Source organism: Williamsia muralis (assembly GCF_002735905.1).
Classification (GTDB): Bacteria; Actinomycetota; Actinomycetes; order Mycobacteriales; family Mycobacteriaceae; genus Williamsia; species Williamsia muralis_A.
In genome coordinates this window covers 228178-455690 of sequence record NZ_PEBD01000008.1, presented here as the reverse complement: position 1 = coordinate 455690, position 227513 = coordinate 228178, and the positions used below count along the sequence as shown (strand labels likewise).

The 227513-nt window shown below is 64.5% G+C and carries 221 protein-coding genes, 2 tRNA genes and 2 pseudogenes (2 of these 225 only partly in view); 107 read left to right on the top strand and 118 right to left on the bottom strand.

What is annotated here, in order from left to right:
- Positions 1 to 1798 carry the 3' portion of a Stk1 family PASTA domain-containing Ser/Thr kinase gene (pknB, locus tag CSW57_RS11160; protein ID WP_099382825.1) on the top strand. 107 nt of this gene lie to the left of the window's left edge, so only the last 1798 of its 1905 coding nucleotides appear in the window; the start codon falls outside the window, past its left edge; its stop codon occupies positions 1796 to 1798.
- A gap of 60 nt (positions 1799 to 1858) precedes the next feature.
- Here pknB and CSW57_RS11155 read toward each other — a convergent pair whose 3' ends face one another.
- A complete protein-coding gene (locus CSW57_RS11155; RefSeq protein WP_099383327.1) occupies positions 1859 to 2524 on the bottom strand; it encodes an aminodeoxychorismate/anthranilate synthase component II in 666 nt (221 codons plus the stop codon).
- 100 nt (positions 2525 to 2624) lie between these two features.
- Between CSW57_RS11155 and crgA the strand changes: the two genes are divergently transcribed.
- Together crgA and CSW57_RS11145 are read left to right on the top strand one after the other, a co-directional pair.
- Entirely contained in the window at positions 2625 to 2915 is a 291-nt protein-coding gene (gene crgA / locus CSW57_RS11150) for a cell division protein CrgA (RefSeq protein WP_023959067.1), read from the top strand.
- 70 nt (positions 2916 to 2985) lie between these two features.
- Positions 2986 to 3447 carry a PH domain-containing protein gene (locus CSW57_RS11145; protein ID WP_099382824.1) on the top strand — a complete coding sequence of 154 codons (462 nt, stop codon included), beginning with the start codon at positions 2986 to 2988 and terminating at the stop codon, positions 3445 to 3447.
- A gap of 28 nt (positions 3448 to 3475) precedes the next feature.
- On the opposite strand, the gene CSW57_RS11140 is transcribed toward CSW57_RS11145, so the two are convergent.
- Complete coding sequence (locus CSW57_RS11140) at positions 3476 to 4363, bottom strand: rhomboid family intramembrane serine protease (protein ID WP_223249191.1); 888 nt, start codon at positions 4361 to 4363, stop codon at positions 3476 to 3478.
- Between the two features lie 46 nt (positions 4364 to 4409).
- On the bottom strand, positions 4410 to 4949 hold the full coding sequence (locus tag CSW57_RS11135; protein WP_189339215.1) for a peptidylprolyl isomerase: 540 nt from the start codon (positions 4947 to 4949) through the stop codon (positions 4410 to 4412).
- Between the two features lie 165 nt (positions 4950 to 5114).
- Between CSW57_RS11135 and CSW57_RS11130 the strand changes: the two genes are divergently transcribed.
- The 8 genes from CSW57_RS11130 to CSW57_RS11090 all read left to right on the top strand — a co-directional run bounded on the left by CSW57_RS11130 (position 5115) and on the right by CSW57_RS11090 (position 9753).
- A complete protein-coding gene (locus CSW57_RS11130) occupies positions 5115 to 5312 on the top strand; it encodes a hypothetical protein (protein ID WP_099382823.1) in 198 nt (65 codons plus the stop codon).
- The gene (locus CSW57_RS11125; RefSeq protein ID WP_099382822.1) at positions 5309 to 5563 is read left to right on the top strand and encodes a DUF6480 family protein; all 255 of its coding nucleotides are present in this window, start codon (positions 5309 to 5311) and stop codon (positions 5561 to 5563) included. The genes CSW57_RS11130 and CSW57_RS11125 overlap by 4 nt, the downstream gene beginning before the upstream one ends.
- A 151-nt stretch (positions 5564 to 5714) precedes the next feature.
- Positions 5715 to 6527: a GAF domain-containing protein gene (locus tag CSW57_RS11120; RefSeq protein ID WP_189339214.1), complete on the top strand. Its 813-nt coding sequence runs from the start codon at positions 5715 to 5717 to the stop codon at positions 6525 to 6527.
- Between the two features lie 25 nt (positions 6528 to 6552).
- Positions 6553 to 7338 (top strand): GAF domain-containing protein, encoded by a 786-nt coding sequence (locus tag CSW57_RS11115; protein WP_143696514.1) that lies wholly within the window; start codon positions 6553 to 6555, stop codon positions 7336 to 7338.
- 200 nt (positions 7339 to 7538) lie between these two features.
- Positions 7539 to 7703 carry an ANTAR domain-containing protein gene (locus CSW57_RS24840; RefSeq protein WP_223249190.1) on the top strand — a complete coding sequence of 55 codons (165 nt, stop codon included), beginning with the start codon at positions 7539 to 7541 and terminating at the stop codon, positions 7701 to 7703.
- 64 nt (positions 7704 to 7767) lie between these two features.
- Entirely contained in the window at positions 7768 to 8385 is a 618-nt protein-coding gene (locus tag CSW57_RS11105) for a hypothetical protein (RefSeq protein ID WP_099382819.1), read from the top strand.
- Positions 8386 to 8861: 476 nt separating this feature from the next.
- Positions 8862 to 9113, top strand: coding sequence for a DUF4190 domain-containing protein (locus CSW57_RS11095; RefSeq protein WP_143696513.1), 252 nt, complete (start codon positions 8862 to 8864; stop codon positions 9111 to 9113).
- Between the two features lie 97 nt (positions 9114 to 9210).
- A complete protein-coding gene (locus CSW57_RS11090; protein WP_099382816.1) occupies positions 9211 to 9753 on the top strand; it encodes a DUF1707 SHOCT-like domain-containing protein in 543 nt (180 codons plus the stop codon).
- Positions 9754 to 9784: 31 nt separating this feature from the next.
- Here the strand turns inward: CSW57_RS11090 and CSW57_RS11085 are convergent, their stop codons facing one another.
- The 11 genes from CSW57_RS11085 to dnaN all read right to left on the bottom strand — a co-directional run bounded on the left by CSW57_RS11085 (position 9785) and on the right by dnaN (position 21251).
- Complete coding sequence (locus CSW57_RS11085; protein ID WP_099383324.1) at positions 9785 to 10711, bottom strand: LLM class F420-dependent oxidoreductase; 927 nt, start codon at positions 10709 to 10711, stop codon at positions 9785 to 9787.
- An 82-nt stretch (positions 10712 to 10793) separates the two neighbouring features.
- A tRNA-Ala gene (locus tag CSW57_RS11080) sits at positions 10794 to 10866 on the bottom strand.
- Positions 10867 to 10876: 10 nt separating this feature from the next.
- A complete protein-coding gene (locus CSW57_RS24780; RefSeq protein WP_023959051.1) occupies positions 10877 to 11005 on the bottom strand; it encodes a hypothetical protein in 129 nt (42 codons plus the stop codon).
- 49 nt (positions 11006 to 11054) lie between these two features.
- A tRNA-Ile gene (locus CSW57_RS11075) sits at positions 11055 to 11128 on the bottom strand.
- A 65-nt stretch (positions 11129 to 11193) separates the two neighbouring features.
- Complete coding sequence (locus tag CSW57_RS11070) at positions 11194 to 12225, bottom strand: DUF3566 domain-containing protein (RefSeq protein WP_099382815.1); 1032 nt, start codon at positions 12223 to 12225, stop codon at positions 11194 to 11196.
- Positions 12226 to 12248: 23 nt separating this feature from the next.
- Positions 12249 to 14756 (bottom strand): DNA gyrase subunit A, encoded by a 2508-nt coding sequence (gene gyrA / locus CSW57_RS11065; protein WP_023954152.1) that lies wholly within the window; start codon positions 14754 to 14756, stop codon positions 12249 to 12251.
- 48 nt (positions 14757 to 14804) lie between these two features.
- Complete coding sequence (gene gyrB / locus CSW57_RS11060; RefSeq protein WP_099382814.1) at positions 14805 to 16946, bottom strand: DNA topoisomerase (ATP-hydrolyzing) subunit B; 2142 nt, start codon at positions 16944 to 16946, stop codon at positions 14805 to 14807.
- Between the two features lie 274 nt (positions 16947 to 17220).
- Positions 17221 to 17808, bottom strand: a complete 588-nt coding sequence (locus CSW57_RS11055) for a DUF721 family protein (RefSeq protein ID WP_099382813.1) — start codon at positions 17806 to 17808, stop codon at positions 17221 to 17223.
- The gene (recF, locus tag CSW57_RS11050) at positions 17808 to 18980 is read right to left on the bottom strand and encodes a DNA replication/repair protein RecF (protein ID WP_099382812.1); all 1173 of its coding nucleotides are present in this window, start codon (positions 18978 to 18980) and stop codon (positions 17808 to 17810) included. Before recF ends, CSW57_RS11055 begins: the two co-directional genes overlap by 1 nt.
- A gap of 20 nt (positions 18981 to 19000) precedes the next feature.
- Positions 19001 to 19897: a phosphogluconate dehydrogenase (NAD(+)-dependent, decarboxylating) gene (gene gnd / locus CSW57_RS11045; RefSeq protein WP_099382811.1), complete on the bottom strand. Its 897-nt coding sequence runs from the start codon at positions 19895 to 19897 to the stop codon at positions 19001 to 19003.
- 184 nt (positions 19898 to 20081) lie between these two features.
- Positions 20082 to 21251 carry a DNA polymerase III subunit beta gene (dnaN, locus tag CSW57_RS11040; protein ID WP_099382810.1) on the bottom strand — a complete coding sequence of 390 codons (1170 nt, stop codon included), beginning with the start codon at positions 21249 to 21251 and terminating at the stop codon, positions 20082 to 20084.
- Between the two features lie 451 nt (positions 21252 to 21702).
- Between dnaN and CSW57_RS24445 the strand changes: the two genes are divergently transcribed.
- A complete protein-coding gene (locus CSW57_RS24445; RefSeq protein WP_189339213.1) occupies positions 21703 to 21843 on the top strand; it encodes a hypothetical protein in 141 nt (46 codons plus the stop codon).
- Positions 21844 to 21972: 129 nt separating this feature from the next.
- Here the strand turns inward: CSW57_RS24445 and dnaA are convergent, their stop codons facing one another.
- Positions 21973 to 23607 (bottom strand): chromosomal replication initiator protein DnaA, encoded by a 1635-nt coding sequence (gene dnaA / locus CSW57_RS11035; protein WP_099383323.1) that lies wholly within the window; start codon positions 23605 to 23607, stop codon positions 21973 to 21975.
- Positions 23608 to 24041: 434 nt separating this feature from the next.
- Between dnaA and rpmH the strand changes: the two genes are divergently transcribed.
- The 9 genes from rpmH to CSW57_RS10990 all read left to right on the top strand — a co-directional run bounded on the left by rpmH (position 24042) and on the right by CSW57_RS10990 (position 30680).
- Positions 24042 to 24185: a 50S ribosomal protein L34 gene (gene rpmH, locus CSW57_RS11030; protein ID WP_081729590.1), complete on the top strand. Its 144-nt coding sequence runs from the start codon at positions 24042 to 24044 to the stop codon at positions 24183 to 24185.
- Between the two features lie 42 nt (positions 24186 to 24227).
- Positions 24228 to 24596, top strand: coding sequence for a ribonuclease P protein component (gene rnpA, locus CSW57_RS11025; protein WP_099382809.1), 369 nt, complete (start codon positions 24228 to 24230; stop codon positions 24594 to 24596).
- On the top strand, positions 24596 to 24955 hold the full coding sequence (yidD, locus tag CSW57_RS11020; protein WP_189339212.1) for a membrane protein insertion efficiency factor YidD: 360 nt from the start codon (positions 24596 to 24598) through the stop codon (positions 24953 to 24955). The genes rnpA and yidD overlap by 1 nt, the downstream gene beginning before the upstream one ends.
- Positions 24956 to 24959: 4 nt before the next feature.
- Positions 24960 to 26192 carry a membrane protein insertase YidC gene (yidC, locus tag CSW57_RS11015; protein WP_099382808.1) on the top strand — a complete coding sequence of 411 codons (1233 nt, stop codon included), beginning with the start codon at positions 24960 to 24962 and terminating at the stop codon, positions 26190 to 26192.
- Between the two features lie 47 nt (positions 26193 to 26239).
- A complete protein-coding gene (locus CSW57_RS11010; protein ID WP_099382807.1) occupies positions 26240 to 26839 on the top strand; it encodes a Jag family protein in 600 nt (199 codons plus the stop codon).
- A gap of 146 nt (positions 26840 to 26985) precedes the next feature.
- Positions 26986 to 27651: a 16S rRNA (guanine(527)-N(7))-methyltransferase RsmG gene (rsmG, locus tag CSW57_RS11005; RefSeq protein ID WP_223249189.1), complete on the top strand. Its 666-nt coding sequence runs from the start codon at positions 26986 to 26988 to the stop codon at positions 27649 to 27651.
- An 11-nt stretch (positions 27652 to 27662) separates the two neighbouring features.
- Positions 27663 to 28664, top strand: coding sequence for a ParA family protein (locus CSW57_RS11000; RefSeq protein ID WP_081906721.1), 1002 nt, complete (start codon positions 27663 to 27665; stop codon positions 28662 to 28664).
- Positions 28665 to 28684: 20 nt separating this feature from the next.
- Entirely contained in the window at positions 28685 to 29749 is a 1065-nt protein-coding gene (locus CSW57_RS10995; RefSeq protein WP_099383321.1) for a ParB/RepB/Spo0J family partition protein, read from the top strand.
- Positions 29750 to 29969: 220 nt separating this feature from the next.
- Positions 29970 to 30680 carry a hypothetical protein gene (locus CSW57_RS10990; protein ID WP_099382805.1) on the top strand — a complete coding sequence of 237 codons (711 nt, stop codon included), beginning with the start codon at positions 29970 to 29972 and terminating at the stop codon, positions 30678 to 30680.
- Between the two features lie 50 nt (positions 30681 to 30730).
- On the opposite strand, the gene CSW57_RS10985 is transcribed toward CSW57_RS10990, so the two are convergent.
- The 3 genes from CSW57_RS10985 to trxB all read right to left on the bottom strand — a co-directional run bounded on the left by CSW57_RS10985 (position 30731) and on the right by trxB (position 33501).
- Entirely contained in the window at positions 30731 to 31912 is a 1182-nt protein-coding gene (locus tag CSW57_RS10985) for an N-acetylmuramoyl-L-alanine amidase (RefSeq protein ID WP_099382804.1), read from the bottom strand.
- 209 nt (positions 31913 to 32121) lie between these two features.
- Positions 32122 to 32454, bottom strand: coding sequence for a thioredoxin (gene trxA, locus CSW57_RS10980; RefSeq protein WP_023954118.1), 333 nt, complete (start codon positions 32452 to 32454; stop codon positions 32122 to 32124).
- Positions 32455 to 32514: 60 nt separating this feature from the next.
- Entirely contained in the window at positions 32515 to 33501 is a 987-nt protein-coding gene (gene trxB, locus CSW57_RS10975) for a thioredoxin-disulfide reductase (RefSeq protein WP_099382803.1), read from the bottom strand.
- Positions 33502 to 33694: 193 nt separating this feature from the next.
- On the opposite strand from trxB, the gene CSW57_RS10970 reads away from it, so the two are divergent.
- Positions 33695 to 34594, top strand: coding sequence for a phosphatase PAP2 family protein (locus CSW57_RS10970; RefSeq protein WP_189339211.1), 900 nt, complete (start codon positions 33695 to 33697; stop codon positions 34592 to 34594).
- Between the two features lie 677 nt (positions 34595 to 35271).
- Here CSW57_RS10970 and mug read toward each other — a convergent pair.
- Positions 35272 to 35850, bottom strand: coding sequence for a G/U mismatch-specific DNA glycosylase (mug, locus tag CSW57_RS10965; RefSeq protein WP_099382801.1), 579 nt, complete (start codon positions 35848 to 35850; stop codon positions 35272 to 35274).
- A gap of 97 nt (positions 35851 to 35947) precedes the next feature.
- On the bottom strand, positions 35948 to 36535 hold the full coding sequence (gene sigM / locus CSW57_RS10960) for an RNA polymerase sigma factor SigM (RefSeq protein WP_099383320.1): 588 nt from the start codon (positions 36533 to 36535) through the stop codon (positions 35948 to 35950).
- A gap of 379 nt (positions 36536 to 36914) precedes the next feature.
- Here sigM and CSW57_RS10955 point away from each other — a divergent pair, with 379 nt between their 5' ends.
- Positions 36915 to 38354 (top strand): stealth family protein, encoded by a 1440-nt coding sequence (locus CSW57_RS10955; RefSeq protein ID WP_099383319.1) that lies wholly within the window; start codon positions 36915 to 36917, stop codon positions 38352 to 38354.
- Between the two features lie 16 nt (positions 38355 to 38370).
- Here CSW57_RS10955 and CSW57_RS10950 read toward each other — a convergent pair whose 3' ends face one another.
- Positions 38371 to 39282, bottom strand: a complete 912-nt coding sequence (locus tag CSW57_RS10950; protein ID WP_099382800.1) for a phosphodiesterase — start codon at positions 39280 to 39282, stop codon at positions 38371 to 38373.
- A gap of 219 nt (positions 39283 to 39501) precedes the next feature.
- On the opposite strand from CSW57_RS10950, the gene CSW57_RS10945 reads away from it, so the two are divergent.
- Positions 39502 to 39966 carry an NUDIX hydrolase gene (locus CSW57_RS10945; RefSeq protein WP_189339210.1) on the top strand — a complete coding sequence of 155 codons (465 nt, stop codon included), beginning with the start codon at positions 39502 to 39504 and terminating at the stop codon, positions 39964 to 39966.
- A 95-nt stretch (positions 39967 to 40061) separates the two neighbouring features.
- Here CSW57_RS10945 and CSW57_RS10940 read toward each other — a convergent pair whose 3' ends face one another.
- The 4 genes from CSW57_RS10940 to CSW57_RS10925 all read right to left on the bottom strand — a co-directional run bounded on the left by CSW57_RS10940 (position 40062) and on the right by CSW57_RS10925 (position 48228).
- Positions 40062 to 40670 (bottom strand): DNA-3-methyladenine glycosylase I, encoded by a 609-nt coding sequence (locus CSW57_RS10940; RefSeq protein ID WP_189339209.1) that lies wholly within the window; start codon positions 40668 to 40670, stop codon positions 40062 to 40064.
- Between the two features lie 12 nt (positions 40671 to 40682).
- Positions 40683 to 44375 carry a murein biosynthesis integral membrane protein MurJ gene (gene murJ / locus CSW57_RS10935; protein WP_099383317.1) on the bottom strand — a complete coding sequence of 1231 codons (3693 nt, stop codon included), beginning with the start codon at positions 44373 to 44375 and terminating at the stop codon, positions 40683 to 40685.
- Positions 44376 to 44536: 161 nt separating this feature from the next.
- A complete protein-coding gene (locus CSW57_RS10930) occupies positions 44537 to 47107 on the bottom strand; it encodes a DUF6049 family protein (protein WP_099382798.1) in 2571 nt (856 codons plus the stop codon).
- Positions 47104 to 48228 (bottom strand): NUDIX hydrolase, encoded by a 1125-nt coding sequence (locus CSW57_RS10925; RefSeq protein ID WP_223249188.1) that lies wholly within the window; start codon positions 48226 to 48228, stop codon positions 47104 to 47106. Before CSW57_RS10925 ends, CSW57_RS10930 begins: the two co-directional genes overlap by 4 nt.
- Positions 48229 to 48365: 137 nt before the next feature.
- Between CSW57_RS10925 and CSW57_RS10920 the strand changes: the two genes are divergently transcribed.
- A complete protein-coding gene (locus CSW57_RS10920; RefSeq protein ID WP_099382797.1) occupies positions 48366 to 49841 on the top strand; it encodes a CCA tRNA nucleotidyltransferase in 1476 nt (491 codons plus the stop codon).
- A gap of 16 nt (positions 49842 to 49857) precedes the next feature.
- Here CSW57_RS10920 and CSW57_RS10915 read toward each other — a convergent pair whose 3' ends face one another.
- The 3 genes from CSW57_RS10915 to CSW57_RS10905 form a co-directional block, all read right to left on the bottom strand.
- Positions 49858 to 50664, bottom strand: a complete 807-nt coding sequence (locus tag CSW57_RS10915) for a transglutaminase-like domain-containing protein (protein WP_099382796.1) — start codon at positions 50662 to 50664, stop codon at positions 49858 to 49860.
- A 105-nt stretch (positions 50665 to 50769) separates the two neighbouring features.
- The gene (locus CSW57_RS10910; RefSeq protein ID WP_099382795.1) at positions 50770 to 51669 is read right to left on the bottom strand and encodes a diacylglycerol kinase; all 900 of its coding nucleotides are present in this window, start codon (positions 51667 to 51669) and stop codon (positions 50770 to 50772) included.
- Positions 51666 to 53291, bottom strand: a complete 1626-nt coding sequence (locus CSW57_RS10905; RefSeq protein ID WP_370623939.1) for an FAD-binding oxidoreductase — start codon at positions 53289 to 53291, stop codon at positions 51666 to 51668. Before CSW57_RS10905 ends, CSW57_RS10910 begins: the two co-directional genes overlap by 4 nt.
- A gap of 20 nt (positions 53292 to 53311) precedes the next feature.
- On the opposite strand from CSW57_RS10905, the gene CSW57_RS10900 reads away from it, so the two are divergent.
- Genes CSW57_RS10900 through CSW57_RS10890 form a run of 3 tightly spaced genes read left to right on the top strand, consistent with a single transcriptional unit; the run spans position 53312 to position 56652 of the window.
- Positions 53312 to 53908, top strand: a complete 597-nt coding sequence (locus CSW57_RS10900) for a TetR/AcrR family transcriptional regulator (RefSeq protein ID WP_099382794.1) — start codon at positions 53312 to 53314, stop codon at positions 53906 to 53908.
- Positions 53905 to 55470, top strand: coding sequence for a glycerol-3-phosphate dehydrogenase/oxidase (locus CSW57_RS10895; protein ID WP_223249187.1), 1566 nt, complete (start codon positions 53905 to 53907; stop codon positions 55468 to 55470). Before CSW57_RS10900 ends, CSW57_RS10895 begins: the two co-directional genes overlap by 4 nt.
- A 15-nt stretch (positions 55471 to 55485) precedes the next feature.
- Positions 55486 to 56652 (top strand): acyl-CoA dehydrogenase family protein, encoded by a 1167-nt coding sequence (locus tag CSW57_RS10890; protein WP_099382792.1) that lies wholly within the window; start codon positions 55486 to 55488, stop codon positions 56650 to 56652.
- Here CSW57_RS10890 and CSW57_RS10885 read toward each other — a convergent pair.
- The gene (locus tag CSW57_RS10885; protein WP_099383314.1) at positions 56646 to 57737 is read right to left on the bottom strand and encodes an aminotransferase class V-fold PLP-dependent enzyme; all 1092 of its coding nucleotides are present in this window, start codon (positions 57735 to 57737) and stop codon (positions 56646 to 56648) included. The two genes, CSW57_RS10890 and CSW57_RS10885, sit on opposite strands and share 7 nt — an antisense overlap.
- A gap of 114 nt (positions 57738 to 57851) precedes the next feature.
- Between CSW57_RS10885 and CSW57_RS10880 the strand changes: the two genes are divergently transcribed.
- The gene (locus CSW57_RS10880) at positions 57852 to 58397 is read left to right on the top strand and encodes a hypothetical protein (RefSeq protein ID WP_099382791.1); all 546 of its coding nucleotides are present in this window, start codon (positions 57852 to 57854) and stop codon (positions 58395 to 58397) included.
- Positions 58398 to 58585: 188 nt separating this feature from the next.
- Positions 58586 to 60085, top strand: a complete 1500-nt coding sequence (locus CSW57_RS10875; RefSeq protein WP_099382790.1) for an AMP-binding protein — start codon at positions 58586 to 58588, stop codon at positions 60083 to 60085.
- An 18-nt stretch (positions 60086 to 60103) separates the two neighbouring features.
- Here the strand turns inward: CSW57_RS10875 and CSW57_RS10870 are convergent, their stop codons facing one another.
- From CSW57_RS10870 to CSW57_RS10860, 3 genes are read right to left on the bottom strand one after another with little or no spacing between them, the layout of a single operon-like run.
- Positions 60104 to 60907, bottom strand: coding sequence for a hypothetical protein (locus CSW57_RS10870; protein WP_099382789.1), 804 nt, complete (start codon positions 60905 to 60907; stop codon positions 60104 to 60106).
- On the bottom strand, positions 60904 to 61320 hold the full coding sequence (locus tag CSW57_RS10865; protein WP_030166927.1) for a hypothetical protein: 417 nt from the start codon (positions 61318 to 61320) through the stop codon (positions 60904 to 60906). The genes CSW57_RS10870 and CSW57_RS10865 overlap by 4 nt, the downstream gene beginning before the upstream one ends.
- Entirely contained in the window at positions 61317 to 61730 is a 414-nt protein-coding gene (locus tag CSW57_RS10860; RefSeq protein ID WP_030166924.1) for a hypothetical protein, read from the bottom strand. The genes CSW57_RS10865 and CSW57_RS10860 overlap by 4 nt, the downstream gene beginning before the upstream one ends.
- Positions 61731 to 61790: 60 nt before the next feature.
- Here CSW57_RS10860 and CSW57_RS10855 point away from each other — a divergent pair, with 60 nt between their 5' ends.
- Positions 61791 to 62507 (top strand): EthD domain-containing protein, encoded by a 717-nt coding sequence (locus CSW57_RS10855; RefSeq protein WP_099382788.1) that lies wholly within the window; start codon positions 61791 to 61793, stop codon positions 62505 to 62507.
- Between the two features lie 3 nt (positions 62508 to 62510).
- Here CSW57_RS10855 and CSW57_RS10850 read toward each other — a convergent pair whose 3' ends face one another.
- Positions 62511 to 63353 carry an LLM class flavin-dependent oxidoreductase gene (locus CSW57_RS10850; protein WP_370623938.1) on the bottom strand — a complete coding sequence of 281 codons (843 nt, stop codon included), beginning with the start codon at positions 63351 to 63353 and terminating at the stop codon, positions 62511 to 62513.
- A gap of 12 nt (positions 63354 to 63365) precedes the next feature.
- Positions 63366 to 64724, bottom strand: coding sequence for an MFS transporter (locus CSW57_RS10845; protein WP_099382787.1), 1359 nt, complete (start codon positions 64722 to 64724; stop codon positions 63366 to 63368).
- Positions 64725 to 64748: 24 nt separating this feature from the next.
- Between CSW57_RS10845 and CSW57_RS10840 the strand changes: the two genes are divergently transcribed.
- Both CSW57_RS10840 and CSW57_RS10835 read left to right on the top strand, forming a co-directional pair.
- Positions 64749 to 65345: a YqgE/AlgH family protein gene (locus CSW57_RS10840; RefSeq protein ID WP_081729758.1), complete on the top strand. Its 597-nt coding sequence runs from the start codon at positions 64749 to 64751 to the stop codon at positions 65343 to 65345.
- A 145-nt stretch (positions 65346 to 65490) separates the two neighbouring features.
- Complete coding sequence (locus tag CSW57_RS10835) at positions 65491 to 67494, top strand: CocE/NonD family hydrolase (protein ID WP_370623937.1); 2004 nt, start codon at positions 65491 to 65493, stop codon at positions 67492 to 67494.
- Positions 67495 to 67532: 38 nt separating this feature from the next.
- Here CSW57_RS10835 and CSW57_RS10830 read toward each other — a convergent pair whose 3' ends face one another.
- On the bottom strand, positions 67533 to 67946 hold the full coding sequence (locus tag CSW57_RS10830) for an SdpI family protein (protein ID WP_099382785.1): 414 nt from the start codon (positions 67944 to 67946) through the stop codon (positions 67533 to 67535).
- An 83-nt stretch (positions 67947 to 68029) separates the two neighbouring features.
- Here CSW57_RS10830 and leuS point away from each other — a divergent pair, with 83 nt between their 5' ends.
- On the top strand, positions 68030 to 70882 hold the full coding sequence (leuS, locus tag CSW57_RS10825) for a leucine--tRNA ligase (RefSeq protein WP_099382784.1): 2853 nt from the start codon (positions 68030 to 68032) through the stop codon (positions 70880 to 70882).
- A 34-nt stretch (positions 70883 to 70916) separates the two neighbouring features.
- Here the strand turns inward: leuS and CSW57_RS10820 are convergent, their stop codons facing one another.
- The 3 genes from CSW57_RS10820 to CSW57_RS10810 all read right to left on the bottom strand — a co-directional run bounded on the left by CSW57_RS10820 (position 70917) and on the right by CSW57_RS10810 (position 74555).
- A complete protein-coding gene (locus CSW57_RS10820; RefSeq protein WP_099382783.1) occupies positions 70917 to 71357 on the bottom strand; it encodes an SRPBCC family protein in 441 nt (146 codons plus the stop codon).
- Positions 71358 to 71457: 100 nt separating this feature from the next.
- Positions 71458 to 73752 carry an FHA domain-containing protein gene (locus CSW57_RS10815; RefSeq protein WP_099383312.1) on the bottom strand — a complete coding sequence of 765 codons (2295 nt, stop codon included), beginning with the start codon at positions 73750 to 73752 and terminating at the stop codon, positions 71458 to 71460.
- 11 nt (positions 73753 to 73763) lie between these two features.
- Positions 73764 to 74555, bottom strand: a complete 792-nt coding sequence (locus tag CSW57_RS10810; protein WP_099382782.1) for an LppX_LprAFG lipoprotein — start codon at positions 74553 to 74555, stop codon at positions 73764 to 73766.
- A gap of 159 nt (positions 74556 to 74714) precedes the next feature.
- On the opposite strand from CSW57_RS10810, the gene CSW57_RS10805 reads away from it, so the two are divergent.
- From CSW57_RS10805 to CSW57_RS10790, 4 genes are all read left to right on the top strand, one after another.
- Positions 74715 to 76208, top strand: coding sequence for a cytochrome b5 domain-containing protein (locus CSW57_RS10805; protein WP_099382781.1), 1494 nt, complete (start codon positions 74715 to 74717; stop codon positions 76206 to 76208).
- Positions 76209 to 76256: 48 nt separating this feature from the next.
- Entirely contained in the window at positions 76257 to 77444 is a 1188-nt protein-coding gene (locus CSW57_RS10800; RefSeq protein ID WP_099382780.1) for a type III polyketide synthase, read from the top strand.
- Positions 77445 to 77456: 12 nt separating this feature from the next.
- Complete coding sequence (locus CSW57_RS10795) at positions 77457 to 79160, top strand: cyclic peptide export ABC transporter (RefSeq protein WP_099382779.1); 1704 nt, start codon at positions 77457 to 77459, stop codon at positions 79158 to 79160.
- An 84-nt stretch (positions 79161 to 79244) separates the two neighbouring features.
- Positions 79245 to 80138, top strand: a complete 894-nt coding sequence (locus CSW57_RS10790) for a DUF4436 family protein (protein WP_223249186.1) — start codon at positions 79245 to 79247, stop codon at positions 80136 to 80138.
- Between the two features lie 7 nt (positions 80139 to 80145).
- Here the strand turns inward: CSW57_RS10790 and CSW57_RS10785 are convergent, their stop codons facing one another.
- The 4 genes from CSW57_RS10785 to CSW57_RS10770 all read right to left on the bottom strand — a co-directional run bounded on the left by CSW57_RS10785 (position 80146) and on the right by CSW57_RS10770 (position 84556).
- Entirely contained in the window at positions 80146 to 80469 is a 324-nt protein-coding gene (locus tag CSW57_RS10785; RefSeq protein WP_099382778.1) for a TfoX/Sxy family protein, read from the bottom strand.
- Between the two features lie 24 nt (positions 80470 to 80493).
- Positions 80494 to 80835, bottom strand: coding sequence for a DUF3140 domain-containing protein (locus tag CSW57_RS10780; protein WP_099382777.1), 342 nt, complete (start codon positions 80833 to 80835; stop codon positions 80494 to 80496).
- 170 nt (positions 80836 to 81005) lie between these two features.
- Positions 81006 to 83342, bottom strand: coding sequence for an endopeptidase La (lon, locus tag CSW57_RS10775; RefSeq protein WP_099382776.1), 2337 nt, complete (start codon positions 83340 to 83342; stop codon positions 81006 to 81008).
- 284 nt (positions 83343 to 83626) lie between these two features.
- Complete coding sequence (locus CSW57_RS10770; protein ID WP_099382775.1) at positions 83627 to 84556, bottom strand: NADP-dependent oxidoreductase; 930 nt, start codon at positions 84554 to 84556, stop codon at positions 83627 to 83629.
- Between the two features lie 90 nt (positions 84557 to 84646).
- Here CSW57_RS10770 and CSW57_RS10765 point away from each other — a divergent pair, with 90 nt between their 5' ends.
- The 3 genes from CSW57_RS10765 (at position 84647) to CSW57_RS10755 (ending at position 86879) form a co-directional block, all read left to right on the top strand.
- On the top strand, positions 84647 to 85162 hold the full coding sequence (locus CSW57_RS10765; protein WP_099382774.1) for a MarR family winged helix-turn-helix transcriptional regulator: 516 nt from the start codon (positions 84647 to 84649) through the stop codon (positions 85160 to 85162).
- A gap of 136 nt (positions 85163 to 85298) precedes the next feature.
- On the top strand, positions 85299 to 85808 hold the full coding sequence (locus CSW57_RS10760; RefSeq protein WP_099382773.1) for a DUF3995 domain-containing protein: 510 nt from the start codon (positions 85299 to 85301) through the stop codon (positions 85806 to 85808).
- Positions 85809 to 86492: 684 nt separating this feature from the next.
- A complete protein-coding gene (locus tag CSW57_RS10755) occupies positions 86493 to 86879 on the top strand; it encodes an ester cyclase (RefSeq protein ID WP_099382772.1) in 387 nt (128 codons plus the stop codon).
- 38 nt (positions 86880 to 86917) lie between these two features.
- Here CSW57_RS10755 and CSW57_RS10750 read toward each other — a convergent pair whose 3' ends face one another.
- The 3 genes from CSW57_RS10750 to CSW57_RS10740 all read right to left on the bottom strand — a co-directional run bounded on the left by CSW57_RS10750 (position 86918) and on the right by CSW57_RS10740 (position 89692).
- Complete coding sequence (locus tag CSW57_RS10750; RefSeq protein ID WP_099382771.1) at positions 86918 to 87841, bottom strand: vWA domain-containing protein; 924 nt, start codon at positions 87839 to 87841, stop codon at positions 86918 to 86920.
- Between the two features lie 66 nt (positions 87842 to 87907).
- Complete coding sequence (locus CSW57_RS10745; protein WP_099383310.1) at positions 87908 to 88843, bottom strand: AAA family ATPase; 936 nt, start codon at positions 88841 to 88843, stop codon at positions 87908 to 87910.
- A gap of 21 nt (positions 88844 to 88864) precedes the next feature.
- Positions 88865 to 89692 carry a mycofactocin-coupled SDR family oxidoreductase gene (locus CSW57_RS10740; protein WP_099383309.1) on the bottom strand — a complete coding sequence of 276 codons (828 nt, stop codon included), beginning with the start codon at positions 89690 to 89692 and terminating at the stop codon, positions 88865 to 88867.
- A 125-nt stretch (positions 89693 to 89817) separates the two neighbouring features.
- Here CSW57_RS10740 and CSW57_RS10735 point away from each other — a divergent pair, with 125 nt between their 5' ends.
- Positions 89818 to 90441, top strand: a complete 624-nt coding sequence (locus CSW57_RS10735) for an acyl-CoA-like ligand-binding transcription factor (RefSeq protein WP_099382770.1) — start codon at positions 89818 to 89820, stop codon at positions 90439 to 90441.
- Positions 90442 to 91560: 1119 nt separating this feature from the next.
- Here the strand turns inward: CSW57_RS10735 and CSW57_RS10730 are convergent.
- Entirely contained in the window at positions 91561 to 92259 is a 699-nt protein-coding gene (locus tag CSW57_RS10730) for an SDR family NAD(P)-dependent oxidoreductase (RefSeq protein WP_099382769.1), read from the bottom strand.
- 102 nt (positions 92260 to 92361) lie between these two features.
- On the opposite strand from CSW57_RS10730, the gene CSW57_RS10725 reads away from it, so the two are divergent.
- The 4 genes from CSW57_RS10725 (at position 92362) to CSW57_RS10710 (ending at position 95286) form a co-directional block, all read left to right on the top strand.
- Positions 92362 to 93222 carry a helix-turn-helix transcriptional regulator gene (locus CSW57_RS10725; protein ID WP_223249184.1) on the top strand — a complete coding sequence of 287 codons (861 nt, stop codon included), beginning with the start codon at positions 92362 to 92364 and terminating at the stop codon, positions 93220 to 93222.
- A 335-nt stretch (positions 93223 to 93557) separates the two neighbouring features.
- A complete protein-coding gene (gene nthB / locus CSW57_RS10720; protein WP_099382767.1) occupies positions 93558 to 94265 on the top strand; it encodes a nitrile hydratase subunit beta in 708 nt (235 codons plus the stop codon).
- The gene (gene nthA, locus CSW57_RS10715; RefSeq protein WP_099382766.1) at positions 94262 to 94861 is read left to right on the top strand and encodes a nitrile hydratase subunit alpha; all 600 of its coding nucleotides are present in this window, start codon (positions 94262 to 94264) and stop codon (positions 94859 to 94861) included. Before nthB ends, nthA begins: the two co-directional genes overlap by 4 nt.
- Entirely contained in the window at positions 94858 to 95286 is a 429-nt protein-coding gene (locus tag CSW57_RS10710) for a nitrile hydratase accessory protein (protein WP_099382765.1), read from the top strand. Before nthA ends, CSW57_RS10710 begins: the two co-directional genes overlap by 4 nt.
- A 44-nt stretch (positions 95287 to 95330) precedes the next feature.
- Here CSW57_RS10710 and CSW57_RS10705 read toward each other — a convergent pair whose 3' ends face one another.
- The 4 genes from CSW57_RS10705 to CSW57_RS10690 form a co-directional block, all read right to left on the bottom strand.
- The gene (locus CSW57_RS10705; protein WP_143696511.1) at positions 95331 to 96230 is read right to left on the bottom strand and encodes a hypothetical protein; all 900 of its coding nucleotides are present in this window, start codon (positions 96228 to 96230) and stop codon (positions 95331 to 95333) included.
- A gap of 80 nt (positions 96231 to 96310) precedes the next feature.
- Positions 96311 to 97177, bottom strand: a complete 867-nt coding sequence (locus CSW57_RS10700) for a hypothetical protein (protein ID WP_099382763.1) — start codon at positions 97175 to 97177, stop codon at positions 96311 to 96313.
- A gap of 33 nt (positions 97178 to 97210) precedes the next feature.
- Positions 97211 to 98080 (bottom strand): LLM class flavin-dependent oxidoreductase, encoded by an 870-nt coding sequence (locus CSW57_RS10695; RefSeq protein WP_099382762.1) that lies wholly within the window; start codon positions 98078 to 98080, stop codon positions 97211 to 97213.
- A gap of 273 nt (positions 98081 to 98353) precedes the next feature.
- Positions 98354 to 98884: a hypothetical protein gene (locus CSW57_RS10690; protein ID WP_099382761.1), complete on the bottom strand. Its 531-nt coding sequence runs from the start codon at positions 98882 to 98884 to the stop codon at positions 98354 to 98356.
- Positions 98885 to 99089: 205 nt separating this feature from the next.
- Between CSW57_RS10690 and CSW57_RS10685 the strand changes: the two genes are divergently transcribed.
- Entirely contained in the window at positions 99090 to 99371 is a 282-nt protein-coding gene (locus CSW57_RS10685; protein ID WP_099382760.1) for a hypothetical protein, read from the top strand.
- Positions 99372 to 99381: 10 nt separating this feature from the next.
- Here the strand turns inward: CSW57_RS10685 and CSW57_RS10680 are convergent, their stop codons facing one another.
- Both CSW57_RS10680 and CSW57_RS10675 read right to left on the bottom strand, forming a co-directional pair.
- Complete coding sequence (locus CSW57_RS10680; RefSeq protein ID WP_223249183.1) at positions 99382 to 100368, bottom strand: alpha/beta hydrolase; 987 nt, start codon at positions 100366 to 100368, stop codon at positions 99382 to 99384.
- A gap of 107 nt (positions 100369 to 100475) precedes the next feature.
- Positions 100476 to 101396: an esterase/lipase family protein gene (locus CSW57_RS10675; RefSeq protein WP_223249182.1), complete on the bottom strand. Its 921-nt coding sequence runs from the start codon at positions 101394 to 101396 to the stop codon at positions 100476 to 100478.
- A 332-nt stretch (positions 101397 to 101728) separates the two neighbouring features.
- On the opposite strand from CSW57_RS10675, the gene CSW57_RS10670 reads away from it, so the two are divergent.
- Both CSW57_RS10670 and CSW57_RS10665 read left to right on the top strand, forming a co-directional pair.
- Positions 101729 to 103147, top strand: a complete 1419-nt coding sequence (locus CSW57_RS10670; protein WP_223249181.1) for an FAD-binding oxidoreductase — start codon at positions 101729 to 101731, stop codon at positions 103145 to 103147.
- A 40-nt stretch (positions 103148 to 103187) separates the two neighbouring features.
- Complete coding sequence (locus tag CSW57_RS10665; protein WP_099382758.1) at positions 103188 to 104402, top strand: DUF3068 domain-containing protein; 1215 nt, start codon at positions 103188 to 103190, stop codon at positions 104400 to 104402.
- Between the two features lie 96 nt (positions 104403 to 104498).
- On the opposite strand, the gene msrA is transcribed toward CSW57_RS10665, so the two are convergent.
- Together msrA and msrB are read right to left on the bottom strand one after the other, a co-directional pair.
- The gene (gene msrA, locus CSW57_RS10660) at positions 104499 to 105008 is read right to left on the bottom strand and encodes a peptide-methionine (S)-S-oxide reductase MsrA (protein WP_030166721.1); all 510 of its coding nucleotides are present in this window, start codon (positions 105006 to 105008) and stop codon (positions 104499 to 104501) included.
- On the bottom strand, positions 105005 to 105466 hold the full coding sequence (gene msrB / locus CSW57_RS10655) for a peptide-methionine (R)-S-oxide reductase MsrB (protein WP_023958441.1): 462 nt from the start codon (positions 105464 to 105466) through the stop codon (positions 105005 to 105007). Before msrB ends, msrA begins: the two co-directional genes overlap by 4 nt.
- A 252-nt stretch (positions 105467 to 105718) precedes the next feature.
- Between msrB and CSW57_RS10650 the strand changes: the two genes are divergently transcribed.
- Together CSW57_RS10650 and CSW57_RS10645 are read left to right on the top strand one after the other, a co-directional pair.
- A complete protein-coding gene (locus CSW57_RS10650; protein WP_099382757.1) occupies positions 105719 to 106966 on the top strand; it encodes an MFS transporter in 1248 nt (415 codons plus the stop codon).
- 252 nt (positions 106967 to 107218) lie between these two features.
- Positions 107219 to 108040 (top strand): GGDEF domain-containing protein, encoded by an 822-nt coding sequence (locus CSW57_RS10645; RefSeq protein ID WP_189339207.1) that lies wholly within the window; start codon positions 107219 to 107221, stop codon positions 108038 to 108040.
- Between the two features lie 34 nt (positions 108041 to 108074).
- On the opposite strand, the gene CSW57_RS10640 is transcribed toward CSW57_RS10645, so the two are convergent.
- Entirely contained in the window at positions 108075 to 108560 is a 486-nt protein-coding gene (locus CSW57_RS10640) for a hypothetical protein (protein ID WP_099382755.1), read from the bottom strand.
- Between the two features lie 51 nt (positions 108561 to 108611).
- Between CSW57_RS10640 and CSW57_RS10635 the strand changes: the two genes are divergently transcribed.
- Both CSW57_RS10635 and CSW57_RS24440 read left to right on the top strand, forming a co-directional pair.
- Complete coding sequence (locus CSW57_RS10635; RefSeq protein ID WP_099382754.1) at positions 108612 to 108827, top strand: hypothetical protein; 216 nt, start codon at positions 108612 to 108614, stop codon at positions 108825 to 108827.
- A gap of 319 nt (positions 108828 to 109146) precedes the next feature.
- Positions 109147 to 109446, top strand: coding sequence for a hypothetical protein (locus tag CSW57_RS24440; RefSeq protein ID WP_189339206.1), 300 nt, complete (start codon positions 109147 to 109149; stop codon positions 109444 to 109446).
- Here CSW57_RS24440 and CSW57_RS10625 read toward each other — a convergent pair whose 3' ends face one another.
- Complete coding sequence (locus tag CSW57_RS10625; RefSeq protein ID WP_223249179.1) at positions 109447 to 110598, bottom strand: hypothetical protein; 1152 nt, start codon at positions 110596 to 110598, stop codon at positions 109447 to 109449. It lies immediately after the preceding gene.
- A 277-nt stretch (positions 110599 to 110875) separates the two neighbouring features.
- Between CSW57_RS10625 and CSW57_RS10620 the strand changes: the two genes are divergently transcribed.
- The gene (locus CSW57_RS10620; protein ID WP_099382753.1) at positions 110876 to 112222 is read left to right on the top strand and encodes an MFS transporter; all 1347 of its coding nucleotides are present in this window, start codon (positions 110876 to 110878) and stop codon (positions 112220 to 112222) included.
- A gap of 45 nt (positions 112223 to 112267) precedes the next feature.
- Here the strand turns inward: CSW57_RS10620 and CSW57_RS10615 are convergent, their stop codons facing one another.
- From CSW57_RS10615 to CSW57_RS10600, 4 genes are all read right to left on the bottom strand, one after another.
- Positions 112268 to 113473 carry an NAD(P)/FAD-dependent oxidoreductase gene (locus CSW57_RS10615; protein ID WP_099382752.1) on the bottom strand — a complete coding sequence of 402 codons (1206 nt, stop codon included), beginning with the start codon at positions 113471 to 113473 and terminating at the stop codon, positions 112268 to 112270.
- Positions 113463 to 113663 (bottom strand): ferredoxin, encoded by a 201-nt coding sequence (locus tag CSW57_RS10610; protein ID WP_099382751.1) that lies wholly within the window; start codon positions 113661 to 113663, stop codon positions 113463 to 113465. The genes CSW57_RS10615 and CSW57_RS10610 overlap by 11 nt, the downstream gene beginning before the upstream one ends.
- Positions 113660 to 114739 carry a cytochrome P450 gene (locus tag CSW57_RS10605; protein ID WP_189339205.1) on the bottom strand — a complete coding sequence of 360 codons (1080 nt, stop codon included), beginning with the start codon at positions 114737 to 114739 and terminating at the stop codon, positions 113660 to 113662. The genes CSW57_RS10610 and CSW57_RS10605 overlap by 4 nt, the downstream gene beginning before the upstream one ends.
- Before the next feature lie 187 nt (positions 114740 to 114926).
- Positions 114927 to 116540, bottom strand: a complete 1614-nt coding sequence (locus tag CSW57_RS10600; protein ID WP_223249178.1) for an AMP-binding protein — start codon at positions 116538 to 116540, stop codon at positions 114927 to 114929.
- Positions 116541 to 116797: 257 nt separating this feature from the next.
- Between CSW57_RS10600 and CSW57_RS10595 the strand changes: the two genes are divergently transcribed.
- Complete coding sequence (locus CSW57_RS10595; RefSeq protein WP_099382749.1) at positions 116798 to 117943, top strand: LLM class flavin-dependent oxidoreductase; 1146 nt, start codon at positions 116798 to 116800, stop codon at positions 117941 to 117943.
- Between the two features lies 1 nt (position 117944).
- Here CSW57_RS10595 and CSW57_RS10590 read toward each other — a convergent pair whose 3' ends face one another.
- Positions 117945 to 118871, bottom strand: a complete 927-nt coding sequence (locus CSW57_RS10590) for a LysR family transcriptional regulator (RefSeq protein ID WP_099382748.1) — start codon at positions 118869 to 118871, stop codon at positions 117945 to 117947.
- 143 nt (positions 118872 to 119014) lie between these two features.
- On the opposite strand from CSW57_RS10590, the gene CSW57_RS10585 reads away from it, so the two are divergent.
- The 4 genes from CSW57_RS10585 to CSW57_RS10570 are packed head-to-tail and all read left to right on the top strand — an operon-like array spanning position 119015 to position 122284.
- Positions 119015 to 119995, top strand: a complete 981-nt coding sequence (locus CSW57_RS10585) for an ornithine cyclodeaminase family protein (protein ID WP_099382747.1) — start codon at positions 119015 to 119017, stop codon at positions 119993 to 119995.
- A complete protein-coding gene (dapA, locus tag CSW57_RS10580) occupies positions 119992 to 120924 on the top strand; it encodes a 4-hydroxy-tetrahydrodipicolinate synthase (protein WP_099382746.1) in 933 nt (310 codons plus the stop codon). Before CSW57_RS10585 ends, dapA begins: the two co-directional genes overlap by 4 nt.
- Positions 120921 to 121781, top strand: a complete 861-nt coding sequence (locus tag CSW57_RS10575; protein ID WP_099382745.1) for a fumarylacetoacetate hydrolase family protein — start codon at positions 120921 to 120923, stop codon at positions 121779 to 121781. Before dapA ends, CSW57_RS10575 begins: the two co-directional genes overlap by 4 nt.
- Positions 121778 to 122284 (top strand): flavin reductase family protein, encoded by a 507-nt coding sequence (locus tag CSW57_RS10570; RefSeq protein ID WP_099382744.1) that lies wholly within the window; start codon positions 121778 to 121780, stop codon positions 122282 to 122284. Before CSW57_RS10575 ends, CSW57_RS10570 begins: the two co-directional genes overlap by 4 nt.
- 39 nt (positions 122285 to 122323) lie before the next feature.
- Here CSW57_RS10570 and CSW57_RS10565 read toward each other — a convergent pair whose 3' ends face one another.
- Positions 122324 to 123343 (bottom strand): zinc-dependent alcohol dehydrogenase family protein, encoded by a 1020-nt coding sequence (locus CSW57_RS10565; RefSeq protein WP_099382743.1) that lies wholly within the window; start codon positions 123341 to 123343, stop codon positions 122324 to 122326.
- 131 nt (positions 123344 to 123474) lie between these two features.
- On the opposite strand from CSW57_RS10565, the gene CSW57_RS10560 reads away from it, so the two are divergent.
- A complete protein-coding gene (locus tag CSW57_RS10560) occupies positions 123475 to 124353 on the top strand; it encodes a helix-turn-helix transcriptional regulator (RefSeq protein WP_099382742.1) in 879 nt (292 codons plus the stop codon).
- 32 nt (positions 124354 to 124385) lie between these two features.
- The gene (locus tag CSW57_RS10555) at positions 124386 to 124814 is read left to right on the top strand and encodes a (R)-mandelonitrile lyase (protein WP_099382741.1); all 429 of its coding nucleotides are present in this window, start codon (positions 124386 to 124388) and stop codon (positions 124812 to 124814) included.
- Between the two features lie 22 nt (positions 124815 to 124836).
- On the opposite strand, the gene CSW57_RS10550 is transcribed toward CSW57_RS10555, so the two are convergent.
- From CSW57_RS10550 to CSW57_RS10540, 3 genes are all read right to left on the bottom strand, one after another.
- Complete coding sequence (locus CSW57_RS10550) at positions 124837 to 126165, bottom strand: lipase family protein (protein WP_442316348.1); 1329 nt, start codon at positions 126163 to 126165, stop codon at positions 124837 to 124839.
- Between the two features lie 50 nt (positions 126166 to 126215).
- A complete protein-coding gene (locus tag CSW57_RS10545) occupies positions 126216 to 127802 on the bottom strand; it encodes a GMC oxidoreductase (protein WP_099382740.1) in 1587 nt (528 codons plus the stop codon).
- A gap of 126 nt (positions 127803 to 127928) precedes the next feature.
- Positions 127929 to 128477 carry a TetR/AcrR family transcriptional regulator gene (locus CSW57_RS10540; RefSeq protein WP_099382739.1) on the bottom strand — a complete coding sequence of 183 codons (549 nt, stop codon included), beginning with the start codon at positions 128475 to 128477 and terminating at the stop codon, positions 127929 to 127931.
- 135 nt (positions 128478 to 128612) lie between these two features.
- Between CSW57_RS10540 and CSW57_RS10535 the strand changes: the two genes are divergently transcribed.
- Positions 128613 to 129020, top strand: coding sequence for a VOC family protein (locus tag CSW57_RS10535; RefSeq protein WP_223249176.1), 408 nt, complete (start codon positions 128613 to 128615; stop codon positions 129018 to 129020).
- 22 nt (positions 129021 to 129042) lie between these two features.
- Here CSW57_RS10535 and CSW57_RS24775 read toward each other — a convergent pair whose 3' ends face one another.
- The 3 genes from CSW57_RS24775 to CSW57_RS10520 all read right to left on the bottom strand — a co-directional run bounded on the left by CSW57_RS24775 (position 129043) and on the right by CSW57_RS10520 (position 132622).
- Positions 129043 to 129906 carry a hypothetical protein gene (locus tag CSW57_RS24775; RefSeq protein WP_099382737.1) on the bottom strand — a complete coding sequence of 288 codons (864 nt, stop codon included), beginning with the start codon at positions 129904 to 129906 and terminating at the stop codon, positions 129043 to 129045.
- A 93-nt stretch (positions 129907 to 129999) separates the two neighbouring features.
- Positions 130000 to 131376 carry a DUF2252 domain-containing protein gene (locus CSW57_RS10525; protein ID WP_099382736.1) on the bottom strand — a complete coding sequence of 459 codons (1377 nt, stop codon included), beginning with the start codon at positions 131374 to 131376 and terminating at the stop codon, positions 130000 to 130002.
- Positions 131377 to 131395: 19 nt separating this feature from the next.
- Entirely contained in the window at positions 131396 to 132622 is a 1227-nt protein-coding gene (locus CSW57_RS10520) for an EAL domain-containing protein (protein WP_099382735.1), read from the bottom strand.
- A gap of 164 nt (positions 132623 to 132786) precedes the next feature.
- Here CSW57_RS10520 and dps point away from each other — a divergent pair, with 164 nt between their 5' ends.
- The 4 genes from dps to CSW57_RS10500 all read left to right on the top strand — a co-directional run bounded on the left by dps (position 132787) and on the right by CSW57_RS10500 (position 135214).
- Positions 132787 to 133323, top strand: coding sequence for a DNA starvation/stationary phase protection protein Dps (dps, locus tag CSW57_RS10515; RefSeq protein ID WP_099382734.1), 537 nt, complete (start codon positions 132787 to 132789; stop codon positions 133321 to 133323).
- Positions 133324 to 133511: 188 nt separating this feature from the next.
- On the top strand, positions 133512 to 133886 hold the full coding sequence (locus CSW57_RS10510; RefSeq protein WP_081729770.1) for a nuclear transport factor 2 family protein: 375 nt from the start codon (positions 133512 to 133514) through the stop codon (positions 133884 to 133886).
- Positions 133887 to 133889: 3 nt separating this feature from the next.
- Positions 133890 to 134882: an alpha/beta fold hydrolase gene (locus tag CSW57_RS10505; RefSeq protein ID WP_099382733.1), complete on the top strand. Its 993-nt coding sequence runs from the start codon at positions 133890 to 133892 to the stop codon at positions 134880 to 134882.
- A gap of 86 nt (positions 134883 to 134968) precedes the next feature.
- Positions 134969 to 135214 carry a hypothetical protein gene (locus tag CSW57_RS10500; RefSeq protein WP_099382732.1) on the top strand — a complete coding sequence of 82 codons (246 nt, stop codon included), beginning with the start codon at positions 134969 to 134971 and terminating at the stop codon, positions 135212 to 135214.
- 67 nt (positions 135215 to 135281) lie between these two features.
- Here the strand turns inward: CSW57_RS10500 and CSW57_RS10495 are convergent, their stop codons facing one another.
- The gene (locus tag CSW57_RS10495) at positions 135282 to 135758 is read right to left on the bottom strand and encodes a MarR family winged helix-turn-helix transcriptional regulator (protein WP_223249175.1); all 477 of its coding nucleotides are present in this window, start codon (positions 135756 to 135758) and stop codon (positions 135282 to 135284) included.
- A gap of 188 nt (positions 135759 to 135946) precedes the next feature.
- Between CSW57_RS10495 and CSW57_RS10490 the strand changes: the two genes are divergently transcribed.
- On the top strand, positions 135947 to 136303 hold the full coding sequence (locus CSW57_RS10490) for a Fe-S protein (protein ID WP_099382731.1): 357 nt from the start codon (positions 135947 to 135949) through the stop codon (positions 136301 to 136303).
- Positions 136304 to 136439: 136 nt separating this feature from the next.
- Positions 136440 to 136667 (top strand): DUF3263 domain-containing protein, encoded by a 228-nt coding sequence (locus CSW57_RS10485; protein WP_317615575.1) that lies wholly within the window; start codon positions 136440 to 136442, stop codon positions 136665 to 136667.
- Positions 136668 to 136676: 9 nt separating this feature from the next.
- Here the strand turns inward: CSW57_RS10485 and CSW57_RS10480 are convergent, their stop codons facing one another.
- A complete protein-coding gene (locus CSW57_RS10480; RefSeq protein WP_099382730.1) occupies positions 136677 to 137561 on the bottom strand; it encodes an SCO6745 family protein in 885 nt (294 codons plus the stop codon).
- A 114-nt stretch (positions 137562 to 137675) separates the two neighbouring features.
- A complete protein-coding gene (locus tag CSW57_RS10475) occupies positions 137676 to 138353 on the bottom strand; it encodes an SDR family oxidoreductase (RefSeq protein ID WP_099382729.1) in 678 nt (225 codons plus the stop codon).
- Positions 138354 to 138441: 88 nt separating this feature from the next.
- On the opposite strand from CSW57_RS10475, the gene ggh reads away from it, so the two are divergent.
- The 3 genes from ggh to CSW57_RS10460 all read left to right on the top strand — a co-directional run bounded on the left by ggh (position 138442) and on the right by CSW57_RS10460 (position 141401).
- Positions 138442 to 139782 (top strand): glucosylglycerate hydrolase, encoded by a 1341-nt coding sequence (gene ggh, locus CSW57_RS10470; protein WP_099383301.1) that lies wholly within the window; start codon positions 138442 to 138444, stop codon positions 139780 to 139782.
- Positions 139783 to 139803: 21 nt separating this feature from the next.
- A complete protein-coding gene (locus tag CSW57_RS10465; protein ID WP_099382728.1) occupies positions 139804 to 140706 on the top strand; it encodes an alpha/beta fold hydrolase in 903 nt (300 codons plus the stop codon).
- A gap of 68 nt (positions 140707 to 140774) precedes the next feature.
- Positions 140775 to 141401 (top strand): TetR/AcrR family transcriptional regulator, encoded by a 627-nt coding sequence (locus CSW57_RS10460; protein WP_099382727.1) that lies wholly within the window; start codon positions 140775 to 140777, stop codon positions 141399 to 141401.
- A gap of 93 nt (positions 141402 to 141494) precedes the next feature.
- On the opposite strand, the gene CSW57_RS10455 is transcribed toward CSW57_RS10460, so the two are convergent.
- Complete coding sequence (locus CSW57_RS10455) at positions 141495 to 143564, bottom strand: PhoX family protein (RefSeq protein WP_189339204.1); 2070 nt, start codon at positions 143562 to 143564, stop codon at positions 141495 to 141497.
- A gap of 154 nt (positions 143565 to 143718) precedes the next feature.
- On the opposite strand from CSW57_RS10455, the gene CSW57_RS10450 reads away from it, so the two are divergent.
- The 3 genes from CSW57_RS10450 to CSW57_RS10440 all read left to right on the top strand — a co-directional run bounded on the left by CSW57_RS10450 (position 143719) and on the right by CSW57_RS10440 (position 147583).
- Positions 143719 to 145143 (top strand): phytoene desaturase family protein, encoded by a 1425-nt coding sequence (locus CSW57_RS10450; RefSeq protein WP_099382725.1) that lies wholly within the window; start codon positions 143719 to 143721, stop codon positions 145141 to 145143.
- Between the two features lie 15 nt (positions 145144 to 145158).
- Positions 145159 to 145953, top strand: coding sequence for an LLM class F420-dependent oxidoreductase (locus CSW57_RS10445; protein WP_099382724.1), 795 nt, complete (start codon positions 145159 to 145161; stop codon positions 145951 to 145953).
- A 109-nt stretch (positions 145954 to 146062) separates the two neighbouring features.
- Positions 146063 to 147583, top strand: a complete 1521-nt coding sequence (locus CSW57_RS10440) for a hypothetical protein (protein WP_099382723.1) — start codon at positions 146063 to 146065, stop codon at positions 147581 to 147583.
- Positions 147584 to 147623: 40 nt separating this feature from the next.
- Here CSW57_RS10440 and CSW57_RS10435 read toward each other — a convergent pair whose 3' ends face one another.
- The 5 genes from CSW57_RS10435 to CSW57_RS10415 form a co-directional block, all read right to left on the bottom strand.
- Positions 147624 to 148655 (bottom strand): NAD(P)-dependent alcohol dehydrogenase, encoded by a 1032-nt coding sequence (locus CSW57_RS10435; RefSeq protein ID WP_099383300.1) that lies wholly within the window; start codon positions 148653 to 148655, stop codon positions 147624 to 147626.
- Positions 148656 to 148669: 14 nt separating this feature from the next.
- Positions 148670 to 150061: an aromatic ring-hydroxylating oxygenase subunit alpha gene (locus tag CSW57_RS10430; RefSeq protein ID WP_099382722.1), complete on the bottom strand. Its 1392-nt coding sequence runs from the start codon at positions 150059 to 150061 to the stop codon at positions 148670 to 148672.
- Entirely contained in the window at positions 150058 to 150363 is a 306-nt protein-coding gene (locus tag CSW57_RS10425) for a hypothetical protein (protein ID WP_099382721.1), read from the bottom strand. Before CSW57_RS10425 ends, CSW57_RS10430 begins: the two co-directional genes overlap by 4 nt.
- A 113-nt stretch (positions 150364 to 150476) precedes the next feature.
- Positions 150477 to 151223 (bottom strand): ThuA domain-containing protein, encoded by a 747-nt coding sequence (locus CSW57_RS10420; protein ID WP_099382720.1) that lies wholly within the window; start codon positions 151221 to 151223, stop codon positions 150477 to 150479.
- A gap of 75 nt (positions 151224 to 151298) precedes the next feature.
- Positions 151299 to 152111 (bottom strand): TetR/AcrR family transcriptional regulator, encoded by an 813-nt coding sequence (locus tag CSW57_RS10415; RefSeq protein WP_099382719.1) that lies wholly within the window; start codon positions 152109 to 152111, stop codon positions 151299 to 151301.
- A gap of 100 nt (positions 152112 to 152211) precedes the next feature.
- Between CSW57_RS10415 and CSW57_RS10410 the strand changes: the two genes are divergently transcribed.
- The 5 genes from CSW57_RS10410 to CSW57_RS10390 all read left to right on the top strand — a co-directional run bounded on the left by CSW57_RS10410 (position 152212) and on the right by CSW57_RS10390 (position 156747).
- A complete protein-coding gene (locus tag CSW57_RS10410; protein WP_099382718.1) occupies positions 152212 to 152871 on the top strand; it encodes a TetR/AcrR family transcriptional regulator in 660 nt (219 codons plus the stop codon).
- A 108-nt stretch (positions 152872 to 152979) separates the two neighbouring features.
- Positions 152980 to 153687: a histidine phosphatase family protein gene (locus tag CSW57_RS10405; RefSeq protein ID WP_099382717.1), complete on the top strand. Its 708-nt coding sequence runs from the start codon at positions 152980 to 152982 to the stop codon at positions 153685 to 153687.
- A gap of 48 nt (positions 153688 to 153735) precedes the next feature.
- Complete coding sequence (locus CSW57_RS10400; RefSeq protein ID WP_099382716.1) at positions 153736 to 154497, top strand: SDR family NAD(P)-dependent oxidoreductase; 762 nt, start codon at positions 153736 to 153738, stop codon at positions 154495 to 154497.
- A 27-nt stretch (positions 154498 to 154524) separates the two neighbouring features.
- Positions 154525 to 155931 (top strand): dihydrolipoyl dehydrogenase, encoded by a 1407-nt coding sequence (gene lpdA, locus CSW57_RS10395; RefSeq protein ID WP_099383299.1) that lies wholly within the window; start codon positions 154525 to 154527, stop codon positions 155929 to 155931.
- 33 nt (positions 155932 to 155964) lie between these two features.
- Entirely contained in the window at positions 155965 to 156747 is a 783-nt protein-coding gene (locus CSW57_RS10390) for a ThuA domain-containing protein (protein ID WP_099382715.1), read from the top strand.
- Here the strand turns inward: CSW57_RS10390 and CSW57_RS10385 are convergent.
- Together CSW57_RS10385 and CSW57_RS10380 are read right to left on the bottom strand one after the other, a co-directional pair.
- On the bottom strand, positions 156744 to 157622 hold the full coding sequence (locus CSW57_RS10385; protein WP_099382714.1) for an alpha/beta hydrolase: 879 nt from the start codon (positions 157620 to 157622) through the stop codon (positions 156744 to 156746). The two genes, CSW57_RS10390 and CSW57_RS10385, sit on opposite strands and share 4 nt — an antisense overlap.
- Positions 157623 to 157792: 170 nt before the next feature.
- Positions 157793 to 158569 carry an SDR family NAD(P)-dependent oxidoreductase gene (locus CSW57_RS10380; RefSeq protein WP_099382713.1) on the bottom strand — a complete coding sequence of 259 codons (777 nt, stop codon included), beginning with the start codon at positions 158567 to 158569 and terminating at the stop codon, positions 157793 to 157795.
- A gap of 134 nt (positions 158570 to 158703) precedes the next feature.
- Between CSW57_RS10380 and CSW57_RS10375 the strand changes: the two genes are divergently transcribed.
- Complete coding sequence (locus tag CSW57_RS10375) at positions 158704 to 160428, top strand: PEP-utilizing enzyme (protein ID WP_099382712.1); 1725 nt, start codon at positions 158704 to 158706, stop codon at positions 160426 to 160428.
- Positions 160425 to 161441: an NADP-dependent oxidoreductase gene (locus CSW57_RS10370; RefSeq protein WP_223249174.1), complete on the top strand. Its 1017-nt coding sequence runs from the start codon at positions 160425 to 160427 to the stop codon at positions 161439 to 161441. Before CSW57_RS10375 ends, CSW57_RS10370 begins: the two co-directional genes overlap by 4 nt.
- On the opposite strand, the gene CSW57_RS10365 is transcribed toward CSW57_RS10370, so the two are convergent.
- A complete protein-coding gene (locus CSW57_RS10365) occupies positions 161428 to 162489 on the bottom strand; it encodes an NAD(P)-dependent alcohol dehydrogenase (protein WP_099382711.1) in 1062 nt (353 codons plus the stop codon). The genes CSW57_RS10370 and CSW57_RS10365 overlap by 14 nt on opposite strands.
- A gap of 101 nt (positions 162490 to 162590) precedes the next feature.
- Here CSW57_RS10365 and CSW57_RS10360 point away from each other — a divergent pair, with 101 nt between their 5' ends.
- On the top strand, positions 162591 to 163166 hold the full coding sequence (locus CSW57_RS10360) for a TetR family transcriptional regulator (protein ID WP_099382710.1): 576 nt from the start codon (positions 162591 to 162593) through the stop codon (positions 163164 to 163166).
- On the opposite strand, the gene CSW57_RS10355 is transcribed toward CSW57_RS10360, so the two are convergent.
- The 8 genes from CSW57_RS10355 to CSW57_RS10320 all read right to left on the bottom strand — a co-directional run bounded on the left by CSW57_RS10355 (position 163125) and on the right by CSW57_RS10320 (position 170525).
- Positions 163125 to 163547, bottom strand: coding sequence for a DUF6114 domain-containing protein (locus tag CSW57_RS10355; protein WP_223249173.1), 423 nt, complete (start codon positions 163545 to 163547; stop codon positions 163125 to 163127). The genes CSW57_RS10360 and CSW57_RS10355 overlap by 42 nt on opposite strands.
- On the bottom strand, positions 163541 to 164113 hold the full coding sequence (locus CSW57_RS10350) for a DUF6230 family protein (RefSeq protein ID WP_099382709.1): 573 nt from the start codon (positions 164111 to 164113) through the stop codon (positions 163541 to 163543). Before CSW57_RS10350 ends, CSW57_RS10355 begins: the two co-directional genes overlap by 7 nt.
- A 139-nt stretch (positions 164114 to 164252) precedes the next feature.
- Positions 164253 to 165047, bottom strand: coding sequence for a maleylpyruvate isomerase family mycothiol-dependent enzyme (locus CSW57_RS10345; protein ID WP_099382708.1), 795 nt, complete (start codon positions 165045 to 165047; stop codon positions 164253 to 164255).
- Between the two features lie 90 nt (positions 165048 to 165137).
- Positions 165138 to 166988: an HNH endonuclease signature motif containing protein gene (locus CSW57_RS24690; RefSeq protein WP_223249172.1), complete on the bottom strand. Its 1851-nt coding sequence runs from the start codon at positions 166986 to 166988 to the stop codon at positions 165138 to 165140.
- Positions 166989 to 167349: 361 nt separating this feature from the next.
- Positions 167350 to 167658: a nitroreductase/quinone reductase family protein gene (locus CSW57_RS24685; RefSeq protein WP_223249171.1), complete on the bottom strand. Its 309-nt coding sequence runs from the start codon at positions 167656 to 167658 to the stop codon at positions 167350 to 167352.
- A 34-nt stretch (positions 167659 to 167692) separates the two neighbouring features.
- The gene (locus CSW57_RS10330) at positions 167693 to 168334 is read right to left on the bottom strand and encodes a histidine phosphatase family protein (protein WP_099382707.1); all 642 of its coding nucleotides are present in this window, start codon (positions 168332 to 168334) and stop codon (positions 167693 to 167695) included.
- Positions 168331 to 168930 (bottom strand): histidine phosphatase family protein, encoded by a 600-nt coding sequence (locus CSW57_RS10325; protein ID WP_099382706.1) that lies wholly within the window; start codon positions 168928 to 168930, stop codon positions 168331 to 168333. The genes CSW57_RS10330 and CSW57_RS10325 overlap by 4 nt, the downstream gene beginning before the upstream one ends.
- Positions 168931 to 168977: 47 nt before the next feature.
- Positions 168978 to 170525 (bottom strand): AMP-binding protein, encoded by a 1548-nt coding sequence (locus tag CSW57_RS10320; protein ID WP_099382705.1) that lies wholly within the window; start codon positions 170523 to 170525, stop codon positions 168978 to 168980.
- A gap of 218 nt (positions 170526 to 170743) precedes the next feature.
- Here CSW57_RS10320 and CSW57_RS10315 point away from each other — a divergent pair, with 218 nt between their 5' ends.
- From CSW57_RS10315 to CSW57_RS10290, 6 genes are read left to right on the top strand one after another with little or no spacing between them, the layout of a single operon-like run.
- Positions 170744 to 171772, top strand: a complete 1029-nt coding sequence (locus tag CSW57_RS10315; RefSeq protein ID WP_223249170.1) for a thiamine pyrophosphate-dependent dehydrogenase E1 component subunit alpha — start codon at positions 170744 to 170746, stop codon at positions 171770 to 171772.
- A gap of 19 nt (positions 171773 to 171791) precedes the next feature.
- A complete protein-coding gene (locus CSW57_RS10310) occupies positions 171792 to 172817 on the top strand; it encodes an alpha-ketoacid dehydrogenase subunit beta (protein WP_099382704.1) in 1026 nt (341 codons plus the stop codon).
- Positions 172818 to 172819: 2 nt separating this feature from the next.
- Entirely contained in the window at positions 172820 to 174232 is a 1413-nt protein-coding gene (locus CSW57_RS10305; RefSeq protein ID WP_099382703.1) for a 2-oxo acid dehydrogenase subunit E2, read from the top strand.
- A gap of 12 nt (positions 174233 to 174244) precedes the next feature.
- Positions 174245 to 174631: a Zn-ribbon domain-containing OB-fold protein gene (locus CSW57_RS10300; RefSeq protein WP_099382702.1), complete on the top strand. Its 387-nt coding sequence runs from the start codon at positions 174245 to 174247 to the stop codon at positions 174629 to 174631.
- Positions 174628 to 175779 carry a thiolase family protein gene (locus CSW57_RS10295; RefSeq protein ID WP_099382701.1) on the top strand — a complete coding sequence of 384 codons (1152 nt, stop codon included), beginning with the start codon at positions 174628 to 174630 and terminating at the stop codon, positions 175777 to 175779. Before CSW57_RS10300 ends, CSW57_RS10295 begins: the two co-directional genes overlap by 4 nt.
- A gap of 16 nt (positions 175780 to 175795) precedes the next feature.
- Positions 175796 to 177046 carry an acyl-CoA dehydrogenase family protein gene (locus tag CSW57_RS10290; protein WP_099382700.1) on the top strand — a complete coding sequence of 417 codons (1251 nt, stop codon included), beginning with the start codon at positions 175796 to 175798 and terminating at the stop codon, positions 177044 to 177046.
- A gap of 18 nt (positions 177047 to 177064) precedes the next feature.
- On the opposite strand, the gene CSW57_RS10285 is transcribed toward CSW57_RS10290, so the two are convergent.
- The 3 genes from CSW57_RS10285 to CSW57_RS10275 form a co-directional block, all read right to left on the bottom strand.
- Positions 177065 to 177361: a hypothetical protein gene (locus CSW57_RS10285; RefSeq protein ID WP_099382699.1), complete on the bottom strand. Its 297-nt coding sequence runs from the start codon at positions 177359 to 177361 to the stop codon at positions 177065 to 177067.
- 125 nt (positions 177362 to 177486) lie between these two features.
- Positions 177487 to 178362, bottom strand: coding sequence for an LLM class flavin-dependent oxidoreductase (locus CSW57_RS10280; protein WP_099382698.1), 876 nt, complete (start codon positions 178360 to 178362; stop codon positions 177487 to 177489).
- A 54-nt stretch (positions 178363 to 178416) separates the two neighbouring features.
- Positions 178417 to 179436, bottom strand: a complete 1020-nt coding sequence (locus CSW57_RS10275) for an aldo/keto reductase (RefSeq protein ID WP_099383295.1) — start codon at positions 179434 to 179436, stop codon at positions 178417 to 178419.
- Between the two features lie 234 nt (positions 179437 to 179670).
- Between CSW57_RS10275 and CSW57_RS10270 the strand changes: the two genes are divergently transcribed.
- The 3 genes from CSW57_RS10270 to CSW57_RS10260 are packed head-to-tail and all read left to right on the top strand — an operon-like array spanning position 179671 to position 181314.
- Positions 179671 to 180183, top strand: coding sequence for a TetR/AcrR family transcriptional regulator (locus CSW57_RS10270; protein WP_223249247.1), 513 nt, complete (start codon positions 179671 to 179673; stop codon positions 180181 to 180183).
- A gap of 41 nt (positions 180184 to 180224) precedes the next feature.
- Positions 180225 to 180743, top strand: a complete 519-nt coding sequence (locus CSW57_RS10265) for an SRPBCC family protein (RefSeq protein WP_099382696.1) — start codon at positions 180225 to 180227, stop codon at positions 180741 to 180743.
- A gap of 31 nt (positions 180744 to 180774) precedes the next feature.
- Entirely contained in the window at positions 180775 to 181314 is a 540-nt protein-coding gene (locus CSW57_RS10260; RefSeq protein WP_099382695.1) for a hypothetical protein, read from the top strand.
- Positions 181315 to 181385: 71 nt separating this feature from the next.
- Here the strand turns inward: CSW57_RS10260 and katG are convergent, their stop codons facing one another.
- From katG to CSW57_RS10240, 4 genes are all read right to left on the bottom strand, one after another.
- Positions 181386 to 183611 carry a catalase/peroxidase HPI gene (gene katG / locus CSW57_RS10255; RefSeq protein WP_099382694.1) on the bottom strand — a complete coding sequence of 742 codons (2226 nt, stop codon included), beginning with the start codon at positions 183609 to 183611 and terminating at the stop codon, positions 181386 to 181388.
- Positions 183612 to 183660: 49 nt separating this feature from the next.
- Positions 183661 to 184092, bottom strand: a complete 432-nt coding sequence (locus tag CSW57_RS10250) for a Fur family transcriptional regulator (RefSeq protein WP_062797441.1) — start codon at positions 184090 to 184092, stop codon at positions 183661 to 183663.
- Positions 184093 to 184171: 79 nt separating this feature from the next.
- Positions 184172 to 184597: an SRPBCC domain-containing protein gene (locus CSW57_RS10245; protein ID WP_099382693.1), complete on the bottom strand. Its 426-nt coding sequence runs from the start codon at positions 184595 to 184597 to the stop codon at positions 184172 to 184174.
- A complete protein-coding gene (locus CSW57_RS10240) occupies positions 184594 to 184983 on the bottom strand; it encodes a RidA family protein (RefSeq protein ID WP_223249169.1) in 390 nt (129 codons plus the stop codon). Before CSW57_RS10240 ends, CSW57_RS10245 begins: the two co-directional genes overlap by 4 nt.
- Positions 184984 to 185061: 78 nt before the next feature.
- Between CSW57_RS10240 and CSW57_RS10235 the strand changes: the two genes are divergently transcribed.
- Positions 185062 to 186051, top strand: a complete 990-nt coding sequence (locus CSW57_RS10235; RefSeq protein ID WP_099382692.1) for a helix-turn-helix transcriptional regulator — start codon at positions 185062 to 185064, stop codon at positions 186049 to 186051.
- On the opposite strand, the gene CSW57_RS10230 is transcribed toward CSW57_RS10235, so the two are convergent.
- The 4 genes from CSW57_RS10230 to CSW57_RS10215 all read right to left on the bottom strand — a co-directional run bounded on the left by CSW57_RS10230 (position 186007) and on the right by CSW57_RS10215 (position 189044).
- Positions 186007 to 186366, bottom strand: a complete 360-nt coding sequence (locus CSW57_RS10230) for a thiocyanate hydrolase (protein ID WP_099382691.1) — start codon at positions 186364 to 186366, stop codon at positions 186007 to 186009. The genes CSW57_RS10235 and CSW57_RS10230 overlap by 45 nt on opposite strands.
- A 1-nt stretch (position 186367) precedes the next feature.
- A complete protein-coding gene (gene scnC, locus CSW57_RS10225; RefSeq protein ID WP_099382690.1) occupies positions 186368 to 187093 on the bottom strand; it encodes a thiocyanate hydrolase subunit gamma in 726 nt (241 codons plus the stop codon).
- A gap of 16 nt (positions 187094 to 187109) precedes the next feature.
- Positions 187110 to 187946: an SH3-like domain-containing protein gene (locus CSW57_RS10220; RefSeq protein ID WP_099382689.1), complete on the bottom strand. Its 837-nt coding sequence runs from the start codon at positions 187944 to 187946 to the stop codon at positions 187110 to 187112.
- Between the two features lie 174 nt (positions 187947 to 188120).
- On the bottom strand, positions 188121 to 189044 hold the full coding sequence (locus tag CSW57_RS10215) for an RNA polymerase sigma-70 factor (protein WP_099383293.1): 924 nt from the start codon (positions 189042 to 189044) through the stop codon (positions 188121 to 188123).
- A 154-nt stretch (positions 189045 to 189198) separates the two neighbouring features.
- Between CSW57_RS10215 and CSW57_RS10210 the strand changes: the two genes are divergently transcribed.
- The gene (locus CSW57_RS10210; protein ID WP_099382688.1) at positions 189199 to 189684 is read left to right on the top strand and encodes a carboxymuconolactone decarboxylase family protein; all 486 of its coding nucleotides are present in this window, start codon (positions 189199 to 189201) and stop codon (positions 189682 to 189684) included.
- 28 nt (positions 189685 to 189712) lie between these two features.
- Here CSW57_RS10210 and CSW57_RS10205 read toward each other — a convergent pair.
- From CSW57_RS10205 to CSW57_RS10175, 7 genes and pseudogenes are all read right to left on the bottom strand, one after another.
- Positions 189713 to 190033 (bottom strand): annotated as a pseudogene (locus tag CSW57_RS10205) (Rv2640c family ArsR-like transcriptional regulator); the annotation flags it as partial.
- Between the two features lie 648 nt (positions 190034 to 190681).
- Positions 190682 to 191116 (bottom strand): arsenate-mycothiol transferase ArsC, encoded by a 435-nt coding sequence (locus CSW57_RS10200; protein WP_099383292.1) that lies wholly within the window; start codon positions 191114 to 191116, stop codon positions 190682 to 190684.
- A gap of 15 nt (positions 191117 to 191131) precedes the next feature.
- On the bottom strand, positions 191132 to 192214 hold the full coding sequence (gene arsB / locus CSW57_RS10195; RefSeq protein ID WP_099382686.1) for an ACR3 family arsenite efflux transporter: 1083 nt from the start codon (positions 192212 to 192214) through the stop codon (positions 191132 to 191134).
- The gene (locus CSW57_RS10190; protein ID WP_099382685.1) at positions 192211 to 192597 is read right to left on the bottom strand and encodes an ArsR/SmtB family transcription factor; all 387 of its coding nucleotides are present in this window, start codon (positions 192595 to 192597) and stop codon (positions 192211 to 192213) included. Before CSW57_RS10190 ends, arsB begins: the two co-directional genes overlap by 4 nt.
- Positions 192598 to 192683: 86 nt before the next feature.
- Positions 192684 to 193757 (bottom strand): acyl-CoA dehydrogenase family protein, encoded by a 1074-nt coding sequence (locus tag CSW57_RS10185; RefSeq protein ID WP_099382684.1) that lies wholly within the window; start codon positions 193755 to 193757, stop codon positions 192684 to 192686.
- A 6-nt stretch (positions 193758 to 193763) separates the two neighbouring features.
- Positions 193764 to 196307, bottom strand: coding sequence for a putative PEP-binding protein (locus tag CSW57_RS10180; protein WP_099382683.1), 2544 nt, complete (start codon positions 196305 to 196307; stop codon positions 193764 to 193766).
- Positions 196304 to 197017, bottom strand: coding sequence for a hypothetical protein (locus CSW57_RS10175; RefSeq protein WP_223249168.1), 714 nt, complete (start codon positions 197015 to 197017; stop codon positions 196304 to 196306). The genes CSW57_RS10180 and CSW57_RS10175 overlap by 4 nt, the downstream gene beginning before the upstream one ends.
- Before the next feature lie 159 nt (positions 197018 to 197176).
- Here CSW57_RS10175 and CSW57_RS10170 point away from each other — a divergent pair, with 159 nt between their 5' ends.
- Positions 197177 to 198610, top strand: coding sequence for an aldehyde dehydrogenase family protein (locus CSW57_RS10170; RefSeq protein ID WP_099382682.1), 1434 nt, complete (start codon positions 197177 to 197179; stop codon positions 198608 to 198610).
- Positions 198611 to 198670: 60 nt separating this feature from the next.
- Positions 198671 to 199144, top strand: a complete 474-nt coding sequence (locus tag CSW57_RS10165) for a nuclear transport factor 2 family protein (RefSeq protein ID WP_099382681.1) — start codon at positions 198671 to 198673, stop codon at positions 199142 to 199144.
- On the opposite strand, the gene CSW57_RS10160 is transcribed toward CSW57_RS10165, so the two are convergent.
- Complete coding sequence (locus tag CSW57_RS10160; RefSeq protein ID WP_099382680.1) at positions 199145 to 199666, bottom strand: VOC family protein; 522 nt, start codon at positions 199664 to 199666, stop codon at positions 199145 to 199147.
- Between the two features lie 240 nt (positions 199667 to 199906).
- Here CSW57_RS10160 and CSW57_RS10155 point away from each other — a divergent pair, with 240 nt between their 5' ends.
- The 7 genes from CSW57_RS10155 (at position 199907) to CSW57_RS10125 (ending at position 208231) form a co-directional block, all read left to right on the top strand.
- On the top strand, positions 199907 to 201427 hold the full coding sequence (locus tag CSW57_RS10155; RefSeq protein ID WP_099382679.1) for a sugar ABC transporter ATP-binding protein: 1521 nt from the start codon (positions 199907 to 199909) through the stop codon (positions 201425 to 201427).
- Between the two features lie 105 nt (positions 201428 to 201532).
- Positions 201533 to 202555: an ABC transporter permease gene (locus tag CSW57_RS10150; protein ID WP_051721164.1), complete on the top strand. Its 1023-nt coding sequence runs from the start codon at positions 201533 to 201535 to the stop codon at positions 202553 to 202555.
- Between the two features lie 63 nt (positions 202556 to 202618).
- A complete protein-coding gene (locus tag CSW57_RS10145; protein ID WP_189339203.1) occupies positions 202619 to 203743 on the top strand; it encodes a sugar ABC transporter substrate-binding protein in 1125 nt (374 codons plus the stop codon).
- A 92-nt stretch (positions 203744 to 203835) separates the two neighbouring features.
- On the top strand, positions 203836 to 204678 hold the full coding sequence (locus CSW57_RS10140; RefSeq protein ID WP_223249167.1) for a sugar phosphate isomerase/epimerase family protein: 843 nt from the start codon (positions 203836 to 203838) through the stop codon (positions 204676 to 204678).
- 79 nt (positions 204679 to 204757) lie between these two features.
- Positions 204758 to 205732: a TIGR03621 family F420-dependent LLM class oxidoreductase gene (locus CSW57_RS10135; protein ID WP_099383288.1), complete on the top strand. Its 975-nt coding sequence runs from the start codon at positions 204758 to 204760 to the stop codon at positions 205730 to 205732.
- 5 nt (positions 205733 to 205737) lie between these two features.
- Positions 205738 to 206784 carry a zinc-dependent alcohol dehydrogenase gene (locus CSW57_RS10130; protein WP_099382677.1) on the top strand — a complete coding sequence of 349 codons (1047 nt, stop codon included), beginning with the start codon at positions 205738 to 205740 and terminating at the stop codon, positions 206782 to 206784.
- Between the two features lie 124 nt (positions 206785 to 206908).
- Positions 206909 to 208231 (top strand): serine hydrolase domain-containing protein, encoded by a 1323-nt coding sequence (locus tag CSW57_RS10125; RefSeq protein WP_223249166.1) that lies wholly within the window; start codon positions 206909 to 206911, stop codon positions 208229 to 208231.
- A 2-nt stretch (positions 208232 to 208233) separates the two neighbouring features.
- Here CSW57_RS10125 and CSW57_RS10120 read toward each other — a convergent pair whose 3' ends face one another.
- Genes CSW57_RS10120 through CSW57_RS10105 form a run of 4 tightly spaced genes read right to left on the bottom strand, consistent with a single transcriptional unit; the run spans position 208234 to position 212809 of the window.
- The gene (locus CSW57_RS10120) at positions 208234 to 209022 is read right to left on the bottom strand and encodes an SDR family NAD(P)-dependent oxidoreductase (RefSeq protein ID WP_099382675.1); all 789 of its coding nucleotides are present in this window, start codon (positions 209020 to 209022) and stop codon (positions 208234 to 208236) included.
- Positions 209019 to 210119, bottom strand: a complete 1101-nt coding sequence (locus CSW57_RS10115) for a zinc-binding dehydrogenase (RefSeq protein ID WP_099382674.1) — start codon at positions 210117 to 210119, stop codon at positions 209019 to 209021. The genes CSW57_RS10120 and CSW57_RS10115 overlap by 4 nt, the downstream gene beginning before the upstream one ends.
- Entirely contained in the window at positions 210120 to 211073 is a 954-nt protein-coding gene (locus CSW57_RS10110) for a TIGR03619 family F420-dependent LLM class oxidoreductase (protein ID WP_223249165.1), read from the bottom strand.
- Complete coding sequence (locus CSW57_RS10105) at positions 211070 to 212809, bottom strand: PEP-utilizing enzyme (protein WP_099382673.1); 1740 nt, start codon at positions 212807 to 212809, stop codon at positions 211070 to 211072. Before CSW57_RS10105 ends, CSW57_RS10110 begins: the two co-directional genes overlap by 4 nt.
- 262 nt (positions 212810 to 213071) lie before the next feature.
- Between CSW57_RS10105 and CSW57_RS10100 the strand changes: the two genes are divergently transcribed.
- Positions 213072 to 216455 carry a pyruvate carboxylase gene (locus tag CSW57_RS10100; RefSeq protein WP_099382672.1) on the top strand — a complete coding sequence of 1128 codons (3384 nt, stop codon included), beginning with the start codon at positions 213072 to 213074 and terminating at the stop codon, positions 216453 to 216455.
- A gap of 91 nt (positions 216456 to 216546) precedes the next feature.
- Here CSW57_RS10100 and CSW57_RS10095 read toward each other — a convergent pair whose 3' ends face one another.
- From CSW57_RS10095 to CSW57_RS10080, 4 genes are read right to left on the bottom strand one after another with little or no spacing between them, the layout of a single operon-like run.
- Positions 216547 to 217602: an acyl-CoA dehydrogenase family protein gene (locus CSW57_RS10095; RefSeq protein WP_099382671.1), complete on the bottom strand. Its 1056-nt coding sequence runs from the start codon at positions 217600 to 217602 to the stop codon at positions 216547 to 216549.
- An 11-nt stretch (positions 217603 to 217613) separates the two neighbouring features.
- On the bottom strand, positions 217614 to 218849 hold the full coding sequence (locus CSW57_RS10090; protein WP_099382670.1) for an acyl-CoA dehydrogenase family protein: 1236 nt from the start codon (positions 218847 to 218849) through the stop codon (positions 217614 to 217616).
- The gene (locus CSW57_RS10085) at positions 218846 to 219628 is read right to left on the bottom strand and encodes an enoyl-CoA hydratase-related protein (RefSeq protein WP_099382669.1); all 783 of its coding nucleotides are present in this window, start codon (positions 219626 to 219628) and stop codon (positions 218846 to 218848) included. The genes CSW57_RS10090 and CSW57_RS10085 overlap by 4 nt, the downstream gene beginning before the upstream one ends.
- A 7-nt stretch (positions 219629 to 219635) precedes the next feature.
- Complete coding sequence (locus tag CSW57_RS10080; protein WP_099383286.1) at positions 219636 to 221315, bottom strand: AMP-binding protein; 1680 nt, start codon at positions 221313 to 221315, stop codon at positions 219636 to 219638.
- 145 nt (positions 221316 to 221460) lie between these two features.
- Between CSW57_RS10080 and CSW57_RS10075 the strand changes: the two genes are divergently transcribed.
- Complete coding sequence (locus tag CSW57_RS10075; RefSeq protein WP_099382668.1) at positions 221461 to 222204, top strand: FadR/GntR family transcriptional regulator; 744 nt, start codon at positions 221461 to 221463, stop codon at positions 222202 to 222204.
- 108 nt (positions 222205 to 222312) lie between these two features.
- A complete protein-coding gene (locus tag CSW57_RS10070) occupies positions 222313 to 222531 on the top strand; it encodes a hypothetical protein (RefSeq protein ID WP_023958664.1) in 219 nt (72 codons plus the stop codon).
- Between the two features lie 81 nt (positions 222532 to 222612).
- Here CSW57_RS10070 and CSW57_RS10065 read toward each other — a convergent pair whose 3' ends face one another.
- The 3 genes from CSW57_RS10065 to CSW57_RS10055 all read right to left on the bottom strand — a co-directional run bounded on the left by CSW57_RS10065 (position 222613) and on the right by CSW57_RS10055 (position 226070).
- Positions 222613 to 224205, bottom strand: coding sequence for a serine hydrolase (locus CSW57_RS10065; RefSeq protein WP_099382667.1), 1593 nt, complete (start codon positions 224203 to 224205; stop codon positions 222613 to 222615).
- Positions 224206 to 224341: 136 nt separating this feature from the next.
- Positions 224342 to 225436: an inositol-3-phosphate synthase gene (locus CSW57_RS10060; RefSeq protein ID WP_099382666.1), complete on the bottom strand. Its 1095-nt coding sequence runs from the start codon at positions 225434 to 225436 to the stop codon at positions 224342 to 224344.
- On the bottom strand, positions 225429 to 226070 hold the full coding sequence (locus CSW57_RS10055; RefSeq protein WP_099382665.1) for a PadR family transcriptional regulator: 642 nt from the start codon (positions 226068 to 226070) through the stop codon (positions 225429 to 225431). Before CSW57_RS10055 ends, CSW57_RS10060 begins: the two co-directional genes overlap by 8 nt.
- A 253-nt stretch (positions 226071 to 226323) precedes the next feature.
- Here CSW57_RS10055 and CSW57_RS10050 point away from each other — a divergent pair.
- Positions 226324 to 226713: pseudogene (locus CSW57_RS10050) on the top strand (DUF5318 family protein); the annotation flags it as partial.
- Between the two features lie 284 nt (positions 226714 to 226997).
- On the top strand, positions 226998 to 227513 hold the start of the coding sequence (locus CSW57_RS10045) for a transglycosylase domain-containing protein (RefSeq protein WP_099383285.1). It continues 1530 nt past the right edge of the window; the window shows 516 of its 2046 coding nt (coding positions 1-516); the start codon lies at positions 226998 to 227000; the stop codon falls past the right edge of the window.

Sequence of the window (227513 nt, the reverse complement as noted above, 5' to 3'; positions counted from 1 at the left end):
TGTGGCCATCAAGGTGTTGCGCGCCGATCTGGCCCGCGACCCGACGTTCTACCTGCGCTTCCGGCGCGAGGCGCAGAATGCGGCGGCCCTCAACCACCCGACGATCGTCCAAGTCTTCGACACCGGCGAGGCGACCACCCCGGAGGGGCCGCTGCCGTACATCGTGATGGAGTTCGTCGACGGCGAAACCCTGCGCGACGTCCTGCGCGCCGAGGGGTACATCAAACCTCGGCAGGCCATGACGTGGATCGCTGACGTGGCTGCAGCACTGCACTTCTCACATCAAAACGGCATCGTTCACCGGGACGTGAAGCCGGCGAACGTGATGATCGACAAATCCGGCGCGGTGAAGGTGATGGACTTCGGCATCGCCCGCGTGCTGGCCGACACCGGCAACTCCGTGACCCAGACCGCGGCCGTCATCGGCACCGCTCAGTACCTGTCACCCGAGCAGGCCCGCGGCGAGAGTGTCGATGCCCGCAGCGACGTCTACTCGCTGGGCTGTGTGCTGTTCGAGCTGCTGACCGGCGAACCACCGTTCACCGGCGACTCACCGGTGGCAGTCGCCTATCAGCATGTGCGTGAAGATCCCCCGACCCCGTCGTCGGTCCGCGAGGGGGTGCCACACGAGCTGGATTCCGTGGTTCTCAAGGCCATGAGCAAGAACCCGGCCAATCGCTACCAATCGGCCTCCGAGATGCGGTCGGATCTGATGAAGGTGCTCGCCGGCGGCAAACCCAGTGCCCCGATCGTGATGTCGGACGAGGACCGCACCGCGCTGATCGACACCGGTCCTCGGGCCCGGGTCTCCCGCGTCGGGCCGAGCGGCACCAGTCACCGCCGCGATGATGACGACGACTCGCAGGGGCGACGCAAGGCTATCAAGTTCGCCGGATTCGGTGTGCTCGCGGCATTGGTGATCGCTGCTGTGACCCTGTTGCTGCTGCGTCCTTGGGCGTCGGATGTCACGCCGCAGGTGTCGATTCCGCGGGTCACCGACATGTCTGCGGTCGACGCAAAGGCCGAACTCGAACGCATGGGGTTTCGCGTAAATCAGCGCGATGAGCCCAGCCCGACCGTCGCGGTCGGTGCACCCACCCGCACCACTCCGGGTGAAGGTGTAAAAGTCGACAAGGGAGCCACCGTCACCCTGTACGTCTCCACCGGCCCACTGCGGCAACAGATCCCAGATCTGCGTGGCCGGACATTGGCGGAAGCGACAGCCGAGCTGGGCAATCTGGGATTCACCAACACCCGGTCGATCGAGGTGTCCTCCACCGCCGACCTCAAGGACAAAGTGGTCGCCACAGCACCTGCCGCGCGCAGTACGCAGGCGGTCACGGAGCTGATCACCATCCAGGTCGGCACCGGGCCACGCAAGGTCACCGTCCCCGACCTCACCGGTCAGCGCGAGGCGCAGGCGCGGACGAATCTCGACCAGCTCAACCTCGACATAGCCGTGGTTGCCACCGATTCGGAATTGCCGTCGGGCACGGTGATCAGCTCATCGCCGAACGCCGGCGAAGTGGTCGACGAGCGCAGTGTCGTGCAGGTGACCATCAGCCGCGGCAACATGTTCGTGGTGCCCGATCTGCGCGGCCGGACGGCGGCGCAGGCCCAGACGATCCTGACGTCGGCGGGGTGGGAACGAACCACCCTCACCACCGTGCAGCGCAACGTGCCGCTCGGCAGCCCCGACGACGAGAAGGTCCTCGAACAGGCTCCCGTGGCCGGCAGTCTCCTCCGCAAGGACGCGGCGGTGTCGATCACGGTCGGACGGGCGAGCCTGCTTCCCTGACAACGGGAAGGACGGCAGTCACCCCGATCGATCCGGTAACGAGGATCGGCCGGGTGGTCGTCAGCCGAGCGCTGCGGCCACCTGCGCTTCGAGGGTGCTGACCTGTCCATCGGGGACGGTCATGCCGCACACGGTCAGCCAGTTCGCCAGCATCCGGTGCCCGCCCTGGGTCAGCACACTCTCCGGATGGAACTGCACACCGTGGATGGGGAGTTCGCGGTGCTTCATGGCCATCACGATGCCGCTCTCGGTGTGCGCGGTCACCTGGATCTCGGCCGGAATCGTCTCAGGTAGCACGGTGAGGGAGTGGTACCTGGTTGCCGTGAACGGGTTGGGCAGGCCCGCAAGAACGCCATCTGCGTCGTCGTCGTGCGTGACCAACGACGTCTTGCCGTGCAGCAATTCGGGCGCCCGATCCACGGTGGCGCCGAAGGCCGCTCCGATCGCCTGATGGCCCAGACACACTCCGAGCAGAGGGGTGCCCTGGTCGGCCGCAGCCTTCACAAGAGGCATGGTGGCGCCGGCACGCTGAGGGGTTCCAGGACCCGGCGACAGCAGAACACCGTCGAAATCCTTGACCGCACCGTCCGGGTCGGCGAGTCGAGCATCGTCGTTGCGCCACACCTGTGCATGCACGCCCAACTGGCCCAGGTACTGGACCAGGTTGTAGACAAAGCTGTCGTAGTTGTCCACCACGAGTATTCGCGCGGGCTGGGGCTCATTCACAGTGGTCAACAATACCTGGGTGCACGCGAGGGCCTCCCATCGTCGATCCCAGGTGGGCTAGGTTATAGGGAGACGTTTTTGCCCGCGAACCGAGGAAACCATGCCCAAGTCGAAGGTCCGCAAGAAGACCGATTACACGATCAACCCCGCCAGCCGCACTCCGGTCAAGGTGAAGACCGGGCCGTCGAGCCCGGTGTACGTCTCCACGATGCTCGGCCTGATGGTGCTGGGACTGCTGTGGCTGATCGTCTTCTATCTGGTTGCCACGCCGGAGTCGCTCGGCGCCGACGGCAAGATCCTCAACTGGATGTACGAGTTGGGACCCTGGAACTTCCTGATCGGTTTCGGTTTCATGGTCGCCGGACTTCTGATGACCATGAAATGGCGCTGACCAGGCGTTATGGTTCATCCACAGTCTTGAACAACATGTGTGTAATTCATCCCCACTGTGGATAGGGCCTGTGGATAACTCGGCACAGCCTTCTTCTGCGTGGTCCACTCCGGCTGCGATGGGTGCGGTCATGGTGGTCGGCGGCATACTCCTCGGCGGCGCCGCAGCTTTCTCTGCTCCCGATCCGGCCGGTCTGGTACTGATGTCGATTGCCGCACTCTTGTTGGTGGTGCTCGGCGCGATCGCGCTGCTGGTACGGCCCAGACTCGCCGTCATCGACGGACACCTGATCCAGATCCGCACGGTGACCGGCGCGCGCACATACCCATTCGATGCGGTGCGCCGCGCGCAGGTGGTCACCTACTCGCGCTACGGCCGCCAGGTGCCGCATCTCGAGTTCGATCTCGACGACACCGCAGCCCGCGAAGGGGAAAGATTGGTGATCTTCGGTCGATGGGACCTCGGGGCAAATCCGCTGGACGTGGCAGATGCACTGCGCACGGCCGGACTGCCCGTGGAGACGAGAAAGTAGCTGCTGCCCGCGGTTACGGTCGGCGGGATCAGGCGGTGAGAGTTGCCGCGCGAACCACGCCGATCAGCAAGGCCAGCACGATCAGCCCCGCAATCGAAGCCCAACCGACGGCGGCGACGTTGCGGGCGGTACGCGATCCGGCGGGTAGAAGGCCGGGGCCGTAGAGGACCCCTGCTGCCGCGGCGGCACCGAAGACCAGTCCCCCGAGGTGCGCCCACAAGGAGATGTTGGGGATGGTCAGCGAGAGAACGATGTTCAGCCCGATCACACCCAGTACGAACCCCGCCGGAACCTTCGCCCGCAGTACCACCACCAGCGTGGCCCCCATCAGCCCGAAGATGGCTCCGGAAGCGCCGGCGTTGATGGCGTTCGGGTTCTCGAACAGCATGACCATCGCGCTGCCACCGAGCAGCGACGCCAGGTAGACGCCTACGAAACGTGCTGTGCCGAGGGTGATCTCGACGTCGCGGCCCAGGATGTACAGCGAGAACATGTTGACCGCGACATGAATCAACGAGAAGTGCAGGAAGCCGGCGGTGAGCAGACGCCAGTACTCGCCATCGGCGAGGAAGGGCCCGAAGAGCGCGCCCTCGTAGAAGATCCGCGAGCCGCGGACTTCGGTGAAGCTACCGGCCTGCGCCACCGTGGCCACGAACACCGCGGTGTTGACGGCGAGCAGCACGTACGTCGCCCACGGGGTCTTCGACCCGATGCCCCGAGGGCCGACCACGGTTGCCCGTGGGGTGTCCCGCCCGGATGCCCGGACGCAGTCGACACAGTGCTGGCCGACTGCGGCCGGGGTGAGACATTGTGGACATGCCGGACGGCCGCACCGGCTGCAGGCCAGACCCGTCGGCCGGTCAGGATGCCGGACGCACACCTGGGTGGGTGGCGACGGCGGGTTCTGGAATGTCACACAGTCCTCATCTGAGCAGAGCTCGGCACGACCGGATGGCGGTCTGTCAGGACTCGATGGTGACCTTTTCGATGATCACGTCGTCCAGCGGGCGGTCACGACGGTCGGTCGGAACGGCCTCGATCGCGTTGACGACCTTCTGGGACTCCTCGTCCTCGACCACACCGAAGATGGTGTGCTTGCGGTTCAGGTGAGGGGTGGGTCCGACGGTGATGAAGAACTGCGACCCATTGGTGCCGGGTCCGGCGTTCGCCATGGCCAGCAAGTACGGCTGATTGAACGTGAGCTCGGGGTGGAACTCGTCCTCGAACTGGTAGCCCGGTCCGCCCATACCGGTCCCGGTGGGATCGCCGCCCTGGAGCATGAAGCCCGAGATGATGCGGTGGAACACCGCGCCGTCGTAGAACGGTCCGGCGTCTCCGCCGGAAGCGTTGGGCTTGGAGTACTCCTTCGACCCCTCGGCGAGGCCGGTGAAGTTGGCGACGGTCTTGGGCGCGTGGTTACCGAACAGGGCGATTCTGATGTCACCGTGATTGGTGTGCAGGGTCGCGGTTGCGGTTTTCAATGCTGTGGTCACGGCCTCCATGGTGCCACTGAACGCCGTCGGCGCGGACGTCAGCCGACAGGCAAGCCAGGTTTTGCCTTTGCCACCGCGGGTATTACCCACCTCACGGGAGCCCGGCCCGCAGGCCGCGGCCCCACCACCTTCGAGATCCTCGCTGGTGACGAGTCGAGACGAAAGTGAGACACGATGACCGACGCAAAGAAGGACGTATCCGGCACCACCCCGGGTGTGGACGAAGCTCCGCAGGAGCCAGACACAGCCCTGGACGGAACCACGGCTCCGGACGCAACCGAACTCCCGAAAGACGGAAGCGATCTACCCGACAACTGGGACAACAGCTCGGGATACGCCGGGGCATCGGCCGAACAACTCGAGGACCGATGACCCAGCACTCGGGGCCGGTCCACAACGAGACCAACCCGGAACCGGCGAACACACCGGGCCTCGAGGCAGGGGGCGGGGTGGCGCCAGGATCAACGCCACCTGATGCGCCACAGACCTCAGGCTTGTCGGATTCCGAACCGCGCACCAGCAACCGGTTCCCTCCCACCGGAATCGCGATGATCATCGGGCTTGTCATTCTGGTGCTGTTGTTCGCCGCCGCGGCGGTCGCCATCATCGCCCAGATGGGTTAGCCGATCTCTTCCCCAACGCCGCTCCAGGTCGTCCGCAAGGACAGCACCATTGGGGCGGCGTTTGCGGGTCGGCCCCGTCATCGACCGAGATGACTGCAGGCACAAGGCGGATACGGCGGGGTAGGTTTGACAGAAGGCGATGGGAGCGCAGATGAACGGCACCTCTGACAGAGGATCGCCGGCCGAGGGTGAAGGCGCACGTTCCAACCAATCCAAAGCCGGATCGACCAAGAGCGCGGCGGGGGCGTCGGTGTTCACCGGCATCAGCCAGCTCTGCGAGACGGTCGTACGGCTCTCCGGGGTGGACGGCGCCGCGATCGCCCTGCTGACCCGCTCGAGCCGTGTACGCGACCTCGTCTACGCCACCGATGCCACCGCTCAGCAGATCGATGAGCTGCAGTTCACTCTCGGCGAGGGCCCGTGTCTCGACGCCTATCACGACCACAACAATCAGCTGCTGCCCGACCTGACCAATTCTGCCGTGAACGGCCGATGGCCGGTGTTCGTCGGCGAAGCCCTCGACATCGGTGTGCGGTCGGTGTTCGCGTTCCCCGTGGTGGAGGGGGGCAACCCGCTGGGCGTGCTCGAGCTCTATCGGCGTACTCCCGGAGCGCTCGGGGCCGATGAGCTCAACGCCGCTCTCACCATCGCTGCCACCGCAGCGTTCACCGTTCGGCAGAACTGGGATGCGTACCTGGCGCAGACGAACGATGCCGCCGGCGCCGACGCCGCAGCGGAAGACCTCAGCGCGGCCCAGGTCGATTCGCCGGGCGCCTTTTCTCGCTCGCAGGTGTATCTGGCGTCCGGAATGGCGGCCGTTCAACTAGGCATACCGGCCGGTGAGGCCCTCGACCGGTTGCGGGCATATTCGTACCAACACAGCCGGTCCATCAAGGACGTGTCCGACGACGTGGTGGCCCGCCGACTGAACCTGCGTGACGAAGCCGATCTGGAGGACACATGAGGACCAAGATGTGCCGGGCAGACCGATGAGCGACGTGCTGAACCGTGTCGCGATCGCCGATGTGACCGGAACACTGACAACTGACTTCGACCTGCCGACGTTGCTCCAGACAGTGGTCACTCACGCCCGAGAAGGTTTTGATGCGTTCTCTGCAGTGATCGTGTTGCGCGATGATCGTCGCTCGACCGCAGGAGACGACCTGCACATCGTCGCCGAATCATGTCAGTCCGATGTGGGCGCGGACCCCGAGCTCAACACCACAGGGCCTGCGCAGAGCAGCGTCTACGACGGGGCGCTCACGCTGGTGACCGATTTGTCGTCCTCTGACGACACCCGTTGGCCGGACTACCGGAAACGTGCAGTGTCGGTCGGGCTCCTCGGAGTCCGTGCCTACCCCATCAAGGCGCTGTCGGAGCCGGTCGGCTCTTTGATCGTCCACACCCAGCAGGTCTGGGACGAATCCGGCCAACCCAGCGAGTTCGGGCAGATCCTGGCCAATCTGGTGGCTATTGCCCTCACCAACGGCATGCCGTCCGCCCGTCAGGCCGGGGTGTCCAGTTCCGTCGACGCGGTGCTCGAAGGAACCAGTGTGGTCGCCACCGCCGTCGGCATCATCGCCGAATATCGGGGTGTCGAGATCGTCGAGGCTCGGCACCACCTGACCCGGCTGGCGCGCGCTCATGGCGTCACGGTCACGGCGCATGCCCGCTCGGTTGTCGCAGCGCAGAACAGTTCACCCTCCGATCCCGGTGCGACGGGCGTATTCACCCCGCCCAACGACCCTGGTGCCCCTCGCCGGATAGACATATGACACGGGCGACTCGCTCGGCATCTTTGTCCATCTGAGCCCGCTGACGGCAGGTGAGGGAAAAGCGACAGGCACGGCGACACCGATCCGGTCGACGATGTCCTTCCGGCTGTACTCGGACCGCGAGGCGACCGGTGCACTGAACCTGTACGCCGACAACGCATTCGCGTGTACCGAAGGCGCCGAGGAGGTCGGCCTGGTGCATGATCATGGAGCGGTACGACCTCGATGCTGTCCAGGCGTTCGATCTGCTCAAAAAGTCGTCACAGCAATCGAATACGCGTCCGGTGGACGTATGCCGACGGCTCGTTCGCCGGGAACATTCCGCTGTCGATCCGCCGAGGACTACGCGGGCCGAGCACCGTTGAGTCCCACCTGTCCGTGCCCACTAGGGTGGACAACAGTCCGCATTGGTTTCACCGAGGAGGTTTCATGAGCAAACTCGAATCCGAACTGAAAGCGGTCCGTCAACGTGCCGCTACCCGCAGCGCCGGGCAGCGGGTGAAACTCGGCGGTCGACAGACCCTGGCCGGGTTGTCGAACCTCACCCGCGGGTCGGCCGGGTTGAGCGTCGCCGGCGCGCGCAAGTCGCTGCTCGGTGCCTCCGTCGCCACCCGAGGGGCCGGCAATGCCGCACTCGCCGGCGCCAAGAAGGTCGCGGCCCAAGCGCGTTCGACGGAATCCGAGCTCGCCGCCGAGGCTCGCGAACTCACGGCTGCGTACCGCGACCGGGCCGCCGAAGTGCTCCCTGTGACGATCAGCAACCCCACCGTCGTCGATGCCCTCGAACGCGCCGGGCTCGTCGATGCACTCCCCAACCAGCTGGTGACCACGAAGTCCCCTTCTCGTCGCCGCCTCAGGATCGCTCTGATCGTGGTCGGGCTCGTGGGTGCAGGTGCGGCCGCATTCGCCATCAGCCGTCGCACACGTCCGCAACCACCATCGGTGGCCGCTGCGCCCCCGCGTCTGGCCGACGTACCGGTTGTCGAGACCGAAGCCGAGTCCGTCGACCCCGCCGGTCAGTCCACGAACGGGCAGTCCGCCGATTGAGGTGGTGCCAGATTGAGGTCGGTGCGTCAGTTGAGGTCGCCGCGGCAGGTACGGTGTGACGGGTGAGTGTTGAGAACGGCGAGGGCAACCGACGCCGCCATGGCGAGCCCATCCCGGCATGGCGACCGCGCACCGGGCCTGCCGAAGGCCCACCGCCGGGTTACCGGCCCGGCCCCCCTCAGGCTCCGGCCCCTCAAGGTGGCCCTCCGCCCGAGCCGGGTCGTGGTTATGCCCCACGGCCTGGACCCAGCGGACCTCCGCCCTTCAATCCCGGCCCGGTCGACCGCCCACGAGAAGATCCTCGGCGACGTCAGCCGCCTCCCTCCTCTCCCGCACCACTGAGCGGTCCCGCGGCTGGTCTCGGTGCCCCACCCGCGCCGTTGAGCAGTGCCTATTCGCAGACGTCTGATCCGGCAGAAACCCGTTATGACGGTCCGCAGGGCGACCACCCAGCAGATCAGGAGTCCGGAGCCGAGATGAGTCCTGCGCCCGCGTCGCGATCCAACAAGACCAATGTCACCGCCGTCGTCGCCATGATCTTGTCGGTGCTGGGCGTCACCTCGTTGATCGGGATCGTCTGCGGCCACGTTGCGCGGTCACAAATCCGGCGGACCGGCGAGCAGGGTTTGCCGTTCGCGGTCGCCGCTCTATGGGTTGGGTATCTCTATCTGGCAGCGGGCATCTTGGTCCTCGCCGGATATCTGTACATCGTCGGCCAAGGCAACTGAGCCTCCCAACCGCAGAGCCTCCCGCCGCAGAGCCTCCCGACCACAGCGCGTTTCCAACCACAGGGCAAGGACCGCCGTCGCGTGATCGAATTGCTTCATGGACGATGACAAGACCCGCGACATCCGGATCGGCAACGATGAGCGGGGTCGCGCCCTCGACGCACTCGGTGAGCATTTCACCAGTGGTCGACTCGACCACACCGAGTACGAAGAGCGCGTTCAGCTGGCCGCGGCCGCACATACCCGCTCCGACCTCGACAAGCTCTTCGGCGACCTGCCAGAACCCACCCCGTTCGGCTCAGGATCGTCGGTGCCTGCCCACGCCCATGATTCCTCCCCTGCCCAGGCACCTCGCAACAGTGCCCAGCGCACGCCGGGAAAGAAGCTGATACAGACCCTCAACCTGTTCGCCGGCGGCGGCACCCTGCTGCTCTTTCTTCTGCTCCAGGTGGTTTTCGACGTGCCCAACGCCTGGCTGGTGTTCATCGTCTTCCCGCTTGTCCTCGGCGGTATCCGCATCTGGTCCGGCCAAGCCGGTGATGACAACGCGGACTACGACGACACCGGACGCCTCGATCAGGCCGAATTCCGGCGTCGGCGTGAGATCGAGTCACGCCGACGCCGGGACTTCGGCTACTGAGCGACGCTCACACGGTCGAAGCGCTGCGAGATCAGAGCTGTGGGATCACCGTCTCGGCGATGAACTCGACGTGCTCGAGGTCGGACATGTCGAGCACCTGTAAGTAGATCCTCGTGGCGCCGACGGCCGCGTAGGTGCCGATCTTGTCGACGATCTCGTCCGGTGATCCCGCCAGACCATCTCGGCGCAGATCCTCGAGCCCCCGCCCGATGTTGTCGGCTCGGCGGGTCAGCTCGGCGTCGGAACGTCCGGCGCACACCACCAGCGCGGCTGAGTACGTCAGGTCGTCGGCCGGGCGGCCCCGTTCGGTACAGGCAGCCCGGACTCGTCCGAACGCCGCCTCGACGTCCTCGACGGGTGCAAACGGCACGTTGAACTCTGCGGCGTACTGCGCCGCCAGAGCTGCGGAGCGCTTCTTCCCGGCGCCACCGATGACGATCGGTGGTGCGGGCGACTGAACGGGCTTGGGCAATGCCGGAGAGTCGGTCACGGTGTAGTGGTCGCCCGAATACGAGAACTTCTCCCCGACCGGCGTGGTCCACAATCCGGAGATGACGGCGAGTTGTTCGGTGAGTCGGTCGAACCGTTCGCGAAGATCCGGGAACGGGATCGCATAGGCCTCGTGTTCGGCGGCATACCAACCGGCGCCGAGCCCGAAGTCCACCCGACCGCCCGACATCTGGTCCACCTGGGCGACGGTCACCGCGAGCGGGCCCGGATGGCGGAACGTTGCCGAGGACACGAGCGTGCCCAGCCGGATGGTGCTGGTCTCGCGGGCGAGCCCGGCCAGGGTGGTCCAAGCATCGGTCGGGCCCGGTAGACCCTCGACGTTCATGGCCAGGTAGTGGTCGGAACGGAAGAACGCCCCGAATCCGCCTGCCTCCGCGGTTCTCGCGACTGCAAGCTGGTCGTCGTAGGTGGCGCCTTGCTGGGGTTCGACAAATATTCGCAAATCCATACAGCCACTCTTACGGGCTTTGATCGCGTTCGCCACCTCGGGGGCCTGACGGCCGAATCAGGGTGGTGCAGTTCGTTCTTTGTGGAGCCTAGGAGATTCGAACTCCTGACATCTGCCTTGCAAAGGCAGCGCTCTACCAACTGAGCTAAGGCCCCGTTTGCCGGATCAACCGGCTGTCAGATCTCTCTGACCTTCGGGTAGACCATGCCACACCTCGATGTTGCGCCGAGATTCCGTGAGCAGGCCCGCGACGACGAGTGCGACTGCGGCGATCGCTACTGCAACTGCCTTCATCCGCTCATCCCCTTGGGTGGTGGTCCCTTGGTTCGGTTCGTCGTCACAGTGGGCCTAGGAGGACTTGAACCTCCGACCTCTTCGTTATCAGCGAAGCGCTCTAACCGCCTGAGCTATAGGCCCGTGAACCGAAGTCAGAGATTACCCGACTGCGTGCCTCCGCGACAAAACGGCTGGTCAAAAGCCCCTCAGTCGCGGTCGGCGAGGGTTACCTCCACACCACCCACGAGGTCGGACGAGAGGTTGTAGATGAACGATCCGACAGTGGCCAGAGCGGTGAACAGCACGACGTTGACCGCACCGATCAGAGCCGCGATACCGAACACACCTCCGGCGCTGATCTCGAACGAGGATTCCGCCGTGGTGTCACTGGACACCAGCGTGCCGAAGGAGTTGTTCAGCTGGTCCCAGACGCCCATGCCGTCGAGGATGAGATACAGCACACCCACCGCGATCATCCAGATGAAGAACGAGGCGACAGACAGGACCGCAGACACCTTGAACGCCGACCATGGATCGATCCGACGGATCTGGACAGCGGCGCGCAACGCACCCATGGCGCTCGGCGAAGGCATCGCCTCGAATGACCGATTGGCCGGCTGCGAGGCCTCCGGATGATGGATGGCATCGAGGTCGGGCAGATCTTCCTGCGGAAGGTCGCGCCGGTCGATGTTGCGGGTCGGGCCGTCGATCGGCTTCGACAGCGGTGACCGACTGGTCGAGTCGGTTTCCGAGGCCGGCAACTTGGGTGCTGCGGTGCCGGTGATCACCGGGCGTTTGGTGGTCGGCGCCGGGGCACCCGGACCGGGCTGGCGACCCGGGGGTGGGCCACTCGGGCCCCGGCCCGACCCTTGCTGAGGCGGCTGCTTTATCTGCGACTGTGGGCCGGTCGCCGATGCCGACGGCTGCCCGGGGCCGGTGGGCTGCCCCTGGCCGCCTTGAGAGCCGGCACGCTGCCAAGGAGGCACGCCACCGGGGCCGGTCCCGTTGCCGGGAGGCCGGCCCTGGGCCGGGGCCTGACCGGCGTCCGGCCGCGGCGCCTGATCCTGCACTGACACCGAAGGACGTGCGCCGTTGGCCGAGGAGTTCGCCGCGGCGGAGGCCGCCGTGTCCTGCTCACCACCGCTGCCCGACGATCCCTGCGGACCTTTCGGCGGCCCACTGGTGCCGTTCGGTTCGCCCGCGACCTTGGGTTCGTTGGGCTCGTCAGTTGTGCTCATGCGTTCCTTTGCGTTCGCCTCAGCTACTTCTTGCCGGCCGGCCCGTTCTGCGTGTCAGCCGGTTCATCCGGCTCGTCGGCATTGCGGGCAATAGCCAAGAGCGTAGTTCCTTCGCCCAGGTTCATCAGGCGGACGCCCTTGGTTTGGCGTCCGGCCTTGCGAACCTGCCGCGCACCGGTGCGGATGACGCCGCCCCCGGAGGTGATCGCATAGAGCTCACTGTCGTCGTCGACGATCACTGCGCCCACCAACGCGCCTCGGCGTTTGTCGTACTGGATCGTCAGGACGCCCTTACCGCCGCGACCCTGCACGGGGTAATCGCTCATCGCGGTGCGCTTGGCGTAGCCACCTGATGTCGCGACCAAGAGGTAGGTGTCCTCCCGGACCACGTTCAACGACAACAACTGGTCATCGTCGTTGAACCGCATGCCCTGGACACCAGAGGTCTGCCGCCCCATCGGACGCAAGACGTCGTCGGTGGCCGAGAAACGGATCGACTGTCCCTTCGTCGACACGAGCAGCAGGTCGTCGTCGGCGCTGCACAACTGTGCGCCCACCAACTCGTCCTCACCGCGCAGGTTGATCGCGAAGATGCCCCCGGAGCGATTGGAGTCGAAGTCCACCAAACGCGACTTCTTCACCAGTCCGTTGAGGGTCGCGAGCACCAGATAAGGCGCATCCTCGTAACTCTTGATCTGGATGACCTGGGCGATGCGCTCCTCGGGCTGGAATGCCAGCAGGTTGGCGACGTGCTGGCCACGGGCGGTGCGGTTGGCCTCTGGCAGTTCGTACGCCTTCGCCCGGTAGACCCGGCCCTTGGTGGTGAAGAAGAGGATCCAGTCGTGCGTGGAGCACACGAAGAAGTGCCGGACGATGTCGTCTTGCTTGAGACCGGCACCCTGCACACCTTTACCGCCACGCTTCTGGCTGCGGTAGAGATCGGTCTTCGTCCGCTTAGCGTAGCCGGTTTCGGTGATCGTGACCACCACGTCTTCGCGGGCGATGAGGTCCTCGTCGGACACATCCCCGTCTGCGGCAATGATTTTCGTGCGTCGCTCGTCGGCGAACTTCTCGACGATCTCGGCCAGCTCGTCGCGCACGATGGCGCGCTGGCGCTCCGGCTTGGCGAGGATGTCCTTGTAATCGGCGATCTCGATCTCGATCTCCGCCAACTCGTCGACGATCTTCTGGCGTTCCAGAGCAGCGAGCCTGCGCAGCTGCATCGCCAGGATGGCGTCGGCCTGGATCTCGTCCACGTCGAGCAGCTCGATCAAACCGGTACGCGCCAGATCGACGGTCTGGGACCGGCGGATCAGAGCGATGACCTCGTCAAGTGCGTCAAGGGCTTTGACGAGACCGCGCAGGATGTGGGCACGCTCTTCGGCCTTACGCAGCCGGTAACGGGTACGCCGGATGATGACGTCGATCTGATGCTCGACGTACAGGCGGATCATCTTGTCCAGGCGCAACGTTCGCGGGACACCGTCCACGATCGAGAGCATGTTCACGCCGAAACTGGTCTGCAGCTGGCTGTGCTTGTAGAGGTTGTTCAGCACCACCTTGGCCACGGCGTCACGTCGCAGGGTGACCACGATCTGCATGCCGACACGGTCCGACGACTCGTCGTCGATCCTGCTGATGCCCTTGAGCTTTCCCTCGTTCACCTGTTCGGCGATCGACAGGATCATGTTGTCGGGGTTCACCTGGTACGGCAACTCGGTGATGACGAGGGTGGTGGCACCCTTGTTCTCCTCGATCCGCACCACGCCTCGCATGCGGATGCTGCCCCGGCCGGTGGTGTACGCGTCGCGGATGCCCTGGCCGCCGACAATCAGTCCGGCGGTTGGGAAGTCGGGTCCCTTGATGCGTTCCATGCAGGCCTCGAGGGTGCTCTCCTCATCGGCCTCGTAGTTGTCGAGCGCCCAGAAGATGGCGTCTGCCACCTCGCCGAGGTTGTGCGGCGGGATGTTGGTGGCCATACCCACCGCGATGCCGCTCGACCCGTTGATGAGGAGGTTCGGAACACGTGAGGGCAGGACCGTCGGTTCCTGGGTCTTGCCGTCGTAGTTGGGAGTGAAATCGACTGTCTCCTCGCCGATGTCACGCAACATCTCCATGGCGAGCGGCGTCAGCCGGGCCTCGGTGTACCGCATCGCGGCCGCGCCGTCGTTGCCGCGGGAACCGAAGTTGCCCTGGCCGTCGACCAGCGGATACCGCATCGACCACGGCTGCGCCAATCGCACCAGCGCGTCGTAGATCGCGGTGTCGCCGTGCGGGTGGTAGTTACCCATGGTCTCGGCGACCGGCTTGGCCGACTTGACGTAACTGCGGTCGGGCCGGAACCCGGCGTCGTTCATCGCGTAGAGCAATCGACGGTGCACCGGCTTGAGTCCGTCGCGGACCTCGGGCAGCGCGCGGCCGACGATCACGCTCATCGCGTAATCGATGTAGCTGCGCTGCATCTCCTGCTGGATGTCTACCGGCTCGACGCGGTCTCCGGCGCCACTGTCCGGTGGCAAGGTGTCGGTCATCAGTTCACTTTCGTCGTGTCAGGTCGGAGCAGATGGAAGTGGAGTCCGTCAGACATCCAGGAAGCGAACGTCTTTGGCGTTGCGGGCGATGAAGCTCCGCCGGGCCACCACGTCCTCCCCCATCAGCACACTGAACAGTTCGTCGGCGGCGGCAGCATCATCGAGCGTCACCTGACGCAGGACACGCACCGATGGATCCATCGTGGTCTCCCACAGCTCCTTGGCATTCATCTCGCCGAGACCCTTGTACCGCTGGATGCCGTCGTCCTTGTTGATCTTCTTGCCGGCCTGGGCGCCGGCCTCGAGGAGACCATCGCGCTCGCGGTCGGAGTACGCGAACTCCGGCGGTGCACCCTTCTGCCACTTGAGCTTGTACAGCGGCGGCTGCGCCAGATAGACGTGACCGTGCTCCACCAGGGGTCGCATGAAACGGAACAGCAACGTCATCAACAAGGTCGAGATGTGTTGTCCGTCAACGTCGGCGTCGGCCATCAGCACGATCTTGTGATACCGCAATTTGCTGATGTCGAACTCGTCGTGGATACCGGTACCGAAGGCGGTGATGATCGACTGCACCTCGGTGTTCTTGAGAACGCGGTCGATACGGGCCTTTTCGACGTTGATGATCTTTCCGCGGATCGGCAGGATCGCCTGGTACATCGAGTCGCGTCCCGACTTGGCGCTGCCGCCGGCCGAGTCGCCCTCCACGATGTAGACCTCGCACTTGCTCGGGTCCTTGCTGCGGCAGTCCGCGAGCTTGCCCGGCAACCCACCGATGTCGTTGGCGCTCTTGCGGCGCACCAACTCTCGCGCTTTCCGGGCGGCCAGACGGGCGTTCGCCGACTCCACTGCCTTGCGGATGATGATCTTCGCCTCGGCAGGGTTGGACTCGAACCAGTGCGCCAGGTTCTCGTTGCTCACCTTCTGCACAAAGCTCTTCACCTCGGTGTTGCCGAGTTTGGTCTTGGTCTGACCCTCGAACTGCGGGTCGGCGACCTTCACCGAGATGACAGCGGCCAGGCCCTCACGGATGTCTTCGCCGGTGAGCTTGTCGCCCTTGTCTTTCACGAGCTTCTTCTCGGTGGCGTACTTGTTGACGGTCGCCGTCAGCGCGGAACGGAAACCCTCCTCGTGGGTGCCACCCTCGTGCGTGTTGATGGTGTTGGCGAACGTGTGCACCGATTCGGCGTATCCACTGTTCCACTGCATGGCCACCTCGAGCTCGTGGCCGGTGCCCTTGGCGGTGAAGCTGACGACGGAGTTGTGGATGGCGGTCTTGCGGTTGTTCAGGTGTCGGACGAAGTCCTCGAGACCACCCGGGTAGTGGTAGATCCGGGTACGGCTCTTCTTCTTCGAGTTCTCCGGCTTGCCCTCGGCATCGACGACGGCTTCGTCGGCTAGCTCGGTGTTGGCGGCTTCCTCGGCCAGTTCGTCCTCGGACTTGGGTGCCTCTGCCACGTCGACGTCGTCTGCGTCGCCGACCTCGACGGTCGCCGGCCGCTCATCGGTGAGGGTGATGGTCAGGCCTTTGTTGAGAAAGGCCATTTCCTGCAGGCGGCGCGCGATGGTGTCGAAGTCGTAGGTGGTGGTCTCGAAGATCTTCTCGTCGGCCCAGTATCTGACAGTTGTGCCGGTCTTCTTGGTGGGCGCACCCTTCTTGAGTGGCCCCGGAACAGCGTTGGTGTAGGTCTGCTCCCACGAGAAGCCGGCGTGGTTGATCTCCAGCTCGACCGTCTTCGACAGTGCGTTCACCACCGAGATGCCGACACCGTGCAGACCACCGGACACCGCATACGAGTCGGAGTCGAATTTTCCGCCGGCGTGCAGCTGGGTCATGACGACCTCGACGGTCGGAATACCCGTCTTGTGCATGCCGGTCGGGATCCCGCGGCCGTCGTCGACCACTTGCACCGCGCCGTCGGCGCGGAGAGTGACGTCGACCCGCGACGCGTAGCCCGCCATGGCCTCATCGACCGAGTTGTCGACGACTTCCCAGATCAGATGGTGCAGGCCGCGCGCGCCCGTGGATCCGATGTACATACCGGGACGCTTGCGAACCGCCTCGAGGCCTTCGAGGATGCTTATCGAATCCGCACCGTAGTCGCTGCCCTTTTTCTTGGCCGGGGCCTTCTTGGTCGGTTCCGGCTGTTCCGGCTGTTCCGGATTCTGGGGTTCGGTGCTGTCGGCCACGAGTGCGTCCGCTCCTTACATCGCCATTGAGTCACACCACGCGGTACGCGCCCGGCAGCCATCGCTGTTCTGCTCCCGGGGTTCCCATGCGGCGGTCTACCCCGGTTCGGGGCAACTCTCTACATACTACTGGGTAAGGCGACAAGGAATGGCCCTGCAACACCCCTGACTTGTCCGCAGACGGATTTTCTCGGATGAGACCTAGTCCGACCGACACAGCGGGTACGTCGTCCACGTTCTGACGGGATTCGTGGCCGGTTCGGCAAATCCGCGTCTAGCCGTAGGTGTCGCGGGGTCCTCGGCCACGGACGTGACGTTCGCCTTTGCGCCAGGACGGGCTCTGCGGGCCGGTGATCCGCAGGCTCGTGACAACACCGTGGCCGGCCGAAGCAGCGATCTTGGCCAGGATCTGACTCTGGATCAGCCGTAATTGGGTGGCCCAGGCAGTCGACTCTGCCGTGACGTGTAAAACCTTGTCGCGCAATGCTTTGGGTTGGGCATGCGCCGCGATCTCGGCTCCGACGATCCGGTCCCACGCGCCGAAGACGGTGCCCTCACTGAGTTTGGCGTTCCAGCCGCGACGTCCGGCAAGACCTCCGGCGACACGACCGAGAGGTTGCGGGTCATACGCGTCAGGATGGGCACCGGTCCACGATCGGCGGGTGACCTTGCGTGGTGCAGCCGGCCGTCTGCCAGGTGACGCACGGCCCTGGCCGACGGATTTACCGGCCGCGCGGGCAGCAGCCCGGGCGTCTTCGAGTGCTTTGCGCGCCATGTCGTAGCCGCTGCCCTCGGACGTGCCGCCGCCACCGGACTCACCGTTCGTGCCCGGCTCTTGCCCCTTGCTGGGTTCCTCGGTCATCACCCGACCACCAATTCCGACGTTCGAACGCCTGCCGACTCGATGATATTCACCGGGACGGTCCTGCCGCCGATCTGAGAGGGGATGTCGTCGGCGACCGCCGCGGTGATGAGCACCTGTTCGGCCCCGGCCGCGACGTCGGCGAGCTTCTCGCGGCGCTTGGCATCGAGTTCGGCGAACACGTCATCGAGCATCAGTACCGGTTCGACGCCGTCGGCACGCACCAGTTCGACAGAGCCCAAGCGCAGTGACAGGGCCATCGACCACGACTCGCCATGACTGGCGAATCCCTTCGCCGGCTCGGTGCCGAGCAAGAGATCGACGTCGTCTCGGTGTGGCCCGACAAGCGTCACACCGCGGTCTATCTCTTTTTGACGCAGCGCCGCGAGGTCGCTCAGCAGTGCCGCTTCGATGTAGTCCACATCGGCCTTCTCCCCATGCGCCGGAATCACATCGATCGACACCGATGACCGGTAGTGCATGTTCGCGGGCCGAGAATGCGGGGCGATCGTCGAATATGCCTGTGCCACATGAGGTTCCAAATCGTTCACCAAGTCGATCCGCGCGGCGCTCACCTGGGCGCCGTACGCGGCGAGCTGGGCGTCCCACACGTCCAGCGTGCTGATCACCGACTCGGCGTCGCTGCCACCCCTGCGTAGGGCGGCCGCCGCCGTCTTGAGCAGTGCGGCCCGCTGACGCAACACTCGGTCGTAGTCGGACTTGGCGGCGGCCCACCGAGGACCACGCATGGCGACCAGTTCATCGACGAAACGACGTCGCTCCCCCGGATCGCCGCGCACCAGTGACAGGTCTTCGGGGGCGAACATCACCGCACGCAGGATCCCCAGCACATCGCGTGGCCTGCGGCACGGCGCACCGTTGATGGCGGCCTTGTTGCTGCGGGCTCCGCCGATCACCAGATCCACCGTCAATTCACGGCCGTCGTTCTCCACCGTCGCGATGACACGGGCCTGCTCTGCCCCGGTACGGATCAGTGGCTGATCAGTACTCACCCGATGGGACCGCAAGCCGGCGACGTAGTAGAGCGCCTCGAGCAGATTGGTTTTTCCGAATCCGTTTCTCCCCACGAAAAGTGTTGTGCCCGGGCTGAGTTCGATGGAGACCTCATCCCAGGAACGGAAGTCGCGCAGCGACAGATTGCGGACGTACACCTGCTCAGATCAACTCCCGGTCAGTCGCCCGACGACTTCGGAACCACCGAGTGTCCGCCGAACTGGTTGCGCAATGCCGACACGGCCTTGAGGGCAGGTGAACCGCCTTCTTGGCGCGAGGCGAAGCGCGCAAAGAGCGCCGCGGAGATGACGTTGGCGGGTACCGAATGCCGGATGGCTTCTTCCACCGTCCACCGGCCCTCGCCGGAATCGGTGGTGTAGTCGGAGATCTCGGCGAGGCCCGGATCTTCCTGCAGTGCCTTGACCAGCAGCTCGAGGAGCCACGACCGCACCACCGTGCCGTTGGTCCAGGCCCGTAGGGTGCCGGTGACGTCCTCGATGAGTGGCTCGGCATCGAGGATCTCGTAACCCTCGCCGTAGGCGTGCATCAGTCCGTATTCGATGCCGTTGTGCACCATCTTGGCGTAGTGCCCGGCGCCGACCTGCCCGGCGTGGACGAATCCGTCCGCCCGCTCACCCGGGGGCCGCAGCGCGTCGAAAATCGGCATGGCGCGTTCGACGTCCTCTTTCGCACCACCGCACATCAGGCCGTATCCGTTCTCCAAGCCCCAGACACCGCCGGACACTCCGCAATCGACGTAACGGATTCCCTTGATGCTCAACAGTTCTGCGTTGATCGCGTCGTCGGTGTACTTGGAGTTGCCGCCATCGATGACGAGATCGCCGGGTGAGAGGATGTCCGAGAGCGTCCGGACGGTGGACCGCGTGGGTTCACCCGAGGGCACCATCACCCAGATGATCCTCGGGGCGTCGAGCGCGGAGGCGAGTTCGGCAAGCGATGCGACATCGGTGACCTCAGGACGCGGGTCGTATCCGATGACCTCGATTCCGGCGTTCTTGACCCGGGTTCGCATGAACCCGCCCATCTTTCCCAATCCCACCAAACCCAGCTGCATGGTCTCACCAGTCCTTTGCCAGTCACGGTCCTCGCGGTCAGATGGCCGCGAATCGATTCGAGTCGGATCTACGCCCGGGCAACCTGCGTCGGTCGCTGGTCACCGCACTCATTCTCGGTCAGTGTGGGTCGGTGCGCTGACCTTTCCGGCCGACCTGGTCATCTGGCGCGGTGTCGTCGCCAGATCACCCCGGCAGTCGAACCGGCATCAGCAGGTAGGTGTACTCGCTGTTGGGTGCGGCGTACGCGCCGTTCTCGTCGGTGACCGGCTCGGTCTCGGCACCCGGCCGCAACACTGCCGGCCTCGACGGTGTGGTGAACCCGAAGTCGACGGTGGACGAATGCAGCGACGTGAGCCCGTCGAGCAGGTAACCCGGGTTGAACGCGATGGTCAGTGGGTCGCCGTAGAACTTCACATCCAGCTGTTCCTCGGCGCGACCTGCATCGTCGCCGCCGGCGGTGAGTAGCACGGTGTCCTCACCGAACTCGAGCCGCACCTGCGCACCGCGCTCGGCGACCAGGGCCACACGCTTGATGGCCTCGGTCAGCGGTGCGATCTCGATGTTGGCCACCGATGTGTGGGTGGGGGGCAGTAGCTGACGGAACTTGGGGAACTCCGCATCCAGCAGGCGGGTGGTGGTGCGACGGCCAGATCCCAGGATGCCGAGCAGCCCGTCCGCACCGATGCTCCCGCCCGATCCAAAGGCCAGGCCGACGGCCGAGGTTCCGTCGGATCCGGCTGTGCGAGCCGCCTCGGCGAGTGTCTTCGCCGGGACCAGCACAGCGGACGTGGTGCCCGCGACTTCTGGCTTCCAGGTGAGTTCGCGAACTGCCAACCGGAAACGGTCGGTCGCGGCGAGCACCACGGTCTCGTTGTCGATCTCGAGGCGGATACCGGTCAGCATCGGCAAGGTGTCGTCGCGGCCGGCGGCCACCGCAACCTGGGTGATCGCCTCGGCGAAGACATCGGCCGGGATGGACCCGGTGTTGTCGGGCACCTCGGGAAGCTGCGGGTAGTCCTCCACCGGCATCGTCGGCAACGAGAACTTCGCGCTACCGCAGACGATCGCGACGCGGGTTCCGTCGAGTTGCACGTCGACAGGCTTGGCAGGGAGGGCGCGCGTGATGTCGGCCAACAACTTGCCCGACACCAGGACCTGACCTTCGTCGGCGACCTCGGCTGAGACGTTCACCTGTGCCGAGACCTCGAAGTCGAAACCCGAGACGGACAGTCCGGTCTCGGTCACCGTCAGCAAGACACCGCCGAGGACCGGAACCGGTGGGCGGCTGGGCAGGCTGCGTGCAACCCACGCGACCGAATCTGCGAACTCGTCGCGAGTCACCCGAAACTTCATCGTCTTCAGTTTCCTTCTGGTTGATCGTTCCACTGCGCAAGAGGTCGCCGGCGGGCGGTGAACTCCTCCGAGCGCAGGCGTCAGGGTCTCCACTCTAAAGCGGATGACAAGTATTCGGTGGCGATGGGGTGTGCTCGCCCCGACGTCCCGGGATGTCTTGTCAGACCTGTGGACGAGGGTTGTGCACACGCCTTCTTTTAAAGAGTCTTGTTAAGAGAGAAATTCTTCTTAGTAATAGGTCCTGTGAAATCTGTGGATGACAGGTCTTGTTGGCTGGTGGCCGGTCTGCGGGCCTGGGGGCGAAACGTTGGCCGATGCCGCGTGAAGTTGAAGTACATGTGAACACAACCCGGCGTCGTGGGAACGGTCCACTGTCTATCCACAGATTTCGGTAGTTATCCACGGGCTTGTACACAGGTAGATCGAGTCGCGCAGATCACCAGGGAATGGGATGACAAGTCTGAAAAGTCTGCGGCAGTGGTCGAGAGTTGTCGTTCTCGGCGGGGACGCGGGGTTGGATGTGGTTCCCAGAGGCATGTTCTCCGGGGTCCGCGGCGTCGGCGTGCAAGGGGGTGTCAGCGACGTTGCGTGAACATCGAGGGTGAGTAGGGACGCAGATAGCAGCCAGGACGCAGCGTGCCGGGCCACGCAGAAGCGCTTTGGGCGCACGGGAGAAGAACGGCGTGCGGAGGAAGAACAGAAGCGTGTGAGACGGCAGGCGTCAGCGGCGCGAGCGCTGTTTGATCCTTGCGGTGAGTTCCTGGACCTGGTCGTACACGCGTCGACGCTCGGTCATCTCTTTGCGAATCTTCTTGTCCGCGTACATCACCGTGGTGTGATCTCGGTCGAATGTCTCGCCGATCTTCGGCAGGGACAGGTCGGTGAGCTCGCGGCAGAGATACATCGCGATCTGCCGTGCCTGGGCGATCGACCGGGTTTTGCCGGGCCCGCGCAACTCTTCGATGCTGATGTCGAAGTACTCGGCATTGACCGCGAGGATGGTCGCCGCAGTGATCTCCAGGCTGGCCGAATCGGGTAGCAGCGCTTGCAGCACCACATCGGCCAGGGCGGTGTCGAGTTCGGAGTGGTTGAGCGACGCGAAGGCGGTCACGCGGATCAGCGCACCTTCGAGTTCGCGGATGTTGCGCTCGATCTTCGATGCGATGAGCTCGAGGACGTCGTCGGGGACGCGGATGTCGTCCATCTGCGCCTTCTTGCGCAGGATGGCGATGCGGGTTTCCAACTCGGGCGGCTGGACGTCTGTGATGAGACCCCACTCGAACCGGGTTCGTAGCCGATCTTCAAGTGTTGCAAGCTGTTTCGGAGGCCGATCGGACGACACCACGATCTGCTTGTTCGCGTTGTGCAGGGTGTTGAAGGTGTGGAAGAACTCTTCCTGGATGCCTTCTTTGCCCTCGAGGAACTGGATGTCGTCGACGAGCAACACGTCCATGTCACGGTATCGGCGCTTGAACGCCACTCGCCTGTCGTCGCGAAGGGAGTTGATGAAGTCGTTGGTGAACTCTTCGGTCGACACGTACTTCACCCGCATGCCGGGGAACAGCCGCTGTGCGTAGTGGCCCGCCGCGTGGAGCAGGTGGGTTTTTCCGAGGCCGGATTCTCCCCAGATGAACAGCGGGTTGTAGGCCCGGGCAGGTGCCTCGGAAATGGCGACGGCCGCGGCGTGCGCAAAGCGGTTCGAGGCACCGATGACAAACGTCTCGAAGGTGTACTTGGAGTTCAGACTGGAGTCGCCGCTGGAATTTCCCGACGTGCTGCTCCGAGACGAGTCGACGTGGCGCCTCGAACCGGAGTCGGTGTTGAAGTAACTCGGCCAGTCTCCACCGGCGCCCCCGTTGATGTCGCGGTCGCGGTCGGCGAAGGTCTCCGGCGGCGGCGATGCCATCGAATGGACGTTGCGGGAATCGCCGTCGAGCCGTGGTCCGGCGTCGATGCGGGAGTCCCCGTTCATCCGGGGGCCACCTCCGATGTCGTCCATCCGGTGAGGCCGGCCATTTGCCGTGACCGACTCGGGCTCGGTGGGAGGATCGGGCTCGTAGGCGTCGGCTGCGATCGGATCGATGCGCACGGCGAGATCCACCGAATGGCCGAGGTGACGACTGAGGGCGGACACGATCGGTTCCCGCAAACCGCGTTCGATCTGTTCCTGGACCCGGGGGGTCGGCACGGTGAGGAGCGCGAAGCCTTCGGCGAGTGTCAGCGGACGGACGAGCGAGAGCCACGCCTTCTGCTGTTTGGAGAGGGGGTAGCTACCGGGAGATGTGTCGTCGTTGAGTTCGGTGACCACCTTGCGCCAGATCACACTGAACGAATCGTGATCCGAATCGGCTGGCATGGTCATCCCTCTTTGTGGTTCGTCACCAATTGTCCACACCGTTATCCACAGGTGTGGAGGAACAGCGAGACTGGCAGCGAACCCAGAAAGGGTTGTCGCGATTCCGCCCCGGGTGGATAGCTTGGGTGAAGTTAACAGAGATTGGCCGGGGCTCACAACCGATCACCACATGTTGCAGGTAAAGGCAAGAATCTGGCCGATCGAGGCGTGTCGTCCGCCGATACCGCAGGTCGCGGCCCGCTTCGTGGTACGGAGGCGGTTTGACCGGCCGTTGGCGAGTCAGTAGTCTCGAACGGTCGCCGAACGTCGATTCCGGCTGAGGTGAACCACTCGCGAGTGGTTCGGGAGCCGAAGCATCGGGGTAGCGACCAGACCACCTATTAACAAGCTGGGCTCAATCATGGACGCGAGCCCGTCACACGAGGAGTTTCACCGTGGCCAAGGGCAAGCGGACCTTCCAGCCGAACAACCGTCGTCGTGCACGCGTGCACGGATTCCGGTTGCGTATGCGTACCCGTGCGGGTCGCGCGATCGTCAACACCCGTCGTCGCAAGGGACGCTCGAGCCTGACGGCCTGAGCCGACACGGTACCGCAGCCCGCGCAGCCGGCCGCAACACACGTGTTGGCCCCACCTAACCGGATCACCCGGCGATCGGACTTCACCCGCACTCTGAAAAATGGGGTGCGGGTTGGTCGGCGTGATGTGGTGGCGCACGTGCTGGTACCCGAGTCTCCTGACTTCGTCTCCCACGGTGGTCCACGGATCGGTCTGATCGTCGGCAAGTCGGTAGGCAATTCGGTGGTTCGGCATGCGGTTGCTCGGCGGCTTCGTGCGGCTGCACGTCCTCTGGTGGATCGATGCGATCCGAGCACGATGGTGGTCGTGCGTGCGCTACCCGGTAGCGCCACGTGCCCCGAACCGGAACTGCAACGACAGCTCACGGCGGCCGTCGACAAAGCCGAGCGTCGTCTCGAATCGACCGTGTGATGTCTCAGTCGGTGTCGTCCGATCCGGATGTCCGCTCAGGTATGAGCGTGCGGACCTGGCCGCGACGCGCCGTCATCTTCTTGATCGAGCTGTACCGCACGTGGATCTCCCCCATGCGGATGCCGACGTGCCGGTTCGAGCCCTCCTGCAGTACGTATGCGGTCGAGGCGCTCACCGAATACGGGGTGCTGTACGGCGGCTGGCTGTCGGTGGTCCGGCTGCTCAAATGCGGTCCCTGGCACAAGCCGGGTTACGACCCGATTCCCGAGCGGCGCGGCCAGATGTCGTCGCCGACGGAACCCAAGCCTGATGAACCCTCGGCCTGTGAGCCGGAATCTGCTGTAACAGTGAGGAACTGACGACGTGCTCGATTTCATCTATTGGCCGGTCTCGGCGATCATGTGGGTGTGGTACTGGCTGTTCAGCCATGTTCTCCCCGACTCCCCAGGCGGCTCCGGCATCGCCTGGGCCCTGTCGGTTGTCTTCCTTGTCTTCACCTTGCGCGCGATCCTCTACAAGCCGTTTGTGAAGCAGATCCGCACCACGCGGAAGATGCAAGAGATCCAGCCGCAGATGCAGGCGATCCGCAAGAAGTACGGCAAAGACCGGGTCAAGATGACCGAGGAGATGCAGAAGCTCCAGAAGGAGCACGGGTTCAATCCCCTGCTCGGATGTCTGCCGATGCTGGCGCAGATCCCGGTGTTCATCGGTCTGTTCCATGTGCTGCGTTCGTTCAACCGGATGGGCACGGGCTTCGGTCAGCTGGGCATGACGGCCGAAGAGACACGGTCGTACGGCAACTACATCTTCAACGTCGACCAGGTTCAGAACTTCCTCGACGCGCGGTTGTTCGGTGTGCCGCTTTCGTCGTACATCATTCAGCCCACCTCGGAATGGGTGGCGTTCAGCGCTGACGGGTCCATCGATTTCACGCGTCTGAACATCATCATCCTGGTGATCCCTCTGGTGATCATCTCGTCCATTGCGACGCACATGAACTCTCGTGCGTCGGTCGCCCGACAGAGTGCGGCGGCGATGGAGAACCCGCAGACGCGCATCATGAACAACCTCGCGCTGTACGTCTTCCCGCTGGGCATCCTGGTGTCGGGCGCATTCTTCCCGGTCGCCATCCTTCTGTACTGGGTGTCGAACAACTTGTGGACTTACGTTCAGCAGCACGTTGTGTTCGGCAACATCGAGAAGGAAGAGGAAGCCGAAAAGGCTGCCAAGCTCGAGAAGCGGTCGAACAACGCACCCAAGCCCGGTGCGAAGCCGGCAGTGTCGTCCAAGCCGAAGCCCGGTGCGAAGCCGGCAGGCAAGGCGAAGACGGACGCCGCAGGCGATAAAGACGCAGCCGTGAGCATGTCGAAGGACACGTCGAGCGGCGATCAGGTGGATCTGTCGAAGACCTCGTCCAACGGTGCGACGGCTTCGGGTGCGGACAAGACCAAGAGCGGTTCACCCAAGGGCGGTACTCCGAAGGCCGGCGGCTCCCCTGGATCAAACGGTGCAAAGAAACCGGCGTCCGGACGGCCGGCCTCAGGGCCAGGCGGTCAACGCGGTGGAAACCAACAACGTCGTAAAAAGAGGCGCTGACCCATGAGCGGTCGGTTCCCGAAAGAGTGCAAAGCGAGGGTAGTTCGATGAGTGCAGAGACGAAGGACGTTGCTGTCGACGATCTGGTCGATCAGCCGGCGTCCAAGGACCATGTGTCCGAGGAGCCCGTGTCGGAAGAGTCGGTGTCCGATGAAGACACCACCAGAGATTCAGACATGACCGACGAAGAGCGTTTGGTCGAAGAGGGCGAGATCGCGGGCGACTACCTCGAGCAGTTGCTCGATGTTCTCGACTTCGATGGCGACATCGATCTGGACGTAGACGGTGACCGTGCAGTGGTGAGCATCGACGGCGGAGCGGATCTGGTGAAGCTCGTCGGAAAGAACGGCGAGATCCTTGACGCCTTGCAGGAGTTGACCCGTCTGGCGGTGCAGCGCACCACGGGCGACCGAAGCCGTCTCATGCTTGATGTCGCACGGTGGCGGGCTGATCGTCGGGAGCGCCTGGCCCGGCTCGGTGGTGAAGTCGCCGAACGAGTGCTGGAGACCGGCGAGCGCGAGACGCTCGATCCGATGTCTCCTTTCGAGCGCAAGATCGTTCACGACGCGGTTGCCGCTGTCAGTGGCGTCTACTCCGAGAGCGAAGGCGCCGAACCCAATCGTCGGGTTGTTGTCCTGAAGTCCTGATCAAAACCTAGAAAGTGGGCCCCCGGCGGATTCGTCGGGGGCCCACTGCTTTCTCGGGTGCGAATTACACCGATGTCGTTTGGTTGGTGTGTAGGTGGCGCGAGAGGATGTGTGAGGAAGTTGTTTCACGTGAAACGGAGGCGCGGGTGACCGCAGAATTTTCTGCCGAGAACGGCGAGCAGTTGCAGCGAGCGGCAGCAACGGTGTTCGGCGACCAACTGGGTAAGGCAGAGGCCTACTGGGACATCCTGGGCAAGGCCGGGGTTGAACGTGGACTGATCGGGCCTCGCGAAGTCGATCGGCTGTGGGCTCGCCACATTCTGAACTGCGCTGTGGTTGCACAGCTGATCGCCGATGGGGAGAAAGTGGTCGACATCGGCAGCGGTGCGGGTCTACCCGGCATCGCCATTGCCATCGCCAAGCCGTCGCTTCGAGTGACCCTCGTAGAGCCGCTGCTGCGGCGGTCGACATTCCTCGAAGAGGTTGTTGAAGCACTGGAACTGGACGTGAAGGTTGTGCGTGGACGGGCCGAGGAGAAGTCGGTACGCAAGGTGGTGGGTGATTCCGACGTGGCGACATCGCGTGCCGTGGCCCCGCTGGATCGACTCGGGAAGTGGAGCACTCCCCTGCTCCGTCCGGGTGGCCGGCTCTTGGCCGTGAAGGGATCTTCTGCCGCCGACGAAATTGTCACCCACCAAGGCACCCTGAACCGCATTGGTCTTGCCCGGCTTCGGGTCGAAGTGTGCGGGACCGGACTACTCCCGACCCCTACGACCGTTGTCTCTGGCGCGCGGGTTGGTGGACGTCGGTGACAGAGCGCAGAATGTTCAGCAGGCGTAGCCGAAGGAGCCCAAGCGTGTCCAACGAATCGCACGTTTCACGTGAAACAGTTTCACGTGAAACCAGCGCGTACGAGACCACATCCACTTTCCGCAAGGAGTCCCCGCTGGACACCCCGATTGCGGCTGCTGCTGAACGAGCCAGCCGCGTATTGACCCCCGGAGGCTCGGGTGCACTCCCCCGGCCCAAGCACACCCGGATCATCACGATCGCCAATCAAAAGGGTGGAGTGGGCAAGACAACCACCGCCGTGAACATGGCAGCGGCATTGGCGGTTCATCAGCTTCGCGTCCTCGTGATCGACCTCGACCCTCAGGGCAACGCGAGTACAGCCCTCGGTGTCGACCACCGGTCGGGGATCCCGTCCGTGTACGAACTCCTGATCGGTGAGGTGAGTTTTGCCGACACGATCGTCCAGAGCTCGTCGAACGAGCGGCTGTTCTGTGTGCCGGCAACACTGGATCTGGCCGGCGCCGAGATCGAACTGGTGTCGATGGTCGCGCGGGAGAACCGACTGCGGAACGCACTCGATCAAGAGACTCTCGACCGGTATGACTTCGACTTCGTGCTGATCGATTGCCCGCCATCGTTGGGACTGCTGACCATCAACGCCATGGTCGCGGCGCGGGAAGTGATGATCCCGATCCAGTGTGAGTATTACGCCCTCGAGGGTGTGAGTCAGTTGTTGTCGAACATCAACCTCGTCCAGGCGCACCTCAATCCGAACCTCCACGTGTCCACCGTGGTGCTGACGATGTACGACGGCCGCACGAAGCTGGCCGACCAGGTCGCCGAAAGCGTGCGTGAGCATTTTGGTGACCGTGTGCTCAACACGGTCATTCCACGCAGCGTCAAGGTCTCTGAAGCGCCGGGCTACGGCACCACGATCATCGAGTATGACCCGGGTTCACGTGGAGCCATGAGTTATTTGGATGCGGGCCGCGAATTGGCGTTGCGGTCAGATCGAGAAGAGGAGAACCGGTAGTGACCGAGTCTGATCGGGCCATCGGCCCTTCGAAAACTCCGGCCAAGACCGCGGGCGGCAAGCCAAAGGCACCACAGCGCAAGGGCGGCCTCGGTCGAGGACTGGCGGCACTCATCCCGACCGGGCCCACCGAGGGGCCCCGGATGGGTTCCGCAGCGTCTGACGCCGTGTTCGGTCCGGTGAAGGAACCCACCACCTCGTCGGAATCCGCCACCTCTCCGGTGCCCACTCCCCCGACCGTGACGGATCCACGTGGTGTGGATGACACGGTGGGGGCCATCTACCGCGAGATCCCACCGGCTCTGATCCAGCCGAACCCGCAGCAGCCGCGTACGGCGTTCGACGAAGAGGCGCTCGCCGAACTGGTGCACTCGATCCGCGAGTTCGGATTGATGCAGCCCATCGTCGTACGTCGCCTGACGGAACCCGATGGCGGCGCTGAGTACCAACTCGTCATGGGCGAGCGCCGCTGGCGAGCGAGTCAGGAAGCCGGACTCGAGACGATTCCCGCGATCGTTCGCGAGACCGCCGACGGTGACATGTTGCGCGATGCGCTCCTGGAGAACATTCACCGGGTACAGCTCAACCCGTTGGAAGAAGCGGCCGCGTACCAGCAGCTGCTCGAGGAGTTCGGGGTGACCCACGAGGAGCTGGCAACTCGTCTCGGTCGTTCGCGGCCTGTGGTCACGAACATGATCCGTTTGCTGCGGCTGCCGATTCCCGTGCAACGACGTGTCGCAGCCGGCGTTCTGTCGGCCGGACACGCACGTGCGCTGCTCGCCCTCGAAGCGGATTCAGCCGCACAGGAAGCACTCGCCGCACGAATCGTGGCCGAAGGTATGTCGGTGCGAGCCACCGAGGAAGCGGTGCATCTTGCGAACCGAGGCGATGGACCCGCTGCTCCGGCTCAGCAGAAACGCAAACCGATGCAGATGCCAGGGCTCCAAGACGTCGCCGAGCGCCTGTCTGACAAGTTGGATACGCGCGTAACGGTCGCGATGGGCAAGCGCAAAGGCAAGATCACTGTCGAATTCGGGTCCGTCGGCGACCTCGAACGACTCGTGGAGATCATCGCGCAAAGATGAGTTTTGAGCCGCGATTTTCCGAGTACCCCAGTGTCGGGATGAAACGTCACTGTGACGTAGTCCCGTCACGGGGTACCCAGAGAACGTGGAACATGCTGTCGCACATGGTCTTTCGGAATCCGGGCGGCTCATCTCAACCGATCGCCGATCATCACTTAAACTGGAAAGCGTTCAGGGCAGAATTCGTTCCAATCACGTGTGTTCAGGAGGCGGCGGGGCCGTGTCGGTAACGATAACGCCGCTCACCATGGACGGGTTCGAGTCACTGTCCACGCACACTCGTCGGTGTGTCTTCTGGGAGATGGACCCAGAGCTCATTCCCGCGAATCCAGGCGGCGGAGAGTTCGACAGCGAGTTCGACAAAGAAGCCTGGGTGTCGATGATGCTCCTCGAGTGGGGCACGTGCGGACAACTCGCGATCAACACCCATACCGGCAAAGTGGTCGGGGCGGCCTTCTACGGTCCCCCACGCAGCGTGCCGCGTTCGTTGATGTTCCCCACTTCCCCGGTGTCGGCTGACGCCGTGATCCTGACGTCGCTCTGGGTCGACCCGGGCTTTGACGGCGCCGCCGACGAGTTGGCCACCGCGGTTGTCGGTGATCTCACCCGTCGTGGCGTCCGGGCAATCGAGTCGTTCGGAATCGTTCGGTCGGCGCACACCACATCGGTGGAGGACCCCGATCAGGAATCGATCTGTCCGCATTGCATGATCGACGCGCATTTCCTCAAAGGGGCAGGGTTCGACGTGGTGTCGGCTCATCACCGGTATCCGCGACTGCGTTTGGAACTCGATGACGATCTCGGCTGGAAGGCCGGCGTGGAGAGTGCGCTCGAGAAACTTGTCGTGATGGCAGCCATCGACGTCGCGGGTCGCGAGCGGACGGCAGTTCCGGTCGGCCAGAAGGCCGGACTGCGACGACGGGCCGAGTAGTAGACGCGAACTCCTCCGTTCAACCGCCAGAGGCGGTCACCGGCGAGTTGTCAGCGGGCGAGTTCTTCTGAGGCAAGCAACTCGGCGAAGGTGTATGTGCCGGTCGGCTGATCATCGCGCCCGAGTAGGTATAAACGCTTCACGGCGACCAAGATGGCCTCGGCGATGGTGTCGCGCACTGCCGGGTCACTCAGCTCGGTCGCATCGTGGAGGTTGCTGATATAGCCGACGTCGAGCTGCACCGCAGGCATTCGTGTGCGTCGCATGATGTCCCACGTGCGCTCGTGCCACCGGCAGTCGCGCAGATGGGTGCGGGCGACGATCTCACGCTGGATGAACCCGGCGAGCGATCGGCCGATGGTGGACGAAGAGCCATGTGGCGTACCGAAATAGAACGTCGCGACGCCACTGGCACGGTCGTTCGGATAGTGGGCGCACCGTAACGCGAGAAGTAGATCGGCACCGATTGCGTTGGCGGTCTCGGCGCGCTCCTCATCGGTGGGGTCCTCGCCTTGGGCGCGCGAGAAGAAGGTCTCCATGCCTGCGGCGATCATTCTGCCTTCGAGCCTGCGGGCGAGGTCCCAGAGGATCTCTTCCTCGATCTTTGCCGTGGCCGGGTCGGTGCCGGGGTGCGATCCGCCGGAGCCCGGGTCGATGACGATCCGCTTGCCGGACAGCTGGGGGCCGAGTCGGCGGACGTGTTCTTCCTCGCGGATCGCGTGCGGTGATCCACCGGTGACACGGGTACCCAGCAGTTCGAGTGAACGAAGGGTCGCAGGACCGCAGATGCCGTCTGAACTGAGCCCGAACTCGGACTGGTAGCTGCACAGCGCGTTGTAGGTGTCCGCACCGAAGAACCCGTCGACCATACCGGTGTAGTAGCCGAGGTTCTGCAGGCGCGCCTGCAGAGTGGCGACGTCGTCGCCGTGCATGGGAGCGGAGAGTTGGTACGACAGTACTCGTGCACCCAGGCGGTAAGACGCCTCGCGGAGGGCACGGAACGTCGCGGGTCCGACAACACCGTCGACGATCAGGCCGCGTTGCTGCTGGAAAGCCCGGACCGCGTGGTCGGTTGCGAGGTCGAAGACGGCTTCGGGTTGTGCCCAGCCGTTCGGATCGACCAGCCGGCCGGCCGGTGACGGGGCGTCGTTCAGCAGACCTTGTCCGGTGAGAATGCCACGAATTTCGGCCACAGCCGAGCCGTGATCTCCCAACCGGAACAACGGCGTCACGAGGCCTTCCCTTCTGGCGTCAACTCGGGCGTCGGCGGCACAGGGGTACCGCGCTCGGCGTGGTTTCCGGAGCGCAGGGCTCCGAGTCAGCTACGAGTGTCTCAGCAATCCGCCGTCAGAGCCAATACGGTCACGTACCAATTTGATGACCGTAATCATCTCAGTACTGGTACGTGACCGATGGCGAGGGGGCTGCTGATCAGGGACGACTACTTGCCGAGAACCCCGTCGAGTTCGCGGAGAAGCGCCGCTTTGCCTTTCGCCCCGACGATGGTCTTGGTGGGCTTGCCATCCTCGAAAAGGATCATCGTGGGGATCGACATGATCTGGAAATCCCTTGCGACATTTGGGTTCTGGTCAACGTCGAGCTTGGCGACGGTGAGCTTGTCGGAGTTCTCCCCGGCGATTTCCTCGAGCACCGGAGCGACCATCTTGCAAGGTCCGCACCAGGTGGCCCAGAAGTCGACCAGTACCGGTTTGCCGGCACCGAGCACTTCCTCCTTGAATGTGGCATCTGTCACTGCAACGGTGTTTGCACCCATTTTGATCTCCTTTGGTTCGTCTGTGGGGGCCGGTTCGGTCGAACCGGTCGGTTCGAGCGGTCAGGCCTGAACGCCGGCCGCCTCGGGGACCTCGAGCGGGCTGATGTCGTTCTGGTCGGCCAGCCAGCGCTCGGCGTCGATGGCGGCAGCACAACCCGAGCCGGCGGCCGTGATGGCCTGCCGGTAGGTGTGGTCCACCAGGTCGCCGGCGGCGAATACGCCGGGCAGCGAGGTGTACGTGGTGCGGCCCTGAACACGGACGTAGCCGTCCGGATCGAGGTCGACTTGGTCTTCGACCAGCGCGCTGCGTGGGTCATGTCCGATGGCCACGAACATGCCGGTCGCATCGATCTGCGAGGTGGCGCCGGTGACGGTGTCCACCAACTCCAGGCCGGTGACCGACGTCTCGCCGAGAACGCGGCCGATGGTCGCGTTGGTCACGAAGCGGATCTTGTCGTTTGCGCGGGCACGCTCGAGCATGATCCGTGAGGCGCGGAACTCCTCGCGGCGATGGATGACGGTGACACTGCGGGCGAACTTGGTGAGGAAGGTCGCCTCCTCCATGGCGGAGTCACCGCCGCCGATGACGGCGATGTCCTGGTCACGGAAGAAGAAGCCGTCACAGGTGGCACATGCCGACACACCTCGGCCGAGCAGATCCTGCTCGCCGGGAATGTCGAGGTAGCGGGCTGCGGCGCCCATGGCCAGGATGACGGCTTTCGCCCGGTGGGTCTCGCCGCCGGCGTCGACCTCTTTGATCTCGCCGGTGAGCCGGACGGCATCCACGTCTTCCATGCGCAGATCAGCACCGAACCGAATGGCCTGCTCACGCATCTCGTCCATGAGTTCAGGGCCCTGGATCCCCTTCTGGAATCCCGGGAAGTTCTCCACCTCGGTGGTGGTCATCAACGCGCCACCGAACTGGGTGCCCTCGAAGACCACCGGAGAGAGTTCGGCGCGTGCGGCGTACACGGCTGCCGTGTATCCGGCCGGTCCTGATCCGATGATGATCACGTCGTGGACGGTCTCGGTACCTGCTGAGGTCATCGGTGCTCTACTTCCTTACGGTGGTTCAACCTGGGCTCGTGGCCTGTCGGGGCGAGGTGGTGGGCTCCGCTGTCAGCGAAGCCTTGACGTTTTCTTCACCCGCGATGGACAACACCAGCCTAAAGGGATCTGTTCCCAGAACTGGTGCGCAAACCCTGTGAGAGCTCACAGAAATGTTCGGCACGATGGGTTCATGCTCTTGCGACCCTCGCGACTTTTCAGGCGGTTTCCGCTGGCCTGGGCGGCGACGCTGACGATTGCCATGGGCGCTGCATATGTACTGGCGGTCCGTACCCAGTGGGGCCAATATCTCGACCAGCAGGCCTACCTGACCCTCCTCGGCACCGGGGCGAGTGCTGACCTGCCCCACGTGGTCGGTCTGGGGTCCATCACCGACTACCGACTGTGGACTGTTGCGGCGGTCCTGATCATCGGTTTGGGCATTGTCGCGGGGCGGCGCTGGAGTCTGCTGCCTCTGCTGCTGTTGCCGATCGCCGGCATCCTGCTGGCTCAATTCCTGCGGGACGAGGTGCTGGTGCGCCCCGACTTCGTAGGAGACGGCTGGCTGTCGAACACCTTCCCGAGTGGGCACGCCGCTGCAGCTGCCGGATGTGTGGCGGCCATCGTACGAGCGGCTCCGAGACGGGTGGCCCCGGTGCTGGCCATCCTCGGAGTCGGTTGGTTGACGCTTGTCGGTCAGGACCTGATGGTCTGGGGATGGCACCGGCCCAGCGACCTGATCGGGTCGATCCTGCTTGCGACGGCCCTGATGCATCTGGTGCCGCCGACCCGGCGACACACTTACGAACTCGGCACTCGCACAGTGTCAGGCGTGCGGGCGGGAGTCTGGACAGCAGCCGCAGCAGCGACGGGACCGGTGGTGTGGTCGGTGGGAACGGGGCATCTGGCGGTGCTGCCGGTGGGACTCATCGCGGCAGCTGCCGTGGCGTCACTTGTTGCCGATGGTGGTGCGACTGAGCGTCGCCGGATTGGCCGTGTCGCAGTCGGCGCCGACCACCAGCGCATCGAACCGTCCCGCCGTGCCCGTGCTGAGCAATATCACCACCGCAGGGCCGCCACCGGCCTGAATTGAGCTCGTACCCAATACCGCAGTGGCCGGTTCTATCTCATTGGCCGCCAGACATCGGTCGCGCCGGGCGAGGTCGCCGAATGCGGTGTCGGCGGACTGGCCGAGAGCGCTGAGCAGGGTGGCATCCGAAGGCGCGGCAATCGAAGTGGGGGTGGGAGCGTCCTGTTGGGCGATTGCGGGTTCGGAGCGTCCGCTGAAGGCAAAGGTGGTCGCGACCGCGATCGCAGCCACTGCTGCCGCCGCGGCAACAGCAGATAGCAGAATGGCACCACGATGCCGCCTCAGTGGGGTGACAGTCTCCGGAGTGGCAGCGTGACGGTCAGCGGCCATCATGTGAAGCGCCTGGTCGAGCTTGTGCTGCGCGTAGGCGGGCAATGGCTCCTCGACTACCGGCGTAGAAGCCAATTCGCCGGTGGTGGCGTCCAGCGCTTTCCAGATGGTCATCGAATCCGGATCGTCGAACACTTTTGCGCGCAAGGCATCGGCCACCTCGTCGGGATAGACGCCGGCGTGGAGGTCGGCGATCATGTCCAGCGGGTACGGCGGTTCTGGCAGCTCGCGGTCAGTGTGGTGCCGATTGCCGATTCCGAACATCGTTCGAACCCCAGTTTCCCTCGTTTTCTTGATGTGAAAGCTAGGACGCAAGTTTCTCCGCAACGGTTCCCTCGACACACTGTCTTTTATTGCCGACTTTCCTGGACCACGCCCGCCTCCACCGCCGCGGCCCGATAGGCCTCTGCAAGGGTGTCGACGGTGTGGTGTGCGTTGAGACCACTCGGGTTGGGAACAACCCACACCACCGTGTCGCCGATCGCACGGTCCTGACGTCCGGCAGTTGCCTTCCGGTCCCCAAAAGCTGTGCGGTAGGCCGTGATTCCCGCGACCGCGATGACCTTCGGGTGCACGCGGGTGACCGTCTTGATCAGCTTGCGACCGCCCTCGACCAGTTCTTCGGTGGTCAGTTCGTCGGCCCGTGCGGACGCCCTCGGGACCACGTTGGTGATGCCTATCCCCCGGTCGAGCAACAGGGCCCGGTCGTCATCGCTCATACCCGCCGACGCATCGATCAACCGATCGACGATCCCGGCACGCCACAGAACCGGATAGAAGCGATTGCCGCGTCGGGCGAAGTGTGCGCCGGTCGCCGCCGTCCAGAGGCCGGGATTGATCCCGACGAACAACAATCGGCAGTCCGGCCCGATGAGATCCGGGACGACCGCATCGCGATACGACTCGAGTTCGGCGCGTGTGAAGCCCATCGGACCAGTAGACCGCACGGTCTCGCGCGGATGCCACAGACGGTCCGGTCCGGATCAGCCCGGCGTGGAAGACGTGGCCTGAATTGGGTGAAGGCGACTACCCCTGGGCCTCGTCGGCAGTGTCACGCAGGTGTCCCAGCAGTACCGCCAGCTTCGCGCGGCCGCGGGCGCAGCGACTCTTGATGGTCCCGGAGGGAACCCCGAGGAGTTCTGCCGCCTCCGCCACCGAGTAACCCTCGACATCGATGGCAACGATCGCCGCGCGCTGCTCGGGGGGCAGAGAGTCGAGCGCACGGCCGATCGACATGGACAGGTCGACGGTGCCCGTGCCGTCATGGGGGTCGGCGAGTTGTGCGATGTCGAACTCGGGTAGAGGAACGGTCTGCCGAGACTTGTTGCGGCGGATACGATCCAGGCATGCGTTGACGACAATACGATGCAGCCACGATGTGACCTTGGCGTCGGCGCGGAACCGATGGGCCATGCGGTGGGCGTTGAGGAGGGCTTCTTGCAGTGCGTCGGCGGCGTCTTCGTCGGAATGAGAGGTGCGGCGGGCGACCGCCCAAAGATAGCTCTGATGGCGGGTGATCAGAACCGCGAACGCATCCCTGTCCCCCTGCACATGCGCTGCAAGCAATTCCCCATCGGTCCGCACGTCACCGCCGGCCCTCCCCCATTTGGCCATGGGAGTGAGACTAATGGACCACAATGTCGCGTGCGAGACCAGATGCAAGTGCATCTGTTTGTATGACAACCCGTCAAAAAGGGCCGTGACCGGCGCTGATGGTCCCACTGTGCCGAGCAGCGGACGGGGTCGGCACGGGAGAGCACTAGACTTGACCGATCGGCGGGGAATTCTCGGCTGTGCTCCCCGGAAGGATCGCCACATCACTCTGTCGTCTGCGCCACATGAGATCTACCTCGTTCCTCCGGAGCTCGACAAACCGGAGGCCGTCCTTCGTGAGTCACCGGCTTCGGTCGCGCGGCTCCGGGAGCGGCCCGACGTCGTCGGGTTCGAGGGTCGATACGCGCTGACCATCACCTCGACCACACCTCACCAGGCGATGGTCGAGGATCTGCTGTTCATCCGCGGTGTCCTCGACGACGCGCAGATCGAATACCTGCTCGTGCGCGGCAACGACGAACGTCCCGTGATCGCGGTGGCATGGGCCGACCGCAGAGCGATGACACGTGCTCTGGCGGACGCCTGCGAACGCGAACCGTTCTACTCGAAAACTGTTGACGCAGAACGCGGCAAGGCGGTCTTCGTCGGCGACGGACGTCTGTCGGCGTCGTCCAAGGCGCGGATCTTCCGCCTGTACCGTCCGCGGGTGGAACCCGGCAGCGGCTTGCACTACGGCGCATCCACGGCTGTACAGGTGGAGTTGTGGTCGTTCACGCCGTCGGAAATCATTCTCCCGATCGAGAATTCACTCACCCGTCGCACGATCCGCAAAGAAGAGGCGGTGCGCGGCACGGTGGACAAGTTCGGCAAGACGTGGCCGACCATCGAGAACATGTTTGCCGGCCATGCGTCCGACATCAACTTCGACATCGACATCGTCTTCTCCTGGGTCGACGGTTCGTCGGCCGAGTTCCAGGCCCAGCGCGCCAAGCGGATGCAGAACTACGTTGTCGGAGAAGGGGATGCGTCGGCTGCGCGGTACCGGCAGATCGACGAGCTGAAGTACGCATTGCGGTCGGTGTACATGTACGCACCTTGGGTACGCCGCATCTTCGTGGCCACCGATTCCGCGCGTCCGTCCTGGCTGGCCGATGACCCGCGGGTGACCTTCGTGCCGAGCGAAGAGTTCTTCGCCGACACATCTGTGCTCCCGACCCACAATTCGCAGGCCGTGGAATGCCAGCTGCACCGTATCCCGGGGTTGTCAGAACACTTCCTGTACTCGAACGACGACATGTTCTTCGGTCGGCCGGTCAGCCCCGAGGCGTTCTTCTCCTCCGGCGGCGTGAGCATGTTCATCGAGGCCACCACACGCATCGGTCTCGGATACAGCGACCAGGACCGCAGCGGGTTCGAGAATGCGGCGAGGGTGAACCGTCGGCTGTTGCAGGATCGGTTCGGGCTCATGACAACTCGGCACCTCGAACATGCGGCCACCCCGCTGCGTAAGAGTGTGCTCGAAGAGATGGAGAGGGAGTTCACCGCGGAGTTCGCCGCCACCGCGGCGAGTGTGTTCCGATCGAGCAGCAACATCTCGGTGACCAACTCCCTCTACCACTATTACGCGTTGATGACCGGGCGCGCAGTGGTGCAGAAGGACGCGAAGGTGCGCTATATCGACACCACCGAGTACGCCGGGCTCAAGGACATGGAAAAGATGCTCCCGAAGCGTGCGGTGGACTTCTTCTGCCTCAACGACGGCAGCGTACCGGAAGTCGACCTCGAGTTGCGGACGCAGACGGTCACGAGCTTTCTCGACCGCTACTTCCCCATCGTCGCACCGTGGGAGACTGCCGCCGAGGCATCGTCTTTCGCGTAGGAGGCCACACGTCCGTTCAGGCGCGACTGACCGAATCGGCCCTGCGTCCGTCGGCGATGATGATGCCTGCCTCGGCCAGTCGGCGCGCGCTCTCGGCCGGCGAAACATACTCTCCGACAGTCTCATACGTACCGATCGGCACCGCTGAGTGGACGATGGTGGTGTCGTAGACGTGCACCAGGTTGTAACCCTGGCCTCCGTCGCGGCCGCGCATGGCGCCCGCAGGGACATTGAGGTCTTGGTTGTAGCAGGTGGCTGCGGCCACCGACACCGGGATGCCCGCGAAGGTGGCGGTGGTGGAGTAGTGCAGGTGTCCGGCGATGATGGAACGTACATCGCTGCCGCGCAACACATCTGCGAGACGATCCTGGTCGTGCAACTCCACCAGCACAGCCAGGTCGAGCACACAGGGTACCGGGGGGTGGTGCATTGCGAGAATGGTCCCGAAGTCGGCGGGGGTGGCGAGAACCCCTGCCAGCCAATCGAGTTGCTCGTCGCCGATCTCGCCGTGGTGGAGTCCGGGAACGGTGGTGTCAAGGGTGACGATCCGCAGACCGTCGATGTCGTACACCGCGTCGACCGCTGTGGTCGAGGGTTCCTGGTCGAGCAGCTTCACCCGGAAGTTCGCGCGGTCGTCATGATTGCCCATCGCCCAGATCAACTGGGCTCCGAGGTCGTCGGCGACAGGCTGGACCATCGCCCGGAGGGTCTCGTAGGCGCGCGGATCACCCTTGTCGGCGAGGTCGCCGGTGAAGACCAGCGCATCGATCCTCGAACCGGAACCGGTGAGTTCGGTGAGTATCTGACGAAGGCGTGAGGTGCTGTCCACTCCCCCGTAGAGATCGCCGCCGCCGTCGATGAGGTGGGTGTCGCTGACGTGCACGATGCAGTGGTTGGGCCGGGGATATTCGGCCGTCCGAGCCATCATCGGTCTCTCGCTTCCGATCGGATTGGCGCTGGAGGAGACTGCTGGCGTGGAGTGGTGCGGTGATCAGGTGACCGCCGCGGTGTCCACAGTAGCCAAACAGTCTGAAACTTCCAGCCGGGGCCCGTGCCACCGCGGCATGGTGAACAGCTGCGGTCGCACGGATGTCGCGGCACCTGGACCGGTCTGGCACGCTGGGAGCCGCCTGAGAGGTGGAGAGCTGTGAAGATCGTTCGCCGGCTGCGTCGCGCCGCCCGCATCGTCCTCATCGACGAGGAGGGCCGCACGCTGCTGTTCCGGGGTGTGGATCCACAGAACCCGTCGGTTGGGCCGTGGTGGTTCACCCCTGGTGGCGGCCGAGAAGGCGACGAGACCGATGAACAGGCAGCGCGCCGTGAGGTGTACGAGGAGACCGGCTTACGGATCACCGAGATGTCGGAGCCCGTCTATGCCCGTGAGTTCGACATCGTCTTCGGAGGCGAGCCGATCCATCAGGTGGAGACCTATTTTGTGGCGCATGTGGGAACGTTCGAGCCCCACTCGGCCGGCTGGACGGATTTGGAGCGCAGCTCGATACTGGGCCATCGGTGGTGGAAGCCCGAAGAGATCGAGTCGAGTGACGAGATGATCTACCCGGGCAATCTTGCGGATCTGGTTCGACGGCACCTGGACAACCCCGCCGGCTGACAAACGCCTGGTTGGCAAACGCCTGGTTGGCAAACGCACAGTCCCCTTCGGAGGCACCCGACACCCGACACCCTCGAGCTCGGTTTGCCGGCCGATCAGGGCCAGACGCCGGAACTCCCGCGTCGGTGCGAGCTCAGCAGGTGGGTGTCGACGATACCGATGGCCTCCATCAAGGCGAACATCGTGGTGGGCCCGACAAATCGGAAACCGCGTGCGCGCAGGGCCTTCGACATCGCGATGGATTCAGCCGAGGTGGTCGGCACGTCGGCCATCTCCTCGGGCTCAGGGGTGCGATCGGGTTTGAAAGACCACAGGAAGTCGACCAGGCCACCATCGGCGCGCAATTGCTGTGTGGCTCTGGCATTCCCGATGGCGGCCTCGATCTTGCCGCGATGGCGGATGATGCGCGCATCGGCCAGCATCGCGTCGATCTCGCGGTCGCCGAACGCGGCGACGGTGTCGACGTCGAAATCGCGGAAGACCTCACGGAAGGCGGGCCGCTTGCGCAGGATCGTCGCCCACGACAGGCCGGCCTGAAAGCCCTCCAGCACAAGTCTTTCGAAGTGGGCGTTCTCGCCGGAGACCGGCATGCCCCACTCGTTGTCGTAGTAGTCGCGCATCAGGCCGGTCTGTGCGGCCCACAGAGGACGGATGAGCCCGTCCTCACACCGCACTGCACCCGCGGGCAGTCCGTCGGTTGTCACCGCTTCGTCGGCCTAGGAACCGGTGAGCGTGACTTGGGCGACCGACCCCTGGTAGCGGCCGCTGTCGTTGCGGGGCAACGACGTCAGCCACACCATGACGTACCGCGAGGGGCCGGCGCCGGCGATCGGGATGGTGGTGGTCTCGTTGTCCAGTGTCGCTGCCCCGACCTGTGTGGTGGCCTCGAACGGGGCGCGTGGGTCGTCGGCGGTGCGGATCTGGACCTGGAGGCCCGGCGTGGGGGTTCGGATGACGGCCTCGGTCAGCGTGGCGTCGCGGTCCAGTGTGAACATCAGTCCCAGACCGGGCTTGAGGTTTCCGAACCGCGGTCCGCCGCGGTATTCGTCCGTCTGCCATGCCGGGGCCTGGCCCGAGATGACGTTGTTCAGGTTCGTCCGGCTGTCCGGCTCCTGGTCGGAGTAGTCGAGCATCGTGACGCCGGTCAACGCGAGCGGGGCCGACCCGACGGCAGGCGCGGGTGCACCGGGGGACGGGGCGCCGGCCGAGGACGAGAAGATCTTGTCGATGTCGGGGGTCTCGTTGCTGCCGCCCACCGAGTTCGAGATCCAGACCACCATCGCGATGATGAGGAATAACGTGAGCAGCACGGCCCCGGCGATCAGCGCCATCATCCGCACCGACCGTGGCTTCTTACCGCCACCTTCGGTGCCGAGCATGCGCGGTGTCGCGCGCGATGACGAACCGGGTCCGTCGTCGTCGCGGACCTGCGCGATGAGATCGGTCTTCTGATCCAGCACGGTTGCCTGGTCGAGAACGTGCTGAACCGTTGCAGCGGTGCGTATCCCGCTGTTCCCCTCGAGAGCCCGGGCGGCGACCGCCGAGATCTCGAACGGGACGTCGGGACGCTCGGCGCGCGGCTCGCGGGGCAGGTCGCCGGCCCCGGGTGATGCCGGGTGAAGTCCCCCGACGGGCTCGTTCGACGTGCGGTTGGTCGCCAGTTCCCTACCGGTGTCGGCGTCGAGTGGCCAACGGGCCAGCAACAGTGCGTACAGGACGGCACCGAGACCACGGACGTCGGTGGACTTGTCGGAGTCGGCCAGCGTGCCGGGGAACGCGACGAACGCGTTGCCGTCCTGGCTGATCCGGATGCGTTCGGGATGGTCGATGGACAGCGCGCCGCCGTTGCGATGCGCCGATTCGGCCGCGGCTGCGAGCGCCCGGACGGCACGGGCCGCACCGACCGGAGACGGACTGGTCTTGGCGACGTCGGCCAGTGACGAGCTCGGAACCCATTCGGCGACAACGATTCCGCCGGACGAGCCGCGCACCACGTCGAGTACCCGCGCGATCCCGGGCGAGTTGATGCGTCCCAGCCGCAGGGTGCGCGAGAGCACCGCCTGCGGACCCTCGTCGCGCGGATCGATACGCACGCCGGGGTCGGGTGGTGGTGCGACCTGCTGCGCGTCGACGAACGTCAGGGCGACGTCGCGATCGAGGTTGATGTCGCGGGCCTGCCAGAACTGGAGTCCGCGTGCGCCACCGTGGTGCTGCAGCAGACGGTAGCGGCCACCGGCGACGGCAGCGCCCGGGACCAGCCGGGGACCTCGTCGTGGCCGTAGGCCTGGCAATGCCTCGGGAGGACGTGGGGGTCCGTCGCCGCTCGCCGCGGGTGGGCGAGGTCCGGGGGGACCTGATGCGGGACGGTCGCCGGGCGGTTGCTCGCGAGCGGGCTGACGGGCGCCGGCCTGACTGGGCATCGCCTTGGTGGCCGGCCCGTCTTCTGGCGAGACGGCGGTGGAACCGGCAGCAGGCGTTGGCGGCCCGGCCGGTTTGCTGTCGGGTTCTGGTTTGTTCAAGGCACCTGCTCCTCTCCTCCGATAGCGAAGATCTTGGGGTTGGCGGACGCCCATTCCGGCGGCACCACCACTGGTGACCGAATACGCCTGCCAACTCGATGTTCCCCGGTCGAAGCGCTGAATGACCTCGACCTGACCAGAATACGGAACCGATTCGTCCCCAGAGATCCGCGGGAATTGAACGGTCATGGTGGCAGCGCCGTCGGTGGCGGGTTCGGGGGCCGGGGCGACAGCGGGGATGAACCGGCCGATTACCCGCCGGACCGCCACCACCACTGCGAGCACGTCGGGAACACGCAGCAGGGTCAGGACCGTGTACGTGAGGCCGATGGAGACGACGGCGACGAGCAGGAGATAGGCGAGGGAGCCGATCTTGCCGTGGTCGGTACTGAGCCGGTGCAGACCGGACACCTCGGCCAGCGCCCACACCAGGGCGCTGCACGCCACCGAGACCACGAAGGTCCAGATGACCGTGCGGCCGACGTTGGTCATTCTTGCGCCACCGAGCCTGCTGCGCAGCAGATAGTGACCGACCACCGCACCGACGAGGTAGCCGAGACCGTTGGACAGGGCCAGCCACCGGACGATCGCGTCGGGGTCGTCGAACAGGACCGGGCCGAGATAGGACGCCGCCACCTTCACCGCGGTGATCCCGATGACCATGTACGTCGGGGTCCAGGCGTCCTCGCGGGCGTAGAACACGCGGAGCTGCACCAGTGTCATCGCGTACGGGATCATCGTGAACGCGCCCCACGAGAGCACGCTGCCGAGCTGTGAGGCGGTGTCGGCGTCGAACTTGCCGAAGTTGAACACGGCGACGCCGATGGCCGGCCCGAAGAACGTCATGAACGCGATGACCGGCACCAGCGAGACCATCGTCAACCGGGTGGCCAGTGAGAGATCGTCGACCACCGAGTGGGTGTCGTCGGCGGCGGCATTGCGGGAGAGGCGGGGCATGATCGCGGTCAGGATGGTCACGCCGAGGACGCCGTAGGGCAACTGGAGGAGCTGCCAGTGTGTCGCGTAGACGCTGACGCCGGCTTCGGTGGCGCTCGAGGCGATGCGATAGGTGACGATCAGACCGACCTGCAGGACTGCGACATACAGAACGATGGCGAGTGCCATGTTGCCGAACTTGCGCAACCTGTCGTCCAGACCCCACTGCAGTTTCAGCTTCACCCCGCTGCGCCGGATGGCGGGGAGCAGGACCGCGGTCTGGGCGATCACACCGAGGGTGGTGCCGACGCCCAGGATCAGGAGCTTGGTGTCGCCCATGCTGACCGGGTTCAGCGAGATGTCACCCGGGGCGACCGCATAGGCGATCAAGGTGACTATCTGAACGACGTTGTTGAGCACGGGCGCCCAGGCGCCGGGCTTGAAGAAGCCCTTCATGTTGAGGATGGCGATGAACAGCGCCGACAACCCGTAGAACAGCACGGCGGGCATCAGCAGGAACGCGAGTGCGGTGGCGAGGTCGCGGTTGACCTTGCCGTCGCCGAGGTTGAGCATCGTGAGCGCTGGCGCAGCGATCAGGGCCGCGAGGGTGGCCACCCCCAGCACGGTCACCGCGAGGGTGAAGATGCGGTTGATGAATCCCACTCCCCCGTCCGCGTCTTCGGATTCGGCGCGGACCAGGACCGGGATCACGATGGCGGTGAGGACGGCACCGAGGACCACCTCGGCGACCATGTTGGGCAGTACGTAGGCGGCCTGGAACGAGGAAGCGACCGCGGCGCCGAGCAGGGCCAGCACCAGGACCGTGCGCACGAATCCGGTGATGCGTGAGACAAGGGTGGCCAGCGCAATGGATCCGCTGGTGCGCAGGACGCTGTCGTCGGACGGTTGTTCTCGGACGCGGGCACCGGGGTCGATTGCCGTGGACGTCGTCATCTTGCCGGACGCAGCCGACGCCAGCTCACCGGCTGTCGGGCGTTGTCCGGGTGCGGGGTCGCGCGGCGCACCGGGCGGAACCCCAACAGACCCGGGCGAGACCCCCACTGACCGGGGCGGGGGCCGTCGGCGTGGAGGTGGCGGCTGCATTCCACCGTTGGTCATGACTTGTCGCCGCCGGTGTCGTGATCAGGGTGATGTCGGCCGAGGTGGTGCTCGCGCTCGGGTGGACTGTGCAACGCGCGGCTGTCCGCCATCAGCCGATCGCGTTCGTCGGGCTCGGGCCGATCGAGGTCGGCGGGATCGGGTTCCCCACGGAATCGATGCCACAACCGTCTGCCCGACAAGAACACCAGGAGTGCGCCGGCGCAGATTGTGATGATGAATAGCGGTTTACCATATGCATTGGAATGTACTGACAGGTTGATCGAGTCGCCCAACGGGACTCCGCCTGTGGTCACCAGACCGATCTCCACCGTGATCGAACGGGAACGGTCGGCGCGGGTGGGGACCTGGATCTGACGGGTTCCCCTGGGCGGGATCTCCAACACACCCATGTCTCCGACGGTCATGCCGCTCGGTGCCGAGACGTTCAATCGAGTTCGCATCGCCACGGGCAGATCGTTGCGGATCACCAGGAGCAGCGGGCTGCGTTCGGAGGCCAGGGTGAACCGCCCACCTGGGTCGAGGATGCCCACACCGTTGCGGATGTTCGTCAGCGTGGTCGCGACCGCAGATGTGCGCATCGACGCCGACCGCGCCGCAGCCTGCTGATCCTGTGGCGCCACGGACGCCATCGCCCGCAGCATGTCCTCACGCAGCGGCGCCAGGTAGGCACCCGGGGTGATCGGCACGTCGGCGCGGCGCGTCATCGAGTCCTGCAGATCGCGCGTCTGCTGCAGGTCGGCGCGTACCGAGGCGATGACCCGGGGATCGGGACCGGTGACGGCGGTCTCGAGTGGGGCCACCAGCTCTGCACCCGCGGGGGCACCCGAGGTGGCGGTGAGATCGGTGGCGACCCCGGCCAGCGGCCGGGGAATTGCAAGGTCTGAACCGAGCAGCAGAGACATCGCCGACAACACCGCGCGGGTGTCATCCTCGGACGCAGACCACGTGGGTGGGGGCATCAGCACCGCGCCGCGCCCGATGCGTTCGGCGATCGGGTCGGCCACGGTCTGCCCGTCCGACGATTGCGTGCCCGTGTCGGCCGGCCCGGAGTCGTCGGCGAGTGTGGACGGTGCGAGCGCAGAGAACATCATTGCCGCGACTGCGTTCTGGCGGCGGACCTGTTCGGTGCCGGCCAGCCAGCCCGCCCGCTGGGATGTCGGGGTGACCTGGGCCGACCGCGGACCCGGGCCGAGTGCCGACAGGCCGCTTGCCACCGCGGGGTCATAGGTCTGGACGGCGAGGTCCTCGCCCAGGGGGTATTCGCCGTTCGTCGAGGTGGGGGTGAGGTTTCTGACGCTCGACGCCGCGACGACGGTGCCCACCGCGCCCTTGTCGCGGATCAGTCCGGCGCCTGCGGTGTCCAGGACCCCCGATGCCGGAATCGCCAGGCCACGAACACTCTTCACGTTGAGTATGCGGTCGACGATGTCGGCGGGTGCTCGTAATGCGGTGTCGGACAGGTCGGAGTCGGCGACCTGGGTCAGCGCGGTGGTGTCGACGTGCGCGAACGAGGTGGCCACCACACACATACCGGTGGCCAGGGCCTGCAGCCGAGCGAGCCAGGCCGCCGCGACCTCGGATCCGGTGCCCTCACGAGCCGGGCCAGTCGGGTCGGCGGGGTCGGTGGTGACCAGATAACTGCCGGTCATCGCCTGCACGCTGATCAGCAGATCGGGGTCCACCGCCAGACACAGACTGCGCGCCAGAGGCGACTCCAGATCTCGCGTCCGGGTCTCTTCCATGGTCGCCACGAGTCGATCGAGACGTCCGCCGGAGGCCAGTGACTGCTCGAGACCGTTGTCCATCAACCGGACCGTCTCGTCGCCTCCCCCGGTGACCCCCGGCGCGAGTGACGCCGGAGCGGCGATCGGCCAGAGCATGGTCATGCCGACCGGTTGTGAGATGTCCGGGGCCACCGAACCGTCGGCTCCGATGGGCGCGGCGACAGGGTCGCCCGAGACGTCGTCGTCGGCCTGGGATTGCGCCCGCAGCGGGTTCGGCGGCAGGCCGACCACCGGCAGGAGAACGCGCGCGTCGTCGAGCCGTGCCGGGTTGCCGAAGTCGGGGGTGCCGTTGACGTTGACAAGCACCGGATATATACCCGGCTTGTCGATCTGGAAGCTGGGCGCACCAGAAGTATTGACGGACAGATCAATTCGCAGTGAGAAAGGAATCGACCGCCCGGGTCCGAGCTGCTGACTGACGTCGGTGAAGTCGCCGACGGTCTCGAAACTGTTCGCGTCGGCGGACAGGGACTCGCCGAGGCCGGCACTGGTGGTGATGGCGGCCCCGCGTTGCAGGCGCATGGCGACGTTGCGAACCGGCCGGTCCCCGACGTTGGTCAGCGTCCCGCTGGCGGTGACCACGCCGGGACTGGAGGTGGTGACTGTGGAGGGATCGATCGACTCGAGCGAGATCCGCAGGAACTCCCCGGTCTGGGAGGTGTCGTCGGTCTGGGAGGTGTCGTCGGCGGGTGCGGCCACCGCCGACACCGCGAGGGGTCCGAACACCAGGGCGAGAACGCTGACCAGGATCGTCAGCGCCCGCATCGATCGGCCGTTCACGTCGCGACGTGCGGGCCGGATTCCGGCGGTGGTGCATGGGCGGCCGGTCCCCCGCTGTTGCCGGCCCCGCGGTTCTCGGATGTGGTCTCGGTGCCGCCACCGCCGCCGCGACGACCCCGGCGGCGTCGGCGGCGAGGCCTCGCCGGCGCGGGCGGAGGCTCATTGCGCTTCTGATTCCGCGCGGCCGCGGCCTTCTCGTAGGCGTTCGGCTCGGTGCGCGCCCCCTTGGCCTCAGACTCGGCCATCCGGTCGGGGTCGGCCACGAGCTCGGCGATGACGTCCTCGGCGACGCGCGCCAATCGGCGTTCGTCCGAGTAGGTCAGCCGACGAGGGAGCTCGGCGAGTGGAACCCAGGCGACCTCGGCCACCTCGTAGTCGGCGTCGGAGAGTTCACCACCGGTGAAGCGCATCAGGTAATGGTGCACCGTCTTGTGGATCCGTTTGCCCTCACTGACAAACCAGTAGTCGATCTTTCCGAGGGGGGCCACAACGTTGCCCTCGATGCCCGTCTCTTCGGCGACCTCACGGATCGCCGTCTGTTCGGCGGTCTCCCCCGTCTCGATGTGACCTTTCGGCAACGACCACATCATCCGGCCGCGGCGATCGACCCGCCCGATGAGGGCGGCGCACTGCTGCTCGTGCGGGCCGTCGAGGCCCGACACCATCAGCCCACCGGCCGAGGTCTCCCGCACCGTGCGAAGTCGTTGCTTGGCCAGGTTCGGGGGCACCTTGGCGGGGGCTTTGACCTTGCCCACATCCGACGGTTTGACCTGCGCGGTCCGACCTTCGACAACATGGGTTCCGGCGACCCCGGTGGATTCACTACGGGCGGCCTCGACGCTGTGGTCGGCGGGGCGTGACGGCTTTCGGCGACGACCGCGGCGCGATCGCCGCGATCCGGGAGCCGACGCGGTGGCGTCGGTGACAGTCGAGTCGTCGCTGCGTTGCGGTTCCGGACCCGGCTGCGGACTGGGCTGGGGACTCGGCTGGGGACGGGGCTCTGCTCCACTGTGATGAGAGCTGTCGATCCGGGTGGCTGTCGATCCGCCGCGCCGATTGCCGCGCCTGCGCCGCGGACGTCGAGGGACGTCCCTATTCGGCTCGGTGGGTTCGGCTGACACTCACACGATGCTAGTCGCCGTTAACCCACCGTTTCTGCCAGCGGGGCCGATGGCGGCGACCTGGACCCACCGCAGTTTGGTCATGCCGCACGATCGGGGTTCGGATCGTCGCCGGTCGGTCGGTAGTCTGGCCAGTCGTGACAACTCCCCCATCTTCCACAGGCACCTCGGCTGCCGATGAGCGACGCACCAGGTTGCTCGCAGCCGCTGCGGTGTCCTTGCGGGGACTCTCGGACACCCTCGATCCCCTTGGCGCTCGGTTTGCCGCAGCGGGGCACGAGCTCTTCCTCGTGGGCGGCTCGGTGCGCGACGCGGTGCTGGGCCGGCTCAGCACCGGCGACCTGGACTTCACCACCGACGCGCGTCCCGAGCAGGTGCAGGAGTTGCTGCGCGGGTGGGCCGAGGCCATCTGGGACACCGGGATCGAGTTCGGCACCATCAGTGCGGTCCGGGCAGGTATCCAGATCGAGATCACCACGTTCCGGGCAGATTCCTATGACCGGGTGAGCCGCAACCCCCAGGTGCGGTTCGGTGATCGTCTCGAAGACGATCTGGTGCGCCGCGACTTCTCCATGAACGCGATGGCCGTGAAGATCGGTGCCGACGGCAGCCAGGAGTTCATCGACCCCCTCGGTGGGATGGACGCGTTGCTGGCCGGGGTGATCGACACGCCCGCCGCGCCCGAGGATTCGTTCAACGATGATCCGCTGCGCATGTTGCGTGGTGTGCGGTTCGTCTCGCAGCTCGGGTTCTCGCTGTCACCAAGGGTGTTCGCGGCCACGGTGGAGATGGCTGGCCAGATCGAGCGGATCACTGTGGAGCGGATTGCGGCCGAACTCGACAAGCTGATCCTCGGCGAACATGCGGTCGAGGGAGTCGAGACGTTGTGTGAGACCGGCCTGGCCGAGCTGATCATTCCCGAGATCCCCGGGATGAAGCTGGCCATCGATGAACACCATCAGCACAAGGATGTCTACACCCACTCCCTCACCGTGCTCGCTCAGGCGATGGACCTCGAGGACGGGGATCCCGATCTCGTCTTGCGGTGGGCGGCGATTCTGCACGACATCGGCAAGCCGGCAACCAGGCGTCACGAACCGAACGGTGGGGTGAGCTTTCATCACCACGAAGTGGTCGGCGCCAAGATGGTCCGTAAGCGGCTGCGAGCGCTGAAGTATCCGAAGGCGGTCATCGAGGACGTCGCGAACCTGGTGTTTTTGCATCTGAGGTTTCACGGCTACGGCGACAATCAATGGACCGACTCGGCGGTGCGCCGCTACGTGACCGATGCCGGTCCCCTGCTGCCGAGGCTGCACAAACTGGTGCGGGCCGACTGCACCACTCGCAACAAGCGCCGGGCGCGCAAGTTGCAGCAGAACTACGACAACCTGGAGCAGCGCATCGCCAGGATTGCCGAGCAGGAAGACCTGGCGAAGGTCCGGCCCGACCTCGACGGCAACGCCATCATGGAGTTGCTCGATCTGCCCCCGGGCCCGATGGTCGGCAAGGCCTGGCGGTATCTCAAGGAACTGCGGCTCGACCGCGGACCCATGTCGCGCGAGGAGGCCGAAGAGGCGTTACGGCAATGGTGGGCCGCCGAGCAGCAGAGCTGAGTCGGCTGTTCCTCGGCTAGCTGAGTGACACCATCTCGCTGATGTCGTCGTTCGGGAACGGACCGTCGACCACTGCGGTCACCGTTGCCTTGTTCAGAGTGATCGCGCCCCTGTGGTTGTCGAGGAAGGCGGTGTCCGCGGCGTCACGGCCTGTCGATATACGGACCAATGTCTGGCGAGGCGCCAGGCAGGTGGCGTCGACAACTCGCCACCGGCCGTCGACGAACGCCTCGGCGACGGCGTGGAAGTCCATCGGATCGCAACCGGGCGCGTACACGGCGACAAGTCGAGCCGGGACGTTCACCGCCCGCAGGATCGCGACCACCAGGTGCGCGTAGTCGCGGCAGACGCCGGCGCCGGCCAGCAGGGTGTCGGCGGCACCGTCGATGGGATCACTGGAACCCGGGACGTAGTCCAGATGCGTACCCACCCACGACGCGACCTTCTCGAGCAGCTCTGCGGGGTCGGTCAGATCGCCGAATTGCTTTGCGGCGAAACCGAAGAACTTGTCGGCCTCGGCGTATCGGCTCGGCCGCAGGTACATCGACAGGTCGTGGTCGGACACCGGTGCCGGGTCGGCGGAACCGAGGACGGTGGCGGTGTACTCCACCTGCAGATTGCCCACCCCGGCGTGCAGCATGTGGATGCGGCTTCCGTGCGCACCGCTGATCTCTTTGGCCGACACGGGTTTTCCGTCCAGTTCGAAGGACAGCGATTCGATGATCTCGGCCCCGGGATGCGGGGCCACGGTGATCTGGAACTCCAGATCGGTCTCGCTGGTGATGTCGACGTCGAGATGGGCGGATACATCGCGTTTGAGCACAGGAACTCCTCGGCAGGACGGGACGGCACGACGGGACGGCACGACGGGACTCGGCGAAAGGGAAGCCCCGTGGGGCTTTACATGGATGCCCGACGACGACGGCGGTTACGCCAGGAACGTTACCGCACCCGGTCGCACCTCGATGGTTGCCGGCAACCGCCCGATCCGGTCGCCATCGGCATAGATCGGCGCGGTGGGTACGCAGTCCAGGACAATGCGTGAACCACGGAACTGCTCGACTTCTTTGTGCTCGATGTGCTTGCCGCTGTACATGGTCGGGAACAATCCGAACATCTTCAGACGTGGTCCGTGAGAGATCAGGGTGAGGTCGAGCAGGCCGTCGTCGATGACCGCCGACGGCGTGATCTTCATCCCGCCGCCGTACGAGGGTGTGTTGCCCACCGCCGCCAGGATGAGGTCGCGTTCGAATGTGTTGTCGTCCACCGTGATCCGATAGTGAAACGGCTTCATCCGCGCCAGTTCGGCGACCGCCGCCAGTGGATAGCGCAATTGCCCCTTGGGCCACGACATGTTGTTCGCGCGCTCGGTGACCAGTGCGTCGAGTCCGGTGGCCGCGACCGTTCCGAAAACGGCACTGGGGCCGTCGGCCGGCGTGATGACCGCGATGTCGAACGGTCGGCGACGCCCGGCGGCGATGATGGCGGCCGCAGCAGCAGGGTCGTCGGTGGGGATCCCCAGAGCACGTGCATGGTCGTTGCCTGTCCCGGCCGGGATGAGACCCAGCGGGACACCGGTGTCGCCGATGGCCTCCAGGGCCAGGCGAACGCTGCCGTCGCCGCCGACCACCACCAGGGCGTCGATGTCGGATGTGGTCGCCGCGCGGGCGAGTTCGCGGGCCTCGTCTGGGTCGCGGCCGACCAACTCGGTCACCTCCACACCGCGGTCACGCAGCGCGGCGAGTGCGGTGGCTGCGGCGCGCACGCCGAGGCCATGGCGGGCAGCGGGATTGATCAGAGCGGACACCCTGGCGATCGCGGCGGTCATGGGATGAGTTTGCCCGGGTTGAGGATGTCGGTGGGGTCGAGCGCGGATTTCACCGCGCGCAGCACCCGCAAGCCCACGTCGCCGACCTCGTCGGCCAGCCACGGCCGGTGGTCGGCGCCGATGGCGTGATGGTGGGTGATCGTCGCCCCGGAATCTATCATCGCCTGTGACGCAGCGCTTTTCGCAATCAACCACTGCCCGATGGGATCAGCTGTGGCCCGGTAGACCACCGTGAAGTACAACGAAGCCCCGGTGGGGTAGGTGTGGGAGATGTGGCAGAGGACAAGGGCGGGGGAGCCGGATTCCTCGATGGCGGTGGTCAGGGCTGTGGTCACAGCAGCCTTCGTGTCTGCCAGCTCGGCCCACGTGGTCGCGGTCTCGAGGGTTTCGCAACCGACGCCGATCGCGAGCAGCGCATCACGTAGATACGGGGCGTTGAACCTGCCGTGCGCCCAGGCGTGTGCGGGTTCGGCACCCATCGATGTGGCGCCGGCAGCCGAGAACAGGGCGGCGGTGAGGTCACGGCGCGCGGCGGCGACATCGTCGGTGCCCTCGAAGGTCGTGATCGCCAGGCAGCCCCCTGACGGTGCCCCGTCCTGATCACCTGCGCCGATCTCGGCTGGAGTCGCCAGGTTCACCCCGGTCTCCGCCTCATCCGACAGCCGCATCACCGTGGGACCACCGCCTTGCTGTGCCACGGCACGTAACGCATTTGCGCCGGAGGCGAAGTCGGGAAAGTGCCACGCTTCGCCGATGGTCACCTGGGGGATGCGGCGAACTCGCACGGTGACCTGCGTGATGATGCCGAAGGTGCCTTCCGAACCCAGGAACAGTTGTCGAAGGTCCGGCCCTGCAGCGGTTTTCGGCGCGCCGCCCAGGTCGAGGGTGCCGACGGGCGTGACCACTCGTAGGCCGGTCACCATGTCGTCGAAGCGTCCGTACCCGGCTGATGCCTGCCCCGACGACCGGGTGGCCGCGAACCCCCCGATGGTGGCGAACTGGAAACTCTGCGGGAAGTGCCCGAGCGTGAACCCATGTTGGGCAAGGAGTCGTTCGGAGGCCGGCCCGGTCACTCCCGCACCGAGCGTGGCCTCCCCGGACACGGTGTCGATCGAGATCAATTCGTCGAAACGGCGCAGGTCGACCGACAGCGTCGCGCGGTGTTCGCCGCTGTCGGGATCCAGGCCACCGACCACGCTGGTGCCGCCGCCGAAGGGCACCACGGCCACCTCGGACAGCGCGCACCACTGCAGCAGGGCGTGTACCTCGTCGTCGGAGGCGGGGATCGCCACACCGTCCGGAGCGGACTGCTCTATCTGCTTGCGTCGCAACAGGTCCAGGGTAGATTTCCCGCCGGACCGGATCAGCCGATCGCCGTCGGCGGTCGAGACGGCGTCGACGATCGCGCGCAATGCATCCAGGTCGGTATCGGTCAGGCGGGTGGGGGACAGGCGCACCTGGTCGGCGGTCGGTGCATCGATCGGATCGCCGGAGATGCCCAAGACGCCGACAAGAAGGTTCTTGATGTCGGCGGAGAGGTGGGTGGCCGCCGATTCCGCTCCCCACGCATCCCACTTCATCGGGGGAAGCGGTAGTGCGTGTTGTGGGTAGTTCGCCGTCATGCGTTACAGTTTTACACAATATGTCAATCCGTCACGCCAAGATCGCCGCAGTGGGCGATCCCTCCGTCGCCGACCGCGTTCTCGACGCGGCGCGGACATGTCTCGTGCGCGCAGAAGGCGGCAAGATCACCCTCGCCGAGGTCGCCCGACTGGCCGGAGTGAGTCGGCCGACCGTGTACCGACGCTGGCCCGACGTGCAGTCGGTGACCGCCGACCTCGTCACGAGGGAGATGAGCCGGGTGATCTCCAGCGAGCCGGCACAAGGCACATCGCTGGGGGACAAGGTCGACCGAATCGTCGCCGTAGCCGACGCAATCCGGCACAACGACTTGTTCGCGGCGTTGTGGAGCGAACCGTCGGCAGCGCTGGCACCGTATGTGTTCGTCAGGTTCGGGCGGAGTCAGCAAGCGGTGCTCGCACTTCTGAACCGCACGATCGCAGACGGTCAGCGCCGCGGCGACATCCGCGACGGCGATCCCGGCCAGCTGGCCACCATGGTCCTGCTGATCTGCCAGTCGACGATCCAATCCCATGCGATCGTCGAACCCATTCTCGGTGAGCGATGGTCGCCAGAACTGCGGCACGCACTCATGTCCTATCTGAGGAGCGCGCCATGACCGGCCGACCCCTGTCTTTTGTCGACGCGTCGTTGAACGCCGACCGTCGCACCAGCGAACTCGCACAGCTCGCTTCGCGCACCGATCCGGTCGACGTACTGGTCATCGGTGGGGGCGTCACCGGGGCCGGGGCGGCACTCGATGCAGCAGCCCGCGGGCTGTCGGTGGTGTTGGTGGAGGCGCATGACCTGGCCTTCGGAACCAGCCGATGGAGTAGCAAACTCGTCCATGGCGGTCTGCGATACCTCGCGACCGGCAACATCTCGATCGCTCGCGAATCCGCTCTCGAACGTCATCGGGTGATGACGGTGATCGCACCGCATCTCGTACGACCGGTCGGCCAGCTGCTGCCTGTCTACTCCGACACCCCGTTTGTCGCCAAGGTCGCGGCCCGCGCAGGCATGCTTGCCGGAGATGTGCTGCGGCACAACGCCAAGACCCCTGCCACCGTACTACCGCGTTCACGCCGGATCTCGGCGCAGCGGGCCGGGGAACTGTGTCCGGGAATCCGGACCGATGGATTGCGGTCGGCGGTCCTGGGGCACGATGGGCAGCTCATCGACGATGCCCGTCTGGTGGTCGCACTCGCGCGTACCGCGGCGGGTCTCGGCGCCGGTATCTGCACCTACACCCGCGCCTCCGACGTCACCGGACACGGTGCTGTGCTCACCGACACCAGGACGGGCCACAGCTTCCCGATCGCAGCCCGGTCGGTGATCAACGCAACCGGGGTGTGGTCGGGCCAGGTCGACGATTCGATACGCCTACGACCAAGTCGCGGAACGCATCTCGTGGTCGACGCCGCTGCTGTGGGGAATCCGACCGCCGCCCTCACCGTTCCGATGGCGGGCAGCATCAGCCGGTTCGTCTTCGCGCTGCCGCAACAGTTGGGTCGGGTGTACATCGGGCTCACCGACGAGGACGCGCCAGGCGACATCCCGGACGAGCCCACCCCGTCCAAGAACGAGATCGACCTACTGCTCAACACGATCAACCAGGCACTCAGCCGAGAACTCACCCGGTCGGACATTCGCGGTACCTACTCGGGGCTGCGACCCCTGATCGACGACGGCGGCACGGGGGAGCGGGCCACCGCGGACCTGTCGCGCAACCATCTGGTCCGGGTCAGTCCCACAGGCGTGATCACGGTGGTCGGCGGGAAGCTGACGACCTACCGCCAGATGGCCGAGGACGCCGTCGACGAAGCCATCCAGCGCGGCGGCATACGTGCGGCATCGTGCGAGACCGGGTCACTGGCACTGGTGGGCGCCGTCGGGCGGTCCGGCGACAGCACATTGCCCGAGTCGCTGGTGGCGCGGTTCGGTGCCGAGGCCGGGCGTGTCCTCGAGACGGCCACGGTGAGCAACCCGGCCGGCCCGATAGCCGAGGGCATCGACATCACCCGGGCCGAAGTGCAGTACGCGCTGACCGCCGAAGGCGCGCTGACCGTTGATGACATCCTGGCCAGACGTACCCGAATTGCGTTGGTGCCCAGCGATGCCGACGCGGCACGCCCGGCAGTCACCGAGATCGTCAAGGCGACCGTGTCCGCGAGCGCTTGACCCTATCCTGGTGCGATGAGCGAAGTCACCGAGGACGACCTGGCCGACATCCTGGCGGCAACCCGGAGTTTTGTGCGTGAGCAGGTGGTTCCGCGCGAGCAGGAGATCGCCGACGGCGATGCGATTCCTGCCGACCTCCTGCAGGCGGCCAAAGACATGGGCCTGTTCGGGTTCGCGATCCCTCAGCAGTGGGGTGGTCTCGGCCTGGACCTCGAACAGGATGTCCGACTCGCACAGGAGTTGGGCTACACGAGTCTGGCCTTCCGGTCGAGCCTCGGCACCAACAACGGCATTGCCGGGCAGGTGCTGGTGGAGTTCGGAACCGATGAACAGAAAGAAGCCTGGCTGAGCCGGATCGCGTCGGGCGAGGTGGTGGCGTCGTTTGCGCTCACCGAGGATGGGGCCGGTTCGAACCCGGCCGGCCTACGCACGAAAGCCGTTGCTGACGATGATGATTGGGTGATCAGCGGTGAGAAGCGCTACATCACCAACGCGCCGTGGGCCGATCTGTTCGTGGTGTTCGCGCGGTACCGGCCTGCCGATGAGACCGGTCCGGGCATCGCAGTTTTCCTGGTGCCTGCCGATACCCCCGGAGTGAGTGTGGGCCCGAAGGATACGAAGATGGGCCAACAGGGTTCGGTGACTGCACAGGTCTTCTTCGACGACGTCCGGGTACCCGGTGCGTCTCTTGTCGGCGGCGATCCAGAGGTGGGATACCGGGCGGCCATGACCATTCTCGCCCGTGGCCGCATCCACATCGCAGCAGTCGCAGTCGGGCAGGCGCAACGTGCACTGGACGAATCGGTGCGGTACGCCGCGCTGACGACGCAGGGAGGCACCACGATCGGCGACTTTCAGTTGGTGCAGGCAATGCTCGCCGACCAGCAAACCGGTGTGATGGCCGGCCGGGCGCTCGTGGCCGAAGCGGCGCGCAAATGGGTCAGCGGCGAGGACCGGCGCATCGCGCCCTCGGTGGCAAAGCTGTTTTGCACCGAGATGCTGGGCAAGGTCGCCGACCTCGCGGTTCAGGTTCACGGGGGCAGTGGGTACATCAGAGGTGTTGTGGTGGAACGCATTTACCGAGACGCGCGGCTCCTGCGGTTGTACGAGGGCACGAGTGAGATTCAGCGCCTGATCATCGGCTCAGGCCTGGTGCGAGCGGAGAAGAAGAGGACTCAGTAACCCATCCCACGTAGTTCGTTCGCGAGCTGGTCCAAGTGCGACCGCTGCACGTCGAGGTGCGGACTGATCCGCAACACCGACTGCTCGGCACTGAGCGGGGCACGCCAGCTGTCGGCGCAGGTGACCAGAATGCCGATGGACCGCAACTTGTCTCGTGCTGCCAGGACGTCCGACGGGCCCCAGCCCGGGGGAGGTGCGAGGGTGACGATCGCCGAGGGCTCGTTGATCGGTTCGATCACCTCCCAGCTGCCGATGCCGTGCAACCGCTCCCGGGTGAACTGCCCGATGGCCGCCAGTTCGCGGCTGACCCGTTCGGGCCCGAAGCTCTGCAGCTCCTGGATCGCCACACCCAGACCGAGACGCCCCGCGACGAACGCTTCGGAACTCTCGATCTCCGCAGGCCGTACCGAGTCGCCGCGCACGGCGAGGAAGCCGACGCCGCGCGGACCGGCCAGCCACTTGCGGCTCGTTCCATAGACCACGTCGGCACCCGAAGCGCAGTTCCGTTGACCGAACGACTGGGCGACATCGACCACCACAGGTACCCCGGCGGTACGCGCCAGCTCGACGATCTTCTCGACCGGCTGGACGATTCCACTGTGAGATCCGATGTGGCACACGTGGATGAAGTCGGGTTGCTCGAACTGCAGCATGTTCTCGAGCGCATCGGTGTCGACGTGTCCGTACACGTCGGCGGACGGGATGGTGTGCACGGCGTACCCGCGGCGCTCGAACTCGTCGAGGTTGGGTCCGAACTCGTTCTTGGCCACCCATACCGATGCCGAGATCGGCAGATTCCAGAAGGTCAGCAGCGCGCGGAGTGCGGCCTTCGCCGATTCGCGGAACGCGAGCTCATGCGCCTGGCGCCCGACGAGCGTGGCGATGTCACGACGGCACCGGTCCAGCGACTCGGTGATCTGTTCCTGGGCCACGTAGGCGCCGCGCTCGGCTTCACGCCACAGGTGAGCGGTGATGGTTTCGATGACCTGATTCGAAGCGCGCGATGCCGCGGCGGAATCGAGGTGGATGCTGACGGGCTCTGTTCGGGCCCGATGCCACAGGTCACCGAGCTCGCTGACGTACATCCGAAGGTCCTCCTCGCAGGTCATGCTGGGTGACGCCGGGCACTGGGGTCGCTCTTACGCTACCGCGAAGGGGCACGGCGGAACCCGTCACCCACCAGCGCCGTCCAAGTACTCATGGAACCGACGATCGAGTATGTCTTCGGGGCCGGTGACGGACGGACCAGCACCTGGACCTCGTCGGCAGATCTGACCCTCGGAGGAGGTGCTCCGGATGCGGTTCGGCTCGACTTCGACGGCGACGGACTGTCAGACGATGCGTTGTGGGACCGCGACCATGATGGACGGGCCGATTGCAGCGCGCTCGACCTCGACGATGACGGCGCTGTCGACGCGTGGTTCATCGATGATGGTTCTGGGGTGTGGGGGGAGCGGTCGGAGGGAACCGCCGGTACCGGACCGGTCGAGCCACCTGAGCCGGCCCGGTCGCCCACGCCCGTCGACCCGGGAGAGCCGCCTACGCCGTCAGGCGATCGTACGTTCGACAGCAACGCGGACGGGCTCGACGACATCGCGGTGTCGCGCATCGGCGGGCGGCTCTACATCGACACCGACAGCGACGGGAAGTTCGACCAGGTCCTGATCGACTCGGATCTGAATGGTGTCGCCGACTCGGGGGCGCATCCCGGGCCGGAAGGTTTGACGTTCGACCGCTACGGGTAGCTCCGCTAACAGTCTGCGGCCATCGACTTCATCGGAGAAGTGACGGAGAGTGCGGACAGACAGCTGTTCGGATGAGGCGACGAGTCTCAGGGCGGTTGCCGCCCCTGTCAGCAGCCACCCTGAGAGCCACCCCTCGCTCCACTTGAATGACCGTTACGATCAGAAATGGAAGTAAGGCTCAGTCAACCATGAGGGCAGATGCAGTGCAAGACTTCGGGGCGGCCCAGGAAGACGCAGAGCCTGTGGTGTTGTGCGGGTCCACCGCCCGCACTCACCAAGAGTGCTTCGACCGAGCGGGCCGGCTGGCGTCAGCGCTGGTCGACCTCGGTGTCGAGTTCGGTGAGAGGGTCGGACTCCTCGCCTTCAACAGCGTCGACTTCCTCGAGATCTCCATCGCCATCGCCTCTGCCGGAGGCAACCCGGTGCCCATCAATTGGCACTGGACCGCATCCGAGATCACCTACCTCCTCGATGACTGCGAGCTGCGGATCCTCTTCTGCGACACGATGCATCTGCGCACCGCCCGCCAGGCCGTCGCCGCGGCGCGCTCGACTGTGCAGATCGTCGAGGTCACCGACGGGGTGAACCGCCGCAATTCGCATGAAGCCCTCATCGCGAGTCATACCGGCGGGCTGGAATACCGGGAGGACGCCATGGCGGCCTCTCTTGGCCTGATCTACACCTCGGGTACCACGGGCCGTCCCAAAGGAGTTGTGCGCGAGCGCATGAGCGCGGATCAAATGTTCACCGTGGCCGGCGCCACGGCCGAACGCACTGGGCTCCGGCAAGGCGGCGAGCTGCTCGTCGCCGGACCGCTGTATCACGCGAGTCCGAATGCCTTTGCTCTCCTGGGCCTGCGGATCGGCTCGAACGTCACGCTCATGCCGAGATGGGATGCCGAAGATTTCCTCGAGTTGATCCACACCAGGCGTATCGAGCAAGCCAAGGTCGTCCCCACGATGCTCTCTCGGTTGCTGTCGTTGCCACCCGAGGTTCGGACCGCATACGACGTGTCCTCGCTGACGCATCTCGTCCATTCGGCAGCGCCGTGTCCACCGGCCATCAAACGTGCTTCCATCGAGTGGTTCGGGGACGCGGTCAAAGAGTTCTTCGGCTGCACCGAAGGCGGGATCATCACTTGGATCGACGCGCAGGAGTGGTCGGAGCGGCCAGGATCGGTCGGCCGTCCGGTGGACGGTTCTTCGGTGAGGATCGTCGACGACACGGGCCGGCCTGTGCCGGCCGGAACCCCAGGACGCGTGCAGATTCAGCCGCCGCAGGACTGGCCTGCCTTCACCTACCTGCGCAGCCCCACACCGGCCCGGTTCCCTCTAGATGTGGGCGATGTCGGCTACGTCGACGACGACGGATACCTGTACCTGACGGGCCGCAGCACCGAGGTGATCATCTCCGGCGGGGTCAACATCTATCCCGCCGAGATCGAGGCCGCGGCGATGGAACTGGCGTACGTCGAAGACGCTGCCGCGGTCGGCCGACCACACGAGGGTGACCTCGGGGAGCAAGTGGCCCTATATGTGGTGGCCAGACCCGGGTACGACGTCCAGCCGACCCAGCTGCTCGACGCCCTCAGTGAGCGCCTGGCGTCATACAAGCTGCCACGGATCATCGAGGTGCTCGACCATCTCCCGCGCGACGACAACGGCAAGGTCTACAAGTTCAAGATCTGAGGTTGGGTATGCGCAGTTTCAGGCGGCGGGGTTGTGCCGGCGCAGTCGTCGGTCCTCGAGGGCTCGCGCGGTGCGGTAGGTGCGGCCGGCACGCCACACCTGGAACGCGGCTTCGAGACTGAGAAGTAGCGACCCGGCAACGCAAAAGCCGAGCGCCAGCAGTCCGAGTGTGACACTGACCGGGCTTGTCTCGGCTATGGGGATGTCCGCGATCCAGATCAGCGCGGTTCCGACGAACTTCCACGCCGCCCAGCCCACACCGAAGAGACCGCCCAGGCCGACGAGGTAACGCAGCGGGCCGAGCTCGGAGCGCACTACGGTCCAGCCGAGAAAGCCCGCCGGGAGACCGATCCAGATGGCGAACACCGCTTCGTACAGAACAACGTTGAAGTTGTCGCCGTATTCGGTGAGGAAGTTGGCCGACGGCGGGAAGTCCGCGTGCACGAGGCTCAAGTTGATCACCGCGACGGACGCTGCGGCACCGAGCACCAGGATCATTACCCGTTGGTGCAACTCGGGATCGGTCCATTCGTCGCCGTCGGGATCCAGACTGTTTCTCCGGATCGCGATCAACGCACCGACCAGCGCACAACCGGCAAGCACCGCTGATGTTGCGCCCCACATGCGCTCGGCATTGGTCATCAGATGTCGCACCCCGTCTTCGGGTACGAGCGCTAGGTAGTTTTCTCCGGTGAGGCAGTAAAACGTGATGCACACACCGAAGACGATTGTCGTGGCACGGCGATACCAACCGCCTCGGAGGGCGATCAGGATTCCCAGGGCCACCCCTGTCCAAGCCAGGGCCCCGAGAAGGGTGTTCATGCCACGATGCCAACAGCTCCGAATGCAGCGGTCAGGGCGCGATTGGTCCGGGGCTCATTGCCTCGGCCTTCGGCGAGCGTGCCCACTGTGGTGGCAAAGGCCTCGGCCTTTGCCTCCCGGCGTGAGTTCTGATCGCAACCGTCGTGGCCTGCCAGCAGGTGCCAGGCCTCATGCGCCGCGATGTGGATGCGATGGGCAGTGGAGACGTTGCCCGGGATGACGATGATCGCGGTGCCGTTTGCGGTACGCAACGCCGCCCCCGTCAGTTCGCCTGAGGTCAGGCTGTCCGAGGTGATGCAGCGAACCGCGCAATCGAGTTGGCGGGTGAGACGGTGTTCGAAGTCCTCCCAGGACCAATCACCTTCAGGGGTGATTGCGGCGGCCAGGCGGAACATCTTCTGTCGGGTCATCATTGTCCGACGCTCTTCTCTGCTTCCAGTACCCGGCTCACCTCGCGGAGCAACGTTGCCAGTTCGGCTCGCCCGGTCGACGACAGTTGGTCGGCACGAAGTCCGGCCACCTGCAGTCCCGTTTCTTCGATGGCCGCCTGCACCTCTTCACCTAGAGTGCGGGGGTTGCTCGAAAAGTGGTCTTTGGAGACCCCGAAGAAGGAGCAGATGGCGTCGCGAACGGCGCCGTCTACCTTCATGACGCGACCCTTGCGGATCCGCCACACGAACTGCCGGTCGATGTTGCGGCCGGTTTCAGCCGTGACCCAATCAGCGATCTCGGCGTTCGCGGTACGAGACCCACCCGGCCACCGAATGGCACAGAGCTTATTGAGCTCGATTGCGAACTCCGACACCTCATCACGATTGCGCATGCGGTAATAATGCCAGGTCCAATACCACTTTGTCGCCACAGTCTGCAGTCGAGGTCGAACATGGAAAAAGTCATGATGTCCGTTCGGGCCCCCGTTCCCGACGAGGAATGGTGCTCTGAACTGCGAAAACGTGTCGTTGAATTGACTGCGAATGCGGAATTTTCGGGGGTCACCGTCAATGTCCGGGATTTACCTGTGACCGACTCAATCATGACTCTGACCACGCTGGAACCTCCGATTGTGGCCGTCATCAGCGTGTGGACACAGCAAAACTACGGTCTCGGTGTCTCGGAATTGATCAACACTCTCGAACGCGATTATCGAAACCCTGATTACGGAAACATCGCCGCCTATCTCGTCACCGAATCAATTCCGCTTCCGGTGCCTGTGGTCGAGTTCGGCACTCGAACCCCCGGGTTGGCGAACATGGCGTTTCTGCGCAGACCAGAACACCTCGACGAACAGACGTGGCTGCGACGGTGGCATCTCGACCACACCAGCGTGGCGATCGAGACCCAGTCGACGTTCGGCTATGTGCAGAACGCGGTGGTCAGGCCGCTCACGGCAACCTCGCCACCGCTCACCGCCATCGTCGAGGAACTGTTCCCGATCGAAGCGGTGCACGATGTGCACGCCTTCTTCGGTGCCGCCGACGACAAAGACCTGGCGGACAGGATGGGCCGGATGCTCGCGAGCACCGGCGCCTTCGGTGCCGACCAGAACATCGACACCGTGCCCACGAGCCGCTACGTCTATTCGACCCCGTTCCGCGACTGAGCGTCAGGGTCTCGGTGGGCCGGCCTCGATCCGTTCGAGTTGATGGGCGATGGGGTCGGCAGAGGCTGATTCCCAATCGGAGTCGAGCCACCAGGTGATGCCGGCAGCGGCGAGCTCCGTTGCTTGTGCGCGTTCTGCGGCCGGGTCCGAGAGGTCGGCAGTGCCTTCGTAGACGATGTCGTAGTTTCCCGTGAAACCAAGTTCGGCCCGCAATTCGCGGATCTCCCTGGCCACCCCCGCCCAGTGCTCCACCGAAACCGGTGCCGCGCCCTGGATGTCGGGGTCACGAGGAAAGTTCGGTAGGAGCCCGTCGCACCGAGCCGCCCGGGCCATCGACTTGCGGGCGCCTTGTAGTCCGACACACCAGGTGGTGATCCGCGGCTGCTGGACCGGCGGCAGCGGTAGCTCGAAGTCCGTCGGCTGCACCTGATAGTGCTTGCCGTCGTAGGCGAACGGCTGCCCGGCCCAGAGACCGAAGAGCACGTCGAGTCCCTCGTCGAACAGCTCGGCGCGGGTTTTACGGCCCTGATCGCGCTCGAACGCCAGCCACCCGGAATGCAGGGCGCCCATGCCGACGCCGAGAATCACGCGGCCGTTGCTCAGCCGGTCGAGGGTGGTGGTCGTCGACGCCAGATCCCACGGTTTGCGGCGGGGAAGTGGCGTGAGCATCGTGCCAAGGCGGATGCGCTCGGTGCGCATCGCCGCGGCGGTCAGCGAGATCCAGGGGTCGTTGCCCCACAATGCCTCCCAGCCGAAGACGGCATCCCAACCGGCCGCTTCTGCCGCGACCGCCAGATCGGCGAACTCCATGCCGGCGCCCTTCGGGAACACGATTCCGTACTGCACGCCGCCTCCTGGTCAGATGGTGATCTTCTCTGGTGATGACCGATTGTTGACCACACGTACGACAAAAATGGCCACGACGTAGACCACGGAGCCCGCGATGATCAGATCGGGCGACTTGCCGTTGTCCGCAATCGTCAAGGCCGCCACGAACACCGCACCGACAAATGCGAAGTTGAAGAGCGCGTCCTGAAACGAAAATGCCTGCCCGCGACGGGCGTCGTCGACGTCCATCTGCATCGCGGCATCGGCGCACAGCTTGCACACCTGGCCGATCAGTCCCAGTACCACGGCGGCAACACAGATGACGATCCCGTTGAACGTGCACAGCGCGATCTGGGCGAGCGCTCCGACCGCCAGTGCCGACACCACCGCCCGTGTCCTGCCGATGCGGGCGACGAGGAACGGTGTGATGACCGCAGCCAGGAACATTCCGACGGCGATCATCCCGGCCACCAGACCGAACCCGGTGAGCCCGCCACCGAGCGACGAATGTTTGGTCAGCACCAGCAGCACCAAGGTGTTGACCCCGAAGACCAGCCGGTGGGCGCCGACCGCCGAGAGGGCCGCGGCCACCGACGGCACCTTCCAGACGGCCCGGGCTCCATGGCCCAAACCCACCGCGACCGCACGTAGTGCCGAACCGCCGGGATTTCGTGACCGCGATCCGCCGACGACGTCGAAGTGGTCGGGTCCGAGCTGAAGCGGTTCGAAGCGGTGGGCGATGAAGGCGGCGATCAGAGCGACCACCACTGCACCCATCGTGGTCGCGGCACTCCCGGTGTTGTCGGAACCGAAGATCTCCCGCAGGACGAGAGCTCCGCCGGCTCCGGCCGCCAGAGCGCCCGCACCGATGGTCGTGAAGAAGGAGTTCATGCCGACGAGGTGCTCGCGCGCGGCCACGTGTGGCAGGCCCGCCGAGAGCCCGGACGCCACGAAACGACTCGCGCCGGTAACCGCCAGGGCGGCGATGAGGACGCCGGTGTCGCCGGTTCCGGTGGCGATCACGATCGCCACGAGGCTCACCAGCACCGCTCGCAGGACGTTGGCCCACACGAGCACCGTGCGCCGATCCCAATGGTCGAGGAGGGCGCCGGCGAACGGGCCGATCACCGAGTAGGGGAGAAGTAGTACGGCCATCCCGGCGGCGACGGCCATCGGGTCGGCGTGCCGTTCGGGATTGAACAAGATCGCGCCACCCAGGGCGGCCTGGAAGAGCCCGTCGGTGAACTGGCTGCCCAGACGGACCGCCAGCAGCCGAGAAAGGCCCGGTGAACAGCGAAAAGACCTGATGAAGTCCCGCAGAGGTAACCGGTGGTCACCGATGGGGGAGGGCGGCACGGTTGCCGCCGTGGTGGGTTCGACGTTCACCATGTCCAGCGTACAAACACCTCGCCGGTGGCGTGCGATGATGAACGCGTGTCACCCAGTACCGCCCAGGTGTCTGCCGGCAGTCTGCTGATGGCCTCAGCCGATCTCGCCGAGCCCACGTTTCGCCGCACGGTGATCTACGTCATCGAACACAATGACGCGGGCACGCTCGGGGTCGTCCTGAACCGGATGAGTCAGACTGCGGTGCACAATCTTCTGCCGGCATGGACCGACACGGCCGCCCGGCCGAAGGCGATCTTCGTGGGCGGGCCGGTCAAGCAGGACTCCGCACTGTGTCTCGGCGTCGTCAAGCCGGGTATGCCCATCGACCACCTTCCCGCCCTGCGTCCCGTCGAAGGCCGTGTGGTGCTGGTGGACCTCGATGCCGACGCCGATGATCTCGGGTCGGTGCTGACCGGCGTCCGGATCTTCGCCGGCTACGCGGGCTGGGGGATCGGGCAACTGGGTGACGAACTCCGCCAGGGAAGCTGGATCGTCGCGCCGTCGCTGGCCGACGATGTCCTGGTGCCCGCGGACGTCGATCTCTGGGCACAGGTGCTGCGTCGTCAGCCGTGGCCGCTGCCGCTGTTGTCCACTCACCCGATCGAACTCGAACGAAACTGACAACCCGTCCTGGCCGGGTCACCGAACTGTTACGGTTCGATTCGGAATCGGTGACGGTGAGAGACCAGCGTCGCCGGGTGTGGGGAGTTGGAGGGGTCCAATGTCAGGGTGGGTTCGTAGGAACGGTTTCGGCAAGGTCGCTGTGATGGCCGGTGTCACGACGGTGGCACTGATGGCAGGGCTGATCAATCCGGTTGCGGCGCAGGCCGATCCGACCGCCGGAGCAAACGGGCAGCAGTGGACTGCCGGGCACGATCAGGGTCTGCGGTACCCGGACGTCAACGTCCAGTGGGACGTGCCGATCACGATGAGCGACGGCACGGTTCTCAAGGCCAACGTCTACCGTCCGGCGGATGCCGCCCGTAATCCCGTCGCCACCAAGACGCCCGTGATCGTGAACATGACCCCGTACACCAAGCTGGTGTCGGCGGTGGCCGACGCGGCGTTGTCGAACCCGGTGCTCGGCCCTCTGGTCGACCAGCTCGCGGGGATGATCAATCTGTCGGGTACGCCGATCGATGGCATCAACGACTTCGCGGGCACGATCCGCGGAGGCTTCGCCCGCACCTTCTCCGTCGACCAGAAACTGGTCCGCAGCGGTTACACCCAGGTGGTGGTCGATGTGCGCGGAACCGGCTTCTCCCAGGGTGTCTGGGACGTCTTCCGTGAGCGCGAGCAGAAGGACACCGTCGAGGTGATCAACTGGGCCGCAGCGCAGGGTTGGTCGGACGGCAACGTCGGGATGAGCGGTGTCTCCTATTCGGGGATCAACCAGATCCAGGCTGCCAACAAGAACCCGGAGCCGCTCAAGGCGATCTTCCCGGTGGAGCCGGGCGGCGACCTCATCCGTGACATCGTGGCGCCGGGCGGCGCCCTCGGCGTCGGCTTCCTGCCGGCCTGGCTCGCGTTGGTCAACGGATTGAAGTTCGTCCCCGACGTCCAGTCGATGCTCAACGGCACCTTCGACTGGAAGTGGTTGTCGGACAGGCTCACCGATCCGGCGGTGTTCGCCCCGCAGCTGCTCGACGCGCTGTTGTCGCCGACCATCGAGTCGATTCCGCCGCGCACGATGAACCTGCTCGACAACGCGTCCGCCGAGCGCGTGGGCTGGCGAGACCTCGCAGAGAACATCGAGGTGCCGACGATGCTCTACGGCGGCTGGTTCGACCTGTTCACCAACAGCGAGTGGCGGATGTACAACAAGATCCCGCTCTCCGGCGGCAAGAAGCAGCTGATCATGGGCCCCACCTACCACATCACCGGTGGCGCCGGCTTCGGTGATCCCGGCAGCCCACCGCGGCTCGACGTGCTTCAGAAAGCATGGTTCGACAAGTGGCTCAAGGGCATCGACAACGGCATCGAGAACTATGGGCCTGCCACGCTGTACCAGTTGGGCAACGGCTGGACCACGGCGTCGGACTTCCCGCGCCCCGGGATGAACTACCAGCGGATGTACCTGTCCGACCGCTCGAGCGGTACCGCGCCGCACGCCGTCCGCGACGGCTCGCTGTCGACGGCGCCCTCACCGAGCCGCGGCCGGATGACCGTTGCCCCCGGCCTGGCCACCCTGTGTTCCCGCGATGCGGCCCAGCAGACCGCGGGCCTGGTGGGGATCTTCCCGTTCTGCGCCGACGACGCGCGGATCTCGGAGTCCACGGCGCTGGCGTTCACCAGCGCGCCGGTGCAGGTGCCGACAACCATCAGCGGGCCGGTGAACCTGCACCTCAACACGGTGATGGACGCAACCGATGGGTACTGGACGGCGACGCTCAACGACGTCGCGCCCGACGGTACGTCGACCGTCCTGACGTCGGGCCAGGTGATGGCGTCGCTGCGTGCCCTCGATGCGGAGAAGACGGGTTACGCACCCAACGGCGACGTGGTGGACCCGGTCAACACGCTGACGCTGGAAACCCGGCAACCCGTGCAGCCGGGCAAGGCAGTCCAGCTCGACGTCGGTCTGCTCGCGACGGACGCATTGATCAAACCGGGCCACCGGCTACGGGTGGACGTGTTCGCGATGAACTTCCCGAAGGGGCTGCCGCTTCGGCCGCTACTGAACGAGTCGGAGCTCAAACCGGAACACATCCAACTCGATCCGAATGCCCTGAGCTTCCTGAGCATCCCGGTGTCGATACCGGCACCCTGACCTGGGCAGCGTCGCTGCTGACAGTTCCCGGCGGGTGGCTAGTTGGTGCACACCTTCTGCAGTGAGCAGCTGGCGCAGCCACCGCTCTGGCCACAGTCCGACGCGGGCTCTTCGACGGCGGTCGCCGCGCGGATGCCGAATGACCCGATGACGCCGGCGATGACAACACCGACCACGATCGCGGCGAACGCGAGGATGACACCGGCTCCGCCACCGAGGGCGAAGGCGAGGATGGCACCCATCGCGAGGATGGCTCCGGCGCAGATCAACCCCGGGCCGGCCACGCGGTTGGCGACGACGAACGCGTCGTCATTGCGCATGGTCTCTGCCGACCGGACACCGAACCACCGGTTGCGAGGCAGCTTGCGAGTGGTGCCGAGGGCACCCACCGTGAGGAAGATCAGCGCCAGCACCAGCGTGATAACGGCGAGGATGAAGGCGGCGATGGTCACCCCACCACCATACGATTGCTGTGCAAATCGCCCGTCGGAAGGCCTGCGTACGGCGGCTGCGAGCAACGCTTTACGCTGGTCAAGTGACTGGTTCGACGACCCCTGGCCCTGACGACACCCTGCAGCACCGCTATACCGCGGAACTGGCCGGGCAGATCGAGGAGCGCTGGCAGCGGAATTGGACCGAAGGCCGCACCTTCGAGGCCCCCAATCCGACCGGTGAACTGGCAGGCGACCTCTCGTCGTTCAGCGGACCGGATGCCAAGCTGTTCGTCCAGGACATGTTCCCGTACCCGTCGGGCTCGGGGCTGCACGTCGGCCACCCGCTGGGCTTCATCGCGACCGACGTGTACGCGCGCTATCACCGGATGAACGGCTTCAACGTCCTGCACACGATGGGCTTCGACTCGTTCGGGTTGCCCGCAGAGCAGTACGCCGTGCAGACCGGCACGCATCCGCGCACCACCACCGAGGCCAACATCGAGCGATACCTCGAGCAGATCCGCCGGCTGGGCCTCGGTCACGACGAGCGGCGCCGTGTGGCCACCACCGACGTCGAGTTCTATCACTGGACGCAGTGGATCTTCTTGCAGATCTACGACGCCTGGTACGACGCAGAGAAGGGTAAGGCGCGGCGTATCCCCGAACTGATCGCCGAGCTGGAATCGGGCGCCCGCACCCTGGCGGACGGCCGGACCTGGTCGGAGCTGGACCAGACCGCCCGCAACGACGTGATCGACGAGTACCGGCTGGTCTATCAGAGCGATTCACTCGTCAACTGGTGCCCCGGGCTGGGAACCGTGCTGGCCAACGAAGAGGTCACCGCGGACGGCCGCAGCGACCGCGGCAATTTCCCGGTCTTCCGTAAACGCCTGCGGCAGTGGATGATGCGCATCACCGCCTACAGCGACCGCCTCCTCGACGACCTCGAGCTGCTGGACTGGCCCGAGAAGGTCAAGACCATGCAGCGCAACTGGATCGGCCGTTCGCGCGGTGCCCAGGTGTCGTTCGGTGTGCCCGGTACCGATCACGAGATCGAGGTGTTCACGACCCGGCCCGACACGCTTTTCGGCGCCACGTACATGGTGCTCGCGCCGGAACACAAGCTGGTCGACGAGCTCACCACTGCTGCCTGGCCTGCAGACGTCAACTCGCTGTGGACCTTCGGTGCCCCGACTCCCGCTGCCGCGGTCGCGAAGTACCGGGAGACCATCGCGGCCAAATCGGACCTGGAGCGCCAGGAGAACAAAGAGAAGACCGGTGTCTTCACCGGCAGCTACGCGACGAATCCGGTCAACGGACAACAGATCCCGATCTTCATCGCCGACTATGTGCTCATCGGTTACGGCACCGGTGCCATCATGGCGGTGCCGGCACACGACCCCCGCGACCACGAGTTCGCGACGTCGTTCGGTCTGGAGATCATCGAGGTGATCGGTTCGGAACAAGGTGTCGCCGAGCAGGCCTACACGGGTGACGGAACGCTGGTGAACTCCGGATTCCTCGACGGGATGTCGGTAGAGGACGCCAAGGCCGCGATCATCGAGCGGCTCGAGTCAGATGGTGCCGGCAGCGGGACGATCCAGTACAAACTGCGCGATTGGCTGTTCGCCCGGCAACGCTACTGGGGCGAGCCCTTCCCCATCGTCTACGACGAGAACGGCGCGCCGCATTCGATCCCGGTTTCGATGTTGCCGGTCGAGCTGCCCGACGTGATCGATTATGCGCCAGTCTCTTTCGACCCCGACGACGCTGACAGTGAGCCGTCGCCGCCGCTGGCCAAGGCCACCGACTGGGTGCATGTCGAACTCGATCTCGGCGATGGTCTCAAGAACTACACGCGCGACACCAACGTGATGCCGCAGTGGGCGGGCAGCTCCTGGTATCAGTTGCGCTACATCGATCCGGAGAACTCGGAAGAGTTGTGCGCCAAGGAGAACGAGGCCTATTGGATGGGCCCGCGTCCTGAGTTGCACGGACCGCAGGACCCCGGTGGCCTCGACCTCTACGTCGGCGGCGTGGAGCACGCCGTGCTGCACTTGCTGTACTCGCGCTTCTGGCACAAGGTGCTGTTCGACCTCGGACACGTCACCTCGGCAGAACCGTATCGCCGTCTCTACAACCAGGGAATGATCCAGGCGTACGCGTTCACCGATTCGCGGGGCATCTACGTCCCGGCCGAAGAGGTCACCGAAGAAGGTGGCAAGTTCCTCTACCAGGGGCAGGAAGTCAACCGCGAGTACGGAAAGATGGGCAAGTCGCTCAAGAACTCCGTTGCGCCCGATGACATCTGCCGCGAGTACGGCGCCGACACCCTGCGTGTTTACGAGATGTCGATGGGTCCGCTCGACACCTCCCGCGCCTGGGCGACCAAAGACGTGGTGGGCGCCCAGCGATTCCTCCAGAGGGCGTGGCGTCTGGTGGTCGACGAGGCGACCGGCGACATGCGGGTCACCGAAGAACCGCTGGCTGACGACACCAATCGTCTGCTCAACAAGACCATCGAGGGCGTTCGGGAGGACTACGCGAACCTGCGCGACAACACCGCGGTGGCCAAGCTGATCGAGCTCACCAATCACCTCACCAAGCAGTATCCGAAAGGTGCTCCGCGAGAGGCGGTATCACCGTTGGTGTTGATGCTCGCACCGGTCGCGCCGCACATCGCCGAAGAGCTGTGGGGCAGGCTGGGCGGCACGGGATCGCTGGCGCACGGGCCGTTCCCGACCCCGGACCCGCAGTGGCTGGTCGAGGACACCATCGAGATCCCGATCCAGGTCAAGGGCAAGGTCCGCAGCCGGATGACGGTGGCCGCCGACGCAGACGAGGCCACTCTGCGGGCAACGGCTTTGGCGGATGAGAAGATCGCGCCGTTGCTCGACGGCGAGCCGCGCAAGGTGATCGTGGTGCCCGGCCGAATGGTCAACATCATTCCTTGAGCTGAAGAGGACCACGGCGACAGGCCCGCCTTTGTCAGGCGGGCTTGTCCAGCTGTGCCTTCAGCGCCGAATCGGTGTGGCGCACAGCCTGTCCCACGACAGGTTCGATCACTGCCCCCAGTGCGCGGCCGGCAATGCCTCCGGGGAGGTCATACGACATCTCGACGTTGACGTCGGTGCCGGTCGCGGTGTCCTCGAAGCGCCACACCGTCGCGGCGGAGAAGCCTTTGACCGATTCGAGGCGGACCATCTCGTTCTCGACGAACTCGGTGACCTCGAGGGTGGCCTTGAGAGCCTTCGGGCCGACGTTCATCACCACGTCGAACGTGGCTCCGAGCCCATAGATCGTCTCCGACACCGGTTCGAACTTCTTGACACCGAACATCCAATCCGGGACGTGCCGGTGGTCGTTGACATAGGCAAAGGCTCGTTCTCGCGTCGCCTTCACCTCGGAACTGTGTCGGACAACTCCCATGGACAACCCCCACCAATCGTCTGCGATTCGCGGACCCACCTCTGGACCACGGCTTTCTGCACCCTATCGCGACCGCATCTCGGAGCCCTGAGTCGAGGTTTCATGCGGATCGTTTGAGTCGCAAACGGCTGTAGATGAACCCCAGAAGCAGCAGCGCGATGACCCCGAGCACGCCATAACTCAGGCCAAGAGTCGCGACATCGTGTTTCCACATCGGTTCGTCCTCGGTGGCGGCACCAGGGGTGGTCCACTGGACTTCCACGGTGGACGCCGCTGCGGCATAACCCCACCGGGCAGGGACGAGCCAGGCAAGTTGCTCGAGGCCCATCCGGCCGTGGAGGGCGAAGAGCCCGCCGCAGAACACCAGCTGCACCATCACCACCACCACAAGCGGCGGCATCGTCTGTTCCGGGGTGCGGACCGTCGCCGAGATCGCCAGGCCGATGAGCGCACCGATACAGGTGAGCAGCGCGAGGTCGATGCCGAGTTCGATTGCGCCGGGCAGGTATACACCCTTGCCCGGTGTGCCCCGGCCGGCATAGGTGATCACCAGCATGATCACTGTCTGTGCGATCGCGGCGAAGGCGAACACGATCACCTTGGCGCTGAGGTACGCACCTGGTCGCAGGCCGACGGCACGTTCGCGCTCGAAAATGGACCGCTCGCCGACGAGGTCGCGCACCGTGAGCGCCGAACCCATGAATGTCGCGCCGATCGACAGGACCACCAGGATCTGAAGTGTCTCGGTGGTGCCGGGAGCGTTCAGTCCGAAACCTGCCGACCCCGGGATCACCAGGGTGAGTGCCCCCAAGACAACGGGAAGCAAGATCAGGAACATCAGATAGCCTCTGTCGGCGAAGATCAGGCGTATCTGACGACGGGCGATCGTACTGACCTGGCGCAACGCGCTGGTCTGACGGGGTCGTGGCCGCGGCGCCGATGGCGATGGGGGTTGCGGTGGTCGGCGGCGCAGCGCCGTCGACCGGTAGCGGGTCGCGGCCTCATCGGGTCGCGCCGCGACGTACGCGAAAATCTCTGCCCAATCACCGGTCCCCATGGCGGCATTCACCGACTCCGGCGGACCACAGAATGCAGTCTTACCGCCGGGGGCCAACAGCAGGACCTGATCGCAGATCGACAGATGCGCCACGGAGTGGGTGACCACGATGACAACCCGGCCGGCGTCGGCGAGTCGGCGCAGGGTCTGCATCACCTGGCGGTCGAGCGCCGGGTCGAGGCCGGAGGTGGGTTCGTCGAGGATGAGAAGCGCCGGGCCCGTCAGCAGTTCCATCGCCACCGATGCCCGTTTACGTTGTCCCCCTGACAATTTGTCGATGCGGGTGCCGGTGTGCTCGGTCAGTTGCAACTCGGCGAGCACCCCGTCGATCACCGCGTCGCGGTCGGCACGGGACATGTCAGGCGGCAATCGCAACTGCGCGGCGTAGCGCAGGGCCTGGCGCAGGGTCAGTCGTCCGTGCAGCACGTCGTCCTGCGGGACCATGCCGATGCGCGTTCGCAGGGCCTCGTACTCCTCGTGGACGCTCCGACCTTCGAAGGTGACCTGGCCGGCGGTGGGATGTCCGGCACCGGACACTATTCGGGAGACGGTGGACTTCCCGGCGCCCGACGGCCCGATGATCGCGGTGAGAGTACCTGGCGCAGCGCTGAACTCGATGTCGCTGACGAGTTGCTTCCGGTCGACCGTGAGGCTGACCGAGCTGACGTGGACACCGCCGGCGACCACCGACTGGTCCTGCCCGCGGACGAGTTTGCCGTCCGTGACCACGAAGTCGCTGTTGCCGATGGTCACCACGTCGCCGTCGGACAGCTGGTGTCGCATCACGCGGCGACCGTTGACGTAGGTGCCGTTGACACTGCGTAGGTCTTCGATCAGCAGCCCCTGTGGTCCGCTGATCATCTGGGCGTGACGACGCGAGGCGAGCACATCGCTGACCACGATGTCGTTGTCGGGTGTGCGCCCGATCCGGACCGTGGAACCACGGGCGATGTCCATGGCCTCGCGCTGCGGTGGCGGCGACTGGTTCTGCGCAACGGCCTGCAGGTGAGGCATATTCGTCGGTGCGATGGTCTCGACCACCCGGATCTGGAGGAGCGGGCCGTTGTGGGGGTCACCGAGGCGAATCTGTTGCCCACGGCCCACCGGCACCGATTGCACACGCCGGCCGTCGAGGTAGAGGCCGTTGGTGCTGCCCTCGTCGGTCACCACCCAGCCGCCCTGCCAGCTGACCATCGCGTGGCGCCGCGAGATGAGCGGGTGGTCGACGGTGATGTCGCATTCGGGTATCCGGCCGATGGCCAGCTGCGGGGCCGGCCGTACCGACCGGGGTACACCGTCGACCCACACTTGCAGATCGGTCCTTGTGGGCGCGGTCATCTCACCACTCGTCACTGCTGTGGGCTGGCGATGGTGAACGGCTTCTGCCAATCAGAGGTGATGATGTCCACCTTCCCGTCGTCGACGGTGATGGTCGCTTGGACGAGGTTGTACGGCGCCTCGGCGGCGATCCACAGGGTGATCGGCAGCGTGGGTTGTGTCTTGTCGATCTCGGGGAGGATCGGCTTGAGTTCGGCGCTGGCAATGGTGCCCTCCACCTTGATGGCCTTGACGCCGTTGATCTCCTCGGTGCCGGCAGAGGTCGGATCCTGCACCTTGGCAATCACATTCGCCAATCCGAGGTCTTTGTCGAGGATCACCGCGGGGTCGTAGATACGGTTCGCCGGTCCCATGTTCGTGTACTCGCTGCCGCCGTCACCCTTCGTGTAGAGGTTGCCCTCGGAGACGATGAACTCCGACTGCGACAGGTTGTTGTTGATCCGGAACTCGCCGTCACCCTGCGCTGCGACAGCGGGTCGGCTGGTCACGTCGCCGGTCAGATTCTGGATCGGCAGACTGTCGATCGAATCGCTGACATCGAGCACGATGTGTACCGAGTTCATCATTCGTGTCGTCTGAGAACTCTGCTCGACCACCGCGGCGGGATCGGACACCGCCACCGACGGTGGGGCCTCCCGTGAACTCTCCAGAACGGGCGGAATCGACTGTGTGGTAGTGGGATCGGAGTTCGACCCACCTCCGCATGCGGTGAGCAACACGGTGGAAAGCGACAGGGCGGCGGCGGCCGCGACGAGGGTGGTTCGCGAACGGACGGTCCGCGCTGGGCTGGGTTGATTCGGCATGGTGACGGACGCTAGTGGACTGCCGGCGACCCCGGAAGTCGGTCATTTGAATTCACGTCGGTGAGCGGCTCGGGAACATTCCGGCATGGCACTGCCTCCTATCCGCAACCGAGGCAGAAGCCGTTCCCAGCGAACGGTGTGACACACGAAGGACAGCGCATGACTGACACGCATGTCGGGGATGAGGCAACCGACCTCGACCAGCCGGCAGAGGATCATGATCTGGGCAGAATGCCCGGTCCCGACGGCGGGCCGCGGCTGGCGAACGTCTGGGTCTACCGGGGGCGCGCCTACGACCTGACCGAGTGGATCTCCAAGCATCCCGGCGGCGAGTTCTTCATCGGACGAACCAAGAATCGCGACATCACCTCCATCATCGGTTCCTACCACCGTGATCCGGAGAAGATCGAACGGATGCTCCAGAAGTACGCGCTGGATCGTGACGCCGTCGTCGAGGACATCCACCCGAAGGCCAACGCCCCTGACTTCCTCTTCAGGGAGAACTTTGACAGCTGGCGCGACACCCCGCACTTTCGCTTCGACGACAAGAACGATCTCCTCCACCGGATCAAGGCCAGGCTCAAGGAGCCTGAGCTGGCCGCCCGTCTGAAGCGGATGGACACGGTGTTCAACGTTGTGGTGATCGGCCTCGTGGTCGCCTACTTCGCGGTACAGGGACTCCGGCTGTTCGACACCAGCTGGATGCCGTTGCCCGCCTTCGTGGTTGCCATGGTGGTACTGCGCTGCGGCATCGCCGGTTACGGACACTATGCGATCCACCGTCCCCAGAAGGGTCTGACAAAGGCATTTGTCAGCGCGTTCGACGTCAACTATGTTGCGTTGTCGTTTGTCACCGCGGATGGCCATGCCCTGCTTCATCATCCGCATACGCAGAGCGAAGTGGACATCAAGAAGAACGTCTTCACCTTCATGATGGATCTGCCCAGGTGGTTCCGGGTGCCCATCCACACCGTCCACAAGTTCGGTCATACCGCGACGGGCATGGTGGTGCGGCTGCTGGAGATCTGCAAACTCACCCGGCAGGTCGGCATCGCCGACATGTACGGGTCATGGAAGGGCGGCCTGCCCCACTTCATCGGTGCCTTCGGTGTCAGGGCCCTGTTGATCTCCGAACTCGTGATCTTCATCGCGATGGGTGATGTGTGGGCCTGGGTCCTGCAGTTCGTCGCAACCCTCTGGTTCAGTACATTCCTCATCGTCGCCAGCCATGACTTCGACACCGACGCTCACGAACATCCCGACATCGACACCGACGACTGGGCGGTGGATCAGCTCGAGAAGGCCTACGACTTGAAGATCGTCGGCAACCGTTACATCGACTGCTTCCTGTCTGCCGGCCTGAGCTCGCACCGCGTCCATCACGTACTCCCGTTCCAGCGCAGTGGTTTCGCCAACATCGCCACCGAGGATGTGGTGCGCGAGGAGTCGGCGGCGTTCGGGGTCGAGTGGCTACCCGCGAAGAGCTTCGTCACCGACCGACTGCCCAAACAGTGCCGTGTCTACCTGGGATCGCGGTCTCGGCCGGCCCAAGAACACGGGTGGGGATTCTTCCGCGAACACTTCTCGCCTGCGGCGCTCAAGACCTGCGCCGATTACACCATCAAGGGATTCACCGGCCTCGGAACGGTCTGAATCCGAACATATTGCATTACAACGCCATTGCACCCGAAAGGAACTCCCATGACAGTCATCCCCGACCACCCGCTCACCGGACCACACTCCACCCACGTGGGCCGCCGCCCGGTGGCCCGGCCGACACTTCCGCCCGCTCCACCGACCACGGTTGCGGTCATCGAGGGTATCGCCACCGGCGCACCCGACCAGGTCTTCACCCAGCGCGAAGCCGCCGAGGAGGTTGCCGCACTGTTCGACGATCCGAAGCAGCGCGAGCGTATTCGGCGGGTGTACGACAAGACGCGGATCAACGAGCGGCACCTGGCCATCAACCCGACCGACCCCGAGTTCAGGGCCTTCAGTCAGGAACGGGCCACCATCCGGGAGCGCATGAACCTGTACCTCGAACACGCCGCTCCGTTGGCAGTCGACGTCGCGCGTCGTGCGCTCGGTGCCGTTCCCGGTGAGGTCCAGGTCGGTCTCCTGGTGTTCGTCACGAGCACCGGATTCATCGCTCCCGGAGTGGATGTGGCCGTGATCAAGGAACTGGGTCTGCCCCGCACGACCAGTCGTGTGGTGGTCAACTTCATGGGCTGCGCAGCAGCGATGAACGGTATTCGGATGGCGACGGACTTCGTGCGCGCCAATCCTGACAAGAAGGCCCTTGTCATCTGTCTGGAGATCTCGTCGGTCAACGCCGTGTTCGCCGACGACATCAACGAGGTCATCACCCACAGTCTGTTCGGCGATGGCTGCGGCGCTGTGGTCGTCGGTGCCAGCGAGGTCCGCCACCCGATCCCGGCCGGCAACATCGTCATCCGCGACACGTTCAGCCACCTGCTCGACGACGCCGAGGACGGAATCGTGCTGGGCGTCAACCACAACGGGATCACCTGCGAGCTGGCCGAGGATCTCCCGGGTTACATCTATCGGGGTGTGGATCCGGTGATCAGCGGGGTTCTCCGCTCCCACGGACTCGGTAAGTCCGACATCGACCTGTGGGCAATCCACCCCGGCGGACCGAAGATCATCGATGAATCGGCGCATTCCCTCGGCCTCGACCCGGCTTGCGCCGAATCGAGCTGGGACATCCTGGCGCGCTACGGAAACATGCTCAGCGTCTCGCTCGTCTTCGTACTCGAGCAGATGGCCAAGCGGACCTCCGACGCCAACAGGGTCAGCACGGGCATCGCATTCTCTTTTGCCCCCGGGGTCACGCTCGAAGGCCTTCTCTTCGACATCGTCCGGAAGTAGCAGGCAATCACCATGCAACTCATCCGCTTTCTCGTGTCGGTGTCGTGGAAGGGCATCGCGGTTGCCGTGCTGGCCGGCCTGATCGGCGGTGCAGCCAACGCGTACCTGGTCACCCAGATCAACAGCATCATCTCGCCGGACAAGCATCCCGGTCATACCGTCGAGCTGTTCTTGCTCACCGCCGCCGTCGTCCTGGTCACCGGTCTGCTGTCCCAGATCCTGCTGATCCATCTGGCGCAGAACGCGATCTACCGTTTACGGGCCAAGCTCAGCACCGGAGTGGTGTCGGCGCCCCTCGAGCATCTCGAACGTCTCGGCATGCACAGGCTGATGGCAACGCTCACCGAGGACGTACGTGCGCTGTCGCAGGCAGTGTCGGCGATCCCGAGCATCTGCATCGACGCCGCGACCATCGCGGGTTGTCTGGTGTACCTGTCGGTGGTGTCGGGAGTCATCTTCGCCATCACCGTCGGCTCCACCCTTGCCGCCATCGCCTGCGTGGAAACCGTGCTCAAGCGTGTTCGCAAGATCTACCGCAATGCCCGCGAGAACGAGGACGACCTGCTCAGGTCTTTTCAATCGGTGACGCTCGGTATCAAGGAGCTGAAGCTGCACCGGGGCCGTCGACGTGACTTCATGGACCGTCACCTCCTGGGTACCGCGGAAGCGTTGCGTGCCAAGAACGTCGAAGCCGGCACCAAGTTCTCCGTGGCCCAGGGATTCGGACAGCTGTGTCAGCTCGGCACCATGGCGTTCATCCTGTTCGGACTGGCAGTCATCCTCGAACTGCCGCGCGAGGTGATGGTCGGGTACGTCCTCATCACCACGTTCCTCGCCATGCCGATGCAGAACATCATGCATCTGATCCCCGACCTGTTGCGCGGCGACGTTGCCCTGAAGAAGATCCAAGAGATGGACCTGTCGATGTCGTCGATGCACGACGAGTCGAGTCTTCCGTTCACCGACCGGCCGCTGGCCAGGCATGCGCGGCTCGAACTGTCGGGGCTCGGCTACACCTATCGCGGGGAACAGATGGCCGGTCCGCCGCCACCGCCTGGCGCACCTCACCCGGCCGGCCCCCCGGCGGCGGGTTTCCATCTCGGACCGATCGATCTGGTGCTCGACCCCGGCCAGGTCACCTTCATCGTGGGCGGCAACGGCAGTGGGAAATCAACGCTCGCGAAATTGATCACGGGACTCTATGCCCCGCACTCCGGCAGGCTCACGCTCAACGGTGAGCTGATCACCCACGGCAACGTCGAGTGGTTCCGGCAGAACGCATCAGCGGTCTTCACCGACTTCCACCTGTTCGAGGACTACCTCGGGTTTCGACGGCCCGGCATCGACGACGAAGTGCGGCGCTACCTCGACCAGATGCAGATTTCACACAAGGTGTCGGTCCACGAAGGCCGGTTGTCCACGCTTGCGTTGTCGCAGGGACAACGCAAACGGCTCACGTTGGTCACCGCACTACTCGAGGACCGGCCGATATACGTGTTCGACGAATGGGCCGCAGATCAGGAACCTCAGTTCCGAGAGGTGTTCTACCGCAACATTCTCGCCGACCTCAAGAGGGCCGGGAAGACGGTTGTGGTGATCACACACGACGACCGCTACTTCGACGTCGCAGACCAGCTGGTCAAGCTCGACTTCGGCCAATTGCAGCAGGGCCGGCCGTTGTCGCACGCAGCGATCCTGAGCGAAGCCGCAGGTTGACCCGCCTCGGCCGATACACTCACTTCGAGCCGAGGTCGATCCGTCGGCATCGTGAAGCGGTGTATCGAGGGCGGGAGGCCACGGGTGGCGTCAAAGGTGGACAACGTGTCGGCGGACGGTCGGGAGACGGCCAAACGAGGAACGTGGTGGCGTGGTCTGCTGATCGTGCTGGGCGTCGTGGTGGTCTACGTTGCGGTTCTCCTCGGTTATGCGGCTGGTGACGGCGACTCCGGAGAGGATGGCCGGGTGGCCGTCGACAACGGTGTGCTGGTCTACCTCGACATCGACGCCGTCAACGGCAGTGATTTCTCCGTGGCGGCGAATGTCTCGGTGTACCCGGGCAAAGACCTGGTGGGCGACAACGGATATCTGAAGAACGAACTGGTGGTGGACGTCTCACCGATCGCCGCCGATGGGCGACTGGTGTTCAACAGTGGGACCAGGGTGGGTCCGCTTCCGGTCAAGCTCTATGCGAACGGCGACATCCGGGAGTGGCCTCTCGACGAATACCGGTCCGACAACGTGGTGGTGCGCGCCTTCAGCCAGGCGTCGTCACCGGAGGCCGGCACCGTCTCGTTCCCGTTGCCGACAGATGTGGTGGTGACCGACTCACTGACAGGTTGGGACGTGACGTCCGATGACCAGGACGCCGGTGGGGGACAAGCCTTCACGATCTACGCGGATCGGACGGCCGGATCGCTGGTCTTCGATCTCGCGCTCTGCGTGGTGCTGATCGTCCTCCCCGTGTGCGCCCTGTTCGTGTCGATCCAGACCGTACGGCGGCGCAAGGCCTTTCAGCCGCCGATGGTCACGTGGTTCGCGGTGATGCTCTTCGCGGTGCTGCCTCTGCGAAACATCTTCCCCGGGTCGCCACCGTTCGGTTCCTGGGTGGACTACTCGGTTGTTCTCTGGGTGGTCGCCGGGTTGGTGACCGCGATGTCGCTGTACGTCATCGCATGGTGGCGCCAGGCACCCTGACTGCCGGTTACGCCAGCCGCGCTCGGGCGACGCCGCGATCCACCCACGTCTGGAGTTGCTTTCTGGTCTTGACGCCGTCCGTGGCCACGCGGATCCAACCGGCAAGCTCCTTCCCACGCATCACCATCGGCGACACGTGGGCCCGGCCGAGCAGAGTCGTGGATTCGTCCGGGTCGACCCGGACCATCAGTCCGCCCTGCCCGCTGATCGCCACGGCCATGTGCCCGTCGATCAGGAACGCCAGACCACCGAACATGCGTTTTTCCGAGACGCCCGCCTCGGGACCCATGAGTTCTCGGACACGGTCGGCCAGGTGCGTGTCATACGCCATGGATCAAGTGTGCGACAACCGACTTCATTTTGTGGGGTCGTGGCCCCAATTCATCAGCGAGTAGCGCCAGGCGGTGTCGGAGACGTCGCCGGAGGGGCGCTGAGCCAGATGCCGATGGACGTAGCCGACGACCTTGCGCATGTGTGCGGCATCGTCATCGGTCAGGTCGCTCTTGGTGGCACGCAGGATCTCCACGATCCGCCGGCCTGACTTGTGGCCGGTCGATTCCCCGCCCGAGCTCTTGTCCCCCACGTCTTTCGACTCGGGGGTGTCGAGGAAGGACTCCAGTTCGCCGGCCGTCATGTTGACTGCCTGTTTCCAGTCATCCCACACCTCGGCCACCGCATCGTTCGCCTGTGTACTCATCGGGCGGTCCTTTCCTCGGACGTCGAGATCGATACTGAGCTCTACCTCGATGCGGTGGTGTCGAAACCTAGTACAGCCACCCGTGACAGAACTCCGCCCACCGGTTCCCGTGTACCCGCGCGCCGCCTGAGGCGGTTGAGAGAGGTGAGAACAGGTGGGCGGAGAATCGATCAGGCTGCAGCGGTTGCCTTTTGATCGGCAGCAGGCTCGAGCGCCTGGGCGATGATGTCGGCGACGTCGGTCATCGGCAGCACGTTCAGTGCCTCCAACACCTCGGCAGGCACGTCGTCCAGATCGGGCTCGTTGCGTTGCGGGATGAAGACCGTGGTCATTCCCGACCGCGCGGCGGCCAGCAGCTTCTGCTTCACGCCACCGATGGGCAGCACCCGTCCATTGAGGGTGACCTCGCCGGTCATCGCGACGTCGGCCCGCACCTTGCGTCCGGTTGCCATCGACACCAGCGCGGTCACCATCGTGACACCTGCGGACGGACCGTCCTTGGGAGTTGCGCCGGCTGGGACGTGCACGTGGATGCTGCGTTCCAGTGACTTGGGGTCGATGCCGAATTCGACTGCGTGAGAACGCACGTAGCTCAGCGCGATCTGTGCCGACTCCTTCATAACGTCACCGAGTTGTCCGGTGAGGACCAGTCCTTCGCCATCGGTGGACCCGGCTTCGATGTAGAGCACATCGCCGCCAAGTCCGGTGACCGCCAGCCCGGTTGCCACACCCGGCACGGCCGTCCGCTCTTCGGCGTCAGGCGTGAAGCGGGGGCGGCCGAGGTACCCGACCAGGTCGGGCTCGTCGACCCGCACCTTGGCGGAACCGCCTGGGCTATCGGTGCCGGCCAGTGCCGTGGTCACCTTGCGCAGCAGTTTGGCCAGGAGCCGCTCGAACTGTCGCACACCGGGTTCGCGCGTGTAGTCCGCCGCGATCTTGCGAAGCGCAGCGTCGGTCACTTCCACCTCGTCGTCGGTGATGGCCGCCCGTTCCTGCTGCCGAGGCAGTAGGTAGTTCCGCGCAATGGCAACCTTGTCGTCTTCGGTGTAGCCGTCGATGGTCACCAATTCCATACGGTCGAGCAGCGCCGACGGGATCTGTTCGATCACGTTGGCGGTCGCCAGGAACACCACATCCGACAGGTCGAGATCCAGGTCCAGGTAGTGGTCGCGGAAGGTGTGGTTCTGCGCCGGATCGAGCACCTCGAGCAGCGCGGCGCTGGGGTCACCGCGGTAGTCGGCGCCGACCTTGTCGATCTCGTCCAGCAGCACAACAGGATTCATCGATCCCGCTTCGCCGATGGCACGCACGATACGTCCGGGCAGCGCGCCGACATAGGTACGCCGGTGTCCTCGTATCTCGGCCTCGTCGCGGACGCCACCGAGGGCGACGCGGACGAACTTTCGACCGAGGGCGCGGGCAACACTCTCACCCAGCGACGTCTTGCCGACTCCGGGAGGTCCGGCCAGCACCATCACCGCGCCCGATCCACGACCACCGACGACCTGCAGGCCGCGTTCGGCGCGGCGAGCGCGGACGGCCAAGTACTCGACGATGCGGTCCTTGACGTCGTCCAATCCGTGGTGATCGGCATCGAGGATGGCGCGGGCGCCCTTGATGTCGGTGGAGTCGGTGGTGGTCACGTTCCACGGCAGGTCCAGCACCGTGTCCAACCAGGTTCGGATCCAGCCCGTCTCGGGGCTCTGGTCGCTGGCGCGTTCCAGCTTGCCGACCTCACGTATCGCAGCTTCGCGCACGTTGTCGGGTAGCTCGGCCGCCTCGACACGGGCGCGGTAGTCGTCGCTGCCGTCGGGTTCGTCCTCGCCCAGTTCCTTACGGATCGCGGCCAGTTGCTGACGCAGCAGGAACTCTTTCTGCGTCTTCTCCATGCCGTCGCGGACCTCGCCGGCGATCTTGTCGTTCACCTCGACCTCGGCCAGGTGATCGCGGGTCCACGTGATCAACGTGGTCAAACGCTCTGCCACGTCAGGGGTTTCGAGCATCTGTCGCTTCTGCACGTCGGTGAGGTACGACGCGTAGCCGGCGGTGTCGGCCAGCGCCGACGGGTCGCTCAGTTTGTTGACCGAGTCGATGACCTGCCAGGCCTCGCGGCGTTGCAGCATGGCCAACACGAGCTTCTTGTACTCGGCAGCCAGTTCGCGCACCTCGTCGGTGACCGCGGGTTCGGACACTGCTTCGACCTCGACCCACAGCGCTGCGCCGGGGCCGGTGGTTCCGGAACCGATGTGGGCCCGGGTCTCGCCCTTGAGAACAGCAGCCGCTTCGCCACCGGCCAGCCGGCCGACTTGCACGATCGAGGCGACGACGCCGTAGGCGGGATAGCGATCGTCCAATCGAGGGGCGACCAAGAGTTTGCCCGCCTCCGAGGCCTTCGCGGCGTCGACGGCGGCGCGTGCGGCATCGTCCAGTTCGACCGGGACCACCATGCCGGGGAGCAAGACGGGGTCGGTCAGGAACAACACCGGCAAGCGATTCAGTTCGCTCATGTTTCCTCCAAAGTTAAGTACTTCGGGCTCAACTTTCCGGTGGTGGTCTTTGTTCCCGCTGGTAGTCCGTGTTCTTCGAGAGCGAAATCGCGATCGCGTTCAGTGCTACGCAGCCCGGTACTCAGCGCTTACCGGCGCGCCGGACCATCCTGGCACGACGTTGGACTGGCCCCGCCGCTCTCTTGTGTCGAGCACATCGCGTAAGCCGCGCTCGGCCCTCTCCTCGATCCAGGGCTGACGGGTCCGGTTGAGCCGACGACGGTCGGCCCGACTTCGAGTGGCGTTCAGGGGAGCACGATGACCTTCCCGGCAATCCGCCCGTCGGCTGCTTCCTTGTGGAGGGCGGGCAGTTCGGTGAGGGGTATCCGCCGTGTGACCTCGATGGTGAGTGCGCCGGCGTCGACCAGAGACACGATCTCGGTGAGGCGTGTGCGGTTCGGTCGAACGAATACGGTGGCTGCCCGCACATTTCGGGCTTTGTCGTCGGGCGTCGCCATGAACGCGGTGGTGCTGACAACGGCGCCACCGTCTCGAACGGCAGTGACAAGGGTGGCGAACTGCTCGGGTTCGATGGGGGCGAGGTTGAGCAATACGTCTACTTGGACGTCGAGGGCATCGAGTAGGGCGGTGTTGGTGTGATCGATGATTTGGTCGGCGCCCGCGGCGCGGACAGCGTCGATACTGCGTGGACTGGCGGTTGCGATGACGTGCACGCCAGCGCGTTTGGCCAGTTGGATGGCGTACTTGCCGACCACACCTCCGGCGCCGACGATCAGCACGCTCTGTCCGCTGGTCAGCTGTCCGTCGTCGAACAGTGCCTGCCACGCAGTCAGGGCGACAGACGGCAGGGCCGCGGCGTCGTCCAACGGGACAGTGGTGGGGGCGTGCACCAGTGCCTGGGCTGAGGCGGTGACGTACTCGGCTGCGCCACCGTCGTGTTCCATCGGCAGGAACCCGATGACATTGTCGCCGACTTCGAGGTCGTCCACGCCCTCGCCCAGCGCATCCACGGTGCCCGAAACGTCATATCCGGGGATGTGCGGCAACACAATTGGGATGGGGAGGAATCCGGCCCGCATGCCATTGTCGGCGGCGTTGTACGCCGACGCTGCAACACGCACGCGGACCTGTCCGTCGGCCGGCGTCGGCTGCTCGACATCTTCGTAGTGGAGGACTTCGGGACCGCCGACCTCGTGGAACTGTACTGCCTTCATGGTGACTCCTTCAATTATTTGCTTCGAATGTGAAGCACTTAGATCAAGGTAGCAGTGCTTTGAATTTGAAGCAACAGGTAAGCTGTCGACGTGACCGAACGCAGAGACCAACAAGCTCTGAGCGCTGTCGAGCTCGGCGCTTACCTCGCGCTGATCGAGACGAGCAGCCTGGTGCGCCATGCAGTGGAGCAGCAACTACAGGAGGCGGGCAGCCTCAGCTACGTGCAGTTCCAGCTGCTCGCATCGCTAGGCGACGCACCTACGGGCAGTCGTCGGATGACCGAACTGGCCGACGGCGTGGTGTACAGCAGGAGCGGACTCACCTATCAAGTGGGTCTTCTCGAACGCGCGGGGCTGGTGACCCGCAGTCCTTCTGAGGAAGATGAACGCGGAATCACCGTCACCGTGACCGAGGCCGGCCGGCAAGTGCTCGCGACCGTGTTCCCAGGGCACATCGGGATCGTCCGGCAACTACTTTTCGATGCTCTGGACCAGGACGACATCGATGTCCTCGCCCGCGTACTCACCAAAGCCCGTGACCACATGCGAACCATCCCCCCTCGCTCGGCCAAACCCCGCCGGACGAGCAAGCGTCGGGGGGAGTGAAGCGCTAACTACGCGGGGTCTCTTCGCAACCCGGGTTCGCCGGGTAAAACGCTTTGATCGACGAGCACTTTCTCGGGGTCAGGTTTGAGGGTAAACCTGGATGTGCCTGCAGCTCAATGTTCGTAGGCTGTTTTCAATGCGAACACACTCGTCGACAGCACAGACCGACGTCGCCTCGGTTGCCTTCGGCATCGCCGCGGCCGCCGGTCTGCTGCACGCGGTGGCGAGTCTGTACTGGGCCGTCGGCGGCCGTTGGCAACTCGAGTCAGTGGGAGAGTGGGCTGTTGAGCTCGCGCGCGAGAGCCCGGTCGAAATCGGTCTGGCCCTGGGTCTCATCGCGCTGGTAAAAGCGGTCGCAGCTGTCGTGCCGATGGTCAACGAGCGACGAAATAGCCGGTCCTATCGACCGATTCGATGGTGTGGCTGGTCAGGCGGTGTCGTTCTGGTGGTGTGGGGAGGGGTCTCGTCGTTGTCGGCGTGCGTGGTGCTCGCCGGCCTCGTCTCGCCCAGCAATGGATACAACCGGACCACCATGATCGGGCACGCCTTCATATGGGATCCGCTGTTTGTGGTGTGGGGCGCCGCGCTACTGACGGGCTTATGGCTCACCCGGCCCGCACGTCCTCTGGTGCACCCAGGCCCCTGAACGCGATCAACCGAGGAAAACAGCACCCTTAGGTTAAGTCCTATTGTCAGCGATAACCATTCGCGATCAGCGCGGCGTTCAGCGACGATGAAACTTGTGGAACCTGATGAAGTACCTGACGATTGGCGCCCAACGGCCGCGGACGGTCCGATCGACCTTGTTGTGGATGGAGAACTGTTTCAGATAGCGATCGCCTCAGACGGTGGTAGCCGATACACCTGGGTAAGCGGTCCCAACCCTGGCTATGGGTTCCAGTCCGGTGCCCCGAGGGTTGCCTGGAGGACTCGCGATCGGCTCCCACCGGCGCCACTCCCGGTCCCGCTACCGACAATTCGCTATCACCGCACACGTATCAGCGAGTTTCTCGCGGAGATAGATCCTGAGACCGGCTACATGTCCGAGGCGCCTTTTGATGATCCGTGACGAAATCTGTTGCGGCGAAGCTTATCGCGGGCTACTCGGTCGCCACCAGGAATGAACGCCGTGGTGGATCATTTGTAAGTGAAGGCGGCGAAGGCAAAATCGCACGGCTTCCGGACAGCCGAGCGCGGTGAGGTGTCGGCTTTGGATGGGAAGTGAAGAACCGATTGTGCCGCGATTATTTACGCCGGGGAGCGTTGTTGTGTCGATTGCAGCTGCTCAGGCCGGCGGTTCGGACTTCCGGTTTGCGATACTGCGTTGGTGATGGCTCGCGATGAGATGATCAACAGGTACGTGGCGTACTTGGATGCGTGTAACCGCCGGGCGTGGAACGAGCTTGGCGCATTCGTCGCGGCTTCTGTACTGGTCAACGGTGAAGAGTTGACGCAACGTGAGTACGTAGCGCAGGTCATGGCAACGATCGAGGTCTTTCCGGATTATCGATGGGAGCTCCGTCGTGCCATCGTGGAGGGTGAGTGGCTTGCTGTGTATCTACTCGATACGGGCACCCGAGCCAAGCCATTCCTCAATGCGCCCGGGGATGGCGCCCGCGTCTCCACCGATGAACTCGACATGTATCGCGTTGTCGACGGCCTGATCTGCGAAGTCGTGGGGACGGTCGACAATGCTCGGCTCGCGCACATCCCCTGATCAGAACCCCCACAGCCGTCATCGCACCACCAAACCTGTCACCCGAAAATCGAGGTCAGCGCGGGCGCCACGTCGTGGTGGTCGCGGATCACTCGGCAGCGACCGCGGCCCACGATTGCAAGATTCCGGCCGAGGTCCAGGTCGTTCTCGCCTGAGGTGTCGACCAGCACATCAAGTCGAGGCAACCGTGCTGCGACGCCACGGGGATCCGGCCCGGCGTTGTGCACGCAGTCGCTGAGCAGCAGCACCCGTGCATCGGCCGGTGGCATGCCGGCAAGTTCACCCGCCGCGACCTCCAGCGCGAACGCGACGTTGGTCAGTCCTTGCGTCGGCAGGGTCAGCAGCTGATCGAGCACGGTCACGGGACCCACCCGTTCCCCCAGTCGGACCAGAAGCGCCGCATCTGACCAAAACGCCACCACTGCAACGTCATCGCGCGCCAATTCGCCAACCATTGCGCCGACGGTGGCTGCCGCGGTCCTCACTTGCTCACCTTTGGTCGAGCCGGAGATGTCGACGACGAGGACGATGGACCGTCGGTTGCGGACCCGCTCCCGGACGAGAATGTCGTCGTCGGTCGGCAACGGGTTACCGGCAATCGCTTCCAGGGTCGCGTCGAGATCGAGTTCGTCGGTCCCACCGCGCCAGCGCATGGTCGCGAGGGTGCCTGCACTGGCGCGCCGGGCACGACGCTGCCGCAGTGGTTGCGTCAGTGCGAGTTTGCGTGCGATCTGCCGTGCGCGTCGGCGCCCGGCCTCGTCGACGACGAGGGTGGCGTCGACGGCCGTGAGGTCGCCGTCGTCGCCCGTTTCACCCGGTGCCGACGACCCCGGCAATTGCATCGGCTTCCTCGAGCGACCTCCCTTGGGGATCAGCGTGAGTCCGCCACGGCCACCGGCCGCAGGCTCCAGCAATTCTGGGTCTTCGTCCAGTTGCTTCGGCTTGCGCCGCAAGGGCTTCATGTGGGCGCGATCGTGTCCGGCACCCTTCCTCGGTCGCGACACAGGGCTGTCGGCCGGTACTGCTCTTCAACCGGGTTCGGCAGCGGCGGGAAGAAGGATGAAGTGGTCCTGCCAGATCTGGTGCAACACCGCCTCGGACGTCTCGAATGCCGTGTCGTCGAGATGAATTCGACCGGACAGCGCCACCATCATGGCGTCGAGCACAACGGCTGTGTAGTCCTCGGGCAATCCGCGCGGCGGCTCCAACGAATCGGCGGCAGGCAACTTCACGCCTCGCATCAGAGCGAGCTGCGCCACCATCAGCGCGACGTCGATGGCACCCCGGACGCTACTTCCCTGGCGGATGTCACCGCGCTCTCGCGTCGCCCTGGTCACCGCGACGGCATCAGCAACGACGCGGGCCGACTCGACTCCGGTTCGGCGGCGGACGATCTCACGTTCTGCCTCTGCGTCCTGGTAGGTGATCACAAGTCGGCACATCCGGTCGTGGACGGACGTCGACAACCTCGTGGTGCCGATGTTGTCGTAAGGATTCATCGACGCCACGATGCGGAACGTCGGAAGCGCGGTGACACTACCGACCCGTGGGACGGTGATCACCCGCTCGGCCATCGCAGTCAAGAGCGTGTTCAGCGTGTCCTCGGGTGCTCGGTTGAACTCCTCGATGTAGAGAAAGCCACCCGTGCGCATCGCCTCGGTCAACGGACCCTCGACGAAGTTGTCCGCTGTGTAGTCCTCCTTGAGTACCCGGGCCGGATTGTGGTGACCCACAAGGCGGCTCGGTGTCAGATCCGCATTGCCCTCGACGAACACCAACGGGATGTCCCATTCCGAAGTGATGGCGCCCAGCAGGGTCGACTTGGACGTACCCGGCGGGCCCTCGAGCATCAGGTCACGTCCGGCGGCGACCGCTGCGAGCAGGAGATCGGTCTCCCGCTCACGGCCGACCACCCTGTGTGCAATCCGCGACCGAACCTCCGACAAAGTGACTGCTTCGGCCACCGAGCCGTTGTTCTGCACGCCTTAGAGTCTTCCACCTGCGTCGACAACATGGGTGGTCCCGGTCACGTAACGACCGGAATCAGACACCAGATAGAGGACCGCTTCGGAGATGTCCACCGGTTCCACCATCGGCACCGGAAGCCGGTTCATCTCGGACGCAGCCTCGTCGAAGTCGGCCCGCGTCGGGTTCTCCAGGTCAGGCCGAAACAGCTTGTAGGTCGCCTCGTTGAGGATCATCGGTGTGGCGACGGTCGTCGGATGAATGCTGTTGACCCGGATGCTCTGCGGTCCCAGCTCTTTCGCCAACACGCTCATGAGCCCGACCAGTCCGGACTTGGCCGCGGAGTAGTGGGCAATGTTCTCGTTGACGCTGATCGACGCCAGGGAACTGGTGATGACGATGGAGCCACCACGTCCGCCCGCAACGATGTGGGGAGCTGCCGCACGGATCGACTTCCACACCCCGGTGAGGTTGATGTCGATCATGGTCTGCCACATCTCTTCATCCATCTCGAGCGCAGGCGCCATGCTGTTGATCCCCGCGTTCGCGATCACGATGTCGAGGCGGCCGAGTTGAGCCACACCGTCGTCGGCAGCCTTCTTCAGGGCGGCCAGGTCGCGCACATCGACCTCCGACGCCACGATCCGGCGATCGAGGGCCTCGACGTCCTTGACTGTCTGTTCCAGATCCGCCGCGGTGGCGGTGTCGTAGGGGACAGTGGCGACCTGTTTGGCGGTGTCCACCGCGATGATGTCCGCGCCCTCCTGCGCAAGGCGGATCGCGTGGCTGCGCCCTTGACCTCGTGCTGCGCCGGTGATGAAGGCGACCTTGCCTTCGAGTTTGCCCATGTCGACCACTTCCATTCCGTTGTGACCCAGCTCTCACATCGAGGTTATGTCACCTAGTGCCAGAACGCCAGCATGGACTTCCCGCGGACGTGCACAGCGATGGACGGAGGTGAGACGATAGTCAGATGGCAGACGGGGAGGTCCGCGCCGCGGTGACCGACACAGTTGATCGAGGCGGCCGTCCTGCCGCGACCAGCGCCCACGAACTGGCAGCCGCGGCCCAGGAGTTGTTCATAGCGCACGGCTTTGAGCAGACCAGCGTGGAGGACATTGCGACGGCAGTAGGGGTCAGTCGCCGCACGTTCTTTCGCTACTTCGCGACTAAGGCCGATGTGCTGTGGGTCGAGTCCGACACCGAGTTCGCCCGCCTTACGGCGTTTCTGGCCGCCGATGACGGTACTGCCGCACCGCGCGACGTCGTCGAGGCCGCGATAGTCTCTGCCCTCGCCTTTCGGCCTGAGGACGAGGAATGGGCGCGCCACCGTGCCCAGTTGGTCCTGACCGTGCCCGCAGTGCAGTCCTACGCATCGGTGTTGTACCGACAGTGGCGCGAGGCGATTTCCGATTTCATCCGCTGTCGCGGTCTCTGGCGCACCGACGAACTCTTTTCAATCGCCTTCGCTCACTCCACCACGGCCGCCATCATGACCGGCCATGAATACTGGGTGTCGCATCCGGAAACGACGCTGCCGCAATGCCTTCGATCGTCTATTCAGCTTCTCGTACCCAGCGGCCCCCCGGCCCCCTGAGCAGATTGCCGCGCGGCGACGCAATCATTATCCAAAGACCGTGCAACTGCTGGTTCAGTGAGCGACGGTAGCTGCCGCGTCACCGACCGCGTCGAGAGCCGGGCCTGAAGTGAGCGATCGCAACTGCCAACTCGCCGAACTCGGCGACGCTCGGTCTACAGCACGAGCATTCGCCGGTTCAACGAGCGGCCCCAACCGTCAACGCACCGAACTCGTTGACGCTCGGTCTGCAGCACGGGCATCTGCCGGTTCAACGAGCGGCCGCTATTGCCAACCCGCGAAACTCGTTGACGCTCGGTCTACAGCACGGGCATCTGCCAGTACGGCGAGCGACCGAGACAGTCAGTTCACCAAACTCGTCGACGCTCGGACTACGTCGCGAGCGAGTCGGGCGTCGTGACCCAACAGATGAATTGGGAACTGTTGGTGAGTGTCGACCTCGGATAGAACGGCAATGCACCAGTAATCGACAAGAATGCGCAACCGCCTCCATAGGATTCGGTACGGTTACGCCATGCGTACACCGTCAAGGGTCGCGGCAACCGGGTGTCGAATAGCCTTGGTGGTCTGCGCGATGGCGCTTGCGTCCGGATGTGGCGACTCGGATTCTTTGGGCGCTGATGACCGAGATGCTGTCGAGGCAGCATTTCTCAATTACGTTGCCACCCGCAATAGCTCGGACACATTGCCCTCGTCCTTTCCGGTTTGTTCAGGCACCGCCGAAGGCACAGTTGGCCAACCTCCGATTCCCAGAACGGACTCCCTCATCGTCGGCGAGGTCAAAGGCGTCGACGGTACTTCAACGAGGGCGACTGTCAGAATCGTCTCCACCCTTGTGGAAGAGCCCGGAAGCGACACGGGACTGCCGCCGTCACGGCCCGGCCCATCAAAGGTTCAGATGGTGAAAGAAGATGGACAGTGGAAGCACTGCCCACCGTATTGGACGCGTGGCACGGGCAGTCAGAGACCGTGATTGTTGGTCGGGCGTCGCGACCCCAGAGATGAATGCGGCTGTCGAACTCGCGAATATGCCGACCGAATAGTCACTGGCTCTGGACCAACCGCCCTTCCAGGGTCAAATGTCGAAACTAGCGCTACCGCCGATCACGCCGTCCGTCTTCAAGACCAGCTGATCTCGCCTTCCCGGTCTACGAACCGGCCCGACCCATGCCCGGGCCCCTCGATGGCGAGACCAACTATCGCGTCGGTGCCTTCGGTGATGGTCTGATGACCGGAATGGCCGTTGAAATCCGTTGCCGTGTAACCGGGGTCAACAGCGTTGATGCGAATGCCGGCGAGGGCCTTTGCGTACTGGGTGGTCAGCATGGTCAGCGCTGCTTTCGACGCCGTGTAGATAGGGGCGACGACGTGAAATTCCGGACGGCTCGGATCATGAGTCGCAGCAAGCGATCCCAACCCACTGCTCACATTGATGACCACAGGATCATCAGACCGCTTCAGGAGGGGCAGGAAGGCCGTGGTCGTCCGGACAACACCGGCGACGTTCACATCGAGAACGCCGAGGACATCGGCACCGGTCAAGTCACTTGGATCCCCCATCGGACCCGCAACGCCGGCGTTGTTGATGAGGACGTCGATCGACCCCTCGTGTTGCGCGACATTGTCTGCAGCTGCGGCGACCGATAGGTCATCGGTGACATCTATCTCGACGAATCGAGCTCCGAGCGCTTCGGCGGCCGCAGAACCTGCGCGGCTGTCGCGGGCTCCGATCAGAACGGTGTGGCCCTGTTCGATGAGGCGTCGAGCGGTCTCGCGTCCCAGGCCCTTGTTGGCTCCGGTGATGAATGTGATTGTCATGCATTCATCCTGTGTTCGACACGGATGGCTCACCAGAGACGGCTCGACGGTAGGACAACGAGTACCACCTTCGAACCGTGCCGGCGGTGCACAATCGAGGACGTGAACACTCACCCGACCGATCTCGGCGTCACTTTGCGCGCCTGGCGCGACCGGATGTCCCCGTCCGCGGTCGGACTACCGGAGCGGCATGCCCGCCGGGCCAAAGGGCTACGGCGGGAGGAACTCGCCGACCTGGCCGGCGTGTCCGTCGACTACGTCGTGCGGCTCGAGCAGGGCCGGGCGACGACACCATCTGCGCAAGTGATCGCATCGCTTGGTCGGGCCCTGCAGCTGACAGATACGGAGCGAGACCATCTGTACAGATTGGCCGGACATGTCCCTCCCGGCTCCGACGAGATCTCCGATCACATCCCACCCGGCGTTCACCGTGTCCTGAACCGGCTCGGAGACACAGCGGTCGCGGTCTTTGCCGCAGATTGGCAGCTCATCTGGTGGAACCGGGGCTGGGCGGCTCTGGTTGGCGATCCATCGTCAGCTCCACCGTCGCTCCGCAACTTCGCCCGCGACACTTTCCTCGCCGATGACAACCCGGCGCTGGCGCAATGGCCCGTGACAATACTCGCCGGTGATACCGCGGAAGAGGCCATCGTGTCTGACCTACGCCGAGCGACCGGCCGTTTCCCGAACAACAGTCGCCTGATCAAGCTGATCGACTCGCTCACCGCCGGTAGCGAGCGTTTCGCCGACCTATGGGCCTCCGGCAAGGTCGGAGCACATCGGGAGTCACACAAGATCATCGAGCATACCCAGGTTGGGCCCATCACGGTGGACTGCGACGTCCTCACCGACGGTGACGCGGAGTTGAAGATCGTGATCCTCACCGCTGCAACGGATTCCGAAGACGAAACCAAACTTCGGCTGGCGACCCTGTCAGGTGTGTCAGAGGCCGCTCACCGCTAGTCCGGCGTCGGCGCGATCTCCAGACAGTGGAGGAACCACTTGACTCCGTCTGCAGGGTTCGCTGGCTCCTACCGCACTATTGCAGGTCGGGCGGCATGCTGGTTTCACTGCACAGCTTTGCTGATCGCAGAACATGTTGTCCCACAGGGCAAGATTCGCTCCAGGGTCAGGCGAGTCCAAAGAAGTGCCTGCCGTGTGTACGTCGGTTGACATCCCAGACACCGCGCTGGGAGGATTTGTGAGGCAAGTCACTTCGAAGGCGGAGTTCCTCTGAGTGCGACTCCGAGACCTCTCGGATTTGCAGCAGCAGACCACGCCGGAGTCGGGAGCACCATATGAACGGCGTATTCGATCTCGGAGGAACCGATGGTCTCGGTCCGGTCGATCCTCCGGACAGTGAACCGGTCTTCAGAGCCGAGTGGGAAAAGACGGTGTTCGCCATGTACCCGGCCTGCGTTGGCGCCGGGTACTTCGGTATCGACCAGTTCCGACAGGGAACCGAGAAGATGGACCCGGCGACTTACCTCAGCTCGCCCTACTACCAGCACTGGCTCCACTCCATCGAGGCCCACGTCATCGAGATAGGCGCTGTCGAGGCGGACGAACTAGCCCGCCGCACCCGCCACTATCTCAACAACCCCGACGCCCCACTCCCTGAACACAGCCAACGCCAAGAGCTGCTCGCCTTCGTTGACATAGCGGTATCGGCGGGCGCTTCCGCTGCTCGAAGAACCAGCAAGCAGCCGCGATTCACCGTCGGTGACAAGGTCCGCACGGTTCACGTCAGCCCGTTCGGACACACCCGGTTGGCCCGGTACATCCGAGGTAAACAGGCTGTGGTTGTCGCTCACCGCGGGTCGTTCATCTACCCAGACTCGGCAGGGAACGGGCTCGGCGACGCACCAGAGCATGTCTACACCATCAAGTTCACCAGCGAAGAGTTGTGGGGCAACGGCTTTGGCGATCCGAATGCGTCGGTGTGTTTCGACGTATGGGACCCCTACGTCGAATTGATCGATGAAGAGGACGGGGCGACCGCATGAGTGCTTGGACCTCAGGTCAGGAAGAAACGGCCGCCCGCGTCAAGGCGCTGGAGTCGATGCTCATCGAAAGGGGGGTGATGACGAGCTCGATGGTCGACCGCATCGTCGACATCTATGAGAATCAGGTCGGGCCGCAGCTGGGAGCAAAAGTGGTTGCGAAAGCATGGACTGACACAGACTTTCGGCGGCGACTCCTCGACAACGCCGGCGAAGCCTGCAGAGAACTGGGCATCGGTGGTCTGCAAGGCGAAGACATGGTGGTCCTCGAGGACACCGACGAGGTGCACCACGCCATCGTGTGCACATTGTGCTCGTGTTACCCGTGGCCGGTACTCGGGTTGCCTCCCAACTGGTACAAAGACCCGCAATATCGGGCCCGCATCGTGCGTGAGCCGCGCAAGGTCCTGGCCGACGACTTCGGATTCGCCATCGCCGACTCCGTCGAGATCCGAATCTGGGACTCGAGTTCGGAGATGCGTTACTGGGTGCTGCCGCAGCGACCCGCCGGTACCCACGGCTGGAGTGAAGAACAACTCGCGGCACTGGTCACACGGGATTCGATGATCGGCGTCGGCCCGGTCAAGGCCGCATCATGAACGACGTGCCCGCCACCGCACCAGATGCGGACCGCCGAGCGGTGGATGATCTGGTCCGCAACCTACCCGGCGGGCGGCCCGGGGAAATGTCATTCGATCACCCTTGGGAGATCAGAGCTTTCGCGCTGGCGGTGGCGGCGCACACCGCAGGCGAGTTCGATTGGCCAGTGTTCCAGGGCGCGCTCATCGATGCCATCAAGGACGGGGAGTCATTTCGCTCCGTCAGCTCTGATGAGTCGTGGTCGTACTACGAACACTGGCTACGCGCACTGGAGGCAGTCATGGCCAGTAATGGAGCCATCGACCGTTCCGCTCTGACGACTCGGGCGGCAGAGGTTCTGGCTGCACCGCCGAACCGCAACCACCACAAAGCCATACTCGAACCAGTCGCGATTGATGCCGCGATCACTGCAACGCCGAGCTGACTGCGCCCGCAGGAGGGCCGGCCCCTACTCGTCCCCGATCCACGTCACGAACCCAGGACCTCCCTGACCCTGCTCAGCTGTTCCGCGAACCGCTGCCGGTAGAGCGCGGTGAACCGATGCAGGGGTTGATCGAGGATCGCACGGGCTGTCAGGTGTGAAACTTCCAGTAGCTCAGCCACTTCAGCCGCCGCAATCGACGGATCTGCACTGTGCTGCACGATGTCGATGAGCTCGGGAGCGTGGTCCAAGGCCCGGAGGTAGCCCGCGAAACGATCCCGGTCAGCCTGCAGTTGCCCGTGCGATTTCTCGGCGTAGTCGGGTTCCATCACGGGCTCCGAGGGAAGGAAGCGCCGAGGGTCCACCGCGATGTTGAACTCGACGTGAGTGATCTCCATGAGGTGCGCGTCGCCGTCAGCGTGCTCGTAGACGCGCAGGCATGCTCCGGTGTGCTCATCGAGGGTGGCCTGCAAAGGATTGACCTTGCCGCGCGGTGGATCAAGTAGGAATTCCCAGGCCGGCCGGCCCGCCACGGTGGACGCAACGGGATCGGCAGCGGGGGAGTGGTGGTTGTGCGGGTCGGCGAAGAGCCAATCGCCCGGGTCTCCCAGCAAACGGTACGGATGTACGTGCCGCCACTTGGCCGCAGCCGACAATGCCGAGCCACCTGAAACAGGTTCGAGGCGGCCGCGACCACCCCGTATCCAGCACCGGGCTCCTTGTTGGATGTGTACCTCGCCGTGGTCATCGGTGACGTGCCAGCGGTTGCCCGGCATGATCGTGAAACTGGCGGTCGCCGCGGTCACCTTACCGCCGACGGTGGTCACCGAGCGCAATTCGCCTACGGCACTGGTGAACCCGACGTCGGCGTACTTGGTCCGCAACTCATCCCACAGGCCGACCCGACGCCCACAAGGCTCGCCAGATGCCACAACCGTGGTGTCCATGAATACATAGTGCCGAAAACCGCCGTCCTCACGTGGCGAGTTGGCCGATGGCGAGCACAACTTCACCGGACTGTGCCCCATCAGGCAGGCGGGGACGTCCGCTGCAACTCGATGAGCCCGGCACGGGCCATCCTTGCGACGTCAGAACGGAACTGCGACAACTGCATTGCCGCCACTGCCTCGGCACCAGGTTCGGAGACGCCGAGCAGTTCGATGATGGCGGCTCGTGCGGCGGCGCCGTTGTCAGCGCCGGCGATGGCCTCGAGTACGTCCTGCGGCCGATCCAGAGCTGCCACCGTCGCCGCCATCACCTCGAAAGTCTGCTCGCGCCGTTCGCGTGGGTCCCCGGGCCGGCCGCCCCGGCGCCCGCGGTCGCGGGACTCGGCCTCGACAACGGGTCCGGACCAGACGAAGAGGTCAGCAGGCAGGTCGTCGTGTTCGCTGACGTCGTACACCTCGAACAGGTCGCCGCGCTCAGGATTGCCGACCCCCACGATGATGCCGGTGATGTCGTCGAAAGTGATCTCAATCGAATCGTCAGACCTGGACAGCAGAGTGGTTCTCCACGCAGCCCGGCCAGCTCTGTCGACGCGCGCCGGAGGTGCGACCACGCTCATCTTCTGGCTCATCCGTCGCAGTAACGAGTCCCCGCCCAACAGATCGACAGGGCTGAAGTGCGCTCCCAGGTTGACGACGCGGATGTCTTCGCCGAGGCGCCGCATCTCGCCATCGATGCGGACCAAGGGCTTCTCGCCTGCGCCCTGGATGTAGACGACATCACCCTCGCGCTCGATCCGCCATCGATCATGAGGTCCGTGCCAGAAGTCGAACACGGGCCCGGGCGTCTCGTTGCCTTCTTTGGCTGACGTTCGCATCGACCCGGACACGTACACGGTCTCAGCGGCCGCGTTGCGACCAGCCAACTCCACCCACGACGGTGTGCTCATGTCTGCGACGGTAGTCAGTGCACCCGCGGTCGGTCAGACAGGTGGTGCGAACCCGCGTTCTGCCAGAGCATCCAGCACACGCTCGGAGCCACGGAACGGGTCACCGTCTCGCGGCCAGTGGATGATCACGTCGGTGAAGCCGAGTTCCCCGGCCCGGCCGACCATGTCATCGAACGTCGCCAGACTCGTCAGTGAGAACTGCGGCGATGCGTCGAGGTTCAGGTAGCGGTCGAAGCCGTCAGGGGAACGACCTTCATCGGCCAGCGCCTCATCGAGGTGGTCGCACCCACGCTTCACCCCATCGAACCACTCATCGAGCGTCTCGGCCTTTTGCCCGGTTGTCATCCAAGCATCACCGTGGCGCACGGCGAAGCGGATCGAACGGGGCCCGTTGCCGGCCAGGATGAACGGGACCCGTTGCCGGACCGAGCCGCCGACCAGACGCATGTCGCGAGCCTGGTAATACTCGCCGTCGGCCGAGACATGGTCGTCGCTGAGCAATCGGTCGAGCAAGAGGGTGAACTCCTGGAAACGGTCGACCTTCTGGCGTGGTGTCATGGCCGAGCCGCCCTGCAGTCCGTCGTCAGGTGTACCGCCGGCGCCCAGCCCCAGCAACACGCGGTCGCCGGCGATGTCGAGCAAGGTCTCGACCTCACGCGAAAAAGACACCGGGTGACGGAAGTTGGGCGACACCACAAACGAGCCGATCTTGATGGTGGAGGTCACCATGGCGAGAGCGGTCATCGTAGGAACACTGGAGAACCAACGAGCGTCGGGCAGTCCGCCCCACACCAGATGGTCGAACACCCAGGCGTGGTCGAAGCCGATCTCCTCGGCTCGTTCCCATTTCGGTCGCGCGTCGTGCCACGACTGATCGGGCAGGATGGAGATTCCGTATCGCATGGGCTCACTGTAACCGCGGTAGGCGACACCATCGCGAAACGCGATGCATCAACGGCATATTGAGAGTTATCCACAAATCATGGGGTTATCCACAGAGCAGTGTGGAGGAAAATGCGCCATCGAAAGTGGCTGGGAGAGCGAAGAATCAAGCCCGGCACTAGTCTGCGTTCATTCAGATGAATCAAGTTGCTAAACAGGTGTTCTCACAACGGCCACCAAACGCACGAGAGTCCCGCCGCACGTGGCGACGAGACTCTCGGCTTGCAGAGTGGTTTAGCGGTTGTGCCTGGGGACGTGGCTTCCGTTGTCGCCGGGGCCGTTTCCTGTCTGGCGGGGGTCCAGATTGTGGCCCGGGCCATTTCCGGTGTGGCGGGGATCCAGGCCGTTTCCGGGGCCGTTTCCGGTCTGGCGGGGATCCATGCGGTTGCCATTGTCGTGGCGGTTGTCGTCGCGGCCGTTCCGGCCGACGTCGGGATCGAGCTTGTCAGCGCGCTGGAACTCGGCGTCGAGTTCTTGGCGCTTGCTGGCAGCTGTGCCCTGATGGGTGCTCGCTTCTGCGGCCAGGCGCTTGGCCTCCGCGGCCTTGGCGTCGGCTTCCGCCTGAGCGCGTCGGGCGTTGGCTGCATGCTCTTCGGCGATGGCCTCACGCTTGCGGACGCCGGCGACGCGTTCGGTCGCCTGCTCCCGGATCTGTCCGGCTTGCACCCGACGGCTTTCCTTGCGCTTACGTGCCAAGAACAGTGCGAGCGCTATGAGGGCCAGCACCACCACTACTGCAATGACGATCCAGACGACGGTATCCACGTTGACTCCTGACGAGACGATTTCCTCTCGGACTACCCGGGGATTTGTGGTCTCAAACACAAGAGTCCGCCGGTCAAGCGACGGGAGCCGACGATTTGCGATCTCGATACCGGAATGAGATCTGTGCAAGGTCGCTGGTCTGCAGCGGACGGAGCTGAGAGACACAACAAACAGCGTTGTCGGCGGCGGTGTCTACAGTGCGGCTATGAGCGACGACAACGGCTACCCGGACGGCTGCCCCACCCTGTCCCGCGACGGTCAGGTGGTCGGCTTCTGCCCGTCGCCGAACGGCACCCATCTGCTGGTGTGGTGGCGTGCGGACAGCGAGATCATCGGTGGTTACGGAACCTACGAGGCAGGCGTCACCGCGGCACTACGCGCAATCGCGGCAGATGGTCTCGACCCGGACCCCGACGATGTGCGCGTCGAGGCCGCCAAACTGGAGGCCGATTTTGTGGGAACCGACTGGATGGGTCTCGGGTTCTGAAGTCGGCGCGTCAGCGAATCGACTCGTAGAGCACCGGCCACGAGTCGTGCACGTCGTCGCGCCAGTAGTCCCAGGAGTGCGTTCCCTTGTCCTTGAAGTTGTAGGTCGCCGGGATCCCGAGCGCGTCGAGCCGGCCCCGCAAGTTGTGAGTGCACTGATTCGTCGCGGCCTCGATCACCCCGCCGGCAGTCAATTGCGCCACCAGCTGGCTGGTTTGGCCGTCGACGTTGGGGGCCTCGAGGTTGTCGTGCTCACCTGGCAGTCCTGAGCCGGTGGAGATGTAGAGCGCGGTCCCGCGCAGCCCCGCGGCGTTGACAAACGGATCGTTCGCCTGCCAGGCGGGGTCGTCCGGCTCACCCCACATGTTGACGGGGTTGCCACCGAAGTTCGACACCGTGATGTAGACGTACGCACGTCCGAGTGGATCGCTGGTCTGGGCGCAACCGCTGAACGAGGCCACGCCTTCGTAGAGGTCGGGTTTCTGGATGGACAGCGCGAGGACGGAGGTGGCGGACATCGAGACACCCACGATCGCGTTCTTGCCTGTGGTGTTCAGGGCCGAGTCGACGATGGGTGGGAGTTCCTCGGTGAGGAAGGTGGTCCACTTGTTGCGCCCGAGTTCGGGATCGTCGCGCTGCCAATCGGTGTAGTAGCTGGAGTCTCCACCAAGGGTGGCGACCACGTTGACGTCTTTCGTCTTGTAGAACGACGCTGCATCGCCCCAGCTGAGCAGGCCGTTCTCCTCACCGGCCCCACCGACCCCGTCGAGCACGTACACAGTTGGTCGCGGCTCGTCCCCGGGCGCGATCAGCAGCTTGAGCCCGATGTTCTTGTCCATCGCGGCGGAGTACACCTCGGCGGTCGCCTCGCGTCCTTCCCCCCGCACAAGACTCACGAGATAAGAGCCGTCGGGCGCCGCGATCGCGCGGTCGAGGATGGGGTCGGCAGAGGACGGGGCGGCCGGCGCCATCGCCACCGCGAGTCCCGCGACTGCCATGGCGACGAGTAGACGGGAGTTCCTGCGGAACTGTGTGACGGGGTTTCTCATTGTGTCCCTAGTGACGTCGCGAGCATGAACATGTGGTGGGTCGACAAGCAATAGATTCAGGGGCAGGGTGCGGGCATCGTGTCGGCATGGTCCGGGTCTAGAGCGGTGTGGATCAGCCACAAGGAGCGCGGGTGGGTGGTCAGGCCCATGTGGTCGACGGCCAATCCGGGGCAACCGTCCTGAACCCACACATTGCGCACCGTGGCGCCGGGGCCGGCAGTCAGGAACGCCGACTCCGGCGGGGTGACGACCTCGTCTCCACGTGTTGCCACGGCCACGTAATCAACCCCGGGCACGGTGTCGCCGCCGGCGTTCAGCTGCGTGAGGAAAGACGACCCGGCCATCTGCTGGGCGTACGCGGGACCGACGGCCGCGGCGAGCACCTCGTCTGCGGGTAGTCCGGCAGCGACGGCCTGCCTGCGTATCTCCGAGTTGGATCCAAGGGGCAGGTCCGTGTTCGATTCGAAGGTCGATCCGTGGTTGGTGCCGCCGACGCTCACCACAGTGTGGATGGTGTTGCGCTCCACGAACTTGAGGTAGTGGCGTGCAGTGAGTGCGCCCATCGAATGAGCGACCACATCGACCTTGTCGGCCGCCGTCGCCGATCGCACCTTGCTGACGAACGCGGCGAGCACGTCTGCAGACTCCCCGATATCGCTTCCACCGGCGAGGTCGAGGAGGTTTTCACCGCTGCCGGGCTGATGACGTCCGTAGTCGAGTGCGAACACGCAGAAGCCGGAGTCGGAGAGCCGCTTCGACAACGTCCGCCAGGTGGCGGCCATCCCTGACCCGTTGCCGTGGACCAGCACCACGGGTCGTTGATGTTCGGGTGCCGGTGTGCAGGAGGTGAACTGGTTGACGCCAGGAAGCGAAGATTCCTCGGCGGGCGCGGCGTACGCCGGGACAGGTACAAGAAACGCCGACATGACTACCGGAACAGCTGCGGCCAGAGCGGCACCCAGACGTAGGTGACCCATTCGATACCCCTTGGCTTCCACCCGACCATCACGTCCGCATCCGCGCGATATACGAGAGGCTTACCACACCCTGCGGCCCGCGGTGAGGTGAAGACGGTGGTTCGCTGGTGGTTGCAGGAGAAAGTGATCGCCAAGGGCACACCCCTCAGCAGATGGATAGTTTCACTCACGATCTTTGTAGCGGGTTGACAAGGCGCCGAATGAGATTCGGCCCGGTGCTGCAAGGCCATGATCTCGCGCGGTCGCGCGTTCCGCTGTGAGTACCCGTGTGGTCTGAGAGACTCGGTCGCGTCGGATGGTCTGTGCGGCACCGCGTGTACGAAAAAGCAGGAATGGGGGCCACCGTGGCGGCTCAGGACACCGATGCGATCCGCGAGCTGAGCGCGGCGTTGCCAGGCCGGGTGCACGAACCCGGAACGGCCGGTTACCGCGACGCGCTGGGACGGATCTTCTTTCCCGATGCAGCCCGGCGTCACCCGCTGTGCGTGGTGCAGCCGACCTCCGTGAGCGAGGTGGGCGAGGTCGTCACCATCGCCGAACGGTCGGGGAACACGGTTACCGTGCGAGGCGGCGGACTGAGTTCGAACTGCGTAGCCGATCAGTCGATCATGATCGATCTGTCGGCTCATGTGAACGGTGCGCGAGCAGACGGCGAGAAGGTCACCGTCGGTGGGGGAGCAAGCGTGGGCACCATGCTCGATGCCCTCGCCCCCGGTCGCATCGTCCCGGTCGGAATCTCACAGCACGCCGGGTTCGGGTTGGTCACCCGCGGTGGGGTCGGCTACTACACCCGCAGCCTCGGGTTGACGCTCGACCACCTCGCGGCAGTGGAGTTGGTCCTGCCCTCCGGCGAGGTCGTGCAGTTGTCCGACAGCAGTACCGGCCGCGACGCAGACCTGTGGTGGGCGGTTCGGGGGTGCGCGCCACCGTTCGGCGTGGTCACCTCGGCCACCCTGAACACGCATCGCACGAGCCCGATGTGGGTGCACCGGAGTGTGGTGGATCTCGACGCGCTCGCCACATACTTCCGCGTTGCACCAGAGGTACCGCGGCACACGATGATGGGCGCGGTGCTCGGCTACACCGACCTGACGCCGGGTAAACCGGTGATGCTGCTGTTCACCACATGTGCGAGTGAAGACGCCGCCGACATCGATGAGTCACGCAGGGCGGCAAGAGCTGTCATGGATGTGTCGAAAAAGGTGCACTACCGTTCGGAGATGTCGGGCCGCTACCTCTCGGGACTGCCCGAATACACCCCACCTGGCGCGGGGGGTGACGAACCGTCGCCGCTGTTGCTGCCCGAACCCGCCGACACCAGGGGCTCGTTCTTCGGCAAGGCCGTGTTCACCGGCCCCACGCTCGATGCCTCGGTGGCGGACGCGCTCGCATCTCAGATCGCTGCCGCACCTACACCTGCCTGCCGAATCGATTTCCAGCAGACCGGTGGCGCCCTCGGCGATGTCAGTGATACCGACACGGCTTTCTGGGGGCGATCAGCCGAATGGAACATCCCGCTCAACGCGATCTGGTCGGATCCGTCTGACGAACGAGCATGTCTGTCCTGGGCTGGCGAAACGCTGGCCGCGTTGTCCGGGCACACCACCGGTGTCTACAGCGTGGAAGTCCGTCCCGGTTTCGCCGAGACGGGAGCGGAGATCGCTGCCGCGTTCGGTGGGAACCTCGCGCGACTACGTGCGCTGCGAGACCAGATCGACCCCACCGGAGTCTTCGGTACCTACCCGCTGTGATGGCCGTCGATGAGGTGCGGCGTCGGCCCGTCATGTCCGCTTGCCATACTTGTCGAGCCACATCGGCATCCGAAGGGAGCTCACAATCAACAGGTTTCTGGCGCCCGCGCTGATCTTTTTCGGCGTCGCGGCCGTGACCGCTGCCATTGCCGTCCCGGTCTGGTTGGTCCCCCAGCTCAAGGTGGTGCCCCTCGATCTCGACATCACCACCGTGGCGGTGTCACAGCCGGCCGGAATCACCGATGACGACGAGCTGCCGGCAAAGGTCTTCGACCGCTGTTCGGTGTCCGGTCCACGTGCCGAGGTGTTCGACGCGCACCTCACCCAGCAGCGCCGCACCGTGGTCATCGAACCGTCCGACAGCGATCAGGTGACGGTGCAGTCCGGCCAGACCGTGCGGATCGACCGCATCCGCGACGGCGACGAGATCGTCGAGCCGAATGTTGCCGCTGTCGACAGCGCGCGCACGTGTTCCGACGGTGTACTCACCGGCAACATCGACGTCGTCTCCATCGACCGCGAGACGAGTAAGCCGAACGGCGAGATCCACCGCCTGCACACTGTGCAGGCGCCGGCCGGTGTTCGAACCATCGACGATGAGAGCAACTTCGTGGAGGCGCCGCGAGAGGGCTTCCAATACAAGTTCGGCTTCGATGTCGAGAAGTCGGAGTACCCGTACTACGACGTCAACACCCGCCAGGACGTCCCGGCCAAATTCGTGGGTGAGACGAAGATCAACGGGCTCACCGCGTACGAGTTCGTGAGCGAGGTGCCGGAGATCGATCAGGTGCAGCTCGAGACCCCCAGCGGCGAACCCGCCCCTGGGACATCACTCGAGATGCCTGCGAGCTGGTGGGGAATCGAAGGTGTGCCTGCCGACGAGAAAATCGTGATGGACCGTTTTGCGACCGCCACGCGGCATGTGTGGGTGGAACCGAAGACGGGAACCGTCTTGCGCGGACTCGAAGAGCAGCACCAGTACTTCAAGTCGCCGGGTTGGGAAGATCCGGGTCTTGCCCAGCCCGTCCGCGACTTCCGGATGGACGTGTTCAAGGCGACGATGGCCTGGGATTCGGCTACCGAAGACCGGCAGTCGGACAAAGCCTCTGGCTATGTCGATCAGCTCCGGTGGGGTGGTGTCATCATCCCGGCGATCGTGGGAACGATCGGTGGCATCTCGCTGATCGCGGGCATCGTGCTGCTGCTCCGCCGTCGTTCTGACAGGCCAACGGGTCGTCAGGACCTCGCCGGCTAAGCAAGGGTCTTAACACGAATCAGGGCGACGCGCATCGTGCGCGTCGCCCTGATGTGTCATGTGCCGAAGATCAGACCGCGATCACCGGCGCGGTGATCACGCGCTGGCGTTCTCCCGCCGCGGCAACTTCCAACCCGGACGCACGAAGTGGCACGTGTACCCGTTCGGAATGCGCTGCAGGTAGTCCTGATGCTCGGGCTCGGCCTCCCAGAACGGTCCCGCAGGAACCACTTCGGTGACGACCTTGCCTGGCCACAGGCCCGACGCGTCGACATCGGCGATGGTGTCGAGAGCGACGCGCTTCTGCTCGTCGTCGGTGTAGAAGATCGCCGAGCGGTAGCTCATCCCGATGTCGTTGCCCTGCCGGTTCTTGGTCGACGGGTCGTGGATCTGGAAGAAGAACTCGAGAAGATCCCGGTAGCTCGTCTGTTCGGGGTCGAACTCGATCTCGATGGCCTCTGCGTGGGTGCCGTGGTTGCGGTACGTCGCGTTGGGTACGTCGCCGCCGGTGTAGCCGACCCGAGTCGAGATGACGCCCGGCTGCCTACGAACCAGTTCCTGGACGCCCCAGAAACATCCGCCCGCCAGTATCGCCTTTTCGGTCATCGTGTGGCCTCCTTGCTGTTGAACAGATGCAGGTACTCGCCGTAGCCGGCGCTTTCCATCTCGGCGACCGGGATGAAGCGGAGTGCGGCCGAGTTGATGCAGTAACGCAGACCACCCTCGTCGATCGGCCCGTCGTTGAAGACGTGCCCCAGGTGGCTGTCGCCGTGGGTGGACCGGACTTCGGTGCGGACCATGCCGTGGGTGCTGTCCGTCTTCTCGACCACGTTCGCCGGTTCGATCGGCGTGGTGAAGCTGGGCCATCCGCAGCCGCTGTCGAACTTCTTCGTCGACGTGAACAGGGGCTCACCGGACACGATGTCGACGTACAGGCCGGCCTCGTGGTTGTCCCAGAACTCGTTCCGGAAGGCAGGCTCGGTGGCCGACTTCTGGGTGACGGCGAACTGCGCCGGGTTCAACCGGGCGACGGCGTCGGGGTCTTTGCGATATTCATGCGACACGTTGTCCTCCTTGGGGGATTCGTCTCCGCTGGCTGCGGGACGGAGGTGTCACTCGGGTATGACAACACCAAGTGTGTCCCGGGTGTTCCTCCGACGCCAGTGGCGAACCGGCGGTCTTCGGTTGTTACCTAGGCTAGCGATTGCTCACCCTAGAGTGCTCGTGTGCACGCGACCGGTGTGGACTGAGGGCGTCGCAGTGACGGCGAGCCCCCGGCGGGTCGCAGATGAGCGAGTACAGCGAAGGAGGAACGGGTGCGCGCCTGGGTGGTCTGGTCGGTGGGACTGCTGGCGTACGTCGTCGCCGTTCTGGACCGGACAACTCTGGGCGTCTCCGGCCTCGACGCCGCCGACCGGTTCTCGGCGAGCCCTAGTGTGCTCTCCACCTTTGTGGTGTTGCAGGTGATCGTCTACGCGAGCATGCAGATCCCGGCCGGTCTGCTACTCGATCGATACGGCAGCCGGGCGTTGATCGTGACGGGTGCGCTGATCATGGCCGTCGGCCAGATGACCCTGGCCCTCACCGAAGCCCTTCCTGCAGCGATCATCGCCCGCGCATTGGTCGGGGCGGGCGACGCCTTCACCTTCATCTCGGTTCTGCGGCTGGTGCCACGGTGGTTCACGCCCAAGCGGGTACCGCTGGTGACCCAGTTGACCGGCATCCTCGGCCAACTCGGCCAGGTGCTGTCGGCGGTCCCGTTCCTTGCCCTACTGAACGGGCCGGGCTGGACGGCCGCATACTCCTCGGCTGTCGCACTCGGCCTTCTCACCGCCGTGTTGGCCCTGGCTTTTGTGCGCGACGCGCCGACCGGCACCGACGCCACCACCGAGTCGGTATCGGTGAGGGAGACGCTGCGCAGCATCAAGACGGTGTGGTCGCGCCCGGGAACCAGGCTGGGGTTCTTCAGCCATATGGGCACTCAGTTCTCCATCACCGTCTTCGCGTTGATGTGGGGTATCCCGTATCTGACAACGGGACAGAACCTCTCGGCGGGTGCAGCGGGCGCACTGCTCAGCGCTTCGGTGGTGTCGATCATCGGGGCCGGCATCATCATCGGGTTGCTCACCGGTCGATTCCCGGCCCGACGCTCGTGGCTTGTCCTGGGAATCATGGGTAGCAACGCGGCCATCTGGACTGTGGTGCTGGCATTGCCGGCACCGGCACCCACGTGGCTACTGGTGATCCTCGTGGTGGTGATCTCGGTGGGCGGGCCGGGATCGGTGGTCGGTTTCGACTTCGCGCGTACCTTCAATCCCAGTAGGAGCCTCGGAACCGCACAGGGCATGGTCAACATGGGTGGCTTCTTGGTGTCGCTGATCGTGATGCAGGTGATGGGCATCATCATCGGGGCGATGGGCGGCTACTCGTTCGACTCGTTCCGGGTGGCATGGACGGTGCAATACGCTGTCTGGCTGATCGCCACCGTCGGTATCTTGAGCACTCGTCGTAAGGCCGTTCGCGAGATGGAACGCGAAAAACGTGCGCAGCTCGAGGAGTATTAGTCGGCCGGTGCGCAAGGATCGGCGTGCGCCCATCTACGTTGGGGTCACGACACCCACCGTCATGCTCACTTGGTGAGTCAACGAGAAGAGCCGATGATGACCCGAAACAACCGCCCAGGCGGCGGCCTGCGCAGCGTGCCTACCAACGCGGACCGGCAGGGCGTTCAGGCCGTCATCGATGCGCTGCCGATCGGTGCGATTGTTCTGTCACAGGATGGGCTCCTGCAACTCGCCAATGACGTGGCAAGCAGCTTGTTCGAACTCGATGAACGCCAGGTCGACGATATGTCCTTTCCGGGCGGGTTCGGGATATCGTTCCACGACTCCCAGGGCGAACTCGTTGAGGCGCAGACTGTTTCAAATAGTCAAGCTGGTCATGTCGACAGAATCGATACTGCGACAGTCTTTTTCGAGAACCTCAACGGCCAGAAGGTGTGGCTCGAAATGTCCCGAGCTAACCTACGGCCGGACGATCCCGAATGCTCGGTGTTGTTGTCGTTCCGCGACATCACGGAACTTCATCTCTCACGGAAACGTTTGTTCGCCGGCGACGTGAACGACCAGCTGACCGGACTTCCCAGGTTGCCCGCCGTCCTTGAGCACCTCGCCTCGCTGCTCCAGCGTCCGCCCGAGGATGTCGCCCGCAGCAACGTTGTGATGGTCATCAATTTCGACAAGCTGAGAGAACTGAACGCCTCGTTGGGCCACCTACGCGGCGACGAGGCCCTCGCCGAGACCGCTCAACGCCTACGCGACTGCCTTCCCCGCCCCCATCTGCTGGGCAGGGTCGTTGGGGCGGAGTTCATCGCAGTTCTCCAAGAGGTCGATCAGGACTTCGTAGACGACATCTCTGATTCCATCCACCTGGCGTTGACTGAACCGGTGATCGTGGAGGAGACTGCTGTCCGATTGCGGGCCAGTGTGGGAATCACCCACATATCGCCAGACGACGAACGCAGCCCAGAGGAGATTGTCAGCTCCGCAGACACCGCAATGTACGTCGCCCGCAACAAGGGCGGCGGCCACACCGTCGACTTCGGCTCCCTACAGATACGAGATGTCCTAGAAGGCTGACCCTTCAAAAGTGGAGCGTGGCGTGCGGATGTCGTCAGAGACCGGCTGTTCGATCAGTCGGTGGAAATAAGAATCCCATCGCTGCGACCAGGGCGGCGACGCAGGCAATTCCGACGTACGGCACTTGTGCCACGTCTCCAGCAGCCAGAACAAAGGAGACGATGAAGAGCAGCAGCCCGATGACCGTACCGACGTAGGCACTGAACACCACTCGGAACCGTTTGTCCCCTGACGCCCTCCGCTCACTGCCGCTGGCGGCTCTGAGAAAAAGTGCGCCAGTGCCAACGATGATCAGGGCCCCGATCGCCCCAGCCGGCACCGCCATGATCGCCCCGACAATGGCGCCCACGATCGTCGTCGAAATGACTGCGCCAACGTAACCACCGGCCAAGGTTGCCGACAACAGCGCGGATAACCACACCGTGCGAAGCCAATTCGCGGACAGTTGTCGCTTCTCGGTGAGGCTTGAGGAGGGATAGGTCTGCCGCGAACGTAGATCCGCATTCCCCTGGCTCCCCATTCGGTGATCGTCGCACATGTAATGCGTGCGCTTAAGTGACAAGATCGCGAGATGCCCACGTATCGCTCGACCTTTGCGCCATGGTTCTTCCTCATCGTCGCAGGGCTTGCCGGGCTACTCGGCAGCGGCGACCTTTCCGCCCGCGACACTGGCAACCGAGTTTTTGTCTGGCTCATTGCGGCGGCTGTGGTCACCGCCATCCAAAACGTCAGGCCGATGTCTCGCGAGCAGTCAGATGATCAGCCAAGCAGCGATATGCGTTCGTAGTCGAAGTCAACGATCTCAGCGAAGCGCAACAGCCGGAATCGGCTCGCTCAACCCGTACACGCGTGCCACGGTTCCTGCGAAGATCGCTGGCCGGTCGGACTCGGAACCTGAGCTGTCAAACGTTGATACGCGTTGCACACATGTGCGAGGGACAGGATGCGTCAGTGGGAGAGTTCCTCGCACATGGTGCGGTCCGCCCCGAAAAGTTCGACCGTTCGCTCCAGTATGGCCTGCACTCCTCGGCAAGGGTTGCGGAACTCGCGGGCGGATCTGCAGAGAAGGTGGCGGACCCAGACATGAGGGAGCGAGTCCGCCCATCTTGACGGTGACGTTGTCGCACAACGCGATCGCCGACAACTCGAAGGTGGTCGGGGCCGTCCGCGCGGTACATCGATTGCGACGCCACCACAACGGATGCCACTACATTGTGGCCCTCGGATACACGGTCGACGTAGTCCTCGATGAAGAAGCGTGGTCGACGCATGACCCGTTCGACGAGTGCACTGGGGTGGTCATAGAGGCGGTGATGTGCATCGATGATCGGAATATGGGGATCGACCGGAGTTTCTGTCCTCACAGGCAAGAGGCCTCTCGAATGGTCGGCAACCTGACGGCGTGACTACTTGTCTTCATCGTCCCAGTTTCGTGGGGCGACATAACCGGTCTGGCCGGCTTCCGTGCCGAGCGCAAGGATCGGCCCATCCATATCCTCCTGCCAGACAAGCGATTCCATGCCGATGTGCAGAGGGTGATCCTGCACGGTGTATGCGCTCACTCCGGTCTCACTCGGGTAGTGCGCGTGTTCGCGCCAAGACGGTGCCGAGAGCAGGAGGTCGCCCGGCTCCCAGTCGATTCGCTGGCCGTCGACGATGGAATATCCCGTGCCGCTGAAGTGGTAGTTGATGGCCACCGAACTGTGTCTGTGGCCCCGGCCCTCGGCACGAGGCGTATGCCCTGGGGGGATCTGGGACAGCGTGACAAAGAAGCTGCTCGTCGCTCCTTGTTTCCGCTGCGTGGACGGGTTGTACAGAGCCATGATCGTTCGCTCACCGTCCCCGGGTCGCTTCGACATGAGTTCGGACATTGCCTGGTGAGGCCAGTGCAGCGGGCGATCAGGAACAGGCTCGATGTCAACGAGGAACTCGTACCCTCGCAGCCGGGCTCCCTCAGGAGACACGACGTGATCCGGGGCAACAACGCTGTTGGTCGTGGCAGGTTCCTCCATATCTATGGGCCCATCAACAGGTTTGGTTGGACGCCACTCGTCGGCCACCGGTTCGGCGTAGAGCGTGCCGAGCTGAGCGAGTAGTGGAGAATTCGAGTACGCCAGTCGAACCCATGTGTCTTCACCAGAGTTGAAGAACTGGTACGGCTTCATCGACGGAATGGTGCAGACATCATTCACGGCCATGTCGAAATCGGCCTGGTCAGCGGTGACCCGCCCACCGCCGCGGATACAGATATGAACCTGGGTGCAATTGCGCCGTAGACGCTGCGTGGACTCGCCAGGGAGCAGAACTTCCACAGTGACGTCGATGCCCGGTGCAAACCCGCGGCAGGTCGACTCTGGGTGGATCAGCAGGGTGGCCCGTCGACCGTCGGACGACCGTTGGCCTGCCTCCAGGCGAGAGACTATCGACTCTATGTCTTTGCGCGACACCTTGATCGGGGCCCAGGGAGTGGGAACGGCCTCGCCCGGCGAGCTGGCATCGGCCAGATGAACGCCCGAGTCCAAGGTAGTGTCGCGGTTGTTAGATGCTGTAACCGTCATTGGCCGGCCTCCGTGGTGGTGAACGTCACTTTTGTTGTCTCCCTGGACGTTAGGCGCATCCCAGACATATCGCTAAGACGTATTGATGCATCGACACATAAGCCGGGCGTTATCTCGCACCTAAGTTGCCATACGCTTAATTTGATTGCTGCATGCGGATATTCGTATTGGGCCGGTTGCCCATGGTGCCGATAGCGTGACCTGCACCACATGTGCGAGCGAACAGGCTCGGCGCCGTTGGTTCCAAACGTCCAGCAGTCGACATCGAGGTACAAACATGCAGCCAACCGTTCCGGTGCATCCGCATAAGCCCACCGTCCAGACAGCGGCCCGCTCCGACGACGCGGCCCCGGAAAGGAAGAGGTCGTTGGTCGGCGTGTCTCTGGGGAACGCGCTTGAGGGCTACGACTGGGCGGTCTATGCGGTATTCGCACCGTTCTTCGCCACTCAGGTGTTCAACCCGGCCGACCCGACGTCTGCATTGCTCTCTACCTTCGTGGTGTTCGGCGCGGGGTTTCTGGTGCGCCCTTTCGGAGGCGTCTTGTTCGGCTGGTGGGCCGACAAGTACGGCCGGCGGTCGTCCCTGCTGGCGGCAATCGGGTTCGCAACAGTCGGCATGCTCTTGATCGCTTCGGTGCCGACATACGACGTCGCGGGAATCGGTGCCGGGGCGGTGCTGCTCGTCGCACGACTCCTTCAGGGACTCGCGCATACCGGCGAAGTTGCCTCGGCCTACACGTACGTCGCTGAAGTCGCACCCGCCCGGCGGCGCGGCCTATGGTCGTCGGCCATCTACGTGTCACTCACCGGAGCAATCATCGCTGCCACTTTGATTGCCGCGCTGCTCAATTCCACTCTTCCCTCCGACGCGATGACCTCGTGGGGTTGGCGGGTCCCATTTATCATCGGGTTCACCTTGGGAGTCGTCACACTCATACTGCGTCGTCGTATGCCGGAGTCACACGCGTTCGCTGAGATGGTCGAAGATTCGCCCGCCGGGAAGCCGAGCGTATTGGGGAGTCTTTGGAGGCACCGCTCATCCGGACTCCGCGTATTCCTGATCATGGCCTCGTTGTCAGCGCTCTATTACGCGTGGGGGGTTGCAGGTACAACGTGGGCAATAAAGGCCCTGGGCATCGACGCGACGGAGGCGCTGTGGGCCGGCGTCGCGGCGCTGACAGTGAGCATGATTGCGTTCCCCTTCGCCGGCGCGCTGTCCGACCGAATCGGCAGGCGGGGTAATTTCTTCGTCTTCGGTATAGGCGTCGGCGTGCTGGCGTACCCGATGGACCTCCTGGCCCAGCAGGGTGCTGTCGGGTTCGCGACGGCTATGACGGTCATGCTCTTGCTCTTCACGCTGGCGGGGTCGATCTTGCCCGCGCTCCTCTCCGAGCTGTTTCCCACCGAAGTGCGCGCGACAGGTATTGCGATCCCCTACGCGTTGTCCGCTGTTGTCTTCGCCGGTACGACACCCTATCTGCAACAATGGCTCGCCGAGCACAACCATCCCGAGGTATTCCCGGCCTACTTGTCGATTGCTGCAGTCGTCGGTGCCGTCGTCATGTACTTCACCCCTGAAACCAAGGGCACGTCAATCATGGCGACTGAAGAACGCCGATCATGAAGTCGCAGAATGTGAAGCTCGGGCTTGAGAACAAGCCGCTCGAAGTCATCGATACTGTTGCTGAACAGACTGATTCACCAGCTGCTGCCGAATACGCGCTATCTCGGCCTGCGCATTCAGCCCGATTGCTGCGACCACTTGGTCGCGGCGAGTGTAGGTGAACAGGTGCCCACCACCACGAATTGCCGTTCGCTCGACGGCTGCGCCGCTCACGTCGTCGTCGCCGACAAGCTGTACACGGGAGCCGAATTGGTCAGACCAGACGTAAGGTACAACAGAGGCGACCGAGATCGCGTCTCCGGCAACGATGTTGTTCGCGACCACCACCGCTTGCTCGCGGGCGCTGGTCCAGTTCTCGAGACGCATATACCGGCCATAGCGCGGGTTGAGCCAACCTGCGACATCGCCGACGGCGTACATCTTCTTGTGACCGACAATCCGCATGGCATGGTCACAAACCACACCACGAGTCGAGGGGAACTCGGTGCCGATCAGTTCCGGGTATCGCGGACGGGCACCCACTCCTGCCACAACCAGGTCGGTGGTGAGCTCCCGATCATCTGACAGGCGAACTCGGACCGATCCGTCGACCGGAAGTACTTCTGCAACTGTCGTTTGAACGCACACGTCGACGCCGTGCCTGCGGTGGAGATCAGCGACCAGTTGCGCAGGCTCGGCTGGGAGCGCCCGGGAGGCAAGGTGGGTAGAGCCCTCGATCACCGCGACGCTCAATCCGAGCGCACGCGCTGTGGAGGCTACTTCCAGTCCGATGAAGCCTCCACCGATGACAGCCACGGTGTGGGCACTGCTCAACGCCTGCTTGAGCCGGTTCGCTTCGTCGAACGTGCGGAGATAGTGCGGATGCGCTGCATCAAGCGCTTCGAGCTTCCGAGGATCAGATCCGGTGGCTATGACGATATGGGTGGCAGTGAGCCTCCGGCCGTCTGACAGTCGAGCGGTGCCGGTTCGCAAATCGATGCTTGCCACTTCGACGCCGAGCATGAGATCGACGTCGAAGTTCGGACCCAGTAGTGGCGTAGGGTCGTCACCGGTTCTGAGCGCTTCCTTCGACAGGGGCGGCTTGTCGTACGGATCGCGATCTTCGCGGTCCACCAACAGTATTCGACCACTGAACTCACGCGCTCTGAGCGCCTGTGCCACCCTGACCCCGGCCACCGACGCGCCGACTATGAGAACGTCGGCGTCATATCCGGTGCCCGGTGGGCCAGAGCGGTCTTGTTCAGTGTTCATGGATACGTAGCGCTCTGGCCGGGCAGTCGGCGACCGCTTCGCGCACCTCGTTCAGGTCTGCGTCGGTCGGTCGCCCGGGTAGAACGGCAGCGATGTTGTTGTTGTCGAGTTCGAATACCTCAGGCGCCGCGACGAGGCAGTTTCCGTACCCATTGCAGGCTGCTGTGTCGATGTCTACTCGGACAGTCATGGTGTCTCTTTCGTGAAGCGGATCGGGAGGTGGGTGGGGCCGTAGTGGGTGCCGGCTTCGAGGGAACTGAATGTGGGTTCGCCGTCGAGCACGAATGCAGCGTGAGTGCAGAGTTGCTCGAGCACAATGCGGAGCTCGAGACGGGCGAGTGACGCACCGACGCATTGGTGAATGCCCCATCCGAAGGCCAGATGGCCACGCGCCGATCGGGTTACATCGAACGCGTCTGGATTCTCGAAATGCCGCGGGTCTCGATTGGCGGCCGCATTGAGCAGGAGGACCCACTGTCCGCCTTGAATCGTTGTGCCCGCGATCTCGACGTTGCGGGTTGTGCGGCGAGCGAACGCTTGCGCAGGAGTGCGCAAGCGCAACATCTCCTCGACGTACCCGGGTGCGAGAGACGTATCCGCGCGAAGCCGGCTCTGGTCGCCTTGGTGTGTCGCCAGGAGGTACAACAGTGAACCCACCGAGTTCATGGTTGTTTCATGGCCGGCCACGGCCAGAGACAGCAGCACTGACACGACTTCATCCTCGCGAATCGCACGGTCGTCAATTTGCGCTCGCAGCAGCCAGCTGAGGTAATCGTCGGGCTGGGTCCGCTGATGTCGACGGATCTCTTTCGTCAGTACCTCGGTGAGCGCCTCGCGTCCACGAAGCTGCCCTTCGGCTGTCCCGTCGGCCCACAACGCCACAGTGAGTTCTCTGAACGTTGCAACGGTCGAGGCCGAGAACCCGACGATCTCGGTCAGGACGGTGAGCGGCAATGGCAGAGCCAACTCGGTCACCGCGTCGCCACCGCCCCGCTCGACGAACTTGTTGACGAGCTCGCTGATCGTCTGCTGTAGACAGGGTTCCAGTTCTCGCACGCGGCGGGGGGAGACTGCTTGCACGAGGAGATCGCGGTACGGGCCGTGAGTAGGGGGGTCGAAATCGATGGGAATGGTGCCCATCGCCTCCACGTACGGAATGCGGTGCCCATGCGCCGAGGAAAATGTTTCATGGTCGCGCAGAGCATTTTTGACGTCTGCATGGCGACTGACGGTCCAGAAACCTCCATGTGCACCCGAATGGGTCACGGATTCTCGTTCAAGCAGCTCAGCGTAGGCAGTCCATAGGCTGTGTTCATCCCAGTCTCGGCGCAAGTGATCAAAATCGGTTGTGCCGTTGCCGGTTGTCCACTCGTGGCGTGGTACCGGGCACCCTTTCGGCGGCGGTGCGTCAGTCATCGATCCTCGTTTCCGGTGGTTGTTCAATGCTCGGGGGTCATCGATCTCGAAGCAGACGACGAAGGATCTTGCCGGAAGGGGACTTTGGTATCTCGTCGAGGAATACGACCTCACGCACCTTCTTGTACGGAGACACTCGCGACGCGACGTAATCGATGATGTGGGGTGCGTCCACGGTGGAGTCGGATCGTCGAACGACGTAGGCGCGAGGGGCCTCGTCACCACCCTCGCCGAAGGGCACACCGACCACAGCTGCGTCGGCGACATCGGCGTGATCTAGGAGAAGGCCTTCCAGCTCGGCCGGCGCGACCTGGTAGCCCTTGTACTTGATGAGTTCTTTGAGCCGGTCCACCACCGTGACGGCCCCCGCGGCGTCGACGGTCGCGAGATCGCCGGTGTGCAGGAAACCGTCAGCATCGATGGCGTCGGCGGTCGCATCGGCATTGCCGAGGTATCCAGCCATGACATTCGGTCCAGCGCAGCACAGTTCTCCAGGCGCGCTGGTTCCGTTGTCGGGCAGGGAGATCACCTGGCCGCCTACCGGATCGACGATCTTGCACGTCATGTTGGGAACGGTGAAACCGACCGAGTTCGGCGCCACTGACGGCCCGGACAGCGGTGCAACATGGCTGACCGGACTCATCTCGCTCATCCCGTACGCCTGGCGCACCTGGCACGAGAGTCGATCGGCAGCGGCCTGTGCCAGCCCCGCATCCAAGGGAGCGGCTCCGGAGAGGAGAAGTGTCAACGCCGAGAGGTCGTAGCGCTCTACTGCGGCCGACTTGACCAAGGCCACGACCACCGGTGGAGCGACGAAGAGGTGCGTTGCGCGTTCTCTTTCCATCGTGGAGAGCAGATCGTCGACCTCGAACCTGGGGACGATGACAATCTTGGCGCGGCGCCTGAGCGCGAGGTGAAGAACTACCGTCATGCCGTAGATATGTGAAAACGGCAGCAACGCAACCACGGAGGCTTGCTCGTCAACCCCCAGAAGCGCATCGAGCTGGCAGACATTCGCCACCAGATTGCGGTGGGTGAGCATGACGCCCTTCGCCTCGCCGGTGGTTCCGGATGAGTAGGGGAGAACAGCCAATTGTGTTGTCGGATCCGCGATCGGACGCGCGGGCTTTTCGGCAGGCGTCGCGGACTCCGCTGATGCCACTAGATCTGGCAGTAGCCGGACGTCTGACTCCGGCATGCCCGAGTCGGTGGCTGCAGCGCGTGCGACGGGCTCACACGAGTCCGCCACGATGAAAAGCGTTGCCCGCGAATCCCGTAATTGCTTGACGACCTCGCCTACGGTCGCCAGTACGTTGATCGTGGTGACTGCTGCGCCGATACTGAGTGCGGCGAGAAATGCTGTCACCCAGTCAGATGAGTTGTGTCCCATCAAGGCGACGACATCACCGGCGTCAACGTCTCGCGACAACCGAGCACCGGTCTGCCCGATCGCGGATTCCAGTTCGCCATACGTCAGCGATGGGCCGGAACGATCGACGATTGCTATCCGGCCGCGGTCTTCATCTGTCAGGTCGCCGAGGAGGAACTCGATCAACGAGAGGTCGGGTATGACGACATCAGCGTGCGGACTACCGAATGTGGCCAGACCCTGGTTGTTTTCGGGAACTGTCTCGACTTCTGTCATGGTCATCTTTCACGTGTGTGTGCAGGCGGTGTGTGCGTTCTGGGGTGTCCTGCGTCACGGTAGGTTCCCCCATCGGGATAACGCCAAGATGACTATTGCGATCGATCGATCAGCTTTTCCTTATGCGGTATGACCTGCCGCCATAAGTTGTATGTGATGCGCCTATCGACAAACTTGATGTTGTCTTATTTCAGCGACGCTCTAACGTGATCAGTGTCACTTACCCAGTGCCGCATAGATTCCGAATGACCTGGAAGGTCGCTATGAAGCATCAGCCCACCGACACCTCCGAACTGCACTTCGGCTACTTCTTCCCGTCTGGCAAGACGAACTTTCTGTACTCGGACGAGGCCGCGCGCACCCGACCGGACATGAACAAGAAGAACCTTCTGGCGTTGGCTCAGGCCGCGGAGGGCGTCGGTTTCGATTCGTTGTTCATCGCGGACAACTGGTCTGGTCACCAGCGGGCCGCCGAGGCGGGTGGACACCAGGCGCCCGCCTATCACGCACCGCTGCTGGCCATGGCACTGTTCGCTGCGACCGAACACATCGGCGTGGTCTCCACGTTCCACACCACGCATCACAAGCCGGCGCATGTCGCCCGCATGGGCGCAACCCTCGATGCGTTCAGCGACGGACGATGGGGCTGGAACGTGGTCACCGGGTTCAGCGCCGCTGAGGCAGCCTTGTTCGGTGAAGATTTCATCGAACACGACGAGCGGTACCGTATGGCCGGGGAGTTCGTCGAGGTGGTGACCTCGCTCTGGAGCGAGCACGAACCGATCGATTTTCAGGGTGAATACTACAAGGCCACCGGACGGATCAAACTACCGCGACCGGCGCAAAAACCACGCCCACTTCTGGTCAGCGCGGGTGCGTCCCCTGCCGGCACAGCCTTCGCGTCGCAGTACTGCGATCAGTTGGTGGCCATGGGCAACACTCCCGAATTGGTTGCGCAGATCGGGGAGCGGTTGACCGGTTTGAGTGCAGGAACACGACGGTCCGTCGGATTGTGCCCGTTCTCGATGGCGCTGATCCGCGACGGCAAAGGCGAAGCGGAAGAAGTGTTCGAGGGACTGCTCAAGAGTCTCAACGTGGAGGCGACGGCCGAGATCGCGGCCGATGTCCTCGGCTCCATCGAATCTTCGCGGGCAATGTACGAGAAGATGGGCCCCGAAGAGGCCACCAAAGCGTTCGGTGGCGCGGGTTCGATGCTCAAGTTCATCGGAACACCAGAAACTGTTGCCCAGCAACTCATCTCGCTCAAGTCGACCACCGGAGCGACCAACCTCCTGATCAACTTTCCACTATGGAGCCCCGACGAGCTCAAATCCTTCAGCCCGGTACTCGACATCCTGCGGGAAGCGGGGATCTGGTCACCGCCGGAACAGCGGAACTACTCCTGGTGACTCATCGATTGAGTTCGGGCGCGAGAGGGTCATTCCCGAACGTGAGTCGAACGGCGTCCAGGGTGGCTTGCTGCAAGGGTGAGAAGTGTTTGTCACGGCGATGGACCAAGACGATCCGCTCTTCCAGATCGAAGTCGGGAACCTGCAGTGCGCGTAGTAGGTGATCGCCCGCACCCATCGTGTAAGGCGGCGCGATCAAAGCCCAGTCGTTCTCGATCGCAGCACTTTTCATCGCCTCGGCGTGGCCGAGTCGGATGACAAAATGCGGCTCGTCATGACCGGTGGCACGCAACTGGGCAACCAGGTTTCGCTGGTACACGACGTCTTTCGGTGCACCTACCAGCGGCAAACTCAACGCCTCGTCGACGGTCAGGATCGTGCCCGGCCGGACGAGTTGTTCGGTTGCGAACACTGAAAGTGGATACGTAGCAAGTACTTCCGACTGCGTTGACTCCGACAGCTCACGCTCATCCCAGTTGAGGACGGCGAAGTCGAACTCGCCCGTCTCCACTCCGTGCACCACTTCTTCTGGCCGCGAGATCGACACGGTGATCTCCGCATGAGGTCGTTGCTTGCCGAGCCTGGCGACTATCGGAGGTAGCAGGTAGGTGCCCACGGCCATACTGGACGCAACAAGTACACGCCCGGTTTCTCCGGACGCGAGATCGCCCACATCCCTGCGCACCTGAGCCGCACTGGCCAGGACCTCTTTGGCCCACTGGTTGGTTCTTTCGCCGGCTTCGGTCAGCACCAGCCTGTTTCCGCGACGGACGAACAGCTTGGCACCGACCCAGGATTCGAGTGCGCGCAGCTGGGCGGAAACCGCCGGCTGGGCGATCATCAGTATCTCCGCGGCGCGGGTGACGCTTCGTTCGTCGACAACGAGACGGAATATCTCTAGCCGCCTCATCGATAGTTGGCTGTCCACGTACCTCACCTCATAAGCAATTGGGTATGGCTGTATGCAGATCTTGCTAATTGATTTATACCGCCGTCTGGATCACTGTAAGTCAAGTCACATAAATCGCCAATCCCGCCCTAAGTGGGCGGTCAACGTACAAGAGGTGCGCAATGCCAACACCCACCGACGCCGCGGACCGCAGCACAGTGGGCTCCATCTCGATTCTCACCGACGAAGAGGTCACGGCAGCTGTCGACCAACATGCGGCGATCGCGTCAATTCGCGAGGTTCTGCTGTCGGCGCACCGCGGAACGGCCCATGGGATTGCCAAGACGATGTCTCAGTGGGGCGGGTCGAGCACGGCCCACTCACTCGGTGCTGTCGACATGCAGCAGCGCGTAGTCGCATTCAAGAACTGGGTCAACACCCCGCGAGGTGCATCCGCACTCTTGTCTCTGTTCGATTCCACCGAGGGTCGTCCGCTCGCGGTGATGAGCGCCGGTGCGCTGGGCATGCTGCGCACAGCAGGAACTGCTGCAGCAGCGACTGACATCTTGGCTACCCCCGATGCAGCTGTCATGGCCGTCCTCGGAACCGGCCGCCAAGCACTCCAACAAGTGCACGCGGTACTCGGCGTTCGACGACTCGAATTGGTCCGCGTGTGGAGTCCTTCGGTTCGAAGCCGAGAGGCATTCGCACGACAGGTCACTGACGTCTTCGGCATGGCGGTCGAGGTAGCCGACAACGCCGAACAAGCGGTGCGTGGCGCGTCGATCATCACCACCGTGACCCGATCAAACGAACCCTTCGTGGACGGTGCGTGGCTTGAAGACGGGGCTCACCTCAACGCGATCGGGGCGATCCTCCCCACCGCGGCGGAACTCCTCCCGACTGTGCTCCCACTGAGTGGTCTCACCGTTGTGGACGACCTGGAAAACGCACGTCGGGCGTCACGCGAACTGCGCGAGTACTTTGGTGCTGACCTCACAGGCGTTATGACATTGGGCGAAGCCATCGATCGTGGCGTCACACGTCCCCCAGATACACGGCTGACCGTATTCAAGGGTGTCGGCTCCGGGCTCACCGACTTGGCAATCGCTTGTCTTGTCTGGCGGACGGTCGAGGCCTCTCATACGGAGGGTCTCTCATGAGGTACCGCGTTAACCCTGCCCGCTTGACCGGTTCCATTGCGCCACTGATCACCCCGTTCACCGCCGAGGGAGCCCTCGACACCCCTAGCCTGCAGAGGCTGGTGGACTGGCAGATCAACGCAGGCAGCCACGGACTGTCCATCGGTGGCTCCACCAGCGAGCCGAGCTCGCAGACGGTGGACGAACGGATCCACGCCATCGAAGTGGTCGCCGACGCCATCGACGATAGGGTGCCGTTCATCGCCGGCACCGGATCGGCCAAGCTTGATGAGACGTTGGCATTGACAGCCGCCGCACACCGCGCGGGCGCTGACGCGGCACTCGTGATCACACCGTATTACGCACGACCGACGCAACAGGCGCTCTACGAGTGGTATTCACGTATCGCAAGCGAGTTCCCCGACCTACCGATCATCATGTACAACGTTCCGTCTCGCACTGCCGTGGAGCTCACGCCACATACAGTTGCTCGTCTGCACAGGGACGTCGCCAACATCGTCGGCATCAAGGAAACCACCAGAGACTTCGAACACTTCTCACGGGTGATCGACGCAGCAGACGACGGCCTCCTCGTCTGGTCGGGAATCGAATTGCTCTGTCTACCTTTGTTGGCACTTGGGGGCATCGGCTACATCAGCGCCACCGCGAACATTGCACCGAGGGCGTCCGCGCGGATGTACGAGTGTTGGATGGCCGGCGACCACGATGAAGCGCGACGTATCCACTACGCACTCCATCCGCTGGTGGACTTGCTCTTCGTGGAGACCAACCCGACCACAGCGAAGTGGGTTCTCGAAAGCGAGGGCCGGATCAGTTCAGCACACGTTCGGCCACCTCTCGTTGAGACAACAGCGGAGGGCATCAGCAAAATCGGCCAATTGCTGACTGACGCAGACGCTTTGATGACACTTGAAAGGGACGTCAGATGAGACTGGGCACCATTGCCCGTGACGGGCGCCGCCTCACGGTCGCGAGTACTGACGGGATCGCCGTACACGACGTGTCTCGGCTGGCAGGATTCGACGGACTGGCGGGCCTGTTCAGCTTGCTCGACTCGACAGAGATCGCCGGCCTCGACATCGGAAAGTATCCCGCGGTCAACCTGGCTGGCGCGGAATGGCTTCCCCCGATTCCTCGGCCGGACCGGATCCTCTGTGTCGGATTGAACTACGCCACACACGCTGCCGAGGTGCTCTCAGAAGTCACCGAACATCCCACACTGTTCACCCGATTTCCGTCGACCTTCGTAGGGCACAACCAGCCGTTGATTCGTCCGCGCATGTCCAACACGCTCGACTGGGAAGGCGAGATCGCGGTGATCATCGGGACCGGCGGGCGACACATCCGCGCTGACAAAGCAATGGACCATGTCGCCGGATATGCGCCGATGGGCGAGAACAGCGTTCGAGAATGGCAACTGCACACCAAGCAGGCGACCGCGGGGAAGAACTTCGATGCAACAGGGTCGTGGGGACCTTGGATAGTCACGCGCGACGAAGTGCCAGACCCAGCCGCTCTGGAAGTCATCACCGAACTCAACGGTGAGCAGATGCAGCACGGCCGACTGTCCGACCTCATCTTCGACGTGGGTGCCATCATCGAATATGTAAGTGCTTTCACCGAATTGGTGCCAGGTGACGTGATCGCGACCGGTACTCCCTCGGGTATCGGCCACAGGCACGAACCACCGCGGTATCTCGTCGCGGGCGACAAGCTCTCCATTCGCATACCGGGACTGGTCGAACTGAACAACGAGGTTTCCGACGAGGACAAGGTGTTGCAATGACAATCGACATCCGGCAACAGGGTGACCTCGCCGCATCCTTGCGTGACGTCATGGCAGACGTGTGCACCCCGGTTGCGATAGTTACGTCCTGCGTGGGGCACACTCCATTCGGCTCTACGGTCAGCGCCTTCTGTTCCCTGTCGATGGAACCGCCGATGGTGATGGTGGCCCTCAACCGCGAATCCGACACCCTTCGTGCCTTGGAAGTTTCGGGGCGATTCGGCATCAACGTACTCGGAAGCAAGAACGCGGATCTGGCAATGCAATTCGCGAGGAAGGGTCCAGACAAGTTTGACGACGTCAGGTGGACACCGTCCCACGGAGTACCGCGCATCGACACCAGCCCCGGGTGGATAGCGTGCGATGTCGCCGGGCTCGCCGATGGGGGCGACCACCTCATCGTTTCGGGCAATGTCGTCGGCGCAGACCTCCAACAGTCCGAACCCCTGACCTACCACCAACGCCGGTTCGGCACGCATGTGCCATTCCGAGTCGAGCAGTAACCCATTGTGAGTCATTGATTTCCAATCGATGTGGGTGGATCACACCGTGAGAAGGACTTTGGTGGCGCGGCGTTCGTCCATCGCTCGGTAGGCGTCGGCGGCTTGTTCGAGAGGCAGGGTGAGGTCGAAAACCCTGCCGGGGTTGATGGTCCGCTTCCAGATGAGATCGATCAGTTCGGGGAGAAAGCGGCGCACCGGTGCAGGGCCGCCGTGAAGGTGGACACCCGAGAAGAACAGTTCGAGCCCGGGTAGATCGACGTCGTGGGAGACGCCGACGTAACCGACGTGTCCACCGGGTCGGGTCGAGCGGATGGCCTGCATCATCGACTCCTGGGTGCCGACAGCCTCGATGACGGAATGTGCTCCGAGCCCACCGGTGAGTTCTTTGATCCTGGCGACACCGTCGTCACCGCGTTCCTCGACGATGTTTGTGGCGCCAAACTCCCGCGCCAGGGCCTGGCGGTCGGCGTGACGACTCATGGCGATGATGCGCTCTGCGCCAAGCTGTTTCGCGGCCAAGATACCGAGGAGCCCCACCGCGCCGTCGCCGACCACGGCAACGGTCTTGCCCGGGCCGACGTCGGCCGCGACGGCCGCGAACCATCCGGTGCCGAGCACGTCGGAGGCCGCCAGCAGTGACGGGATGAGGTCGGGGTCAGGCTGTCCGTGAGTGGCCACCAATGTGCCGTCCGCCAGGGGGATGCGGGCGTACTCGGCCTGGGTTCCGATCCCACCCATGATCTGGGCGTGCACGCACCTCGATTGGTACCCGGCCTGGCAGATCTCGCAGGTGTTGTCCGAGGCGAAGAACGACCCGACGACGAAGTCGCCCACACCGACGGTCGCCACGGCATCACCGATGGCGGTGACGGTACCGACGTACTCGTGACCCATGGGTATGTGGTCGGCGGGATCATCGCCGCGGTACGGCCACAGGTCTGAGCCACAGACGCATGATGCGGCAAGACGGATGATCGCATCCGTCGGCTCGACGATGACCGGGTCGGGGCGGTCGACGATCTGGACGTCGCGGGGCGAGGCGAGAATTACTCCACGCACTGGTGTCTCCTTCGTGGAAGTGGGTATGTGTCCACCACATAACCGTGGATACGTGCGGCGGGGGAGTCACTGACAAGAGGTGTACTGACAGGGAACCCCTGAACGACGTGGCCGCGCCTACCCTGAGTTTCATGAACAACCGGGACGAGGTGCGTGAGTTCCTGATGTCGCGACGTGCGAAGGTGACACCGGAAGAGGCCGGTTTGCCTGCCGGGCAGAACCGCCGGGTGGCGGGCCTTCGCCGCAGTGAGGTGGCCATGCTGGCCGGGGTGAGTGTGGAGTACTACGCCCGCCTCGAGCGTGGGACCATCGCGGGGGCCTCGGCATCTGTGCTCGACGCCATCGCCCGGGCGCTGCTCCTCGACGACACCGAACGAGCGCATTTGTTCGACCTGGCCCGGGCTGCTGACGGTATCCCGACTTCAGGCCGTCCCCGCCGGCGTGGCAGCAAGCCGGCAATGCCGCGGTTGAGCTTGCAGTGGGCACTCGATTCCATCACCGAGGGAGTGGCGTTCGTCCGCAACCAGCATCAAGACCTGCTGGCCACCAATGAACTCGGGCGCGCCTTTTACTCGCCGCTGATCGGTGACGGCGGGCGTACCCCGAACCTTGCCCGGTTCCAGTTCCTCGACCCGGCCGCCCACGACTTCTATCCTGACTGGGAGTTGTTCGCTCAGATGTGTGTCTCCATCATGCGTGCCGAAGCCGGACGCGACCCGTACGACAAGGGTTTGCAGGATCTGGTCGGCGAGTTGTCCACGCGCAGTGATGTTTTCCGGACGCTGTGGGGTGCCCACGATGTGCGAACACATGGGTCGGGCACCAAACGGTTCAAACACCCGCTGGTCGGAGACATCAGCCTGGCTTACGAAGAACTGGTCATCACCGCCGACCCGGGTTCGGTGTTGATGGTGTACACGGCCGAACCCGGTTCGCCCAGTTCTGAGCGGCTTCGTCTACTCGGATCGTGGGCTGCCGAGCACAGTCAGGCAAAATCTCCGAAGACGTAAAACATTGTCGATCAATTGATTTGGGAGTTCACATGCAGATAGTCCGCAGCTCGGTTTCGACCACCAAGGGGCCCAGCGAGTGGTTCACCGGCGATGTCTACATCGACGCCGTGGCCGCGGCCCCGGCACCATCGCGGGTGTCGGCCAACCTGGTGCATTTCATGCCCGGGGCGCGAACACATTGGCACCGTCATCCCTTGAGTCAAACGGTGTTCGTCACCGAGGGAATCGGGTTGTGCCAGCGCCGAGGTGGACCCGTCGAGATCATCAGACCAGGCGACCGGGTCCTGTTCGAGGCCGATGAAGAGCACTGGCACGGTGCCGCGCCGACCCGCCTGATGGTCCACCTCGCCATCAACGAGAGCAGCGAAGAGTACGACGCCGTCCACTGGCTCGCACCCGTCACCGACGAGGAGTACAACAAGGAACCGGCCATCGCGGACCTGCCTGGCTCACGCTGACGAATATCTCGTACGGGCCCGGTCAGTTGAAGGTGCAGCCGGTGACGGGCTTGTTCGCAAATCGATCCATGAGGTAGTCGACGGCGCCACCCGTTCCGAGACCGTCGATCAGATCGGGCCCGAAGTGGTTGGGCAACACCAAGCCCGGGGTGATGGGCGGCAGCTGGTTGGTGCGGAACGTGACGTCGGCGCCTTTCTCACACCACTCGCCGGCGAGCTGCCGCGCCTGCTCGTACGGGATGGTGTCGTCGTTGATGCCGCTGGTCACGAACACCGGACTCCCCGGTGTGAGAGTGCCGATGCGTTGTTCCTCGAAGATGGGAGCAGCTTCGGGAATGGTGTCGAGGTTCTCGAGTAGAGACTTGCCGTCCCTGGTGAGCGAGCTGGTGCGCAAGAACGGTTGCTGGAAGATGACGTCACCGATGCACTCTGTTTTAAGCCGATCCAGCATCGCCTGTCCCGCAGGCGTCGTGCGCTCGGCGAGCGGCTTCTTGAGCGCGGGATGGCGTGCGACGAAGCCATTGATTGCGTAGCCGATGACACCGCCGATCAGATTGCCGTCGACCTTCGCCAGAACGTCGAGAAGATCCGCCGGTGGCGCGCCTGCCCAGGTGCCCTTGAGGTTGAGCTCGGGGGCGTCGGTCGGCTGCAGTTCGGCCGCGGCCGCCGATGCCCCTCCACCTTGGGAGTAGCCCCAGAAGGCTATCGGCGTGCGAGAACCGGTACCGCTGAGTGTGTTTGCTGCTCGAGCAGCATCGATCATCGCGTGGGCTTCTTCGACGCGGTTGACGTATGTGTGGATGCCCGGAGTGCCCAGTCCCACGTAATCGGTGACGAACACCCTCGCGCCGAGGGCATTCCAGCGTGCGGCCGACAACGCTTCTTGGTTCGCGGAGAAGGAAAGAGGGTCGGTTTGTGCAATCAACCCGGTGGCGAATGCTCGCGACGGTGCGCATTGATCGCCTTGACCCATGGTGCCCGGGCCGATGATGACGGTCGGCCGCTCTCCCTCGCCTTGCCACGGCTGGGTCGAGTCGATGAAGGTGCCGCTGACCGGCGTCGGCTCACCGTTCTCCAGACGCGAGGTGTAGAGGACGCGGCTTGCCGAACCGGGCCACGGGCCGTTCACGCCCGGAATCGACACCAGCAGGGGCATCGATTCGGTTCGGATCACCGAACCCGGAGTGGTCGAATACTCGGCGGGCGTGCTGTAGAAGTCAGAGGACGGGGAAGCCGACGCAGACGGAGCCGCGCCTACGGCGGCAGCCGTCACCACCGAGACACTCAACGCCAGTACCGCGAAGCGAGTACGCCGAGTCGCCCCGCCGCGCGTGGAAAGGATGTGTAGCAACGTGATTCCTGACTATGAGAGGGATTCGCCGACCGCTGGTGACCGTGGACTCAGATGACCGTACCGACATCGGTGGTGACGAGATGATCGAGTGCCCGTTCAGCCACGGCCGCGATGGTCATCGACGGGTTGCATGCCGCCGAGTTGCCGGGCATCAGCGCACCGTCGAGAACGTAGAGACCGCGTTGCCCATGCACGCGACCCTCGAGGTCGCACACCGAGCCCATGCTGGCTCCACCGAGCGGATGCCAGGTGGAAGGGAAGAACTCGTTGGTGTCGGTGAGGATGCCGCCCGGTCCGGCGATCTTGCGCACCGTGGGACCGATATGTCGGTTCTGGATCTCTGCGTCACTGTCGGTGGGCCACCGCAGGATCGCGTCGTCACGATCGGAGTCGTAGTGGAAGCGGCCGCGTCCGGTGCTCACCCCGTAACCCACCATCATCGTGCTGCGGGCATCGAAGGACAGTGGCGGAACCGATGCCTGGATCACGGTGTGCGCGGCGTTCGGGTCGGACCAGTTCTTGCTGCCGTAGATGACCGGCCCACCTTGCGGAGCCCCGAACTCGGTCTCCAGATTGGTCCACACGTAGATCCGGTCGGCGTTGCTGCCCCAGTTGCCGCCGAGGTCGTCGGGCATGTCGGGTATCTGTCCCTTTGCCGAGGCGCGTATCAGCAACTTGGAGGTGTTCATACTGCCGGCGGCCATCACGAGTGCGTTGGTGGTCAAGATCTTGTTCTCGAGAACGTTTCCGGCCGAATCGATCCGGTCGACATAGACTCGCCACCGGCCTTCGGGTGTCCGCTCGACATCGGTGACGTGGTGCTGCGTGTGCACGGCCACCCGCCCGGTCGCTTCGGCAGCGGCGATGTAGGTGACGTCGACCGAGTGTTTCCCGCCGTTGTTCACCCCGAGTGCGCCGTCGCCGTTGGTGTACGAGGGCTTCATCTTCCCGCGTAACTCGTCGAGGGCAAAGTTCCAGTCGATCGGCATCGGGATCTTCGACACCGGTAGCCCTGCTTCGCGGACACTGTCGGCGAATACCCGCGCGACCCGGTAGTTCGGGGAGTTGATCAGTTCGTCGGGTGCAACGGCGAGTCGGAGCATACGGGCGACCCGGGGGTAGTGGACCCGGTTCATGGTTGCCCAGTCGAGTTCCTGGGGAAAGTGGGTGTTGAACACGGATTCGTCGGGTTGCAGTGTCATTCCCTGGTAGACCAGTGACCCGCCACCGAGCCCAGCTGCACACAGCGCGGTCATGTTCTCGCCCGGCACCGCCTCGAGTAGTCCCACATAGGGCTCGAACACGACGGGCTTGCCGAACAGTTGTGGGGCGGACCGGTACCACAGAAGGCGCTTGTCGGGCGTGGTGGCTCTCGGGAATGTCTCCGAGTTCGGACCTGTCGCCCAGCGCCTTCCGCGTTCGAGCACCGTCACCGGCACACCCGCTTCGGCCAAACGCAGTGCGGCGACACCGCCACCGAATCCCGAGCCGATGACGATGGCCCGATGGTCTTCACGGACAACCGGGGTCCGCTTTCGCGGCGTCGGGTTTCCGTGGGCGATGGCCGGGCTTGCGATGGCGGCTCCGACCACGGCGGCGCCGGTCAGAAAGGAACGGCGGTCGAACGCGGACATAGATCCCCCGAATCACGAACTGGACAAACCCCGAATGCCCTGGCCGACGCGAGTGGTGACCGTTCTGCAGGCGTGGTCAAAACTAGACAGTCACTAGCCAATGTGTCAAGAATTACATTCGGGCCATCAAGTGGGCTCCAGCGCAGGACGGAGCCACAGGGTGAGGAATCGGCGTAGATCATCGTCGGAGTGGACGGCGTCGCTGTCGAACAGCACCACCGACAACCCGAGGCGCAAGGCGATCTCTACGATGTGGTCGAGGTTCTCCGCGACGTGGGAATCTCGGGCTGCCAGCGGCGAGAGAAACTCGCGGGCAACCGGTTTCGCTCGCGCCATCATGCCGGTGTCGAACACAGGGTTGCCCTGCTGCGCTCGTAGCAGCAGGGCGAGTACGGGGTCAGCGCGTACCGCAGACCGTCCGGCCACGATGAGTTCGACGACATAGGCGATCGAGGTGTCGATCATGTCCACGCGTGCGTGGATGTCTCCCAGCACGTGGACGGTGAGATCGGCGATCGCCGAAGACACCAGTTCCTCGCGTGACCCGAAGATGGAGTAGACCGTCTGGCGTGACACCCCCGCGGCATGTGCGGCAGCGGCGATGTTGACGCCATCGAACCCTTGCTCGGCGATGAGCGCACGAGTGGCTTCGAGGATCTTGTGCCGCGACCGCATATCCGACATTATCGCCCCACGCTGCACGAATCTGCCGGACCCGGCTCCCGGAATCGAAACAGGCTGAGAAGCAATCGGATACGCGGCTAGTCTGGGCGACAACACCGATGTCAGGGCTGCGAGGAGGCTTCAATCGTGTTCACCGAGCTGTTTCCCATACTGTCCAGCCGCGACCTCGATCGTCTCGTCGCCTTCTATCAACAGGCATGCGATGCCCAATTGGTCTACCGGTTTCCGGAAGAAGGGCCCGCGGGTTATGCGAGTCTGCAGGTCGGGAAGTCGTCCTTCGGAATCGGTTCAGACCCCTCCGCACCGAAGACGCCCAGTCGGGGAGCGCTGTGGCTGTACGCGGAGAGCTGTGAGGACGGGTTCGACGCGCTGGTGTCTGCGGGTGCGGCGGTGGTCAGTCCACCCACCGATATGCCCTGGGGCGAGCGGGTCGCGGACGTGACCGACCCTGACGGCAACCTGATCCATGTGGGCCAACGGCCCGAACCCGCCGAGGACCCGGAACCCACTGAGCTGCAAGGTCATCCGACCTGATCAATGCGCTCTGGGTGTGCACTCACCCGACTGGCGACACCGGACCGCCGGTGAGCACGCGATACGCGTAGGTGCTTGCGATGAGCGTGACCGGAATGGTCACCAGCAGGCCGACCAAGCACAGGATCGCGCCGAGGACGTTGAGCCCGAAACAGGCCAGCGCCAACAGGAGCAGTGACCCGATGTTCTTCGATGTCAACTCGAAGCTCGACTTGATCGCGGTGAAGGCATCCTGATTACGATCGATCGCGAAAGTCAGTGCGTACCAGGTCAAATACAAGACTATGAGGCCGGGGATGATCAACAGGATGAATCCGACCACGGTCGCTATCCCCACCAGGACTGCGATGATGAACACCGCGCTGAGATTGCGGAAGTTGAAGAACGCGCCGATCGACGGCCGGTTACCGTCGAGCTCGGCAAGAGCGCCGTTGGTGAACGCGGCACGGAACAGCGTGCTGACGATGAACGACAGCACCGTCCCGATCACACTGAGCGCGGCCCCACCACCGGACAACTCGTTCTGGAAATCGAAGCCGGAGAACGCGAACTGGACAAACCAGCTGGCCACCAGAGACAACAGGCAGATTGCGATCCAGGCACCAGCATTTGCCTTGTATTTGGACCATCCGTAACTCAGAGCTGAGCCGACCGACAGTTGCGGTGGTCCGAAGCCGGCAGGCCCGGGGTAGCCACCCTGAGCGGAGTACTGATCCACCGGAGGAGGTGGTGGCGGGAAGCCGCCCTGAGGCGAATAGCCCTGGCCGGGCGGCGGATAGTTCTGGCCGCCGGGCGGGGGATACTGCCCGGCCGATGGCTCGGGCTGACCCGAACCCTTCCCGAGGGGGACATTGGGTTCGTTCTCGCGCGGTGGGTACTCGGTCATGGCCTGCTCCTACGTCGGTGCGGCTGGTCGATTTTGCACACTGTTCCGACCAAAGCCCGTATGTAGGTGCGGTGTCAAGTAATACGCGTGGTGTTAGCCGAGCTGTGCCTCAATCGTTCCCGCAGCGACAGCGGCGACCAGTTCACCGTGGTCACGTTCGGTCTGGTCGGCGTAGTTCACCGCGAACGCCGCGATGTCCTTGTCGATCGCCTTGCCACCGTCGAAGTAGCCGGCCAGCAGGCGCGGGTCCACCGACCGCGAGTGTGCGCGCGCCAGCAGTCCACCCGCCAAGCGCCCGTAGTCGTCGAGCAGACTGCGCTTGAGGGTGGTGGGGTCGATGTCGCCTTTGAGGTTGCGGAACTGTCGGACGATGAACGGGATCCCTTTGATCGTCGTCCAGCCGAGCAGGATGTCGGTCTCGGCCTGCACCATCCGTGCGCCGTTGACTATGCGCCGGCCCTCGTGCCGGGGGGTGTCGGCTGCAACGTAGGGCGCCAACGCCGACGGCTTTGCCTGTTTCACCTGCATCACAAGGTCTTCCGAACGATTCCCGTGCAGCAAGGCCACGTAGTTCCGAAGGCCCACGCTGCCGGTGCCCACTATTCGGAAAGCGACATCGGACACCGCGAATCGGGCAATCAGGTTCCGCCGCGATTGGCGAAGCGTGTCGACGTAATCCGCCAACCCGTCGATGACCGCATCGGCGGTGGCGGCCTCGACGTGAGTGAGGTTCGGCGGATCGGCGACGAACCGGTGCCGCCGGATCCCGGTGGCGGGGTCATCGACCTGTTGTGTCCACTTCGCCACCACCTTCTCGCTCGTGTTCTTCATCGCCTTGTCTGCGGCAGCCTCGAAGCTGTCCAGCAGAGCGTCGGCTTTGACCTGATCCAGCACCGAGACGTCTGGGATCAGTGACCACGACCGCAAAAAGGGTGCGTCGGCGAGCTTCTTCATCGTCTTGCGGTACGACTTGACGGCGTCCTCCGCCGCGTCGCGACAGCCGGATTCCGAGACCCCGCCTTGCCGGCCCGCGAGCACCAAACTCGCCGAAAGGCGCTTGAGGTCCCACTCCCATGGCCCGGGGATGGTCTCGTCGAAGTCGTTGATGTCCATCACGATCTTGCCGTCGGGGGTTCCGTACAACCCGAAATTGGCGGCATGCGCATCGCCGCACAACTGTGCAGCCAGCCCGCTGTCGGGTGTTCCGGCGAGGTCGGCCGCCATCAATCCGGCTGCGCCGCGGAAGAAGGAGAACGGGGACGCTGTCATCCGCCCGATACGCAGCGGGATGAGTTCGGGAATCCGGCCTTGGTTGCTGGCAGCTATGTACTCGAGCACGCCGGGTCGATCCGCGGCTGCGGCGCGGTGGGCGTGTGCACCGGGTGCGAGGTTCTCGCGCAATCGACGTCCCTGCTCGAGGACTTCATCTGCGCGCACATACCGGCGCAGGTCGATCGTCTGTCTGGCCATGCCGGCGCCCTCCGTCGAATCAGTCGGCCGCTCGCGGCGAGGTGAATCGGGCGAGGATGGCGTGCGCCGCACGGGTTGCGAGGTCGCGGTTGTAACTCTGGACCACGTCGAAGGTGCGATCGAGGTCGGGGACCGGTTCGTGCCGGTCGCGCGCGGACAGAAGTGCCGAGGCGTGCGGGCCGAGGACCACCACCGTCCACTCGTTGACGAGGTCATCATCCGGATCGAGCGGGGCGTGCTGGACGTTTCCGTCGAGCATCTGCGGCAGGCCGACGCCGTACACACCGGCGAAACCGGCATTGTCGGCGAGGGAACGCCAACGCCGTGCCGTCGTGGGCGTGAACTGGCGAGCCTCTTGAAAAGTACCCAGCACCAAAGTTCCCGGGCCGGCAGCCGCAGCCTGCGTCTCCAGGGCCTTGCTCATCTCGATCAGCAGGCGCTTGTCGCCGGGACGGGGAACGTGACGCGCACTGACGATGGCGTACGGGGTGGTCGCCGAATCACCGTCTGCGGGCCCGGACGCGGTGTCACGCCGCGGAAGTTCAGCCACCGGCTCGTCGGCGAAAAGCGCCGGGCTGTGCACGGCCGGGAACAGGGCACCCATGCCGTGGGTGGCTCCGACCGTCTGCGCCGCCACCCGCAGCCCCTCGGTGTCGACACCTTCTGCGATGACCAGAGCACCGGTGCGTTCGGCGTGAGCGGCCAGCGCGTGGGCCAGCCCGGCGATCTCTGGATCGCGGGTACGGGCCAGCAACTCCGCAGGGGTGAAGATCACGTCGGGTTCGATCAACCACAGCAGCGTCAACGCACGATCATCGAGCCCCAATCGGTCCACGCAGATCAGACGTCCTGCCGCCCGGGCCGCGGCGACCTCGTCCAGGACCGAGCGTGGCCGTCGGAAGGTCTCGCCCGGGTCCACGGACAGAAGCAGGTGGTGCGCGGGCGGCGCCGCGAACGCGAGGTGAACGGACGACAGCAGATCAACGGTCGCGAAGATGGGCAAGGTGGTCTGGGCCGGGCCAGCGTTGAGAAACGAGAGCTTGCGCCCGTCGACGACGCCGGTCTGCTGCATCATCCGCGCAGCGCGGCGCAGCGATTTAGGGGTGTTTAGTGCGGTGTCCCCGCGGCCACGGACCTGTAGTTCCACAGCGACCAGCGCATCGTCGGCGAGCCGGCGAATGGGTGCGTAGTGCGGTGCGAGTTCGAGTGCCTCGAAGATCTCGTCCGACTCAGAGGTCGAGGTCACCGGTTGCCACTGTCGAGCACTTGCGTTCGATCATCAACCAAGCCAACCACACCGTAGGTCCAGGTGTACGCACACCCGTTACCGAACCGTTATGACAAGGTCGCAGTTCGGTCTCGGCGGCACGGTCGAGTTTGAGATCCAGGCGCGCCGGGCAAACTGCGTTCATGACTTTCACCGCGCCTGGCCTCTCTGATGACGCCACAAAGAAACTGGTCTCTGTCCTGCAGGAACGTCTCAGCGCGTTCAACGACCTCCATTTGACTCTGAAGCACATCCACTGGAACGTCGTCGGTGCCAACTTCATCGGCGTTCACGAAATGATCGACCCGCAGGTCGAACTTGCCCGCGGCTACGCCGACACGCTCGCCGAGCGCATCGCGACCCTGGGTGGCTCACCGAAGGGCACCGCCAAGTCGATCGAAGAGGATCGGTCCTGGAACGACTACTCGGTCGGCCGCGACACGGTGCAGGCTCACCTCGGCGCCCTCGACCTCGTGTACGTCGGCGTGATCACCTCGCAGCGCGAGGCCATTGCCGTTGCAGGCGAGATCGATCCGGTCACCGAAGACATCCTGATCGGCCAGACCGCTGAACTCGAGAAGTTCCAGTGGTTCGTCCGCGCCCACCTCGAGAATGCCTCGGGAGAGCTCGCCAATGCCGGCGCAAGCACTGAACAGGGCGCAGCCGACCAGAGTCGCTGACCGCGCACCACAACATCGAAGTCATCTCGAGGTGCTCACCCAATGCGGGTGAGCACCTCTGGCTTTGGTGGGTGTCGGACCTTTCGGCGTGTGAACCCTTCTGTGTTTGAACTTTTCTGGGACTCAGCTGGACATCACGGGTAACGTCCTCGAACTAGAACATGTTCTAGTCGATGAGGGAGATGCACATGCCGAGTGTCGAGGAAATCAAGAAGGTCGTCGAGTCGTACGTGGACCTGGTGGCGAACGGCAAGCCAGAGCAGGTCGCCGATCTGTACGCAGAGGGCGCGACGGTCGAAGACCCGATCGGCGCCGACGTGCGCAGCACGCGCGAATCGATCGTGGAGTTCTATGGCGTGATCGCTGCGATGGACAAGACCACCGCTGAGCTGCATTGGTCCAAGATCGCCGGCGACACGGCGGTCTTCGAGTTCACCCTCATCACCGAGGCCGGCGGCTCCGCGTTCAAGATCACGCCCGTGGACATCATGGTCTTCGACGACAACTGCAAGATCACCAGCATGCGTGCGGTGTGGAGCCAGGAAGACCTCCAGCAGGTCTGAACAGTGCCTTACCGCACGCTGACGGTCGACGGATTCACGTGGAACCTCGTGGACGACGGACACGGTCCGGTCGTGCTGTTGCTCCACGGGTTTCCTGGGCTCGCTTACAGCTGGCGTCACCAGGTTGAGCCCCTGGTGACTGCCGGCTTCCGTGTCATCGCGCCGGACATGCCCGGCTACGGGGCCACCGATTCGCCCGGCGGCCTTGCCGAGTACACCTTTTCCGCAGTCGCCGATCGTGTGGTCGCGCTGCTCGACTCCCTCGAGGTTCAACAGGCAATCGTTGTGGGCCACGACTTCGGCGCCCCGACCGCATGGACCATTGCCCTTGAGCATCGCGACCGGGTGGCCGGGCTGGTGCTGCTCGCCATGCCTTACGCCCCGGACCGGCTGCCGATCAGGCCGTCCGACGCCTATTCGGCTCTGGCACAGCAACATTTTTTTCATTTCGAGTACTTCATGCGGCCAGATCTCGCCGAGACCGAACTGGACGCGGCACCGCGCGAGTTCCTCATGCGGCTCTTTCACGCCTTGTCGGGGAACTTTCGCTACCTCGACATCTGGCAACATCCGAGCCACCGCGACGGCCGCCGACTGGGGTACCTCGATGTACTGCCCGCAGCACCGCAACTGCCGTGGTCGTGGTTGACGGAAGGGGACCTCGACGAGTACGAAACCGCCTTCCGCAGAACCGGATTCACCGGTGGTCTGAACTGGTACCGCGCCGCGGACCTCAACTGGGAGAGAGCCGTCGACGGTCGTGTGATCGACGTCCCGGCCTGTTTTCTCGCCGGCGGCGAGGACCCGGTGATCACGATGGCAGGCCGCAAAGCCATCGGGCGGATGCGCGAGACGATGCCGAGGCTTCAGACCGTCCGCACCTTCGAGGGGGCCGGACACTTCCTCCAGATGGAGCGGCCCGATGAGGTGACCTCGGCGTTGATCGGCTTCGCGAGGTCGGTGCAAGACGGTGTTCCGGCTATCAGCTGCACCTGAGGAGGTTCTCGAGGTGCAGTGTGAACCAATCCGCCGCATCGTCGGCGACGAACTTCCCATGTACACATTCGGAGAAGGCGGCGGACATGGCAAGCAGCGTGCGAACAGTCGGTGATGAGGCACGATTCTCAGGTGACTCGATGAGGAGTCGGGGCGATGCGGAGGCAGGCGTCAGGAGTATCGAGTTGGTCGGCGACGACGGCACGGTGACCACGCTTCTCCAGCGCGCCGACGGGACCATCGAGATCCACACCGCGGCGATGTCCTCGGCCGGGCGCGCAGTTCGGGTGCCGCCGACGGGTTCCGCTGTCGCGTACGCCACCAACTCCTGATACCCGACAACTCCTGATACCCGACAACTCCTGATACCCGACAAGGCGGAGATGCTCGCGGTCAACGTCAGTCGGAGTCGAGAGTCCGCAGGAGTTTCATGAACGGCAACATCATGTCGTTCAACGTCTCCATGTCGAGATGCTCTGTGAGCAGGGCATCCAACTCTGCGTACGACGAGTAGCCCACGGCCAGTAGTCTTTTGCCTTCCTCCGTCACGAAGAGTGTTGCTGTGCGGCCTCTTCCGCCACTCGTCGTCCTCTCCACGGCGCCGATCGCCTCCAGCTTGTTCAACGTAGCCTGCATGCTCTGTGGGGTCACAGACGCACGGCGTGCGAGCTCGCTGTAGGAGATCCCTGGCCTTCGCGACAGGTGCCCCAGAGCTGACAAGTGGCGAATGGCAATACCTTCGGTCGCCATGCGGGACTCCACCCGCGCGCGCATCCGGTTGCCCAGGGCAATCAGGACGAAGGCTGCGCTCGACGGCGCGATGCCATCCTCGGCGCTCGTCGGAACCACCTCGGCACCGCGATCGTCCTCCGGCACGTTGGCATTCCTCACTCGTCGATTCCGGCCAACAGTAGACCACCGTGGGGGTTGGTGCGGTCGGGAATGAGGCGCCGATCAGACGGTTGACAGGCGAGCGTCCTCAGTTACAGTCTGACTGAAACTGCCGCAATCAATGGGCGTCAAGCGTGAACTGCCCTACTGGCGGGCCGAGGCAAGGGGTGAGCGTGGACGTACTTCGTAACGTCGTGATCTGGATCCATCTGATCGGGTTCGCCGTGACCTTCGGTGGCTGGGCGGCGGAGGCGCTGGCACGCCGTTTCAGGACCACCGCCGCGATGGACTACGGCTTGCTGGTCTCCCTGATCAGTGGGGTCGTCCTGGCTGCACCCTGGCCTGCCGGGGTGGAGACCAATTGGCCGAAGGTAGGCCTCAAATTAGCCATCCTCATCGTCCTGGGTGGGGTTCTCGGTGCGGGGAACGCGAAGCAGCGACGCACGGGCCGTCCCGTCCCGCGCCCGCTCTTCTATGCGGTCGGAGTGTTGTCTCTCCTGGCCGCCGGTATCGGCGTCATCTGGCGATGACCCACGACTTCGGATCACGTGTGATCTAAATCTCGCATCGAATTGAAGTTTGCGGTATCAAGAATCAATGGCCCGACGCGGAAACCGTCGGACAACCGGGGATTCTTCTTACTTCGATCGGGGAGGTGTGTTCGCGATGTCGCTGGAACCACAGCAGCAGCAAATGGTGGAGTTCGAGTCGCACTGGTACCAGTTCGGCGGTGGCCCGTCCGATCAGATCCGTGAGCGGTTCGGCATGCCCGTCCGTGACTTCTTCGCCGAATTGAACAACATCGTCGACGAAGAGCCGCCGACGTCACTCAATCCGCACGATGTCGAACGGATGCGCGGAGTGATCCGCCGTCGGCTCTGGCTCGCCAGCTGACCGAACCGGTTACTTCTTCTTGGTCCCTGGCAGGATTCCCGCGTCGATCACCGATTTGACGAATGGCTTTGTTGCCGTGAGTAATTGCTCGGTGTCGTCGTCAGTACACCAGGCAGCCGCCGCTGCATCGTCGGTGAGTTCCTCGATGTGGTTGTAGAGGTCGGCGCCGGCTGCAGTGAGGATCTCACCCGACTCCGCCTGATCGATCAACCCGCGCGCCCGCAGATTGTCCGCGGCGGCACTCCAGTCGTCCTCGGACCAGCCGCGGGTCACCATCACCAGCTTCTTACCGAGCAGACGGCGCCGCACCGTGGGGTCGGGATGCTGTGCCTCGTGAAGTACCAGCGCTTCGAGCCGGTCGAGGCCCGCGGTGACCAACGCGGCGATGTGGGCGTCACCACGCCACTCGCGGACGATCGCGATGGAATGCCACAGCCGAACGTGCGGTTGGGTCGGCGGCTGCGAGTTGGCCCATGCCGCAGCGAGCGTGCGCCCGCCCATGGGCAGGTCTGCGGCCTTCTGGGCGTAGCGATCCGCCAACTCGTCGAGCACGGGATTCCCGACGTGGTCACCGAGCGCACGGCCCAGCGTCTCGTCGAGCATCTCGAACCGGCGGTTGTTCACCACGTCCAGACCCACGGCCTTGGCGGCATCCCATCCGGGACCGACCACTGCGGGGCTGAAGTTGAAGAACGCCGCAGCGACAACCGAGGCATCACATGGCCCCAGCGGAGCGCCCCGAGCGCCCACATACCAACCGTGGAAGTCCAGTCCGGTGTCGGCGCAAGCGGCCTTGATGTCGGGGCTGAAGTAGGCGACAACGTGAAACGGTTCGAGGGTCTCGTACGCCGCCCGGGCAAGTGCCCGATCGGATTCTGAATACTTCAACGTCATGGTTTCCCCAACTGCCGATTGCGCTGTGTGCCCGATGACCCTCACCCTACGGTTCGAGAATCCGGCCGCGGGCCGTTGACACCGAACCCGGCTGCATCGTCGAGGTCAGACGTTTCAGCGACGACCGGTCGGTTTGAGCACCACCTCATGAGGATGGGCGTCGGCCGGCGTGTGGATGGCTGCCACCACCGCCGACGCAACCGTGTCGGGCAGCAAGAACTGGGTGGCGTCGTACTCGCCGCCCTCCATCGCCACCAACTCCTGCTGCATGTCGGTGTCGATGCGCCCGGGGAAGATGGACGTCACCCGCAGCGATGGTTCTTCAGCCCGAACCACATCGGCCAGTGCGCGCAGGCCGAACTTGCTCGCCGCATAGACACCCCACCCCGGATTGGCGTGCCGGCCCGCACCCGAGTTGATGAACACAACGTGCCCCCGCGCGGCTCGGAGCGCAGGCAGCAGTAGCCGGGTCAACTCGGCGGCGGCGATCAGGTTGACCTCGAGGACGCGACGCCATTCATCGGCCGGTGTGTCTTCGATCGAACCCCAGCTGATCACGCCGGCGTTGTGCACCAGGACGTCGAGTTCGCTGATCGCCTCGGTGGCGGCCGCGAGCTCGTCGGCGTCGGTGAGTTCCACGGGCCAGGTGGTCGCCCCGTCGAGTTGCAGTGCGATGTTGTCCAATTCGGTCGACGGGCGACCGCCGAGCAACAGGTCGTGAGTGGGCGCGAGCAGACGGGCGACGGAAGCGCCCAGACCACGGCTGGCCCCGGTGATCAACGCGGTTGGCATGGTCGCCACCCTAGTCAGCACCCTGGGATGCCAGAGGGTCTGGACAGCGAGATGGGCGCGATTGCGCCCGTGGGGCCAGAATGTGACCGTGGGATACGTCGGCTTCACCAATACGCAACTGTCGGCGCGCGCGGCCTATCTGCTGCGCGGCAACGATCTGGGCACCATGACCAGTGCGGCGCCGCGTCTGTACCCGCACATGTGGAGCTGGGATGCGGCCTTCGTCACGGTCGGCCTCGCGCCGCTGAGTGTGGAACGAGCGGTGGTCGAGATGGACACCCTGCTCTCGGCGCAGTGGGGCAACGGCATGATCCCGCACATCGTCTTCGCGAACGGCCGCGACGGGTACTTCCCGGGTCCGGCGCGATGGGAGTGTTCACAGCTCGCGTTCAACGCACCGCGGGCGCCGCACACCTCGGGCATCACCCAGCCGCCCGTTCACGCCATTGCGGTGCAACGCATCCTCGACCATTCACGCCGCCAGGGCCGCACCACACGCTCAGTCGCCGAGGAGTTCCTCGACCGCAGATGGGGCGACCTCGTTCGGTGGCACAGGTGGCTTGCGCATGCCCGGGACCCTCAGGGGCGCGGTCGCATCACGCTCTACCACGGCTGGGAATCGGGGATGGACAACTCGCCCCGCTGGGATGCCGCCTACGAGAACGTGAAGCCGGGGGCCGATCTGCCGCCGTACACCCGTGCCGACCTCTCTCATGGCGCCGACGCCTCGATGCGCCCATCTGACGTCGAGTACGACCGCTATCTGTGGCTGGTCCACGAGATGAAGATGGCGAACTACGACGATGCGGTGCTGCCCGAGGTGATGAGCTTCGCCATCGAAGACGTCTTCGTCAGCGCGATCTTCGCGGTGGCGTGCGATGTGCTCGCGACGATCGGCGAGGATTATTCGAAACCTCGCTCGGATGTCCGTGACCTGCGGGCCTGGGCGGATCGATACCGTGCCGGCGTCGCGGCGGCGACCGCGGAACGCAATGGGGCCGCTCGCGACTTCGATCTGCGTGCGGGCCGCTGGATCAACACCGAGACCATCGCGATGTTCGCACCGCTGTTGTGTGGTGGACTGCCGCGCGATCGCGAGCGTGCACTGCTCAAGCTCTTCGAAGGTCCTCGCTTCTGCGGTCACCCCGACCTCAAGTACGCGGTGCCGCCGTCGACATCACCGATCTCGGCGGACTTCAAATCACGGGAGTACTGGCGCGGGCCCGTATGGCCGGTGATGACCTGGCTGTTCTCGTGGGCATTTGCCCGTCGCGGGTGGACGGAACGTTCGGCGCGGTTGCGCGAAGAGGGTCTGAGGCAGGCGCAAGACGGGTCGTTCGCCGAATACTACGAGCCGTTCACCGGAGAGCCGCTGGGTAGCATGCAGCAATCCTGGACCGCTGCAGCCGTTTTGGACTGGCTGGACTAGCTGACCTGATTGGATCAGTACATGCATGAGCCACCCGCCGGAGCCGAGTCGATCTCACTGACGTTGCCGACCGTGGATCTGCAGGCGTTCGCCTGGGGACCGGCAGACGGAACACTGGCGCTGTGCCTACACGGGTTCCCTGATACCGCGTACACATGGCGGCACCTCGGACCGCGACTGGCCGAGCAGGGCTATCGGGTGATCGCTCCGTTCGGCAGGGGATACGCGCCCTCCGGACTCGCCCGCGACGGCGATTACCACGTGGGCGCATTGATGTACGACGCCGTGGAGATCCACCGATCCTTGGGCGCCGATGATCATGCCGTGGTGGTCGGACACGACTGGGGTGCACTCACCTCGAATGGGTTGGCGGCCTTCGAAGGCTCGCCGTTCCGCACCGTGGTGTCGATGGCGGTACCTCCGATCGGGGCATTCACCCAGGTGCGTTCCGATCCCGCAGCGATGGCGAAACTGTATGCACGGCAAGCCTTTCTGAGCTGGTACACCATGTTCGTTCAGTTGCCGCGCCTGTCTGAGCGGACATTGGACAAGCTCATCCCTCTGCTCTGGCGGAGATGGTCACCAGGGTTCGACGCCACCGAAGACCTGCGGTACGTCTTCGACTCGTTGCCCACCGCAGCGCATCGCACCACGGTCTTGGCGTACTACCGGGCCACGCTGCGACCCACCCGGCCCGCGGAGCGATACCGGTCGATGCAGAGGGCGATGACAGGCGAAGCCCGCACACCCACCCTCTACCTGCACGGTGCCGACGACGGATGTATGCAGGCCGGCTTCGCCGAACGGGCGGGTGCGGTGTTGCCTGCCGGCAGCGACGTCCGCGTTGTCGAGGCCGCCGGGCACTTCCTGCATCTCGAACAACCCGAGGTGGTCGGCGACCTGATCATCGAGTTCCTGGCGTGACGCCGTAACTGCAAAAACAGTCCGTTCGCCATTGTTCCGGCCGTGACCCGGATCTAAACTGCTCGGTGATGAGCACCTCAACCCGGAGGACGCGCGCAGAGAGTCGCGTGGACAAGTTCGGCGAACGGCAGCGAGAGCTTGCCCGGTCGGCGCTGGCCACTCTGGCGGAACGGGGTTACGCGAACACCAGTCTTCGCGACATCGCCAGCAACTCCGACTTCACGCACGGGGTGCTCCACTACTACTTCGCCGACAAGAACGAACTCATCATCTTCGGAGTCCGCGAGTACAAAGCCGAGTGTGTCACCCGGTACGACGCCGCGATCGACGGCTCGGAAAATGTCGATGACCTGGCCAAACGATTCTCCGCCGCCATGGCGACCAGCCTGACGGACGAGGCTCCGATGCACCGTCTCTGGTACGACATGCGGGCCCAGAGCTACTTCGACGAGGTCTTCCGTCCCGCTGTCGGCGAGATCGAACAGGGTCTGGAAGCGATGATCTGGCGAATGGTCACACGCCATTCCGAGTTCACCGGTCGGCCCCCGGTGTTGAGTCCGCCGGTGGCCTACGCGATCTTCGACGGCCTGTTCCAGCAAGCACTGTTCCGGTGGTTCACCGGCGACCAGGGTTCCGCCGGTGACCTGTCCGCGCAGGTCGCCGCCATCATCGCCGCGATGACAGCCAAACCCTGACCGCACAGACAGATCCGCTCCGCTTACGCGCGTTCGCGCCCGTTGCGACGGGAGCAGACGCCGGTAAGCGGAGCGAATCCGACACGGAGTGGATCACACGCCGATCTGACCGCCCGACTTCCACACCGAGACCACCGACGGGCGAGGCTGCGAATCGCCGCCTTCGGGCCAGTTCGAGTAAGGCTTGTCGGCCGAGTACTCGTCCTCTTCGCCGGGGTGCTGGACGCACACGATGATCCGGTCCGTGTCGATGATCGGACCGCAGGTCTCGGCACCTCTCGGCACGGTGAGGAACTGCTTCGTCTCGCCGCGGTTGTCGCCCTCGAGTGCCACGGCGAACAGTCCGTCGTTGTTCTTCAGCGCATTGCCGTCGGTGGAGATCCACAGGTTCCCGTGCGGATCGAAGGCCACGTTGTCCGGGCACGAGATGGGGCTGACCTTGGTCTTGTCGAATCCGCCGTAGTAGGTGTCGGCAGCAGCGGGATCACCACACACCAGCAACAGGTCCCAGGTGAACTCTGTACCGGCATGGTCATCGGTGAACTCGATGACCTGTCCGTTCTTGTTCTCGTTCCGGGGATTGGCCTCGTCGACGCCGGCCTTGCCTGCCGTACCGCGCTTGTCGTTGTTGGTCAGCGCGCAGTAGACCTTGCCGGTCTTGGGGTGCGGCTCGATGTCCTCGGGACGGTCCATCTTGGTGGCGCCGACCTTGTCGGCCGCCAGGCGGGTGAACACTGCCACCTCCTGGGCCGTCATGCCCTCGACCTCGGACTCGGCTCCGTCGTCGGTGACGGTGAGCAGCGGGAACCATTTGCCCGTTCCGGCAAACGATCCCGAGGAAGGGAGCTTGCCGCTGCCGTCGATCTGATCGGGCTGGTTGCCGGTCAGCTGGGCCACGTACAGCGTGCCGTTCGACAGGATGGTCATGTTGTGCTGCATGGCCGCCGCACCCACGCCTGGCTGAATCTTCTTGCTGGACACGAACTTGTAGATGTACTCGAAGCGCTCGTCGTCACCGGTGTAGGCGACCACGGTGCCGTCGTCGGTGACGAAAACGTTGGCGCCCTCGTGCTTGAGGCGACCCATCGAGGAATGCTTGACAGGAGTGGAGTTGGGGTCGTGTGGATTGACCTCGACGACATAGCCGAATCGGTTGGCCTCGTTGGGTTCTTTCGCCAGATCGAACCGGGTCTCGTACTTGCCCCACTGATGGAAGTCGTCTTCGTCATCGAAGCTGTACCGCTCGAGGCGCTCTTTGGCCGTGGAGTCGGTGACGGTTGAGGCGCCGGTGAAGTAGCCGTTGAAGTTCTCTTCGCCGGAGATCATGGTTCCCCACGGCGTGAGGCCACCGGAGCAGTTGCCGATGGTGCCGAGCACCGTGGCCCCTTGGGGATCGGCGTTGGTCTTCACGAACTCACTGCCGGCCGCCGGCCCGGTCAGGGTGAACGGACTCATCGCCGTGAGGCGTCGATTCCGTTCGCCGACAACGGGAGTCAACTTGCCAGACCCGTCTTCGCTCTTCACCTCGACAACGGTGATGCCGTGCGCAGCCATGGCGATCCGCGCTTGCTGCTCGGTAGGTTCCTTCGGCTTGTAACCCTTGAACATGAACTCTTCGCTCGTGTACTCCTGGTTGACCACCAGGTAGTAGTGCCCCGCCTGTCCCTCGATGGGGATCAGGCCGGCGAAGTCGTTGTTGAACCCGAACTGCTTTTCCTGCGCCTCAGGGGTCTGGTTGTCGAAATCGAACGCGGGTGCCCCGGGGACCACCGGGTCGCCCCACATGATCACCACGGCCTGCTCATATCCATCGGGGATGACCAGGGCGTCCTCGGTGTTCGGCGCGACCGGGACGAAGTTCATCCCGTTGCCGTCGCCGGTGCCGGTGACCTCCACCGCACTCGACGGTTGTGCCGTCGACTTGCTGTCGTCACCGCATGCGGCAAGGGCCGAGGTGGCTCCCACGGCGACCACTGCGGCGGCCGAACCACGCAGTACCGAGCGGCGCGAGACCGCGTTGCGGGCGATGTCCCGGAAGTACTCGTTGTCGCTGGTGTTGGGCGGTTCATGCCAGCATGCGTCGCCACATTTGTAATGGCACGTCACGCGGGAGCGCTTCGAGGCGCCTGCGTGTTTATCAAAGATGGCAAGTGGAACTCTCACCGTGGTGACTCCCTGTGCTGACGAAAGTGATGGGCTGACGAGGTCGCGGGCTTCGACCAACTTGTCGAACGGTAGGCATCGCAGTGAAACCGGCGGGAACCTGAACATGAATCAGCGGTAAAGACTCGCGGTTACGCGATTAAGGTTGGTGTTTGTGAGGGCGGATGGTTACGACGCGGTGGTGGTCGGATCAGGACCCAACGGTTTGTCGGCAGCGGTCACACTCGCCAAAGCCGGCCACAAGGTCCTGGTGCTCGAATCTCATCCGACGATCGGTGGTGGAACCCGGACGAGCGAGCTGACCGAACCCGGCTTCTGGCACGACATGTGCTCGGTGGTGCACCCGACCGGATTGGCCTCGCCGGCCTTCAATTCGATGGATCTGGGCCGTTATGGGCTGGAATGGCTCGACCCCGAGGTACAGCTGTCGCAGGTGTTCGGAGACGGCACCGCCCTGCCGCTGTTCCGGGATCTCGCACGTACCCAAGAGACGCTCGGCCGTGACGCTGCCGCATGGGGCGCGACCCTCGGATTTGCTGCCAAACACTCGCAAGACCTGATCAGCGACTTCTTCGGCCCGTTCCGGATCCCGCGCCACCTGTTGGTGGCGGCCAGGTTCGGACCGCAGGCGCTGCTGAGTGCAGACGCGTTCAACAAGATCATGTTCCGAGATCCACGCACCCGCACGTTGTTCGCGGCCATCGCAACTCACGTGGTCCGGCCCACCAGCGGGGTGGCCACGGCGTCGTTCGGGTTGATACTCGGGATGCTCGCGCACGCGGGCGGATGGCCGATCGCGCGAGGCGGGAGTCAGTCGATCGCCGATGCCCTCGCCGGCGCGCTCAAAGCTCACGGTGGCGAGATCCGAACCGATCATCCGGTGCGGAGTTTCGAGGACATGCCCGACACCCGCCTGAAGTTCTTCGACATCGATCCGACCCAGTTCAGCAGGATCATGGGCGACCGTCTGCCGACCCGGTACCGCAGCCGCCTGGCCAAATACCGTTATGGCCCAGGGTCGTTCAAGATCGACTACGCCTTGAGTGAACCGATCCCGTGGAACGACCCCTACACCGCGAAGTCGGCGACCTTTCACATCGCCTCGGACGACCAGCAGATCAGGCAGAACGAAGAGGACGTGAAGGCAGGACGCCATCCGGAGCGTCCCAATCTCATCGGCGGAACGCCGAGCGTGATCGACCCATCACGTGCTCCGGACGGCAAACACGTCGCCTGGGCGTATTGCCATGTGCCTCATGGCTCTGACGTCGACATGACCGAAGCGGTGGAAGCGCAGATCGAACGCTGCGCCCCAGGGTTCAAGGACGTGATCATCGCCAGGCACAGCATGACGGCCAAGCAGCTCTCGGTGTACAACCCGAACTATGTAGGCGGCGACATCAATTCGGGTGTGTCCGATTTGCGGCAGTTGTTCACGCGGCCCGTGGTTGCCCGCGTGCCGTACGCAACACCCGTGGACGGTGTCTATCTGTGCGCGTCGTCGACCCCGCCCGGCGGCGGCGTCCACGGTATGTGTGGCATGCATGCCGCGCAGGCCGCGATCCGTCGGCACGGTTGATGCACACTGGAACTCATGAGCACACCAATTCAGATCGCAGTTCAGTTACAGCCACAGCACGCGGCCGACTACAACAACATCCGTGACGCGGTTCGCCGCGCCGAAGACGCCGGTGTTGATGTTGCATTCAACTGGGACCACTTCTACCCGCTCTACGGTGAGCCGGACGGCGCACACTTCGAGTGCTGGACGATGCTCGCGGCGTGGGCCGAGCAGACCTCACGCATCCAGCTGGGCGCTCTGGTCACCTGCAACAGCTACCGCAACCCGGATCTGCTGGCCGACATGTCCCGCACCGTCGATCACATCTCGGGCGGCCGGCTGATTCTCGGTATCGGCTCGGGCTGGTTCGAACGCGACTACACCGAGTACGGGTACGACTTCGGGACCAAGGGAAGCCGACTGGACGCCCTCGGCGAGGCACTGCCCCGGATCAAGAACCGGTTCGCGAAGCTCAACCCGGCGCCCGTTCGCGAGATCCCGATCCTGATCGGCGGCGGCGGCGAGAAGAAGACGCTCAAGTTCGTCGCCCAGCATGCTCACTACTGGCACTCGTTCGTCGATCTGGAGACCTACCGGCACAAGTCGCAGGTACTGACCGACCACTGCGCAACAGTTGGTCGCGACCCCGGTGAGATCGCCCATTCGGCGGAGCTGTCGCAGGCAGGCGGTCTCGACGAAGCCGTGAAGCTCGCCGACAGCCTCGCCGACGAGGGCGTTTCCCTGTTCACGGTCGGTGTCAACGGCCCCGATTACAACATCTCGCTGGCCACCGAACTGTGCAAGTGGCGTGACCGCCGGAACGGATAGGTAGACGCGCACCTCCCCACATGCGCGATAATGGCTTCGATCGCACGCCGATCACAAGATCGCGACACGTGACGGATCAAAAGGCCGCAGGTGGGGAGGTGACTGCGCGATGACGTATTGGTCCTCGACGCAAGCCCGCCTGATGGCCGAGCCCGAGTTCATCTCGACCATCGGCAGGCTCATCCAATCGGTCGCGCCTCTCGGTGCCACCGGAGCGAAAGCCACATTCAGTTTTGCCGGTACCGCCACCCGCTACGCCCTGACGTACTTCGGGCCTGTGCCACCGACGCCCATTCCGATGCCGCCGCCTGCGCTCGAAGTGGCCAGAGACCTGAGGGTGGGGCGGTATCAATCCGGGGCGGATGCGTGTCTGCTGCTCGAGATCGTGCTGGGGCCCGGCGCGCCGATTGTCCGGTTCGACCACGGTGAGCACGGGCCGATCGATCCGGCGCTCATCTTCGACGCCGATGCCTACCGCGACGATCTGCTGAGGTATCCGCGGGATGCCCCGCAGTGGTTGGTCGACTACGTCGGCGGCGTTCCCCTCGCGCACCTGCTGTCGGGCTCCTACTTCCCGTTCCCATCCGCAGGGTCGGTGCCCGCCCGCGCCACCGATGCCGCTGCAGCGGTGACCATCACGCTGGACTTCATCCGCAACCACCGGATCGACCACGCGGGGCACAATCTGTACTCCCTGGCAGCGCAACGGATTCAGGCGGGCTGGCGGGTTTTCACACAGGCACCAGCCGACCCGGCGCGATCAGGCGGCCGCATGCGTTTGGTGTTTCTCGTAGCCGACGACGCGGTGGTCGAGATCCCTTCGCCTGCAATGACTCCCGAGTCCAGCGAGATGGCGTTCACCCAACGTGCGTTCGAACGGGCACATGCCCGTTCGCAGGTGCCGTCGACTCCGACTCCGGTGCAGCACGGCGGGGGAGTGGGCGTGGCGATTCGCGGCCCCCAGGAGTCGACACAGGATGTTCCCGGCGCACGTGAGGCGCAGACGGCCCGTGACAACATCTGGCGGGGCGTCGGACGGATGTACGAGCAGATACTCGCACCGCTACCCGACAACGAAGTGTTGTGGCCAGGCGGTACGAGGGGGTTTCGGGTGGTGGCGCGCGAACGGACCACCGTGGTGGCCACCGATGGTCTGTCGGCGCCGAGTCTCGTCGGGGCGCTGAACGGATCGATGGTCGGTGTGGGCGCGGAGTTCTTCGTCGAGTCCATCGACCCCGAGCTGCGTGCCGACGAAAGCGCGCGCGAACATTGGCTTTTCACGATTATCGCCGCGGTCGCGGCCCATGCCGCCTCTGGTGGACAAGACTTCGTACGCACCATCACCGCTTCGGTCGACCCGGTGTATGTGGAGCTCGCCGGAGTGCGGGCGCCCCGTGAATGGGCGGTCGGGAGCACTGTGGGTGTTCTGCTGAGCAACAAGGGCTGGGGGGCTCCGAGTGGTTTCGACACCCCGCTCGGCCGCGTCGCACTGGTCTCGGTGACGCTGTTACGAGCGAGCGAGGCAGTCACCACCTCCGCGTGGCCGACGGCCGCAGGCGAGATCTTCCGTCAGCTCTCGGCCCGGCGGATCGGCCACTACTTCGATCCGCACCGCGAGGCCATCTACTGACCCGCCGGCCGGGCCCTTACCGCCGTCGACGGGTTCGGTACTAGCGGGTGGGAACAACCACGGCTCGACCCCGGACCTTGCCCGCGTGGAGTTGTTCGTAGGCCGATGGCGCGTCGTCCATCGAGAACTCGGACACCGTCACGCTGATCGCACCGCGTCTGGCGAGTTCGATGACCTCCATCAGTTCGCTACGCGAGCCCCAGTTGACCACGCGCACAGACACATCGAACGGCAGGGTGAGGTACCCGGCTCCAACCGTGCCTGTGCCGACACCGATCAGGGCGATCTCGCCGGCCACGGCCACCGACGACTGCGCCAGATCGGCTGTGCTCTGTGCACCGACGAAGTCGAAGACCGCATCGACGCCACGACCACCGGTGAGCTCCCTGATGCGTTCTCCCGCATCGGAATCGGAGATGACGGAGTGGTGCGCACCCAGTTCGAGGGCCTGATCGACCCGCGATCGATCGAGATCGACAGCGATGACAGTTGCCTGAGTCAGCGCACGGAGCAACTGAACACCCACGTGACCCAGCCCGCCGACCCCGATCACGAGTGCGGTGGTGCCGGGGGACAGACGCGACAGCGAGGGCTTGATGGCGTGATACGGCGTGAGTCCGGCGTCGGTCAGTGAAACGCTCGCGACCGGGTCGAGATCACCCAGCGGCACGAGATGCCTTGGACTGTCGACGATCATGTACTCGGCCATGGTGCCCGGCCGGTGGATTCCGGGTGCGCTGATCCCGTGAACACAATTGTTCTCACTGCCCTGCGCGCAGGAATGGCACATCCCGCAGCCCCACGGTCCGTACACCAGTACCGCTTGGCCGACCTCGATGCCGGTGGTGCCCGGACCGAGTTCCTCGACGACGCCTGCGCCCTCGTGCCCGAGAGTCAGCGGCAGTGGCGCGAACACGTACTGGTCGGCGGGTGTCGACATGATGAACTCATCGGAATGGCAGGCGCCCGAGGCGGTCATCTTCAGCAGCACCTCGCCGGGCCCCGGCACCGGTTTGTCGACTGTGACGACCTCCGGACGCGCCCCGAACTCGCGGTACTGCAGCGCTTTCATGGTTGCGGACATGGTCAGTCGACGTCCTCGCCGATCCACTGCGAGAGCAGATGATGAATGTGGCGGATCTTCACCTCTTGGTACCGGGCCAGTGGCAGGTACTTCGACTGTGCCGACTTCAGACCCTTGTGCACCTTGGGCATGTTGTACGCGTCCTGGTCGAACACCCGCGCTGAGCTACCCAGAACGGTCGCCTCGATCCACGACTGATCAGGCTCGAGCCATTGGGTTTTCGCCGGCTTGGGCCGCTCGCCTTTGAAAGGGCCGAGCAGGTAGACGTCCATGATCGATGTCTCGTGGTCGTCGCCGTTGGGCCGGAAGCGGTAGACGATGCGCTGATATGCGCCCCACGGGTGAAAGTTGGGGAACACGGTGTAGTAGATGCTGTCGAGCGACTCGGCATCGGACATGTTGTCGGCCTTGACATCTCCGATGACGTCACGCAGGCCCTCGCGGGCCAGCATCCCGGACATCTCGCGGGCGGTCACGCCTTCGGGCAGTGTCACCATCGGGTCCTCGTCGATGCGGGCGTCGACCATCGAGTCGAACATCTCCTGCTCGGACGGGACGAACTTGATGTGCGGGCTGGGTACACCGTTCGCGGTGATGCCGCGGTTGAAGTTTCCCCAGCTGTCGTACTGACTGTTCGAGTCGCCGGTGCCCACCACTCGCTGCGGATGGGTGGTGATGACGTGGAATGCCTCGGAGAAGGCCTCCTGCGCGATCTTCCAGTTGGCCTGGATGACCTGGGCGACATGGGCCTGGATGTAGCGGTCCTCCAAAGGCCAAGCCTCGAAATGCTTTCCGAGGTCGCCGAGGAAACTCGCAAGCGATTCAGACGCCGGGTCCATGTTGATGAAGACGAAACCACCCCAGGTGTCGACCTTGACCTGCGGCAGATCCATCTTGCCCTGGTCGACCTGAGGGAAGTCCCAGGCACAGGTCATGGATTTGAGCGATCCATCGAAGTTCCAGGCGAATCCGTGGAAAGGACAACGGATCTCGTTACCTGCCGGCCCGTCCTCTTCGCGCAGCGTGCGGCCACGGTGCAGGCATGAGTTGTAGAACGCGCGGATGCTCATGTCCTTGCCCCGCACGATGAGGATCGACTTCTCGCAGATCTCGTAGACGAGGGTGTCACCCGGTTCTGGGATCTCTTCCTCGCGGCATGCCATCTGCCAGACCTTGTACCACATGCGGTCGCGTTCGAGCTCGTGGTACTTGCGGCTGATGTAGCGGGAGACCGGCACGAAGTTCTGGTCTTCGTACTTCTCGTGCGACTCCTCGCGCAGGATGTCGGGCACCGGATGGGTGTCGGTGTCGAGCAGTCGCTGGTACGCGGTTCCGTTCTCGATGAAACCGTCGTCATCGGTTTGACCTGTGGGACGGGCCTCGGTGTTCGTCACAGTTTGCCTCCTTGTTCCAGGCTGACGGCGAGGGCGTCTTGTGCCACTTTGTCGGCCTGCATCTTCTCGAGCAGCTTGGCTGCGCCCATGAAACGCCGGTTCTGCGTGATCGGCACCGGTTCGCGCGGTCCGAGACCCACCCACCGGGCCAGTTCGGGATCCACAGCCTTCACCTCACCGTGCAGGTACCGACCCTCGGGGTCGAAAGTGCCGGTCTTGCCGTCTTTGGTGGTGACCCGGACGTTGAAATCCTCATCGAATTCATAGATCGCCCGGCTCATCGGATGCTTGATCTGACGCATCGCGTGCTCCCTCTTCTGAGACTCGCTGCCTTACTTGGTACCGAATGCACTAACTGTAGCAGCGAAGAGTGATCGCGAGCACAAATTTCTTTAGGTTGTCACCAAAAAGTCGATCAGCGGCGACGGCCCACCCATTCGAGTGCGCCCGACACCAGGGCTCGGTAGTTCGCGTCGCCCAACGTGGGGGCTTTGTCGCCGGGTTGCAGGTAGACCAGCCGGCTTCGGCCATTGGTCTTCGTCCACCCGACCAAGGAGGAGCCCTCGCGATGTCGCCAGCCCTCCCGGTCGTCGCGACGGCCCGCCATGGCCAGCGACGTCGACCAGTGGACGGCGTCGGTCATCTCGGCATCGGTGCGCAGCAGTGGCTCGACGTCGTCTTCGAAGACCTCACACAGGTACGTCTCGTCGGTCAGCCGGAACTCTTCGGGCACCTGCGAGACCACCGGGTGAGCCGCGTCGACCACCGAGATCGTCTCTGCCACTGCATGCCGATAACCCGAATCCGGGCAGGCGACCCCACGGACCACACCTGGCTGATAGAGGTAGCGACCCCCGACGAACTCCGCCCACTCGTCCCAGCGCGCCCAGGATGCGAGCGCGTGGTGGAGCACCACGTACCCATGGCCCGTGTCGGGCGCTGATCGGACGGCCTCACGGATCGATTCTGGGGGGTCGGTCGGCTCTGGAAGGGTCCCGGGCATGTCGTAGTGCAGCGATGCGTCGAACTCGGCGAGTTCTGCAGCGGAGATGTCCGCGTCCGGATGCTCGCGCCACGTGATGTCCGCAGGAAGGGAATCGAGGAACTCGGCGAAGGCCTGCCGGTCGAAGGAATGCCCGCCCGTGACAGCCAGAACTCGCATCGAAAACGCTCCACTTCGTCGAACTCAACTGGTATTGCTGTCAAGTTACTCGACGGAGCGGCATAGAGGGGCGGGTCAGCGGCCTTCGATCATCCTCGAGCAGACCTCGGTGGTCGCTGTCCGCAGTCGGGGGACGGGGATGTCGGCGAGCGGCCCACCCTCGATGCGGAGTGGCTGGATGGCGATGGTCATCGCGATCATCGTGCGCACCCGAAGTGACCGGGCTGCGTGTTGTGCCGCGGCGGCGCGCTTGTTGGGAGGCACATCGGTGACCGGGAAGTAGTCGAATGCGCGGCGGATGTGCCGTTCCTCGTACTCCTTGGTGAGCAGGCGTGTTCCGGGAGTCGCGCCGCCCGCCATCTGCAGGAACAGCATGCGGGCCGAGTTCGGGTGCTCCGCGGTCCAGTCCCACACGGCCGAGACGACCTCTTTGAACGAGTCGGCATCTGCCGAGACGTCATCAGGTCGGGCCGAGTACGCCGCCTTGGAGCTGGCATCCATTGCGTATCCCAGAGCGCTCTCGAACAGCTCTTCCTTGCTGGCGAAGTGGTAGTAGACGGCGGTGGGGACCATGCCGGCTTCCTCGGCGATCTCCTGGATGGAGGCCTCGGCGAAGCCCTTCTTGGAAAACACCCTGACCGCTGCCTTCACGATCAGGTGGCGCCGTGACGGCCGGTGCGCCGAGCCCTTTGCCGGTGCGGTCTTCTTCACGGGTTCGTCGGTGTCGTCTGCCGGTTCGGGTGTCGGCGACCCGAGGCCACCGCCCGGTTGGTCATCCGCCGCAGGCAGCGAGTCCCAGCCCAGCCAGTTCTCGTCGGTGTCCAGCGTGCGGCTGTCGGTGGTGCGTTCACCGTTCGATGCCGGTGTGGTTGTCTTCCGCCGTGCCACAGTCGTTCCTCCTCGCCCCGGATGACTGCATTGCCCCTCGAGTTACCACATCAGGATGTCACAGCCTCGAGAACTTGTTCCGCCTGTCATCATCTAGTGCATGACAAGCAAGGGTGGGGAGCCAGGAAGGTCCGGCACCGGTACGTCCGCTGCCGCGACCCCGGTGGGCAAGGGGACCAAAAGAGCAGCACACAGGCCCTCGCGGCGCGAAGTGGTGGTCGAAGCGGCGATGCACCTGTACTCCGTCCGGTCGATCGAAGACGTCACCGTCGCCGACATCGCTGCCGAAGCGCACATGACATCGGCCGCGGTCTACTACCACTACCCGTCCAAAGACGAGGTGCTGCTCGGTGGCCTGCGCCTTTTTGCCGAGCAACTGCTCGATGAGTTGCGCGGAAAAGTGGCCGAGGATCCAGACGCACCGCTCGGCGACATCATCGTGCGATTGCTGGAATGGACCGACAGCCAGCGGTCGGCGTCGCTGGTCTACTTCGTCCGGTCGCCCGGCTGGAGTCTGTCGATCGAGGCACTCCGCCGGGAGGTGCGCCTCGAGATGCTCGCGGTGTTCTCGGCCGAGCTGCGAACGCGCAATCGTGTCGCGTCGAAGGCGAAGCAGGCTGCCGCCGCAACCGCGCTGTCGAGTCTGCTGGAGGTATCAGCCGCGTCATGGCTCACCGAAGACGCTGTGCTGGCCAACCTCGGCCGCCGAAAGTTCTCCGACGAGGTCCGGGAGTTGGCGGCGGACATCTGTAGCGTGTGATGCACATCGCTGGTCTCGGAATGCACTTCTGACGTTCGCTCAGGCCATCTAGCTGGCAATTCGAAAACGTATCTTTAGACCGACGACAGTTTGTGGTTCACTGGCAGAGTGCTCAGTCAGCCGCGTGCCCGCTCCATCGACCTCGACAATCCGTTCGCATCACTGGACGGCTTGTGCGAGCTCGTGTTGGTGCGTCACGGCGAGCAGCAGCTCACCAAGGAGTTGAGTGCCGGGGAGACCGTGGACCCGCCGCTGTCGGAGACCGGTGAACGCCAGGTGCAGGCGGTTGCCGACCGCCTGGCGGCCACCCGGGTCGACGCCGTGTACAGCTCGCCGTTGCAACGGGCGCTGCGTACCGGCACCGAGATCGGCGCCCGGCACGGGTTGACCCCCGAGGTGCGCGACACTCTCACCGAGTTCGAGCCGTGGCAGAACTTCCCCGCAGACCAGTCGCCGTTCGAGGTATTGCCTCACGAGGAGATCTCGGCCATCTTCCGCGAACACATCCGCACCAGGCGGTACGAGGCGTTTCCGTACGCCGAGGACGGGGCCGCATTCCGGGCACGTGTGCTCTCAGAGCTGTCGCGCATCGTCGACGCCCACCTCGGTGAGCGCGTGGTCGTCACTGCTCACGGTGGCGTCATCAACGCCGCGCTCGCCGACGCATTGGGCAGTGGATTCGACATGCCGGTGCGGGTGCACCACACATCGATTTCGGTTCTGCGGGGCGCGGACACGCGCCGCGCGGTGCAGTCCGTCAACGACTTCTCCCACGTGCTGTCTTTCCAGACACACGTGGGAGCGATGAATCTCTGACCGACCTTTCAGGAGGCCATCCGCCCTCCGCCAATACAAGGAGAATCAATGGATCTCAATCTCAAGGGCAAGCGCGCAATCGTCAGCGGTGCGAGCCGCGGCATCGGCCTGGCCATCACCCGGACCCTGCTGAACGAGGGCGCTTCTGTCGGCATCTGTGCGCGCGGTCAGGAACACCTCGATGAGGTCGCTGCCGAATTGTCCGAGAACGGAACGGTTTTCCACAAGGCGGTCGACGTCGGCGACAGTGAGTCGGTCAAGTCGTTCGTCGATGCATCCGCAGAAGCCCTCGGCGGCATCGACATCGTGATCGTCAACGCCTCTGCCGCCACCGGCAAGGGTCCGCAGGCGTGGGTGAACAGCTTCAACGTGGATCTGATGAGCTTGGTCAACTTCATCGAATCGGCCTCCGGTCATCTCGAGGACAGCGAGGCGGCCGCTGTGGTCGCCATCGCGACCACCTCGGCTCTCGAGGCCGGCCCGATCACCACGGCCAACAGTTACGGCGCCCTGAAAGCGGCTGCGTTGCAGCATGCTTCAGCACAGGCAAAAGCACTCGGTCCCAAGGGTATCCGCGTCAACTCGGTGTCGCCGGGCCCGATCTTCTTCGAAGGCGGCGCGTGGGACACCATCAAGACCAGTCGCCCGGCTCTCTATGAGGGTGCGCTCGAGGCCGCGGCGATGGGCAAACTCGGTTCGGCCGAGGATGTCGCGAACGCCGTGGTGTTCCTGGCATCCCCCGCTGCCGGTCACATCACCGGCACCAACCTGGTCGTCGACGGCGGGTTCACGAACCGCTTCGACTTCTGATCAATATCTCGGCGAGTGGAAAACGACATGACCAGTAGCGACAACAATGATCAGCCGGCCGACGTGGTCATCCTCGGTGGCGGATCCGGCGGTTATGCGTGCGCCCTGCGTGCGGCTCAGCTGGGCATGTCGGTGGTCCTCGTCGAAGCCGGAAAACTCGGCGGCACATGCCTTCACAACGGATGCATCCCCACCAAGGCGTTGCTGCATGCGGCCGATGTGGCCGACTCGGTGCGCGAAGCCCACGACTTCGGCATCAAGGCCACCCTCGACGGCATCGACATGAGTGCCGTCAACGGCTACAAGAACGATGTCATCGCCGGCCTCTATCGCGGGCTCCAGGGTTTGGTCGCCTCGCGTGGTATCGAGGTTGTCGCCGGCTACGGCCGAGTGGTCGCCGACCGTACCGTCGAAGTCGAACTCGCGGCGGGTGGGCGTGCCCGATACCGGGGAGAGGCACTGGTGCTCGCGACCGGTTCGCAGGCCAGGAGCCTGCCCGGACTCGAGCTCGGAGGGCCCGTGATGACCAGTGACCGGGCCCTCGAACTCGACTCCGTTCCCGATCGGGTGGTGGTTCTCGGTGGTGGTGTCATCGGATGCGAGTTCGCCAGTGTCTGGGCATCGCTGGGCACCGAGGTGACCATCGTGGAAGCTGCTCCGCGCCTGCTGCCCACCGAAGACGAGTGGAGCTCGAAGCAGGTCGAGCGCGCATTTCGCAAACGAGGTATCAAGAGCCTGACGGGTACCGCTTTTGCATCAGTGACCACGGACGCCGACGGCGGCGTCGACGTCGAGTTGGCCGACGGCAGGCACGTCAGCGCGGATCTGCTGCTGGTGTCGGTGGGACGGGGTCCACGAACTGCCGGTCTGGGATTCGAAGAGGCCGGCGTCGAAGTCGACCGCGGGTGGGTGATCACCGACGAGTTGTTGCAGACCGGCGTGCCAGGTGTGTTCGCGGTGGGGGACATCGTGCCCGGGCCGCAGCTGGCGCATCGTGGCTTTGCCCAGGGAATCCTGGTGGCCGAGCAACTCGCCGGACTGGACGTGATGCCCATCGCGGACAGGGGAATTCCCCGGGTGACGTACTCGAACCCGGAAGTGGCATCGGTGGGCCTGACCGAGTCGGAGGCAGCCGAGAAGTACGGCGAGATCTCCACGGCCGTCTACGATCTCGGTGGCAACGGCAAGAGCCGCATCCTGCGCACGACAGGCGGGATCAAACTCGTGCGCGCCGGCGAGAACGGACCGGTTGTCGGTATCCACATGGTTGGTGCCCGCGTCGGGGAGCTCATCGGTGAAGCGCAACTCATCTACAACTGGGAAGCGACTGCCGGCGACGTCGCCCAGTTGATCCACGCTCATCCCACACAGGCCGAAGCGCTCGGTGAGGCCCATCTCGCGCTGGCGGGCAAGGCACTGCACGCACACGGCTGAACGCGGCACCGGTTCACGCGGAAAGAGGAACACATGTCCGGACCCTCGGGCCGTATCGACGCGGTACTGGTGTGTGGTGGCCAATGGCACGACTTCGACTACGCTCGGCTGCAACTACTTTCGGCCCTGGCGGACTACGAGCACGTGCGTACCCGCGTCTTCGAGAACTACGACTGTCTCGACGCGATCAACTCGGCGGACATGCTCATCACCTATACGTGCAACGTGGTTCCCGACGCCGACCAGCAACAAGCACTGATCGACTTCGTCGGACGCGGCGGCAGATGGCTCGCCCTGCACGGGACCAACTCGGCGATCGAGCCGACGGCGCCGGGAAGCCCGAGCAAGTACGTGACCCCCAGGTCGATGGGTGAGCTGCCGTTTGTGATCGGCAGTCAGTTCCTCGGACACCCGCCGATCGCACCGTACCTCGTGGAGATCGCCGATCCGGACCATCCGTTCGTGGCCGACGTAGACCCGTTCGAGGTGACCGACGAGTTGTACATCAGCGAACTGCACCCGCCCATTCAAGTGCTCGCGCACACCCGGTTCGTCGGTGCATCAACAGGTTTCGAGGAGGGACACACGAGTGTGGACGAGCCCCGGCCCGTCTTGTACCTCAAGGAGCACGGCGATGGAACGGTCTGCTACTTCACTCTCGGTCACTGCCGGGGACGGTTCGACGTGCAGGACCTGGGCATCGACGACCTCGGCAAGGTGGACCGAGGCAGCTGGGTGGTTCCCCAATTCGACACCATCCTGGCGCGGTGCCTGGAATGGGCCATCACCGGACTGATCAGCCCGGAGCCCGCCTAGCCTGCGAAAGCTCTTCTCAGAGCATCACATTGCGATCCGAAGTACGTCCTGGACACCTCTGCCCGCCGCGCCACCAGATCGAACCCGTGGAAGGCGCCCGGTACCGTGACGAACTCACACGGCACGCCGGCCTCTTCGAGGCGCTCGGCGTACCTCTTGTCTTCGTCGAAGAACAGATCGAGTGTGCCGACCCCGATCCATGCCGGCGCGACGCCGCTGAGGTTCTGGCGACGCGCCGGCACCGCGGTCACCGGGTCGGCGTCGCCGAGATAGCTCTGCCAGCCGAATCGATTGCTCCGCGCGTCCCACAGCCGATGATGTCGATCAGGTGTCTCTGAGCGGTCGTCGAGCATCGGATACGACAGGAGCTGCAGCACCGGGTTGATCCCGCCGCGGTCGGCAGCACGCAACGCCAGTGCCGCCGCCAGCCCACCCCCTGCGCTGGCACCACCGATTGCGATGTTGGCAGGGTCGATGTCCGGCTGAGTGGCAATCCATTCCAGGGTGGCGTCGCAGTCGTCGAGTGCGGCCGGATATGGATTGTCCGGAGCCAGCCGATAGTCCACGGAAACCACTGTCGCGGCTAGCTTCTCGGCGAAGGCGCGGCAGAGGCTGTCGTCCTGCGCGGCTGCGCCGATGACGTATCCGCCACCATGTATCCACAGGAGTGCAGGCGATGGTGCGCTGGTAACCGGATGCCTGAACACCCGCGCAGAGGCGCCCGACTCGAGCTGGTGAACTTCCACATCTCCGCCGGAGGGAAGGATGGTCCTCAGTTTGCGCATGATCGGCAGGGTTCGACGGCTGACCAGTCGAGGCGGCAATAGCATCGACGCCAAGCGCAGGTCGGGATGGAACTCGGCGCGGTTTCGCATGCGGCCGATCATCGGTGGCCCCCAGGCGCCGTGGGTGTGTCCATGATGAGCAATCGTAGGTGACACCGCAGAGGTGGCGCGGGTCTATCGGACAGCGGACCCACCGGCCGATGTGCGGCTCGGCCGGCGGGTCCATGTCTCTCCTCCGTGGTCGGAGAAGTCCGGTGAAGTCAGTAGGACGCGGTGCCGCCGTCGACGCTGAGCAGCGCTCCGGTGATTCCGGCGCCCGCGTCCGAGGCAAGCAGCATCGCCATTGCGGCAACTTCCTCGACTGTGTTGGGCCGCTTGATCGCCGACTCCTCGGCAAACAGTGCAACCATCTCTTCGAACGACATACCCATCGCTGCGGCGGTGGCGGGGCCGTTGTCCTTGATGATGTCGGTGATCACCAGGCCGGGGCAGATCGCGTTCACGGTGATGCCTTCGGTGCCCACCTCCCGCGCGATCGACTTGGTCATCCCGTTGATCGCATGCTTGGCGGCGACGTAGGCGGTGAAGACAGGCTTGCCCTGCTTGCCCTCCACCGACGAGATGTTGATGATGCGTCCGTACTTGTTGGGGAGCATGTGCTGCAGCGCGCGGCGGGTGGCCCAAAAATTGGCGTTGAGATTCCAGTTCATCACCAGATTCCACTCGTCATCGGTGAGCTTGGCGGTGGGCTGAAGGTCCTTTGCGCCACCGGCATTGTTGACCAGCACGTCGATGCGTCCGAACGTGGCGACCGTCTGCTCGATGAAGTCCTCGACGTCCGCCTGCACGGTCACGTCGCCCGGGAAGAATGCGGCTCGCTCGCCGACTCCGAGATCGGCCAGTGCCTTCTCGCCCTTCTCTGCCGACCGTCCGTTGAGCGCCACCTTGGCGCCTTCGGCGAGAGCCGCCTCGGCGATCCCTCGTCCAATGCCCTGGGTACCGCCGGTGATGGCGACGACCTTGTCTTGCAGCTTCATCAAATCTCCCTTGAACCAACGGTCGGTTGAGTGCAGACAAGTTACTTGTATTCGTCTACAGTCTCAGTACAGTGTTACATGTCACAAGTAGTACTGCATCCAAAATATAGAAACTATTCAAGAGTCGAGATGAGATGACCGAAGAACGTTGGCTGGTCGATACCGATCCCAGCAACCGCCTGCCCGTGTACACCCGGCTGAACGCCAGCGACGTGCTGTCCGATCCCATCACCCCACTGGGCGCCGATCTCGGATGGATCCAGAACATCTTGCCCGGTTGGAACTTCGGTTACGCCAGCTTGGGCAGCTATTCACTGGCCGAAAAGCCTGATGTGGCCGCATCATCGGGCATCTTCTACGGCCACCTGTACATCAACCTCTCGATGTCGCGGCTCGTCGGGATCCGCGGTGGACTGCCGGTGGAGTTGGTAGACCAGCTCTGGTACGGCGGTGACCCCGACATCCCCGCCTACGTGGGCCATCCAGACGACGAGAACGCGGACGCCAGCCGCCGTCTGGCCGACCGCAACGCCTGGGCGCTCTCTACAGAAACCTTCCCGGAACTGGAGGAAGATCGCACGCTCGCAGACCGACTTCGCACCGAGCGTCCTGATCTCGCGTCGCTGACCCCCGCGGCCCTCGTCGCGCGAGCACGTTCGGTGATGCCGCTGGAGCGGGTCGCCTGGCGTGGCGAGGTGGTGGCCACCAACTGCGCCGCTGTCGGCCCCGCCGTGCTCGGCCAACTGCTCGGTGCCGATCATCAGGACCTCATCGTCACGCTTGTCGGTTCGGCCGGCGACGTCGATTCGGCCCTGCCGTCATATGCGTTGTGGGAGCTCGGTCGCCTTGTCCGCGCCGACGAGCAGCTGATGGCGGCCTTCGACGGTGGCGTCGCCGGGGTGGGTGCACGGATCGCCGGCATCGATCCGAAGTTCGACGCGTCGCTCGAGCAGTTCCTTCTCGACTTCGGATACCGAGGACCGAACGAGTGGGACCTCGGTTCGGTCTCCTGGGAGACCAAGCCCGACCTGGTCTTCTCACTGATCGATCGCCTCCGGCTGCAAGACGATTCGGCATCACCCGCCGCCCGGCTGTCCGAGCATGCGTCCGCAACCGACGACGCGTTGGCGCGTGCCCGTGCCATCGTGGGTGACGACGCCGAGGCGCTCGCGACCCTCGACGCCGCGGTCGCATCGGCCCGGCGGTTCGCAGCCTGGCGTGAACGGGCGAAGACCAACTGCATCAAGGTGTTGCACGAGGCACGTGTCCCGCTGGTCGAGTTGGGTCGACGGCTGCACGCGCAGGGTCATCTCGAGTCGCCCGACCACGTCTTCATGGCAGTCGACGACGAACTCGACGCCCTGGCCAGCGCGCCGGAGTCAATGACACGAACACTGGCCGGCCGGTACGGGCAATGGCGCGAGCTGTTCGGACTGGAACTGCCGACGTTCCTTGACACCCGCGAGCCGATGCCCCCGCTGTCGGGTCTCACGCGCAAGGGCGAATCGGCCGTCGAGGGTGTGAAAGTCGGTGACGTGCTGCAGGGTTCGGGTGCTTCTCCGGGCATCACCACCGGGCGCACCCGTGTCATCACCTCGATGGACGCACTCGACACGTTCGAGGTCGGCGAGATCCTCGTCGCACCGCAGACCGATCCGTCGTGGACTCCGCTGTTCATGGTGTCCGCCGGTGCGATCACCGACGTGGGTGCCATGGGTTCGCACGCCATGATCGTCAGCCGCGAGCTCGGAATCGCCTGCACAGCGGGCGTTCCCGCTGCCACCCGGCGGATCCCGGACGGCGCGCTGGTCGAGGTCGATGGCTCCAAGGGCACGGTGACGATCCTGGAGCTGCCGTGAGCAGCGGTGTCATCACCACCACGCGGGCGGTCTTCCTGAAGGAGCGACCGGCAGACGGGGAACCCCGTCCAGAGCATTTCGAGGTTCGTGAGACGGCTGTACCCGAGATCTCGGGCGATCAGGTGCTGGTGCAGAACCTGTTCATGAGTGTCGACCCGTCGATGCGGGGTCGTCTGGGCACTTCGGAGATGCACTACACCACCAACTTCCAGGTCGATGCCCCGCTTGACGGCTCGGCACTGGGTGTGGTGGTTGCCGGGAACAGCCTGATCCCGAACGGGTCGTACGTGCGCCACCGGTTGGGCTGGCGCGAACACGCCGTGGTCGACGCTTCCGCCGCCGCGCTCATCGAACCCCGGGGGCTCGAACTGCACCACTGGCTGGGGGCGCTGGGGCAAACAGGCTTCACCGCTTATGCAGGTCTGGTCCGCGCGGGCCAACTACGTCCGGGCGACGACGTCTTCGTCTCGGCTGCTGCCGGTGCGGTCGGCAGCACAGCCGGCCAATTCGCGCGATTGATGGGTGCGCGCACCGTGATCGGCAGCGCGGGAGGCCCGGCGAAGGCGGGGAAGCTCATAGAGGATCTCGGCTTCGACGTGGGCATCGACTATCGCAGAGAGCCGATCGGATCCGCACTTCGGACCGTCGCTCCGGACGGCATCGACCTCTACTTCGACAACGTCGGCGGAGACCATCTAGTCGCCGCGCTGTCATCTCTGAAGGTCGGAGGTCGAGTTGCGTTGTGCGGGATGATTTCCAACGGTGGGCCGGACCGTCCGGCCATCGACGTGTTGATGAACGCCATCCTGAAGCGAATCACTCTGCGTGGCTTCATCGTGCGTGACCACGAAGACTTGAGGGCCGAGTTCGAGGATCGGGTCGTCGGCTGGCTTGCGGCGGGTGAACTGGTCGCCGAATCCACCATCTACGACGGTCTGGACAACGCCGTGGACGCTTTCCTCTCGATGCTCGGCGGCGGGAACGTCGGCAAGATGTTGGTCAGCCTCGGCTGAGTTCGGCGGCATCGGCCATGTCGAGGACAAACCGGTAACGCACATCGTTGCGAGACAACCGCTCCAATGCCTCGTTCACCTGGCGTGAAGGCAGCACTTCGACATCTGCGGTGATGTTGTGCTCACCGCAGAAGTCGAGGAGGTCCTGCGTGTGTCTGCGGCCGCCGCTGCCCGCGGAGGAGAGGCTCTTGCGGCCGATCAGCAGGTCGACGGTGTCGACCGTCATCGGTCCGAGATGCCCTACCACGCAGAGGGTTCCGTCGAGAGCGAGACAGCGGAGATACGGGGCCGGGTCGTGCTCCACCGGGACGCAGTCGATGATGAAGTCCAGCTTCCCGGTCATCTCCGCCATCGAGGCGGAATCGGTCGAGATCACCACGCGGTGGGCGCCGAGCCGGGAGGCGTCCTCGGCCTTTCCGGTCGACGTCGTGAACACCGTGACCTCGGCGCCGAGCGCATTCGCCAACTTGACGGCCATGTGGCCGAGGCCGCCGGCTCCCACCACACCGACCGACATGCCCGGACCGACAGAGTTGCTGCGCAACGGTTCCCACACCGTGATTCCCGCGCACATCAGAGGCGCGACTGCTGCGGGGTCGAGGACCGAGGGACGGTGGTAGACAAATCGGTCGCGCACAACGTACTCGGTGGAGTACGCACCCAAGGTGGTCGAACCGTCACGTCGGTCGGTGCCGCCATAGGTCAGTGTCGGATAGTTTCGGCAGAAGTTCTCCTGACCCGCTCCGCACATGTCGCAGTCTCCGCACGAGTCGACGATGTTGCCCACCGCCACTTCGTCGCCCACTTCGAATGCGGTGACCGCCCCTCCCACCGCGGTGACTGTCCCGACGAACTCGTGACCGGGGACCACGGGAGACGAGTCCCGGTCGGGCGCGGAGCTGCGAACCGCGTGCAGGTCGGTATGACAGACGCCGCAGAACGTGACCTGTACGGCGACATCGTCATCCCGGAGCTCTCGCCTTTCGAAGCGAAAGGGTTCGAGTCCCGACGTTGTGGTGCTCGCTCGATAGCCCGTGACTGTTCGCATGTGCCCTCATCCCAATAACCAACCAACCAGTTGGATTCGACAGTAGGCTGTCGCCGGCTCCACGGCAACCAACGAGTTGGTTTTAGGTAGGGTGGGCGTTCATGGGCGACGCATCAGAGACCAGGCGGCGAATACTGGCTGCGGCCACCACGGAGTTCGCGGCCTACGGGATCGCGGGCGCCCGGGTCGACCGGATCGCCGCCACCACCCCGATCAACAAGTCGCAGATCTACAGCTACTTCGGCAGCAAAGACAAGTTGTTCGACGCCGTCTTTTCAGCGCGTGTTGATGCCGACGTGGACACCGTGCCGTTTGATGCGGACGATCTCCCTGGTTACGCCGTACGTCTATACGACTTGTACCTCGGGGACCCGTGTCTTGTTCGGTTGTTGTCGTGGGCGAGGTTAGAGCGCACGCCCACCGGTGCCCTCTTCGCACATCTACCGAACCGCGATGCCGATGTGCTCCAAGCGATTTCGGACGGTCAGGCGCGCGGTATCCTCATCGATGATGTAGATGCGGAAGACTTGTGGTCCATGTTGATCGCGTTGGCGAGCACGTGGGCCCAGAATGCCATCGTGTACACCGCGACCGGTGACGACAGCACGGAGGATCACAACCGACGACGGGCGGCCCTACGCGTGGCGGTCGGCCGCGCTTTCTGCCGAGACCGGTGAACGTGGGGCATCAGCCCAGGCCAGCACCAGGCTCGCACCGACGATGCCGAGCAACGTACCGATGATGAAGCCGCCGAAGTTGGCTGCCGGTAGCGCCACCAGCGCGATGATCATGGCGCTGACACCCGCGGGCAACTTCACGCTCGGACGCAACAACGAAGCCACTCCGCACAGCAACATCAGCGCGCCGAGCAACAGGGTGGATACGCCGGAGATGGTGCTGATGGTGACCAGGACGTCGCCGACATGGATGGTCGTGTAAGCGGGTAGCAGCAGGAACAGACCCGACAGGATGATCAAGGTGGCGCCCCAGAACGGACGTTGTGTCCGCCAGTTCCGGAATCGCGCGCGTCGGGGCTGAGTACTTTCCGTGGTCAGCAAGTCGTGGATCCCTTTTCGACGTCGATGCTGAAGTTCTTCATCGACACCGCGCTGGCGTTCAGGGAGATGACGTCGATGCGGGCTTGCGTCATCGTCGCGTTGGACGCCGTCTTTCCGGCTGTCACCACGCCCTCGGCCTGACCCGTCGCCGAGACGTCGAGTCCGAGTTGCGCCGGTCCCGTCTTCACGGACCCTCCCACGGAGGAGGCGTCGACAACCAGGTTGTCCACGGTTGTGTTGTTGCCTGGAACCCGGATGTACATGGTCACGTCGCCGATGAACGGAAGGCCGTGTGCCACAGTCGAGAGGCACACGTCGGTCAGTTGCGCGGATTCCATGCTTATGGCGGCGCTGGGCAGGTTTCCTTTGGTGGTGGTCTCCACCTCCCGGGCGAACACGGTGACGTTCTGTGCCGTGCCCGACGAGATCGTCGCCAGCGACGACTGACCGGAGATCGACAAGTTCATGGGCAGATCGCCGTTGGCGATACCTCCACCGATGAGTGTGGCGCCGACGAGGCCGACAAATGTGCACGCAGCGAAGCGGCGTTTCCGGATGGATCCCATGTGCGAGCCCTAAAGGTGGTGGGTGAGTGACAGCAGCGGCGTCTGATCACCGGGCACATGGGCAGAACCCGGCTGATCACGCTCGCTGTACCCATCGTTGCGCACGGGCAAACCGTTTGGTACCCCAGGGGGTCGCACGTCACACGATGTTGACGTTGTCCAATACGGTCGCAGCGAAATCCGAATCACCATCGATGGAGACGTGGTCGCGCCAGGGCGTGCGAGTTGTGCCCCACATCACAAAAGAGGTTGCGGTAGCAGTGATCACAGTGTCTGCGTCGATGATTCCAGCCTCGACGGCGAGTAGTTCGGAGCCGGGTCGCAGGGTCCACTCGCCGCCGCCCGGGCCGGAAAGACGGACGCCCAGCGGGCGATCGAGGACCGAACTGACCGGCGTGCACATCTGCGGCAGTCCATCCCACATCCAGCCGATAGCAGCGGTCAGCACCTCGCTGTCGGGTTCGGCAACTGGGCGAGTGACCGGGCCTTCGGGTGCCAGCAGGTCCACGTACATGTGGCACCACATGTCGAACGCAAAGGCATCCGAAAGTTGGTGGCTCTGGTACGTTCCCAGGTCTGTCATGGTCATCGGGGTGCTTGCCACACCGTCTTGCTGCATCATTTCCAGCACGCCCATGGCGCCGTCGGCGCTGCTCAGGAACTCGTCGGCGACCTGGGTGCTGGTCCAGTCGCGGCGCAGCGCCACGAGTAGTTCCTGCATCTCTTCGGCGGTGGCGGGAGTGAGTGCTCCGGGATCCTCGGCCGGGGGGTCCACCATCACCTTGAAGTTCGAACCTGTGTGTGCCACCAGGTCTTTCACCGACCAACCGGCACATCGGCTCGGAGCTTCCCACTCGTCGGCCGTGAGGCTGCGGACAACGTCCGCGTACCTTTCGGCGAGCTTCTTGCTCGCGACCAAACCGGCTGTGCTCATGGGGGACCCCCTCGGCGAACGACGCGCACACTGTGACGCGCGTCTCAACATCGATAGTCAATCAACGAACAGGTGACGTTGTCAAGTAACTCAGAACGGCGGTGGGGCGAGCTCATCCGTCTCCTGACTTCGTCGGCGGTTTCGTTCCCTTTCCCGTTGACGGCGTGCATGTTTGGCAGCGGTACGCGTCTTCTGTCGGCTGTCCGTGAATGGTGGTGACTCTGACGATGGGTGCCTGCGGGGCACCGGGCCGGCGTCCCAGACGAGACGCGCGAGCACCGGGAACAGGTCTTCGCCGGTCCAGGCTGGGCCACGATAGATGCGCCCTTCTGGCGTGATGAAGACGAGTCGGGTGCGACCGTTGCGCTTGTCCGGGTACTGGTCGTCGAGCCAGTCGGAGTAAGTCTTCAGCAAGTGGTGGAAACGGCAGAGGACCTTCATGTGGCCCGGGTGGGTATGCCCTCCGGCGGCCGGATCATTGTGGTTGTACTCGTGGGTGTGGTCGAGATCGGCGCCCCAGGCCTTGCGGTCGCAGCCAGGCCACGTGCAGTAGCAGTCGCGGATGCGTATGTAGCTGTCTGCGACTGCGGATGGCCTGTACGGGTTTCCCGGTTCGGCGACCGGCAAAGGAATGGCTTGTATGAACGGCGGCTCGACGGCGCCCGGGGTGCCCCAGACGTCGGTGCCCGGAATCGGCTGAGGAGGGCCGGAATACGGTGTCGGCCGGGCGCGGTCATCTTCGGAAAGGGGAGGCGACCCTCCATCGGCTTCACGTGGCACATCGGCCGCGCGTTCGGGCACCATTGCTTCCGTAACTGTGTGCTCGTCGGCAGTCGGATCGAGAGTTTCGCAGGCGCCACCGAACGAAGGGTCTTCGTAGCGGCCGAGATCGTCGCCATCCAGAGTGTGAGCGATGTCGACCAGTGCTTCTGCCCGATCGACCTCCCTGTACTCGTTTCCCATGGGGCGGGCGACGACTTCCGGCCTGGACGCGATGTCGCGTACATGGTCCGCACTGATCACCCCATGTCCGGCGAGGTATCCGGGGCTGTCTGCGCTGCCGTCGACGGTTGCTTGATCAGCGATCACGTGAAGAATGATCTTCACGTCGATCCCAGAAGCCACCGCCTCGTGGGTCGGGACCGTACGAATGTTGGCTGTGCAGGGGTGCTTCGGGTCGTTGGGGCACTGGCAGTAGAACTCGCGGGCCATCACGACTGCGAACAGAGCGTCGGCCATCCGGTCGGACTTGCGCCGCGGATCAGCCTTGCAGACCGACATCGCCAGCTTCTCGAGGCGCGCCATGATCATGGCGGTCTCTTCGGCGCTCGCGACCGCATCGATGGCGGACATTCCGTGCTCGATGTTGTTCGACCACACGCCGCGCTTCTTCTTCGCGTCTTCCCGATCGTGACGTACGAGGTCAGGGTCACGGCGAAATATCGTGGCGTCGACCATGTCTCGCATGCGGTTCTTCGACCACGATCCGCTTCGTTGCAGGTGGCCAGCTATCTCGTGGTCGATGTCGGCCATGAACGCTGACCCGTCGATCAGGTCGGTCCCCGAGACGATCGTGGCGATGTGATGCGCTGCAACCCGTCCTTGCCGCAGTTGTTCGTTGACTGCCGGTAGCCGGTCTCGCAGAGCCAATGCTCGCGACAAGTGGTGTTCGGCCCCTTGCTGTGTAATCTGCTGCGCAGCCGCCAAGCGGGCCGCGCAGACCGCGAATGGGTCGAGCGCCCTCAGCGCAACCGCCGCGTCCTCCAAGGGCTCGACCAGTTGCCGATGCAGCTGCGCGGCAGCGTCGTAACGCGCCCACTCCAAGTAGGCCTGGCCTGCAACCGCTGCCTCGGCGTTACGCAGCAGCTCATTGGGCCGCAACACCGCCGCGGCCACGATTCCGGTTGCCCGTTCCTGCTCTGATCTTGTCCCCCCGAACATGTGTTCGAGTTTATCGGAGGGGTCTGACAAACGCGCGGTCTCGCCGCACAGGCTTTGGGTGCGGGTCGTGCTCATTTGCACCCGGTGTGGCCCTCCCGATCGTCATGTTCGAGTACAACTGCTTGCCTCGACGTGACTCCGGCGTCGGCTCGACGCGGTATCACCGAACCCCGGTGTTCAGCTCCGATCGATCCGGAAGACGGGATAAGCCTGTGCCACACCAGCGAACTCGCTCAGCGGTGCCTGATGGGAGACCGGGATGTGGGGGCGGGCCCCCGGGAGCGATCTGCAGGTAGCAGCGCAGGATCGACGCGCGTTCACCGATGGGAATCTCGACGAGGTGCACCGGGCGCCGGTCGAGCTAGGCATCGCCGCCGGCTTCGCGCACGTTGTGCACCCAGTTTGCGTCGTCTCCGAGCATCGAGACCAGGTAGCGCGCGCCATCGTGTTCAGCGATCACCACCGGCAGCGATACCGGCCTGCCGGAGCGTCTGCCGCGCACCGTCAGCGTGGCACCGCCGCTCTGCTTGAACCAGCCGAGGGAATACAGATGTGCCGACAGTGAATTCATGAAACGGGCCAGGGCATGGGGCCTACCATCGCGGTACATCCATCTCTTCGGGGCGTACCACCACGGACCGCCGGCGTTCGATGATTTTGCTGGGTTCATGTCGATACGCTGACACATCGCCACCCAGCGTGCCTCAACGCAGGTGCGCGGTCTCATTCACGGACTGGATGACAAACCTCCCTGACCGCAGCACCGCGACGCGGGTCATCGAGGTGTAGCCGGGGTTGAAGAAGAACGGTGACGGAGCCTGCAGGATGTCGGTCAGCAGAGTGTTGATCACGCCGCCGTGGGACACGATGACGGTCAGCTGCCCTGGTGCGCGCTCGGCTGCCTCGGTCACCGCCACACGCATGCGGGCCGCTGTCGCGATCTTGTCGTAGTCGGGGATGAACTCGTCATATCGGCCCTCTGCGAAGGCCTTTCCCCGTGGCGTGGCCGCGATGGCCTCGGGCGTCGCGTAGGTGGTGCGATCGCTGTCCCATTCGCGAAGTCGTTTGTCCACGTGCACTTTCAGTGCGTGCGGCTGCGCTGCCAGCAGCGCGGTTTCGTGTGCTCGAGCGTAGTGGCTGGAGACGAACTGGGCCACCGGCTCCGCTCTCAGCCATTCGGCGAGACGCTGGGCTTGGGCGACACCCTCGGCGCCCAGGCTGGGGTCGGCCACGGCGGGCCCACCTGGCAGGCCATGGCGGACCAGGATGATCTGACTGGCTGTGGCGATGGTGTCCGCGGGGATGGTGTCTGCGGTGGCGGTGACCGTGTTGTCGACCTGTGTCATGGATTCACCGTGCCACGCAGGTGAGCGGTGTCGTTGATGGCATCGACAACAGTGACACCGGAATCGAGTCGGCGCAGCCGGGCCACGGAGGTGTAGGCGGGGTTGTGCCAGAACGTCTTGGGCATCTCGAGTACGTCCGCGATCGCTGCGTTGAGGATGCCGCCGTGGGCGACCACTACAACCCGTCCCGATCCGTAACGCTCGATCACTTGCTCCATCGCACTCCTGGCGCGGGCACGGAACTTCGGCAGATCGAGTTGCGGCACATAGTCTTCGAACCGGCCGGCCGCCACGGCGAGCAGCCGAGGATCGTCCGGTTCCATGTCTTCGAGTGCGACATAGTCTTCCGGGCTGATGTCGTCGTCCCACTCACGAAGATCTTCGAGGACAAGGTCCACCTCGCGGCCCAACCCGGCTGCGATGGTGTCAGCGGTTTCACGAGCGCGGGCAAGTGGACTGGAGACAATCGCGTCGACCGCCTCGTGTCGCAACCATTCGGCGAGTTTGCCGGCGTCGGCGATCCCCTCGGGCGCCAGGACGGGATCGCGAACCCCCGACACGGGTTGGCCATGCCGGACGAACAGGATCTCGATCATCGGTACCTTTCGAAAAGCATCAGGTCGGGGGTAGACGGGCGGGTGACTCAGCCCGCTATTGTGCGGTCGGTGCTCCAATAGGGGGCGCGTAGGGCCTTCTTGTCGAGTTTGCCCATCGCGTTCCGTGCCAGTTCGTCGACGACCACGTATTGCTTGGGGCACTTGTACGAAGCCATCGACTCCTTGGCGAACGAGGCGAGGGCGTCGACGTCCAGCGAAATACCCTGTGCCGGAACGACAAGTGCGAGGAGCGCTTCACCCAGATCGTCATCCGGCACGCCGATCACGGCGACCTCGGCGACATCCGGATGGGTCAGCAGCACGCGCTCGCTCTCGGCCGGGTACAGGTTCACTCCGCCGGACACCACCATGTCGGCCACCCGATCGGTGATGAAGACGTACCCGTCATCGTCCACGTAGCCGACGTCCCCAAGAGTCGCGACCCCGGGCAAAATGTAAGCGGCAGCGGTCTTTTCAGGGTCGGCGTGGTAGACCACACCACGTTCGGGTGGGGTGCGAAATCCCAGTACGCCGACGCTGCCGTGCTCGAGTTCGGTGCCCTCGTCGCCCACGACAACAGCTTCGAACGGGGGCACGGCCCGGCCGACGGAGCGTGGATGTTCCAGCCATTCCGCGGAGTCGATCTTGCATACGGTGCCGATCTCGCTGCCACCGTACGACTCGATGAGTACCTGACCGAACCAGTCGATCATCGCGCGCTTCACGTCCGGTGGGCAGGCCGAGCCGGTATGCGCCACATATTCCAGGCTTGACACGTCGTACCGCGCTCTCACGGCTTCGGGCAAGGCCAGCAGACGTTGAAAGTGCGTGGGCACCATCAACGTGGAGGTCACCCGATGCGCCTCGATCAACTCCAAGGTGCGTTCCGGATCGAAACGGCCGAGGATGACCACCGGTTGGCCGGAGAGCAGGTGGCGGATCGACGTCAGCGGTCCGTTGTGTTGCAGGGGCCCGACCACCAGATGGGTGCCCGCCGGGTATCCCGAGCGGCCTGCGACTGCCGTCGCGAAGTCGGCGGCGTTGGCCGCAGGCGCCGGCAGCCAGTGCACCTCGGTTCCGCGAGCACGCCCGGTTGTGCCCGATGTGTAGACCAACGGGGGCCGGGCGGGTCGCTGATCGGGAGCCGCTGTGGCGCCCGAGGTGGTGGAAGAGTCCAGAAAGTCAGCCCAGGTGACAACACCGTCGGCGGCGGGAGCGTTGTGTGCGATCACGGCGCGCAAGTTCGCCTTGCCGGCGGCTTCGGTCGCCGATTGCAGGCCGAGAGGCCCGGTGACCACCGCCACGGATCCGGAGTCGATCAACAGGTCGGCCATCTCACCCGCCTTGAGCTGGCGGGATACCGCCACCGGCCCCACGCCGCGGCCGATCGCTGCGGCGTGCGCGAGCAGGGTTTCCACGTTGTTCTCGCCGATCACCGCAATGCGTGCGTCGGGATCGCTTGCCAGACCGATGAGCCGCTCGCCGAGGGCGTCGAGGATGCCCAGGACCTCCTGCCAGGTCGTGACGGTGCGGTCGTCCACCAGGGCTGTGCCGGTGGGATCGGCCATCGCCCGATCGCGGATTCGGTCGAGCATCGACTCAGTCCTTCCAATACGTCCGTGTAGGCGCCCATCGTGCGATTTACTGCATACCAAGTCAAGTAAGACGCTGGGCCACGGATCTGCTGTAGTAACTTTATAGTGATTCTACTTACATTCGGCTACAGTAGTGGTCGATACTGCAGAAGAAGTAAACAAAGTCGCCCACGGCGTCCATGACTGCAAGGTTCGAAACGAGAGAAGAGGTGCTCGTGGTGACTTCGACCGCGACCAACGCAACCCGCGAGGCCATCGAGCCCGTCGGATCCAATGACCCCACTCCGAGCAAGGAAGTGCTGCTCGACCTGCACCGCCGCATGGTCCGGATCCGGCAGTTCGAGACCGAGGCGGGTCGCCTCATGGAGGGCGGCAAGCTCCCCGGCTTCCTGCATCTGTACGTCGGACAGGAAGCGGTGGCCGCCGGCGCCGTGAGCAATCTGCGCGACACCGATCAGATCTCGTCGACGCACCGCGGGCACGGTCACGCCGTGGCCAAGGGTGCGCAGTTCCGGCAGATGTTCGCCGAACTGTTCGGCCGAGTCGACGGCTACTGCAAGGGCCGCGGCGGCTCCATGCACATCAACGACCTCTCCATCGGCATGCTCGGCGCCAACGGCATTGTCGGAGGCGGCATCCCCATCGCCGTCGGAGCTGCGTTCGCGGCCAAGTACCGCGGCGAGGACACCGTCGCCATCCCGTTCTTTGGCGACGGCGCAAGCAACATCGGCGCCTTCCATGAAGCGGCCAACATGGCCGGGATCCTGAACCTCCCGGTGGTATTCGTCTGCGAGAACAACGGCTACGCGGAGTTCACCGCACTGCGCGACCACATGAAGCTCGAGAACGTCGCCGACCGTGCGCCTGCGTACGGCTTCCCCAGCGAGATCTGCGACGGAATGGATGCCATCGCCGTGCGTGCTGCGGTGGGGCGCGCAGTTGAACGAGCTCGAAATGGTGGCGGTCCGACGCTGGTCGAGGCCAAGACGTATCGGTACTACGACCACCAGGGTGTCAAGGGTCTGCGCAAGACCTACCGGACCATCGAAGAGGTCGAGGCCTGGAAAGAACGGGACGCCATCAAGCTTCTCGAGGCCCGCGCGGTCTCCGAAGGTGTTGTCACCGAGTCCGAGTTCGCACAGATCTGGGCCGAGGTCGACGCCGACATCGCCGAATCCGTGAAGTTCGCCGAGAACAGCCCATTCCCGGACCTGGCCGACTTCGCCCTGAACGTCTACAGCGACTGAACCCGAGAAGGCTGAACACATGTCTACTGCAACAGAATTGACGACAACCGAGACCTCCCCGGCCGCGCGTCAGACGACCTACGTCAAGGCCTACAACGAGGCCATCGCGCAGATCATGCGCGAAGACGAGGACGTCTTTGTCATCGGTGAGGACGTCGCGGCATACGGCGGCGTCTTCCACATGTACGACGGCTTGCTCGCCGAGTTCGGTGATCGTCGGATGGTCGATACCCCCATCGCCGAGATGGGCCTCATCGGGCTGGGCGTCGGCGCCGCTGCACGGGGTCTCCGTCCGATCGTCGACATCATGTTCATGGACTTCCTCGCGGTCGCGCTCGACCAGGTGGTGAACCAGGCGGCCAAGATGAAGTTCATGTACGGCGGGGAGGTCAAGGTCCCCATGGTGATCGCGGTGGCCTACGGCGCGGGTGTGAGCGCGGGCGCGCAGCACTCGCAGAGTTTGGAGAGCTGGCTGGCGCACACCCCGGGCTTGAAGGTGGTCATGCCGTCCAACGCGTATGACGCCAAGGGCCTCATGGTGTCTGCTGTGCGCGACGACAACCCCGTGGTTTTCATGCTGAACAAGGTGCTTCTCGGCGCCCGCGGCGAGGTGCCCGAACAGATCTACGAGATCCCGCTGGGTCAGGCAGCGATCCCGCGGAAAGGTGACGACGTCACCATCGTCGCATTCGGACGAATGGTCGCCGAAGCACTCAAGGCGGCCGACATCCTCGAGCAGTCCGGCGTCTCCGTGGAGGTGGTCGACCCCCGATCGGTCCAGCCGCTCGACACGGCCACCATCGTGAAGTCCGCATCCAAGACCAACCGCATCCTGGTGGTCCACGAGGCAGTGACCTTCGGTGGGATCGGTGCGGAAGTTGCCGCCCAGATCCAGGAAGAGGCATTTGACTACCTCGACGCCCCGGTCCTGCGGATCGGAGCACCGTTCACGCCGGTGCCGTTCAGCACCCCGCTCGAAAAGGCTTATGTCCCAGACGCGGACCGCATCGTCGCAGGAGCGCGCCGACTGCTCGAAAGGAACTGATCGTGGCTCAGCAGATCGTGCTGCCGAAGTTGGGGCTCACGATGCAGGAGGGCGTCATCGGTGAGTGGCTGGCCGGCGAAGGCCAGCACATCGCGGTGGGCGACCTGTTGCTGCGGCTCGAGACCGACAAGGTCGAGGTGGACGTGGAGGCCGAGGCCGAGGGCATCCTCGCCACCGGCGCATCGGCCGGCGATGTACTCCCGGTCGGGGCGGTGATCGGCTGGCTGCTCGGCGAGGGCGAGTCGGCGCCCGACGGAACGGCTACTGTCGCGAAGCAAGAACCAGTGGCTCAAACGCATACCGCTGCTGCCTCGCTGGTCGTGGGTGGCCCCGACGACGGGGGACGGATCAAGTCCTCCCCGAACGCGCGGCGGGTCGCCGTTGCTGCGAACGTGGACCTCTCGACCATCCGTGGCACGGGGCCCGGCGGACGGATCGTGTCCGAGGACGTCGAGGAACATCTCGCCGCAGCTCCCGCCACGGCACCCGAACCGGCCGCAGCGACTCCGGCCACAGGCAAGGTCGCTCAGACCGCCGGCGCGGCAGGCCAATTCGTTGGACCAATCGTTCGTCGTCGCGCGGATGAACTCGGCGTCGATCTCGCGGAGGTCGCGGGGACGGGTATCGGAGGCCGCATCACCAAGGCGGATGTCGAGGCGGCAGCGGGCACGGTGGCGGCTCCGGCGGCCATCGGCGGATCGCCGGCAACCGGCCCGCAACCGGGTGAGGTCATCCCGCTGACAGGCATGCGAGGCGCCATCGCGCGCAACATGATCGACAGCCTGCAGACGATGGCTCAGCTGACCCATGGCTACGAGGTGGACGTCACCGCATTGGTGGCCGTCCGCGAGCAACTCAAGGCCGAGGCGGCACAATCCGGTTCAAAGGCGCCCAGTCTCAACGACTTCGTCGTCAAGGCAGCAGCTCTCGCGCTGCGTGAGCATCCGCTGCTCAACGCGGGCATCGCCGACGACAAGATCACGCTGTTCGAGGAGATCAACGTCGGTGTGGCGGTTGCGGTAGACGGTGGTCTGATCGTGCCCGTGGTGCGCGATGCAGACAGTCTGTCGGTGGCCGAGGTCGCCGACCGCACTCGAACTCTTGCATCCGGGGCTCGGACCGGCAAACTGGGTCTGTCGGACATGGAGGGCGCGACGTTCTCGGTGAGCACGCTCGGCGCGTACGGTGTCGATTTCTTCACCCCCGTCATCAACCCGGGCAACGTGGCGATCCTGGGTGTCGGCCGAGTGAAAGACGGCTTCCGTTGGGAGGGTGAGACTCCCGTCCGCACGCAGGTGTTGACGTTGAGCTTGACCTTTGACCACCGCGCCGTCGACGGGGCACCGGCCGCCGAGTACCTGAAGGCGCTGAGTGCGATCCTTAGCCGGCCCCTGTCGTTGCTGGCCGGACGCTAGTCGGGAGCAGGCATGAAAGGAACCCTTGTAGACGACACCTTGTTCGCCCAAGTCGATCCGCCGGTGCTGGCCGGGTCGGGTTGCGCGGAGTGCGGTGTGGTGGTGTTCCCGTCCGCGATGCGGTGTCCTGCGTGTGCGAGTGCAGCGATGGAGCAACAGTCACTCCCGAACCGCGGCAGGGTGTGGACCTGGACGTCGCAGTCGTTCGCGCCGAAGCCGCCGTACGAGGTACCTGAGTCGGGTTTCGAGCCGTTTGTGGTCGGCTACGTCGATCTGGGGTCGGTACTGGTGGAATCGAGGATTCTCGGACCGGTGGTCATCGGTGACGAGGTGGAGTTACGTCTTCTCCCATTGACCGGCGGCGACATCTCCTTTGCGTTCGAGAAGGTCGCCGAATGAGCGCCAGGGACGTCTACATCGTGGGTGCAGGCATGCACGCCTTCGGTCGGCACCCCGGGGTGACCGGTATGGACATGGGTGAGCACGCATTGCGGGCTGCTCTCGTCGATGCAGGACTCGAATGGTCCGACATCGATGCCGCCGTCGGTGGAAGCAATGTGTCCGGCAAGCCGGATTCGCTTGTGTCGCGGCTCGGTTTGACCGGCATACCGTTCACCACCGTCAAGAACGGCTGTGCAACAGGCGGAGTGGCATTGTCGACCGCGGCCGACATGCTCACTGCCGGACGTGCGAATGTGGTTGCGGTCGTCGGGTTCGACAAACACGAGCGGGGCGCGTTCGGCTCGGATCCCGCCGCGTACGGACTCGGTCAGTGGTACGCCCGGAGCGGGATGATGGTCACCACCCAATACTTCGCGATGAAAACTCAGCGGTATCTGCATCGATACGGCATCGACAAGAAAGCGCTGGCGGCAGTCGCCGAACGCGCTTTCGCCAATGGCGCAGCGCATCCGATGGCGTGGCGTCGCACACCGCTCACCGCGCAGCAGGTTCTCGACGCCGCGACGGTCAACGATCCGCTGACGCAGTACATGTTCTGCTCGCCGGGCGAAGGTGGTGTGGCATTGATCCTCGCCCGCGGCGACCGTGCCCATGACCTGTGCGACAACCCGATTCGGCTCGCGGCTGTCGAGGTCCGAACCCGGCGCTTCGGGTCCTTCGAGGTGTTCTCACCCTGGCTGCACACCGACCCGGTGAACAGTCCCAGCATCGACGCCGCCGCAGCCGCGTTCGATGCCGCAGGCGTGCGCTCGGCTGATGTCGGCGTTGCGCAGTTGCAGGACACCGACAGTGGCTCAGAGTTGATCCATATGGCCGAGACCGGACTGTGCCAGCACGGCGAGCAAGCCAAACTGCTCGACTCGGGCGCCACCCGTCATGACGGAGAACTGCCCATCAACACCGACGGCGGCTGTCTGGCCGGCGGCGAGCCCATCGGTGCGTCCGGTCTGCGTCAGGTACACGAGGTGGTCCGTCAGCTGCAAGGCAGAGCGGAGGGTCATCAGGTGCCGAATCAACCAGAGGTCGGATTCACCCACGTCTACGGTGCCCCGGGGTTGTCAGCATGCACGGTCTTGACGGTCTGACTTCGAAAGGACCAAGATGACAACCACTCTCGACGCGGTGCCCCCACTGGCTGACTTCCAGGCGGAGGTGCGTCGTTGGCTGGCGTCCATCGTGGACCCGCGGCCGGCGCCGACTCCGACAGACCAACCCGACCTCGCGGTGTTCCGTAACCTGTCCGACGAAGACGAACTCAAATTGCTCGATGCCGTCCGAGCGTATCGCCGACAGCGTTTCGATGCCGGCTACGGTGCGGTCACACTTGCCGTCGAGCACGGAGGCCGCGGACTGCCTGCCTCTTTCGCATCGGCCATCGCACAGGCCGAGCGCGAGTTCGACGTCCCACCGTCCACTGAATTGATCAGCGTCACCACAGGTTTGGTGGGACCGGCGGTCGCGATGTTCGGCACCGACGAGCAACGGGCTGCATACGCGAACCCACTACTGCGTACGGACCTGCTGGCATGTCAGCTGTTCAGTGAGCCTGGCGCGGGCTCGGATCTGGCCGCTCTGAGTTGTCGAGGTGTTCGCGAGGGCGACGACTGGATCTTCAACGGCCAGAAAGTTTGGTCGTCGGGTGCCAGATTCGCCGATCTGGGCATGCTGCTGGCGAGAACAGACCCTGATGCACCAAAACACAAGGGGATCACCGCGTTCCTGATCCCGCTCGACGCAGAGGGCGTCGACATCCGGCCGATCCGGCAGATGAGTGGTGGGGCATCGTTCAACGAGGTGTTTCTCCAGAACGTGCGGGTATCGGACAGTATGCGATTGGGCGAGGTGGGCCAGGGTTGGAAGGTCGCGAGCGCCACACTCGCATTCGAGCGCACGGCCTCGGGATCGGTGACCCGCAAGAAGGGCGGCTCAGTCGCCGAACTCGTGACTTTGGCACGCTCACTGGGCCTGGCAGATGACCCGCTCGTCAGGCAGGACCTGGCCGACGCCTATATCCGTTCCGAACTCCGGGCCGCGACCGCCGACCGCGTCGCTCGTGCCGCTGCGGCTGGACGCTCGCCCGGCCCAGCTGCGTCGGTGGGCAAACTGATGGCCTCCGATGTGCTCGGATGCATCGGCGAGATCGCCGCAGACCTGCTGGGCAACAACATCACTGCAGCCGTGGACCCTGATCAGTTCGCCTGGACGGAGCATCTCCTGGGCAGCCCCGGCTATCGGTTGGCGGGTGGCACCGACCAGATTCAACGCAACATCATCGGCGAGCGGGTACTCGGCCTTCCGCCTGAACCGCGTGAAGACCGCGACAAGCCGTGGTCGCAGCGCGACAGGCGCTGACCGGCTGACGCACCGCAGCTACGACAGTTCCTGGCCCGGACGAGGTACGTCGGCCTCCCAGCGTGCACGTCGTTCGTCGTCCGTCTGTTCCCACCACGGTGTACCGCGTTCGCCGAGAGCCACTTTCGTGGCCTGGACACCCGCTCGTGACTCCGGTGCGCCGCCGGTCCGTTTCACCTCTCGGCGCCAGGCCATCAGTATCGAGCGCAGCTCGGCGCTTCGATCTTCTGGAATCGCGGGATCCGTGGCGCGCCAGCGGCGACCGCCCACCACGATGTAGCGACCGTCGTCGGTGTGTTCGACTTCCTTGGCCATGTGGTCCAGGCTGCCACAGAGCAGGCTGGGGACCCAGACCCTCCGATTACAGTGAGTTCCTCCGGTTGCAGTCGAGGGATGTGGCCCAAGTCGGAGGACGTGGGCTGACTTCAGGCTCAGACCGTCTAGTTGGCGAACGTGCCGATGAGTTCGTCGGCCACCCATCGGGCCACTCTGTCCGGGTAGGGGGCGGGCAAACCCAGCACGATGTGACCGAACCCGGCATCGGACACCTGGCCGATCGCGTCCCGGGTGCGCTCCGGCTCGTCGTAGGAGACCGGCACATGGATCGACCGAGTGATCGAAGCAGGATCGCGACCGATTTCGGCGCTGTAGCGGTCGAGCAATGCACTGCGCGCGATGACGTCGTCGATGTCGCCGCCGGGAATGTTCCAGATGTCTGCGTGCTCGGCCACGATGCGCAGCACTGCGGCCGAACGCCCGGCGATCAACAGCGGCGGATGTTGACGCTGAACAGGTTTCGGATTCTGCAACGCCCCTGTCAGCTGCACATTCTCGCCGTCGAAGTCGAACGGCGAGTCCTCGGTCCACAGTCGCTTGATCACCACGCAGGCTTCCGCAAGACTCCCGACCGCATGAGCGACGTCGTGGAACGGCAACCCATGCGCGGGGTATTCACGTCGAGCTTCCGGCGGGTTCGGCCGCGAGCCCGCTCCGATTCCGAAGTCCAACCGCCCGTCGGAGATGATGTCGACGGTCGTGGCGATCTTCGCGAGCATCGCTGGTGGCCGGAAGCGGTTGCTCGTGACCAACAGGCCGAGGCGTAGGCGCTCGGTCTGCGCGGCGAGAGCCGAAAGTAGCGTCCAGCCTTCGAAGATCGGCCCGTTGGGGTCGCCGCCGATCGGCATGAGGTGGTCGAACAGCCAGGCGTGCTCGATCTCGGGGATCGCGTCCGCTTCGAGCCAGACGCGTAGGACGTCGCGATAGTCGACTTGTTGTTGCGCGGTGAGGATTCCGAAACTGGGCGCAGATGTGAGCATTAATCGTCCTTTGAGTGCTTGTGGCAGACCTGAGAAGTCGGCCCGATCGGTGGGTCAGCGACGTCGCAATGACGGGTCGAGGAGGGAAGGAGGGGTGTCCACTTTCTCGTCCGGGGCGATATCTGTCCCGGGGGAGACGATCTCGTCGATGGCGTCGAGGATGTCTGACGAGAGCACCGTGTCGGCGGCCGCAGTCTGGGAATGCAGATGTTGCAGTGTGCGGGGGCCGATGATGGCACTGGTCACGCCAGGGTGAGCGGTGACGAAGCCGAGCGCGAGTTGGATCATCGTCAGGCCCGCCTGGTCGGCGACACCCGCCAACTGCTCCACTGCCTCCATCTTGGCGCGGTTCACCGGGATCGTGGTGTCGAACCGGGCCGGCATCAGACCAGAACGGCTGGTTGCGATCTCACGACCTTCGCGGATCGCGCCAGACAGCCAACCCGACGCCAGTGGGCTCCACGCCAGAACGCCCAGTCCGTACTCCTGCGTGACCGGCAACACGTGGGCCTCGATGCCGCGCTGCAGAATCGAATAGCTCGGCTGTTCGGTCACGTACCGACTCAGGTGGCGTTCACCGGCTGTCCACTGCGCCTGGACGATGCGATAAGCGGGGAAGGTCGAGGAGCCGAAATAGCGGATCTTGCCCGCCCGCTGGAGGTCGGTGAGGGTCGACAGCGTCTCCTCGTCGCTGGTGGTCGGGTCCCACCGGTGGATCTGGTACAGATCGACGTGGTCCACCCCGAGCCGGTGAAGGCTGTTGTCGAGCTCCATTGTGAGCCAACGGCGCGAACTGCCTTGATGATTCCGTTCTTCGCCCATCGGCATGTTTGCCTTCGTCGCCAGGATGAGGTCGTCGCGGCGACCGGAGATCGCGCGGCCGACCATCTCTTCGGACTCTCCCTGGCCATACATGTCGGCTGTGTCGATGACATTGATCCCAGCGTCGAGAGCGGCATCGACGATGGCGATCGCTTCCTCTTGAGTGGTGCGACCGATGGCGCCGAAGTTCATCGCTCCGAGCGCCAACGTGCTGACCTGGACGCCGGTACGACCCAGGGTGCGGTACTTCATGGTGTCTCCTCTGACGGTGTGACGCGAGAGCTTGTGCGGCTCTGACATACTGAACAAAGCGGAACAACGTTCCGTAAAGAACGATACGGAACAATGTTCCGTTTGCCAAGTGGGAGGGCCGAGAGCTCCGTGGTGAAGAAGCAGACGTCTGCGGCACAGGACGGTCAGGGTGGAACGAAGAGCGAGGGCTCGCCACCTCGGAAGCGGTCAGATGCACGACGGAACGAGAAGACGTTGCTCGATGCAGCGGCTGCCGCGTTCGTCACTTCTGGAGTCGAGGTGCCCGTGCGCGCCATAGCCGCGATGGCGGGGGTCGGCGTCGGCACGATCTATCGTCACTTTCCCACGCGAGCGGACCTCATCGTTGCCGTCTACCGGCATCAGGTCGAGGAGTGCGCGCAGGCCGGGCCGGCGCTCCTGACGTCCGTGACGTCCCCGCACGCCGCGCTGACCCAGTGGATCAATTTGTTTGTCGATTTCCTGGTGACAAAGCACGGTTTGGCCGAGGCCCTGCAGTCGGACGACGTCAGGTTCCAGACCTTGCACGGCTATTTCCTCGATCGGCTCGTGCCCGTATGTGCATCTTTGCTCGAAGCCGGCGCGGCAGCCGGCGAAACCCGTTCAGACGTAGCCGCATTGGAGTTGATGAGGGGCGTCGGCAACTTGTGCATCGGATCGGGTGACACCTCGACCTACGATGCAAGACGCATGGTCGGACTGCTCATGGATGGGCTGCGCGTTCGGTGAGCGCGGGGCGCAGGCTGCGGGCTTGCCACTACTGTCGGAACATGCCCACAACGAAGCGAGTTCTCCAGGTTTCCGACAGCATCGATATCGCTGCGGACCCAGCCCGTCTGTACGCGATGGTCAGTGACCCGACTCGCATGGGCGAGTGGAGTCCAGAGAACCTCGGAGCTACTGTCGTGAACCCGGCGGCCGACGGCGCGGCGTTTGTCGGGATGGTGTTCGACGGTCGCAACAGGCGTGGGCGCACCAAGTGGGTCACCCGTTGCACGGTGACCGCAGCCGAGCCCGGTGCGCACTTCGCATTTCGGGTCCATGCGATCGGACCGAAGACCCCACGCCTCAAAGGTGCAAATGCGTCCTGGGAGTACCGGTTCGCAGCCACCGAGGACGGTCGCACCCGAGTCACCGAGACCTGGTTCGACGACCGGATCAAGTGGCCCGATGCGGTGGCAGGAGTCTTCGACCGAATTGTCACCCGCGGCAAGACATTCCCGGAGTTCCAGCGCCAGAACATCGCGAAAACGCTTGAAGCACTGCGCACAGCTGTGGAAAGTCGGTAGAGCGGACGTTCGGTGATGTAAGACTGTGGCAATGAATCGGTATCGCGTGTTCTCACTGACCCGCATCACCGGCCATGTCTCCTGGTGGGTGTTCGTGGTGGTGACACTGTTCGCAGGCGGCATCACCTGGACCGGGGCCAGCGAGTACCTCGGCCCCGCGTCCGGCACGGGCTGGTCGGGAAATCGGCAGGCCTACAGCGAGATCAAAGCTCCGGTCGCCATCGCCAACTTCACCGGCACGTCGTCTTTCGACGCCAACCCCTGGCCCGGCTCAGGAGCCGATCCGTGGACCCAGCTCGAGGTGTTGTCGGTGATTGCGTTCGCAGTGGTGATCATCGCGGCTGTGATCGAGGCGGTGTCATCACGTCAGGTGGTGCCGGGGATCGTGACAGTTGCGGCGCCGTGCGTTGCCTTCGGGTTGCTGCTGTTGGCGACTCCCGGCGTCCTCGACAGTGTTCGGTTCGGGACGATGCAGACGCTGGGTGTGGTGCTGGTCGCGGTGGCGGTGAGGGAAGTGTGGGCTCGCCGGTTCGCCCCGCGGCCGGAGGTCGGGGCTTCAGACACGCCATGACGAACGGCGATGCCGGCCCCGTGAACGGGACCGGCATCGACGTGATCTGTTCTGTCAGTTGATCAAAACGATCACTTCAGGTCGAAGCGATCATTGTTCATGACCTTCACCCATGCGGCGACGAAGTCGCTGACGAACTTGTCCTTGGCGTCGTCCTGCGCGTAGACCTCCACGAGCGCACGCAGCTGGGAGTGCGATCCGAACACCAGATCGACATCTGTCGCGGTCCACTTGGGAGCACCCGTAGACCGATCGGTGCCCTGGTAGACGCCGGCATCGGAGTCCGATGCCTTCCACTCGGTGCCGATGTCGAGCAGGTTGACGAAGAAGTCGTTCGTCAGTGTGCCCGGGCGGTCGGTGAAGACGCCGTGCTTGGTCCCGCCATGGTTGGCACCCAAGGCGCGCAGACCACCGACAAGAGCGGTCAGCTCCGGTGCGGTCACGTCCAGCATGTAGGCGCGATCAAGCAGCAGCACCTCCGCCGGTGTCTTCTCGCCGGTGCGAACGAAGTTACGGAATCCGTCGGCCCGCAGTTCGAGCACCTTGAACGACTCCGCATCGGTCTCCTCCTGCGAGGCATCCGTGCGGCCCGGGGTGAACGGCACCGTGACGCCGTGGCCGGCATCCTGGGCAGCCTTCTCCACGGCAGCGGATCCGGCGAGCACGATCAGGTCGGCCAGCGAGATCTTCTTGCCACCCGAGCCGTTGAAGTCCTGCTGGATCTGCTCGAGAACCGTGAGCACCTTTGCCAACTCGGCAGGCTCGTTGGCCTCCCAGTTCTTCTGTGGCTCAAGGCGAATACGTGCACCGTTCGCACCACCACGCATGTCGGTGCTGCGGTAGCTGCTGGCCGACGACCATGCAGTGTTGACCAGCTGGGCAACGGACAGACCGGACTCGAGCACTTTGCTCTTGAGCGAGGCGATGTCCTGGTCATCAACCAGTTCGTGGTCGACTGCCGGAACCGGGTCCTGCCACAGCTGTGCCTCGGGGACCCAAGGGCCCAGGAAGCGGGTGACGGGTCCCATGTCGCGGTGCAGGAGCTTGTACCAAGCCTTGGCGAAGGCCTCGGCGAGCTGCTCGGGGTGGTCCAGCCAACGGCGGGTGATCTCGCCGTAGATGGGGTCCTCACGCAGGGCGACGTCGGTGACCAGCATGGTGGGGGCGCGGCCCGGTCCGTCGAACGGATCGGGGATGGTGCCCGCTCCGGCACCGTCCTTGGCGACGAACTGCCATGCGCCGGCGGGGCTCTTCGTCAGTTCCCACTCGAAGCCGTAGAGGTTCTGCAGGAACCCGTTGCCCCACTGGGTGGGGGTGGAGGTCCATACGACCTCGAGGCCGCTGGTGACGGTGTCCTCGGCCTTGCCCTTGCCGTAGCCGTTCTTCCAGCCCAGACCCTGCTGCTCCTTCGGTGCGCCTTCGGGCTCGGGACCGATCTTGTCGGCGCTGTGGGCGCCGTGGGTCTTGCCGAAGCTGTGTCCACCGATGATCAGCGCAGCGGTTTCCTCGTCGTTCATGGCCATGCGGCCGAACGTCTCGCGGATGTCCTTGGCTGCCGCGATGGGGTCGGGCTTGCCTTCTGGCCCTTCGGGATTGACGTAGATCAGGCCCATGGTGGTGGCGCCGAGCTGCTCGTTCAGCTCACGTTCGCCCTCGTAACGCTTGTCGGTGCCCAGCCATTCGTCCTCAGGACCCCAGAACACCTCTTCGGGCTCCCAGATGTCTGCCCGGCCGAACGCGAAACCGAAGGTCTGGAAACCCATCGACTCGAGTGCGCAGTTGCCGGCGAAGACCAGGAGATCGGCCCACGAGATCTTGCTGCCGTACTTCTGCTTGACCGGCCACAGCAGCCGGCGGGCCTTGTCGAGGTTTGCGTTGTCGGGCCAGCTGTTGAGCGGGGCGAAACGCTGTGCGCCCTGACCGCCGCCACCGCGGCCGTCGAACACGCGGTAGGTGCCTGCCGAGTGCCAGCTCATGCGGATGAACAGGCCGCCGTAGTGGCCGTAGTCGGCCGGCCACCAGTCCTGCGACGTGGTCATCAGGTCGATGACATCGGCCTTGAGTGCCTCCACGTCGAGCTTCGCGAACTCAGCTGCGTAGTCGAAGTCCTCGCCCAGCGGGTTCGACTTCGATGTGTGTGCGTGCAGGATCGACAGGTCGATCTGTTCCGGCCACCAGTCCTTGTTGGTGAGCGGGGCATGCCCCTTGGGCTTCGGCGACGGGATCGCCGGGTTCTCGCTCTCACTGGTGGTAGCGGTTCCGGCGTCTGAATGGGGCGGGCGACTATCGGAGGTCACTGCGTTCCTTTCGCGGTTAGGTTGATCGGGCTGTGATCACGGGCTGTGATCAAACTCTGGTCGCGTCGGCACAATCGGGGCACAGACCCCAATAGGTGACCTCGGCTTCGTCGAGCAGGAATCCGTGCGAGTCCGAAGCGCTGAGACACGGCGCTTCTCCGACCGCGCAGTCGGCATCGGCGATCACGCCGCACGCGCGGCACACCACGTGGTGGTGGTTGTCGCCGACCCTGGATTCGTACCGTGCGACGTGGCCGGCCGGTTGTATCCGGCGCACGAGCCGTGCAGTTGTCAAAGCGCCCAGCACGTCGTAGACGGCTTGGCGCGAGACGGAGGGCAGCACTGCGCGCACGAGACCGAAAACGGTGTCGGTGTCGGCGTGCGGATGACTGTCCACGGCTTCCAGAACGGCCACCCTGGGTTGGGTGACGCGGAGATCTGCGGCGCGTAGCCGTTCCGCGTTGTCCGGTGTGGTGGCCATGGTGACCACGATAAGCAAGTGTCGGCCCGATGGGAAGGTTTTTCTGGAATCAGTCAAAAAAAGATTTTTCTCGAAGGGGTCAGGCGTCGAGGGCGTCCAGTGCCGCGACAACAGAGGCCATGACAGCCCGCCAGTGGGTGCGCTGTTGTTCTCGCTCGCGTGCATCGAGCAGGCGCTCCTGGTGGAAGCGGATCATCGTCTTCCCTGGTCCGCCGACCCTCACCGCGAGCTGCACGGTGCTGTCGTGGTCCCAGTGGGGTGGCCGCCACGTCAGTCGGATCCGGTCATGCCGGTGGAAAGTCCTTGTCTGGCCGACGATTCCGTCTTCGGTCTGGTATGCCCGACCCTTTTCGTCCAGCACCGACACCCCGTGCCCGAGCCACAGTGCTGTCCCCTCAGGCGATGTGAGGAAATCCCAGACCACATCGAGCGGACAATCCACCGTCTTCGAGACGCCGATCTGCCATCCCGCGTCCTTGGTGTGACCGGTCTCGCGCGAGCTCATCGCATGACGGCGGCGATCGCGGACAGCTCGACGAGCGCGCCGGGGACCGCCAGCGACGCGACCATCGCCGCCGCGATCAAGGGCGGATCGCCTGTCGGGTCGAGAGCTTGTGCGGCAACGGCATAACCCGCGGTGAGGTCGATGCCGTCGACGGCGAACAGCGTCATGCTCACCACATCCGACATCGTCGCCCCGGCGGCGGCCAACGCGGTCTGCAGGTTCTTCATCACCTGTGCGGTCTGGGCTCCGACGTCGTCGCCACCGACAATTGCCCCAGTGGCATCGACCGCGTTCTGGCCGCCGACGTAGATCGTGGTCGCGCCAGGCGGGACAACCGCAACGTGACTGAACGCTGGGCTGCGTACCAGCCCCTCGGGTCTGAGCAATGTGATTGTGTCTATGGAGGTGAAGCTAGACCAATACCCTGCCAAGAACTGTCAGGGTTTGACATCATCATCAACGTAATGTCCACACCGACTGGTCGTCGCCTGCAGATGCTGGCAATCTTGCAATCGAACCCTGGTATCAGCGCGGGCCGGCTCGCCGATCGCCTCGACGTCACCGAGCGCACGGCGCGACGTGATGTGGAACATCTCCGAGATCTGGGCTATCGGATCGACGCCGAACCTGGCCGTTTCGGGGGGTACACGCTCGCCGCCGGATCGATGACTCCACCTCTCGTCCTCGACGCCGACGAGGCACTGGCGGTCGCCCTCGGGCTGCATGGCTCGGTGGGGGTCGGGGGATTGGCCCCCGCCGCGGTCACCGCACTCGCGAAGTTGACCGAGACCATCCCGTCGCGTCTGCGCGGGCGGTTCGAGGCGGTGGCGGCAGCCGAAGCGCTCGAGGGCGGCGAGATGGTGTCTGCAGACGCGGGTGTGCTTGTCACCTTGGCGCTTGCGTGCCGTTCAGCGGAGGCCGTCCGCTTCCGGCATCGCCGACGCTCAGATCACCGTGGTGAGGCACGCGATGTCCAGCCGCTGAGTCTTGTTCGCGCAAGCGGGCGGTGGTACCTGGTGGGCAACGAGCGCGGATCGCAACAGTGGCTGACCTACGCACTCGACCGGATCAGCGATGTGAGGCCGCTGGGGACCCGGTTCACGGCGCCGCCCCCGCCTCCCGATGCCGCGGCCTTTGTAGCAGACACCTTTGCTCACGGATGGCGGCACAGTATTCGGGTGCGGCTGTACATGGCGGGCGACGAAGCCAGGCGGATCGTCCGTCCGGTCGTCGGCTCGATCACCGACGACGGCGACGATTGCATCTTGACGCTTGGTGCCGATGACCTCGATTGGGCTGCGCGCTGGCTGATCTACCAGAACTTCGACTTCGATGTGCTGGAGCCGACAGCACTGAACGACAGGTTGCATTCGCTCGGAACCTGGATCGCGAACCGGTACCGCGAGTCGTCAGGCCTCGAGTCGGGCACGGACGGCGGAGAGCCGCTGACGTAGCTCGGCCTCGTCGATCACGCCACGATCCAGGAGGGAGTGCGCAAGCGAGATCAGCTGGCTCTCGGGGTAGGGAACATCCGCATAGATCGTCGACGACAACCGGTCTTCGTCATCCCGGCGGTCGGTGACGCTCGGAGCTTGTGTCGACGAGGTTCGATCGAGCGCGTCGCAGACGCCATCGAGGCTGGTCTTCCACGGCGGTACCGGGTTCTCGACGCCGTATTTTTGCGCCATCGTCGGCCACATCTGCCCCCGTTCGACGATCTCGGCGAGCGGTGCGTAGTCGCTTCTGTGTCCGGAAGTGTTGTCGCCCATGTCAATTGTCCTGTGCGGGGTGGATGGCGGCTCGTGTCTTGGTGATGACATTGGTGGTCACGCCGGGTTTCGGCAGCGCCACCCCGATGAGGCTGTCGCGGGTGATGATCTCGGCGAGCTCGTCTTCGCTCCAGCCCTCGGTGCCAGGCGGTTGCATGGGCATCACCATGAAGCGGTGCTTTTGATTCGAATCTTGCACCCGCACAGCAACATCGTCGGGAAGGTAGAGGCCGAATTCGGCGAGTACCTGACGGGGCCACCGAACCATGCGGCGCCGGTAATTGGGGGTGCGGTACCACTCCGGCGAGTTGCCGAGGATGGGTCGCGGATAGCAGGAGCACAGCGCGCAGACGATGACGTTGTGAACGGTGGGGGTGTCTTCCAGAATGGAGAAGGCGGTGAAATCGCTGGGGGTTCCGAAGCCGGTGGGTTCGAGCCAATCGACACCGACTTCCTTGCTTGCCGCCATCGGTTCACTCAGGGCGAGTTGTTTGAACTCGGGATCGAGCCAGGCGCGAGCAACGAGGCGCGCCGCGGGCGTCGGCCCGATCTGCTCCGCGAACTCGGTGAACAGCCGGTGCTCTTCTGCGGTGAAAAGCCCTTTCTCGATGCAGAGTTCGCGCAACGCGATCTCGAGCACCTCGAAATCGGTCACCTCGTCGACCATCGGGGCGACAGTCCGCTCGTGGTCATGGTCGTGGTCGTGGTTGTGGTTGTGCTCGGTCATTCCCCCTGCCCTTCCCCTACGCCGATGCAAGCCAACGTTGCGGTATCTCGGTGCGCAGGATGTCATCTGGTGTGCCGGTATAGCCCTCCCACAGCTCCGCCATCTCGAACCCGACGACGTAGAACCACTCCGGTTTCGCGTCCTCGCGACCCCATGTCTCGTCTTCGGGTGCGGGACTCTCGTAGGCGACGGATTCGATCCGTCCATGGGCTCCGCGCACGTACTCGGGTGTGCGGGTGTAGAGCAGCACCGGTAGTTCGCGGACGAGGACGCGATCACCAACTGCGAACGCGGGCTCACCGGCCTTTCCCGCGTAGATCTGCGGATCCCCGATTCCCACCGCGTGCCGATGATGGGTGTTGCGTGAGACGCCGGACCCGTCGCCCTCGTGGCGCGGTGTGGCCTCGAGTCTGTTGCCGGACAGCCCGTCCGGGTAGCGGTTCTGGACTTCCAACATTCGCTCGGCGAGTTCTCCGAGCCCGATGTGGTGCTTCTCCACAAGTATCCGCGCAACGGCGTAAAGCCAACGGCCGTAATACGGTATCCCGAGGTACACCGCTCGGCCGACGTCGACGTTGCCGATGCGCCGACGTTCTTCGGACAGCCAGATTCCCCGCCACGCGAGAACCTCGCACATCACGTATGTCATGTGCTCCCAGTACTCGTACGCCTTGTTCTCGTACTTCAACGGCGCATCGGGTTCGCCGCCGACGTCGTGAACGGGCTTCATGTACGCGACAAACCGTTTGTGGTCGAGAAGGTCGGGTGTCGGTGCGTCAGGGAGTTCGGGATATGACGACTGCAGTCGGGCGATCAGGTCGAGTTGCTCTGCGCGTTCTTGTGAGGTGCTCATACGCCCTCCTCAGGAGTCGCACCTTCGGCGTGTTCGAGCAGTGAATGTACTCCGCGTTCTTATCCGGCGAATCGGAATTCGGAAAGTTCGGTGGGGAACGGGTTGCGAGTATCAGATGATGCGGAAACCTCGGCGCCGCCGTTGAGATACGTAATTCGTTGTCCTCGAACGTGATCACCGATCAAGTGAGACCTCTTGGGCAAGACGGGAGAGCTTTTCGGGATTGCGCACGACGTAGAGACCAGTGATCTTGCCCTCGTCGAACCTGAACGACACCGCATTGTCGATCTGGCCATCGATGCTGACGATGAGAGCGGGGGAGCCGTTGATCAGGACTCGCTCGGTGGACACCGAGCCCTCGATTCGTGGCAGGCCGACGGCGAGGAGTCGTGCCACGCGGTCGGACCCGACGATGGGGCGCACAACGGCCTTCTTGACTCCGCCTCCGTCGCCGAGGAGAACCACATCAGGTGCGAGGAGATCGACCAGCTCTTGCAGATCACCCGTTTCGACGGCGTGCTGAAAGGCTTGCAGGGCAACCCGCGATTCGTCAGGACTCACAGTGCCTCGCGGTCGGCGAGCGGCAACATGAGCGCGGGCTCGGTGAGCAATCTGTCTGACGGCGGCGGAGGTCTTGTCGACGGCGATCGCGATCTCGTCATACGGGAGGTCGAACACCTCCCGCAATACGAACACCGCCCTCTCGGTGGGTGCGAGAGTCTCCATCACGAGCAGCATCGCCATCGACACGCTCTCGGCCAGCTCGACGTCATCCGCAACATCGGGTGCTGTCAGCAGTGGTTCCGGCAGCCATGGGCCGACATAGGACTCACGTCGACGTCCCAGCGTTCGCAATCGTGAGAGTGCCTGGTGGGTGGCGATTGTGACCAGATACGCGCGCTCGTTGCGGACGTCGTCGAGGTCGACTGCCGCCCAGCGCATCCAGGTCTCCTGCAACGCATCCTCGGCGTCGGCAGCAGAACCGAGGATCTCGTAGGCAATCGTGAACAGCAGATTGCGATGAGCGAGGAACACGTCGGTCGCGGCATCAGAATGTCCGCCGGGGGCGTCGGCTGCGGTCAGGGGCTCGTCGGTCATCGGTGCCTTCCTTGCGTTGGTCGCTTGTTCCCATGAGACGCCCGTGTCGGCGAATGTGTGACACCTGGCTGGGGGTGTCACAACCGGAGGCTCGCCGACATCTCGTGGTTGTCGCATTCCGCGACAGACACCATCTCAAGTGAGGACATGATCAATGGTTGCCCGATTCGACATGCTCGACAATGACGTTGCCGCCAAGTTCAGCAAGCGGTTCCTCAACGCCGGCCTGGTGATCGACGATTCGCCACTGCCGAGATCGACCCAGGAACTGGTCAAGATTCGCGCCAGTCAGATCAACGGGTGTGGATTCTGCACGGACATGCACACCAAGGAGGCGGCCGCGGCCGGGGAGACATCGACGCGGCTCAATTTGATTGCCGTGTGGCGTGAGGCAACCGTGTTCACAGACGCAGAGCATGCTGCGTTGGCCCTCACCGAAGAAGCCACCCGACTCGCCGATCATCACCGTGGCGTCCGCGATGAAACCTGGGCGGAAGTGCGCAAACACCATGACGACGATCAGGTTGGCGCCCTGATTTGTCTCATCGCACTGATCAACGCAGCCAATCGGATCAACGTGATCGTGAAGACGCCGGCAGGCGCCTACGAGCCAGGCATGTTCGCGCAGATGGCGAACTGATCGGTGCGTGTGCGGCCGGGCGACGCACTCAGCGGCAGCAGGTAGGGTCGAGAACCTGCCGCAGGGCCTGCAACGCGTCGGTGTGGGCGCGGTAGTAGACGTTCATGCCGCGTCGCTCCGGCCGCACCATGCCCGCCTTCTTGAGCTGTCCGAGATGGTGACTGACCGTCGGCTCGGACAACTTCACGGACGCGGCGAGGTCGCAGGTGCACACCTCACCCGACTCTGCCGTGAGGAGAATCGACATGAGCTTTATCCGCACAGGGTCGGCAAGTGCCTTGAGCCGCAACGCAACTTCGAGCGCGGCCGCATCGTCCATCGGTGACGCCGAGACCGGTGTGCAGCAGACCCGCTGGCCCGGGGGCTCGGCTCGGGGTGCGGGTGGTTGCTCGGTCTGTAGCGTGAGCTTCCGCGGGTCTCGGGACCTGCCCGGGGGCTCCGCTCGGGGTGCTGGTGGTTGCTCAGTCTGTAGCGCGAGCTTTCGCGGGTCTCGCGCGCTGCCCTGCGACCCGGCTCGCGGTCCTCGCCGTTGCTCGCCCCGCAGACCGAGCCTCTGCGAGTTTCGGCAGCTCCCCGCGACCGCCCTCATAGACGCTCGCGCCGCAGACCCGCTGGCCCGCGACCCGGCTCGGGGTGCTGGTGGTTGCGCGGTCTGTAGCGTGAGCTTCCCTGAGTTTCGGGACCTGCCCGGGGCTCCGCTCGGTGTGCTGGTGGTTTGCGCGGTCTGTAGCGCGGGCGTTTGCGAGTCGGGTGGGCTGGCCCGCGACCCGGCTCGGTGTGCTGGCCCTTGCTCGGTCTGTAGCGTGAGCTTTCGCGGGTCTCGCGCGCTGCCCTGCGACCCGGCTCGCTGACCTCGCCGTCGCTCGCCCCGCAGACCGAGCCTCTGCGAGTTTCGCGACCTGCACATTAACCCCGCTCGCCTTCCTCGCCGATGCTCGGTCTGTAGCGCGAGCTTTCCCGGGTTTCGTGAGCTGCCCACCGAGCCCGCCCGATCAGCTCAGGTCATCCGGGCGATGAGGTCGGTGACCCGGGTTGCGATGTCGTCGCGGATCAAGCGCATCCGCTCGATGCCCTCGATCCCCCGCAGCGATGGTTCGTCGGTGTCCCACACCTCGAGGGTGGTTCCCTCTGGAGGGTTCACCCGCGCGGCTGACCCGACGACCACGGTCACGTCAGCGGCGCGCATCATGTCGTCGGTGAGCTGGCGGGGCCGGTGATCGGAGACCTCCACCCCGACCTCGGCGAGAGCCTGGGCGGACAGCTCGTTCACCCGGCTATCGACCGTCGCTTCGGTGCCTGCTGAGCCTGCGGACACGGCAGCGCCGGCGATCTTCTGGGCGAGGCCTTGCGCCAACACCGACTTGCCCCTGTTGCTCACGCATATGAACAGCACGTTGGGAACCCTGCTAGCCGTTGGCGTTTCGTCAGACATTGCGCGCCACACCCCTCAACGGGAGGGCGGTTGCGGAGTGAAACGTCGACGCAGGGCAAGCGATACGTACACCAGAGCGACCAGGACGGGCACCTCGATCAAGGGCCCGACCACACCGGCGAGCGCTTGCCCCGACGTGGCGCCGTAGGTGGCGATGGCTACAGCGATGGCGAGTTCGAAATTGTTGCCCGCCGCAGTGAACGCGAGTGTGGTGGTGCGTGCGTACCCCAGCCCCATCGCTGCACCGAACGCGTATCCGCCACCCCACATGACCGCGAAGTACACCAGTAGCGGGAGCGCGATCCGGACCACGTCGAGAGGCTGCGACGTGATCTGAGCACCCTGCAACGCAAAGAGAATGACGATCGTGAACAGCAGTCCGTACAACGCCCAGGGGCCGATTCGCGGTAAGAATGTTGTCTCGTACCAATCTCGGCCTTTGCGCTTCTCGCCGAGGTGACGGGATAGGAAACCGGCGATGAGCGGGATTCCCAGGAAGATCAGCACGGATTGCGCGATCTGCCACGGGGACGCCTCGATGGTGGTCTGTTCCAGGCCCAGCCACCCCGGGAGTACCGAGAGGTAGAACCATCCGAGCGCGGCGAACATGACCACCTGGAACACCGAGTTGATCGCGACAAGCACTGCGGCAGCTTCGCGATCACCGCACGCGAGGTCGTTCCAGATGATCACCATCGCGATGCACCGTGCCAGCCCGACGATGATGAGGCCGGTCCGGTACTCGGGCAGATCGGGGAGGAACAGCCATGCCAGGGCGAACATCAGTGCGGGGCCGATCAACCAGTTCAGCACCAACGAGGCCGCCAGCAGACGTTTGTCGCCGGTCACGGAGTCGAGACGGTCGTAGCGGACCTTGGCGAGCACCGGGTACATCATGATGAGCAACCCGATGGCGATGGGCAGCGAGACGCCGTCGACCGAAATCGCGGACAGCGCCTTGTTCAGTCCGGGGATCAGCCGGCCGAGCGCCAGGCCGACGACCATCGCGACGCCGATCCACACCGGCAGGAAGCGGTCGAGTGTGGACAGCTTCGCGACGACCGCCGGTCTGTCGGCCGCGTCTGTCGCCGTGCTCACGAGGTCACCAGGGCTTCATCGACGGTGTGCGAGAGATCGGACATGTCGAGTGTCGCCGAAAGTTGTTGCAGCGTACCGGGTACCACCCGGTAGTAGACCCAGGTCCCGCGGCGCTCACAGTCGAGCAAGCCGGCTTGCCGTAGCACCTTCAGATGATGCGAGATCGTCGGCTGGGACAGATCGAACGAGTCCGATATGTCGCAGACGCATGCTTCGCCGCCGAGGTGACTGGCAATCAGGCTCAACAGGCGCAGCCGTACCGGGTCTCCCAACGCCTTGAACATGCGCGCCAGCTGGACGGTGCGGTCCATGCTGAGCGGTTCCTGGACCAAGGGCGAGCAACAGGCTTCATCGCGGGACGGGTTCGGACTCTGATTCGACACCGATCTATATTGACAGTTGTCGATGCAGCGCGCCAAACGAACATTGGACAGGCGCTTCGGCCGCGGCTCTCCTTGTGGTCAGGCGCTCACCAGGCCAGGGCCGTGGCCAGTCGCTCGCGATGCATGGCACTGCCGCCGAGCAGCTGAGCGTCGGCGCGCGCTCGCCGAAAATAGAGATGGCAGTGGTGTTCCCACGTGAAACCGATGCCGCCGTGTAACTGCACGGCTTCGGCACTCACTGTCCGGTAGGCGTCCGAACACCAGGCCCTTGCGACGGCCCCGGCCTCAGTCCGGTCATCGGACTCGACTGCGCGGCTCACTGCCGAGCGACTCGACTCGACGAGGACAAGCAAATCCGCAAGGGTGTGTTTGACGGCTTGGAAGCTGCCGATGGCCCGACCGAACTGGCGGCGCTCTTTCACATAGTCGACCGTGTGATCGAGGCTGGCCTGAGAACCGCCGAGTTGCTCGGCTGCCAGCACGATACATGCGGTATCGAGGGCTGGAAGCACTGCAGCAGATGCATTTCCACCGGTGGTGAGCCGGATCGCCGGGACGGCAGCCAGGTGGACCGAGGCCTGAGCACGGGTGAGGTCCAGGGTTTCGACGGGATTGACGTCCACGCCGTCAGTGGCCGCCGCGACGACAAAAATGTCGGGACCGTCTGCGGTGTTCGCGGCGACGACAATCCATGTCGCTCCTGCGGCGCCGAGCACGGCCAGGGCGTGTCCGTCGATCACCCAGCCGCCGTCGACTTCGGTTGCAGCGAACAGCAACTCGTCAGTCGACCACCACCCCCGTCGGTCGAACCCTGCGAATGCGGCAGGCGCTCCCTCTGCGATCTCCGTCAGGACGTCGTCGGGAGGTGTGGGTGTGCCCAGTAGGACCTGGCCGGCGATGACGGTGGAGAGAAAGGGGACCGGCAGCAGTGCGGCTCCGAGCTCCTCGGCCACCACCGCCAGTTCGGGGAGACCACCAAGACCTCCCAGGTCTTCGGGCAAGCCCAGTGCGCCGATGCCGATCTGCTCGGCCAGCACCGACCACGCTATGGCATCCCAGCCAGGGCCGTCGGCGTCCAGCCGACGGCACAGGACCGGCCCGCCGAGGTCGACAGCGGCATCACGGACTGCAGTACGCAGGTCATCGAGTTCGGTACTCACCGCCCGTCACCTGCTTTCGAGTGCCGCGTGCGCAGCAGCCAGCCGGGCCACCGGGACACGACGCGGTGAACACGAGACATAGTGCAGTCCAACAGAATCCAGGAAGGCGATCGACGCGGGATCGCCGCCGTGTTCGCCGCACACGCCGAGCTTCACCTCGGGTCGTGCCCGCCGCGCACTGCGGACGGCCATCGAGATCAACGCCCCGACACCATAGGTGTCCAGTACGGCGAAAGGACTGTCGTCGAGCAGGCCGTGTTCGAGATAGTGGGTGAGCATGGTCTTCTCGACGTCGTCCCGCGAGAACCCATAGGTCAGCTGCGTCAGATCGTTGGTGCCGAACGAGAGGAATTGCGCGTCTTCGGCCAACAATTCGGCCAGCAAGGCGGCGCGGGGTGTCTCGACCATGCTGCCCACGAGATACGGAATCGTCACGCCGGTGTCCTGCTCAACATCCGCTGCGGCCGAACGCACCTGCTCGATCGCTTTGGACAGCTCGCCGGGCAGTGACACCAACGGGATCATCACCTCGAGTTGTGGTTGCAGCCCTTCCCCGTTCACGGTCACCCACGCCCGGAACAACGCCTCGGCCTGTGCCGGATACAGCTTCTGCTGCACCATCGCGAACCGCACACCCCGCAATCCGAGCATCGGATTCGACTCATGGGTGTCGGCGGCGCGCTGGGCTTGCGCCTCGTCGCGGTACTCGCCGTCGGCAGGCAGGAACTCGTGGAGTGGAGCGTCGAGAAGGCGAACCGTGATCGGCCGGCTTCCGACCACTCGCAGTAGGTCGGTGAAGTCGCTCTGCTGGGCAGTGGTCAGAGCGGCGATCGCCTCGATCTCTTCAGCCTCCGATTCTGCGAGCACAAGGCGCTGCACCAGAGGGAGCTGATCGCCGAGGAACTGATGTTCGGTGCGGCAGAGGCCGATTCCCTCGGCACCGAGCCGAAACGCCGTAGCGGCGTCCTCGGCGTTGTCTGCATTGGTGCGCACCCTCAGGCGCCGGATCTCGTCGGCCCACCCGAGTAGTATCTCGAGTTCGGCCGATGGCTCGGCGGGGCGAATCGTCACGGTGCCGCAATACACGTCTCCGGTGCGCCCGTTGACCGACACGGTGTCGCCTTCACGGAGCGTCACCTCACCGGCGGTGACCGTGCCGGCGTTCGCGTCGATCCGTAGCGTCGTCGCTCCGCAGACAGCCGGGCGTCCGGCCCCCCGTGCGACAACCGCGGCATGCGATGCCAGCCCGCCGTTCGATGTGACCACCGCGGTGGCCGCGAGCAGGGCCGGCACGTCTGCCGGGCTCGTCTCGGATGCGACGAGGATGACGTTCTTGCCCTGGCCTGCGAGCTGAATTGCGCGGTCGCTTGACAGGGCGATCTCACCGATTGCAGCGCCGGGAGAGGCCGGCAGCCCGCGTGCGAGCAATTGTTCGGACCCGGTCAGTTTGAGCTGGGCGTGCAGGAGGTCTTGCATCAGGTCTGGTTCGAGCATGCGAACGGCTTCGCTGCGGTTGATGGAGCCTGCGGTCGCGAGATCCACCGCGAGGTGTGTGATCGCACGTGGACCGGGGTGTTCGACCGCCTGGGCACTCAGCAACGCCAGCTGGCGGTCTCGCACCTCGAACTCGACCTCTGCGACTCCGCGCAGATGCGGCTCGAGGGTTGCGAAGATCTGGTCCAGGATCTGGACACCGCCAGGTGTCTGGTCGAGGGGGTCACCGGGACCCGGATTCGGGTCGGCCCGACGAACGCCGAGATGAAACACGCCGTGGGGTGCGAAGCGGCCGGTCTCGAGGTCGCGGCTGATGGCCGATCCGTAGCCGGACTCATTCCACGAGCCCAGACGCAGCGCTCGGACATGCAGGGCGATCCCGAGATCGTCGGGGAGTGACAACGCTCTACGGGCCCGCTGGCCTCGAGGTGACGCCCACCGAGCGAGCATCGCCTTGGCCGCCAGGCCGAGTTGTTCGGCCGGGTCGGCGGGAAAGGGTGCACCTGTCGATTCTTCGATCAGTTCCAGCAGCGCGGGCACCTGGGCCCTGCTGTCGGGATGGTCGTCCGCGAGGTCGTCGAGGTCATCGACATCCACGTCGAGCGCGTTCTCCGCGACGAACCGCAGATTCGCGGCCCAGGAGTCGTAGATGTCGCGTTCGCGTCCGATCACTTCCACCAGTGCGTCGATGTTCCGGCTGGACAAGCCGATGACCGAGATGGCGGGCGGTAGAGCCGACACGGGTACGGGCGCGCTGCAGCGCAGATGCATGAGCATGGGCCGACGCTCTGTACGCACAGCCGGCCAGATGCCCCGGACCGCGAGTTTTTCGAGCAGGTCGATCGCCGTGGTGGCGGTCTGGTGATCCTGCAGGCCGGATCCGGCGCCGATCGGCACCGTCAATCCTGGGACGACGGGCAGGCCGAGGGCGACGAGGTTGTCCATCTCGACGCCGTGCACCCCGAGCACGTCTGCGCCGAGTCCGCGGGCACGTCCCTGGCCGTACGGGACGGCGGCGCGGGTCGTTGCGGGGAATGTGTTCTCCGACAACGTCATCGGGATGAACCCGAAACGAGTTCCTCCTCGAGTGCCTCGTCCTCGGCGCGGGTGACACCGAGCATCATCAGAACGTGCTGGTGCAGCCACATCCAGACGGTGTGGTAGCCGTCGGTGAGGGGTGAGGTGAGGGATGCGGTGTCGCCGTCGTCGAAGCGTTCGAGCGCGACTCCGAGACGGTCGCGGTATTCGGTGAGTTCTGGGGCCTGTTTGCCCGCCCGCCGCAGCATCTTCGAGACCGCCGAGTGGATGTCGTCGAGTCGATCACGGATGGAGGCGTCGTACTGGGCGTCCGAGTGGTCGTTGGCCGAGCCGTCCGGCCGGCACTGCCATGCGGTGCACAGTTCACGCAGCTGCCGGTTGACGGGGAGGAAGGCGTGGAGAAAGTCCCGCACGGCCTGCTCCTGCGCGCTGCCCTCCGGCAGACGCACCAGGCGGCCTGCCTCGGCGATACCTGCCGGGGTCGGCATCACCATCGGACCCTTGGCGATGGCATGCCCGGCATCGACGACGATCTGCAGCTCAGGGGCGATCGGCCCACGGGACATGCCCTTCACAACAAGATTGACCAGCTCGGCTGACGCGGTGGCCGGTGCAGAGTTGTTGATCGCGAGGTCGTTCATGGTGCTCCTCGAACGGGTCCCGGCTGCGGGACGGCGGATGGCGAGAGCGGTCGGTGCCTCGCGCTCGGAGACTGTGACCGTGCTCATAACGTACCCAAATAGTAGTGGAAGTCAAGAAAGAACGCACAAACTATGTACAGACTTGAAACCGAAGAGTTACTTGACAACGAATCCGCAAAGTAGATTACGCTGGCTGTGATGGTCGCCACTCGGTGTTCATCGCACGACGAAGTGGAGGCGCCCAGAATGGACGATCGCACCGAGCTCTATATCGACGGCACGTGGGTGCCGTCGGACGGCGGAGGAACGATCGACGTCTTCGAGGCGGCCACCGGCGGCCTGCTGGCCCGCGTCCCTGCAGGTACAGAAGCTGATATCGACGCTGCTGTGGGAGCGGCAAAACGGGCGTTCCCGTCGTGGTCACAATCGCCGGTGGCCGACCGCGTTGCGCTGCTCCGACGCTTCGCCGACGAACTCCTGCAACGCGAGGACGTGTTGGCCGAGACGATGGCGCGAGAGGTCGGAACACCCATCGCACGGTCACGGAGCGTGCAGGTGGGCCTGGGCGTGACAATCTTCCGAACGATGGCCGACGTCCTCGAGTCACTCCCGATGGAAGAAAGGCGCGGAACCTCGTTGATCGTCAAGGTTCCCGCAGGTGTGGTCGGTGCGATCACCCCGTGGAACTACCCCTTGTACCAACTGGCGGCAAAAGTCGCCCCGGCGATCGCGGCAGGATGCACCACCGTGGTCAAGCCCAGCAGCGTTGCTCCGCTTGCTGCCTTTGTGGTCGCCGACATCGCCCACGCCATCGGATTGCCACCCGGCGTCCTCAATGTGGTGTCGGGTTCTGGTGGCCGAGCCGGCGAACGGCTCGCCGGGCACCCAGACGTCGATCTGGTGAGCCTCACCGGATCGACATCTGCAGGAGCTCGAGTCGGACAACTTGCTGCAGCTGGAATCAAGAAAGTGACTCTCGAGTTGGGAGGGAAATCGGCGTTCATCGTGGCCCCGGATGCGGACATGGACGCGGCGCTGAACGCCGCCGTTCGTAGCTGCTACGTCAACAACGGCCAGACCTGTACGGCCACCACCCGGTTGCTCGTCCCGGCCGACCGACTCGACGAAGTGGAGCGGCGACTGGTGGAGTTGGTCGGCTCTCAGACGATCGGCGACCCCCTCGACGAAACGGTGGATGTGGGACCGATGGCCTCGCAGGACCAGCAGCAGTCGGTGCTCAAACATCTTGCGGAAGTGCCGGCGGACGCGAGGTTCCTGGTGGGCGGTCCCGGCGACGTGGACGGGCTCGATGAACGGCTGCGGTCGGGCTACTTCGTGCGTCCGACGGTGGTCAGTCGCGTGGACAACAACACCCCCATCGCCAGGGACGAAGTGTTCGGCCCGGTGCTTGCGGTCCTCACCTATCGGGACATCGATGACGCCGTCGCCATCACCAACGATTCCGAGTACGGGTTGTCGGGTGCGGTGTTCGCGGCCGACGACGACGAGGCCATCGCAATCGCCAAGCGCCTGCGTACCGGGCAGGTCTCGATCAACGGCGGACGGTTCAACGCCATGGCCCCGTTCGGCGGCATGAAGAAGTCGGGCATCGGACGTGAACTCGGCCCAGATGGGCTCGATGAGTACTTCGAGAAGATCTCGCTGCAGCTGCGTAGCTGACCCGCTCCCGCACCGCCCGACCCCGATGCCCTGAACGAACCTGTAGATAAGGAACCGACCATGACCGAGACAGCCCATGTGGAGATCACCCGCTTGATGGCAAGATTCGCGCGGGGGATCGACCTGCGGGACTGGGATCTGTACCGCTCTGTGTTCACCGATGAGATCGACATCGACTACACGAGTTATCGCGCCGGGAACGAAGGCCGCTTCCGCGCCGAGGACTGGGTGCAGCGCGGACGAATGCTGTTCCCGGGCCTCGCTGCATCCCAGCACTTCCTGTCGAACCTCGACATCGACATCGACGGCGAGGAGGGCACCGTGACCTCCTACGTGCGGGCCGAGCACGTACTGCCCAACACCGCCGGGGACGCGATGTTCACGATCGGCGGCTATTACACCGACGGCGTGGTGCGGGTTGGTGGAGAGTGGAAGATCCGGAGCAAACGGCTCACGGTGCTGTGGAACTCGGGGAATCCGCAAGTTCTCGCACTTGCCCGCGACCGGGCCGCCGAACTGCTGGCGGCCGCTTGATCACATCTGGCGCACGGGATCGGTGCCGTCCCAGTTCACGGCGGCATCGGCAACCGTCCGATACAGGCGCAGGATCGATGGCCGCGGCTCGTAGATCTCCACCAGGTGACCGAGCTGTGGTCGGGCGTCGTGGAAGGCGAAGTCATTTCCGTTCGGGGTGGTCGCAGAAAGCAGTGCCGGCCAACCTGTTCTCGCATACACACGCTGTTGCTCGGCGAACGACTCCACCATGAGCGCGACGTGGTGGATGCTGTTCCGGATGGAGGTGGTGGCCGCGAACGCCGCCGGCTCTGCGGTGTGGGTCTGCACCAGTTCGATCTGTAGGCGACCCCACTGGCCGTAGGCGGACGAGTGGTCGAAAGCGCCCGGCTCGCCATCGGGGCCCAGGGCGCCGGTGATGCGGTTGCGGCGCACGAGAAATGGCCCGGCGCCGAGTCGGGATGCGAACTCCTCGGCTGCGTAGGCGACATCGTCCACCATGTAGGCGATTTGTACGACGGTGCCCAGGTCGACGTCGATCACTGAAGGCCACCTCTCCTTTACCACTCGGTAACTTCTATCTGACTGTAGATACCTGTTGCCGCAGCGGCGCCGGGTTGCCGGCGTTGACGCTGGACAGTTGCCGCGGTGTGCATGAATCTCCCGGTCAGAGCCGAAAATAACAAATTCAGCAAACGCTGGACATATCCATGTACATACTTCACTATGATCCAGGTAACACAAGTGATATTCAAGTAACTCTCCTCACGTAGGTAGGCCAACATGACAGACGCGCTCAGCATCAGCGGCCTCTCGAAAACTTTCGGCGGCCAACGAGCCCTCGATGGTGTCGATCTCTCGCTTGCCCCCGGTGAAATCCGTGGACTGGTGGGACAGAACGGGTGCGGTAAGTCGACATTGATCAAAGTTCTTGCCGGATACCATGATCCGGACCACGGTGCGAAGATCACCGTGGCGGGCAACGAGCTGAACCTCGGAGTCCCCGGTGGTGGGGAGGCGGCCGGGCTGCGCTTTGTCCACCAAGAACTGGGCCTCGTCGAGAGTCTGGATGTCGTCGACAACCTCGCTTTGGGTCACGGCTACAAGCGCACTGCTGTCGGCACCATCGACAATCGCGCAGAACGGGCCCAGGCCAAAGAAGCGCTCGCAGAACTCGGGTTCGACCTGAACCTCAAGAAGCTGGCCGGTGCGCTCACGATGAGCGAGCGGACCATGCTGGCCGTCGCACGCGCTGTTCAGGGACGCAGTGGCGACACCCACATCCTCGTGCTCGACGAACCGACCGCCAATCTGCCTGCGGCCGAGGCGGTTCGCTTGTTCGAGCTGGTCCGCAAGATCCGCGACCGCGGTGTGGCCGTACTGTTTGTTTCGCACCACCTCGGAGAGGTGTTCTCGCTGTGCGACAGCGTGACCGTGATGCGCGACGGCAGAGTCGTGACCACGCGACCTCTCGAGGGGCTCGATGAACCCGGTCTCGTGGAACTGATGATCGGCCGCCGAGTCGAGGAGTTCCTCGCCGAGCCCGAAGAGACAACGCATGCCGGAGCGCCTGCGCTCGAGGTCGACGCGCTCACCTGTGGTGCCGCACACGAGCTCAGCTTTGCGATCCATCCCGGAGAGGTCCTCGGAATCGCCGGGATCACCGGGTCGGGCCGCGAACACATCGTCCCGGCGCTGTTCGGCGGCGAGAGTCGTGCAGGCGTGGTGACGATCGACGGCAACGTCGTCGAGCAGGGCCGTCCCGATCTCGCGATGTCGGCAGGGATGGGCTGTGTTCCCGCGGAACGTCTGAGCAACGCCGCGTTCGCGGCCGCATCGTTGCGCGAGAACGTGTCCGTGGCCGACCCGTGGGCGTACACCAGCGGTGGCTGGCTCCGTGCAGGACGTGAGAAGTCCGATGTGGCAACGTGGCTCGAACGTCTCGGAGTTCGTCCGGCCGGTGACACCGAGCGGGCCCTCGGCACCCTCAGCGGCGGCAACCAGCAGAAGGTCATGCTGGCACGCTGGCTGCGGCGCAATCCGCGGGTATTGCTGCTCGACGAGCCGACCCAGGGCGTCGACATCGGCGCCAAGGCCGACATCCACGCGCTGATCGACGACGCCGCGGAGAAGGGTGCCGCCGTCCTGGTGGTGTCCACCGACCACGGCGAGCTGACGAGGCTGTGCGACCGCGTGATCGTGCTTTCCGCAGGACGGGTCGTGGACGATCTGCGCCGGCCCCGCATCGACCCCGATCGACTGACCGCCTCCACTCTCAAGAAACCCGTACTCGCCGAATCCTGAGCCCTCCGCGGCCGCCGTCTCGCGGCATCGCAGCGGACCTGATGCCCGATCCGCCGCAGCGACATCTCCTCTACCTCCGGGCACCACTTCGGTGAAAGGAACACCATGACAACACAATCCCCTGAAGAGACGGCGACATCACCGAAGGGTCCACCACCCACGGGCGGTCACCAAGCGGGGCGCGGCAGACGCAAGATCAACTTGGGACTCGACCGGTTCAGCGGAATCTATGTCTGGGTTGCCATCATCGTGTTGTTCGCGATCTGGATCCCCGACACGTTCATGACCGAGGGCAACTTCCGGATCATCGCCGGCGACCAGGCGATCACCGCGATGTTGGCGATCGGATTGATTGTTCCCCTGGCGGCGGGAGTCTTCGACCTCTCGATAGCCGGCGTGATGGGCTTCTCGGTGGCGATGGTCTCGTACCAGCTGTCCAAGGGGATCAGTGCACCGATCGCGATCATCACCACGTTGCTCTGCGGGGCCCTGATCGGTGCGGTCAACGGGTTCGTGGTGGTCAAACTCAACGTCGACTCCTTCATCGCGACCCTTGGTATGTCGAGCATCCTTCTGGCAGGCACGTATTGGGTCACCGACGGAAAGCAGATCACCGAGGGCTTCACCGACGGCTTCCTCGATCTGGGCAGCAAGCCCTTCCTCGGACTACCCCTTCCGTTCTTCTACATGATCGCCGTCGCCGCCGTGATGTACGTGATCTTGGAAAAGACTCCCCTCGGCCGGTACCTGTACGCCACCGGTGGCAATCGCCAGGCGGCCAGGCTCGCCGGACTGCGGGTGGAACGGATCATGTTCGGCGCGTTGGTCACCTCGGCGACCGTCGCTGCCCTCACCGGCGTCATCCTGGCTGCCAAACTGGGGACCGCCGCCCCTGACATCGGACCCTCCTATCTATTGCCGGCGTTCTCCGCGGTGTTCCTCGGTTCCACTCAGATCAGGGCCGGAAGAGTCAACGTGCTCGGCACGCTGATCGCCATCTACCTCCTGGCCACGGGCGTCAAGGGGTTGCAGCTCGCAGGTGCGCCCAGCTACGTCAACGACCTCTTCAACGGTCTCGCCCTCATCGTCGCCGTCGCCCTGGCGGCCCGCACCGCCCGTCGCGCCTGACGGGCCCGGTCTCGAAACGTCTTCTCCACCCGGCCTATCGGCCACCCCTCGAAAGGAATCCATGTGAAAACGACAACCTGGACAAAGGCGTTCGTTGCCGTTGTCTCCGCGAGTCTGTTCGCCACCGCGTGTAGCAGCAGCGACGACGGCGGCTCCAGCCAGCCGGCGGACATCGCCGCCGCGCAGGCTGTGACCGATCAGTACGAGGCTGCGCCGACCAACCTCGTGCTCGACACCCCGCTGAGCAAAGCCCCCGAAGCGGGCAAATACGTCATCAGCATCGAGACCCCACAACCGATCTCGAGTGCCAAGGACGACGCCATCCAGCAGGCTGCCGATCTGCTCGGCTGGCGGTACCAGCGGATCATCATGGGAACCGACGCAGAGGCCGCACCCAAGGCGATGGATCAGGCCATTGCGCTGAAGCCGGATGCCATCCACTTCTCGGGCACCCCGGTGTCGATGCTGAGCAAGCAGATCGAGTCCGCGAAGGCGGCCGGGATCACCGTGATCGCCGACAGTGTCGGTGACGAGCCGATCCCCGGCGTGATCTCCACATCCTTGGATGGAACTGCGCAGGTGCAGGAGTGGGGAAAGATGGTTGCCAGTCAGGTTGTCGTCGACAGTGAAGGCGACGCGAACGTCGCGGTCTTCACGATCACCGATTACCCGATCCTCAACGTCTTCACCGATGCCTTCACCGCGCAGATGAAGGCGCAGTGCCCGGGCTGCAAGGTGGAGATGGTCAATCAGCAGGTCACCGACCTCGGTACCAAGACCCCTCAGAGCGTGGTCAGCACGCTGCAGCGAGATCCGAACATCAACTACGCGGTCTTCTCGTTCGGCGACCTCGTGCTCGGTGTGGACGCGGCACTACGAGGTGCCGGCCTGCAAGACCAGGTGACCTTTGCCGGTCAGACCCCCACACCGGACAACCTGAAGTCGCTCGAAGACGGTGACAACAGCGTGTGGGTCGGTTTCCCGGTGCAGATCCTCGGGTGGCGCGTGCTGGACATGCTGGCCCGCTCGTTCAACGGCGACGACCTGGCGCCCGCCGACGATGCGTTCCTGCCGACCCAACTCCTCAACAAGGACAACATCGGATCGGCGGTGATCGACGACAAGACCGGCTTCTATGTCGGAGTCGCCGACTACCAGGACCAGTTCAAGGCCCTCTGGAAGAAGTGATCTCTGCGTAGGTGAGGAACTGCCCGGGGCGAGCACCATGCCCCGGGCACTTCCGCGCCATCGGTGAGCCACCCCGAATGATCGGAACCCGAATGGAACAGTCTCCACAGCAACGAATCCTGTCGTTGTCACACCTCTCGGCGATTCAGGTGCCGCCGCCCCAGTTCATCGAGAACGCCGCGGCGGCGGGGTTCAACGCAGTCGGACTCCGGGTGGCACAGACACCACGAGACCGCGGGTTCCAGTTGCTGGAGGGTTCGGCTCTTCTCCGCGACACCCGGCAGGCGTTGCACGACAACGGAATGCGTGTCCTCGACGCCGAGGTGATCAAACTGCATCCGGGCAGCTCGCGCGAGGACTGGATACATGTGCTCGAGGCCGGACAGGCTTTGTCGGCGTCGTATCTGCTCGTCACCGTTCTCGACGACGATTACCAGCGGGCGACCACGCTGTTCGGTGAACTCGCTTCTGCTGCAGCCGACCACGGTCTGCGGTGCTGCCTCGAACCGATGATCTTCAGCGCCGTCCGCGACATGGATGCCGCGGCTCGCTTCCTGGCCGACGCGGGTGACGGCGGCCCGGGCATCCTGCTCGATGCGTTGCACGTTGCCCGGGCCGGCACGCCGATCGACGACATCGCAAGGCAGTCGCCTGACCTGTTCCCCTATTGTCAATTGTGCGACGCACTTTCGGCCGAACCGGCCACGGATGAGAACGCAGCGATCACCGAAGCGCGCCAGCACCGGCTGGCGCCCGGTCAGGGTGTTCTGCCGTTGGTCGATCTGGTCCGCGCATTGCCGCCGACGGCCGCGATCAGTGTCGAGGCGCCGTCTGACCGTGGCGCCGTCGATCCCCGTGGTTGGGCGGACGAGCTGGGTGCCGCCGCTCGCGATCTCCTCGAGGACCTCGACCGGACGGCGGCGGCGGGCCGCTGATCGGAACCGCCCGGCGATCGATCAGTCCATCGGCCCCATCCCGGCGACAAAGACATACAACAGGACGAAAGTGGAAGTCATGACACATCAGATCCGCCCGTTTCGCTTCGCTGCGCAGGTTTACCGCGCGAACACTGGCAAGGAGTGGCGCGATGTGGCCCACAAGGTCGAGGACATGGGCTACTCGGCGCTACATGTCTCAGATCACTACATCGGACCAGGCGCTGCTCTGGACCCCACCGGCCATCGGCCGGTGACGATGGCCCCGATCACGAGCATGGCCGTGGCGGCCGAGGTGACCGAGACCCTGAAGGTGGGGTGCCGAATGTTCTGCACCAGCTACCACGAACCGGTTGTGCTGGCCAAAGAGGCTGCAACGCTTGCGATGTTCGCGCCCGACCGGATCGAGATCGGGCTGGGAGCGGGATGGCTCGGGGCCGAATACGAAGCCATGGGTATCGATTTCCCTTCGGCGGGGTCCCGGGTGGACCGTCTCGAGGAGACGATCGAACTCATCGCCCAGCAGTTCCGCGGCGAACAGATCGACGTGGACGGCAAGATCGTCAAGGCAGCGGGGTTCGCTCCGCTGCCCGTACCCGAGACCGCGCCCCCGATCATGGTCGGAGGCGGCGCTCGCCGGGTCCTGACGCTTGCCGGTAGGACCGCCGACATCGCGAGCATCAACTTCAACAACCGTTCGGGTGTCCTGGGTTCGGACAGTGTGCTCACCTCCACCGTCGAAGAGACCCACAAGAAGATGGACTGGGTTCGGGACGGCGCCGGCGATCGGTTCGGAGACATCGAGATCGAGACCGGCGCGTATTTCGTGGCGATCGAGGGCAAGACCGACGTCACCGAAAAGGCCCTGATCGATCGCACCGGCTTCAACCGAGCCGAGCTCCGGGCATTTCCGCATGCTCTCGTCGGGTCGGTCGATGACATCTGTGAGCAGCTCGAACAACGTCGCGAGGAGTTCGGATTCTCCTACTTTACGATCGGTGATAGGGCTTACGAACAGTTTGCGCCCGTGGTCGAGCGCATGAGCGGGAAGTGAGGAGCATGGCTACCGACGGACAGAACAAATACGTACACATGGTGGCGCCGCAGACAGCAGAAACCGCGCTGGAGGCCGACCCGGTCCCAGCGCCGAACGGCGTGGTCGTGGACATCGGCTACTGCGGCATCTGCGCCACCGATACTCACGGCTACGCATCCGCCGGCCTGCCGCCTGCCGTCTTCGGACACGAGTGGATGGGAACGATCAGCGCAGTCGGTGAGGAGGTCACCGGACTCTCGGTCGGGCAACGTGTGGTCGCCGGTGTCGGGCCGGCGTGTGGCCAGTGCGCTCAATGTCGCGCCGGGTATGCGGCTCACTGCGACCTTGCGTTCGCCGAGGCCAACGGGATCACCGACGACGCCCCTGCGCACGGCGGGTTCGCGACCAAGCTCAAAGTATCTGCGCGCAGGGCCATTCCGATCCCGGACACGATCTCCGACGAGGAGGCGGCCCTGATGGAGCCGGCCACAGTCACCTTCCACGCGGTCAAACGCGCTGCTATTCGCCTCGGCGCCGCCGTGGTGGTGCAGGGAGCGGGACCGATCGGTCTGCTCACCGCCCAGCATGCGAGGGTGGCGGGTGCCGGCAGGATCATCGTGAGCGAGCCTTCGCCCGCTCGACGCTCGGCGGCCGTCGATCTGGGCTTCACCGAGGTGGTCGAGCCCAGCGATCTGAGGGCACTGCTCGCCGAGGCCACTGATGGACTCGGTGCAGACGTGCTTTTCGAGTGCACCGGCGTGGCCGATCTGTTGCAACCGTCTGCCGAACTGGTCCGCCGGGGCGGCACATTGGCACTGTTGGGCTACCCGGGCACCAATTCCTCGGTGAGCTACGGAGACTGGCAGAGCCGAGAGCTGACGGTGATCGGTTCCCTGGCGTATTCGCATGAGGACTTCCTCGGCGCCATGACACTGATCGCCGCCGGCCGGGTGGATGTGCGATCCCTGCACACGGGCACCATCGGCCTCGATGAGCTGGTACCCATGTTCGCCGAACTCGATTCGGGCCAGAGTCGGCATGCAAAGGTCTTGGTCGATCCCAAGAGGTAACACCCATCGCGGTGGTGAGCGCAGACAATTCACCAGGGTTCCGGCGTGGAATCGTGCAACACCAGGTAGTCTCCCGATGATTCGACCTGGATGAGAGACGCAGATGATTCGTGCCGGCAAGCTCATGGGAACTTCACTCGTCGCGGTGTGCGTCATAGCCACAGCGTGCAGCACTTCCACCGACAGCAATTCACAGTCATCGGCATCTACGCCCGCCGGTTCCACGTCAGCCACGAGTCCCACTTCGGCCCCGCCGGAGTTCGCCGCGACCTTGACGCCGCTCATCGAGAAGACCATGGCGGACAACGTCATCCCCGGTTCGGTGGTGATGGTCAGCTGGCCCGGGCACGGTGACTGGTCCCGTGCGTTCGGTACGCGCACCATCGGAGCGAACGAACCGATGGCCGTCGACGACCATTTCCGGGTCGGGAGCAACACCAAGACGATGACGTCGACGGTGATCCTGCAACTGGTGCAGGAAGGCAAACTCGCGCTGGATGACCCGATCGGGAAGTACATTCCCGGGGTCCCGAACGGCGATCGCATCACCGTGGCCCAGCTGTCGGAGATGCGCAGCGGGCTCTACAGCTACACCCTCGACCCCGGCTTCAACGCGACTCTTGACGCTGATCCGGGCAAGGTGTGGAGGCCGCAGGAACTCCTCGATATCGCCTTCTCTCACGAGGTGCAGTTCGAACCGGGTGCACGGTTCGACTACTGCAACACCAACATCGTCCTTCTGGGGTTGTTGATCGAACAGCTCACCGGGAAGACTGCATCGGAGGCGTTCGCCGAGAGGATCTTCGAGCCACTGGGACTGAAGAACACCTCGTTGCCGCCACCCGCGGATGCAGCCATCCCGGACCCACACCCCAACGGCTACTCCTTCGGGACCAATGTGTCGACGATCAACACCTACGAACTGCCCGCTGCCGAGCAGCCTCTGGCGCTGAACGGAACCCTCAAGCCCAACAATGAAACCGACGCGAACCCGTCATGGGCGTGGACGGCGGGTGGGGCAATCTCGACCATGGGCGATCTGGCGACCTATGTCCGCGCCTTGGTGGGAGGTGGTCTGCTCGACCAACAGATGCAACAGATACGGCTGGCCAGTATCACCCCGACCGATCCGGGCAATCCGGCCGCCGCCGGTTACGGGCTCGGTATCGCCCGCTTTGGTCCCGAGTTGACCGGACACGACGGACAGATCCCAGGATTCATGACGTTCATGGGCCACGACCCGAAGACCGGGCTCACAATCACGATCGGCACCAACCTGGCCACCGTGCCCACCGGCGAGGGTTCGGCACTCACCATCCTCAAAGCCATCATGCCGGTCTTCTATGGCGAGGGTTCCGTACCCGGAGCTGACCCGGCAGCGGCACCCTCCTCCGCGACACCCCCGACCTCCACGACCGAGCCGGCCACGCCGTCGCCGGGCGGCTGAGGTCAGGGAGCGGGCACGGGAACAGTCTGGCCACTCCCGCAGGTGGCGCCGCCGTCGACCGGAATCGCGGTTCCTGTCACGAACGACGCCAGCGGTGAGGCGAGGAACGCGATCACCTCGGCGACCTCGCGTGCGGTACCCCAACGGTGCAGTGGCACCATGGCTTTGAGCGACTCGTACCGCTCCGGCGTGTTCTCTTCGATGCGTTTGGTCATGCCTGTGCTGATGGGCCCCGGGCAGACGCAATTGATCCGGATCGAGTCGTTGGCCAGATCCAGTGCCAGTGACTTGGCGAGATTGACGACGCCGGCCTTGGCCGCGGCATAGGGCCACCGGTTGGGCTCACCGCCCATGGCGGTGGCGGACGAGGTGATCACCACGGAACCGCCGCCTGCCCGGCGGAAGAAGGGAATCGATTCGCGGATACCGAGGGCCACCGCGCGGAGATTGACGTCGATCGACCGGTCGAAGACATCCATGTCGAGGGTCTCGATCGAACCCGACGCCGGAACCCCGGCATTCAGGATCAGCGCATCGAGGGTCCCGAATGTTTCGACAGCCACTGACATCGCGTCCCGGTTGTCGACGCTCAGCGTGACGTCGCCGACGAAGGGCACTGCGTGGTCGTTGCCGCTGAGCCAGTCCAGGCTGTCGGCGGTCCGGTCGAACGCGACCACGCGACCGCCGCGTTCGAGGATCAGCTCGGCGGCGGCCCGGCCGATGCCGGAGGCAGCGCCTGTCACGACCGCGACGAGTCCGGTTGCAACCGAACCGTTCTCGGCCTGGGTCATGACGGCATCTCGATGATCGCACGTCCCACGATCTCGCCGCGCGCGAGAGCCTTGTACGCCTCGTCCGCTTGATCGAGCGTGTACCGACGGGTGATGACGCGCTCGGGCTCGACGATGCCGCCCGAGACCATCCGGAGCAGCGCCGGCATGTCCCGCCGTGCCTTGGCTCCATACGAACCGTGGATCTCCAGCTTGCGGCGAACCAGCCGGGCGAGGTCGATCTCTCCCGAGGAGCCGGCGGGGGCGATGCCGACCACCACGGCGCGACCACCGTCGTCGAGGATCTCCATCGCCGTGGCGAAGGTGTGTTTGTTGCCCAATGCCTCGAAGGCCACGTCCACACCGTGGCCGTCGGTCAGCGCCCGGACCTCGGCGACCACGTCGGTGGTGCTGGAATTGATGGTATGGGTGGCACCAAGTGCGGCAACGGCTTTGAGCTTCTCATCGTTGACGTCGATGGCGATGATCTGCGCCACTCCGGCGGCCGCAGCGAACTGTACGATCGACGACCCCACGCCACCGGCAGCGATCACTGCGATGCGGTCACCGAGGTCGAGCTCCGCGTTGTTGACCGCGCCCAGCGCGGTGAACGAGCTGCATCCCAGAATCGACACCTCACCGAGGCCCACACCATCCGGAACCTTGAAAGCGTCAGAAGCCGGGACCACGCAGAACTCGGCCAACCCGCCCATCGAGTACATCGCAAGTGACGTACCGTCCTCGCGCGCCAGCCGGGTCTCGCCGTCGTAGAGAGTGCCGTTCAATCGATTGTGCGCAAAGAACTTCTCGCACAGGTCCTCCAGTCCGCGCACGCAGTGACGACAGTCGCCACAGGGCATGATGAAGCTGCAGACAACCCGGTCGCCGACAGCAACGTTGTCCACGCCGTCGCCGATCTGCTCCACCACGCCGGAGACCTCGTGTCCGAGTACGGCGGGTGCCGGGAACTTCACCTCCGACTTGAGCACGTGCAGGTCGGTGTGGCACACGCCGCAGGCGGTGACCTTGAGAAGGATCTCGCCGCGGCGTGGCTCGGGTCGGGGGATGTCTTCGATCGTGAGGTCGCGGCCGTCTCCGGCCCACACGGCTGCCTTCACTTACACACTCTCCTTCGCCAATTGTGCTGCTGCCGACTCTTCTTCGGCGGTCTCGAGCAAGGTGGCCAGCCGGGCGGGCGTCTGTGCCCAGTCTCGGGTGGACCGCATCTCGTCCCAGAAATTGATCTCGACGATGAACTGTTCGGCTCCTGCCGCCACGGCGGTCCGGATGTCGCGGCGGACGCCGTCGACACCCTGGCCACCGGAACCGACGGCATCGGTCGGTCGCTGCAGGTACGAGCGTAAGAAGAGGCGTACGGGGGCGAGCTGATCCGGCCGTACCTCGCGCATGGTCTGCAGTTGATCGAGCAACGCCTCCGCAGTCCCGCTGCTGGGATTCCAGATGTCGAAGAGTGCTGCGGTACGGGCCAATCCGGCGGCCGAACGCAGCCCGGACAACAGCGGCGGGTGTGGCTGCTGGACCGGTTTGGGCCGAACCACGGACCTGGGAATGTTGAAGAAGTCGCCTGAGAACTCGACCGGGTCTGGTCCCCAACATGCCTGGACCGCCGCGACCAACTCGGTCATCCGTCGTCCGCGAGTACGCGGATCCACATCCATCTGCCCGTGCTCTTCGTCTGACCAGCCCGCGCCGAGCCCGGCGACCAATCGGCCACCGGACAGCACGTCGAGCGTCGAAAGACGCTGAGCCAGTTCGATGGGTCGGTGATACCCGGCCACCAGGATGCTGCTGCCGATCATCGCCTTCTGTGTGCACGCGGCAACAAACGCCATGAGCTCGGTGGCGCCGAGCACCGAGCGGTAGGCCGGGTGCACGGTGGTGGTGTGCCTGCCGCCGTAGATCGATTCGTTCTGCTCTGGATAGAACAGGTGCTCCTGAACCCACAGGCTGCTGAAACCCAGTTCCTCTGCGGCGACCGCGAAGTCGCGCACCGCCGTCGCATCGACGTGTGCTCCGAGCTGGGGGAGGGTGAGACCGACCTTCAGCGTCACAGTACGGTCACTGTCCCGGTGTTGCCGTCCACCTCGATCATCGCGCCGTCGGGGATGCGTGAGGTCGCATCCTGGACCGAAACCGCACAGGGAATGCCCAGTTCGCGACAGACGATCGACGAGTGGGTGATGGTGGCCCCGACGTTCACCACCACACCACCGGCAAAGACGAACAACGGGGTCCAGGCCGGGTCCGTCTGCGGTGCGACGATGATGTCGCCCTCAGCGAGATCGCCTGCGTCATAGGGGTCGTGAAGTACTCGAGCTCGTCCCCGGCTCACGCCCGGAGCGCCACCGACGCCGCTCAGAGTGTCGCCCGGCAGGGCGGGCTCCGATTTGTGTTCGGTCCGGCGCGGCCACTGCGACAGGGGGAGCGGCTCGAACAGGAAGAACGGTGGTTCCAGGTCGAACAACTGGAGGTATTGCTCGCGACGCTCGGCGATGGTGGCCGAGAACGACTCGGGGTCGGCAGCGAAGTCGTCGAGCTCGGTGTCGAGCAGCATGGTGATGTCGTGGTGGTCGTCCATCACTCCGCGGGCGACCATGCGGTGCCCCAATTCGTAGAGTGCCGCTCTCATCTCACCCATCACCTTGACGCACGATGTCTTGGTTCGTTCGCGCCATGGCATGAACTTGGTGATCGACTTGGCTGCGTCGAGGAAGCTCTGGCGGGTGTCTGCATCGGGCATCTTGTCGGCGAGTTCGGCCGTGAGCGCGATGCGCTTGGCCTGATTGCGCTCGAGGATCAGCTCCGGATCGGCATCGTCGGGACTCAGGCGCATGCCGTTGATCGCCATCAGTGCGAGAACAGGTTTGGTCTCCCAGCTGTCCGAACGGATGTCCCATTCGTTCGGCGCCCGGGAGCCGTACTTGTACAGGAAGTCGTCGAAGTCGATGCGGAACTGCTTGGCATCGGGGGATTCACTGGCGTCGACCGCGTCGAGCACAGTGGCGAGACCACCGTCGAAGATGGTGGTCAATTCGTCGGAGGCAGCGACCAGGCGGCCCATCTTCCACATCGCGAAAGACGGGGCGGCCGAGTCGACACCGCCCAATCCGCTCAGCAGATCGCCGAGTTTGTCGCTCTCACCGATGGACTCGAGCAGGGCGCCGGCCACTGCCGGTCCCATCGTGGACAGTGTGGTGGTGACCGGGTGGTAGGCGTAGCAGAAGACCAGGTCGGGAACGAATGATCGTGCGTGGTCGACCAATTCCTGATCGCTCAGGGCGCTGAGGTCAGGACGCTGCTCACGCGCGAGGTCGGCGCGGCGCTTGGTCTCTTCGGCCTCGGGATAGGTATCGGTGGTCAATGCCCACGCGGTCTTCTCGGCAAGACCCGCAGTCAGTTCAGCGTTCTCGTGGCCCGGTTTTGGCTCGTACTCCGGCAGGTCGGGGTGATCGCCCACCCAGAGGCGGTTCCACACCGGCACGGTCAGGCCCGGTAGGCGAGCGCCGTTGAGTTCGGTCATCGAGAAGTTGGTGTAGTGGTAGCCGCCGAAGTTGCCGATGATTTCGGGCATCGTCTCGTCGATCTCGGAGGCCAGGTGGGTTCCGAGGTGCTCGACGTAGCCTTCGCGCCACCCGATGTTGAGACCCTTGTTCCACACGAGTGTCACGTTCAGCGGACTCGACGGGTCGGGCAGGACCTCTCCCGCGTTCGCCCGTGTGTAGACGGGGTAGCGCTCACTGAACTCCCAATCGGTGATCCAGTGGTCGGCGCGTGGCGCGTTGCTCATCGAGTCCTCCTGAAGGCGGCTGACGGACTGTATTTCAAGTCACACTATAGAAACATCGCCCAAATAGAAACATGTACAGAGATATTGCGCAGCAAGTTGAGCAACATTCTCAGTCGACTGCCGTTTCTTACTAACTTGACTGTCCATCTAGTAAGTGATGGCGAAACATGAGAGACTCAGCTCACATACCTCGCCACACCGTGCCTGCCCGTGCGGTGTGATTCGCCGTTCCCGGCATCGTCCTGACAAGAGAGGAACGCCCATGTTCACAAAGGTCCTGGTCGCCAACCGTGGCGAGATCGCGGTTCGCGCATTTCGTGCCGCCGTTGAACTGGGTGCGTCCACGGTTGCCGTCTACCCGTACGAAGACCGCAACTCGGCCCATCGCGCCAAAGGGTTCGAGGCGTATCAGATCGGTGAACCAGGCCATCCCGTTCGCGCCTACCTCTCTGTCGACGAGATCATCTCGGCCGCACAACGTGCTGGTGCCGACGCGATCTACCCCGGATACGGGTTCCTCTCCGAGAATCCGGGCCTGGCCGCTGCCTGTGCAGCTGCGGGGATCACCTTCGTCGGCCCGTCCGCCGACATACTCCGGCTCACCGGAGACAAGTCGCACGCTGTTGCCGCGGCCCGAGCCGCGGGGCTGCCGGTGCTTGCCTCCTGCGCGCCATCCGATGATGTCGACGAGCTGGTCGCCGCAGCGGAGGGAATGCGATTCCCTGTGTTCGTGAAGGCGGTTGCCGGCGGCGGCGGCCGAGGAATGCGACGTGTCGCCGACCCGGAGTCACTCCGGTCTTCCATCGAGGCTGCATCGAGAGAGGCGAACACGGCGTTCGGTGACGGGACCGTCTTCCTCGAACAGGCGGTGGTCAACCCCCGGCACATCGAGGTCCAGATCCTGGGTGACAGCAGCGGCGAGGTCATCCACCTCTTCGAGCGGGACTGCTCGTTGCAGCGGCGACACCAGAAGGTTGTCGAGGTGGCTCCCGCGCCAGGACTCGATCCCGAACTGCGCGAACGTATCTGCGCTGACGCGGTGAAGTTTGCTCGACACATCGGATACACCTGTGCCGGCACCGTTGAGTTTCTCCTGGATCCGTACGGCAATCACGTCTTCATCGAGATGAACCCCAGGATCCAGGTGGAGCACACCGTCACCGAGGAGATCACCGACGTCGATCTGGTTGCGGCGCAACTGCGTATCGCGTCGGGTGAGTTGCTGACCGATCTGGGACTGACGCAGGACTCCATCGAGATCCGCGGCGCCGCCATGCAGTGCCGGATCACCACCGAGGATCCCACCGACGGGTTCCGCCCCGACACCGGCCGGGTCACGGCCTATCGCACACCTGGCGGCTCCGGCGTCCGATTGGACGGCAGTGTCGGACTCGGGTCGGAGATCGGTTCGCATTTCGACTCGATGCTGGTCAAACTCACCTGCCGAGGACGCGACTTCGCCACCGCAGCGGCCCGCGCCCGGCGGGCGATCGCCGAGTTCCGTGTACGTGGCGTGGCGACCAACATCCCTTTCCTGCAGGCAGTCCTGGACAATCCCGACTTCCTGGCCTGGAGGGTCGACACCTCCTTCATCGAGAACCACCCGGAGCTCTTGACCCAGAACGTCTCCGCGGACCGGGGCACTCGCATCCTCCGGTACCTTGCAGACATCACCGTCAACCGGCCACACGGCGAGCGTCCGTCCACCGTCTATGCCGTGGACAAGCTACCGGCGGTGGACGTCGGCGCCCCACCTCCGGCCGGATCGCGGGATCGGCTGCTGCGCCTCGGACCGACGGGGTTCGCCGCAGACCTCCGTCGCTCAACGGCTCTGGCCGTCACCGACACCACATTCCGGGATGCCCATCAGTCTTTGCTGGCAACGCGCGTACGAACCCGTGATCTCGTCGCCGTTGCGCCCTACGTTGCCCGGATGACACCGCATCTGCTGTCGGTGGAAGCGTGGGGAGGAGCGACATACGATGTGGCGCTGCGCTTTCTGCACGAGGACCCATGGGAGCGATTGTCTGCGCTGCGTGAGGCGATGCCGAACATCTGCATACAGATGCTGCTGCGAGGCCGGAACACGGTGGGATACACGCCTTACCCCGACGAGGTGACCCATGCGTTCGTTCGCGAGGCGGCAGACACGGGAGTCGACATCTTCAGGATCTTCGATGCGCTCAACAATGTCGACCAGATGCGCCCGGCGATCGATGCGGTTCGCGACACGGGCACAGCTGTCGCCGAAGTGGCGATGTCGTACACCGGCGATCTGACCGATCCAGATGAGGATCTGTACACACTCGACTACTACTTGCGACTCGCCGAACAACTGGTGGAGGCCGGCGCACACATTCTGGCGATCAAGGACATGGCCGGTCTGCTGCGTCCCCCGGCCGCCGCAACCCTTGTCACGGCACTGCGTTCACAATTTGATCTACCGGTTCATCTCCACACCCATGACACCCCGGGCGGTCAGTTGGCCACCTACCTCGCGGCTTGGGACGCCGGTGTCGACGCCGTCGACGGTGCCAGCGCCGCGCTGGCCGGCACCACCAGTCAGCCGGCGTTGTCGGCGATCGTGGCCGCGACCGAGCACACACCACGTGACACCGGGCTCGATCTCAGCGCCGTGTGCGACCTCGAGCCGTATTGGGCCGCAATCCGTTCGAACTATGCGCCATTCGAGTCAGGACTTCCCGCACCCACCGGCCGCGTGTACACCCACGAGATCCCGGGCGGGCAGCTGTCCAATCTGCGCCAGCAGGCATTGGCGCTCGGCTTGGCCGATCGGTTCGAGGACATCGAGTCGGCCTATGCCGGTGCCGACCGGATTCTGGGCCGATTGGTCAAGGTGACCCCGTCGTCGAAGGTGGTCGGCGACCTGGCGTTGGCGCTTGTCGGAGCCGACGCAACGGCGGACGACTTCGCAGCCGAACCATCGTCCTACGACATCCCGTCGTCGGTCATCGACTTTCTCCGCGGCGACCTCGGCGACCCCGCCGGTGGCTGGCCCGAGCCGCTGCGATCTCGCGCGCTGGCCGGTCGGGCCGAGCCGAGAGCGGTCACGCCCCTCACGGAACAACAGCTGTCGGGGCTGTCAGGGCCGAGCGATGTCAAGCGGGAGACGTTGAACCGGCTGCTGTTCCCCGGCCCGACAACGGAATTCGAAAACCACCGCGACAACTTCGGAGACACCGCGCAGCTGTCGACCAATCAATACTTCTACGGGCTGCGTCAAGGAGAGGAGCACCGGGTGCAACTCGAACCCGGCGTGGAGTTGCTGATCGGTCTGGAAGCCATTTCCGAACCCGATGCCCTGGGCATGCGCAATGTGCTGTGCATACTCAACGGTCAGCTCAGACCGGTGCAAGTTCGTGACCGCAGCGTCGAGACGACCACTCGCGAAGCCGAAAAGGCCGATCGCACCGATTCGGGGCAGGTACCGGCGCCCTTCACCGGTGTGGTCACGTTGTCGGTCAAAGAGGGCGACGCCATCGAGCAGGGTGAATCGGTGGGAAGCATCGAGGCGATGAAGATGGAGGCCGCGATCACCGCGCCCCGCTCCGGCACCGTCAGCCGAGTGCCCATCAGTGGTGCAGCACAGGTCGATGGTGGGGACCTGCTTCTTGTGATCGCCTGACCCGCGGGTCATATCCTCCGGTTACGGCCATATCCTCCGGTTACAACCGGAGGATGTGGCCGATGTCGGAGGGGATGTGTAACCGAAGGACTCAGGGCACCAGCGCGGCGGCAACTGTCTCGGCGTGCACGGCGGTGTTGCCGAACAACAGTTCACTCGTCTTGGCCCGGCGAAAGTATCTGTGCAACGGGTGCTCCCAAGTGAATCCGATGCCGCCGTGGATCTGCACGGACTCCTCGGCCGCGAAGGTCGCGGCTCGCGAGGCGAGCACTCGGGCCGTCGCGGCAGCGACGAACAACTCGCCGCTACTGCGAGAATCGGCGTCAGCGGCATCGAGTACAGCGGCCTCGGCCAGTTCGATCGCCACCAGCATGTCGGTGAGTCGATGTTTGATTGACTGGAACGATCCGATGGCACGTCCGAACTGTTGCCGGGTCTTGGCGTAGTCGACAGACATCTCCAGGCAGGCGCGGGCAGCCCCCACCTGCTCAGCGGCGAGCGCGGTGATGGCGATGGCCTGCGCCTTGTCGAGACCCGCTATGAGGTGGCTACCGCCGACGCGCGCCGCTGACGCCCCGGTGAACTCGATCCGCGCGAGTGGCCGGGTGAAGTCGAGTGATTCACGCGCGGTGCGTGTTACGCCGGCGGCGTGCCCGCCGATGACCGCCAACTCCGGACCCGAGGGTCCCTCGGCGACGACGACGAGCAGATCAGCATCGGCTCCGGTGACCACGGCCTCCTGAGCACCGTCGAGAACGATTGTGTTGTCGTCACCTCCGGACGCGGTGATCGACGTGGACGCAAACGGGTATCCGGTCACGAGTGCGGCGGTCACGCTGCCATCCGCGATGGTCGGAAGATGTTGTGTCTTGGCGGCATCCGAACCTGCATGCAGCAGAGTGAAACCTGCCAGGATGACCGAGGAGAAGTATGGACCGGCGCCGAGTGACCGGCCCAGTTCGGCCATCACCACAGCGGTGTCCTTCAGGGTGAACCCTGCTCCGCCGTAGTTCTCCGGGAACGGGACCTCGGTCAGACCCATCTCCAGCAGCGAGTCCCAGACGTTGTCGCCGGCTGCGGTGCGGGCCAGCGACGACCGGAGACTTGATTCGAGATCGCGCTGTTCGACCGTCAATTCGAGAGGCATTTGCCGATCTCCTAACGTGGTTCGCGGGGCAGTCCGAGCCCGCGTTCGCCGATGATGTTTCGCTGGATCTCGTCAGAGCCTCCCGCTATGCGATAGCCGGGTGCGCCCAGGAGATGATCGGTCCAGGCGAACGTGTTCGGCTCTCCGGTGTCGGCGAGGATCTTCGGGCCGAGGAACGATGCGGCGGCGTCGCCGATCCGCTTGAGGTTCTGGGTCCAGACGAGTTTGCCGATCGAACCCTCAACTCCCGGAACGGCTCCCGATTGCTCACGTTCGGCGTAACGAGCCACCATCAGTGCCGAGGCGCGCTCGTAGATCGCAGCGTCTGCCAATTGCTGGCGTACCAGGGGATCGCCGATGATGCCCTGACTCTTTGCCAGACGCACCAGATCAGCGCTGTTACCGCCGGCGCTGACGATCCCCGCGCTCGAATTGCGTTCGAAGCCAAGCGTGGTGAGCGCGACCTTCCAACCGTCACCTTCGGCACCGACGCGCAGCGAGTCAGGTATTTCGACGTCGGTGAGGAAGACCTCGTTGAACGTCGATCCACCGGAGCTCTGCCGAATGGGTCGTACATCGACGCCAGGCGCATCCATCGGCACCATGAACGCCGTCATCCCACGGTGTTTGGCCACGGTGGTATCGGTGCGGGCGATGAGCAGGCCCCACTCGGAGAACTGTGCACCCGAGCTCCACACCTTCTGCCCGTTGATGCGCCAACCATCGCCGGTGGCCACAGCTTTGGTGGACAGCCCGGCCAGATCGGAACCGGCGCCGGGTTCGGAGAAAAGCTGGCAGCACAGTTCGTCGGTTCGAAGGAATGGTCGGACAAATCGTTGTCGCTGCTCCTCGGTGCCGAGCGCATGAAGCGTGGGCGCCACCAATTCGACGGTCACGAGCACGGTCTCGTGACGGTCCGGCGTGACGTACTGCCGCTCGAGGCCGACGTACACGCGTTCGTGGCTGGCAGTCAGGCCGGCGCCACCCCATTCCGGACCCCAGGTGATGGCACCGAACCCGGCATCGACCCTTTTTCGCTGCCAGTCCCGGGCGGCGTCGATCAGGTCGCGTTCCTCGTCGTGGGTGTGGTTGTGGAAAATTGCGTAGTTCGGGTCTGCCGCAACCGTCGGCCCCGCCTCCCTTCGATCGAGGTGCTCGTCGAGCCACGCAACGCACTTTTCGGAGAACACGTCGATGTCGATCACCTGTGCGTCGACGGATCCACTCGATCCCGGGCTCGGGGTCATGGCTTCCTTCCTTTCGACATCTCGGCGATACGGGCCTCGACTGCCTTCTTGGAGTCGGGATGCTCGGAGAGTCGCACGGTGAAGGTCTGTTCGAGTTCGTAGCCGCGTTTGAGATCGACGTCTTCGCACCCGTTCAGCGACTGCTTTGCCAGGGTCAGCGCGTATCGGCTCTTGGCGGCGATGACGCGCGCCCGCGACATCGCGACCTCGAGGAGTTCGGCGTGCGGTACCACGTCGAGGGGTGCACCCCAGCCGCGCAGGGTCTCTGCATCGACGGGCTCGGCGGTGAAGAACATCCGTCGCATCGCCTGCTGTGGAAGCATCCTGGCGGTGAACCGGCCTCCACCGAGGACGCCGACACCCATCTCCGGAAGGCCGAACGTCGCCCGGTCGGAGGCAACCACGATGTCGCTCAGCGAGGCCAACGCAAGACCACTACCGAGAGCGGGACCGTTGATGGCAGCGACAACGGGTAACGCGCAGTCGTACAACCCGAAGAGTGCCCGTCTCACGCTGCGCATCTCGACGTCGCCGCTCACCGAATCCATCACCCGAAAGTTGCCGAGATCATTGCCCGCGCAGAAGATCCTGCCGCGGCCGGTGAGGACGATGGCGCGGATGTCCTGGTTGTCGGACAGCATGTCGAAGACTCGTGCGATCTCGTCGTACATCTGGGTGTCGATCGCGTTCACCTTGCCGCGGGCAAGTTCGACGAGTGCGATACCCGGTTCCGGCTCGGTGACGACGAGATGTTCGATCCCAGGCGTCTGAACGGTCATTGGGTCCCTATTTCTCGTGTGTCGCGGCGAATTTCATCGCCGTCATCTGGGGTGGGAGCGCATCTCGATCGCGGGTCCAGTCGCGCAGCGCAAACTTCTGCACCTTGCCGCTGGCTGTCTTCGGCAGAGAATCGACCACGAAGACGCTCTCCGGGATCTTCTGTACCGCGATCTCTCGTTCGAGAAGAAATCGGTGTACCTCGGGCAGTGTGAGATCGCGCTGATCTCGGGTCACCACAAACGCACACCCGCGTTCACCGGTCCGGGCATCGGGCCCGGCGACAACGGCCACCTCGACCACAGCCGGATGCTCGCTGAGTTGGTTTTCGACGTCGTGTGCGCTGATCTTCTCGCCCGAGCGATTGATGACATCTTTGATACGTCCGACGATGTGGATACCGCCGCTGCTGTCGAAGCGACCCAGGTCACCGGTACGGAAGAAGCCGTCGTCGGTGAAGGCGGTCTTGTTCAGGCGCTCATCGAGGTATCCGAGAAAGGTGTCCGGTCCACGCCAGAGGGTTTCGCCCACCGCGCCTGTGGCAACGGACGTGCCGTCGTCGTCGGCGACGATCACCTCAGTGGGTGAGATCGGCCGTCCATCGGTTTTGGTGCGCAGGTAGATGGGGTCCCACCGGTCGGACGCCGTGACAGACGGGCCCTCGGTGGCGCCGTACATCCTCGTGACCGTACCCAGCCGCTCGGTTGCGGTTGCGGTCAGCGAGTCGGGGATATCGGCTCCGCCACAAGCGATGTAGCGGATGGAAGGGGTATCGAGTTTCGCTGCGATGGCCGCGTCGAGCAGGCCCCGGAGGAAAGGCGTCGAGAAGATCATGAAGCTGGCGTGCTCGGACCGGATGAGATCCAAGGCCGCCTCGGGGTCCCAGATATCCTGCAGCACAACCGTTGTGCCGAGTAGGCACGGCAGCGTCAGCGCGCAGTTCACCCCGGTCACATGGGTGACCGGTGAAGGGTTGAAGATCACGTCGCGCTCGTTCAATCCGAACCAGGTGATCATCGACTGGTTCTCGTAGACAAGGGTGTTGTGGCTGTGCAGAACGCCTTTGGGGTCAGCGGTGGTACCAGAGGTGTACAGCAACAGGCAGATAGTGTCAGGGTCGGCCGGTGGGAGATTACGTACAGCCGAAATGGCCTGCGGGGTTGCCGACTTCACCAATTCGTCCAACGTGGTGCCGACCGCCGCGCTGACGGGGTTTCCTCCGATGGAGACGACAAGCTGCAGGTCGGGCAGGTCGGTCACCAGGTCCCGGTACATTGCCCCGAAATCGAAACCGCGGTGCGTTCCGGGGATGAGCACCACCTTTGCGCGGGCCTGCCCGAGGATGAATCGGACTTCCCGGGCTCGGTAGATGGGAACGATCGGGTTGGCGATCGCGCCGAGCTTCATGATGGCCTGAAACGCGATGACCGCCTCGGCGCAATTGGGCAGCTGGAACGCCACGACGTCGCCGGACCGCACACCGCGACCGCGCAGCGCTGCCGCGAGCCGTGCCGACGCGTCGTCGAGTTCACTGAAGGTGACGCGACGCGCGCCGTCGATCACCGCAACAGCGTCCGGGTATCGAGCGGAGGCCTGCTCTAGGAAGTGGGCGACGGGCTGATCGCGCCAGTGCCCGGCGCTCCTATATCTCTGCGTCAGAGCAGCATTCGGTGGCCGTGTGGGATACATGACCACCTCCTCGCCCCCGTGAGTACTTTTCTGACACGGACTACAGTATCTAATCCCGCTAACTATGTACAGACTTGGCGCACATCACACTGTCCCTAGGTATGGTTAGCACTGCGAGACGAACTTGGAGGCGGGGGAGAAACACATGACCATCGAGGAAAGCGTTCCGCGGGCGCGCGCCCCCAAGATCTCGGCGCGTGTGGCCAACGTGATCGCGGATCAGATCCTCGGAGGCGGAATCGTCGTCGGACAACGGCTGCCCACAGAGAAAGAAATGGTCGCCGAGCACGGGGTGGCGCGGACGACCGTCCGTGAGGCGCTGCGTCTGCTCGAAAGCCGCGACCTCGTGACGATCAAGTCCGGCATCGGTGGCGGCCCGGTGGCAAAGCGGCCGGAGCTCGAGTCGCTCGGCAACACGATGAAGCTGTTCCTGCAGATCAACGGCGCCAACATCAGCGACGTCATCGACGTCCGGCTGATGATGGAGCCCATCGTCGCCCGTCAGGCCGCGGCGAACGTCACCGACGACCAGCTCGAGACCATGCAACTGGCGCTCGACCGCATGCGCGAGGACCCCGGCGATTACGCCAACTTCCAGGAGAACAACGCCGTGTTCCAGCGCGGGGTGTACGAAGCCGCCGGGAACCCCGCTCTGCGCATCGTGATGGAAACACTGTGGCTGCTGGTGCGCGACGCCGAACCCAGCGAGCACCCGATGGCGACCCGGCTTGCTGCGGTCGAGATGCAGCAGGACGTTCTCGACGCCATGCGTGAGCGCGACCAAGACGCGTCAGCCACCGCGATGAGCGCGTTCGTGGAAGAAACGGCCAAGTACTACCGGCGCCGATTGAACGAGATCATCTCGCGGCCGGTGCACTGGCAGATGTAGAGCGGCATCCCTCAAAATCCGCGGGAACATTCGTGCGCCGCGACGTCTCCTATCTCTGACTGCTTCACCAAGACAGAGAATCAACAGCACCGATTCACAGGAGACATCATGGCCACCGAGTACTACGACACCAACGCAGACGGCATCATCGACACCGCTCTCACCGACACCGACGGTGACGGCATCGCCAACTACGAGGAGTACGACACCGACGGTGACGGATTCGCCGACGAGATGCACGAGGACGCGAACAACGACGGTTACATCGACACCGTGCACGTCGACACCGATGGCGACGGTTACTACGACACCACGGTGGTCGGCTGATCCACAGACTCCCGATGTAACCGACGAAGACCCACCGAGTATTCGGTGGGTCTTCGTCGTTCGCTCTGACAGCCGCGCGGTTCAGGACTTCGTGAACGTTCCCAGACCGTTGTCGTCGAAGTACTCGAGCACCACCGTGCTGCCGTCGAACGTCGCCTGCGACACCGTGCCCGGGTTCGGCATCTCGCCGGTGGGGATGAACGTCCAGGTGTCTCCACTCCAGGGCGTCAGCGTGTATCGCACCCGATCCGGCCCGATGGTCAGTTGCAGGTTGCCGTCGGGCATCGGTGCCACGGTCGCCTCGCCCCAGTAAGGGTTGGTGTACGTGCCTGCGTACCGCGGCAGCGGTCCTGGCGGAGCGGCGTCGGCGGGCCGCTGCTTGCCTGCAAGTTCACCTTCGGCCGGTTCGGCGGTGAGTTGTGCATAGCCCGCAACCCAATCCCTGGTGATCTTTCCGTATTGGACGAGGTCGACGAACTCTGCGGTCAACGCCTCGACCGCACCGATCGGTCCGGCGTTGCTCAGAGCCACGATGCCTACGTTCAGGGACGGGATCATCACGTAGTTTGTCGCAGCTCCCAAGTTGAACGCACCGGAGTGGCTGTTGATCACGCGTCCCGACGATGTGGTGCTGACGTTCACCCCGTACCCGGACGTGCCCGATCGGAACGACGTGTCCTGGCCGGGGCCGTGGGCGAACTCACTGGTGAACGCTGCGATCAGCGGTTCCTTCTCGACCAACGGCTGCCCGTTGTGTACCCCACCTGCGAGAACCAGATTCATCCATTTCGCGAGGTCGTTGACCGTCGAAGAGACGCCGCCGGCAGGGGCCTGTGCATCGGGGTCGCGCTGGAACTTGGGCTGGTACTTGTCGCCGACCAGCGTGTGGGGGATGGCGCGGTCGGTGTGCGCCATGTAGTCGGCGAAGCGAGAACTGGTGTTGGTCATGCCCAACGGCCCGTAGAGCGAGTTCTGGCTCAGGGTTGCCCAATCGGTTCCTGCTGCGACGGAGACGGATTCGGCCGCCGCGGTGATGCCGAAGTTGGTGTACGCGTCGTGGACCCGAAAGTTGGTCGCCTCGATGGGCTCTTGAGCCAGCTTGCTCAGGATGTCTTGCTGCCCGTAGCCGAGGTCTTCGAGGATGTCACCCGCGTGAAGCGGTAACCCCGACCGGTGGGTGTACATGTCGGCGATGGTCACGTGGTCACTGATCCACGGATCGCTCATCGTGAACGACGGCAGGTTCTGACGCACGGGGGTGTCCCACTGCACAACACCTTTGCCGACCTCCTCGGCAATCACGGTGGCTCCGACCGACTTGGACAGCGACGCGATCTGAAAGACGGTGTCGGCGTCCACTTTGCCGTCCTTACCGACCTCCCTGACGCCGAAACCCTCGGCGAAGGCCACCTCCCCGCCGCGGACAACTGCCACCGCGAGGCCGGGGATCTTGGTCTTCGACATGATGCCCTCGGCGAGCTCGGGCACCCGGTCGATGGCGTCATCGATCTGCTGCTCGCTCACCGCCACAGCCGAATCGGCCGGGGGCGGACCCGAGAAGTCGCCATCCGGGCTCGACGATTCGTTGTCGCCCCCGCATGCGGAGATCACGAGAACTGCCGTGAGTGCCGTGACGGCGAGCTGCAGCCGGCGAGAAGTGGCCAATTTCGTCATAGGCGACATCTTTGGCCATAAAGGACCGTTTTGCACCGGAAATGCCAAGAGCCGCACACCTTCTAGAAGGCGTGCGGCTCTCGGGTCGAGATTGTCAGATCAGATCAGGAATCGGCCCCGATCCCGATTCTGCTTGTCAGGAATCGGCCCCGATGATGAAGGCTTCGAGCTGCTTGCGCGCGACGTCGTCGGCGAGCTGCTCGGGCGGGCTCTTCATGAGGTAGGCCGAGGCCGGGAGGATGGGTCCTCCGATGCCGCGGTCCTTGGCGATCTTCGCCGCACGAACGGCGTCGATGATGATGCCGGCCGAGTTGGGGGAATCCCAGACCTCGAGCTTGTACTCGAGGCTCAGCGGCACGTCGCCGAAGGCGCGACCTTCGAGGCGGACATAGGCCCACTTGCGGTCGTCCAGCCACGCAACGTGGTCCGACGGTCCGATGTGAACGTTCTTGTCGTCGATCTTGCCTGCCAGCGAACCGGTGAGGTTCGAGGTGACGGCCTGGGTCTTCGAGACCTTCTTGGACTCGAGACGCTCACGCTCGAGCATGTTCTTGAAGTCCATGTTGCCGCCGACGTTCAGCTGGTACGTGCGGTCCAGCGTGACACCGCGGTCCTCGAACAGCTTCGCCATCACGCGGTGGGTGATGGTGGCACCGACCTGGCTCTTGATGTCGTCGCCCACGATCGGCACACCGGCGTCTTCGAACTTCTTGGCCCACACGGGGTCGCTGGCGATGAAGACCGGCAGGGCGTTGACAAACGCGACGTTCGCGTCGATGGCGCACTGTGCGTAGAACTTGTCGGCCTGCTCGGAACCGACGGGCAGGTAGGACACGAGCACGTCGACCCTGGCGTCTTTGAGGGCCTGGACGACATCGCCGCCCTCGCCGTCGGCTTCGGTGATGGTCTCGCGGTAGTACTTGCCGAGTCCGTCGAGGGTGTGGCCGCGCTGCACGGTGACGCCGGTGGGCGGCACGTCAGCGATCTTGATGGTGTTGTTCTCACTGGAGAAGATGGCATCCGAGAGGTCGAAGCCGACCTTCTTGGCGTCCACGTCGAATGCGGCGACGAACTCGACGTCGCGGACGTGGTACTCGCCGAACTTCACGTGCATGAGGCCCGGAACAGAAGCGTTCTCGTCGGCATCCTTGTAGTACTGCACGCCCTGGACCAGGGATGAGGCGCAGTTACCCACGCCAACAATTGCCACGCGTACTGTGTTGTCACCCATGGTCGGGTTCCCCTTCTTTGTGTGGTGTAACCGAAGTTGTTTCGGGTTCTGTCGTAACCGCCTCGGTCGGCAACGGCCCGGGATTCCTCGACGTCTTGGTCGAATCCCCGGCCCATTCCGAACTTTCGGCGGCGATGAGTTCGTTGAGCCAGCGAACTTCACGCTCGCTGGATTCGAGACTCAGCTGATGGAGTTGCTTGGTGTAGCGATCCACTGTGCGGTTCGAACGTCCGACGGCCTCTCGGAGACCTTCGCGCCGCTCTTCCACCTGCCGGCGACGACCCTCGAGGATGCGCATGCGAGCTTCCGCGGGAGTCCGGCTGAAGAATGCGAGATGCACTCCGAAGCCGTCGTCGGTGTAGTTCTGCGGTCCGGTGTCGGCGACCAGTTCGGCGAACCGTTCGCGTCCCTTCGGGGTGAGCGCATAGACGCGACGAGCGCGTCGTTTGAGCGTTCCCGGAGGGCCCGAATCCTCAGCGATCAAACCGTCGGCCTGCATGCGGCGCAGTGACGGGTACAGCGATCCATACGAAAACGCGCGGAACGCCCCGAGCAGTCCGGTGAGCCGTTTACGCAGCTCATAGCCATGCATCGGGGATTCGAGGAGCAAACCGAGTACCGCGAGTTCGAGCATCTCCGATCGCACCTCCGTTCAACGTGTTGCAGAAACCTGTACCGCAGATGCTACACACATATGTATCGGGCCGATATAACCGGGAGGGAAACTACGCCTGAACTGGGCTTATCCGCAGCATGCACGCGTCGAGAACGATCGGTGCTGCGAAAATTGGGCTGTCAGCAGCGACGATCGGAGCCCTGTCGCGGTCTTGGCGGCGCCGAACCGCCAAATCTTCCGAGTCGGCGGCACGTACTCTTGATTCGTGCGATTGCAGCGACAGGTGGTGGACTACGCGTTACAGCGCAAGTCCCGGCTGGCCGAGGTCTACTCCGGACGTACCGGGGTTGCCGAGGTGTGCGATGCCAGCCCCTATCTGCTGCGCGCGGCGAAGTTTCACGGCCGTCCCAGTTCGGTGCGATGCCCGATCTGCCGGAAAGAACAGGTCACCATCGTGTCCTGGGTGTTCGGCGAGAAGCTTGGGCAGGTGTCGGGGTCGGCGCGCACCACCGAGGAGATCCTGCGCCTGGCCGTGAGCCAGGAGGAGTTCTCGGTACATGTGGTCGAGGTGTGCCGGACCTGCAGCTGGAACCACCTGGTCCAGTCGTACGTGTCCGGCTTGCCTCCGCGTCCACGGGTACGGCGGACCCGGCGGGTCGCAGGGGGTCGAATGGCGAACAGTTCAGCCGATGCAGCCACTGAGGTGGGTGCCGGCGGTGGCCCAGAAGGAATGGGCTCAAAAGGGATCGGCACTGAAGGTATGGAGAAGTACTTGTGAGCAATGGCCCTGACGGACCCAATCGGTCCGGTTGGACCTCGGAGCACGGCGGCGGCGGCCGCGCTCCCTCCAGCAGCAACCCGGTCGAGAAGAAGCGACGGTGGCAGAAGGCAGTCGCATGGATTGTCGGTCTCGGTGGTGCGCTGCTCCCCGCTTTCGCGCTGGTGATGGCAGCAGTGTTCCTGGTGACCTACGCCGGAGCCGAGGTGCCCGCACCCGGCGACATCAAGCAGAGTCAGATCGCCACGGTGGTCGACACCCGGGGCGGCGAACTCGCGCGAATCGTGCCACCGGAGGGCAACCGAACCGATGTGCCGATCACCGAGATCCCGCAGGTGCTGCAGCAGGCCGTGATCGCAGCCGAGGACCGCGAGTTCGCGAGCAATTCGGGCTTCTCGATCCGCGGTTACTCCCGCGCCGCGTGGGGCAAGGTGACCGGTCGCGAGGACGCGGGCGGCGGCTCGACCATCACCCAGCAGTACGTGAAGAACGTGCTGACCGGCGACGAGGCCAGCTACCAGCGCAAGTTCCGTGAACTCGCGATCTCCACCAAGATGTCCAGCGAGTGGACCAAGGAAGAGATTCTCGCGGCGTACCTCAACACCATCTACTTCGGTCGCGGCGCATACGGTGTCTCGGCAGCGGCCAAGGCGTACTTCAACAAGAACCTCGCCGACATCACC

Bases quoted from the DNA above. Each gene is read 5' to 3' on its own strand.
- CSW57_RS10560 (WP_099382742.1), top strand. From the start codon at position 123,475: ATGAACAACCGGGACGAGGTGCGTGAGTTCCTGATGTCGCGACGTGCG.
- CSW57_RS10970 (WP_189339211.1), top strand. From the start codon at position 33,695: ATGCTCTTGCGACCCTCGCGACTTTTCAGGCGGTTTCCGCTGGCCTGG.
- CSW57_RS10320 (WP_099382705.1), bottom strand. From the start codon at position 170,525: ATGCTCGACCGAATCCGCGATCGGGCGATGGCCGATCCCACCGGCACA.
- CSW57_RS11130 (WP_099382823.1), top strand. From the start codon at position 5,115: ATGACCGACGCAAAGAAGGACGTATCCGGCACCACCCCGGGTGTGGAC.
- CSW57_RS10890 (WP_099382792.1), top strand. From the start codon at position 55,486: ATGAGCGAAGTCACCGAGGACGACCTGGCCGACATCCTGGCGGCAACC.
- CSW57_RS10445 (WP_099382724.1), top strand. From the start codon at position 145,159: ATGAGCACACCAATTCAGATCGCAGTTCAGTTACAGCCACAGCACGCG.
- CSW57_RS10570 (WP_099382744.1), top strand. From the start codon at position 121,778: ATGACAATCGACATCCGGCAACAGGGTGACCTCGCCGCATCCTTGCGT.
- CSW57_RS10365 (WP_099382711.1), bottom strand. From the start codon at position 162,489: ATGCGAACAGTCACGGGCTATCGAGCGAGCACCACAACGTCGGGACTC.
- CSW57_RS10165 (WP_099382681.1), top strand. From the start codon at position 198,671: ATGACCGAGACAGCCCATGTGGAGATCACCCGCTTGATGGCAAGATTC.
- CSW57_RS11105 (WP_099382819.1), top strand. From the start codon at position 7,768: ATGAGCAAACTCGAATCCGAACTGAAAGCGGTCCGTCAACGTGCCGCT.
- CSW57_RS24685 (WP_223249171.1), bottom strand. From the start codon at position 167,658: ATGAACCCAGCAAAATCATCGAACGCCGGCGGTCCGTGGTGGTACGCC.
- CSW57_RS10235 (WP_099382692.1), top strand. From the start codon at position 185,062: ATGTCCACACCGACTGGTCGTCGCCTGCAGATGCTGGCAATCTTGCAA.
- CSW57_RS11115 (WP_143696514.1), top strand. From the start codon at position 6,553: ATGAGCGACGTGCTGAACCGTGTCGCGATCGCCGATGTGACCGGAACA.
- CSW57_RS10460 (WP_099382727.1), top strand. From the start codon at position 140,775: ATGAGCACCTCAACCCGGAGGACGCGCGCAGAGAGTCGCGTGGACAAG.
- CSW57_RS10140 (WP_223249167.1), top strand. From the start codon at position 203,836: ATGGAACAGTCTCCACAGCAACGAATCCTGTCGTTGTCACACCTCTCG.
- CSW57_RS10410 (WP_099382718.1), top strand. From the start codon at position 152,212: ATGACAAGCAAGGGTGGGGAGCCAGGAAGGTCCGGCACCGGTACGTCC.
- CSW57_RS10175 (WP_223249168.1), bottom strand. From the start codon at position 197,017: ATGAGCACGGTCACAGTCTCCGAGCGCGAGGCACCGACCGCTCTCGCC.
- CSW57_RS10625 (WP_223249179.1), bottom strand. From the start codon at position 110,598: ATGACGGTTACAGCATCTAACAACCGCGACACTACCTTGGACTCGGGC.
- CSW57_RS10755 (WP_099382772.1), top strand. From the start codon at position 86,493: ATGGCTCGCGATGAGATGATCAACAGGTACGTGGCGTACTTGGATGCG.
- CSW57_RS10350 (WP_099382709.1), bottom strand. From the start codon at position 164,113: ATGGGATCCATCCGGAAACGCCGCTTCGCTGCGTGCACATTTGTCGGC.
- yidD (WP_189339212.1), top strand. From the start codon at position 24,596: ATGTCTCAGTCGGTGTCGTCCGATCCGGATGTCCGCTCAGGTATGAGC.
- CSW57_RS10290 (WP_099382700.1), top strand. From the start codon at position 175,796: ATGACAACCACTCTCGACGCGGTGCCCCCACTGGCTGACTTCCAGGCG.
- CSW57_RS10740 (WP_099383309.1), bottom strand. From the start codon at position 89,692: ATGGGCAAACTCGAAGGCAAGGTCGCCTTCATCACCGGCGCAGCACGA.
- CSW57_RS10130 (WP_099382677.1), top strand. From the start codon at position 205,738: ATGGCTACCGACGGACAGAACAAATACGTACACATGGTGGCGCCGCAG.
- CSW57_RS10955 (WP_099383319.1), top strand. From the start codon at position 36,915: ATGGTCGAGGATCTGCTGTTCATCCGCGGTGTCCTCGACGACGCGCAG.
- CSW57_RS10770 (WP_099382775.1), bottom strand. From the start codon at position 84,556: ATGAAGGCAGTACAGTTCCACGAGGTCGGCGGTCCCGAAGTCCTCCAC.
- CSW57_RS10680 (WP_223249183.1), bottom strand. From the start codon at position 100,368: ATGGCAGTCGCGGGACTCGCGGTGGCGATGGCGCCGGCCGCCCCGTCC.
- CSW57_RS10220 (WP_099382689.1), bottom strand. From the start codon at position 187,946: ATGAGCACCTCACAAGAACGCGCAGAGCAACTCGACCTGATCGCCCGA.
- CSW57_RS10885 (WP_099383314.1), bottom strand. From the start codon at position 57,737: ATGTACGTCAGCGAGCTCGGTGACCTGTGGCATCGGGCCCGAACAGAG.
- CSW57_RS10380 (WP_099382713.1), bottom strand. From the start codon at position 158,569: ATGAAGCTGCAAGACAAGGTCGTCGCCATCACCGGCGGTACCCAGGGC.
- nthB (WP_099382767.1), top strand. From the start codon at position 93,558: ATGAACGGCGTATTCGATCTCGGAGGAACCGATGGTCTCGGTCCGGTC.
- lon (WP_099382776.1), bottom strand. From the start codon at position 83,342: ATGAGCGAACTGAATCGCTTGCCGGTGTTGTTCCTGACCGACCCCGTC.
- CSW57_RS10895 (WP_223249187.1), top strand. From the start codon at position 53,905: ATGACCGGCCGACCCCTGTCTTTTGTCGACGCGTCGTTGAACGCCGAC.
- gyrA (WP_023954152.1), bottom strand. From the start codon at position 14,756: ATGACCGACACCTTGCCACCGGACAGTGGCGCCGGAGACCGCGTCGAG.
- CSW57_RS10095 (WP_099382671.1), bottom strand. From the start codon at position 217,602: ATGCCTCTCGAATTGACGGTCGAACAGCGCGATCTCGAATCAAGTCTC.
- sigM (WP_099383320.1), bottom strand. From the start codon at position 36,535: ATGGCCAAATGGGGGAGGGCCGGCGGTGACGTGCGGACCGATGGGGAA.
- CSW57_RS10375 (WP_099382712.1), top strand. From the start codon at position 158,704: ATGACCGAAGAACGTTGGCTGGTCGATACCGATCCCAGCAACCGCCTG.
- CSW57_RS10060 (WP_099382666.1), bottom strand. From the start codon at position 225,436: ATGGGTGACAACACAGTACGCGTGGCAATTGTTGGCGTGGGTAACTGC.
- CSW57_RS10730 (WP_099382769.1), bottom strand. From the start codon at position 92,259: ATGACAATCACATTCATCACCGGAGCCAACAAGGGCCTGGGACGCGAG.
- CSW57_RS10835 (WP_370623937.1), top strand. From the start codon at position 65,491: ATGGCCGGTGTCACGACGGTGGCACTGATGGCAGGGCTGATCAATCCG.
- CSW57_RS10910 (WP_099382795.1), bottom strand. From the start codon at position 51,669: ATGACCGCCGCGATCGCCAGGGTGTCCGCTCTGATCAATCCCGCTGCC.
- CSW57_RS10615 (WP_099382752.1), bottom strand. From the start codon at position 113,473: ATGAACACTGAACAAGACCGCTCTGGCCCACCGGGCACCGGATATGAC.
- CSW57_RS10250 (WP_062797441.1), bottom strand. From the start codon at position 184,092: ATGGCCACCACACCGGACAACGCGGAACGGCTACGCGCCGCAGATCTC.
- CSW57_RS10065 (WP_099382667.1), bottom strand. From the start codon at position 224,205: ATGACGAAATTGGCCACTTCTCGCCGGCTGCAGCTCGCCGTCACGGCA.
- scnC (WP_099382690.1), bottom strand. From the start codon at position 187,093: ATGACCGAGCACAACCACAACCACGACCACGACCATGACCACGAGCGG.
- CSW57_RS10600 (WP_223249178.1), bottom strand. From the start codon at position 116,540: ATGACCATGACAGAAGTCGAGACAGTTCCCGAAAACAACCAGGGTCTG.
- CSW57_RS10210 (WP_099382688.1), top strand. From the start codon at position 189,199: ATGGTTGCCCGATTCGACATGCTCGACAATGACGTTGCCGCCAAGTTC.
- CSW57_RS10620 (WP_099382753.1), top strand. From the start codon at position 110,876: ATGCAGCCAACCGTTCCGGTGCATCCGCATAAGCCCACCGTCCAGACA.
- dapA (WP_099382746.1), top strand. From the start codon at position 119,992: ATGAGGTACCGCGTTAACCCTGCCCGCTTGACCGGTTCCATTGCGCCA.
- CSW57_RS10640 (WP_099382755.1), bottom strand. From the start codon at position 108,560: ATGGGGAGCCAGGGGAATGCGGATCTACGTTCGCGGCAGACCTATCCC.
- CSW57_RS10075 (WP_099382668.1), top strand. From the start codon at position 221,461: ATGACCATCGAGGAAAGCGTTCCGCGGGCGCGCGCCCCCAAGATCTCG.
- CSW57_RS10425 (WP_099382721.1), bottom strand. From the start codon at position 150,363: ATGCGTCAGATCAAGCATCCGATGAGCCGGGCGATCTATGAATTCGAT.
- CSW57_RS10275 (WP_099383295.1), bottom strand. From the start codon at position 179,436: ATGAAGTACCGCACCCTGGGTCGTACCGGCGTCCAGGTCAGCACGTTG.
- CSW57_RS11095 (WP_143696513.1), top strand. From the start codon at position 8,862: ATGAGTCCTGCGCCCGCGTCGCGATCCAACAAGACCAATGTCACCGCC.
- CSW57_RS10070 (WP_023958664.1), top strand. From the start codon at position 222,313: ATGGCCACCGAGTACTACGACACCAACGCAGACGGCATCATCGACACC.
- CSW57_RS10090 (WP_099382670.1), bottom strand. From the start codon at position 218,849: ATGACCCCGAGCCCGGGATCGAGTGGATCCGTCGACGCACAGGTGATC.
- CSW57_RS10900 (WP_099382794.1), top strand. From the start codon at position 53,312: ATGTCAATCCGTCACGCCAAGATCGCCGCAGTGGGCGATCCCTCCGTC.
- CSW57_RS10345 (WP_099382708.1), bottom strand. From the start codon at position 165,047: ATGAGCACAGCCGGTTTGGTCGCGAGCAAGAAGCTCGCCGAAAGGTAC.
- CSW57_RS10180 (WP_099382683.1), bottom strand. From the start codon at position 196,307: ATGACGTTGTCGGAGAACACATTCCCCGCAACGACCCGCGCCGCCGTC.
- CSW57_RS10685 (WP_099382760.1), top strand. From the start codon at position 99,090: ATGAGCGACGACAACGGCTACCCGGACGGCTGCCCCACCCTGTCCCGC.
- CSW57_RS10390 (WP_099382715.1), top strand. From the start codon at position 155,965: ATGTCCGGACCCTCGGGCCGTATCGACGCGGTACTGGTGTGTGGTGGC.
- CSW57_RS10360 (WP_099382710.1), top strand. From the start codon at position 162,591: ATGGGCGACGCATCAGAGACCAGGCGGCGAATACTGGCTGCGGCCACC.
- CSW57_RS10780 (WP_099382777.1), bottom strand. From the start codon at position 80,835: ATGAGTACACAGGCGAACGATGCGGTGGCCGAGGTGTGGGATGACTGG.
- CSW57_RS10540 (WP_099382739.1), bottom strand. From the start codon at position 128,477: ATGCGGTCGCGGCACAAGATCCTCGAAGCCACTCGTGCGCTCATCGCC.
- CSW57_RS11010 (WP_099382807.1), top strand. From the start codon at position 26,240: ATGAGTGCAGAGACGAAGGACGTTGCTGTCGACGATCTGGTCGATCAG.
- CSW57_RS10870 (WP_099382789.1), bottom strand. From the start codon at position 60,907: ATGAACACCCTTCTCGGGGCCCTGGCTTGGACAGGGGTGGCCCTGGGA.
- CSW57_RS10855 (WP_099382788.1), top strand. From the start codon at position 61,791: ATGGAAAAAGTCATGATGTCCGTTCGGGCCCCCGTTCCCGACGAGGAA.
- CSW57_RS10475 (WP_099382729.1), bottom strand. From the start codon at position 138,353: ATGCCAACCGCGTTGATCACCGGGGCCAGCCGTGGTCTGGGCGCTTCC.
- CSW57_RS10695 (WP_099382762.1), bottom strand. From the start codon at position 98,080: ATGCGATACGGAATCTCCATCCTGCCCGATCAGTCGTGGCACGACGCG.
- CSW57_RS10785 (WP_099382778.1), bottom strand. From the start codon at position 80,469: ATGGCGTATGACACGCACCTGGCCGACCGTGTCCGAGAACTCATGGGT.
- CSW57_RS10100 (WP_099382672.1), top strand. From the start codon at position 213,072: ATGTTCACAAAGGTCCTGGTCGCCAACCGTGGCGAGATCGCGGTTCGC.
- CSW57_RS10280 (WP_099382698.1), bottom strand. From the start codon at position 178,362: ATGCTCACATCTGCGCCCAGTTTCGGAATCCTCACCGCGCAACAACAA.
- CSW57_RS10200 (WP_099383292.1), bottom strand. From the start codon at position 191,116: ATGTCTGACGAAACGCCAACGGCTAGCAGGGTTCCCAACGTGCTGTTC.
- CSW57_RS10545 (WP_099382740.1), bottom strand. From the start codon at position 127,802: ATGTCCGCGTTCGACCGCCGTTCCTTTCTGACCGGCGCCGCCGTGGTC.
- gnd (WP_099382811.1), bottom strand. From the start codon at position 19,897: ATGCAGCTGGGTTTGGTGGGATTGGGAAAGATGGGCGGGTTCATGCGA.
- murJ (WP_099383317.1), bottom strand. From the start codon at position 44,375: ATGACGACGTCCACGGCAATCGACCCCGGTGCCCGCGTCCGAGAACAA.
- CSW57_RS10845 (WP_099382787.1), bottom strand. From the start codon at position 64,724: ATGGTGAACGTCGAACCCACCACGGCGGCAACCGTGCCGCCCTCCCCC.
- CSW57_RS10575 (WP_099382745.1), top strand. From the start codon at position 120,921: ATGAGACTGGGCACCATTGCCCGTGACGGGCGCCGCCTCACGGTCGCG.
- CSW57_RS10420 (WP_099382720.1), bottom strand. From the start codon at position 151,223: ATGCGAGTTCTGGCTGTCACGGGCGGGCATTCCTTCGACCGGCAGGCC.
- CSW57_RS10880 (WP_099382791.1), top strand. From the start codon at position 57,852: ATGGAACCGACGATCGAGTATGTCTTCGGGGCCGGTGACGGACGGACC.
- CSW57_RS11120 (WP_189339214.1), top strand. From the start codon at position 5,715: ATGAACGGCACCTCTGACAGAGGATCGCCGGCCGAGGGTGAAGGCGCA.
- CSW57_RS10170 (WP_099382682.1), top strand. From the start codon at position 197,177: ATGGACGATCGCACCGAGCTCTATATCGACGGCACGTGGGTGCCGTCG.
- CSW57_RS10795 (WP_099382779.1), top strand. From the start codon at position 77,457: ATGCAACTCATCCGCTTTCTCGTGTCGGTGTCGTGGAAGGGCATCGCG.
- trxB (WP_099382803.1), bottom strand. From the start codon at position 33,501: ATGACCTCAGCAGGTACCGAGACCGTCCACGACGTGATCATCATCGGA.
- mug (WP_099382801.1), bottom strand. From the start codon at position 35,850: ATGGGCTTCACACGCGCCGAACTCGAGTCGTATCGCGATGCGGTCGTC.
- CSW57_RS10085 (WP_099382669.1), bottom strand. From the start codon at position 219,628: ATGACCGTTCAGACGCCTGGGATCGAACATCTCGTCGTCACCGAGCCG.
- msrA (WP_030166721.1), bottom strand. From the start codon at position 105,008: ATGACCGAAAAGGCGATACTGGCGGGCGGATGTTTCTGGGGCGTCCAG.
- CSW57_RS10525 (WP_099382736.1), bottom strand. From the start codon at position 131,376: ATGGCCAGACAGACGATCGACCTGCGCCGGTATGTGCGCGCAGATGAA.
- CSW57_RS11090 (WP_099382816.1), top strand. From the start codon at position 9,211: ATGGACGATGACAAGACCCGCGACATCCGGATCGGCAACGATGAGCGG.
- CSW57_RS10440 (WP_099382723.1), top strand. From the start codon at position 146,063: ATGACGTATTGGTCCTCGACGCAAGCCCGCCTGATGGCCGAGCCCGAG.
- CSW57_RS10125 (WP_223249166.1), top strand. From the start codon at position 206,909: ATGGGAACTTCACTCGTCGCGGTGTGCGTCATAGCCACAGCGTGCAGC.
- CSW57_RS10300 (WP_099382702.1), top strand. From the start codon at position 174,245: ATGAAAGGAACCCTTGTAGACGACACCTTGTTCGCCCAAGTCGATCCG.
- nthA (WP_099382766.1), top strand. From the start codon at position 94,262: ATGAGTGCTTGGACCTCAGGTCAGGAAGAAACGGCCGCCCGCGTCAAG.
- CSW57_RS11055 (WP_099382813.1), bottom strand. From the start codon at position 17,808: ATGACCGAGGAACCCAGCAAGGGGCAAGAGCCGGGCACGAACGGTGAG.
- dnaA (WP_099383323.1), bottom strand. From the start codon at position 23,607: ATGCCAGCCGATTCGGATCACGATTCGTTCAGTGTGATCTGGCGCAAG.
- CSW57_RS24445 (WP_189339213.1), top strand. From the start codon at position 21,703: ATGACAAGTCTGAAAAGTCTGCGGCAGTGGTCGAGAGTTGTCGTTCTC.
- dps (WP_099382734.1), top strand. From the start codon at position 132,787: ATGACTTTCACCGCGCCTGGCCTCTCTGATGACGCCACAAAGAAACTG.
- CSW57_RS10810 (WP_099382782.1), bottom strand. From the start codon at position 74,555: ATGCCGAATCAACCCAGCCCAGCGCGGACCGTCCGTTCGCGAACCACC.
- CSW57_RS11070 (WP_099382815.1), bottom strand. From the start codon at position 12,225: ATGAGCACAACTGACGAGCCCAACGAACCCAAGGTCGCGGGCGAACCG.
- CSW57_RS11135 (WP_189339215.1), bottom strand. From the start codon at position 4,949: ATGGAGGCCGTGACCACAGCATTGAAAACCGCAACCGCGACCCTGCAC.
- CSW57_RS10815 (WP_099383312.1), bottom strand. From the start codon at position 73,752: ATGACCGCGCCCACAAGGACCGATCTGCAAGTGTGGGTCGACGGTGTA.
- CSW57_RS10120 (WP_099382675.1), bottom strand. From the start codon at position 209,022: ATGACCCAGGCCGAGAACGGTTCGGTTGCAACCGGACTCGTCGCGGTC.
- crgA (WP_023959067.1), top strand. From the start codon at position 2,625: ATGCCCAAGTCGAAGGTCCGCAAGAAGACCGATTACACGATCAACCCC.
- CSW57_RS10080 (WP_099383286.1), bottom strand. From the start codon at position 221,315: ATGTATCCCACACGGCCACCGAATGCTGCTCTGACGCAGAGATATAGG.
- CSW57_RS10285 (WP_099382699.1), bottom strand. From the start codon at position 177,361: ATGGCCAAGGAAGTCGAACACACCGACGACGGTCGCTACATCGTGGTG.
- CSW57_RS10760 (WP_099382773.1), top strand. From the start codon at position 85,299: ATGCGAACACACTCGTCGACAGCACAGACCGACGTCGCCTCGGTTGCC.
- CSW57_RS10820 (WP_099382783.1), bottom strand. From the start codon at position 71,357: ATGGGAGTTGTCCGACACAGTTCCGAGGTGAAGGCGACGCGAGAACGA.
- CSW57_RS10330 (WP_099382707.1), bottom strand. From the start codon at position 168,334: ATGACACAGGTCGACAACACGGTCACCGCCACCGCAGACACCATCCCC.
- CSW57_RS11125 (WP_099382822.1), top strand. From the start codon at position 5,309: ATGACCCAGCACTCGGGGCCGGTCCACAACGAGACCAACCCGGAACCG.
- CSW57_RS10675 (WP_223249182.1), bottom strand. From the start codon at position 101,396: ATGGGTCACCTACGTCTGGGTGCCGCTCTGGCCGCAGCTGTTCCGGTA.
- CSW57_RS10385 (WP_099382714.1), bottom strand. From the start codon at position 157,622: ATGCGAAACCGCGCCGAGTTCCATCCCGACCTGCGCTTGGCGTCGATG.
- CSW57_RS10875 (WP_099382790.1), top strand. From the start codon at position 58,586: ATGAGGGCAGATGCAGTGCAAGACTTCGGGGCGGCCCAGGAAGACGCA.
- CSW57_RS10585 (WP_099382747.1), top strand. From the start codon at position 119,015: ATGCCAACACCCACCGACGCCGCGGACCGCAGCACAGTGGGCTCCATC.
- lpdA (WP_099383299.1), top strand. From the start codon at position 154,525: ATGACCAGTAGCGACAACAATGATCAGCCGGCCGACGTGGTCATCCTC.
- CSW57_RS10595 (WP_099382749.1), top strand. From the start codon at position 116,798: ATGAAGCATCAGCCCACCGACACCTCCGAACTGCACTTCGGCTACTTC.
- CSW57_RS10155 (WP_099382679.1), top strand. From the start codon at position 199,907: ATGACAGACGCGCTCAGCATCAGCGGCCTCTCGAAAACTTTCGGCGGC.
- dnaN (WP_099382810.1), bottom strand. From the start codon at position 21,251: ATGAAGTTTCGGGTGACTCGCGACGAGTTCGCAGATTCGGTCGCGTGG.
- CSW57_RS11085 (WP_099383324.1), bottom strand. From the start codon at position 10,711: ATGGATTTGCGAATATTTGTCGAACCCCAGCAAGGCGCCACCTACGAC.
- CSW57_RS10485 (WP_317615575.1), top strand. From the start codon at position 136,440: ATGTCGCTGGAACCACAGCAGCAGCAAATGGTGGAGTTCGAGTCGCAC.
- CSW57_RS10670 (WP_223249181.1), top strand. From the start codon at position 101,729: ATGGGGGCCACCGTGGCGGCTCAGGACACCGATGCGATCCGCGAGCTG.
- CSW57_RS10500 (WP_099382732.1), top strand. From the start codon at position 134,969: ATGGCAAGCAGCGTGCGAACAGTCGGTGATGAGGCACGATTCTCAGGT.
- trxA (WP_023954118.1), bottom strand. From the start codon at position 32,454: ATGGGTGCAAACACCGTTGCAGTGACAGATGCCACATTCAAGGAGGAA.
- CSW57_RS10555 (WP_099382741.1), top strand. From the start codon at position 124,386: ATGCAGATAGTCCGCAGCTCGGTTTCGACCACCAAGGGGCCCAGCGAG.
- CSW57_RS10950 (WP_099382800.1), bottom strand. From the start codon at position 39,282: ATGATGGCTCGGACGGCCGAATATCCCCGGCCCAACCACTGCATCGTG.
- CSW57_RS10230 (WP_099382691.1), bottom strand. From the start codon at position 186,366: ATGGGCGACAACACTTCCGGACACAGAAGCGACTACGCACCGCTCGCC.
- CSW57_RS10435 (WP_099383300.1), bottom strand. From the start codon at position 148,655: ATGAAAGCGCTGCAGTACCGCGAGTTCGGGGCGCGTCCGGAGGTCGTC.
- CSW57_RS10480 (WP_099382730.1), bottom strand. From the start codon at position 137,561: ATGACGTTGAAGTATTCAGAATCCGATCGGGCACTTGCCCGGGCGGCG.
- CSW57_RS10865 (WP_030166927.1), bottom strand. From the start codon at position 61,320: ATGATGACCCGACAGAAGATGTTCCGCCTGGCCGCCGCAATCACCCCT.
- CSW57_RS10135 (WP_099383288.1), top strand. From the start codon at position 204,758: ATGACACATCAGATCCGCCCGTTTCGCTTCGCTGCGCAGGTTTACCGC.
- CSW57_RS10635 (WP_099382754.1), top strand. From the start codon at position 108,612: ATGCCCACGTATCGCTCGACCTTTGCGCCATGGTTCTTCCTCATCGTC.
- CSW57_RS10610 (WP_099382751.1), bottom strand. From the start codon at position 113,663: ATGACTGTCCGAGTAGACATCGACACAGCAGCCTGCAATGGGTACGGA.
- CSW57_RS24775 (WP_099382737.1), bottom strand. From the start codon at position 129,906: ATGACCGAGTACCCACCGCGCGAGAACGAACCCAATGTCCCCCTCGGG.
- CSW57_RS10325 (WP_099382706.1), bottom strand. From the start codon at position 168,930: ATGATCGAGATCCTGTTCGTCCGGCATGGCCAACCCGTGTCGGGGGTT.
- CSW57_RS10735 (WP_099382770.1), top strand. From the start codon at position 89,818: ATGGCAGACGGGGAGGTCCGCGCCGCGGTGACCGACACAGTTGATCGA.
- CSW57_RS10710 (WP_099382765.1), top strand. From the start codon at position 94,858: ATGAACGACGTGCCCGCCACCGCACCAGATGCGGACCGCCGAGCGGTG.
- CSW57_RS24840 (WP_223249190.1), top strand. From the start codon at position 7,539: ATGATCATGGAGCGGTACGACCTCGATGCTGTCCAGGCGTTCGATCTG.
- CSW57_RS10905 (WP_370623939.1), bottom strand. From the start codon at position 53,291: ATGACGGCGAACTACCCACAACACGCACTACCGCTTCCCCCGATGAAG.
- CSW57_RS10105 (WP_099382673.1), bottom strand. From the start codon at position 212,809: ATGAGCAACGCGCCACGCGCCGACCACTGGATCACCGATTGGGAGTTC.
- CSW57_RS10265 (WP_099382696.1), top strand. From the start codon at position 180,225: ATGCCCACAACGAAGCGAGTTCTCCAGGTTTCCGACAGCATCGATATC.
- CSW57_RS24690 (WP_223249172.1), bottom strand. From the start codon at position 166,988: ATGTTCGGGGGGACAAGATCAGAGCAGGAACGGGCAACCGGAATCGTG.
- CSW57_RS10260 (WP_099382695.1), top strand. From the start codon at position 180,775: ATGAATCGGTATCGCGTGTTCTCACTGACCCGCATCACCGGCCATGTC.
- CSW57_RS10750 (WP_099382771.1), bottom strand. From the start codon at position 87,841: ATGAAGCCCTTGCGGCGCAAGCCGAAGCAACTGGACGAAGACCCAGAA.
- CSW57_RS10860 (WP_030166924.1), bottom strand. From the start codon at position 61,730: ATGCGCAATCGTGATGAGGTGTCGGAGTTCGCAATCGAGCTCAATAAG.
- CSW57_RS10295 (WP_099382701.1), top strand. From the start codon at position 174,628: ATGAGCGCCAGGGACGTCTACATCGTGGGTGCAGGCATGCACGCCTTC.
- CSW57_RS10150 (WP_051721164.1), top strand. From the start codon at position 201,533: ATGACAACACAATCCCCTGAAGAGACGGCGACATCACCGAAGGGTCCA.
- CSW57_RS10465 (WP_099382728.1), top strand. From the start codon at position 139,804: ATGCATGAGCCACCCGCCGGAGCCGAGTCGATCTCACTGACGTTGCCG.
- CSW57_RS11000 (WP_081906721.1), top strand. From the start codon at position 27,663: ATGTTCAGCAGGCGTAGCCGAAGGAGCCCAAGCGTGTCCAACGAATCG.
- CSW57_RS10800 (WP_099382780.1), top strand. From the start codon at position 76,257: ATGACAGTCATCCCCGACCACCCGCTCACCGGACCACACTCCACCCAC.
- CSW57_RS10215 (WP_099383293.1), bottom strand. From the start codon at position 189,044: ATGACCGACGAGCCCCTGACCGCAGCCGACGCCCCCGGCGGACATTCT.
- CSW57_RS10700 (WP_099382763.1), bottom strand. From the start codon at position 97,177: ATGAGCACACCGTCGTGGGTGGAGTTGGCTGGTCGCAACGCGGCCGCT.
- CSW57_RS10310 (WP_099382704.1), top strand. From the start codon at position 171,792: ATGTCTACTGCAACAGAATTGACGACAACCGAGACCTCCCCGGCCGCG.
- CSW57_RS24780 (WP_023959051.1), bottom strand. From the start codon at position 11,005: ATGAAGGCAGTTGCAGTAGCGATCGCCGCAGTCGCACTCGTCGTCGCG.
- CSW57_RS10400 (WP_099382716.1), top strand. From the start codon at position 153,736: ATGGATCTCAATCTCAAGGGCAAGCGCGCAATCGTCAGCGGTGCGAGC.
- CSW57_RS10510 (WP_081729770.1), top strand. From the start codon at position 133,512: ATGCCGAGTGTCGAGGAAATCAAGAAGGTCGTCGAGTCGTACGTGGAC.
- CSW57_RS10055 (WP_099382665.1), bottom strand. From the start codon at position 226,070: ATGCTCGAACTCGCGGTACTCGGTTTGCTCCTCGAATCCCCGATGCAT.
- CSW57_RS10805 (WP_099382781.1), top strand. From the start codon at position 74,715: ATGACTGACACGCATGTCGGGGATGAGGCAACCGACCTCGACCAGCCG.
- CSW57_RS10705 (WP_143696511.1), bottom strand. From the start codon at position 96,230: ATGGACACCACGGTTGTGGCATCTGGCGAGCCTTGTGGGCGTCGGGTC.
- CSW57_RS10245 (WP_099382693.1), bottom strand. From the start codon at position 184,597: ATGAGCTCGCGCGAGACCGGTCACACCAAGGACGCGGGATGGCAGATC.